Source organism: Aestuariivivens sediminicola, assembly GCF_022662015.1.
Classification (GTDB): Bacteria; Bacteroidota; Bacteroidia; order Flavobacteriales; family Flavobacteriaceae; genus Aestuariivivens; species Aestuariivivens sediminicola.
Map to the genome: position 1 here is coordinate 1 of NZ_JAKMCM010000004.1, position 230,686 is coordinate 230,686.

Consider the following 230,686-nt stretch of genomic DNA (forward strand, 5'->3'; position numbering starts at 1 on the left):
ATCCTAATGCTGCTTCTTGTGCTGCTATCCAAGCGCCAAAGTCACCTTCTTGATAATCACAAGCACTCACTGAATCATTCTGTGGAGCCTGAACGATAGTCACTGCTGGAGCAGCTTCTACTGTAAATGAAGATGAACAACTGGTTGGTTCAGTACACTCATCATCTACTGTCATGGTTATTGATACAACGCCATCACAAGCATCTGGCAGTGAAACATTATTAAGATCATTTGCTGATTGCCCATTTATCATATAAGTTACTGTAACTGGGGTATCTCCAGGGGTCACTGTAAATCCAGCTAACCAATCCGAAAACGTATTTGCCTCAAGATTACAAGCGTTATCACTATAGGCATCCGGACACGAAAATGTCACTTCTTCCAAAACGTTTAAAGTGGCTGTTGCAGTTGGATTATCAGGTAAGCAACCTGGGCCAGATACCGTTACTGAATATAATCCCTCATCGGCTAGCGTCACTGAATTAAATTCAATCGTATTTGTTCCTTGTCCAGGGAAATCATCCGGCAACACACCTGATGGTCCAGACCACGTGTAGATATATTGATCTGTGAAATTAATGTTATTAATAGGCTCTCCATTGTTTTTAAATAATGTAGCCGATAAACTGGCACTTGTATTCTCACAAACTTCATCACCAGTGGCCTCAATTGTAAAAGGAAGATTAAAATCACCCCCAACAAAATCCTTTAGATCTGCAGTAATTTCTTTAGAAGATCTGGTTTCTAGCATCCATGTGGCATTACATAAATCTTGCACTGTAGGAGGATTAGGAAGCCCATCAAATGCGTCAGTTAAATCAATAACCCCTTCATAGAATTCATTGTAATCATATTCCACCTGACCTGCAGGAACCGAAAATCCAGCAGGGACAGGGGTTGTTCCTCCATTATTTTGAGCTATCGAAGTTGTTGGAGAAACATCTATTGGTAAAAGGGAAAGATTATTACCAGCTGTCCCATTACCAGGACCAACCCATCTGAGAATTGTTATGTTTGCTTGCCTACCTCCATTTTCAAAATCTGCTAAAACCAGTAAATCTCCAATGGTATGTGCTGGATAAAAAATATTTTGCCCTCCCGCATTTGTAGTAGCAGATGTTCCGTTGATTAAAAACCAAAACCCAATATAGCCAACGCCATTATTGCTTTCACGGTCTCCAGCAAAAAAGAGATATGTTTTAGCGGGATCATAATCTGTATTAACCGTAGTTCCATCTGGTAATTCACAATCAGGATCATTTACGAGGCCTGTAAGAATGACAGCTGCCGCATTCATGATATCACTCTTGGCCTGCATCGGACTTAATGTCCACTCATTGTATTCATTGGAGTTGTTATTATCCCCAAATAATTTAAAGTCTTTTGAACCGGTATAAATATCATCTTGATTACCGGTGAAAACATCCGAGCGATAAGAATAAGTGGGCTCTGATTGCAATTGGGGTGTGCCCCACTCGAACGAATTACCGTTTATACAAGGGACTACTGTCTGCGCCTGCAAACTCGTTGTTGCAAACAAAAAAAGCATAAGCAAGCCGAAGCCCATTATACTTTTTGAAATGATACCACTAACTCGAGAGCACCAGCGTATCGTTCGTGAAAAAGATTGGGTAAAATTGTACATTAACATAACATTTTTGTTTAATTAATAAATGATGTTAACATAAATAAGACAAGACAATCGCCGTCACTGAGTGTCACTACAAAAAGCGCTAGCACATTGCTAAATTTTTGGTAAGTCAGGGCTACTTAATACTGCTATTAATCAAGTATGCTCTTCACTGAAAAATAAGTAGAGAAAGTTTAAAACATGCAGATTTGAGGGATATTCAAAGTTAATCTAACCCCTTTTCATTAACAAACAGGTAATTCAACTTTTAGACCATCCGCTAGAATTATTAGATTATCGACATGATTTTTTTCGATTTTTAGACGATTGGTAAATTTAACCGATTATCAGTTATCTACCCGAATTATTGTAGTTTTCCTAAACAGAAGGCCTCTTTATTAACAGTATTGCAAATGAACAGTGATGTTCTAAAGGTTTAAGATCCTGATCTGAAAACAATTACTTCCATTGACCATAAATATGCTATAGATGACATACCGATTTCAGTTGGTCCGTCTCAAATCAAAAATGTTAATTAAATTTTAAAAATGAGGCCCTTACCCCTATGGATTAGTGCAAATAATTATCTTTAGCGCTTTAACAAAAAAACTGATATGAAACATTCGATTATTTTACTTTTATGTATCGCATTCATCTTAAGTTGTCAGAAAGAAGTATCTCGCGATTATGCCATTGTAGCCGGCACGGTAAGCAATGGTCCGGGCAAGGTCAATCTTGGCACCTTAGACAGAAGTTTTACCATGACCATGCCTACCGATGCTAATGGGACCTTTCGCGATATCATTTCTTCCGATTTTGGTCATTTCATGTTCTTCGACGGAAAGAACTTTACACCGGTTTACATCGAGAAGGGCGATAGCATTCACATTAGCTATGATGCTAACGATTTTAATAACTCCTTAACCTTTGCCGGAGATGGAGCCCCCATAAGTGACTATCTGAAAAACAAATCCACCCTAGAGCGGGAATTAAGGGGTCCTGAAAATGTATATACCTTGGATGAGACCACTTTCAAAACCACGTTTACCGGCATCAGGGATTCACTGTTGGCCAATTTAGATGCAACTGCCGGTATACCGGAATCTTACAAGATAAAAGAAACCCGAAATATCAACTACAGTTACCTGGGGCAACTTATGAGATATCAGCCCTATCATGCCTATTATACCGGGAACCCTGATTTTGAAGTCTCTGAGGATTTTTTAAAGGAGTTGGATCAGATAGATTACAACAATGAGGACGATTTTAAGTTTTCAAATGCCTATGCCAATCTGGTGACAGGACACTATAACAATAAAGCTCAGGAGCTTATCGAATCCGATTCACTCGCCGACTATGCGGCCCTTCACAAGGCCATCTCCGTTGCGACGAGCGAGCTCATTAAGAATAAGTTGCTGTTCAACAGTGCTAAAACGGGTATTACCTACACCGATGATTTGGAAGGCTACTACACTTCGTTTATGACACATTCAACCAACGAAGAGCACAAAACTGAAATTACAGCGACTTATGATAAACTTAAGGTGCTTTCCAAGGGCAGTCCCTCACCAAAATTTACGGATTACGAAAACTATGCAGGTGGAACCACCTCATTGAGCGACCTGGAAGGTAAATATGTCTACATCGATGTCTGGGCTACCTGGTGCGGACCCTGCAAAAGGGAAATCCCATTCCTAAAGGAAGTAGAGGCCAAATACCACGATAAGAACATTGCCTTTGTGAGCATATCCATTGATAAGGTGAGCGATCATGAGAAATGGAAGACCATGGTGGAGGAAAAGGAACTCGGCGGTATTCAGCTGTTTGCCGATAACGATTGGAATTCGGCATTTGTAAAGGAATACCAGATCCAGGGCATCCCCCGCTTTATTCTCATCAACCCCGAAGGTCAGATTATCAATGCCAATGCACCGCGACCCTCGGATCCTAAATTAATTGAATTATTTACGGAATATAATATTTAAACCCCGTTAAAGGGAACGAAATTACATTGAAAAAGGTTTTCCGAATGGGAAACCTTTTTTATTGGCCTCAGGAGCCGTTTTGGTCCTCGGCGTTCGTTTTCCTGTTTGGATCCGCCTGTTCCGGTGCCTTAAACAAATCCAAAAAAGCTTTCCCAAGGTAGTCTATCACATGACCGGCCATTACACTCTGGTAGCCAAAATCCTCAACGGCGATGTCCGCCGATTTGCCGTGCAGGTACACTCCGAACATACTTGCGGTCAGGGGATCATAGCGCTGCGCCATCAGTCCCGTAATGATCCCGGTCAGTACATCCCCGCTACCCGCTGTTGCCAGCCCCGGATTTCCGGTGGTGTTAATGTAGAGCTTCTCTTTAAAAACAGTTACCGTATGTGCCCCTTTTATCACCACGATACAGCTGTATTTTTTTGAAAAGGCCTTTACCTTTTGCAGCTTGTCAAAATCGTCTGTCCATGGACCAACGAGCCGCTCGAGTTCCTTGGGATGTGGCGTTAGCACACAGTGCTTTGGCAGTAACTTCAATAAAGCGTTCTTTTGAGACAAGATATTCAGACCATCAGCATCGATGACCAGGGGGGCGACATTCGATTTCAGGAAGGCCTCGAATGCATTTACGGTAGCATCAAGAGTGCCCATCCCGATGCCTATACCTACGGCCGTCGGCTTGAACTCATAGGCTATAGAGCTGATGTTTTCCTCATCTTTATCCGTAATCACCATGGCTTCAGGAACAGTAGACTGCAGGGTATGATAGCCACATCTCGGAACATAGGCAGTGACCAATCCTGCTCCCGCCGATAAGGCTGCTCGGGTTGACAAGACAACCGCACCGATCTTACCATAACTTCCGCCAATAATCAAACCGTGTCCAAAATGGCCTTTATGGGCATATCTATCCCTTGGCTTGTATAGGGTAAGGACCTCATACTTACCGATCAACTCCGCCTCGACCTCAGTGCTCTGTAAGAACTCAGTATCAAATTCGATGTCCAAAACCTCCCACTGCACCGTATATTTCGCCGTTTCCGGTAAAAAAAACACGAGTTTTGGTGCTGCAAAAGTTAAGGTATCCCCTGCCTGTACAACTCCATCTGGATCTTCTATGGGCTTTTCCATATAAAGTCCCGAGGGGATATCAATGGATAAGGTAAAGGCCTTGCTGGTTTTAAAATGCTGGAACAGGGTCTTTACCCAGTCATCGACAGGTCGGTTCAAACCAATGCCAAAAACGGCATCTACAATAATGTCATCCGGATGTATTTCCGGAAAGGCCTTCCCCTTCTTTAACAATATCGGCCAATCCTTTGAAACGGTCTTGATACGATCGTAATTTATCAGAAAATCCTTTGAACGCTTGTCGCTGTAATTGACAATATAGGTGTTTACCCGATACCCATGGGTTATGAGGTGCCTGCCCAGGACCAGGCCATCTCCGCCGTTGTTCCCGATTCCGCAAAAGATATGGACTGGAACCTGCGCCCCCTGCATGCGTAAATGCATCCAATTGAACAGTTGGGTTCCTGCACGTTCCATGAGATCGGCCGAAGTGATCTTCTGGCGCTCAACAGTAAGTTTGTCGCCTGTGTAAATCTGTTCTCTGGAAAATAGCTTCATCGCCGGGACGGTTGTTAATTTATCAATACTTCAGCTTTTTAGCCCGTTATAGTTTAATTAAATGCATGCTTAATAAGAATTTTATAAAAAGCAATGATTTATTTTTTTATTAAGTTAAAAGTAATACTTTTGGACTGTATTATACAGTAATACCATGAATCTTTTAGCCCAAAATATAGTTTTTACCTTGCCTTTTTCATCTCTAAAGGCCGTATCTTTTTTTGGAACTACTACAAGTACTACAACCCCTTGGGGTTGCTAATTACATATACTTCGGACTATTTTTGTGATTTCTATAATCACATATTTTTAATTATTTTTCACAACAATCAATGTATTAAAACATGCAAGTTTTAAAATTCGGAGGAACTTCTGTAGGTTCATCACAAAATATAAATAATGTTATTTCCATTTTAGAAAGCTATTCTGAAAAAGATAAAGTGGCCTGTGTGGTCTCTGCTGTCGGTGGCATTACCGATAAATTACTTTTAGCCGGAGAACAGGCTAAGAACAAGGACAGGGTATTCGAAGCGACCTTTAATCGTATTAAGGCAATTCACCTTGAGATTATAGAGGACCTCAATCCATCAAACAAGCAACCACTACTCCATTTTTTAGACGAAACATTAAACGCCTTGAAGAATCTTTTGGAAGGCATTTATTTAATCAATGAGCTATCTCCTAAAACATCGGATAAACTGGTAAGTTTTGGTGAAAAACTGTCCTCCTTCATTATGGCTGAAACGATGAAAAACAGGACGCTTTCTGCAGCCAGGAAGAATACTCAGGACCTCATTATAACCAATGCCAACTATACCAAGGCAGAAGTCGATTACCCTACCACCTATGCGAACATTAGGGACTATTTTAAATCGGCTAAAGCCCGGATTACGATTTTACCCGGTTTTATAGCTAAATCGGCTCAAGGCGAGGAAACCACCCTTGGCCGTGGGGGCTCCGATTTTACGGCGGCGATACTTGCTGCTGCCATGGAGGTGGAACAACTGGACATCTGGACGGATGTGAGTGGCATGTTCACGACGAATCCAAAATTAGTAAAACAGGCCTACCCTATTGAGACGATATCCTATCAGGAAGCCATGGAGCTCTCCCACTTTGGGGCAAAGGTTTTATATCCTCCTACGGTGCAGCCTGTCCTGGACCTGAATATTCCAATCCATATCAAGAATACGAACCGACCTGAAGATACGGGGACCATCATTTCCAATCTGGAATCTCAGAATGGTAATCCGGTAAAAGGGATTAGCAATATTGGAAATATTGCCTTGTTAACCCTTCAGGGCAGTGGAATGGTGGGTATTCCAGGGTTTTCAAAACGCCTTTTTGAAACCCTGGCTCAGGAAAAGATCAATGTGATTTTAATTACCCAGGCTTCATCAGAACATTCCATTTGTCTTGGTATCGATGCTGCGGACGCTGAAAGCGCCAAAAACGCGGTAGACCAGATCTTTGAAAATGAGATCGCACTTCATAAAATCGATCCTATTGTTGTAGAGACAGGCTTATCCATTATAGCCCTTGTCGGTGATAATATGAAGAACCACCAGGGCATTAGTGGTAAAATGTTCAGCACCCTGGGAAAGAATAACATCAATATCCGAGCGATTGCCCAGGGCGCTTCAGAGAAGAACATTTCGGCGGTAATTGCCGATAAGGATGTTAAAAAAGCATTGAACACGCTTCATGAACAGTTTTTTGAGGCCAAGACCAAACAGCTGAATGTATTCATTACAGGGGTTGGTAACGTTGGGGAACGTTTGGTAGAGCAAATTAGACAGCAGCGTACCTATTTAAAGGAGAATTTGAAGATCAATCTGCGCATTATCGGATTATCCAACTCAAGAACCATGTATTTCAATGAGGATGGCATCGATTTAAAGGATTGGAAAGTGAAACTGGCAGGTGGTGAGAAGGCATCGCTCGATGGATTTTTCCAAAACATACTGAAGCTCAATCTGCGCAACAGTATTTTTATGGATATAACGGCTAACGCCGATGTTGCGCGACGCTATCCTGATTACCTCAGGGAAAGTATTGCTGTTGTGGCCTGCAATAAAATAGCCTGTTCCGGCAATATGGAGAACTACAAACTGCTAAAGCGCCTGTCCTTGAAATACAATGCGCCCTTCCTTTTCGAAACTAATGTCGGTGCCGGTTTACCTGTCATCGATACTTTGAATAATCTGGTGGCCTCAGGGGATAAAATCACCTCGATACAGGCCGTGCTCTCCGGAAGTTTAAATTTTGTGTTCAACCATTTTAATGATCAGACCAGGTTCTACGACGTGGTGAAACAGGCCCAGGAAGAAGGTTACACCGAACCGGATCCGAGAATTGATCTCAGTGGTGTTGATGTGGCTCGGAAAATCCTTATTTTGGCCAGGGAAAGTGGGGTAAGCATGGAATTGGAAGATATCGAAAACACCTCCTTCTTATCGGAATCCGGGTTTAAAAGTGATACGGTGGCGGATTTCTTTGACACCTTAATTAAGGATGAGGATCACTACCAGCAGATATATGCCGCCGCCAGTGCGAAACAGTGTCAGCTAAAGTATGTGGCGCAGTTCAATAATGGTCGGGCCAGTGTGGGGCTTCAGGAAATTCCGCAGGGGCATCCATTTTATAATTTAGAGGGTAAGGACAATATTGTGATGTTCTACACCCAAAGGTATCCGGAGCAACCAATGATCATCAAAGGTGCGGGAGCCGGTGCCGATGTTACAGCCTCAGGGCTATTTGCCGATATCATAAGAATAGGAAACATTTAGGATGTATAATGAACTTGTATAAAAAAGGTTCGGGTTACTGCTCCAGTGCAGCCGAGAACTATTTAATAGAAAAAATGAACGAAATAAGACTATTTTCTCCTGCCACTGTGGCGAATGTATCCTGCGGCTTTGATGTGCTGGGCTTTTGTCTGGATGGTGTGGGTGACGAAATGGTGATTCGAAAAATTGAGAAAAAAGGAATCTACATCACCCATATAGAAGGCGCCGACTTACCTTATGATCCCAAATCCAATGTGGCCGGCGTTTCAGCCTTAGCCCTTTATGAGGCTATTGACGTTGATTTCGGATTTGAAATTGAGATCTACAAAAAGATCAAACCGGGAAGTGGCATTGGCAGCAGTGCCGCAAGTGCTGTAGGCAGTGTTTTTGGCATGAATGCACTTTTAAACAAACCGTTTAATACAACGCAGTTAACCGAATTTGCCATTAAGGGTGAAGCCTTAGCCAGTCAATGCGAACATGCCGATAACCTGGCACCTGCCCTATTTGGTGGTTTTACACTGGTGAAGAGCGTATCGCCTTTGCAGGTATTGGAAATTCCAACACCCGATAATCTCTTTGCGGTGATTCTGCATCCACAAATCGAGATTAAGACAGCCGAGGCAAGGGCCATCCTTCCAAGGGATATTCCCTTGAGTGATGCCATAACGCAATGGGCTAATTTTGGAAGTTTAATTCATGCACTGCATACCTCGGATTACGATCTGATTAAGGCCTCATTACGCGATGTGATTGTCGAACCGTATCGAAGCCGACTCATCCCATTCTATGATGAAGTCATTCAGGCTGCCGCGCAGGCAGGAGCTCTGGGCTCCGGTATTTCCGGTTCCGGTCCGTCGGTTTTTACCCTTTGTGAAGGACATGCCGCTGCAAAGGCAGTTGCAAAACAGATTGAGGCGGTTTACCGGAATTCTGATATCGCTTTCGATATACATGTGTCAAAAATTAACACCCAGGGGATTAAAGTCATAGGATAGTCATTATCTGACATACGATTTGAGATGAACTACTACAGCCTAAATAAAAAAGCAGCACTTTCTTCTTTTAAAAATGCCGTAATAAAGGGCCTGGCACCGGATAAGGGATTGTATTTTCCTGAGCGTATCACGCCCCTGCCGCAGGATTTCTTTAACAGCTTAGACAGCATGTCTCATGCAGATATTGCCTATGAAGCCATCAAACAGTTTGTCTTCCCTGAAATACCTGAAAAGGATCTAAGGCAGATTGTAGCATCAACCTTATCATTTGATTTTCCTGTGGTCACCCTTAACGACCACATCTCTACATTAGAGCTGTTTCATGGTCCCACCATGGCCTTCAAGGATGTGGGGGCCCGTTTTATGGCGCGGTGTTTAGGGTATTTTAATCAGGATAACACTCAGGAGGTCACCGTTTTAGTGGCGACCTCAGGAGATACCGGAGGCGCTGTAGCCAACGGATTTTTAGGTGTAAAGGGCGTCAATGTGGTCATATTGTATCCCAGTGGTAAGGTCAGCGAAATACAGGAAAAGCAGCTCACTACCCTGGGTCAGAACATCAGGGCATTGGAAGTTGATGGTACCTTTGATGATTGCCAGACCATGGTGAAACGCGCATTTCTGGATGACAGCTTAACCAGGAACATGCAACTCACCTCTGCCAATTCCATTAATGTGGCACGCTGGTTGCCGCAAATGTTCTACTTTATGTTTGCCTACAGGCACTTGTATAAAACATACGACGACATCGTGTTTTCTGTGCCCAGTGGTAATTTTGGTAACATCTGTGCCGGGATGATGGCGCAGCAACTGGGTTTGCCCATACACCATTTTATTGCATCAAACAATGTGAACAATGTGGTGACCCGCTATTTAATATCAGAGTTGTATGAACCGAGGCCTTCGGTGCAGACCATAAGCAACGCCATGGATGTGGGTGCCCCCAGTAATTTTATTCGCATCCAGGAAATTTATAAGAACAAATTCGACACGCTTAAGGAGCATTTGTATTCCTACAGCTTCACGGATGATGAAACCAGGGCGGCCATGCTAGAACTATATAACACCTTCGGTTATGTGGCAGATCCTCATGGTGCTGTGGGTTATTTGGGTTCCAAAGCCTATCTGAAGGACCATCCCGATGCCCATTGTGTGTTTTTGGAAACGGCGCACCCCACTAAATTTTTGGATGTTGTTGAAGCGGTGATTAAAAAGGACCAGCCGCTCCCGGAACAGATACAGGCGGTGATGGATAAGGAGAAGGTATCCGAAAAGATAACGACTTACGAGGACTTAAAAGCCTATTTGCTGACAAATTACTGATTTGCAGTTACAGGTTCTGTGTTCTCTGCTGAGCGCTTTCTAATTCTATAAGCACGATGCTTCCAAATTGTCCTGTGAATTTTTGAAATTGTCCTGTGAATTTTCAAAATTCACAGGACAATTTTGATAACCCATGCCTACAAAAGCTAGAACACCTAAGGAAAGCATTTCAGCATTATGACTAGCGCTTTAAAGCTAAACACCAATTGATGTTTAGCCCTAAGGGGTCAGGGCTTGTAGGTCAGGGGTTCGTCCTTTGTTACAGCTATCGGTATCCTTTGATCCTTGTGAATCAGATGTATGCTTTGGTCAAAATCTGAACTGATAATGGCTTTCTCAAGTTCATGATCCTTCCAATGCAGGTCGAACGTTAAACCACCTCTGGCCTTTAAGCCTTTTATACAACCGTTCTTCCACGCTGTTGGTAAAGCAGGTAATACTCGAATGCCATTGGTTTCATGTGATTGTAATAATAGTTCCGCAACGCCTGCGGTATATCCGAAATTGCCGTCTATTTGAAATGGAGGGTGCAAATCGAACAAATTGGTGCTCATGGATTTCTGCAGTAACAACTGAATGTGTTTATGAGCCATATCCCCATCCAGGAGTCGCGCACTGCAATTAATGAGCCATGCCCTGCTCCATCCCGTTCCTGCTCCACCATTCGCAAGGCGATAGTCCAGCGTTTTCCTGACCGCCTCAAACAATTCAGGGGTTTCATTTTGGGTTACATAATTCCCGGGATGGAATCCATATAAATGGGACATGTGTCTGTGACCGGGCTCAGGCTCGTCGTATTCTCTGTCCCATTCCAAAATGCGGCCATCACTGCCAATAACAAATCCCGAACGCAGTTGTGATTTCTGAGAGGCAATAGTTTTGACAAAGGCGTTGTCTATATTCAAAATCTGGCATGCCCTCAGATAGTTGTCAAATACCTCGTAGATGATCTGTTGATCCATAGCGCTGCCCAGGCAGGTGGCCACGGATTTGCCTTCACTATTATAATAGCGGTTTTCAGGTGATGTAGAGGGTGCCGAGATCAAAGATCCGTCCCTTGGATCTTCTATGAGCCAATCGCTGTAGAAAAGGGCCACTTCATGTAATGCAGGAAAGACGCGCTCTTTCAGGAAGGCCTGATCCCGGGTGAATTCATAATGCTGCCAGTAGTGCTGCATCAGCCAGCCCCCTGCTCCAACAGAACAGCCCCAATAGGCCGTGGGTGCACGCAACCAGGTGGGTACCCATAAGTCGGTCGCATGAGGTATGAAGGTACCATTGCAACCAAAATTGGTACGCGCGGTGCTCTTCCCTGAAGCCACCAGCCGATCTATATAATCAAATAATGGTGCATTGAGTTCGCCCAGGTGGGTCACATCGGCAAGCCAATAGTTCATCTGCAGATTGATGTTCAGATGATAATCGGCATTCCAGGGGGCATTGATGTGTTCGTTCCAAAGGCCCTGCAGGTTAGCCGGATTGGTACCGACCCGCGATGAGGAAATTAACAGATACCGGCCATACTGAAACAGCAGACTTTCCAGATTGGTGTCGACATGCCCCGCTTTTACGCGTTCCAATCGCTGATCTGTAGGGATGGAATCCAGCTGGTTGTCCTCAAGATGAAATGACAGTCTGGAATACAGGCTCTGGTAATCCTCAATATGTTCCTTTTCAAGGGCGTCGAAGGTTTGAGACGCCAGGGCTTGTAAATCCTTTTGGTTCTGACCTTCATAATCGTCGAAGTAATAGGAAGAATTCGATAGGATGTACAGGGTGGCCTTTCGGACGTCCTTGAGTTCCAGGTAGTCACTTCCCGATATCAGGGTCCCGCCTTCATGCCGCACTTTTAAACAGGTTTCAAATTGAACGCCGTCCAATAAGGGATAGGGTTCCGAATTAAAAAAACCCTCACGTTGGGTCACTTCACCCTTCATGACAAGTAGATCGGGATGTCTAACAACGGTCTCTGCCGTAGGAACGCCCTTATTCTGCGGTCGACTCAATCTTAATTTTGCGCTCAGGCCATTACTGTGATCCGTGCTCAACTCAACAGCGATGACACGCTTCGGGTGCGACACAAAAAACCTTTCTGTAACTGTATGATTATCTGATCTATAGCTTACTTTAGCTGTAGCCTTACTTATATCCAAGGAACGTCTGTAGTCGGTGATACTATCATGTTCGAAATCGATGAAAAGGTCCCCTAGGGTCTGATGCGAGCGGACGACGCGTTTTCTCGAAAATTTAGCGACAAACAAACTGTCCGCCAGATCATTTTTCCCTTCAAAAAGGAGCCTTCTTATGGTGTTCAGGTCGTCTGGATTGCCTTCAGGATCATCCCAATCCTCCTTATCGGCCGGCCAAAGCGAATCGTCATTGAGTTGTATGCGTTCATGTGTTGGATGTCCGAATACCATGACCCCGAGGTGGCCATTTCCCAGTGGTAACGCCTCATTCCATTGTGTTGCGGGTTCGGTGTACCAAAGGACCTGTGATGGGGTTTCAGGAATTGATTCCTTACAGGAACAGAGCACAAGGACTAATAGGGCTAAGACAGGTTTTATTCGTAAAATAAAGCTATGCATAAGAATGGACTTTTATCAGCAAGGTAAGCTATTCTCCCTGGAATTTAAGTGAAAATCTGAAATTAATACATCGCATTTCACTTAGGGGAATGCAATAAAACATTACTTCCTATCAAGTTGCTGAATGGGGTTTACACATACCGTTCTTCTAGTATGAACAGGAACCGAACACCTGTTATCCACAACGGCGTTACATCTCCCAACCGACCTTGTGTCTGCTTTTAGTCACATGAAGGACAGCGATTCAAAAATCAAACTGCACGACATCATGGTCCTGTTACTGTTTCATTATTTTTTTTGTAGTCCTACCCTCCGGGCTGCTCAAGGTTAAAAAATAGATGCCATTGGCCGTATGGGATAGGTCCACAGTGTTCATCCCGGAGCCCAAAATCCCCTCATCGACAACTTTTCCCATGATGTTGACAATGGAATAACGGGCTTCAGCAGCAAGTCGCAAGTGTATGCTCTGACGTGTTGGATTTGGAAATAAGGCGATTTTATTTTCTGTAAACTCATCATTACTTAAGGTACAGTTCACCGCAAAGGTCACACCATTATCGACCTGCCAGTCCGATTTGCCCTGAGCTAAGGCCACATCATCCACATCGACGCAGGTCAATGCGTTATCCCGAGCTCTTAACCTGGAGAAAATACCAATGTTACCGGTTTTTAAATTCAGTGAAGTCAACAGATTCTGGTTACACCACAAAGTGACCAAACCTTGCAGGTTGCTCACATCAAGACTGGTCAATTCGTTAATTCCAACATCGACGTAATCAACATTCACATGATTTGGCAGAAAGGTTACATCACCTAACTTACTGCAGCAAAGCAGAACATCAATTAAGGTAGTCGTATCAGGCAACATGACCGAAGTGAGATTCGCATTCGAATTGCAGTTAATCAATTGAAGCATCATGTTTGAGGAGGCATCAACCGATGAAAAACCGTTTTCATATCCCCAAAATCTTTCCAAAGCACTGAGCATGGTAATATTGATGGAGGTTAAGGATGGGTTACCGCCACAATCCAATCTTTTAAGAAGGGTATTATTCGAGACATTCAAAGATGAAATTCCATTATAATAACAATATAAGGTTTCCAATTTGGTGAGCAAGTTTACATTTATTGCACCCAGAGGATTACTTCCACAGTCGAGATATACCAATTCCGTGTTATTTGTAAAGTCTAAAGACCCAATTGAATTATTATAACACCGTAAGGTCATCAAGTCCGGATTTCCGGAAATATCCAATGTGTTCAGGTTGTTTCCATAACATACGAGGGTCTGTAAAAGTGCACATTGATCGATATCCAAGGAACTTACCCCCGAATTATGACACTGCAAATCCGTCAGGACGGTTTGATTTGTCAAATCCAATGCCCCGATATTACTCGTGTTATTATACACATGTAACACATCAAGTGCCGGGTAACCGGATACATTTAAACTGCTTAAATTATTATTTCCACAGCGCAATACCGTCAGAGTATTATTATTGGGAAGAACCAATAAATTACCGCCATTTCCAATGTTGTTGTTATTGCAATTGATTTCGGTGAGCAAGGTGTTTTCAAACAAATCGAGGGCAATAAGGTTATTACTGCTGCAATCCAGGGTTTGTAAGCTTGTAAATCCCTCAATACCGGTTAAATCGGAGATAAAATATCCGCTAACGTCTAAACTCGTCAGGTTCTCGATACTGCTTGTGAGCACCTGCTGGTCTTTGGTGGTATTGGTATCAATGTTTAAATCTATAAGTGCCTGTTCAAAATTCCCATCAGGAATACAGGTATATCCCGGATCCGGCGTGCCTCCGGGGCATTGCGCATCGATTTGATAAGAGGCCATCAATAAACATAATAGGAGTAGTCTTGTTTTCATAGTACAGTGGTTTAAAAGCGTTAATACCGACCATAACATGAAGCCAAATAGTAAACATATGAAGATAAAGGACTATTTCTGAAACGGCTATTAATCAGACCAATAGTGCTTGCAAGAGCTGTTCTAAGCTAAAAAAAAATAGGGAGATGTGCAACAGGCTTTAAAAAATACTCTAAAAAAACGAGTCCGCATCCCAATGGCGGATGAAGTATTCAGATTTCGTTCCGGCGCCGATCCATTGATCAAATCCTTACGAGAGCGGGATCACATTACAACATTGACCTTAATGCGCAAGTGCATTACCAAAGGCAGCACCTCATGAAATCAGGCAAAGAAAAGGGTACACCACAATAGCATATTTAGTCTCTTTGAAAATTCCTTTTAAGGATTGAAAACGATACATTTGCAAAAAAATAAATATGAAGCCTTTACGCATTTATCTGCTCTCTTTACTCTTACTATTTCCTGTACTAATGAACGCTTCGGATGACCTCTGGGGACGTACCGGGCATCGCACCGTAGGCGTCATAGCGGATAATTATTTAAAAGGCAGAACGAAACGCGCTATAGCACGGCTCCTCAATCACACATCTCTGGCTCTGGTGTCTACCTACGCCGATGAAATTAAATCTGATGACCGATATGATAGATTCTACACCTGGCACTATATCAACATGCCTTTGGAATCGACTTATGAAAGTTCTGACAAAAATCCTGAAGGGGATATGGTTACGGGTATTAACTATTGTATATCCGTTATTAAAGATGATACGGCATCAATGGATGACAAAGCATTCTATTTAAAACTGCTCATTCATCTGATAGGTGACTTACATCAGCCTATGCATGTAGCTCTGGAAGAAGATCTCGGGGGTAACGATTTCAAGGTACAGTGGCATTATAAGGCTTCCAATTTGCATCGCGTGTGGGATAGCGAGATGATTGAAACATATGGAATGAGTTATTCTGAACTCGCTAAAAATGCGAATACATTGAGTAAAACTGAAGTGAAAGCCATTCAGGAAGGTTCTATCATCGATTGGGTAAATGAAACCCATCAGTTAACGAAACAGGTGTATGCCTCCGTTGAACCAAATCAAAACCTGAGATATGCGTATTCCTATCGCTATTTTGATACGGTACGTCAGCAATTGCAGATCGCCGGAATCCGGTTGGCAAAAGTACTGAATGATTTATTTTAAATATGCAAGGCCCTGTCCTCGGTTGCCGCCAAGGCGGCTTCCTTAATGGCTTCTGTAAAAGTGGGATGGGCATGTGACATCCTGGAGACATCCTCAGCTGAGGCCCTGTATTCCATGGCGACAACCGCTTCTGCAATCATGTCGGCCGCCCGGGCACCAATCATGTGTACCCCTAAAATCTCATCGGTCGTCTTATCCGCTAAAACCTTTACGAATCCATCCGTATCCATACTGGCCCGACTGCGCCCCAGGGCACGCATTGGAAACTGACCCGATTTATAGGCTATGCCCGCTTCTTTTAACTGCTCTTCGGTCTTTCCAACGGCGGCTACTTCCGGCCAGGTATAGACCACTCCGGGAATTAAGTTATAGTCGATATGCGGTTTCTGACCTGCAATCGTTTCGGCCACAAACACCCCTTCTTCCTCAGCTTTGTGCGCGAGCATCGCTCCCTTAACGACATCTCCTATGGCATAGATATTGGATGCCGTTGTTTGCAGATGGTCATTCACTTCTATCTGACCTCTATCATTGAGCTTAACACCTGCGGCCTCAGCTTGTAATCCATCAGTATATGGGCGACGCCCCACGGAGACCAAACAATAGTCCCCTTTAAATTCGACCTCCTCCCCTTTCTTATTATCGGCTTTCACCACAACGGCATCTCCCTTAAGTTCGACTGATTTCACTTTATGAGCCGTATTGATATTAAATTTTGATTTCTTGAAGACCTTATTGAGCTCCCTGGAGAGACCTGAATCCATGGTGGGAATGATACGGTCCATATATTCCACAACGGTAACCTCTGACCCCAGGCGTTTGTACACCTGACCCAATTCCAGGCCAATCACACCACCGCCAATGACAATCAAATGCTTTGGTATTTCCTTAAGTTTTAAGGCTTCGGTTGAGGTGATGATGCGTTCTTTGTCTATCTTGATAAAGGGTAAGCTGGACGGCTTGCTCCCTGTGGCTATAATGGTATGTTTAGCCTCAATTTCAGTGGATTCGTCTCCTGAAATCTGGATATGAGTCGCATCTTTAAAGCTACCCGTACCGTGATAGACGTCAATTTTATTCTTCTTCATTAAAAAATCGATGCCCCCGGTGGTTTGATCGACCACCGCCTGTTTACGGGCAATCATCTTTTCAAGATTTACCTTTATCTCCCCCGGGATATCAATGCCATGTTCCTCAAAATGTTTTACGGCATCCTCATAATGATGCGATGAATCTAAAAGCGCCTTACTGGGTATGCATCCTACATTTAAGCAGGTCCCACCCAGGGTGGTGTATTTTTCAATAATTGCGGTTTTCATGCCTAATTGTGCACAGCGTATGGCGGCCACATATCCTCCCGGACCGGAACCTATTACAGCGACATCATATGAACTCATAGTATCTAAAGGAATTTTAAAAATAGAAGTTCAAAAATACGAATGTTTTACGGGAAGACAAGTAATAATAACCATATATCAAAGGCATTTGCATAAAAAGTGATCAAATGGATTGAAAATAGAGGCCATCGGGTCATATCTTCAATTTTTTTGTATTTTAAGCATACACTAATTTAAATACCTATTATAATGGACGACCATATTTACAAGATCGTGGAAATTGTTGGCACCTCCGAAACATCAAGTGATGATGCCATAAGGAACGCCTTGAAGCGCGCATCAAAAACCATTCAGAACTTACGTTGGTTCAAGGTTACCGATACCAGGGGAAGCATTAAAGAGGGTGCTGTGCAGCATTGGCAGGTGACCCTGAAGCTTGGTTTTACAATGCACTGATATTTCGATTGTAAAACATAAAATTTGCTTAGTTTTGTGTGCCATGCAAAAGACCATTAACATACAGAACAAAAAGGCGCGGTTTCAATATGAGATACTGGACAAGTACACTGCAGGTATTGTCTTGACCGGAACCGAGATCAAATCCATTCGAAACAGCAGGGCCTCTATTGCCGAGAGTTTCTGCGAATTTAATGAGAGAGGTGAATTGTTTGTGGTTAACATGACCGTTGAGGAATACGCCTTTGGAACGCATTACAATCATAAACCTAAGGCCACACGGAAGTTATTACTGAACAAAAGAGAACTAAAAAAGCTCAACAAGGATGTCCAGAATTCAGGACTTACCATTATCCCACTGCGCTTGTTCATCAATGAAAAAGGTTTGGCTAAGCTGGATATTGCCTTGGCCAAAGGTAAAAAGCTCTATGACAAGCGAGAAACCATTAAGGACAGGGACAATAAGCGGAATCTGGACAGAATAAAGAAAATTTATAAATAATAAGGTTGAGACAGGACAAATCTGGATTGTTAATTCAGGTTCAGGTGCCCCCAGGAGGATGAGATGATATACTGAATTTCAACCATTACCTCAACAGACACAACAGGCAAAAAAAAGAAACAATATAAAAATAAATCGAATGAAAAAACTTTTTATCACCCTATGCTTATGCAGTATGGCTTTTACCCTAAATGCGCAGGAAACAGAGCCGGAAAAGCCAATAGAGCGTGTCTTGGACACCACCGTGGTGTTATCCATAGATCAAACGATTAAAGCCTTATACGACGTCATTTCCGGTGAAAAGGGTGAGAAGCGTTTTTGGAAACAGTTTAAATTCCTTTTTTACCCTAATGCAAAATTAATAGCCGGTGGCCGTGATGTCTTCGGAGAATACAAGGTGCATTATATGGAACCGAAAGAATACATTAAGAGTTCAGGTAAATGGTTGGAGGAACACGGTTTCATTGAAAAGGAGATCCACAGAAAGACGGAGGTTTTTGGTAACCTTGCCCATGTGTTCAGTACCTATGAGTCCTTCCACACTGCGTCTGATGAAGCGCCTTTCATGCGGGGTATAAACAGCATTCAACTGTTTAATGATGGTAAGCGCTGGTGGATCATCAATATATACTGGACTCAGGAAACCCAATTGAATCCGATTCCCAAAGCCTATTTACCTTAAATAACAGTCCCGATGAACACATCTTTTTTTACATTCAGATTCAGGTCATTAGCCATAGTATTTGGTATCCAGGTACTGACTTTAGCATGCCTGACAGCGCAGGAACAAGCAAAACCCGTCTTTAAAGATGGTGAGGCTCAGATTGTCGATGCCTTTAACACCCCCGAGAAATGGATTCGTCATGATCTTTTTGTAGAAACTACATTCGATTCGGACGGTGATGGTCAATTAGACCGCATGCATGTGGATGTGACCCGACCCAATCAAACGGAAACCGAAGGGCTCAAGCTCCCCGTTATTTATGAATCGAGTCCCTATTACGCCGGTGTTGCTCCCGATGTGGAGGGCTTGTTCTGGGATGTGCATCACGAGTTGGGTGAAATGGGAAAAGCGCGTAAGCATCCGGACGTGGTGCGTACCGGCCAACGTCCCATCATATCGAATTCTCAGATCGGACTGTGGGTGCCACGCGGGTATATTGTCGTGCATTCGTCGTCGCCCGGTACCGGGCTATCACAGGGCGCACCGACAGTGGGTGGCGTTAATGAGTCCCTGGCGCCAAAAGCGGTTATCGATTGGTTAAACGGCCGTGCCAAGGGATACACCGAACCCTATGGTAATGAAGAGGTGAAGGCTTACTGGAGTACCGGTAAGGTGGGCATGACAGGAACATCCTATAACGGGACCATTCCACTGGCTGCGGCCACCACCGGTGTGGAGGGTTTGGAAGTCATTATTCCCGTGGCCCCGAATACCTCGTACTATCATTACTACCGATCGAATGGTCTGGTGCGCTCTCCTGGAGGCTATCTTGGCGAGGATATCGATGTGCTGTATGATTTTATCAATAGCGGAGATGAAGCCAAAAGGCCGTCTAACAATGCCAGGGTAAGAGATGGGGAAATGATGAAGGGGATGGATCGTATTACAGGTGATTATAATGCATTTTGGGCCGGACGTGACTATTTGAACGCTATGGGCCCCATGAAGGCTGCGCTCTTGATGTCCCATGGTTTTAATGACTGGAACGTGATGCCTGAACACAGCTACCGCATCTATAATAAAGCCAGGGAGATGGGATTGGAAACGGGTATTTATTACCATCAGTTCGGACATGGAGGACCACCGCCGCTCTCCATGATGAATAAATGGTTTACCCATTACCTGCATGGCATTGATAACGGCATCGAAAATGAACCTCATAAGGCCTGGATCGTTCGCGAGGACGACACGATTGACAAACCAACCCCTTACACGGACTATCCCAATCCGGATGCTGAAGCCATTACATTATACCTGGTAGGAGGCGCACCGGAGATAGGACAATTATCCAAATTGGAAGTGCCCGATCAGGATCCGGAGACGCTAATTGATAACTACTCTTTTGATGGTGAGGCATTGGCAAAGGCTGAGATAACGAGTCATAGGTTATTGTATGTCACACCCAAACTTACCGAGGATCTGCATATTTCAGGCATTCCAAAAATTACGATAAAACTGGCGAGCAGCAAGCCTGCTACCAATCTATCGGTGTGGTTGGTGTCCTTACCCTGGGATGACAGCAGAAATGCAAAAACCACCGATAATATCATCACCAGAGGGTGGGCAGACCCACAAAACCATAAGTCATTGACCAATGGAACACCATTGGAGGTGGGACGCTATTATGAGCTCTCGTTCGATCTCCAGCCGGATGACCAGATCATTAAGGCGGGTCAGCAGATTGGACTCATGATTTTCTCGAGCGACAAGGCCTTTACCTTGCACCCGAAGCCAGGGACACAGTTGGCCATAGATCCGAATGGCACGCATCTTATGTTACCCGTGGTTGGCGGAATGGAGGCCTACAGTAAGGCTGTAAACTAATCCCTTATACTAACATGAAATCAAATAATGACTAAAATTTAAACCTGTGAAATCCTATGTTATCATATTGGTGAGCATTTGTTTTCTGTCATGTAAAAATGAGGTAAAGGATCCTACGGCTCTGATCGCTATCTGGAAGAATGAACTATTAGAAACCGAGCGGCAATTCTCTGCTATGGCCCAAAAAGAAGGCATGAGAACGGCATTTCTGAATTTCGCCGCGGATGAAGCCGTTCTTCTGCGGAATGACAGCCTGATAAAAGGGAGGCCGGGTATCGCATATTATATGAAGAATGCCAACTCAAAAGGCTTGCAGTGGGAACCGGAATTTGCAGATGTTTCGGCTTCCGGTGATCTGGGCTATACCTACGGTGAGTACACCTACACCTATACCGATTCGACCGGTACGGTTCAAACAGCCATGGGTATTTTCCATACCGTCTGGAAGCGGCAGGCCGATAACAGCTGGAAATTTGTATGGGACTGAGGTCATTAATTTTTGTCCTCCAAGAGAGGTACAAACCTGAATTCGCCATATTCGTGTTGCTCAAATGCTTTGGGACCCTTTCTTATAAAAAGGGTCATTATCTGAATATCGCGACCCACGGGAATGACCAATCGACCTCCTGTTTTTAATTGTGATAACAGGGGTTTCGGCACATGAGGTGCACCGGCAGTTACGATAATACCGTCGAAAGGCGCTTCTTCTTCAAGGCCCAGGTAACCATCTCCAAAAATGAGTTTTTTGGGGCGATAGCCAAGTTTAGGCAAAAACTTACTCGTTTTTTTGAATAATTCGTTTTGTCTTTCTATACTGTAGACACGTGCACCCAATTCACATAATACGGCCGTCTGATAGCCACTCCCCGTCCCGATTTCCAATATTTTATCTCCCGGCTTAATATCGAGCAGTTCCGTTTGAAAGGCAACGGTATAGGGTTGTGATATCGTCTGGTCCGCCGCAATGGGAAAGGCTGTGTCCTTATAGGCATGGTCCAAAAAACCGGAATCCATGAACAGATGTCGCGGAATGCTCCCGATGGCATTTAAAACCCGTTCATCAGTTATGCCTTTACTTTTTACTGTTTTAACCAGTTTTTGTCTTAATCCTTGGTGCTTAAAAGTATCCTTCAATGTTCGGTTTGGTTTAGCATGCTAAAATTAAATAAACATTTAAAACAAGCCCTAACAATTTATAAAAATATAAGAAGCATTTTGCGGGTAAGGTTCCGGTTGTCATTTTATATTTGTCTCCTTTCAAATGAAAAAATTCATGTACTTTTGCTAAAAATGATACAATTATGCTAAACGCTGGTGTACTTGGTGCTGGCCACCTGGGAAAGATTCATTTGAGACTTTTAAATCAGTCCGAAAAATACAGACTTGTCGGTTTTTATGATGCCGATACGGAAAATGGCAAGAGAGTGGCACAGGAATTCGGCTATACCTTTTTTGATTCCATTGAGGCCCTTATTGATGCCGTGGATATGGTCGATATTGTAACGCCTACCCTATCCCATTTCGATTGTGCTAAAATGGCTATTGCCAAAGGAAAACATATTTTTATTGAAAAACCAATCACCAATACCGTCGAAGAAGCCGAAGAGATCAGGCGGATGCTGGCCGAGCACAATCTTCGGGGACAGGTGGGGCATGTGGAGCGATTTAACCCGGCTTTTATAGCGGTTAAGAACGACATAAAATCACCCATGTTTATCGAGACCCATCGTTTGGCTGAGTTTAACCCACGCGGTACGGATGTTCCCGTGGTTTTGGATCTCATGATTCATGATATTGATATTATTTTGAGTATTGTAAAATCGAAGATCAAACATATATCGGCCAGTGGTGTATCCGTAATCAGTGATACCCCGGATATTGCAAATGCCCGCATTGAGTTCGAAAACGGATGTGTGGCCAATTTAACGGCCAGTAGAATCTCGCTTAAAAAAATGCGGAAGGCACGCTTTTTTCAAAAGGACGCGTACATCTCTGTGGATTTCCTCACCAAAAAATGTGAAGTGGTCAAAATGAAGGATGCCCCGGAACAGCCTGATGATTTCGACATGATCCTGCAAAATGCGGAAGGCGTTAAAAAGCAAATCTATTTTGATAACCCGAAAATTGTTGAAATCAATTCGATATTAGAGGAATTAGAAACGTTTGCCGACGCCATAAATAATAATACCACACCTGTTGTAACACTTCGTGACGGCACGGAAGCCCTTCGTGTTGCAACCCAAATAATAGATTGTTTTTAATGAGCCCTGAACCACGGGTTTGACGTTTTGTTAAAAAGCAAGATGTCTGACGTTTGTGAATTCATGACTCATCATAATTTTTTCAAATATGAAAAACGTAGCAGTTATAGGCGCAGGAACCATGGGTAATGGTATTGCGCATACCTTTGCACAAAGTGGATTTAAAGTGCAACTCATTGATGTTAATGACGATGCCTTGAGAAAAGGAGTACAAACCATTTCCAAAAACCTGGACAGAATGGTGGCCAAGGGGAAACTAACAGATGCCGATAAATTGGACACTCTGGGAAACATTACCACGTTTACCAATATCACGGAAGGTGTCGAATATGCAAGTTTAGTGGTTGAGGCAGCTACAGAGAACGTCGATCTAAAACTGAATATTTTTAAGCAATTGAATGAGGCCTGTCCCGAGGACACCATTTTAGCAACCAATACCTCTTCAATCTCCATTACACAAATAGCGGCTGCCACGGCGCGACCTGATATGGTAATAGGGATGCATTTTATGAATCCGGTTCCCATAATGAAGCTGGTTGAAATTATCAGGGGTTATAATACCAGTGATGCCGTAACCGGGACTATTGTGGAATTGTCGAAAACCCTAGGTAAAGAACCCGTTATTGTGAACGATTATCCGGGATTTGTAGCCAATCGGATCCTAATGCCCATGATTAATGAATCCATAGAAACCCTCTATAACAATGTTGCCGGTGTCCGGGATATTGATACTGTTATGAAATTAGGCATGGCCCACCCCATGGGCCCACTTCAACTGGCTGATTTTATTGGCCTAGATGTGTGTTTGTCAATACTGAATGTCATGTACGAAGGCTTTAAGAATCCTAAATATGCCCCCTGTCCTTTATTGGTAAATATGGTTCAGGCAGGTAAATTGGGCGTGAAATCCGGGGAAGGCTTTTACGATTATTCTGAATCTAGAAAAGCTGAGCATGTATCCGATCAATTTTTAAAATAGGACTATTTAACTGGTATTTGAAAAATTGCTAATGTAGGGATAGCACGTTTATTTTATTATGACGAGAATAAAACCATTCAGAGCGGTGAGACCAACACGGGATAAGGTGAGTTTAGTCGCATCACGCTCTTACCAGACCTACACCAAAAAAGAGATAGAGGGACGATTGGACTACAATCCGTTTTCTTTCCTTCATATTATAAATCCTGGCTACAAATACGAACACAAGATAACGGGAAAGGAACGTTACGAATTGGTGAGAAACCGGTATTTGGAGTTTAAGGAAAATCAGGTGTTCGTACAGGATGAGTCTCCTTGTTTTTATGTGTATAAAATTGTAAACCGAGAGGGACATGAATTTTCAGGAATAATAGCGGCGGCAAGTACTGCCGATTACGAAGCCGGTATTATAAAAAGGCACGAGGATACCATTGCCTATCGGGAACACATATTTAAGGAATACCTTAAAATAACGCAATTTAATGCCGAACCGGTGCTCCTTACCTATCCCGATAACAGGGTGATTTCTGAAATTATTCAGGAAACTCAAAAAGTCCGTGCCGAATTTGAGTTTACAACAACCTACAGGGATACGCATTACTTATGGATTTTAAGTGACGTCAAGCGAATTGACAGGATCGAAAAGGCCTTTGCATCCATACCAGCCGTTTATGTGGCTGATGGGCATCATCGCCTGGCCTCCTCACATCTGCTGGCAAAGGAAATGGCCCTGGAGGATGCAAAAGATGCCTATAATTATTTTATGAGTTATTTAATTCCGGAATCGGAATTAAGGATTTTTGAATTTAACAGGCTGGTTACCGATTTAAACGGTTTGAGTAAGGAAGCCTTTCTAATGCAGTTGGATGCGAATTTTAGAATTGAAAACAGAGGAAAGAATTTATACCGACCTTCCAAAAAGCATCATTTCAGCATGTATTTGGATGGTTGTTTCTATTCCCTGTATCTAAGAAGCAGTTATGCCATGAAAACAGCCCTGGACGCGCTGGATACGCAAATTTTATATACCACTGTCTTAAAACCCATTTTGGGCATTACCGATTTGCGCAATGACACGCGCATAGCCTATTCTCAGGGTAAAAATAATTTGGTAACCGTAAAGGCTAAAGTCGATTCCGGAGCATTTGCTGTTGGTTTCGGTCTTGTTCCTGTAAGCATTAATGAATTGAAAGCCATTGCAGATGCTGGAGAAACCATGCCTCCGAAAAGCACATGCATTACACCGAAACTGAGAAGTGGTGTGACCATTTACGAATTTTAGTTAGCATAGTAAAGGATTAAAAAGAGACCATGTCCATAATAGAAAATATAAATCAAATAAAGGCAACATTACCCGATCATGTGTGCCTTGTTGCGGTTTCCAAAACAAAACCCTTAGATGATATCATGGAAGCCTATACCGCAGGTCATCGGGATTTTGGAGAAAATAAAATTCAGGAAATGGTCGAAAAACAGGAGCAGTTGCCCAGGGATATCCGATGGCATATGATTGGTCATGTTCAGCGCAATAAGGTGAAGTACATGGCGCCTTTTGTCCACCTGATCCATGGGGTTGACAACATGAAATTGCTTAGGGAAATCGATAAGCAGGCCAAAAGGCATGATCGCATTATTCAGTGTTTATTACAAATAAAAATAGCCGCAGAAGAGTCCAAGTATGGTATGTCGGCTGAACAGGCAGCACTGATCTTAAAGTCCGATGAGACTGCCCAGCTGGATAATGTCGTGATCGTCGGGTTGATGGGTATGGCCACCTTCACAGAGAACATGGAACAGGTAAAACAGGAATTCACAAGACTAAAGACTATTTTTGACGAATTAAAAGCGTTGCAGACCCCCAATTGTAATTTACAGACCATATCCATGGGTATGAGTGGGGATTATCAACTTGCTGTGGCCTGTGGGAGTACCATGGTTAGGGTTGGAAGTAGTATCTTTGGGGAAAGAAATTAGAATAATTAGGAAACCATCGGGGTCACGCATAGTGATTCTCGAATACATTGAAAATTTAGGATAGCATCTACGCCATAATAGACATAGAAACAACGGGAGGTAAATACAATGAAGAGGGTATTACCGAAATAGCGATTTACAAATATGACGGACATACGATTGTAGATCAGTTTATCAGTTTGATCAATCCCGAAAGGGAGATTCAGCCTTTTGTGATCAACCTGACTGGGATCAATAGCCAAATGCTGCGTCATGCCCCTAAATTTTATGAAGTGGCCAAACGTATTGTTGAAATCACCTCAGAGTGTGTTGTTGTGGCGCATAATGCCAAGTTCGACTATCGTATTTTATGCACTGAATTCAGTAGGCTTGGTTTTGAATATGAACGCCAGACCTTGTGTACGGTTGAGTTGGCAAAGCATTTAATACCGGGACAACCCACCTACAGTCTGGGAAAGCTTGTACGGTCCTTAGGTATTCCGGTATCGGACCGACATCGGGCCGCCGGTGATGCCCAGGCTACGGTAAAACTCTTTAAAATGTTAATGGATAAGGATACCTCCAAAGAGGTGATCCGAAATAAGATTCGACTGGATCCGAAATACCAGTTAGAACCCAAGCATATCGATATTATCGCAGATCTTCCCTCTGTAACCGGGGTGTATTACATCCACAAATCCGATGGTGAAATCATCTATATTGGAAAAAGTAAGAACATTAAAAAGCGAATCAACCAGCATTTTACAAGTACCAGTCACAAATCAAAAAAAATTCAGCAGCTGGTCAGTACGGTGACCTATGAAACCACGGGCAGTGAATTGGTGGCACTACTGAAGGAAAGCGAGGAAATAAAACGTATAAAGCCCATTTTTAACAGGGCCTTGAGGCGTACTATTTTTACGCACGGCCTCTACAGTTTCAGGGATCAGAATGACTACCTCAATTTAAAAATTGATATTGCGGATGGGCGGAAACATCCCATCACCACCTTTAGTAACCGTCAGAGTGGTAAGAGTTTCATGACCAGGGCGGTCGAGGATTATCAGCTTTGTCAAAAATTGGCAGGGCTTTATAAAACCAAGAGCAGCTGCTTCAATTATGATATCAAGACCTGTAATGGGGCTTGTGTTCAGGAAGAAGACCCTGAGGTCTACAATAAGCGCGTTGCAGCCTTAATCGAAAAAAACTCCTATGCTAATAAAAATATGGTCATTATTGATGCAGGACGGGATATTGATGAGCGCAGTGCCATATTGATTAAGAATGGCGTATTCAAAGGTCTTGGCTTTTTTAATTTAAATTATCAGATCAACCACATCGAAGTATTGGAATCGATCATTACGCCCATGCAGAACAACAGGGACACACAGCACATCATTCAAAGCTATTTGAGGAAAAATAAACGATTAAAAGTTGTTGAACTGTAAATAGCAAAACTTTCCTTATTTTTGAGTTTATGGGTAAATTCACTAGAAACCGATGGCGCTTAAGACTTCAGGAAATTATTTATGAAGCGGATACCCCTGCCGGCAAGTTATTCGATGTGGTTTTGTTAATTGCCATCCTGGCCAGTATTGTGTTGGTCATGCTGGAAAGTGTCAAATCCATTGACGCACGTTTTCATGCATTTTTAAACATTTCCGAATGGGTGATCACTATTCTATTCAGTATAGAATACATCGCCCGAATTCTTACTGTAAAAAAGCCCTTTAATTATATTTTCAGTTTTTACGGTATTGTCGATTTCCTGGCGACCATTCCAAAGTACATATCCCTGTTGGTCGGCGGCGTACATGCTCTGGCGGCACTGAGGGCCCTGCGTTTATTGAGGGTATTCAGAATCTTAAAACTGGCGCGATACCTGGGTGCTTCTAATACCTTAATCAATGCCATAAAGGCCAGTCGTGCCAAGATATCGGTGTTTCTATTCACGGTACTCATAGTGGCCATTATTTTGGGTACCATCATGTATTTGATAGAGGGTGAAGCCAATGGATTTACCAACATTCCCAAAAGTGTATACTGGTGTATTGTCACCCTAACAACAGTAGGTTTTGGAGATATTGCCCCGCAGACTCCCTTGGGGCAATTCATAGCCTCGTTGGTCATGATATTGGGTTATGGCATTATAGCAGTACCAACAGGTATAGTTTCGGCGGAATATACAAGTCAGAGCAGGTTGAACAAAGAAAAGGCACCTGAATCCAGTGGAAAGAAGAATTCGTCATCCATAGCTTTGAACTCACAGTGCTGTTCGAATTGCCTTAATGAATCACATCGCGATGATGCAGAATATTGCTTTAAATGTGGTTGCAAATTACATCATGACTAAGTATTTGATCTCTGTCATTGGTCCGACCGCCATCGGCAAAACAGCGTTAAGCATTAAACTGGCCCAATATTATAAAACCGAAATCATCTCAGCGGATTCGAGACAGTTCTTTAAGGAGCTATCTATTGGGACCGCCGCGCCAACCGCCGAGGACTTAAAAAAGGTCAGGCACCATTTTATTCATCATAAATCCATACATGACGATTATAATGTAGGTTCTTTTGAGAAAGAGGCTTTGCAATGTTTGGAAAACCTGTTTAAACACCGCGATGTTGTGGTTATGGTTGGCGGATCCGGTCTTTATATTGATGCGGTAACGAAAGGCCTGGATTATTTTCCGGATATCGCACCTGAAGTAAGGGACAGCTTAAATTATGAATTGGAAACAGAGGGACTTGAACATTTACAGAACAGGCTCAAAGCACTGGATCCAGCGACCTATACGAGCATTGCCCTAGATAATCCGCATCGTGTTATTCGTGCACTGGAGGTGTGCCTGGGAACCGGAAAACCGTATTCGTCCTTTTTGAATAAGGCGAAGGATCAAAGAGATTTTAAGACACTAACCATAGGATTGCAGGCAGACCGTGATACGATCTATAACCGAATTAACAGGCGTGTGGACATGATGGTAGCCAGTGGTTTGTTGGATGAAGTTCGTAATCTGTTACCCCATCAGGACTTGAATGCTTTGAATACCGTAGGTTATAAAGAACTGTTCCGATATTTCAACGGGGAATGGTCTCTTGATTTCGCGATTTCGGAAATAAAGAAAAATTCACGACGGTATGCCAAACGACAACTCACCTGGTTTCGTAAAAACCCTCATATTGTATGGTTTAACCATAGCTCTGATTTCGACGACATTGCAGCTGCTGTTGATGGCCTGATCAATAAAACTAAAAATTAATCTGTCATGACATCCTTTGATGAAACACCCTTAGATAATCCGGTTTGGTATGCCCTGACGGAACACCAGGGTCATGTGGCTGTAGATTATGGGGGCGTCAAGTTTTATCATCCTGATTATGCTCCGTTTGGCGCCTTTATTCCAGGAGGCCATACCTCAGAAGCCATAGAAAAACATGCCCGACTGATCCGGGACTTTTTTATTGTAGGTGAGATGCCCCAAATGCCGGAGCAGTTTAAGGCGCCTGTGCAGTATATCGGGTTACAAATGATTGTTTATAAGAATATTGACCATCCGGTAACTGAGACGATCATTGAACTCACCGATGCCCATTATGATGATTTGATCCGGTTGATAAAATTGGTTTACCCGGAATATTTTAAATCCAAAACACAGAAACTCGGACAATACTATGGTATTTATAAAGGAGGACAATTGGTTGCAGCTGCCGGTGAACGCATGCAAACCCATAATTTTATTGAGATTAGCGCTATAATAACCCATCCGGGTCATACCGGGAAGGGCTACGCGAAACAATTGATAACCCATACTGCGGATCGTATTTTTAAAAAGGGTAAAATCCCCTTTCTTCATGTCGATGAAACCAACACCAATGCCATCCGGCTCTATTTGAAATTAGGGTTTAAGACGAGAAGACGTTTTAGTTTCTGGAAAATCAGTGTTTAAAAAAGGGTGATCTGTCCTTCTTCATCGATATCGAAATCATCCTTTCGGGCTTCACCATTACTTGAGCTATCCGAATCCTTCTTAGGGTCACTTAGCACTTCTTCATCGACAACTTCCAGATCGTCGGCATGAACTTCTTCAGGAGCCTCATAGGGTAAGGGATCAAGAAGATTGATCTGATTGACCTTATCCTTGGTTAACTGATTTCCCAGGGCTGTGATGCCTTTGATAGCAATAAATTCTTCTAAGTTTATGGTCATGTTATCCTTTCTATCCTTACCGCGCTCCTTGGCGAAGACCACGTCGGCCAGGGGTTTCCAGTCGGTGGAGACAATTTCAAGTTGGGAGTTCGGGTGATCCGAAATAAAGGATTCCTCTTTGCCCTCATTCTCAATTAAAAACCGTTTTACATAATACAATTCCTTTTCACCATTGTAGTAAATCGCAGAGATGGGTTTTTTGGGCACCCATTTTTCAAGTACAATCATATCGTCGTCAAAATGCATGGTAACCTCCGGAGTCAAGGTTTTTGCAATTCCGGATTGCGTAATGATGAGCAGTTTATCTTCTCCCCTGAATTCACCGATTAATTCCCCTCTTCCATCAACATTAATGCGCTGTACGGCCTCGTCGAACCAAATTTTACGGGGTTTTAATGTGGAAACCCCTTTTTCTTTCAATTCAATGCGCTTAACGGCATATTTGGTGACCAGGTTACCTTTGGACGATCGCCCTTTAATCATGATGTCGGCAAAATCGATATCCCATTTTAATTTTTTAATACTACCCGATTGCCGCAGCATGACGGTAACCACTTCGGCCTCACCATTGGGATTTGCCGAAAAATACAATACGGTAGACCCCTTACTGTCGCTCGCCATATCGTATTCCCTGTCTCTTGTAACACCGGTAACTGCAAAGCGTTTAATGTAGGACGGTCCGCGGGTGCCATCGCGATAAATCATATTGTATATGGTACGCTTATCTTTCTTTTTAAATACCGCAACATGAATAATATCTTTGCCAACGAAGGTTTTGGTATCTACTTTGGTCACCATCATTTTACCCTGTTTGGTAAAGACAATAATGTCATCAATATCGCTGCAATCGCAGACATACTCATCGCGCCGTAAGGCCGTGCCTATAAATCCTTCCGCCCTGTTCACATAAAGTTTGGTGTTTCTAATAACCACCTTGGTCGCGTCAACGTCATCGAATATGCGTATCTCGGTTTTACGCCCTCTGCCTTTCCCGTAGTCTTTCTTTAAACGTGTAAAAAAGGCAATGGCATAATCGATGAGGTTGGCCAGATGGTGCTTTACCTCGGCTATCTGTTCTTCCAAAGCATCAATGCGCTGCTGGGCCTTATCAATATCGAATTTAGAGATACGTTTGATTCGAATTTCCGTGAGTCGTACGATATCCTCTTCGGTTACGGCTCTTTTCAGATGTTTTACATGGGGTTTCAGGCCCTTGTCGATAGCATTAATGACGCCCTCCCATGTTTCTTCTTCCTCAATATCGCGATATATCCTGTTCTCAATAAAAATGCGCTCTAAGGAGGCATAGTGCCACTGCTCCTCGAGTTCGTTCAATCTGATGTCCAGTTCCTGCTTCAGGAGCTGCACCGTGTGATCTGTAGACCGCCTGAGCATTTCCGAAACACCGATAAACAAGGGCTTGTTGTCTTCGATAATGCAACCTAAAGGTGAAATGGATGACTCGCAACTTGTGAAGGCATAGAGTGCGTCAATGGTTTTATCAGGGGATAAACCGGAAGGCAGGTGCACCAGGATCTCTACCTCGGCTGCGGTATTATCCTCAATGCGCTTGATCTTTATTTTCCCTTTGTCATTCGCCTTTAATATGGAATCGATCAATGAGGATGTGGTGGTGCCATATGGAATTTCCGAAATGACCAGGGTATTCTTGTCTAACTGGGAGATCTTAGCCCTGACACGCACCTTACCTCCCCTGAGTCCGTCATTGTAATTGGAAAAATCTGCAATTCCCGCGGTAGGAAAGTCAGGAAACAATTTGAATCGTTTTCCTTGCAAATGCTTTATGGACGCCTCGATAAGTTCGATGAAGTTATGCGGGAGTATTTTTGTCGACAGTCCAACGGCAATGCCTTCGCCACCCTGTGCCAGCAGCAAGGGGAATTTTACCGGTAAATTAACCGGTTCTTTTCGACGACCATCGTAGCTTGCCTGCCATTCAGTGATTTTAGGACTGTAAACCACATCCAGGGCAAATTTTGAGAGTCTGGCTTCAATATATCTGGAGGCTGCGGCACTATCGCCGGTTAAAATATTACCCCAGTTTCCCTGGGTATCAATAAGTAAATCCTTTTGCCCTATTTGTACCATGGCATCGGCAATACTGGCATCGCCATGAGGGTGGTATTGCATGGTATGCCCCACGATGTTGGCCACTTTGTTGTAGCGTCCGTCATCGAGGTCTTTCATGGAATGCATGATGCGCCGCTGAACAGGCTTGAATCCATCCTCGATTGCCGGCACGGCCCGCTCCAATATCACATAGGAGGCATAATCCAGGAACCAGTCTTTATACATGCCCGTAACCCGGGTGATGGTTTCATTGGGTTCGTCCTGCTCCTTATTCAAATCGTCGTTCTCTTCTTCTATCATCAACTCTTACTTTTGGTTCGCCCTCTTCATTTTTCTTAGGGACTGCCTGATATATCTTAATTTTCGTCGGTCCACCAGGGTCACATTAAAATTAACGCGTTTACTGCCACCATTTCTCGATCTCAAATAAAGCACCAGGCTCTTATAAAACAAATAGTTGTGTACCTTATATGATATGAGGTCTTTCTTCTCAAACTCAACCTTGTGTTCCCTGTAATTCAGGTAGTCGGACAACAGCAGACCTTTATTGATAACTATAACCTTCATACCATCACTGTCATACTCAAAGTATCTTGAAATCCAGTGCACCAGGAAAAAGAGGCCTATAAACCCGAACAACACCACCAGGAAGGTCACTGTTGTATTGTCTGTGAGATCTTTGAATACATTGAATACGGTCGATGAAATGATGGCCGTAACAATCAGTATAAAATAGACCGATATAATGACGTTTCTGATGTTACCGTTATTGGTTCGCATTTAATTTTCCTCTTCAATAAGATCCATTTCCACTTTCAGATTATCTATAATGAACTCTTGCCTGGAAGGGGTGTTTTTTCCCATATAGAACGACAACAATTCCTCTATAGACATATTATCATCGAGCATCACCGGATCCAATCGCATGTCTTCACCTATAAAATGTTTGAATTCATCCGGAGAAATTTCACCAAGGCCTTTAAAACGGGTTATTTCCGGCTTTGGTTTCAGCTTTTCAATCGCATTTATGCGTTCCTCCTCCGAATAACAGTAGATGGTTTCCTTTTTATTTCTCACCCTGAACAAGGGGGTTTGTAAAATGTAGAGATGGCCCTCTTTAATGAGCTCAGGGAAAAACTGCAGAAAAAAGGTGATCAGTAATAATCGGATATGCATACCATCTACATCGGCATCAGTCGCAATGACGACATTATTGTACCTCAGATCCTCAAGGGATTCCTCGATATTTAAAGCGGCCTGCAACAGATTGAATTCCTCATTCTCATAAACGATCTTTTTACTTAGGCCATAGCAATTCAGAGGTTTGCCCTTCAAACTAAAAACGGCCTGTGTATTGACATCCCGGGATTTCGTAATACTCCCCGAGGCAGAATCGCCCTCGGTGATAAAGAGGGTGGTTTCTAAATTGCGTTCCCCTTTGGTATCCCCAAAATGAATCCGGCAATCTCGTAATTTCTTATTGTGAAGACTGGCTTTCTTGGCCCGTTCCCTGGCGAGTTTTCTTATACCTGACAATTCTTTGCGCTCCCGCTCTGCCTGTAAAATCTTGCGCTGAATCTTTTCGGCTGTATCCGGGTTTTTATGCAGGTAATTATCCAGATGACGCTTGACAAAATCATTGATATACGTGCGTACCGTGGGTAAATCGCCGCCCATATCCGTTGATCCCAGTTTCGTTTTGGTCTGACTTTCAAAAACAGGTTCCATCACTTTTATGGCTACGGCACTTATGATGGATTTCCTGATGTCTGAAGCATCATAATTCTTCCCGTAAAACTCCCGTATCGTTTTGACCAGCGCCTCTCGAAAGGCATTGAGATGCGTTCCGCCCTGGGTGGTGTTTTGTCCATTCACAAAAGAATGGTATTCCTCACTGTACTGACTTTTACTGTGTGTTATAGCGACCTCAATATCATCGCCTCGCAAGTGTATGATGGGATATAATAAATCGGCCTCGTTGGTGTTGTCGGTCAATAAATCTTTCAGTCCGTTTTCACTGAAATACTTTTCGCCGTTAAACACGATGGTGAGACCGGGATTAAGATACACATAGTTCTTAAGCATTTTAACCACATACTCACTGCGAAATTTATAGTTTTTAAAAATGGAATCGTCGGGTATAAAAGAGACTTTGGTGCCCTTTCTTCTTGTCGTGTCATCGAGCAGTTCCTTGTTGGTCAAATTCCCCTGCTCGAACTCTGCCGATGCCGATTTACCGTCTCTGTTAGATTCCACTCTGAAATAATTCGATAAGGCATTAACGGCCTTGGTGCCGACGCCATTGAGTCCTACGGATTTCTTAAAGGCCTTGGTGTCGTATTTTCCACCGGTATTCATCTTGGACACCACATCAACCACTTTGCCAAGAGGTATGCCACGCCCGTAATCACGCACAATGACCTTGTTTCCCTGAATGGAGATGTCGATCGTCTTTCCCGCTCCCATGACAAACTCGTCTATGGAATTGTCGAGCACTTCCTTGAGCAGGATGTAAATCCCATCATCCGGGGACGATCCGTCACCAAGTTTTCCAATATACATCCCGGGACGCATACGAATATGCTCCTTCCAGTCAAGTGAGCGTATGTTCTCTTCGGTATAGTTGGATTGCACTGCCATAAATACTTGTGAAATTAATGATAGAACGCTAATATAACATTTCAATGTAAAAAATGAAACAGCGCCCAAACAAAGTAATTAACAATAAAAATACAATATTGTTGAGAACCTTTAAAGGTGTATAGCACATAATTTTATTAATGTCCCGATCGCCATTTTATTGCGCAAATTCTACAGCAGTTTAAAGAAAATATTGCCATCTATTGAAAAGCCAGGCTTATCGATAAACATAAATGTATAATGGTATCTGTATAGCACCTTTTTTTTTAAAAAAATAAGATCGTCGTACCTCTTGATATGGGCTTTTAGGAAAGAATACTGTCGAGAAAATTACTTCATGTATTTCTGTTTCTTACTCCCCTCATACATCACATATTTCACCAATCGTGCTTCCAGTTTGGCATTATAGAGTTGTATTTTCCTTGAGGGTCTCAGTCCGACATGTTTTAAAGCGTCGAGATTACTGGTAATGAACCAGGCATCGGTACCCGGATAATTTTGTTTGAGCGTATCGCCAATGTTTTTGTAAAAATCCTGCATATCAATGTTCAAACGTTCCCCGTAGGGTGGATTAAACACCATATGGAGCTTCTGGTGACCCCCTTTTCGTGTTTTGAAGAAATCTTCGTGCTGCACATGAACAAAATCCTCCAACCGGGCATATTTAATATTTTCTCTGGCTTTGGCTATGGCACTGGGCGCTTTATCGTAGCCCGTTATCTTGTAATGAAAATCGCGGGTTTTATTGAGTAGTGAGGCTTCAATTTTTTCAAAGAGATCCACATCCCAATCCTGCCAGCGCTCAAATGCGAATTCCTTACGCATCAGATTAGGGGGAATGTTGCAGGCTATCATGGCCGCTTCAATGAGGATGGTGCCACTACCACACATCGGATCCATGAAATCACATTGACCATCCCACCCCGACAGTAGGATCATCCCTGCTGCCAGAACCTCATTTATTGGTGCAATATTAGTAGCCGTCTTATAACCGCGTTTGTGCAGGGATTCGCCGGAAGCATCGAGAGATACTGTGCATTGGTGCCGGTCTATATGAATGTTTATTTTGATATCAGGAAATTTTAAGTCCACATTTGGCCGTTGACCTGTGGTATTTCGAAATTTATCGACAATGGCATCCTTGGTCTTCTGTGCGATGAATAAGGAATGTTTAAACAATGGGCTATGTACGGTGGCATCAATGGCAAGAGTGCCTTTAGGACTCAAATAGTTTTCCCATGGCATCTTATAGATCGCGTTATACAGGTCGTTTTCATTGTGCACTGAAAAGGCATGTATCGGCTTAAGTATTTTTATTGCTGTTCGTAGCCCGAGATTGGCTTTGTACATAAAGCCTTTATCGCCATAAAATGAGACGCTGCGTACACCCTTTTCAATCTTCTGGGCACCTAATTGCAAAAGTTCTTTAGCGAGTATTTCCTCAAAACCGAATAGGGTTTTGGCCACCATTTTAAAATTTTCTTCCATAGTTTTACACCAATAGGTTGCAAAAATAGTGTAATTTTACCGCAAACATAAGGTTTACTTAAATTATGGGTTAAGGATTGAAGTGACATCCCCCGGCTATCGGGGATATAGCGGAAAGCCTGACCGCGCCGATGGCGTGGTAACCCCAAAAAATTATGGTCAACAAAACTGCAGCATGGTATTCGTCATGGTTTGACACACCATTTTATCATATTTTGTACAAGGACAGAGATGCCAGTGAGGCCCAGGCCTTTATGAATACGCTTACCAATTATCTAAATATCCCTGAAGGCGGTAGTATTTTGGATTTAGCTTGTGGCAGAGGGAGACATGCCCGTTTTTTGAACAAAATGGGATTTGATGTAACCGGGGCCGATCTGAGTGAAAACAGCATAAACTATGCTAAACAATATGAAAATCATCGGTTGCGCTTCGTGGTTCATGATATGAGTCGGCCACTGGGTAAATCCTTTGACGCTATTTTTAATTTGTTTACAAGCTTTGGTTATTTTGAAAATGACATCAACAATCTAAACACCATTAAGGCGATAAAAGCAGATCTGAATACCTTTGGTTTCGGGGTCATCGATTTTATGAACAGTCAATTTGTTATGGATAGCCTGGTGCCTGAAGAATCTAAAATGATTAACGGTATTGAGTTTCAACTGAAGCGTCATGTAAAAGAGGGTTACATTTTCAAGGATATTGCATTTAAAACTCAGGGCGAGGAATTCAATTTTACGGAACGGGTAAAAGCCTTTTCTTTGAACGATTTCGAACTCCTGTTTGAACAAGCAGATGTTAATTTATTAGATGTTTTTGGTGATTATAAACTCAATGCATTTGATGCCGGTACATCGGAACGTTTGATCATGATCTTTAAATAGTATGAAGAGCTATTATGAATGATTACTTATTACCCATATTTGCTGTTGTTCTTGGTGTTGTTATAGCCAGTCTGACCTTGGATAAAAGAGCATGGAACTTGAAATTGCTCCTTTCTTTCAGCGGTGCCTTTTTATTGGCACTCACTCTGTTTGAACTGCTTCCAGAGGTGTATCATCATTTAGAAGCCAAGCTTACCGGTTTGTTTATAATGGGCGGTATCCTTTTGCAGATTATCCTGGAATTGTTCTCCAAGGGTGCCGAACACGGTCATGTCCATTTTCAGCGAAAGGCATCGCGTTTCCCGTGGCTTTTATTTATCAGCCTCAGTATTCATAGTTTTCTCGAAGGCTTTCCGATTCACGAACACAACGATATGGTCTATGGGGTGTTAATCCACAAGATCCCGATTGCCGTGCTTATTTCCATGTATCTGTTCCATTCAAAATTCAAAACATTACAGATTGCTGCATTCCTCTCCGTGTTTGCCATTATGACACCATTAGGAACGTTTATTTCAAATAACACATCGGCTTTATCCGGCTATATTTATAGTATCAATGCCGTTGTTATTGGAATATTCCTTCATATATCAACAACCATTCTTTTTGAGAGCAGTGATGGGCATAAGTTCAACCTGTCTAAATTCGTTGCCATTGTGCTTGGTGTTGGAATAGCCTACTTCATCTAATGTTCAGTAAGGAAGAATCAAAGCAATTAAGACAGGAATTTTGGACCAGTTTCGGCAAGTCTTACCCACGCAGATGGATCCTGTATCATACCAAAATTAAAGGCTTGAGCTTTAAATTTCATTTCGATACCAACTCCGCCCTGGTAGCCATGGATTTGGAAGGCAGTTTGGACCACAGAGCTTCCTACTGGGAAAGACTGATGTCCTTAAAACCGATACTTTTAGAGGAGTATCTGCCCGAAGCGATTATTGATGCATTTTATGTTCCGGAGCACCAAAAGGAACGCTCCCGGATTTATGTGCCGTTGCAAAAAAAAGTTTCCATTCATGATAAGCAAACCTGGCGAGACGTCATGTCGTTTTTTTACGATACCATGGATTTGTTCGAGGCTTTTTTTAAGGATTACAAGGACCTTATTGAGGGATAAGGATTCTTAATAGACATTTCACTTTTAATTATAAACCAAAATACCTAGTTTTACTTAAACAAACCATAAGCGTGGACTCAAAACTAATTTCCAACGGTATTTTAAGGGCTGTTGCTATCCTGATCGGGATTGCGGTGATCTTATTTTTCTTATTTAAAATCCAGTCGGTTATCGCCTATATCGCTATTGCAGTTGTTATTTCATTGATTGGCAGACCCATCGTGTTGTTTTTGAGACATCGATTAAAATTTAATAACACTGTGGCAGTGGTCGTTACCATGCTGCTCATGCTGGCGATTTTTGTTGGACTGGTGGGCTTATTTATTCCATTGATTATTAAACAGGGACAGAATCTGTCGCTTTTGAATATTGAGGAATTGAAGGGTAATATTGAGAATCTTTACGCTGAAATAGTCCGTTATTTTAATTTGCATCAGATCGATGTTGAGCGGTCTTTGAAAGATTCGAATTTACTTTCTAAAATTGATTATTCCATCATACCTAATTTTCTGAATTCCATTGTTAGTGGTTTGGGTAGCTTTAGTATCGGACTTTTTTCGGTATTATTCATTTCCTTTTTCTTTTTGAAGGATAGCAGACTTTTTGAAAATGCCATTCTTACTTTAATACCGGACAGCAAAGAATCGCGCTGGAAGGCGTCCTCTGATAAAATCAAGGATCTCCTATCACGGTATTTTGTCGGACTCATTTTTCAAATATTCATTCTATTCATTATATACACCATAGGGCTTTTAATAATTGGGGTAGAAAATGCAGTAGTCATTGCCTTTTTATGTGCTTTGTTGAATCTGATCCCTTATATCGGCCCACTGATCGGCGCGTTTTTAATGATCACTTTGACGATGACCAGCAGTCTGGGAGAAAGTTTCAGTGGTGTTATTATGCCCAAGACCTTATGGGTGCTATTGGTTATTGCGGTTGGTCAGTTAACGGATAACTTTTTTAGTCAACCGGTTATTTTTTCAAAAAGTGTCAAATCGCATCCCCTGGAAATTTTTTTGGTGATTCTCATAGCGGGCATCCTTTTTGGTGTTTTAGGGTTAATCATTGCCGTACCCGCCTACACGGCCATTAAGGTGATTCTACAGGCCTTTCTATCCGAAAATAAGATTGTGAAAAAGCTGACTAAAGACATCTAGTTTTTATTTGAATAAAGCTATTTTAAATATTGAAATACAGGACTTTATAAATAGTAATTTAAAATCGGATATTACTAAATTACTTTTAAAGGGAACAGCTTTTGAAGCGGTGGACACAAAGGCTGTTATCGAACAGATCGAGGCGAAAAGGAGGTGTGTAACAAAGTTACCGACCTGGTATCATCATGATAACATCTATTACCCCAACAAGCTCCATATTGAACAAACGTCTTCCGAAATTACTGCGAAATACAAATCAGATTTAATAGAAGGGCAATCTCTAATAGATCTTACCGGGGGTTTTGGTGTCGATAGCTTTTATTTTGCCAAACGGTTTAAACATGTCGTTCATTGTGAAATGGATCAGGCCTTGCATGAGATCGTTTCCCATAACTATAAGGAACTGGGATGTGACCACATTGAATGCATAAACGCCGATGGTATTGCTTATCTGCAACATAGTGATGTGCAGTACGACTGGATTTACATTGATCCTTCCAGGAGACATGAAACAAAGGGTAAAGTCTTCTTTTTAAAGGATTGCCTGCCAAACGTTCCGATACATTTAAACCTGCTTTTTAAGCGTTCTAAACAGATTATGATTAAGACCTCGCCCCTTTTGGATATATCCGCCGGGATAAGAGCACTCAACTTTGTTAAAACCATACACGTTGTAGCAGTTCATAGTGAGGTCAAGGAATTGTTGTGGATCCTCGAGCGTGATTACAAGGCTGGAATTGAGATGAACACAGTTAATATTAAAGGCGATACCATTGAAAGATTCAATTTTTTATTGGAAGAGGAAACCGCTACAGAACCCCAATTCAGTGGCCCTCTTAGCTATCTTTACGAGCCCAACAGTGCCATTATGAAGTCCGGGGGGTTTAATGCCCTATCCAATGCCTTTGCACTTCCCAAATTGCATAGGCATTCGCATTTATATGTGAGTCATGAGCGTATCGATTTTCCGGGGCGAACCTTTAAGATTGCGGAGATCCTTCCCTACAGTAAAAAATTGTTTAAAAAATTGGGTATTACGAAAGCTAATATCACAACACGGAATTTTCCGGAAACCGTGCAACACATTCGAAAGAAATTGAATATTCGGGACGGCGGGGATACCTACCTATTTTTTACCACCGATTACCAGAACAATTTGATTGTCATTGTTTCAGAAAGAGTTTAGCCTCTGAATTGGATAACCCGCAGCGAATTAAGTATATCTCATACTTGTATTTCTTGAGACTTTAATTTTTGAGAACATCTCCCATGGCTTTTTCATGTGCTGTTTTCACATCTGTCATCGTCTTAATGATATCGGGATGCATAGCGCTGAGATCGTACTTTTCAGAGGGATCGTTTTCCAAATCGTAAAGGAGGGGTGGATTATGATATTTCGGTGGCCCACTGGGATATACAGTTTGTGTTATGAAATGTGCTTTCCATGGTCCCATTCGAACAGCGTATATTTTATTTCCCCGATAGAACATAAATGGGGCATGATCAATTGCTTCTTCGTTTCTTAACAAGGGCACAATATTTTGTCCATCAATGATTTTGTCGGGTAAATCAACCTCCGCAATGGCGGCTATTGTGGGTAACAGGTCCAAAGATGTTGACAGGGATGTGTTGACTTCCCCTTCCGGAACCTGACCGGGCCACCAGGCAATCATGGGAACCCGCTGTCCACCCTCCCAGGTGGTGCCTTTTCCTTCTTTTAACAGGCCGGAGGAGCCTCCATTTTGTTTTTGTACTAACCACGGGCCATTATCACTGGTAAAGATGACCAGGGTCCGTTTATCCAACAGTAATTCCTTTAATGTATTGAGGATCTGACCTGTACTCCAATCCAGTTCTTCCAGAACATCACCATATAATCCGCGCTTGCTTCTGCCTTCAAATTCCGAGGATGCAAACAGTGGTATATGAGGCATGCTATGGGCCAGATACAGAAAAAAGGGGTCCTCTTTATTGTTTTTTATAAAGTTTACCGCTTCTTCAGTATAGCGTCGTGTCAGGGTGTGCTGATTAGCAGGGCGTTCTATGATATCCGTATTATACATCAAAGGTACATTACAATACCCCGGCTGACCATCCTTGGCAGGAATGTAATCCATATCATTCGAGTATGGGATTCCAAAGTAGTCGTCAAACCCGTGTACCATGGGTAAATACTGGGGTAAATGACCGAGATGCCATTTTCCAACGGCCATGGTTTTATAATCCTTTTGTTTCAGTACCTCGGCAATGGTCACTTCATCGGGTTGAAGCCCATTATCGTCATTTGGAAAAAGGACGCGGCCTCTCATAATACCACCGACCAAACCGGTGCGAATGGGATATCTTCCGGTAAGTAAACCCGCCCGGCTGGGGGTACATACAGAAGCGGCGACATAGAATTGGGTAAATCGCATACCTTCATTTGCCATTCGATCAATGTGCGGTGTTCGAATTGTAGGGTGTCCGTAGCAGGATAGATCACCGTAGCCCATATCATCTACAAAAATGATGATCACATTGGGTGCATCTATATTTTGTGTCATCACCGATAGTGACATGAATAGAAATATAGCCGAGGTTAACAGGTGTTTCATAATGGCGTTCATTTATAATTCATCATTTTGGGAAAGACACTTTAGACAGATACGAGGCAATAATTTCATATTATTCTGGAATAGTAATCGTAGTTTGTATGATTTCATTATGATGTATGGCCCTTTTAAAAAAATTAAAAACCGCATCTAATTGTGAAAATGGTATTTCGGCCAGTTCATGTCCGCCTCCTAACTTTTGATGGAAATAATAGGATGTCCCTAAATTGTGCAATTTATCAGCAATAATTTGCGACCCATCTAAAATAAGATGCCCTAAACTGTCTGTCGAACAGTAATGGTGTGTTGCCTTGCCAAAGGGCACTAAATTATCATCTGTACCATGAAATAGTACTGTCGGGATGGCATTATCTTTTGTGATATAATCGGCATCGACCACAGCACCCGCCAATGCTATGGCACCGGCAAATTTAACCTCGTCATATTGAGCGGTGTCATCCACAAAAAAATGTTTTAAATACGCCGCACTTAAAACCCCCTCTGCCCCTGCACTGCTGCCACCTGCAATTATCCTATTCGGGTCTATCCGTAATTCGTCCTTGTTACTTATAACATATTTTGCGGCATCCAGATAATCTATGGTGGCTTGTCTAAAGATGTTTAGCTTGATGGTCTTTGGGCAGTCACAACCCGCTCCAATGCCTAAATCCTTAAGCAGTAATCTGTATGAAATGGAAATGCCAATGAATCCATTTTCAGTTAAGTAATGCATAAATTGAACATCATTGAGATTATCACGTTGGCCTCCCTCAAAACCACCACCATGCATCCATAAAACTACAGGTAAACTGTCATTCGTTTTGATATCAATTGGCGTGTAAACATCCATTTCCAATTTTACAGAATCTTTTACTGCATAAGTGTAAGTCACCTTATTCTGCGAAACCATGAGGGTATTTAAACCTAAAAAAACCATTACTACGCTCCATCTCATAGCCGTCAAATTTTAATGTAGTACATTATATGTTTTGATTAACCCATTAGGATTAAACCTTGGGAAAAGATCAAAACTATAAAATAAAAATAAGTGAAAAATTTAAAGTTACAGGAAAGACATGATGTTAAATGCACCCAGAAGCTGATAAAATAGTCGAACACCTTTAAACCACAACCAGTTTAAACGGAGAAATAAGGGATGGACTTTAATGTAATTAAACCCTTTAAACCTTAGACGCACCTGCTATAAAAGGATTAACTGAATAGGCTCAATTGAAATTGCTTCAGGATCGCATACCCCGTAAAATTCCGTGTTCCAGACCTCGTAATTCTGCCAAACCTCTCAATCTGCCAATTCCGGAATACCCAGGATTGGTTTTCTTCTTCAGATCGTCCAGCATCTGATGCCCGTGATCCGGTCGCATGGGAATGACATGATCTGTTCTTCCTGCTGATGTTCTCTTTTTTTCTTCTTTCAACACCTCCTGGATCACCCCAAACATATCGACATCGCCCTCTAAATGGTTGGCTTCATAAAAGTTGCCCTGGGTGTCCCTCTTTGTACTTCTTAAATGCAAAAAGTGAACGCGGTCGGCAAACCGTTTAAACATCTTCACCAGGTCATTATCGGCCCTTACACCGAGCGACCCTGTACAAAACGTAATGCCATTCGACCTGTCTGGAATCTGTTCAAATAAATAGGCATAATCAGCCTCTGTGCTTACGACTCGCGGTAAGCCCAAAATGGGAAAGGGTGGGTCATCAGGGTGTATACACATTAAGACATTATTTTTTGAGGCCACCGGAATAATTTCTTTTAAGAATAGAACAAGGTTTTCCTTAAGCTTTTCAACATCAACATGCGCATAGGTGTTCAAAACGTCCTGAAATTGTTCCAGAGTATAACCTTCTTCCGCACCGGGCAATCCCGCAATGATATTTTTAATTAACTTTTGTTTTTCAATTTCTGTCAGGGTATTGAAATAGGTTTTAGCGCGTTCCTTCTGATCTTCAGAATAAAGGGCTTCGGCGCCAGGTCTTTTTAAAAGGTACAATTCAAATGCCGCAAAAGCATTAACATCAAACCGCAATGCTTTCGAACCATCCTCAACCTCATATTCCAAGTCTGTTCTGGTCCAATCCAATACGGGCATAAAATTGTAACATATCACCTTAATACCGCAATCCGCCAGGTTTTGAATACTTTGCTTATAATTCTCAATATAGTGCAAGTACTTCCCCAATCTGGTTTTTATGTTTTCGTGAACCGGAATACTCTCGACAACACTCCAGGTTAATCCGGCATCCTCAATAATTCTTTTTCGCTTGTTGATTTCATCGCTAGTCCAAACGGTCCCGTTGGGTATATGATGCAGTGCCGAGACGATCCCCGTGGCTCCGGCCTGTTTGATATCCGAAAGTGATACGGGATCGTTAGGGCCATACCATCGCCATGTTTGTTCCATAGTTATCTGATTATTAAAAATTGTTACACGCCACTGTAAGCTGCAAATCCGCCATCTATGGGGATAACTACCCCCGTGATAAAAGAAGACGCATCATTACATAAAAACAATGTCGAACTTATTAAATCCTCAGGTTGTCCGTAGCGTCCCATTGGTGTTTGATCAATAATTTGTTGTCCTCTTTGAGTTAAACTACCATCACTGTTTGTTAGTAATGTTCTGTTCTGTTCCGTTAAGAAGAACCCGGGGGCCAGGGCGTTTACCCGAATACCGACTTTTGAAAAATGTACAGCCAGCCATTGGGTAAAATTAGAAACGGCTGCCTTTGCACCACTGTAGGCGGGTATTTTTGTGAGCGGCGTAAAGGCGTTCATGGAGGATATGTTTAAAATACTGCATCCGGATCTACCAACCATATCTTGTGCGAATATCTGAGTGGGCAACAACGTTCCTATAAAATTGAGGTTGAATACGAATTTGATACCTTCCGGGTCCAGATCGAAAAAGGTTTTAAATCCTTCGGTTGTATTTTTAAGGTCCTCTTCAAACAAAAAGGGTTGGGATGTCGTGCCTAAGGGATGGTTCCCTCCTGCACCATTAATCAGTATATCACAATTTCCCAAAATCTCGTTAACCTTCTTTTTGGCGGTTTCCAGGGCGGCCTTATCCAAAACATTAGCTGCTACACCAATAGCCTCACCACCTTCTTTCCTAATCTCATCGGCAACCACCTCTGCAGCCTGCACGTTTAAATCTAAAACGGCAATTTTATGGCCCTCTCTGGCTAAAGCTTTGGCCATTGTGCTGCAAAGGATTCCTCCGGCACCGGTAATTACGATTACTTTACTCATATTAGTTTCGTTATAAATTGTTTTAAAATAATGACTTTTCGTGTGCGCCCACGCAAAGATATAAAATAAATTGTGTGCGCACACGTTATTCATTTATTTTTGTTATTTTGCTATCAAATTTCAGGTAATAGGTTTATCTATCTGTAAGGACATCAACAGGATTTCAGTTGTAATATGATCACTATAAAGGACATCGCGAAGGAAGCTCAGGTTTCAGAAGGTACCGTCGACAGGGTATTGCATAACCGTGGTGGTGTTTCAAAAAGAACAGAGGCCAAAATTAAAGACATCCTAAAAAAACATAATTACAGCATTAATCCTGTTGCCAGTGCATTGGCTTCAAAGAATAAATACACTATAGCGGTTTTGATTCCTGAGCACAGCGACTCCGATATCTTTTGGAAATCACCTTATATGGGCATTCTCAAAGCCTCTAATGAATTCAATAGTTTTGGTATTCAGGTCACTGTCTACAGATTCGACCAATACGATTCAAGTTCTTATACCAGTAAGTTTAAATCCATGCTGCAAAGCAATCCGTCAATGGCGCTTATTGTCCCCCTTTTTATAAATGAAACCAAATTTATGATAACAGAATTAGAGGATTCTAATATCCCCTACGTCTTTATGAATATTGACCTTGAGGGGTTTAATAATATAGCTTTTACAGGTCAGGACGCCTACACCGCCGGCTATATCGCTGCCAAACTCATGCATTCCGGTGGTCAATCGGATGCAAAGTATCTCATCGTTTATTCTGAACACAATTTAACTGTAAATAATACAGTGTTAAGAAGAATAAAAGGGTTTAAGGATTATTTTGAAAGTCAGGAGCTTTATGATGCACCATTATCTTTGAGAGTGGATGACTTTAGCCACATGGATGCAACTGCCGATACCGTAAATACCTTCCTAAGCGATCACCCTTCAATTCATGGGATATTTGTGCCATCGAGCAGAATTAATCGCATTGTTGACTGCATAGATCCCTTAGTTTTAAAAAAATATAAACTAATAGGCTTTGATAATACCCCGCCTAATATTGCCTGTTTAGAAAATGAAACGGTGTCCTTTTTAATATCCCAGAAGCCCTTTGATCAAGGCTATGAATCTATTCAACTCATGGCAGATTATTTGATTAAAAAGAAAATACCCCATGGGAAAATCTATCTTCCAATTGACATTTTAACAAAGGAAAATGTAAGATACAATGATCGCAATGCCTTACAGTTCGAAGTGGAGCACTTATAAGGTGTTGTTTAGGTAATAGTTAATGATATCTGCTGTTGAGACGATACCCACTAATTTATCATCCTCAAGAATGGGAACAGCACGATAGTACTGTGTTGAAAGGACTTTTGCCACATCCTCGACGCTGGACTTTGTGGTCAAATAAAAGGGGTTTGGGGTCATAATATCTTTAACCTTTAGGGTTTTGTAGACCTCATGATCGTCGTCTATACCGGCTCCCGCAATATGATACATAAAATCAACCAGACTTACCATACCCACCAGTTTATCCTTTTCTAAAACGGGAATATGGTGATGCCATTTCTTTTTTTCATAAATGTGTTTTACGTCGAGAAGATCTTGATTTGGGGAAATAGAGACCACCTCTTTTGTCATGACGGGTATTATTGAATTTGCTTTCATTGAATTAAGGGGAAACAGGTTACTATTTTCATTTTAAAATTAATACATAAACATCCGTTCTAAAATGATGTAGGTCATATTACATGAGAGAATTTGTTAATACATTTAATACTGATTAAACGAAATAATTAAGGTTATGAAAACGAAAACCATATTAGAACTACTCACATTAAGTTCGAGTATATATGTCTTGGCGCGAGACACTAAATTTTTGGACAGGATAAATGAGCTATCTGAAAAAGGAAAAAATAACATTAACAAATCGATGGCGGAATCCATGTTGGATGAAAATGGGAATGAACTTGAATTCATGGATAAGATCATATTAAAAGTTAATGACCTCAAAGAGGAACTGAATGATAAAATTGAAGAATTAATTGCCAAGTTTTACAAAAAAATGAACATTACCCATTTGGATGAAATCAAGGCTTTAAATGAAAAAATTGAAAAATTAGATCAGACTGTTGCCCTGTTGGAGGCGAGACTGAATAAAATAGAGGCATAGAAATGGGAGTGCTTATGACTACTATAAAGCGGTTTAAATCTATTTCCAGATATAACCAGATCCTAAAGGTCCTTTTAAAATATGGATTTGATGATTTTGTTCAATACCTCGAGGAGAACAATCATTATAGAATGATTCATAAGATCATTCCTGATTCCACAAAGCGACGTGTTGCCAGGTACAGTAAATGGGCAAAAATGAGGTTAGTCTGCGAGGAATTGGGACCAACATTTATCAAATTTGGCCAAATCCTGAGTAACCGTCCGGATTTAGTGCCGCTTGAATTAACCTTTGAACTGGAAAAACTTCAAGATAATGTTCCGCAGATGACGGAAAGTGAGGCTCGGGAAGTTGTTGAAACCGAATTAAAGGATAATGTCGACAACTTATTCGCCTGGTTCGAACCGGTTCCCTTTGCCTCGGCCTCAGTGGCTCAGGTACATAAAGTGACTTTACCTTCCGGCAAACGAATTGCATTAAAGATACAAAGACCAGGTATTTTCGAGGTGATCACCGAGGATATCAAGGTCATGTACAGAATTGCAAATCTCATCGAAAAAAGGATACCCTCTCTAAAGCATTTTGATCCGGTGGGCCTGGTCAAAAACTTTGAAGTTTCCATATTGAAGGAACTTGATTTTATAAATGAATCGATCAATGTTCAAAGATTTTATAATAACCTGGCTAAGGATAGGTCTTTAGAGCAATTTGCCCTTGCACCAAAAGTGTATCAGGAATATACAACTTCAAAAGTTTTGGCTCTGGAATTTATTTCAGGTATTAAAATTGATAAAATTGACAAATTGAAATCGCATGACATGGATATTCAGGTCACGGCCAGACGCCTGGCGATAAGCTTTTTCAAACAGATCTTTGAATATGGTTTTTTTCATGCCGATCCACATCCGGGCAATTTGCTGGTGCTTCCAAATAATCATATTTGTTATTTAGACTTTGGTATGATGGGCAGCATGCTCCCCAGGGATATTTTAATTTTCGGAAAATTATTTATGGCCATTACCGAAAGGGATGTCAAAAAGATTATCAGGGTTTTACAGCAATTGTCCAATAATGCCCCTATTTTGAACCGTCGGGAATTAGAGTTGGATATTAATGAATTCGTTGAAAAATATTATGTCAGAGATATCCATAAAAATGAGATGAGCACCGTATTGTTGGAACTAAAAGATATCATCATCGCGCATGGTCTGAAGGTACCGACCTATTTCTTCCTATTTGCCCGATCCTTGGTTACGATTGAGGGCGTACTCGATAAATTGGATCCAAACCTGGAACAATTCGAAATTGTTAAACCCTACTTAAGGTACAGTGTTACAAGGAGGTATAATCCTTTGCAAATGGGGGTGAAAATCGTGAATTCATTTGTTGAACTTACCGATTACATAGATGAGTTTCCTCAAGATTTAAAAAATGCCATACGCAAAATAAATACGGGGCAAATCAAGGTCGATCTGACTCACAAAGGCATTGACCCTATGGTTCATACCCTTCAAAGAATCACAAAACAGCTCATTACTGCCTTTTTGATGGTAGCTTTAATTATCGGAGCCGCGCTGTTCATTATATTCGAAGTAGGCGCTTTATGGAATGGTATATCTGTTTTGGGAATGACCAGTTTTACCATTGCCGTGATATTGGGCTTCGGCATGTTAAGAAATATTAAAAAAGGCGACTATGATTACTGAAAATGAATAAGACTATCTTAAAAACAGAAAAGAGCACCATTTGTGGTGCTCTTTTTATTTTGCTTCGTTTTATCTTGATCTAAGACCTTGAGAATGCCTTTTTGAAATGTCCATAGGCCTCAGAGATTTCATTTTGGAAATGTTCAAGCCGCGTTTCCTCTTTTTTCTTCGTATACTTTCCTTTAAATGAATTGATAAATGAGTTGAAATCTTGTTTTCCTTTCTCAAATGAATCTTTTGCAGTGTTGCTGTCCTTTTTAAATTTTTGCTCTAATATTTCCAGCTGAATCTTAAACTGCTCTATCTCAATTAAGGTCAAGGCATACATTCTATTCAAAGTCTCGTTTGTTTTAATTTTTACCTCAATATCGTGTAATAGCAACAGCAATTGTTTTTTTTGTTTTTTAAAGATTGCCCTTGTTTCAGCCTTTCCTAATGCCAGTTGCACTCTAAGTTCATCGAACTTGGTATGAAGTTCTTCAATTTTTTCCTTTACTTTTTTAATTTTTTCTTCGCTTTCATGAAGATAGCTATTAAATTTCTTCTTCACTTCCTCATATTTATCCTGGCCCTCTGCCTTACCCAAAGCAGCTTTAACCTGGAATTCTTCTAGTTCTACTGCAGATTTTCGCAGTGCCCTTATGACTTTATCCACAAATTGGTTATCCTCTTTAGTTTTCATGATACATGTATTTAGTGTTAGATTAAATATCCATACAAAATCGAATGTGTACAATGACGCGTATCAGTTTTAAAGTTTTGATGGATATGTCCATGTAACGCTAAGCAATAACCCCTGACTTTTCGGAGTGTTCAAAATGACATTAACAGATTCCGTCTGGCATAATGATTTTAATCATTTTATATCTAATGGGCTTATCATAACTTTAAATGTTTAGGAATCCAGGTTTTATGCTGAAATTAAATCTTATACGGTCATTCTTCATTGAAATTGGGGAACTCTCCTATTTTGCCAGAAGATTTTTCAAAGAAATCTTCAAGAAACCCTTTGAGTTTAATGAGTTTTTAAAACAATGCTTTCAGGTTGGAAATCGCTCCTTTCTTTTGGTGGGGGTCACCGCTTTTATCATCGGTTTGGTGATTACTTTACAAACGAGGCCCACTTTAGAGGAATTCGGGGCCGAATCATGGATGCCCTCTATGGTTAGTATATCCATTATTAGAGAGGTGGGTCCCGTTATTATCGCCTTAACATTTGCAGGGCGAATTGCATCAGGAATAGGTGCAGAATTGGGTTCCATGCGGGTCACAGAGCAAATTGATGCCATGGAGGTTTCCGGTACAAACCCCTTTAACTTCTTGGTTGTAACCCGGGTTTTGGCGGCGACCCTGATGCTTCCCGTGTTGGTCATTTTAGGGGATGCTATTGCCCTCTATGGTTCCTACGTGGTAGAAAATCTAAAGGGAGATGTCTCTTTTCAATTGTACTTTAACAAGGTGTTCAATGCCCTCGAGTTTGGAGATATTATCCCGGCAACAATTAAAACCTTTTTTTTCGGATTTGCCATTGGTTTGGTTGGTTGTTTTAAGGGATATTACTGTGAAAAGGGTACCGTAGGCGTTGGAAAGGCGGCGAACTCTGCCGTCGTTTTCTCTTCTATGCTTCTATTTATAATAGACTTCATCGCGGTATTTATAACCGATATATTTTTTGAAATCTAATGATGACTCAGATGCACAACATACAAGCACCTATTCTCGAAATTAAAGATTTAAAAAAATCCTTTGGGGCAAATCATGTTTTAAACGGATTCAATTTAGAACTGTTTGAAGGTGAAAATGTAGTGATAATGGGCAGATCGGGTTCCGGTAAATCGGTTATGATAAAATGTTTGGTCGGCCTGATGGAACCTGATTCGGGTAGCATTAGAGTCATGGGCAAGGAAATAAGTACCCTTAATCCTGAAGATTTAAACACTTTACGTACCGATATCGGGTTTCTGTTTCAAGGCAGCGCCTTATACGACTCTATGACCGTAAGAGAAAATTTGGAATTCCCATTGCGACGACATAAACAAAAATTTGCTCAGATAAAGGACCCTACTGAACTCGTTCTGGAAGTATTGGAAAGTGTGGGATTAGTTCATGCTATTGATCTTATGCCAGCCGAGCTTTCAGGGGGCATGCAAAGACGTGTTGCCTTGGCCAGGACCTTAATTTTAAAACCCAAAATTATCTTATATGACGAACCAACCAGCGGCCTGGATCCGATCACCTCAAAGGAGATAATCGAACTCATGAGGCGCGTGCAACGTCAATACAAAACATCTTCGCTTATCATTACACATGATGTGGATTGCGCCCGTGTGGTATCTGAACGTATTATTCTCTTAATTGATGGAATTAATTATCTCGAGGGAAATTATGAGACCTTAAAAAATTCGGATGATGAAAAAGTAAAGGCATTTTTTAAATAAATCATTTTTGTCATGAAAAAAACACATAACCAAAAATTGAAATTAGGCGTATTTGTTGTCATTGGTTTGATACTTTTTGTAGTCGCCGTTTATTTAATTGGCAATCGTCAAAACATGTTTGTTAAAACGTTTAATATCAGTGCCAACTTCAATAATGTTAATGGTTTAATGCAAGGGAACAATGTGCGCTATTCAGGGATTAATATAGGGACTGTAAAAACGATATCTATGATTAATGATTCTACCATTAATGTTGATATGGTAATCGAAGAAAAAATGGTACAGCACATAAAAAAGGATGCCATAGCGACTATTGGCACAGATGGTTTGGTCGGCAATATGATTGTAAACATTATTCCCGGAAAAGGCGATTCAGAAATGATCGCACCGGGAGATGTGATTCAGTCGTATACAAAAATTGGTACAGATGAAATGCTTAACACCTTAAACGTAACCAATGAAAACGCGGCCTTATTAACCGCGAAATTGCTAAATATTGCTGATGCCATGGCAGATAGTAAAGGGACCTTCGGTATGCTTATCAACGATACAGTAGTGTCTTCAAATCTGAAACAAACCGTAAATCAATTACGAATTATGAGTATTGAAGCGAATAAATCAATGAAATCGCTGAATACCATTATAAATACCATCAACTTTCAGGAAAGTGTGGCGGGTGTCTTGTTAAACGATTCAATTGAAGCTCAGAAAATTCGTGTTTTGCTTACAAATCTGGAAGCTACAACCGCAGGTGTTAATTCGGTAATAAGCAACTTAAACGAAACCATAGAAGATTATAAAAATAGCAAAGGCGCCGTTAATTATCTTTTTAATGATGAAGAGTTCGTTAAAAATCTGGAACAGTCTCTTATTAATATAAACGAGGGAACAAATAAGTTCAACCAGAATATGGAAGCGTTAAAACACAGTTTTTTAACCAGGCGCTACTTCAGAAAATTAGAGAAGCAACAAAAAAAGAAAGCCAAATCCTAAGCATTCGGCAAGAGCTTGAGTGCTGCTATTTTATGGGTTGATTTCGACCTGTTTGTTGAAAATAGAGAATGATTTCAATTAAATAAACTGCCGTTCTCGTCCGGTCATATCATCAATATCAATTTTAAAAACAACCGGCATACCGTCTTTGTAAATCTTACTGGAGAACTCACTTAGGAAATTTAAATCCTTTCCTTCCTTTAATTTAATGGCCTCCTTGACACCTTCCGAAAATTTATGTAAACTTATCTTGGCGGTACTGCCAAGATATTCGTCATATTTACCATAAACAACAACAGACCTCCAATTGTTAACGGAAGCAATGTCAGAGATTTCCAATGATACGGCGGGATGCTCTCTGAGGGCCTTAATTTTATGACCAATACTCGAATACCCAATGATGGCATGTGAACTTGAATCATAATAATACGTTATGGGTACAACATAAGGATGGTTTTTATAAATATATGCGAGATGCCCGATGTAATTATCTCGCAAAAGTCTTATGCATTTGGATTTTGCCAGTTTTAGAATCATTGTTTTAGGATCAATTAATGTAAGACTAAAATACCGGATAGCATTAAGTTATAAAATGATATAAATCATTTTACCCGAAACTCTATAAGAGTAATTTCCGGTCGCATGCCGAGTCTACCGGGAAATCCAATCCATCCCAATCCCCTATTCACATAGAGATACTGTTGGTTATGTTTATATAAACCCGCCCAATGCTTAAATTTGTACTTAATTGGACTCCAGCTTAAATCCTTATAATTAAGACCGAATTGCATGCCATGGGTATGGCCGGAAAGGGTCAATGCAATATCAGTGGTTTTTATAACTTCATCACCCCAGTGACTGGGATCGTGTGATAGCAATAGTTTAAAAGGGATATGCTTTACATTTCTTATCGCCTGATCGAGATCACCATACTGTTTAAAGGGGGGACGCCCCCAATTTTCAACACCTATAATGGCAATGTTTTCGTTGTTAAACGCGATTATCTCAGCTGTATTCATCAATAATTTGAAGCCTACATTTTTAAAAAAATCTTTGATTTTTTGAAAGTTCTCTGCTTTTTCCTCGCCAGAATTCCATTCGGAATAATCGCCGTAATCATGGTTACCCAATACCGCGTATTTTCCATTTTTTGCCCTGAGTTGTTTGAATATTCTATCCCAACCAATAAGTTCCCATGCATAGTTGTTGACGATATCACCCGTGAAGAAAATAAAATCAACGTGTAAATCATTTATGATCTTAACAGCTTTTTCCAGGATCTTGTATCTGTAGTTAAATCCGCCTATATGCAGATCGGAAATATGAACCAGCCTTAAACCCTCCAATGCTGGTGGCAAGGTGTCGAAAAATAGTTTATGACCATGGACTTTAAAATGAAAAACAGATTTAAAAATGGCGTATACAATTATAAAAAATGGTAAGAAACCGGATAATAAACCGATCAGAGGCACAATCAGTTGCGATTCCTTTTCTGCAATAATGAAGTTCCCAAAGAATAATATTGAAATGATAATGACAAATACTATTTTAGGTATAAATGACGATACCGTTAAGCCATACAGAGAGGAGATCAACAGTTGTTTTCTTCTTGGGTTGATATTGTCAAGTGTCACCTTTAGAACAATTATGGCCGTAATGAGTCCTATGGTAAAACACCAGAATAAAACATGTATGGTAGTTCTTAAAGTCGACGAAATTATGAGTTGCGTGATATCCTGAAGCCAGTAAAACGAGACTATATCTACCACTAAAATGGCCACACAGAGCAGTAAAATAGTAAATAAGGAATAACTTCGCATAAGGCATTATTTAGATAATTCGTTTCTCATTCGCCTTTTATCCTGTAAGGCCCAGTAAATACCTTTGACATCTGAAGCCCAGTCTTTATACAGAAAAATAAGTGTGATTTCTTCTACAGTCTCCAAAATTCCAATAATGATCATGACATAGAACAAGGTCAGGTTTGGGTAAAAGAACAGGGACCACAAAATGAATATACTTTGCATGACCGCGGAAAGTTTAGCAAGGTAGGTGTGAAATGATGTGGCTTTTCCATATTTTATATAAGCCAGGATCATCTGAATAACATAGGGTATAAAGGCAATGAGGATTAAAATAATGTGTGTAATAATAAATTCGGTTTCAAAATAAAATAAACCAATAAGACCAATTATTAAGGTGATTTGGTCACCAAAGGAATCCAGCTGAGAACCTCTGGGACTGGCAATGTTCAATCTTCTGGCCAAAAATCCATCTATGGCATCTGTTAAATAACTTATTAATAAGAGCCATGTAAAAATCAAACGAACATCCAATAGGATTAAACCCAAAAGAACCGGTGCAGCTGCGATCCTGTAAAATGAAAACCAGTCGGCAATATTAAAGTTTTTGAAGGTGAGCATCTTATTCGATTTTTTAATTGAATTACAGGGTGTTCAATGGGTTCACTGACAATTGCCAGTTGTTAGTTAAATAGCTGTTTATATGCGACTTAATCATATGCATTTACGAATTATTCATATCAATTTTTATTTCCGGAATTTTAACAAGCTCTAATGTTGTGGAGGCCAATGCCACCTTTCCGTTCGATTGCTTTACCTCCTTGTGAATTTCATTAAACAGCACATCCTTGGTAGCCCGTCTCTTTTTATAATCCACGATATAACGCAAATTGAATTCAATCCAATTGTCTGTTAAAGAAATGGCGAGTGTTGGATCCAGTAGGGCATCTTCAATGTAGTATTTGTTTACTACGGCTTTCCATTGCGATTTGGATTTGGCAGTGAATTCGGATAGCACATGAGACGCTATTTTAATAACGATTGATTTGGCCAACTCAATATCCGAATCATAGGTGAAGGGTAAGTTAAACTCATCCCATATAAATGGAAAGTCCTTCGAATAGTTATAGACGGGACCTTTAAACACAAAGGCATTACTCAGCTTAACAATACGCCCGCTATAATTGTCACTACTCACCCACTGGCCAATTTCCATCATCGTTGTATAGATACTATCAACATCTATAACATCGCCCTTTATGCCATTAATTTCAATTCTGTCTCCCGGTTGATACACCTTGACGATAAATATGTATAAAGACCCTGCAATACTTAGCACAAGTTCCTGAAGCGTTATTGCAATTCCGGCTGTAAATAAGCCTACAGCCAGCGTAAAATCACGGATGTTACCGGTAAAGTAGGATACCGTTAAAAATATGAGAACGATATAGCCAATAATCTCAATCCCCTTTTGGGATTTATATCTGGCGGTGGTATCTGTGACCTGTTTCCTTAAAAAGCGTCTGAGCAACTGGATGAGAATAAGAACACATATGGCCAGCAATACATAGATGACAATACTATATATTGTAGGGTTTTCGGCAATCCATTTTCTAATTTGTTCCATTTCAAAGGTTAAATATCTTCATACAATCGCAATCGGTTATGGAGTGTTATGATTTCCTGCTTCAAGGCGTTTACTTGTTCCAATAGGTTATTTATGGCATCGATTCCCTCAAAATTTATGTCCAGGTCGTAATGCAGTCTTACGATCCTTTCAACTTTCCTCAGTTCTTTTTTATGAATAAAAAAATCACGCTTCAGGACCGTTAATTCGATCAGTTCAAATTCCTGAAGCCTGTAAATGAAGGCAACGGGGATGTTATAATATTTACATACAATTTGAATTGGTATGAGATCAGTTGTTTCCATCATGAACGTAAGGTTTGAAGCTCTTTTATTAAATCTTTTTCCCTGCTGGAAAGGTTCGTAGGTAATTTGATCTGATAGGTTATGATCAAATCTCCATAGTGTCCTTCTTTTTTATATTTTGGGAATCCTTTTCCACTTAATTTGACTTTAGCGCCGTTTTGAGTCTCCGGTTTGATATTGAGTTTTACTTTTCCACTAAAGGTGTCAACCATTAAACTGCCTCCAAGCAGGGCCAGATAGAGATCGAGATCAACGGTCACATAGAGATTATCCTTATCTCTTTTGAATTTTGTATTGTTTATTATTGAAAACTCTATGTATAAATCGCCGTTCGGTCCACCGTTAATGCCCTGTCCACCGTGGCCTTTTATTTTTATGATCTGACCGTTCTCAACACCGGCAGGAATGGTAATTCGTATATTTTTATTATTCACTGTAAGGGTACGCTTATGCGTAGTATAGACATCTTTTAAGTTCAGCTGCAATTTGGCATTGAAATCCTGCCCCCTGTATTTTACCTGCCGCCCTCGACCACCCGTGGCCCTTCCTCCAAACATGTGTTCAAAAAAATCTGAAAAATCTGTTTCCGTGTAGCTTCTGTCTTCACCTTGATAACGCTTTTGATAATGTGAACGCTGTTGTTCTTTTTCAATCTCCTCAGCATGTCTCCAGTGTTCGCCATATTGATCGTATTTCTTTCGGTTTTCCGGATTGCTCAGTACTTCGTGGGCCTCATTGATTTCTTTAAATTTCTTTTCGGCGAGGGTGTCATTAGGATTTAAATCAGGATGATATTTTCTGGCCAATTTCCGATAGGCTTTTTTAATATCATTTTCAGAAGCAGATTTGGATAAACCAAGTACTTTATAATAATCGATAAAAGACATGTGCTTGAATATGAACTAGAAAGTTAAGACCCAAACCGATGAAAAAAAATGATTTACATCATATTAAAAGACTTTATGATATGATCTTGCCATCCTCCATTGTCATGATTCTATTGGTTTGTCTGGCAAAATCTTCATCATGTGTCACTACCAAAAGCGACAGACCTATCTCTTCACTCAGTCTTTTAAAGATGTCGAATACGTTTTTTGAATTATGACTGTCCAAGTTTCCGGTAGGCTCATCCCCCATGATTAAAGTCGGGTTGTTAATTAAAGCCCTGGCAATGGCCACACGCTGTTTTTCTCCACCGGAAATACGGAATGCCCGTTTCTTTGCCAAATGATCTATGTTGAGCATTTTTAATTTTTCCATCGCATCATGTTCAATTTCCTGATACGATTTTTCGGCAAGCTTTTTGGCCGGTAACATGACGTTTTCCAGGACTGTAAAATCGGATAAGAGATAATGAAACTGAAATACAAATCCGATGTGTTTGTTTCTAATGTAGGAAAGCTGGTCTCTGCTCTGATTTGTAAGGCGGTTATTGTTTAAAAAGAGGTCGCCTTCATAGTCCGTATCCATAGTCGATAACACGTATAATAAGGTAGATTTACCACAGCCAGATTTGCCCATAATGGAAACGAACTCACCCTTATCAACCTTAAAATTTATATCCTTCAGCACATGAAATAAAATAGGCTTCTTAAAATATTTATGAATATGTTTTGCTTCGAGTACAGGGCTCATTTTATTGTCTTCTTATGATCTGAACCGGATCTATTTTCTTTGATTTCTTAGATGGTAAATAACCGGCTAAAAAAGTAGATAGCATGGCAAAAGAAAAGCCAATTAAAAAAAACAGGGGATTCATATTTATCGGATAGGTTGTAATAGTGGGTAATGCCTCTGTTTCGAAAGGAATCGTATCAATTAGACTGGCTAAGCCATATCCAATGAGTAACCCAAGTATCCCACCAATAAATCCGATGATCATGGCCTGGCTCATAAAAATAAGCTGGACATCTTTACCCGAAAACCCCGTAGCCTTTAATATGGCGATATCATTCATTTTCTCATAGATGAGCATGTTCAGTATGTTGTAAATTCCAAATCCGGCTACAATCAACAATGTTATAGAAACAGCATAGGTAATGAGATTCCTTATGGTCGTTCCCGTTTCAAATTGGGCATTGGCGGTTTTAACATCAATTGCTTTTAAGTTGAATTGTTGTTCAATTTTCCTCGCCAATGGAATGGCTTCCTCAATATCGTGGAGTTTGACATTAATATCGGTAATATAACTATTGGTTTGGCCCAAAATACGTTGCACCGTCTTGATGGTTGTAAAACTTTGAATCGCATCGACATCGGCAATGCCACTTTGGTAGAATCCCACTATTTTCAAAGAAAATATTCCGCCATTAATCGGACTGACCTGGACGCGATCACCAATTTTCAAAGACATCTTCTTTGCGATTCCAATACCCAGAATAATACCATTATCGGTCTGATGTAAAGCTTCGGCCGAACCATCCACAATATAATCGCTCATTCTAAATAACCTGGCTTCGTCAAGCGGGTGTATTCCTGTTAGATTACCTCCTATTTCAATGGATCCGGCAATATAAAAAATTTGGGTTTTCACCTGAGGTATGGCGCCTAAAACACGAGGATCCTCATTCAGATATTTTACAAGTGGCCTGGCGTTGTGTATTTTTTTCTGACTTAATTTCGGCTTGATGGAATGTATCACATTGAAGCTGTTTTTAAACGCATCGAACACATCTGCAGGTTGCTGTTCAGAGGGTTCAATTTCATTATAAATATGAATATGTGGTGTTTGATTTAAGATGAGATCATCCAACATACCATTTAAACCCGTCATAAAACAAACCAAGGTAATATAGGATCCGATACCGAAGGTAACACCTAGGGAGGCGATGACCGTTTGTTTTATTTTTGTCAATAAATGGGTCTTGGAAATACTTAAAATTAAAGGCCAATTGGTCATCACTGCGGTTTATAAATAAAAGTATCCTCCGATATTCCTGATGTAATCTCAATAAATTCCAGGTTTTGTAATCCTGTGCCGACCGCAATTAAACCCTCTTCGGTTTTAACCATGCTGCCATCTATTAAGTAGGCCTTCGGAATGGTTAATGCACTGTCTTTCTTTGAAATAATGATATTGGCCTCACCGGAAAGTCCAGGATACAGTACGTTTGGAGGATTTTTAAAGACAGCTTCTATCTTAAAGGTCTGGTTGCGTTCGTCCTTCTTGGGGTAAATTTTCGAGATATGTCCCTCAAACAAGGTGCCTTCGTAGGCATCTAAAAAGATTAAAACGTCCTGACCAGGTGTAACACAGACAATATCGACTTCATCTACCAGCATGTCAATGACAAAATTGTTGACACTTCCAATTGATGCCAGGGGTTCCATGGTGTTGACGATTTCACCGGGTTCCTTGTAAAGCGCATATATCTTCCCATTTATTTTACTTTTTACAGAAAAATCCCGGGTACCTATTAAGGCGGTTCGGTAATTGTTCTCCGACTGCTTTACTGCTGTTTCAAGTTCGTTTTCGGTTTGTTCATAGGTATTTTGAAGACTGTGCAGTTCGTTTAATGAGAGTTCATAGGCTAATTTCTTGGTGTCGAATTCAATTTTAGACCCAATATTTTGCTCCCAAAGCTTTTTCTGTCTGAAATAATTCAAGGAATCATTCCGGTATCGCAAGGTAGCAGCGTTAATCTGGTCATGAATACCATTCAGAACCGTTGCCTTGCCCTTGTATTTTTCTCTGGCTAAATCCAGGCTGTATTTGGCATTTAATGCATTAAGCTTAGGGGCATTATTAATAATTTGAAGCAGCGTATCCCCTTCAGAAACCACATCACCTTCCTCGACTAAGTTCCGGTCAAGTATCCCTGAAACGATGGCATAGGCCTGATATAAACTATCCGGCTGCACCGTAACCGACGAATAAACCAATTCGGTTAAGGACTTCACCTGAGGATAAGTACCCTCATCTTTACTACCACATGATAAAAGCAGTAAGAATAAAGTTATCAACTGAACATGCTTCATAATCAAAAGGCTAATTTTTGCTGTAAAAGAAGGTATTCATTTAAATTTATGGCATCAATTACACCGACAATTTTATCCTCTTTTGTAACTGGTATAAAGGCTTTTTTATTGGAAAAGACAATGTTATAGATGTCATTGAGAGGGTCTGTATTTTTGACCGTTTTAAATTGTGTCACCATAACATCTTTCACCAAAACATCTTTATTGGAATTACCGATAATATGCTCAAGGTATAAAATCCCTTTTATTTTATGATCCTCTACAACAATAAAATTCGTTTCTGTTCCTGAAATAACTGTGTTTACGACCTTATCCAAAGGGTCCTCAGGATCAAAAGTGGTCATGTTTATGATCATTGCTTCTTCAACGCTATGACCTTTCAATACATCCAAATGTTGAACAAATCGATTTTCTGCAAAGGCTCCTAGATAAATAAACAGGGCTATAACAACCAAAAAAGGAGAATATAACAGACCGATCAATAAAAAAAGTAAGGCAAAGAACTGTCCGACGCTAGCGGCTATTTTTGTGGCTTTTACACGTGAGATTTTCATGGCTAGTAAAGCGCGTAGAATACGTCCGCCATCCATTGGAAAGGCCGGTATAACATTAAAAAGGACTAATCCCAGATTCACCAGGAACAAATAAAACAGAAAATTTTGAAAGGAGAAACTCATTAAAATCTCAAAAGTTTCCGTAAAGTTGGACTTCATTAAGGCCTCTACCGGAATAATTATATACAATAACAAAGCAATGACAACATTGACTAAGGGGCCTGCCAGAGTAACCAGGAGCTCCTGCTTGGGGGATTCCGGAATACGCTCTAAACTCGCCATACCACCAATGGGCAGTAGAGTTATTTTTTTTGTGCGAATTCCAAAATGTCTTGCGGTTAAAGCATGTCCCAACTCATGTAATACAACACAGGCAAAAATGGATAACAGCAATACAATGTTAAAAAATATACGACCTGCATTACCATCGTGCTTTAATTCGATGAATACAATCCAGGCAATTAAAAAAAAGAAGGTCCAGTGCACCAGTATCTTAATTCCTGCAATACGACCTAAATTCAGGTTTGCTTTCATTTCAAACCATTTTCCATAGTTGTTGTAACCAAATGCCATTTTTTATGTTCGGATTGAACAGCAAAAAGGTTTTCGGAAATGTGTTTTGAAGTCACTTCTGGAGGCGAATTTAAATAGGCCTTATCCAATATGACATTCACGCCCTTGGGATTTAGGTAGTAGGTAATGTTTCCATTGACATCCAGGACCACCTCGAAATATTTATAGTTAACCACATGTTTCCCCAAAACATCATTATCTCCGAGTTCTTCCTTCAAAATATGCAGAGCAAGAGCCTTGTTATTGTTGAAATTCAAAGCATTTAGGAAAATGGGTTCTATGACCGTTTTACCGGTTTTATCGATATAACCAAAGTAGGTAATCCCGTCTCTCTTTGTGGTGAATAAGCATCGGTTATCACTAAAAACAGGATATCGAGAACCATCAACGTAGGATGTAACCAAATCATCCCGAAAATCAATCACCAATTGTCCCTCATGGTTAATAAAGCCCCAGGAATTATCTTTTTTAACCGCTGCGACCCCATCATTAAAGGGTGCAATGAAATCCAATTCTTCCGCTATCTGTGACACTGCGAAAAGCGGACATAACAAAATGATAATAAATAGATTTTTCATGACATTAATATTTATAATAGTAGTCTATAAAGGTAGGTTGATGAGGCCTTTTATAAAATGATATTCATCATTATGGCGTGCCATGCCCGGTCTGTATTTGGTCCGCTCATTTAACTCTAACCGCGCATTACCTAAAGAGTGCGATGAATTCACATTACAGTTGGTCTCTAAATGTGTTAAAATCCTTAGCTAATCAAAGAGCAACGTTATAAAATAATCGAGTCGCATGTTGAAATTGTCGGATACCTTTTAATTATGACATAAGTCATACATTTTAAGATAAAAAAGCCCTTATTTAGTATATTTTAAGTACTATCCGAAATCATGTCCTTTTATGTTTCAACAAGATCAGGAAATATTTAATATTCTGTTAGAAATGATCTCTGAAGGGGCTATCATTGTAGATAGTCATCAGCGAATAATGGAGGTCAACGCTGCCTTTGAAGGTATTTTTGGGTATACAAAAAAAGAATTAATGGGCCGGGACCTCAATTTACTCATCCCTTCCAATTATCACAAAAATCATAAAACGTATTTCAAAAAATTTATTGAACGGGGTAAACGCCGTAAAATGACCGAAGCCTCAGATATTTATGCACTAAAAAAAGATGGTACCATATTCCCTATAGAAATAGAGTTAAATCCGTTTCTAATTTATGATAAAACCTATGTCATCGGATTGATAAAGGACATCTCTGAAAAAAAAGAGATTAAAAAAAATCTCATGTTAAGAACCCAGGCCTTGCAATCTTCCAACAATGGTATCGTGATTACTGATGCGTTGAAATACGACAATCCCGTAATTTATTTTAATTCCACCTTCCAAAAGCTTACCGGGTATACTCAGGAAGAAATTCTTCATAAGAACTGTCGCTTTTTACAAGGCGAAGACACAGAGCAAAAAGGCCTTGATGCCCTTAGAAAAGCCATAAAGAATGGGGAAAGCTGCCAGGCCCGATTACGGAATTATAAGAAGGACGGCAGCATGTTCTGGAATGATCTGTATGTGTTTCCCATTACAGATGGCGATGGTGTTGTTACCAATTTTATTGGTATTTTAAATGATATCACCTTAAGCATAAAAGAAGAAGAGGAACGGGTGCATCTCGCTTCCATTTTCGATGAATCCTTAAATGAAATTTATGTTTTTGATGCCGAAACCTTAAAATTCATCAATGTGAACTATGGTGCTCAGAAAAACATTGGGTACAGTTTGGACGAATTAAAAGAAATGACTCCAATAGATTTAATTGCAAATGGAGAGGAGCCCGAGTTTAAAAATTTCATTGATGTATTGTTAAAAGGGAATGTCGAGAAATTAGAATTTGAAAGTATGTATCGGCGTAAAGATGGATCGACCTATCCGGTTGAAGTGCATTTACAATTATCGACCTTGAATGGAAAGGATGTATTTACGGCTATCATCCTCGACATTACCGAACGAAAGAACTATACGACAAAACTCGAAAGGAAAGTTGAAAAAAGGACACATCAGCTCGAAATAGCATTGAACAAAGAAAAAGAACTCAACGAATTAAAAACCAAATTTTTATCACTGGTCTCTCATGAATTTAAAACGCCGTTAAGTGCCATTTTAACGTCCAGCGAGCTCCTGAGTAAATACCAGTTAACTGAACAACAGGAAAAAAGAGAGAAACACATTAAAACGATAGATGATAAAGTTCACTTTTTGAATAACATCATAAACGACTTTCTCTCTGTTGAAAAACTCGAAACAGGTAAAGTAAATTATAGGTTCGACCAGTTTAAACTCAGTAAGGTTGTCAATGAAGTGGTGTACGATGCCAATATGCTTTTAAAGGAAGGACAGCAAATAAAATATCCTGAGGACATTGATGACTTATCCCTTTACCAGGATGAAAAAATAATTCAGCTGATCCTGTCGAATCTATTGTACAATGCCGTGAACTACTCCCCTGAAGGATCGACCATTGAGTTATATGTCAGGCAGAATGAAAAAACGACCACCGTGACTGTAAAGGACAATGGATTTGGTATTCCGGAGGAGGATCAAAAACACATTTTTGAGCGGTATTTCAGAGCCCACAACGTAACTAATATTCAGGGTACCGGTATCGGTTTGAATATTGTTAAGAATCATCTTGAGAACCTGGGTGGCTCCATATATTTTGAAAGCGAAGAAAACAAGGGGACGACATTTGTAATAGCCTTTCCAAATAGAGCACAACAATGAAAACTGTTTTACTCATAGAGGATGATGCGGTTCTTAGGGAAAATACAGCAGAACTATTAGAGCTTTCAAACTATAAGGTGTTTACAGCCTCCAATGGAAAGATTGGTGTTCAAATGGCTAAAAAACATTTACCTGATATTATTGTCTGCGATATTATGATGCCCGAATTGGACGGTTACGGGGCATTAGAACGGTTATCGAAACTAAAAACAACTCAGTTTATTCCCTTTATTTTTCTGTCTGCAAAAACAGAACGTCAGGACATCAGAAAAGGTATGAATTTGGGAGCAGACGACTATATAACAAAACCGTTTACAGAGGACGATCTTATAAGTGCCATTGAGAGTCGACTCGCAAAGGTTTCTATTTTAAAGGAATTAAAAGGTTTTGATGCATACAGCAATAGCATCTCTGTTGAAGAGGATGAAATCAAGACCCTCAACGACTTAAAGAACTTTTTTGCCGATTATGGCATCGAACTTGAATTTAACAAGGATGATGTTATTTATCGTGAAGGCGATCACTCTAATTACATCTATTTAATCGACACCGGCACTGTAAAAAGCTTTAGGATCGATGAACAGGGAAAGGAATTGGTCACTGCCTTATACAAGGAGGATGATTTATTCGGGTATACCTCGTTTACAAATACGATTCCGCATAAGGAAACCGCAGTGGCCATTGCAGATACCACATTACATGGTATTTCCATTTTGGAGTTCAATGACCTGTTGAGTAAAAATCATAAGGTCGTATTAGAACTTATAGGACTGTTAACAGAGGATTTATCTACAATTAAAGAACAGCTCCTTGAAATGGCTTATGGAACGGTAAATAAAAAAACAGCCTCTACCATTTTAAAATTTGCTGAAAAAATAAATCGCAGGCCCGATGATCTCATAAAAATCTCCAGAAGTGATCTGGCCAGTGTGGCTGGAATTGCACCCGAAACATTAATCAGGGCATTAACAGAGTTCAAAAAGCTGGGTATTATTAAAGCGGAAGGCAGGAATATAAAAGTAATTGATCTTGAAAAACTAAAAAGCATCACCTGAAATGATATGCTATTAATCTAAAATGATGAATATCATTTCAGCTGAGATATCTTCCACCTAATTTAGTAGGAAAAGATACAGTTTGATGAAAAACATTTTACTACCCACAGATTTTTCAGAGAATTCCTGGAATGCGATAAGCTATGCGATTCAATTTTATGATAATATCCCATGCAATTTTTATCTGTTGCATGTTCACAGGGTAAGGGAAGATATCATGGACGGTTCGCCTTACATTGCAGATCAGGAGGTTTTAGAAGCGGTACATAAGAAACCTGCGAAAGAAAAATTACTCAAATTAATTAAGCGTATACAAAAAGAGTTACCTGATATACAACCCTATCACCGATTTTACAGCTTGTCCGACTATGATTTTTTTATCGATGCCATACGAAGGCATGTGGAACAGAAGAACATAGACACCATAGTCATGGGAACCAAAGGTGCTTCAGGCATTAAGGAAATAATTATTGGAAGCAATACGGGCGATGTCATTACAAAGGTAAAATGCAATCTGCTGGCTGTTCCGGAGAAGGCCCAATACCGGAACATCAATGAAATAGTATTTACCACCGACTTTTCCTTGAATTACAATTTGAATATTTTACGTCCCCTTCTGGAGATCATTGATCGCAATACGGCCGCATTGCGCATCCTTCACATGAGTAAGAACAAAACAAATTTAAATACCGAACAACAACTGAATCGTGAAACATTACAGGAATATTTCAATAACACAGATTCAAGTTTTCACTATGTGAGCAATTCAAAATTGGAAAATGCGGTTCAAAGCTTTGTCGAGAACAGAAAGATTGATTTAATCTGCATGGTGGCCAAAAATTTGAATTATTGTCAGCAGATATTGTTTCATTCCAAAATCGAAAAAATAAGTTATCATATTAATATACCCTTTCTGGTATTACATGAAATAAATTAAGGCATTATGGATACGTCACTATTTTTGGCAAAGTTTTGGGGATGGTATCTTATCATATTCTTCTTCATCTTAAGCCTGAACCCTAAGCGAATAAAACAAATATTTAATGATTTAAAAGATGAAAAATTTCTAATTGTTTCATCCTTTATGGCCATTTTAGTGGGCCTGTTGAATATCTTATTTCACAACATCTGGGAACCGAACTGGAAATTCATTATTACCATAATTGGCTGGATTTCAATCTTTTTGGGACTATTCCTTTTTGTGTTCCCAAAACGCACTGTAGCGCTGCTGGAATTACTTAACATAAAATTGGTGCAGGTCATTTATACCTTATTATTTTTTACCGGATTGTTTTTGTTAAACGTGGCATACAATATTATTCCGATTTAATTCCAGAAACTGATAAATATCATTTTTTTAATGTAAAAGTTAATTTACATTAGGGGCTATATAAAACGTTCTTTACATAATAGTTATCTTAAAATCTAGGCTTTGTTATTGAAAAATGATAAAACCTATCAAAGTGTTTGAAAGTATTATTTAGCAGGAAAACCCAGTAGTATTGATTTTGTAATAAAACTTTATTGAAGAAAACCGAGCGTTAATTAGTAAGATTAAACACTTTGGGGAAACAGGAGATTTCGATCTCCTGTTTCTTGTAAAAATAAGGTGTTTTTAAGATGAAAATTAGAAACACTTTTTTAGGAGTGTTTGGCGGTATTGACTATCTGAAGAATTAATGTAACTCTATCGAGGCATATTGAGGATTTGAAAAGGAAGGTTAATAAAATCAGACATTTCTAAGATGGAAACAGGAAGATAAAACTTCCTGTTTCTTTTTACCGCAGCTATTAATCATTTCGCATATATTAAATTGGTGAAGAAAAAGAGGGGTGATCATTGACATCCCTCTTTTTTATTGATATGCTTTAGATGAAAATGTATTGAAAGGACTGCTTTCAACCTGATATTTATCATTGCTTTGGGGTGTTGTAGTGGTTAACTTTAAAGATAATTTCATCGGCCCATGAGAAAAATATTGATTTTAACCGATTTTTCAGATCATATACTCCCCTATGCTGTCAATTTGTTTAAGGAGGCGATTTGCGAGTTCTTTATCATGCATGCCTACCAGGATGCTATTTACACCGAAACTCTGTCTAATGCCTCACACTTTGATAACCTTTTCCCCAGTGCGGGTCGCCTCTCCAAACAGAAATTAGAAGGTATTGTGGAGGCCATGACCGCTGAATTTCCGAATTCAAGACATAAGTATCATGTGATATCAACTGACAAAACATTGCTCGAGGAGGCTGACAGCTTCGTTGATGCTCATAATATAGATCTTATTGTTATGGGTTCCAAGGACGACCATAATTCAAAACCCATAACATTCGGCAGTCATACACCTCAAGTGATAAAATTTGTTAAATGCCCTGTTCTGGTCATTCCGGAGCACGCCGTTTATGCCTCACCGAAACACTTTCTTTTTCCGACCCATTATTTAATACCCTACAAAACAAGGGAGTTGGAACTGCTTTGTGATTTAGCCTATATGCACGGGGCCGTAATTGATGTGCTCTACAATTCGAAATGTGAAACCTTATCCCTACATCAAAAGGATAATCAACGCTTGCTCAGGGAAGAATTGGGGAAAAATCAAATTAATTTTAAACTATCCAGTACCAAGGCTATTGTCGATGCGGTAACCGAATATATCAAGAACAATACTATAGACCTGCTTGTTCTCGTCAATTCAAGACACCTGTCGTTCGACGACATCGTATTCCATACCATTCTGGATGAGATTACCATGACCTTAGACATCCCGTATCTCATTTTACAAAACAGGGGAACTTAGATACCTGTTCAATTCTAAAATTAAAGCTCATGAAAAACATACTTCTTCCTACCGATTTCTCCGAAAACTCATGGAATGCCATCGCATATGCCATTAGGCTCTTTGAACATGCCGATTGTAAATTCCATTTACTCCATACCTATACGCCCGAAATTTACCATTTGGAATATGTGTTGGGAGAACCTTCTCAATTCGGTATGCAAAATTATGCCAGAGACAACGCCATTACAAACCTGGATACCTTAAAGCATCGGATTCTGAAGGAATTACCCAGCTCCAGGCATAGCTTTGAGGAGGTGGCCTCCTTTAACACACTGGTGACGGAAATTAAAGATTTGGTTGAGGCCAGGCAGATCGATTATGTTATTATGGGAACCAAGGGAGCATCCGGTGTTAAGGAACTGTTATTTGGAAGCAATACCGTGCATACCATGAAGCATATGAATTGCCCCATATTAGCCATTCCGGACAATTATTCATTCGAAAAGCCCGAAGCTGTTTTATTTCCTACAGACTATAAAATTAACTTCAAAGCCAAACATCTAAAGCCCCTGATCGATATTGTCGCCCTTTACAATTCGAAAATAAATATTTTACATGCCACTTACGGATACGACTTATCAGAATCTCAGAAAAAGAATAAGAGACGCCTTAACAAGCATCTTAAGGATATCGCCCATCTGCATTACCATGTCAGCAATCAAACGGTCGAAGAAGGCATCTCTAAGTTTCAATTAAAGACACATATAAACCTGTTGGTTATGATGAAAAACAGGCATTCCTTTTTCGAAAAACTGTTCTTCAAATCCACCATAAATCATATAGGCTTTCACCTTAACGTGCCATTTTTGGTTATTCCCGAGGCCATGTAACACCTTAAATACGAGAACCCATGAAACGGAAAATACTGTTGCCGACCGACTTTTCAGATAATGCCTGGAATGCTATTGTCTATGCCTTAAAACTTTTTAAGCATGAGTACTGTACGTTTTATTTTTTAAACTCCACTTTCGTACAGATATCGACCCTATCCCAATTTTCGAATAAAATTTTGAAATCCATTGAGCAGGATGCTTTAAAAGGGCTTATGGAATTGGAGAAACTCGTTGAAACTACCGATGCCAACAGCAATCACGAGTTCCAGATTATCCTGAGTCGGGATAATCTCATAGATGCGGTAAAAAAAGCGGTTAAGGAACAGGAAATTGATCTGGTAGTCATGGGAACCAAAGGTGCCAGTGGAGCTAAAGAAGTATTTTTTGGCAGTAATACCATTCATCTGGTAAATAATTTAAAACAATGTCCGGTTTTAATCATTCCGGAAACCTGCGAATTTACGCGGCCTTTACAGATTGGCTTTCCCACTGATTACAATCGCTTCTACAGCAATAAAGAGCTAAAAGGTATCAAGCAATTGGCAGATCTGTATGATGCCAGGATTAGGATTATGCACATTAATGAAGAGGAAAAGCTCACTGATATCCAAGAGTATAATCTCACCAAATTGAAATACTATTTGAATAGTTACACCTGCGAATTCCACTGGCTCCCAAAATACGATGATAAAACAACAGAAATCAATGATTTTATAAAGGAATATGATATCAGTATTCTGGCGATGGTCAATTACGCCCATAGCTTTATAGAGCGCATCACCCATGAACCGGTGATTAAAAAACTGGGATTTCATATCAGGATTCCGTTTTTAGTCATACCGGAATGAGTCGTTATGCTGCCGCCCTGTCCTTGTCTTCAAACCGCTAACAAAACTTAATCCTGTGAAAACAAAACCCATTGATATCACAAAATCTTCCGGTGAAAAGGTTAAATTTTCATTAGCAAAACTCAGGGCTTCTCTAAATCGAACGGGTGCCGATTCCCATACCGTCAATCGCATTATCGATAAGGTTAACGACGAACTGTATGACGGTATTAGTACCAAAGAAATTTACAACAGGGCATTTGCCTTACTTAAAAAGAAGAAAGGGATATTGGCCTCAAAATATAAATTGAAGAAGGCCATTTATGAACTCGGGCCCACGGGTTTTCCTTTCGAGCGCTTTATAGGTGCCATTTTACAATATTCCGGTTATAGTGTTGAAATTGACAGGGTGCTAAACGGCCATTGCGTAACACATCAAATTGATGTGCTCGCCCATAAAAATGGAGAAGCCATTCTCATAGAATGCAAATTTCACAGTGAGGAAGGCCTGAAATGTAATGTTAAGGTTCCGCTCTATATCCATTCCAGATACAATGATGTGAAATCCTTCTGGGATGCAGATCCCAAAAAGGACGCTGATCTCACCAGGGGTTGGGTGGTTACAAATACACGTTTTACAGAAGATGCCATAATGTATGGGCAATGTGCCAATTTATATCTTTTGAGTTGGGACTACCCAAAAAATGACGGCTTAAAAGATCGGATTGACCGATTGGGTTTGTACCCCATTACGGTATCTACATTATTGACCGGTCGGGAAAAACAGTTCCTGCTCGGTAGGAATATCGTACTCTGCAGGGAATTGGTACGCGATGCCTATTACTTAGACCATTTGGGTGTTTCAGAAACGAGAAAGAACCATATTTTAAATGAAATTAAAATGCTCTGTCAGCATAACGTGCCATGAAACCTTCTATTAGAATACATTTTTTAGGGGCCGCAGGCGTCGTTACCGGGTCGAAATTCCTGATTGAAACTTCAGAGATGAATATACTCTTCGATTGCGGGATGTTTCAAGGTTTAAAAAATTTAAGACAGCGTAACTGGCTTCCCTTACCTTTCAAGGCGGAAGCTATTGATGTCGTTTTGCTTACTCATGGCCACCTGGACCATGTCGGGTACTTACCAAGACTTCTAAAACAAGGGTTTAAAGGCAAAATTATAGGCACAGCACCAACCCTTGCCATTGCAGAAATTATTTTGAAGGACAGCGCTAAGATTCATGAGGAAGAAGCTGAACGTGCCAATAAGGAAAAATACACCAGGCACAATCCGGCATTACCCTTTTATACGCTCCATGAAGCGGAAAAAACCATCAACCATTTTCAAATGGAGTCGCCAGACACCTGGATTAGCTTATCTGAGGACATCCTGTTCCGTTTTCAGTATAATGGTCATATTATTGGAGCCACCTTCATCGAACTGGATATTATGGGCAAACGATTTGTATTTTCAGGAGATATAGGCAGACCCAATGACTCTTTATTGCGTGATCCGAATAGACCCAGATGGGCAGACGTTCTGTTTGTAGAAAGCACTTATGGCAATAAAATACACCCTCAGGAGGACGTCGATGTCCTGTTGGCTCAATTGATTAAGGAAACGATCTACAACAAAGGCAATCTCATCATACCTAGTTTTGCCGTGGAACGCTTACAATCGCTCATGTTTCTGATCTGGAAGCTGTATGAGAAGAATAAAATTCCCAATATACCTGTCTATGTCGACAGCCCCATGGGCTATAATGTCTTAAAGGTTTTCGAGCGCTATCGGGAATGGCATAAATTATCGAAAGTATCCTATAGCAATATGTGCGCGCATGTGACCATAATAGAATCATACAAGGAAACCTGGGAAACCATTGATAACAAGCGTTCAAAGATAGTTATTGCCGGAAGCGGCATGGTTACCGGCGGCAGGGTCCTCACCTATTTACAGCATCTGATCGACGATCCAAACACGACGGTGCTACTGGTCGGATATATGGCTGAAGGCACTCGAGGCAGACAACTAAAAGACGGTGCACATGACATTAAGTTCTTTGGAAAATACTACCCTGTAAAGGCCCGGATCGCATATATTGAGAGCCTATCAGCCCATGCCGACCAAAAAGAGCTTTTGGACTGGATGAGCGAAATAAGAAATATCCCTGAGAAGGTATACCTGGTTCATGGTGAACCGGATGCCCTAAATACGTTCCGTGTGAAAATAAAGGACATTTATAACTGGAACGCGACCATACCACATTTAAATGATGTGGAACACCTGTATCTCTAATTTTAAAAATTAACAAAATGGAAACAATTAAAAATTATAAGAGCTATAATGAGAACAAGTCCATTGAAGAATTACAGTTCAATTTATTACAGGACATCAATAACCTGGAACATCTCAATTTGGAATTGGAATTTTACAGTGTTCTATTGGAAAAGCCCATATTCAAGATCCATGTCATAAATTTATACGAACGACTTTCCGATTTAAAACATGACATCCAATCCCTGGATTCGCAAAGAGTGGCCCTGTTGAATGACATCTATTTGCATTCCAATCATATAGAACATAAAATCGAATGTGATGATATGGCATGTGATACTTTTTTCATTCATGAACACGATGCTGTAGAATTGAGAATTTTCGAATTTAACCAAAAGGTTAAGGCCTTTAAGTTTAATTTATTCCAGTATTTGGAGAGTGTACTTATTAACTAAAAAAATATTTGATAATTTGTTTTATTAATCGCTTCATACTGATATATATCATTGTGAAAAATGGTCAATCTCAATACTTTAGGGTGACATTAAATTTACGTGTAACTTAAAATAGTGATATTATGACAACATTAATGAAACGCAAAAAAAGTCGAAGGTTAACACCCTTTAACAACAGGTTATTAACTCCTTGGAGAAATAATTTGTTAGGACCTTGGAATAGTTTGTTCCCATCCAACTATGATGACTTTAGTAATTTGATGAGATTTGATGATATTTTTAAGGACGACTTCTTTGAAGATGACAGTTTATTACCTGCTATGAATGTAAAAGAGCATAAAGATGATTTTGAAATCGAATTAGCGGCTCCCGGCTTTACTAAAAAAGATTTCGAAGTTACTATTGAAGAGGATGTACTTCATGTTCATGGTGAAAAGGAAATAGAAGAAAAAGAAAAAGAAGATGATTTTACTCGTCAAGAATTTAATTACAAATCTTTCCAAAGATCTATGGTACTTCCTAAAACTATAGATTTAGAACAAGATGTTAAGGCAACCTACAAAAATGGTATCTTAAAAGTTAAATTACTTAAAAGAGAAGACGCTAAAATAGAAGAGCCTCTTAAAAAAGTTATCGAAGTTGATTAATTATCAACGGTTAGAAAGCAATATGCCCGGCATGTTGCTTTCTTTTTATTTAACTAAAAACATATCAACATGAAAACAAAAGAAAAAAAAATAAAATATGAAGCTTGGTTAAATGCGGAGATAATGCATAAGAATTCGCGTAAATGGTTGTCAGAATTAGAATTTATTAAAGATGAACAATTGTTTTTTGACGATTTGATTGAATCGTATACCCTCAAGCTTATCGACTCTAAACTCTTTCCAAAAACTAAAAAAATAATTGATCGGTTAAGTTTGATACAGGAAGAGACCCATTCCTTGATTAAAACCATTAAAAACCACGATAAGGGGCTTGGTGTGATGATTGACGACAGTTATGAAATAGAAAAAGAGGAAAACTATAAAAAGAAACACGGAAAGCTTATGGTGGTCGTCAATAACTTCCTGGAAAAATACAAAACGCTAAAAGCCGATTTATTTACATTAATAACCGGCATTGTAAAAGACGAAAAACTTTTATTGACGAAATAAAAGAGGGAAATGAAATTTCCGAAATGCATATGGATTTGTATGTTTTTGCTCGGTTGTACAAATGTTGAGCTTGTTGATTATTGGAAAAACCCGGAATATGAGTCGTATAGTCCTAAAAAAGTGCTACTTATAGGATTGACGTCAAATGTCGAGGCAAGACAACAGTTTGAAAAACAATTGCAGCAAGAATTTGAATCCAGAGGTGTCGAAGCTGTGACGAGTTTATCGTTTTTAACGACATCTTTTACTTCAGAAAAGAAGACTTTAGAGGAGTTAAAAGAGATGGAAGACACCTTAATTAGTGATGGCTTCGACACCATTTTATTTGCCAAATTAATCGGTAGTGAGGATAAAATTGAATACAAAACGGATTATGATGGCTTTGATATTATGGATAAAAGATTTAAAGAGGATTACTTAAAATATCAAGATGCCTTTTACAATCCGGACTATTACAATGCATATACCATTTATCATACCGAGACCTCACTGTACTGCGTCTGTCCTGAAAAAGACCAGGATCTCATCTGGAGGGGCTTTTTAGATGTCACCGAACCGGAGTCCATCAGCGAAACGGTGAACGATTATGCTCGAATGCTCATCCTCATCATCGAAGAGCAGCAGCTTATCAGCCCGGCTATTCCTGAGTTTGTAGATGATACTGAGGCCATTTAGGCCATGTCAGGACGCTCGGTTTCTTAACATTTAGATTTTACGCCAATACCCACTACCACGTATTCTATTCTGCAGCGCTATTAGTCCTGTATAAACTCCATATTCCTATACCCGGCACTGTCCTTGTACCAGTCATTAAATATGGTCCCTCCGGAAACTGCCCATGTATCAAAATGATTATAGGCTTTGTTGATCGCTATCGATTACTTCGGAACTTTAAAATCATGTACAATGTTTATAGCCCAGGGAAACCCGTTATTACTGATGAAATTACCGTCTTCATCATTGTTGACACCCGTAGTCTCAAAGCTATTTGAAGCCAGAGCTGTGTTGTTCTTATAGGCTAAATGCACTTCTTTCTCCCTGTTCTTATCGATGATCAAAAACGGATTGAATGGTGCCGGACCGAGTGTTTCGGTGCTGATGGGGTTTTTAAATTTAACAGAAATTTTATGCTCCTCATTTAACATGGAATTGGCATCGTCAAATAGAATAACGACGGCCTTGTCCTGAGCTGCTTCAGTGCCATTTGCATTCAGATTGATATAGTTCTCGGTTAAAATAGGCCCCGTAATACCTTCTATTTGATCCGGGATCAAGGATGGTATTTCTATACCAAAGGCATTGGTGTACCCGGCTTTATTCGATTTTGTATTGATTAAAAAATCCAATTGCACCGCCAGCCCCTGGGCATTTAGAATAGCAATAACCCTATAGTTTACAGCCAGATCGTTAAAATCGTAATCGCCATTGGAAGGCCAAAGATCCTCAAAGGCCACCGTGCCCCATCCGTATTTACTCGGGGTAAACATTTCAAAGGCTTTATTGGCATCATCGGGGTAGCTGTCGTCTCTATCCAATATCCCGTCACCATCGGTATCAGGATCTTCAGCGATTTGTGTAAATACCTTAAACGTGGTCAAATCGTTAATGGTCCTGCCATAGTCTGTATCATTATTTGCACTTATACCATATTTGTATACCCAACCCCCGGTTTGCGTATCCATGATGATCAGATCCGAACTGCTGGCATTATTTGCTAGCCATAATTCCTGATTGGAGTCAAAGGTCATTGATGTGGGTTGAAATGGCAGGTTATCCGCACTGATTCGGGTACTTTGGTACACATTGTTAGCATCCAGTTCTAATCGGTAGAGCCCGGAAAATGTACAAAGGAAGAGGGTACCGTCTTCTGAAAAGGCCAGATCCCCGCCACTGGTACTGTCTAAACCTGCAATATTCCAAACATTAATATTGTCTCCATTGGAAGGGTTGTAGGTGTAGAGTTTAGCCCCTGTCGAAAAATACAGTAAGCCATCCCTGTAATTGTAGTCCAGTCGGGGTCCTCCCCTCCCTATATTCGCAACAATATCCCAGGTATTGGTTTCAATGTCATATTTCATTAAAGGAAAGGGACTGCTTCTCCCTATGGAATACATTGTTTTGTTGTCCTGATCGACAGCGCAGGTGTAACTTCCCATTGGCATATCCGATAAATAGGTCAGCTGTCCTGTTAAGGGGTCCACTTGAAACAACTCTCCGGAGCCATTCACACAAAACAGGTAATCGTTTACGATATCCGTCGATTTCGAGCTTGTAATGCCTTTACCGTATGATGCGCTATGACTAAAAGTAACTTCCTGATTCTGTATGGTTTCAACAGAGGCGGAGTAGTTCAGATTTTCGTTTCTTCTGATGTAGAGTTTGTCATAGTATTTAGGCAAGGTAATGGTCCTCGTGAAGGTGCCATCCTTTGGAACTCCTGAAAAAATCAACTTATTCAGCACATCTGATTTGTATACTGCTTCGGTTTCAATTTCTCCGTATTGATTTAGAAAGGTTTCGTTTCCGGCAAAATACAAATCGTCAGAATACGCAAATACATCGTAGCGTGCATATCCTGATTTATCATTTATAGTCACCTTAACTTCCTGACTGGTACTGTAATCAAACCCATCCGGTATCGCTATCACATTTCCATCCGAAACAGCAGTATCAGTTTTCGATGTCTGAGTGTCATTATTTGATTCTGGGGCCTGATTATCATTGACATCCGGCACACTGCAGGATGTAATAATAGATATTAAAAAGACGACTTTCAATAGCGCTTTCATAGTTATAGAATTTTTATGTTGTTGTCTTTACAGACTTAATTTTAAGTCAAAGCTAAGGCCTAAAACAGAACAGGATGGCCGTTTTTCTATTAGTTACATTTTGGAATGGGTGGTTGGTCGTTTTCTTTAGATGAATGGAGAAATGATATCGCTTTTTAACCTACTTCACCCTGAAGGGCTAAGTTCTGCCCTTCCCTTTCGAATACCTTTAACCAATCCAATAATGAAATTATAGTTTGAAACATGGATTGTTTTATTTTTTTCTGTTGCGAAACCTGATCCTTATAGTGTATTACAAGCGGCAAATTTTTGAATATGATGTTAAGGGCGCTGTTTAATTTATTCTTATCTGAATTAAAGGCGTGGGTGTCAATATAAGCCAGTTCCCTTAGATTAAACTGATTCACCAAATACCGGGCTCCTGCTCGTATCGCATTTATGTCACTCTTGAATTTATTGATATTTAGCACCGATACATTTTTGCAACTTTCACTAATTTCCAATAAGTGCTCTAAGGTCTTGTCCTGACTGTTGTTGTTAACCAGACATACCTCAACATGCTTGGCGTTATTAAAGCATAGTAACCACTCATGACATCCTCCATGTTCACATCATGAATAGAACCAAAGGTCTTTTTAAGATGTAATGGGTTTAAGATGGTCTCCTGTATATATTGGAATGTACCATATCCAAGGATTCGCTCCATTATGCTGTCCAGTAACAAGTAATTCGTGTTGGAATACTCATAGTCTTCATCAGGTTTAAAGTTAGCGGGTAAATCCAATACCAGAGCAAGGTTTTCCTCTGCTGTTTCCTTTGGTGTTGTCCAATACATATAGGTATCCGTATAGTTTGGAATTCCGCTTCTATGTTGGACTAGCATCCGCAAAGTGATTTTATCAGCATATTCTATTTTATCTTTCAATTCCGGTAGATGATCTGAAAGCGCATTATCTAATGCTAATTTTCCTTCTGATACCATTTTAGTAATGGCTACTGCCGTATACAATTTACCTACGCTGGCAATTTTAAATAAAGCATTGGGATCGGATGGGATTTGGTTTGCTCTGCTTTTATAGCCAGAAGTATAAATTTCTGACCGATTTCCGTTTTTGTTTACGCCAACTACTATACCATCAAAACCGTAATCTGCGACTTTATCAACCTGTTCCTCTACCGTATCCGGCAAAGGTGTGATCCAGGCCTTAACAATTGGCCAGGGAACAAAGCATAAAGAGATTATGGTGCCACAGAGTAAGGCAATCCTGATTATGTGTTTTGATTTTTTTTTGGTCATTGTGCAGGCCCCTATTGTTTCATTTTAGTAATGATGCCCTCTGTGTTAAGGAAATTTGGCTTTATTACTGCAATAATAGATAAATATCAACAATCATTATTTATTATCCCATACATTAATGTTTCAGATTATATAAAATGATAAACCGCTGTCATTTGAAAACTAAAAGACAAACAAACTGATGCTGCATATACTTTTAGTTTTATATGTAATTGCAGCGAGACAATTAGTTAATCCTAGAGACCGAAAATTATTTATTTTTCAATGGTGCATCATCGCATTTTAAATCTCCCAAGACATACTGGGCCCCATTCAGGTAATATTTCAGCAGTCGAGCATCCTCAAAGCTCTGGGCATTGTGGGAAGGCGATACAAAAAAAACTCGTCCCCGGCCATAGGGCTTTATCCACGACAGGTATTTTATTTTTTCGTCAATTGGTCTTCGTTTTTTGGTCAACTTATCCGTATCCATATAAAGTAAGGGCCTGAAATTTTTTTCTGCATAGGGACTCTTAAAGATATAGGGTTCGTCTACATGAACAAAAGATTGTCCCTCAAAGCCTTCAAGTAAGGGATGGCCCTGCTCGGCAAGTTCAAGGCTAATTTCCTGCTGAGGCGGGTGGTAATCAAAAGCGGCACCAACCATCTCGTTAAAGGTATGTGAACTGTTCAGCATGGTAACGGCACCGTGCACCACCATCAGTCCCCCGCCATTTTTGACATAGTTGAGAAGGTGTGCTTCAAGTTGTGCAGCTTTTTTTATTTTCTGTGCTTCGGTTAAACTTTTGTCCTCATCCAGCATATCCAGAATCTGGTTTCGACGCGGATGAATCGAACAGTTGTTATTCAGCACGACGGCATCATAATGTTTTAGAATACTGGGGTCGAATACCGAAAGATCTCGAGTCACATCGGTTGTATAGGCTCCGCTTTTGGCACCCAAAAGCTGTATTACAGCAGTGACATGCGGTATAGCCCAATGCTGATATCCGGTGAATTTGTCGAAAACCAACACTGATCTTTCTTTTTTAGGCTGAATTGCCGGAGTATCGGGCGCGATCTTTTCTATTTTTTCCAGCCATTCCGGAGTACAGGCAAATGCTTTTCGCTGGGCATTTACAATGAACACCCATAGAAGTGCAGCTAAAGACATTAGCATTCGTTTAATCATTTGGGTATCTTATTATATTTCAAAATAGGTTCCGGTATTTCCGATGGACAGTCGGTATTGAGGCATAGTTCTAAAGAATGTTATCATTACTCGTTGGCATCTATATGGGTTAATTCTATGATTCGCTCAATGGTGGTTCTAATAGTTGTATTTTCATCCTCAACAACATGGAGCAAAAGATTTACATCTCCATGGCGATCGTAAATTAAATTCTCAAATTCTATAGTGTTTAAAAACGATAAATCAGTCCGGTTATCCTTTAATCCCTCATTATAGGGCTGTGGAATGCGCTGCGCCAAATAAGGGATTACCGTCTGCTGTACATAATGTTTTGCCTGTCCTTCTCTTTCAAAATAGTCTGATATCAAATCTTCCCACTGGATGAGCAAGGTCCTGAGTTCCGTGTTTGAAATAATCTCAAAGGATGAGGTATTGATTAAAGTCGTTATAGATCCCATGGATAAATCAGCAGAATGCAGGTCACGCATACGATACAAAGCAACCGCCAATGAGTCGATGTTTACATCACTGCCTCTTAAAGGAAATGCACCTATTAAATAGTTGCAATGTTCCCTGATCCTGATATATGATCTAACTGTACTTTCAAGTTCGTGTTTGTTAAACTTAAATTCAGTGTTTATTTCTTTTAACAGCAGTCTTTCGCGTTTGGTGCTGATTCTTTCTTCGTTCCAATTATTCACCTGCAGTGCCAATAAAATGCCGACCATGACCAAAACGATTTCTCCTACCGCATAGCGGCTGTATTGTAAGAACCTGTTTTCATCCGCCAGTTTTTTACGTATTCTTCTGAAGAATCCTTTCATGGGTATGTGTCATTGGTTGGGAACTAAATATAGGAAATTATGGGGATTGATTTACATGACTCTAATTCATGTAAGAGCTGAGCTCTGTAATCCATTGTACATCTTAATAAAATTCTGTCATTTCGAGTGAATTTTACGATTGAAATGAGTAAAATTTGTATCGAGAATAAGAATTTTAGTTCTTGAAATAGTTCTCCTTACCTGTCGCAGGCAGACAGACAAGCCACCCGTATTCTATGATTAAACCAAATTTAAAATTGCCTTTCTTTGTGGCACACAACATGATATCCACATAATGGGCTTATACCTATATTGAAAAATGGTATTATGGCTATACTCTTAATGCTATTATCACACTTTTAAATTCCCGGTACATAAAAGACACTTATATTTTTTAAGATGGGTTTTCCGGTCGATTCCAGCACCTTTAGCCTGATGCCTTTAACCTTAATCGCATCAAATTGTTGTATGCGTTTGTGTCCTATACTTTCGCCCTGGGCTATGGTCTTCCATTGACCGTTTACCAGACCTTCAATCGCATACCGTCTCACACGTTCGCCCGCTTTAATATCCTCCTGTAGGATAATGTGGTTCATCAAACGCGGTGCTTTTAGTTTGAAGGTCACCGCAGTACCTTGTCCTGATGTCGATACGATTGGGTTTTCAAAACGCCTTTTTATTTCGTCTCCCCATTCCTTTAAACGTTCCACATCGGGTTGGGGCATTAGCCCATCCGGATCGGGAGTTAATCCCATTATGAGCGTTGCATTTCTGCCAACCGATTTGTAATACATGGTCATTAAATCTTCCAAAGGAAACACATGGGCTTCATCACCGGGTTCCCAGAACCATTCGTGGCGTCCGTTATAGCCTCTCAATGGGGCATCGGCCATGGCGGGCATCCAAAATGCACCATTGGGATCGCCTTCCTTGAGCAATTGAAAGTTATTTGCAGCGATATTCTTTTTAGCGCTTTCTCCTGCCCCGGTGGCGACATAGGGAAATGTAGCCCAGCAAGGGTCGCCGACCGTTCCGGATTCCGAGCCTCCCCATCGCGCTTCTGCCAGTTGACCATTATGATAGAACAGGCAATTAGGCTGATATTTTCTAACGATTGGCAAAACATCCGGAGCCCCATTATCCGGATGGTCTGCACCGCCGTCAAACCAAATTTCAAAAAGTTCACCGTAATTGGTGCAAAGCTCCTTCACCATCCCCTCGACCATCCGGTTATACCACTGTTGACGGTTTTCTCTGAAATCGCCAACACCGTTAACCTTGAAATCATGAACCCCCAGAAATGAATTCCATCGGATACCGACATAAATTCCCGGTTTAATTCCATACTTCCTGCAGGACGCCACAAAATCGGCCACGATATCCCCTTTGCCATCACGCCATTTAAGTGCCTTTAAGCAATAGGGGTTGACATCAGACTGGTATAAGGCGAAACCGGTTTCGTGGGTGGCGGTTAAAATTGCAAATTGCGCACCGGCCGCCTTGGCTGCCCTTACCCACTGATCGGTATCCAGGTGCTCGGGATTGAATATCTGGTAATCGTTCACAGGATCGATGCGGTTATTGCCCTGTCCGTATTTTACACCATCGAACACATGCAGGTCGTAATGAAAAACCACGCCCAGTTCGGCTTCCTGCCATGCCAGTTGCCTGCTATTGGGTTTGGGATAGGTGCTTTTTTCAATGGGAATAAAAACAGTATAGGAGCTGTCCCCTTGTTTAACCGTCAGGCTCAGTACTTTCGGGGTGCCGTCTTCGCAATACATAAAGGGACGTTCCATACGATCGGGAACCAACAGCGATCCGTCTGCCCTCTTTATCATTTTAGGCATTAACACATATTCATTGGCCGGTTCCCAATTTATGCCATCAGCCGAGGTAACCATACCTATAAAACCTTCAGCATGAAACACCCCGTAAAAGCGATTTCTATCCTGGTCGTACCACATGGACATGTCTTCGGTATCGATAGTGTCAATTACCGGCTTTTCCAGAATTTGAAACGGCCCTGTGGGTGACTCTGAAACGGCTATGGCCTGGTTTCTTATAAAACGTGTTTCGTTGGGTTTATCGCCCTTGACAATTAAATAATAACGGCCATCGGGACCGCTCTCTATGGCCGGGTTCACGGTAAGCGTTGTTATGGGTCCTGTAGGTTCTAATAAGGGCTTGTCCATACGCTTCCACGGGCCATGGATCGATTTTGAAACTGCAACACCTGTGCGCTGATTGGGTCGTAAAATTTTCCAGTTTGGGTGACTGTAACCCGTATGTGCCGTTTCTATGAGCTCGTCTTCCGTAAACGCTTTATCTCCCAGGTTGGTAGCGATATAATACAAATAATAGGTGCCTTCAAAATATTTAATCTTAGGATTATGTGCCGTTATGGCATCCCAGCGGTTATTGCGGGCACCCTCTAACGCCACCTCCCTGAATGTCCAGGGTCCTGAAGGACTCTTGGACGTGGCATGTGCAATTTCAGAATGGGTTAACCATCCCAAAAAGCCATATTCCTTCTTCCAGCGCGAATAAAACAGGTGATACCTCCCGTGGTCGCCCTTTATAATCGAAGCGCCCCAATTGTAATAGCCTTCTGTCTTAAAAACATGCTCTGAAGTTATGGGCTTAAAGTTGTCATACAATCTTAAATCATCCGTGGTATGTTGCGCAACACTCATGTGCACAAAACAAAGGAAGATCATCATCCAACCATAGGGTGCTCGGTATCTCATTTATTTACAGTATTAAAAGTGCCTTCCCATTTACCTGTTCTAGACATAAAGGCATCGTATAGCTGCGAAGTTACGAAAGTATGTCAGAATGAGGTGAAGGAAGATCCAATGAATGTCTGAGGTTCTGAAATGTGTTTTCTCACACCTCAAAAGTTGTTGGGTTGGTGTCATAAAAAAAGCCCGGCGTGTCATACCAGGCTTCTCTTATAATTTCAGCAGCATAATGTATACACTGCGTACCAATTTAAACGAATGATCCTTTGAATTACTTTACAATCTTGTATGTCTTATGTCCTTCCAGGTGTAACAAATAGACTCCTGATGATAATATACTGGTGTCGATGGAATTATCATTTGCATTTACAATGCTATGCAATACAAGCTGGCCATTTAAATTGTACAGTTTTATTTTGGAATTAGCAGATGACAGGCCCTTGAAAGTAACTTTATCATATTTTGAATACATGGCTATATCCCTATTCCCAAACTCCGCATTCCCTATAGATAGGGTCTGATCCTCCTTAGTCACAATTTTACCGCTGGTTTCCTGTGGCATGTATAAAAAGTTTCCGGAAATGACAACATCTCTCAGGAATTCAGGGGCTCCGTCATTATCAATGGCCTCCGTAGTAATGTTTGAAGGATCGGCAAAAGGTGCTTTATTAATGACCCCTCCCGCTGAAAAATATAAGTAATCGTTATAAACGTGAACGCCCCTGGCGTTTACATTTGTTATGAAGGTGTCGAGCATGGGTGTCCCGGAAGTAACATCCACGGCATAGATAATGCCTGTGCCTCCACCAGCATCTCTGTCGCCGATATAAAGCATATTCGCATTGAATTCCATGTCCTGGGGATTCGTCAATCCGTTTAGCACTGTAGTCACAGGAGGATTCGAAATAGTGATATCTATTTTTTTTAGAGAGGTTCCACCTCCGGACAAATCTTCATTCGTAAAATAGAGTTCATCATTATAAATCGCTAAAGCGGCTACATATCCCAGACCGGTAACGATATCGTTTAACACCGTCGGACTATTGATATCAAAGCTGGCTAGAGTACTTTCTCCGGTGATATCATTTAGGTAGGACAGATAAATAACATCACCCTGTTTGGCTATATTACCTATACCTAAGGGGTCGGAACTGGCAGGAAGGCTATTAAACAGGACATTTGCTGATGGGGTCGGCTCATTCAGATCGATTTGAATTATTTCCCCGGGTGTGGCCACACCTTTAACATAGATCATGTTATTATCGATTATAAGACGGTTAGGCTGGTCAAGACCTGTTATAAAATCAGTCACCTGACCGCTGGAGAAGTGAGAACAAAATGCAAGAAATAAAAATTTGAAAAGTATTTTTTTTGTCATGAGCGTAAAAAGTATGTGTTAAAATTAGTGATTCATTCTATTATGATCCTTTTTGTGGCTTTACCACTGTCAGTTTCAACTTCAATAAAATAAAGCCCTTTTGAAAGCGATTTGGTTGAAATGAGGGTTTGTCGGGTAGCATAAATAAATTGTCCTACATTATTATAGACGCTAATCTTTTTTAGATCTACCCCTTCTTTTAATTGAATATTAATATAATCTTTAGTTGGATTCGGAAAAATACTAAACTGTTGCAACACAATATCATCGCTAGAGAGTACTGCACTGAAATCATAAACTTGAACATGACCTGAACCCGCACCATTATTATCATTTCCAGGCCCTCCAATTGCAAGAATACTTCCATCAGCAGATATCGCTAAACCAGCTCCAAATTCATCAGAATCAGTAACCCCATCTATTTTTGTTCCTTGTTGAACCCATTGCCCTGATATATTTCTAAAAACATAGACACTGTTATATGAAGTGAAAAAACTGCTATAATTTTCTGATATAGCTATTATGGACCCATCTGAAGATAATTCTATATTATAACCGATTCCATTACCTGAACCAGTACCTTCAATATCTAAACCTACTTGAGTCCAAACTCCTCCAATATTCTCGAAAACCTTAACATTTGGTCCAAACAGTGAACCACAAGCAATAATATTTCCTGCAGATGATATACTTACATCAGTTCCAAAATAGAAATCCCCCGGAAAACTTATGGTGTTTCCAATTTGGGTCCATGTGCCTGCTATGTTTTTAAAAACCTTAACTTCTCCATCGTCAGACTCAATATAATTAGTAGCATCACCAACTACTAAAGTGCTTCCATCAGAGGACAAGCTTATTGGAATATTGCGATAATAGGTTTCTGTTGGAAGGATTATATCTAATCCGATTTGTGTCCATACCCCTGCTACATTTTCAAAAATACGAACATAAGGACTATTATATCCCGTTGAAACAGCTATTGTAGAACCATCTGCAGACAAACTAATATCAGTTCCAAACGCTTGCCCTTCCGAATCTCCTGTCAAATCTGAACCAATCTGTGTCCATGTTCCTCCTATATTCTCATAAATTTTAACCTTACCTACGTTAGATCCATTTGTATCATCGTAAGGCTTTCCAATGGCAATAATAGTTCCATCAGAAGATAAGCTTAAACTATAACCAAAACTTGCATAATCTTCGTCTCCTGCTATTTCAGAACCAATTTGCGTCCATGTGTTACTAATATTTTCATAAATACGAACATTACTGTTAACTTCTGGTGCGCTAATTGCAACTATGTTCCCATCCGATGAAATACTTACACTGGTACCTAATCTCTGCTGTGCAACATCTCCTACTATATCATCACCTATTTGAATTTGAGAAAAAATAAGGAAGGGGCATAATAAAAATGTAATAGTAAATTTTTTCATAAAATATTTTTAATTTTTAGTGGGAAGAATAAAAAAAAATTTAAAAGTATACAATACTCAATTTGAGTATTTCAGATGTATTTTCGACCAGAGGCAAATATTTTGGATGAAATCATTTATGAATAATAGCCTCTGTAAATCCTAAAACAGAATTCGTATTTGTAAATTTTGTATACTTAAGGCATAGTGAGTTAAAAATTATTCCGTTTATCATGCGTTCCATTGCCTTTTGCAGATCCCTCTTTTTCACCTTTACAACAATACTAATGCTATGTGTTACTGCAGGATGTCTGAGTTCAGGAAAGGACGCTGTGCCGCTCGATACCTCGCCATACTCCGACCGCTTTGGTGAGAAGGTCCTCGTTTTTGACGATACGATGGATCCGGAGGGTATCAAGATGACGCTTCAGGCCTTACATGAGCAGCAGAAGTACAACGAATTTGGCTCAGAACGCTATGCCCTGCTCTTTAAACCCGGAACCTATAATTTTGATGTCACCGTCGATTATTATATGCAGGCCATGGGTTTGGGGAGATACCCGGGTCAGGTCACCATCAACGGGGCCGTGCAGTCCATCACCTCTACCAGCAGCAACAACATCCCTAACAAGGTGACCACCATGTTTTGGCGCGGAGCCGAAAACTTTAAAGTGGTACCAAAGGATGGCGAGATGCTCTATTGGGCAGTCTCACAAGCGGCGCCTTACCGCCGCATGCATGTGGTGGGCCACATTAATTTTGACAAAGGCAGTTGGGCCAGTGGTGGTCTCCTTGCCAATGCTCTGGTTGAAGGCAGAGCCGGATTAACTTCCGGTCAACAGTGGATGACAAGAAATTCGAGCATCGGTTTGTGGGAAGGAGGACACTGGAACAGGGTTTTCGTCGGAGTGGACGGGGCACCGAAGGATACGTGGCCTGATCAGCCAACAACCGTAATTGATACCACACCGGTAATTCGTGAAAAACCATTCCTGACCTTTACACCATCCGGAGATTACGCTGTTTTTGTTCCTGCACTGCACCGAGATACTTCCGGTCCTACCTGGATCAATCAGGATGAGGAGGGTGAGCTCCTGCCCATTAGGTCCTTCCATATCGCTTACCCGGATCAAGATAATGCGGCTTCGATGAATCAAGCTCTGGCTAATGGCAAGCATATACTCCTGACACCCGGAATCTACACACTTGATGAAACACTGACCATAACCAGGCCGAATACCGTAATTCTTGGACTGGGACTGCCAACGCTCATCCCTCAGAACGGTCTGATAGCGGTGGCCACGGATGATATTCCCGGAGTCAAATTGGCGGGCTTTATGGTCGATGCAGGAGCTGAACTGTCTTCAACACTTATCCAGATTGGCCCGTCAGATGCTGATGCTGATTATACGGATAACCCCATCTCGCTACACGATATCTATTGCAGAGTCGGAGGTGCAGTGGTCGGCCAGGCGGAAACGGCCATAACCATTAACAGCAACTATGTGATAGGCGATCATTTTTGGCTATGGCGCGCCGATCACGGCGTGGGAACGGAATGGAGGGACGGACAAAATAAACACGGACTCATTGTCAACGGAGACCATGTGACCATCTACGGTCTGTTCAACGAACACTTTCAGGCCTACCAAACGCTTTGGAAAGGGGAACATGGCAGAACGTATTTCTATCAATCGGAGATCCCCTATCACCCTCCCAGTAATGCGGTATGGAACGATGAAGGAAAGCCGGGTTTTGCATCCTATAAGGTTGCCGATACGGTACAACATCATGAGGCCTATGGCTTGGGTATTTACAGTTTTTTTAGTGGTAAGTCAACGATTTCCAATAAGGTCAGGCTGGAGAACGCTATGGAGGTCCCGGACCATTCAGGGATTGAAATTAAACATATTTCAACTTTCGCAGGACGTTATGGAGGCATCAATCATGTTATCAATGGCCTGGGACCATCTACAGAGGTGGGCGAACTAAAACTTTTCGACGGATTTAAAGGAAAGGAATAGTCTGACAGGTCAAAGATTCAGGTCAGTTTCAGATGTTGTATTTGAATGTGATGGATTCATAGACTCTCCGAAACTCAAATGGTATATTGGGATTTTACAAAAAAAAGCCCATTTAAAAAATGAGCTTTTGCATTAGGAGTTTTTATAAATTTAGTTCATCATCCCCGTTGTTAAGGAAGGAACCAATTCCATTGTTTCAGTCATTTCGCCCCAACTTTCGAGGGAATCTCTAAAATTTTGTAAATCTTCCTCAAAGGTACCCCAACCGAATTCTTCATTGTAATCTTCTCTAAATGTGGTTTCCAAATCTCTCATGCCCCAATCATCCTGATAATTGTTCCACCCTCTAACAACAACAAACATATTTTCACTGCTGCCGCTAATACACCTGAACATTAACCTGGTATCCTTGGCCCCTCTTTTTTCAAGAATTTTTGTAACTCTTGCCATGAACCTTCTAAAATGGGTGACCTTGCCGGGTTTTACGTCATAAGTGGTTCTTTCCAGGTATCGGGACGGCGTACCCGGATTTTCAGGGTCCCAATTTAAGGTCGCACCGTTGATTCGATCCCATCGCAACTGTCCACTGGACTTCTCAACAAGAGGATCCACATTTTTTGCCCAATATTCACCTTCCGCACTGCGATCCTTGTCATAATCCTTAGGATATTTCATAGATTCAACCCGTTCATATGTACCGCTATTTCTTCCGGTAACAATTTTGTAGGTAAACATGGCCGTTTCCGGGGTGGCGTTGAATTTTTGCATTTTTTTGGCTACTGCAGATTCAAATTCAGCAACCATTCCTTTTTTCGGAGTATATCTCCAGGAGTTCCAGTAATCGTTATCCGGATTACGCTGTGCATTAAGGCTTAAACTAAAAATTAGAATCAAGGCAACAATTAAATTTTTCATAATGATAAATGAGTTGGTTAAAAAATTACTTTTTATAACTAAACAGATAAGTTGTAATAGCCTACTAAGTTTATATTAGGACCTTAGTATTGTTACTTGTACAGCAGAAATGTGGCATTAACCGTTTCTATTCAAAACGATATATTGGCTATAATCTAGAGGGAATCTTTGTGAAAATATACAAAAAATATTGAAGGGCAATTGATTTAGCTTTAATTATTATGAATTGAGCCAAGTTGATGTATACGATATTGGGGCTTTGCAGAATTATTTTTTATACATCAAGAACCCCTGTTTGTCGCTGAAAAGCGTTAAAATAGAATATAACTTGAGGTCAAAAAAAACCTAATTAGTAATCATCCTCTGGAAAGAATAGGTCTTCAACGGCCTCTTCAGGAAATTCTATTAGATACCAAATTAAAAAACCAACGAGTGCAACGCCACCAATAATAGACCAGGTTTGATCTTTTTTAGCAGGACCTCTGATCGAATTAATTTGATTTTTAATAAGTTTATCATATTTATGTTCATAATTATATCCCATAAATCCATGTTTTACTCGCGTTTTTATAACCCCGAAATATCCATCATTCGTGTTTATTACATAATCATAAGTTTTTATGGAATCTTTAAAAAACACTGTTGAAGTCTCATGTTTGTTAACTGCTTTATTTAAGGTCCATTTCGGTCTACGGTAAGTGTTACATGACTGCAATAGTATAAGACAGGACAAAAAATATGCAAGTAAATGCTTCATAATTACACTTTTATTACATCATATAAATTATACGTGACAAAATTTTGCACTCTTTTTTTGACCCCTGGTGCGTTTACTTGCAGTAATAGGTCATTGTTTAATATTAAGTGATAAAGATTATTTGGTTTTATGTCCGAAGCGGTAATTAAGTGAAAACACAAATTTGCCGGAAGTGTCATAATTAAGATAATCAAAACTATTATCCCTAAAGACATACATCAAATTTATTCCGAATTGATCCGTAATTAAGGCTTCAGCAGATACGTAATCGGTATCAAGATTCAAGATACGCCCATACCTTAAACTATAGTCGTGACCCAGTAAAAAAGAACTTCCAATACTTGTTCTTGAATATAAAGTGGGATATGCCGAAGGCATCATAAATCCATAATTAAAATCAACATCCAAATATTTCCTTGGTCCTACTCTAAAATAAAATTCTGGCAGAACGTTATACTCTTTTTGAGCGTCTTCTATATTACTTACATCTAAGGTCTCATCCTTATTAACCCGTAATTTACCAAGTTGTAAGCCCAAACCTAATCCAATCCATTCCCCATCGAATTTATAAAAGGGATTCGCAGCAAGCATAAAATCTGATTGACTCACATTTGTTTCTAAATTTGTGCTTTTTATATTTCCTCCAGCGAGATTTATACCGTAAGTGTAGGTTTTGTTTTGTTTTTCGGTCACTTGTGAGTAACCTAAACCAACCATTTGATAAACCTGTTTATAATATTCGGTTGAATATGAAGTACCACACTCTCCTTGCGTTGGGTTATATTTCACTTCATTTGCAAAATCACCAAAAGAGGTCCCAAAATCGATCCGTTTATATTGTTTTATTTCCGGTATTTGATTGGGAATGGTCTGAGCTAATATGTAGAATGGTGCAAGTAATAAAAAACTGGTAAGCACGCGATAGCGCTGTAATTTCGTTTCAGAATACAGGTAATAAAGGGATAATAAAATGGCAGGAACAAATTTGATCCAAATAACCAAAAGTTCGTAGGAAGATAAAAGCGCCCTAAATGTATATAGTATTAGCGATATACAGATAATATAAATAAAATCAACATGAATGTAAGGTGAGTTTTGCAGTCCTTTAATAAACTCTTTCTTTGTGCGTGTTTCATAAATCCATAAAAGAAGTCCTGTTAAAACTGCATAACCCAACATACTCCATTGATAAGATCTTAATCCCCAATAATAGATAGAACTAAACTGGGAGCCATCGGGATCCCTTAAAAATTCAATTCCAAATCGCATTGTAAAAAATAAAAATAGCCCAAATAGAAGAGCGCTTGCATTCTTTTTAAATACGTTATGTTTTTTCCATACGATATAGCCAATACAAAATAATAACAGACTCTCGTATAATTGAACGGGATGTACTGACAAAGATTGAAGTGCCTCGTTTTCTATAAGACCCGAATACCATTGATTAAAATGCGCATGTGTACCTTTAGGATAATGTATGGCCCAAAACCCTTTAAAAGGCAGACCGTAGCAACAACCATTAACTAAACAGCCAAATTTTATAATACCCAAGGCAATAGGCCCTATCCAGGCATATAAGTCCAACATTGGGCGGTTAAATCCAAAAACACGTTGGGAAATTGCCAATCCAACAAGTCCAAATAATAAACCTCCTATTGCAGATCTATTATTGAATACAAGCGACGGTGTGTTACTGGCATTAATCCAATCCAGTATCGGGATGGTGAATAGTCTGGATCCTATAACCGTAAAAAGGGAAATCGTAGTTAGCATAAGTAACACCGATCGTAAATGATAGCCGCGTTTTATACTTTTATAGATAACAACAAGAAATATAAACGTAAAAGCTAACAGATAAAACAACTTAAAATAAAGGTTGGGGTTATCAATTGAAATACTCATGATTCATTCGTTTTTTATTAGTATACTGAAGGCTCATCTATATGAGATTACCTCATTAAACTCTTCTCTTACTGGATATGCACCTCATACGAAGTCCAAATGCCCAGGTTTAGCGCTTTGTTATAAATTTGTATTATAAATTTACATGAGACTTAGTCATTGGATATCCTAAATAATACACAGAAGATAGAACCGGACATATTTTATGCATATGAAATTAATTGTATCAATAGAGATTCACAATGAGGGATATCAGTTTAGAAGTGTTTTCCCTTATGCAATACAACCCTGATTTACAAGTTTTTATAATCGAGAAGTAATTGTGTCTTCTAAAACTTTTCCAAACGATATACAGTAAAAAGCACATGGATTAATTGTCCCAGTCGTGTCCATATCAATTGATTTTTTTCCAGCTAACTTTAAAAATGCTGTTGTAAGCTCCATCAGTTTCTGGTCTGCGTATGTCTAATGCTGTTCTCTGATGAATATCATTGTTAATTACTTGTGAGCCAGATAACTTGGAATAATAATTTAAAAAGCCTAAGAATAAATGAAATTAAATTACAGAGTACATCGAATTGATGTCAAAAGCAACACAATGCAAAAAGATTTGGAAAACTTTCTAAACACATTAGACGGTGACGTGATCTCTATAATTCCAAATGTAAAACCCACCTTTCAACCTATGGGTGCAACTGCAAAAGTTGACTTCCTGTTGATTGTAGAAAAAAGAACTTGATTATTAATACTAAATAAATAAACTTCTTATTCTATAAGAATTGAAAATCATTTTAAAATTTCTAGAATACAGTTGAAAGAACATTAGCCTAATTCTTCAGTAGATTAGCCATTAATAATTCCTCAAAGTGCGTAATTATTAATTTCCTTTTTAACGGTTTTGAAACCTCGTTTTATGGATTTGTTATACTCTTTCTACTAAAATTTCGAGAGAAGAATAGCGTACTACTTCTGTAAGGCTCCGCGTTGAAAATAGTACAAACAAAAAAACGCTCAAGCGAGCTTGGCGTTTTTTCTTATTGTACTATTTATTCGTGATCGCGACAGGATTCGAACCTGTGACCGTCTGCTTAGAAGGCATAAATTCATCACAAAACATCGAAATAGGAAAACAAATTAAATTATACCTAAAGTATTTATTTTGTTGATATAAAGTTGAAAACTCATATTTTTATTAGCTGTTTTCTTTGTGTTATTGCGTTACATTTGTGTTACAAGTGTGTTACAAATCTATTAGAGGATGAAAGCAATAGCAGATATTTATCTTGACCCGAGAAAAAAAAGTACTGGAAAATGTTCAGTTAAGATTAAAGTAACTTATAACAGAAAACGTAAATACATTTCTACTGGTGTAGATCTATCTCCAGAAAATTTTGAAAAGGTAATATTTGCCCAAAGACGAACGAAAGAAGAAAGGGCAATATTAACAAAATTAGAAGCTTTTAAAGCTAAAGCAAATAAAATAATAGACAGTTTAGATGTATTTACGTTTGCAAAATTTGAAGAGGGGTATTTTGAAAGTAGAGACATTAATAATGATGTATCATACGCTTTTGATAAGAAAATTCAAGAATTAAAAGAAAACGGAAATATCGGAACTGCCGTTACGTATGAATGCGCGAAGAATAGCATCATGGATTTTAACCCTAAACTCACCTTTGCAGAAATTACCCCCACCCTATTGCGTAATTATGAAAAATCGATGTTATCAAAAGGAAGAAGTACGACCACAGTTAGCATGTACCTTCGAAGTTTAAGAGCTATTTACAACGCTCAGAACATTGATAAAACACTTTACCCATTTGGACGTGGAAAAGACAAATACAATATTCCTACCCCTAGGAACACAAAAAAGGCTTTAACCTTGGATGAGGTTGCAAAAATCTACAATTACGAACCTGAAACCAATTCAGAAGCAATGGCACGTGATTATTGGATGTTTCTGTACCTATGTAATGGTATGAATGTAAAAGATTTTTGTCTTCTTAAACAGGAAAATATAAATAACAACATTCTTACTTATGAGCGTTCTAAGACCTCATCTACAAATACTGATAAAAAAGAAATCAGAATTGCATTAAAACCTGAAAGCAAAGAAATAATCAGAAAATGGGGCGTTAACTCATTAAGTCAAAATGCTTTTATTTTTCCTCACATAACGGAAAATATGACCCCTGAAACACAAAGAAAAGTTTACCAACAACTAACTAAAACAATAAACAAATACATTCAAAGGATTGCGGAAAAATTAGAAATTCCTCATCATATTACCACATACAGCGCCCGCCATAGTTTCGCGACTGTGTTAAAGCGTTCAGGGGCTAACATTGCAATGATTAGTGATCTATTAGGTCATAGTGATTTAAAAGTTACCCAAAACTATTTAGATAGTTTTGAAGATGAGCAAATACAAGCTCAAACAGATGTATTAACGATGGGTTTTAAAAAAGCCAATTAAAAAAGTTTTTATAGAAGTTCATATTTTTCTATAGCATAAAAGACAAATGATAACACCGAAAATAAAATCCTTGTTTCAGTTTATTGAATTTCTACATTCAAATATTGAAAACTTCAACCAGTACAACGGTTTAATAAAAGAACTGGAGCAACTGGATAAAAAACGTAATGAATTAAAGCCTGAACAGAACTATAAAGACAAATTACAATACAGCCAGGTACTGGCTCAAATTGAAATTAAGTTTAAAACCTTGCAGGACAACACAGCTAACTTAATAAAAGGCAAGGTAATGGAATTGAATGTATGCAGCTTTGATAACGAACCTAAATACAGTTTTAACGGAATTGAAACCGAAATACAACAGCTAAAAAAAAGTTTCAGCAAAAAGGATTTGCCCGAAATATTTAAGCATAAAAGACAATACCTTGAATACAGAAGCCAAACACACGGCACTTTTTTATCCTTACAATTTTTCTTTGATGATCTGGACAAAATAGCCAAAAGGCTGTTTGATTACTTTAAAGACACCGACCAAAACGAATTTGAATCTTTTGAAACAAAGGCAATCCGAGTCGATAGTGTTGCGGATGCTATAAAAGGATTTAAACAAGGGCAATCAAAATTTTCCTTACCCGATAGTGTTTTATTCAAACATCGGTATAGTGATAAGCCACAAAACAAAGAGCAGAATCCTGAATTTGACAAAGACATAAGATATTGGTTAACTTCTTTTTCGGATCAAAAAGAACAAGACACTCACAAGTACAAAAGTTTTCAATGGCAGATTGAAAATAATGGGTGCTTCATTATTAATTCAAACGGTGAAACTGTCAAAATTTACACACCTGAATTAGCTGTTATTTTTACTTCAAATAAATTACCAGTCCAAAATATGGACGAGCAATCAGAAACTGAAATAAACGGGAGAGATTACTTGGAAACTTATATTGAAGCATACAAAGAGGGTGAACAGTATTTCGAAAATGAGTATAAGGTTCCGCCAGGCACCCTTTACGGGAATAATGCTGAAAAGTATGTCAAGGACATCCACATAAACTTTTTCCATATTCGGCATACGGAAGCAAATGAAGGCTGGAGCTATGTAAAGAAGCAATACCCTGTTATTTTAACCTACAAAGCAATTAGGGAGTTCGGCTATTACTCAGGAATTGTTAATAAAGTTGAAGAACAATTAAAGAAGTATCCCCGACTATTCTCCACATTCGATAAATGTGAACATAATGTATCTACTAAACCAATAGACGGAAACCAAAAGCCAAAACCTGAACTTGACGAAGTTTTAAGTCAGCAAATAACACACCCTAAAAAAGTTGAAATTGCAAATGCAATAAAAGAAAAGTATAGCAGCTATAAAGGAAAGGATTTTAAAATACTGTATGAAGCTTTATTGAAATTAGATTTGTTCCCCAAAAAAGGTAAAAGAAGTTTGTTTTTTAGATGTTTACAAAAAGAGGGTTACAATATTAATAATTTTCAAATACTTGAAGACAAACATTTTAAAACAGGATACACTAACCGCAAAGGAGAATATGAAAAGTCCGAAGACGAAAAGCAGCGTGATACAATAATTGAATATTTAAAAACAATAATTGAAACAAAGTAAACAACTTGTACAAAGTTGTATTTAATTGAATACAATTTTATACAACTGAATATCAATGAGTTAAATAAAATAAACATCATAATTTTACAACTGATTTAAAAATAAACGGTTGTTATTATGGTACAAAATTTAACTTTCAATGATTTACCCAAAGCGGTAACAATGCTAACAAAAGAAGTTAGCGAACTTAAACGCCTGTTAGTTGAAAAACAGGAACAACCAACCGCAGAACAGCCTAAACAATGGCTTGATCTCAACGAACTTATTCAGTACGACCCTGAAAAGCGTACAAAGCCCACCTGGTACAGTAAGATTTCTCGTAATGAAGTACCACACTATAAACGTGGCAAAAAGGTCTATTTCCTAAAATCTGAAATTGATGAATGGCTAAAGCAAGGTAAATGCAAGTCAAACGCTGAAATTGAGCAGGAAGCTGAAGCATATTTGTCTAACAATAGTAAAGGGTTGAAGTAATGGAAAGCACCAATAACAACAACCCTTTTCATAAAAGACAGGGTAAAGATACAGGATTTAGAACTCAACTAAAAACCATATTTCAGTATTTACAGGAACATATCGCCACAGCTTCAATGGTTTCGGCTGCAACGGGAATACCTCAAAAGAATATTTGTCGCTACAAACGTGATTTGGAACTGGCAGGACGACTTTGGGAAATCGATAAAAAGCTATGTCAGTATACAGGCTTCAAAGCATGGTATTTGACCACAAACCCCGAAAAAGCCCCAATTAATAACCAGTTAAAACTTTTCTGAATATGAGAGCAATTAAGATAAACCCACAGTTTGAGAATCTGCAGCAATCTGAAACGTTTTTAAACCACATTCAGAAAATAGAAAAAGAAGTTGAAGCGAAGCAGAACCCCTTTCCCGTTGAGGTATTCCCAAAGGCTGTGCAGGAAATTATTACAGACACCAATCAATGTTTAAATTTCCCTATTGACTTTATAGGGGCTTCAATATTGTACGCTGTTTCTGTTTCAATAGGTAACACCCACAGGGTTGAAATAAAGAAAGGTTGGCAGGAAAACGCTGTTTTGTATTTGTCTATTGTAGGACGTGCAGGAACAAATAAAAGCCACCCTGTTAGTTTCGCCTTACAACCTATTGAACAACGGGATAACATGAAGTTTCAAGAATATCAAAATGAAAAACGGGAATATGATAATATTTCATCGCTTACAAAAAAGGAAAGGGAGCAACAAGGGTACAACGAACCAGTAAAGCCAATTTGGGAACAGCATTTAGTTACTGACTTTACTCCAGAAGCACTCACAGACGTGCATAAATTCAACAAAAGGGGTATTGGTGTTTATGCAGATGAATTGGCAACTTGGTTTAAGAACTTTAACAGATATAATAAAGGAAGTGAGGAGCAATTTTGGTTAAGCGTATGGAGCGGGAAGGCTATTCGTATAAACCGAAAAACAAGCGAACCCACCTACATAACGAAGCCTTTTATTTCAGTAATTGGAACTATACAGCCAAAAGTATTGAACGAATTGGCAGACAATAGAACCGAAAACGGTTTTTTAGACAGGTTGCTGTTTGTAGCCCCTAAAAACTTAAAAAAACCATACTGGAGTGAAACGGAATTAAACCCCGTAATATTTGAGAATTGGCAAACCATTGTTTCAAGACTTTTGGATTTATCAATTCTTCAGGATGAAACAGGCTGTCCACAGCCCGAAGTATTGCGATTTACACCAGAAGCAAAACAAGTTTTATTTGATTGGCAAAGGGAATTAACAGACCAAAGCAATAAGCCCGAAAATGAAGCCATAGGAGGTATTAATGCCAAAATAGAAATGTACGCTATTCGGTTGGCTTTAATACTTCAAATGATAAGATATGCCTGTAATGAGGATAATAAACAAGCGGTTGGAATAGAAGCTGTGCAAGGGGCATTGAAGTTGGTTGAATATTTCAAAAGAACAGCAATAAAAGTGCATTCCATTGTAAACAATGCAAGCCCTTTAGATAAACTCACAACCGACAAACAAAACCTTTATAATGAATTGCCCGACACCTTTACAACAAGTGAGGGCGTAGAGGTTGCGGAATGTATGGGAATAGCTGAACGAACATTTAAATATTTCATAAACAATAGAGATTTGTTTAATAACCCAAAACGGGGTGAATATGAAAAACGGATTTAATCAATATGCACATTGCATTTATTGCATTATTGGCACTTACTGCACAAACTCAAATGCAACTTGTGCAAGAAATGCAACTTGTGCAAAGTGCAAAATAGGAATTTGACAATATGAATACAGAATACCGTTACATATTTGAGAAAGGCAGTAAAAAGCATAATTGCCCTGAATGTTCCAAAAAGCGTTTTGTGAGGTACATAGATAGGGAAACAGGCAACTATTTACCCGAACAGTACGGGCGTTGCGATCGTGAAAGCAAATGCGGTTATTTCCTGAATCCTTACAAAAACGGTTACGTAAAAGCAATTTGGGAGCAGGAACAAGGGAATATAACCGACTGGAAGCCACGGCAGCCAAAACCAAAAAAGAATCCCATAAACAAGCCCAAAAGGGCATTTATTCCCCTTGAGGTATTCAAGCGTACCTGTGCAGGATATGAGCAGAACACATTTATTCAGAACCTTTTACAGCGAGTTCCTTTCCCTTTTGAAATAGGAGATATTGAAAAGGTCGTTTCATTTTATCATTTAGGTACAGTACAAAACGGCTACCGAAAAGGGGCTAATACATTTCCTTTTATTGATGTTCAGGGTAATATTAGAGCCATACAGGTAAAGCAATTTGACCAACAGAACCACACCACAGGCACGGACTTTTTACACTCAATAATTCAAAAGCACCATGTCAGTAGCAATAAGCCGTTGCCAGAATGGTTGGAAGCATACAATAAGAATGAAACAAAGGTTTCCTGTTTGTTTGGCGAACACCTTTTAAGAAAATATCCATACAACCCTGTTGTGTTGGTTGAAGCTCCTAAAACGGCAATTTATAGCACGTTGTATTTTGGCTTCCCTGAACAGCCTTCAAACTTACTTTGGTTGGCAGTTTACAATTTGAGCAGCTTAAACCTCAACAAATGCCAGGCGTTGAAAGGTAGGAACGTTTATTTGTTTCCCGACCTATCAAAAGACGGCAAAGCCTTTGAATTATGGAGTAATAAGGCAGCAGAAATACAAAAGCGTTTGCAGGGTACATACTTTCACGTATCGGACCTACTGGAACAGTTAGCACCACAGCAGGACAAAGAGCAAGGCAAAGACATTGCAGACTATCTAATAAAACAAGATTGGCGACTGTTCAGAAAACAAGACATTAAGGAAGCATCTCAGCCCGAACCTGAACCAGTTGAAACCCCAACCCGTGAAAAAAGTGAAAAAAGTGAAGCCCAAAAAAAAACTTTTTTTTCGCAGCCTGAACCCTTGCCCAAAGTTGAGGTATTCCAAACTGAACCAATAAAGGAGCAGTCCGAAAACTGGGGCAATAACATTGCAGAATTTGAAACCTTCTTTGCAGGGATTGAACTACCAACCCAACCCGTAAAGCTAAACGGGTGCAGCACAATAAAGGATTGTACCCTATTCATTGAAAGCCACTTTGCCACCGTGAAAGCGAACAACGGCAAACAAACCTTTTTACCATACCTAAACCGATTGCAGGAATTAAAACAAGTATTAACCTTAAATTCAAATTGATATGAATACAAAAGAAGTACAGGCGCTTGAAAGCTATTTTAAGACCGAAAACGACCATTGGAACGGTTACGCCTTTGAAATGATTTGTGAAGTATTACAAAAGGGAAATTTTGAAAACCCAGAAACCCCCTTAAAGCTATTCAGCAAATCTATTGACATTTTTACAGAACATTTTGAAACACCATTGAAAGCCATACAGTTATTTGAATCTGAAACAGACAATCAGAAAATTGATACCGTTCAAAAGCTATTTGTATTTGAATGGGTTTACAAGTATGTAAGATTTTCGGTGTTTGATAATGCCGACATGGACGAAATAAAAGACCTTTTGAAAAGCCAAACAGAACGCCTTAAAGTTGAGATGAACAAACAGCCTGAATACAACAAACCTTTAGTTGGTAATATGAGAGAGACCTTAAAGAATTTCGTGCAGAAAGAACTCGAACAGATAACAGAAACATTTAAAGACCTCACTCCTGTGCAGAAATTTAATGTACTATGTAAATTAATGCCTTACGTGTTCCCAAAGGTTGAATCCATAAGCTCTAAAGAAGGTGAACCCTTTAGTTTTGATTAATCCCAATGTTCCTTAAAGATTTAGGTTTAAAAATTAATTTAATTTTGAGCTTTAATTAGTAAATTTAGAAACACATATTTAACAAAATGGAGTATTTCAAAGAATCTCTTTATAACCAGGAGAATAAGTTGATCAAAATAGCAATTTATCAATTAAATAATGGTGAAATGATCGATTACCATATTGATTATGAAGAAGATGAAGACTCATTCAATACTTGGGATGTATTTGGCTCTTCTGCGATGCCAGATCACTGGATTGACAATAATGAAGAGGAAAGTGATGAGGGCTTATGGGAAAATGAGGTTGTAGAAAAAAATGATGGCTACCATATTGAGTACGAAGCAGAAGAATTATCATCAAATGCGCAAGCAGCGAGAGCCCATGGGGTTGATCCTTTTATAAATGTTCTTTTCAAGTATCATTTTGACAAAAACAAGTGTTTATTGAGATATCAAAAATTCGTAAGATTTTATAAACGAGATGCTTTGATCGAAGAGCGAAAGTATGAGTATGATAATTATGGTAATACAATTTATGTAGCGGAATTTGATGAAGATAGAGGGATTGATAATTTTTGGAAATATGATTTTATTAAGATTAATATACCTAAACATGGAGATAGGTTTTTCATAAAATCATCAAATGAAGATGATCGAATAATTACCAATTATACTTACAATAATTTTGGGGATGTAGAAACTGAAGAAATTATTTTTTATGATGATAATCAAGACGTAAAGAACTCAATTATAAGGAGGTATGAATATCGCTATAACAAAAAAGGACGATGGTTTGAAAAAACAATTATTGAAGATAATAAAATGATAAAACGTTACAAACGTCGATATGCCGATTTCTCAAAATATTTTCCTCACAGCAAGAGCTCTGATTTCGAAGACGATGATTATGATGATTTGCCATTTTAATTATTATGCCAAAATTTCCAAGTTACCCTTTATTATTTGATGAGTTATTGAGTTTAAGTGTAAGCGATTTAAAGAAATTAGGTTATCTCCAGCAAGGAAAATTAAAATCAGGAAAACTCCAATGGAGTCGATATGGTCAGGTTACGAGCAGTATAGGTGTTATGGTTGACTTTATTAAAAAAGCACCAAGATTGCGGCTTAATTATAACTGCAATGGCAACAAATATGATTACTGGGTAAGCTTTCAAAGTGTATTATCAAATTTAGGTTTCGGTGAGGTATGGTTTTTCATTTGTCCGTTTACCCATAAAAGATGTCGAAAACTTCACCTCATCAATGGAAGTTTCATGCACCGTTCCAATCTACCAAGTGGGATGTACGAAAGTCAAACAAAAAGCAAGTCCTGGAGGCATTTAGACAAGGTTTACGGATCCTTATTCAAAATGGATAGATTGTATGAGGAACTTTATTCTAAACACTTTAAAACTCATTATAATGGAAAGCCAACTAAACGGTATTTGCGTCTAATGGAACAAATACAAAAAGCTGACAAAATATCTAATTATGAAATTGAGAGTTTATTAAGGATGAATTAAAGTTATGAATGAGTATAGTCTTGATAAGTATGTCCCTTTAATTGAACTTCTTTTCAATTACAATATTTTTGTATTGCATCATAAGCATCCATAAAGCCCTTTTCACCTGAAATGGATAAATCTTTACACCCTCCAAATTGGTCATTTAAATCAATCTTTATCAAACCCCTTGTGTAATAAGCTCCTTGTATGCTAAGCCCGTTAGGTAAGATTTTTTCATAATATGGTATGATTTTGTTATAATCTTTTAATGCTCCATAAGAGTCTTTCAAATGAACTTTACAATTCGCCCTTTCAAAATAAATCTCCAACAATTCAAATTGGTTTAAATCATTACCCAACAATTCAATTGCTTTGTTATAATAAGTTAAAGCCTCTTTATGTTGTCCTTTATCACAATTTAAATTACCTAAAAAAAAGTTTTGAGCCCAATTCAAGTCTTGAGAAAAAGCCGAAAATGATAAGCTAATGAAACAAAAAAATAATATTATTTTTTTCATAGATTTAAAAAAAATGACGTTGGTTCAAAAATAATCTTTTAGTTTTAATAAATCATTGAGTAATGTCAAAATATAAAATTCTAACATTTGTCCTTTTTATTTCTATCACTTTGAGTTCTCAAAATTATCTGGAAACTCTAATGTCTTTCAAATCAATGACATTAAATGAGATAGAACAGACACTAATATTAATTGATTTTGACTTTGTGAGAAAGGAAATTGTTGACGAAAACAACGCCTCAATTGTCGAAAAATTAAGCAAAAATTGGTATGAAACAAGATTTTATGAGTTTACAAATTCCCAAGGAGAAAACATTAAGCTAAAAGTAACTAAATCTGTAAAGAACACATACCCTAGAATAGTTTTTGTTACGGATAGCAAAAATATTCGGAGAACTATATTAACTGATATGATTAATATGAATTTTGAAATCTCAGACGAAAAAAGTAACAATATAAATTCAAAATTTACAAATTGGGAAAATTGGGAAGGTTATTATGGAGGAAATTCTTATAATGAACTAAGAGTTGGAAAAAACGGGGTAATTGAAAGGTCTCCAATTTTGTATACACAAAATAGTACAGTTATAGTAGCATCAACTCTAAAAGTCTCAGAAATTCAATCTGTGGATAAGGTAAATTTTTCTTTTAAATATTATTTAGATAAGATTTCTTCAGAATATGAATTTATTGTTGTGAATAGGTGAAAAAACAGTAATTAAAAGTAATACAAATTTAAAAGTACTCAAGGCTAATGAGAGTGCCTATGAATGTATAATTGATTTTGGTTATCTTGAATAATAACATATTATAAAGATTATAGAAACCCAAAAGCGCGTTTAAAAAGGGTAGATCTACTCCTTTGATTCACAAAATTTGAATAAAACCCATTCTCCTATACTATCAGGGATAACGTGTTCCATATTATAATCCTCACTAATATTATAATACTTACTATAATCTTCTGAACTTAAAACTTCTCCCTTTACATCATACGAAATCTTGGCCATAATACCAGACTGCTTTTTACTACAATCAAATTTAAACAACGTTAAAACTCGCTTAATTTTCTCCTCTTTCCCAAATAATGTTTCGCTAACTTTAAGTTTTTTATATTCCCACTTAACCCATGCCGAGTTTTCAGAATGATTTCGAATGAATAGTGTATACTCATCATTATCATCTAATAATTTCCATTCTTGAGCCTGGATATTAAAATATGTGGTAAACGAAATTAACAACAGTAAAAACTTTTTCATGGTTAAAATTTAGGTTTCTGAAATAATCGGATTATATTGCTAATGTAAGAATTTAATGCAACTTAAGAGGAACTCATAACGTTGCTAGAAAAAGAAGAATAATTAATATTATTTTTAGAATTGATTTACTGAATCCCGTAAAAATGCAATCCAATATTTTCGGTAAGGGAAACCGTAATTCATTCTTTCCGAAATTAAGTAAATTAAATTACCTGATAATAATCATAAAACGCCAATTGCAATTTGCCTAAATTTAATATTTTATCCATACTTGCCAGTAACATTCCTTATGGTATGTATATTTTAAAAATACAATTCGAAAAGGGAATGCTAATCAAATAAATAATATCAATGAAACAAATTAAGTTAATTTTTCTAGCAGTATTTATAATTAATTGTAATTCTGAACCAAAAAAAAGTATTGAAGTACAAAATCACATTGATGGATATAAGAAAGCATTGAATAAAATGGAATCAGCAGAAGATAATTTATATTATTTCGATTGGAATACTGATTATACGGATTCAATCAAAGTTGAAAAACCAATTTTGGAATTTATTTATGATGATGAATTACTTAAGGAATCGTATAATATTTATAAGGCTGCAATAGAAGAATTTGATTCATTAAAATTTCAAGCAAAAAAATTTGATTCATTGCCATTACCATCCTCTAGTCAATCGGAACTAAAATTTAAATACCATCAAAAAATGATTGACATAATGAAACGTCAAACCAAAGTCAAAAGCTATGTAGAATCTGGAATTTGGAATAAAAATGGTAAGATGTTAAAGTAATTATCCTAGATAAAATTAATAAATAAAGTCAAAAACGTAATATAGTAGTTCGGGCTACACACCACACATAGAAGGTTACAGCAGACATCAAAAATGACAATGGAATTTATATTATCTATAGGCATTTTAGGACTTCTTTTAGTCCTGACAATATTCATTCTTATTAAAAATAACAAGAAATTCAAATCTGAATTAAAACTCAAAGAAGACCAAATAGTGGAACTTAATTCGGATTTGAATAGATACAATGGAATTATATCAGTTGAAAAAGAGATTCTAAAAATTAAAGAATCTCAGGAGAATGAAGAAAAACAACTAATCGAGATTCAAACCAAGGCTTCAGACCTAAATAGTAAGTACAAAGAAGCAAAGTCACTTTACAAAGAATTAGAAAGGGATATAAAATTATATCAAAATGAACTTGAATTTGTAGAACTTGGAATTTACCAACCCATCTTTGACTATGATACTTCTGATAAATACAAAGAAGAATTAACAAAACTTAGAACAAAACAAAAGGAATTAATAAAAGAAGGTAATGCTTGTGTTTGCTACACTCAATGGCACGTTGATGGTAATTACAAGAAAGGAGAAGTAATGACTCGTCGTTATATCAATTTAACGTTAAGAGCTTTTAACGGGGAATGTGATACTCTGATTTCAAAGGTAAAATGGAATAACGTACAAAGATTTACAGAAAGAATCAATAAATCATTTAAGGCAATTAATAGGCTTGGCAAATCAAATAATGTTGAAATTACGGATGAGTATTTGCAATTAAAACTTGATGAACTTCATTTAGCTTATGAACTAGAACATAAAAAACAACAAGAAAAAGAAGAACTAAGAGCAATAAGGGATGAACAACGAGAGGAAGAAAGAGCGCAACGGGAATTTGAAAAAGCAAAAAAAGAAGCAGAGCTAGAAGAAAAGCGATACCAAAAAGCACTTGAAAGAGCTCAAAAAGAACTTGGATTAGTAAGTGGCGAAGAACTTGAAAAATTGAATATTCAAATTGCCGAACTTCAAAGAAATCTTAAAGAGGCACACGAAGCAAAAGAAAGAGCAATTTCAAGAGCACAAGAAACTAAATCTGGACATGTTTACATTATTTCAAATATTGGTTCATTTGGGGAAAACATCTACAAAATTGGAATGACAAGAAGGCTTGAACCAATGGATAGAGTTAGAGAATTGGGAGATGCTTCCGTTCCTTTCAGATTTGACTTACACGCTCTTATCTATACAGAAAACGCTCCAGAATTAGAAAGTTTATTACAAAAAGAGTTTGACGATAGAAGAATAAATAAAGTAAATTACCGAAAGGAATACTTTAGAGTTACTATTGGTGAAATAGAACAAGTCATAATAGAGAAATATGATGAAGAAGTAGAATTTATTAAAGTTCCAGAAGCACAAGAATATAGAGAAACAAAATCAATAATAAAACAATTAGAGCAAGCTAAACAAGAACAAATTGAAAACGAAATTGAAAAATATCCAGATAGTTTGTTCTGAAAAAGTACTCACTACAACACTAGCTCTGTTAATTGTTCAATTGCTAGATAATATCGAGTAGATATGTAACTTATTTATTAGAACAACAATTAATTATTAAATATCATTATAGGATGAAAAGACTACTATTAATTATGCTTATTCTTTCTCTAATCATTTCATGTGGATTATCTAAAGAAGAACAAATGCTTTATAATTACGAAAAACAAGTAACGGCTGATTCTCTTAACATCAATATTGATGATATTAATTTTAAGGTTATTGGAGTCGAAAAAGTTAAGGCTATTAAAGCAAGTGATAGTATTGAAATATTGCAAAAGCAATTTGATGAAAAAAAGAATGATTGGATTGAAATGATACAAGAGGATTTGGATATTGCCAATAAAAGACTTTCCGAAAATCAAGAAAAGATGAAGAAAGCTCATTTCAAATCTATAAAAGACATGTATAAGGAAAATATTGAAGATTATGAAAATAACATCAAAGTTCTTCAAGGATTTATAGATTTGTACAATGGAGATTGTAAAGGCACATCCTTAGAACCTTTATTCTTGCAGATAAGTGAATATAAAAACAATCCTAATAAAGTGCTGTCAATTAAATACAAGGGAGAATATTCTTTTGAAAACCCTCTTATGAGTAATGTAAAACAAACTTTTACAAAGTATTATTATTCTAATCCCGACGATACCCAGTTTTTGAAAAGTGAAGACACTGGAGAGAAGTCTTAATATTTTTTTACTACTTATGAATAATGATAAATTTTGGCAGATTCTAGATAACAATTTAATTTATTTTAAAGAAGGAAATTGGAGTTTAGAGTATAATGAGTACATATTGAGGTTAGGTCATGAAGTTAGTCTTTTACCTCATTTCGATAGAAAATCCTTTTTTACAAAATTATATTCGAAATTTAATTCTTTATTCACTAAAAAGCACATAGAAATATTTCTCTTAAACTATTTAAGTGAAGATCTGTTTTCAGATCATCTACATAATTCTACTTTTTTATGGAATTTAGAATCAAAACAGGAAATGTATAGTAATCAGTTATTTATAAATAGTTTTCGAGTTTTTAGATTTAACCTAATTATACATGGAAAAAAAGAATTTAAAAAGTTTAAAAAAGACCCTTTGAGTATTATAGAACAGAGAAGATTTATTGAAGAAGAGGGTAGTTTAAATATTTTTATGTTAAGGGAAATTGTCAATGTTTATCTAAGCGTAGGAATTAAGGAGTATAATATTGGTACTTTTACATATTTATTTAAATATGTTCACCCAACTCTAAGGATGTCAAAAATTAAATTTGGAAAATTCATTGAAGACACGGATTTATTAATTGATAAACTAGATGATTTTTGCGGGATATGTGGACTTAATCTTCGTGATGAAAATAAGGTTCTTTCATCTCAGAGTATAAAGTTTTTAAAAGCTAAAAAGAAAAGCTTAAGTAGTTAATTGAATTTTATAATCTTTAACAGTAATTCAACAATACTTTATATCTCAAAACGAAAAAAGTTTTTTTAACTATTACAAGGTGTAGCAATTAATTATTCTTAGTGAAATAAAACCTAATCGCTGAATAAATAAATGGAATTAATTTTTGCATCGAGATTCTACAATTATAATAATTTATTTATAGTTGGTGTTACAAAAGTGTTACAATAACAAAAAAAGCACTCACAATTATTCTGTAAGTGCTTCATTTATAACGTGATCGCGACAGGATTCGAACCTGTGACCGTCTGCTTAGAAGGCAGATGCTCTATCCAGCTGAGCTACGCGACCCCATTTTTATTTTTACCGTGCAAATATATAAATGTATTTTAATTTAAAAATACAAAATCGTACATATTTGACCCCGATATGACTATTGTCATATTTATATTCAGCTTCTTAGTTTACTTTTAAACAAAGCCCCGTATTTTTAAACTTTGGATATAAAATGGAGTCCCTTCCCTTGATTGCAGGGCTAACTGTTGCCCTCTTACATGTTGTTACAGGTCCTGACCACCTGGCAGCAGTAACACCATTTGCCATCGAATCAAAACGCAAAGCCTGGAAAATTGGCCTGGCATGGGGCATGGGGCATATTTTTGGGATGCTTGCCATAGGGCTCTTATTCCTTATTTTCAAAGCCTTTATTCATGTCGACAGCATATCAGCTTACAGTGAACAACTGGTGGGTTTAACCTTAATCGGAATCGCATTCTGGGTCTTTTACAGAGTCATTAGACCGAAGCGCAATCACGAACATTTGCACGTGCATTCGGATGCAAATCCACTCATACACAAGCATGAACATGTACATACCCATCACGAGGACCATAGTCATACCCATAGCCACATGCTAAAACAAACCAAATGGACCTCCTTTTCAATTGGTGTTTTACATGGGTTTGCAGGTATCGCCCATTTCCTGATGTTCCTGCCCGCACTGGGTTTTCAAACCCAATGGGAATCCGTAATGTATATTTTGGGTTTCGGTATAGGGACCATTCTCGCAATGACGGCTTTTGCCTTTCTTATAGGTAAGATTTCCTCCTTTACCAAACAAGGGCACAACGTCCTGTTCTTCAATAGCATGAGAATCGGAGGCGGTCTGTTTGCTGCCGTTGTTGGGGTGTATTGGCTATTTGGACTGGTCCTGTTTTAGAGCATCAGCAAATTCGTGGAAGCTGCTCCCCTATTAGCGGACTGACAATGCGCTTACCCCCTATCCTGCTGTTAAGGATCACTTTACCGGTTGCGGCTGTGGTCATTTCACCGATACAAACCGCATTAGCGCCCTTCACATCTTTTTGCATGAACTGAATGACCGATGCTTCAATGGCCTTATCGACAATGGCAATAAAAACACCTTCATTGGCTACATAAAGCGGGTCCAATCCCAAAATTTCACAAGCAGCTGCAACCTGTTTCTCAATCGGTATGCGATCTTCAAAAATCGAAATCCCAATCCCGGTATCCTGTACAATTTCTGTTAGTACGCCGGACAACCCGCCTCGGGTGGGATCACGCAGAAAATGAATTTGATCTCCAAAGGCATCCAAAAGATCACGCACCAGATAATTCAGATTGGTGGTATCACTGACAATGTCCGATTCGAACTCCAGACCCTGGCGCTCGGACATAATGGCCATACCATGGGTTGCAACAGATCCACTCAACACAATACTGTCGCCCTCCCTGATGCACATAGTTGAAATATTTGCCTTGGGGTGCAGTGGACCAAAACCTGTGGTATTGATAAATATTTTATCCCCTTTACCTTTTTCAACCACCTTGGTATCCCCTGTTATGATATGAACACCGCTCTCGTCAGCTGCCTTTTTTATACTTTTTACAATCGTGATGAATTCTGAAAGGCTAAGACCTTCCTCAATGATAAAGGCCAATGATATATACTTTGGTATGGCTCCACACATGGCAACATCATTGACAGTACCATGCACCGCAAGCTCACCAATATTGCCGCCTTTGAAAAACACGGGAGAAACCACGAAACTATCGGTTGAAATGGCGATCTGTCCTTCAAAGTTCACCATGGCCCCATCATGCTTTTTGTCCAGAATAGGGTTGTCGAAGGTTTGAAATATAATGTTGTCCAACAGGTCCCGTGTCATGAGTCCACCGCTGCCATGTCCTAAATTAATGGTGTCAAAACCGAGCTTTTGTATGTCCATTTTTATTTTGAAGTAATTACATTATTGGAAAAATGATAATAGGCGGCACAGGCCCCTTCCGAAGAAACCATTGGAGCGCCCAAGGGATTTGAGGGATTGCAGTGTTTTCCAAATTCACTGCATTGATGTGGCTTTTTTATGCCTTTGAGGATCTCACCGGCTATGCATTTGGGGTTTTCGGCAACATGAAGCCTATGGATTCCAAATTTAAATTCCGCATCATAGGCTCTATAGGCCTCGGTTAAGACATAACCGCTATTCGGTATTTCACCGATACCACGCCATTCTCTGTTACCTATCTCAAACACCTCATTTATGACCTTTAAAGCGGCCACATTGCCTTCCTCCTTCACCACCCTCGAATACTGGTTCTCTACCTTATATTGACCGCTTTCCAACTGGCATATGGCCATGTAAATCCCCTGGACCAAATCAAGCGGTTCAAAACCCGTAATGATGATGGGGATCCTATAGTGCTCTGACAGGGAAATATAGTCCTTATATCCCATAATGGCACATACATGCCCTGCTCCCAAAAAAGCGTTGATGTTGCAGAATTCATCATCCAGAATAGCTTCCATTGCCGGTGGAACCAAAACGTGGGAGACCAGGATGGAATAATTTGTCACCCCCTCTTTTTGGGCCTGCATCACTGAAAGGGCATTTGCCGGTGCCGTTGTCTCAAAGCCCACAGCAAAAAACACTACTTCTTTATGCGGATTTTCCTTGGCTATGTTTACTGCTTCAAGGGGCGAGTATAACACCCTTAAATCACCACCATGAGCCTTGGCTTCCAACAAGCTTTTTTTACTTCCCGGAACACGAATCATATCTCCAAAGGAGCATACAATGACATCGTTCTCAAGAAGTTCAACGGCTTTATCTATTAAATTTAATGGGGTAACACATACCGGGCATCCGGGACCGTGGATCATTTGAACCTGATCCGGAAGTAAATCCAAAATACCGTTCTTAACCAATCCGTGGGTCTGCCCTCCGCAGACCTCCATGATCTTCCATGTTTGCGTAACCGTCTCCTCAATGCGCTTTAAATAACCCTTTGTCTCTTCAAAATTTCTATATTCACTGAGATATTTCATGTCGCTGTTCTAATGTTTAAATAATACATTATCTGGCCAAAAGCTATATTTTCGTCATTTGGAGATAAGTTACGATTAAAATATAATTTGTAATCCGTTTTTGCCAATTCTTTTAGCAGATCAATCAACACCGTATTTTGAAAGACCCCACCGCTCAGGGCAATACAGCTAATGTTTCGCCTATCCGCCATCCGTAAAATAAGATCGGCCAATGTGTAAAGGAAATTAACGATGATAGTCTCCTGTCGGACTCCATTGATGACATCCGTATGGATATGTTTTAGGAGGTCCTTGGAAGGGATCAATCCATTTTCTTGAATTGAAACATAGGATGTACAGTTTTCAATGGAATACTCATGAATTTGATTTTCAAGTATGATGGCTGCCTCTCCTTCATAGGTATTCAGATCACAACTACCGAGTAAGGCCGCCACCGCATCAAATAAGCGTCCAACCGAGGAAGTTTTGAGTCTATTCTGTTTTTTGATTGTTTGGTAAACAGTCAGTTCCTCGTCTGTAAATTTTGGCAATACCTCAGGTAAAAGAGGGTCTGTTGCCAATGAGAAAAGGGATAGTCGTGGTTCTTTGGACATCTTGTCTCCAGCAAGCCAATCGAAATATTCAAAATGGGACACTCTTTCGATCTTACCCATGGCATATTCAAAAAATTCACCTCCCCAGATATGGCCATCATCACCATAGCCTGTGCCGTCCCAAATAACGCCCATTACAGGGATTTCACTCTCGAAAAGATGATGTTCACCCAAAACCGAAGCAAAATGGGCCTTGTGGTGCTGAATCGCTACTGAGGGCAGCTCAAGGTCCCTTGCCAGTTCCTTACCATATAAAGTGGAATGATAGGTAGGATGTGCGTCTACCAGAATCACTGATGGCTTCTCTTCGAACAGAGTGATAAACTTTGAAACGGTTGTGGTGAGTCGCTCGTAAACATCGGCATGATCGAGATTGCCCAGATATTGACTGATGTACAGGTAGTCATTGGGCAAAAAAGCCACTGCACTCTTCAAATGCGCTCCCATGGCGAGTATGTTCTCATTCGCCTTGAACGATCCAAAATAATTGGGAGCATAGCCTCTCGACCTTCTGAACAGCACATCATGTTGATATTTTCTACTGAATTTTATGACAGAATCATCCTGGGGATTGGTAATGGAAAGATCATGGTTCAGAAAATAGTCAGCGACTTTATCTAATGCGTTAAGAGCAGCCTCTGAAGCACTTATTATTGGTGAATTATGGATATTTCCGCTCGTGGCAACAATGGGAATGCCCAGTTTTTCTGCCAACAACTGCAAAAGTCCTGTATAAGGAAGCATTATGCCCAATTGATTTAAGTTTGGGATTAACTCGTCCAATACCAATGTCCCTGAATAATTATCCTTTGGAACAATGACAATAGGGCTTTCAGGTGATGTCAGTGCTTTTTCCTGTTCCGAGGATATCTGCAATTGGCCCCTGAGCATCTGCAATGAGGGGTATAGTATGGCGAATGGTTTTCGAGGTCGATTCTTTCTTTGTCTCAACCTGTGGACTGCATTTCGATTTCCCGCATCGCAACACAATAAATAACCACCTGTATTTTTTATAGCGACAATATGACCCTCCTTTATAAGTGCTGCGGTCGTGGTAACTATTTCAGATGTATCAGTTTGCAGTACTGTTCCCTTCGAGTCGGTTAAATTCATATGAATACCGCATGTCCCGCAGGAATTGGTTTGAGAATGAAATCGTCTGTGATTCGGGTCTGTGTATTCTTTTTCACAGGGATCACACATATCGAACCGGTCCATTGCCGTGTGGTTGCGTTCAAAGGGGAATGTTTTTGTTATGGCCCACCGTGGTCCGCAATTAACACAGGTTGTAAATGGATAGTGGTAACGCCTGTTGGTAACATCAATAATCTCTTTCTTACAATCATCACATATAGCAAAATCCGGGGTGAGCGACAAATTGAGCTTTCCAGATTTCCGAGAGGGGACAATACAGAAATCTTCAACATTGATCAAGGGAATCTCTGTTATGTGATGTGTCTTTATTTTAGATAACTTCGGTGGATTTTGGATCAATCCTTCATAGAATGAATGGATTTTGGACGGGATACCTGAAACTACGATAATAACTCCCTGCTCATTATTTGAAACCCATCCTTTCAAATCGAAAGTGTTGGCCAATACATAGACAAATGGACGAAAGCCAACACCCTGCACCTGACCTGTTATTGTTATTTTAAAGGACTTAATGACCACCTTTTTAAAATTCAGCGGACAGCCTCTCTGTTAACCTAATAATGTCCTCTATGGTTTTGGGTATGGCTTCTTTAACTTCAGAAGATAAGGTTAGGCTCATTGGAACCACCTTATTTATGGAGATGGTAAACAGATGGATGTCCGGGGTGTTGTCCAATAAATACACCGCTTCAATCATATCTTTTAATCCGACATCATGAACACTCAGCGCCGAAGGAAAATCTGAGGCAAACCTGGGTCGAATCAAGGAAATGGTTCCTTCCTTTTGACCATCCATGGTAGCATCAATAAATATGACCGCCTTGTAAGATTCAAAGCAATTCAGTAAGAGGAAACCTCCTGTGCCACCGTCTAAAATATCGACATTGTCCGGTAACTTCATAGTGGCCATCTCCTGTATGACATGAACCCCCACACCTTCATCTCCCATCAGATAATTTCCAACACCTAAAATAAGAATGCTTTTCGACTTATCCTTTTCAAAATAAAAGGCGTCACTGCTTACCGCTACAGGTGCTCCGAATGAATCTGCCATATTTTACGATTTTATATAACGAACTATTTTGCGTCTTCGGTATCCTTTTTCTCTTCTTCTGTTTTTTTATGTTTTACACGCTGTCCAACTACAAATTTATAGCCTCCAAAAATTGAAGATACCTCGCCTCTGCCTTCCAACCAGTCGTGGTAAAAGACCAAATAGACATGAATTAGCACAAACAGGATAAACAGCCAGGTTGAAATATGGTGAATGGTCCTAACGATAAAATCGCCGCCAAACAGAGGGACTACCCATTCAAAAAGATCAGGCAACCACCAGTCCGACATCGCCGAGTACAATCCGAAACCCGTAAATACTTGAACCAGTGCTAGCAGGAACAATATAAAATAGGAAAGCCCTGCAACACTGTTATGACCCACACTTAAATCGGTTATTTCAGGGTGTTTTTCATGTCCCAACAAAATATCGACCTTAAGGACATGCAAAAAATTACGCCAACTTTTTTTGGAAAAAGGGAAAAATGCTTTCCAACTGGCAAACCGATTGCCAACGAAAGACCAATAAACCCTCAGAATCAAATTAAAAAAGAAAATATAGGCGGTCATGAAGTGGATGAAGCGAACGGTACCGAACCAGTATGAATCACTCGCCTCGGCATTCGATAAAATGGCCGGAGGATCGGCCATTATAAATCCTGTAACAGCCAAAACAGTTATTGCAATCGCATTAATCCAATGAAAAATTCGAACCGGAAGTTCCCAAACATAAACACGTTTATAGGTAATTGTTTCCATGATATCTGTTTTATCTATATGTCACAACTTGAAAGATTTTGCACCTTAGAAATATGATTTCCATGTTCGTCATACAAATGCACCGCACAGGCGATACATGGATCGAAAGAGTGAATAGTCCTTAAGATTTCCAAAGGAAGTTCCGGATCTGCAACCGGGGTTCCGAGCAGGGTTGATTCGTAAGCCGACAACTGCCCTTTCGGATCTCTCGGAGAGGCGTTCCAGGTTGAAGGAACTACTAATTGGTAATTCTCAGTCTTTTTATCCTTTATTCGAATCCAATGTGCCAGAGCACCCCGAGGTGCTTCACTAAAGCCTACACCTTTTGATTCCGGTTCCCATTTTTCCGGATCTCTCTTCTCAGAGTGCGCCATTCGCGTATCTCCATTTTTGATATTGCTCATCAGTGTGTCATAAAATTCCATGGTCCAATTGGCTACCAATTGCGTTTCAATACCCCTGGCAGCGGTTCTTCCCAATGTTGAGAATAATGCATCCACAGGGACATCCAGATGGGTTAAAGCGGCATTGACAGCCTCTTGAATCTCTTTATTACCGCGTGCGTATCCGACCAATAACCTGGACAAAGGACCAACTTCCATAGGCATACCTTTCCAGCGTGGTGTTTTAATGAAACTATATTTTTCTTCCACATCGATATGTTCATATGGCGGTTTTGGTCCGGTGTATTTGATACGCGTCTCACCATCCCACGGATGTCTGCTTGTCTCCCTTCCTTCGGCATAGTCCTCATACCAGGAATTATTGATGAATTCTTCGATATCGTCATTGCGGTGATTCACATCATAGACCTTGGATAAATCCCTGTTTAAAATAATCCCTTGAGGAAACTTAAAACTCGAAATATCGTTATAGCCATTCGTTGGGAAATCACCATAAGACATATAATTACCAAAACCTTTGCCTATGGCACCCCAATCTTTATAGAACGACGCTATAGCCAATAGATCCGGAATATAAACCTGTTCAATAAATGCCTTTCCTTCCTTCAACAGATGCCCAACATAGGCCAGGCGTTCTGCGTTAATACCACCAATATCATCCGTATTTATGGCACAGGCCATACCACCGACGAGATAATTCGGGTGTGGATTTTTTCCACCGAAAATGGTATGTATCCTGACGATCTCCTTTTGCCATTCCAGTGCTTCCAAATAATGTGCTACCGCCATTAAATTCACTTCAGGTGGTAATTTCATTTGGGGATGTCCCCAGTACCCATTGGCAAAAATGCCCAGCTGTCCACTTTCCACGAACTTGGTAATCCGCTTTTTAATATCTGAAAAATAGCCTGGAGAACTTTTAGGCCATTTGGAAATACTCTGAGCCAACTCCGATGTTTTAAGGGGATCGGCCTGTAAGGCATTGACAACATCTACCCAATCTAAAGCATGTAAATGATAAAAATGAACAGTATGGTCGTGCATGTATAAAGCACCTTCCATAATGTTTCTTACCATTTCCGCATTGGGAGGAATTTCAATACCAAGGGCATCCTCTACCGATCTTACGGAGGCCAATGCATGTACCGTTGTACAAACACCGCAAGCCCTCTGAACGAAGGCCCACACGTCTCTTGGATCTCTACCTTTAACAATATTTTCAAGCCCGCGTACCATAGGACTGGAACTATAGGCATCGGTTATCTTTCCGTCTTTTACTTCTACTTCAATTCTTAAGTGACCTTCAATTCTTGTGATGGGATCAACAACTACTCTGTTTGCCATAATATTTTATTTTTAAGAATCCAATGCTTTTTCGTTTCGTTTTCCTCTTGAGATACTTTCCTTCAATTCCTTTTTCTTCGAAATGTTTGCCGCTATCGCATGGGCAGCCAAGCCGCCAGCCACAGCACCGGCTGCGACTTTGCCGATGGTATCGGCAGAACTCTCTATACCAAAACCATGTAATCCGGTGAGTCGTTCATATATTGGGCCATTATCCCAGAAGTTTTCCTCGCTGCATCCAAAACAGCCATGGCCGGATTGAATTGGGAAGCTAACGCCATTATTCCATTTCATGGCGCCACATGCGTTGTAAGTCATAGGTCCTTTACAGCCTACCTTGTATAGACAATAGCCCTTCTTAGCGTTTTCATCATCGAAAGATTCAACGAACAAACCGGCATCGTAATAGGGCCTTCTATAGCAGGTGTCATGAACCCGTTTTGAATAGAATGCCTTGGGTCTTCCAATCCTATCGAGCTCAGGCAATCGACCAAAGGCAACCAAATGCACTATGACTCCAGCCATGACCTCGCCTATTGGTGGACATCCCGGCACACGCACTATGGGCTTATTCTTGATGATTTTATGAATTGGGGTGGCTTCTGTAGGATTTGGATAAGCCGCCTGAACGCAACCATTGCATGCGCAACTTCCCCAACAAATTATCGCTTTGGCACCTTCTGCCGCCTCCAATAGAATATCTTTTGCCGAACGTCCTCCTATACAGCAATAATTTCCATCATCGCCCATGGGCACGGATCCCTCAACACAAAGAATATATTCTCCCTTATAGTTATCCATAGTTGCCTTTTTTGCGGCCTCAGCCTGATGCCCCGAAGCAGCCATTAAGGTCAATGTATAATCCAACGAAATTTTGTCCAATATGATATCGGCAACAATGGGGTGATCCGATCTTATAAAGGATTCACTGCAGCAAGTACACTCTTGAAAATGTTCCCATATAACGGGAACCCTGTAGCTTGTTTCCAGAGCCTTGGCAACTTGACCAACCATGGAATTTTCCAATCCCAAATACGCACTGATATAGGTAACGAACTTCATAAAATCCCGCCTGGAATACCCTTGCTTTATGATGCTTTCGTAATACGTGCTTTGTTTTGTTTTGTCTTTTGTAATCATGATGGAAAGTTGAGTTTAGAAGCGTTAAGCTTAATTGTAGAATAATAGTTCTCAATATATCCATTAAATAGGGAAGAAAATATGACATATATCATATTTGCAGGTGTTTAATTAAGATAACTTTATGGTTTACAACAATTTAAATTTCTTAACCTCTGATATGCATGAATTATCGGTTGCTTTGGGTATTGTGAAAATTGCCGAGGACGTCGTTGAAAAAGAAAGGGCAACATCCGTAGACCTCATCGAATTGGAAATTGGAACATTGGCAGGCATTGCCTTTGACTCCCTGGATTTTGTATGGGAATCGGCGGTTAAAAATACGGTATTGGAACATGCTAAAAGACGTATCAATCGCATTAAGGGTGAAGCCAGGTGTATTGACTGTGATGCCGTTTTTGAGATCAACCATCTCTATGATGAATGTCCTGAATGCCACAGCCATGTTAAAGGCATATTAAAGGGAAAGGAATTGAGGGTAAAGGCTCTCGAAATAATTTAAAAACAGTAAACTATGTGTGGAACCTGCGGTTGCGGAAACGGAGAACATGGCACGACCATAACGAATCCCCTTGAAGTTAAATCACATGAGCATGGGCACCATCATGTGCATGACCATGATCATAATCATCACTCACATGAGCATCATCATCACGCCCATGGGCATGAACATAGTCATTCCCATGTACACCCACACCCAAAAGTGCTGGAGATTGAGCAGGACATCTTACGTGAAAATGATATCATGGCTGCCAGAAACCGAGGGTATTTTGATGCGCGTGAGATATTTGCGATTAATCTGGTAAGTTCACCCGGTTCAGGTAAAACGACTTTTTTAGAACGTACCTTAAAGGACTTAAAGGGTGAATTGTCCTTCTATGTTATAGAGGGAGATCAGCAAACACTTAATGATGCCAATAGAATTTCAGCATTACAAATTCCCGTAATACAAATTAATACAGGAAAAGGGTGCCATTTAGAGAGTGATATGGTTTATGAGGCCGTTAAAAAACTAGATATGCAGTCTAAGGCCATTCTAATGATCGAAAATGTAGGTAATCTGGTATGCCCGTCCATGTTCGATTTGGGTGAAAATAAACGTATAGTCATCATAAGTACGACTGAGGGTGAGGACAAACCTGTAAAATATCCTGATATGTTCCATAGTGCGGATATCTGTATCATCAATAAAATAGATTTACTACCATATGTTGATATCGATATTTCAAAACTGAAGGCCTATGCGCTGCAAGTGAATCCAAATTTGATTTTCTTTGAAGTATCTGCAACTAAGGGTTCAGGTATGGACGATTGGTATGCATGGCTGAAAGACAATAACAAAAAATAAGCAGAAACCATGTGTTTATCAATTCCCGGTAAATTAATAGCGATCACAAAAGCCTTGGACAACACCTTTAGAATTGGAAAAGTATCCTTTGATGGTGTCGTTAAAGAGGTGAATTTAACTTTAGTACCAGAGGCCAAAATCGATGATTACGTGATGGTGCATGTGGGTGCCGCTATTAGTATTGTTAATGAGGAAGAGGCAAAGAAGACATTCGATATACTGAAACAACTCGGGGATCTGGACGACCTTGATACCTGAAAAAAAGCCGAATACTAGGTTCGGCTTTTATGGTCGGGGTGGCAGGATTACCTGCCGTGATCCTGGAATTATGGGTGTTGCTCATAAAAGCCAAAAAGCGTTGCTTTTCAATCTTTTTTGTTTTCTCTTCAATCTGGAAGCACGCTTCGATTACGCTCAAACAAAAAAAGCCGAACACTAGGTTCGGCTTTTATGGTCGGGGTGGCAGGATTACCTGCCGTGATCCTGAAATCGTGGGTGTTGCTCATAAAAGCCGAAAAGCGTTGCTTTTCAATCTTTTTTGTTTTCTCTTCAATCTGGAAGCACGCTTCGATTGCGCTCAAACAAAAAAAGCCGAACACTAGGTTCGGCTTTTATGGTCGGGGTGGCAGGATTCGAACCTGCGACCTCCTGCTCCCAAAGCAGGCGCGATGACCGGGCTACGCTACACCCCGAATATATTCACCTCATTCTTTTAGCAGGTGAGAAGAACCTGCGACCCTGCCTGCGGCAGGCAGGCTTCACGCACGCGGCGTGACACGATGACCAGGCGGAGCCTGTGCCGAGTTTATCGAGGTGCTACACCCCGAATATATTCACCTCATTCTTTTAGCAGGTGAGAAGAACCTGCGACCCTGCCGCAGGCAGGTTTATCGAGATGCTAAACCTCGAATCAGCGGAGAGACGGGGATTCGAACCCCGGCAACACTTTCGCGTTGACAGATTAGCAATCTGCTGCATTACCACTCTGCCACCTCTCCGGAATAATCACAACATGTGATGACAAAATTGCGGTTGCAAATGTAATTTATATGTCCATAGGACGCAACTATTTTTTTAAATATTTACTCCGGGTACTCAATACGCAAATGATATATATTTGCGAGCTTGTGTTTAAGTACCTTTTTAATAGATTCAATTTCTTTGAAAGTAATATTGGCATTTAAAAATTGATCCTCTTCTATTTGCTTGTTAATGATGTTTTCAACAAAGGCATCAATTTTTGTTGATGTCGGTTCTTTCAAACTTTTAGAGGCAGCTTCAACACTATCACACATCATTAAAATTGCAGTTTCCTTACTGAATGGTTTAGGGCCGGGATAGCAATAGTCGACCTTATCTATGATCACATCCTGCAACTCTTTTTCCTTCATGTAAAAATAATAGACCATACTGGTTCCATGATGCGTACGTATAAAATCGATTACCCTGTCAGGCAAATTGTACTTTCGTGCAGTTTCAATGCCGTTAATGACATGTTCTATAATTATTTTAGCACTTTCTTTGGATGATAACTCATCGTGAGGATTTATACCTGTCGATTGATTTTCAATAAAATAAGTCGGATTTTTCATCTTTCCTATGTCATGGTACAAGGCCCCTACCCTAACCAGCATTGCATTTGCTCCAATTTCATTGGCACAGGATTCTCCGAGATTTGCAACATTTAACGAATGATGAAAGGTTCCAGGTGCCTTATTCGACAATTCCTTCAGTAATTTGGTATTGGTATCTGATAATTCTAATAAGGAAACATCCGATACCAAACCGAATATTTTTTCATAGGCATAAATTAAGGGTTGCACAAAAAGGGTGGCTAAACCACAAAGTATAAACCAAATGAAAGTTTCTACTTTAATCGTCTCTACGGTACCTTCATGAATCACAAAGAACGCAAAATAGGCGACTATATAGATAAGTGTGATTTGCCCAACGGAAATAAAAAGATTCGCACGTTTATACAGTTCAGAAACCGTCAGAATTGTAACTATACCCGCAATAATCTGTAAAAACATATATTCATAACTGTTTGGTACTATAAAGCCTAAGAGCAATACCGTTATGACATGGGCAAAAAGACCTAATCTCGCATCAAAAAAGGCCTTAAATACAAGTGGTAAAATGCATATGGGAACAACATAAATGTAGGTCGAACTGTAGTTGACCACCAAGGTGGTTAACATAATAATGAGAAAGATGTTAAAAAAGATGAAGGTGACTTTAGTATTATCCTCGAATACGGTGTTCCTGTATTTTCTCAAGAACAGCAAAAGCATCAATAAGGCCAGAGCCACCAGCAAGGTATAGGCAAATAAAATCCAATTGTAATTGGATTCGCTCCACACCTGCGATTCATATTCGGATTTAATTGAGTTTAATAACTGAAATTTTTCACCCTCTACAATTTCACCTTTGGAAATTATTAAAGTTCCCCTTTCAATGCTGCCCCTGGAATATGAAATATTGTCGAAATCATCTTGCAGTACCTTTTCTGTAAACGATCTGTCATAGGTAAGATTGGGCTCAATGATATCGAAAAAGAGTGACGCAAAATTAGTTGTATAGGCATCAAGATTTTTAGCAGATAACATGTCGGTTATGACCTGCAATACCGCATCCGGTTTTATGAGATTAGAGAAATAGGTCTTTTCATATATCGTCCTGCCTTTTAGGATTACCACAGGCTTATCGCCGGGGAAATTATAGGCCTCGTCAAGCACGCCAAATTGATATAACCTCTCTAAAGTTTCCTTTCCGGTACTAAATAATAAATTCCGTTTTAACCTCGGAATGGTATCTGAAAATGTACTGTTGAATTTGGTTTCAAACAAGGCAGTTGCCCGGGATGACACGATACTATCTAAGTTAAAATACAGCAAGGCATTTGCTTCTATTGCATCCTTTTCCTGTTGTACTTCTTCCTGGGATTTGATGATTGCAAAATCAAAAGGGGCGTAATAGTTTTCGGATTGCCACGGTTTGCCCTTTTCAAAATTGTATTTAAATTTTCCGCTTTTTGGAAAAAGGTATACAATAAGAAATGTGGTGGTTATAAAAAGCAGGCCTTTATAAATCAACGAATGATTTTGATAAAGTCTATTGATAAAGTCTTTCATTTAGGCGCTTAATTTCTTCATAAAGATTATTTGAACCTTTTCAATATCAGAGACGGCAGACAAATTAGGTTATACACAGCACATGTTTCAATCCGCTTCGGATTTGTCAAAAGTAATAAAATTATAGGCGCATTATGCTATTTATAATAATTGAATCGCTCAATTTAATCATAAAAAAATCATTATTTTCGCAATAGTATAATCAAACGATAATGTCATGAGTCAAGAGGTTGTCATTGTATCTGCTGCCAGAACACCAATAGGCAGTTTTATGGGTGCCTTGTCTACTATTCCGGCACCTCAATTGGGTGCAGTTGCTATTAAAGGGGCCCTATCTAAAATTAACCTAAGTCCGAATTTAGTCGATGAAGTGCTAATGGGCCAGGTTGTTCAGGCAGGCTCAGGTCAGGCGCCAGCTCGTCAGGCTGCAATTATATCAGGTATCCCTGATTCAGTGCCCTGCACAACCGTAAATAAAGTTTGCGCATCGGGTATGAAGGCGGTCATGCAAGCCGCACAAGCCATTGCTTTAGGCGATGCTGCTGTAGTTGTTGCCGGTGGAATGGAAAATATGAGTATGATTCCTCATTATCTGCATGCTCGAAATGGGGTGAAGTTCGGGCCAGCAACTTTAATTGACGGCATGCAAAAAGATGGATTGGTGGATGCCTACGACCAGAATGCGATGGGGGTCTGCGCAGATGCCTGTGCCGTGGAATATGGATTTACAAGGGAAGAGCAAGATGCCTTTGCGATGCAATCGTACAGGCGGTCCAGTGAAGCCTGGAAATCCGGTAAATTTGAAAATGAAGTTGTGCCGGTAGAAGTGCCCCAACGTCGTGGAGAACCTATACTGTTTGCAGAGGATGAGGAGTACAAGAATGTTAAGATGGAGAAAATACCCCAACTCAGGCCTGCATTTTCGAAAGATGGGACCGTTACCGCCGCCAATGCATCAACCATAAATGATGGTGCAGGTGCTATGGTCTTAATGAGTAAAACTAAAGCTGATGAGCTGGGATTAAAGCCAATAGCTTCTATTATATCTTATGCAGATGCCGCACAAGAACCGAAATGGTTCACCACCGCTCCTGCCAAGGCCTTGCCCAAGGCCCTAGATAAAGCAGGGATTCCAATAGAGAACGTCGACTTTTTTGAATTTAATGAGGCTTTTTCGGTGGTTGGCCTTGCTAATATGAAACTGCTTAGATTGGATGATTCCAAGGTTAATGTTAACGGAGGTGCTGTTTCTCTCGGGCATCCCTTAGGCTGTTCCGGTGTAAGAATACTTATTACACTGCTAAGCGTATTAGAGCAAAATAAAGGTAAAATTGGTGCCGCGGCCATATGTAACGGAGGTGGCGGCGCATCGGCAATGGTCATAGAACGTCATTTTTAATGCAATACGGAATTTGTAATTTAAGCATTATTCCTCTTCGATCTGAACCATCAGACAAGAGTGAGTTGGTTTCTCAGATACTCTATGGTGAAATCTTTAAAATTATTGAACTTCGTAAGTCATGGTGTAGAATTCGTTTGGATTTTGACAAATATGAGGGATGGATAGATCGTAAACAGTACGTTGAAATTGAAAAGGATGCCTTCCATAGCCTTAAAAATGAAAGATTAAAACTTTCCGGAGACCTGGTTGAGTTTGTGCAATTTGAAAATGATCAGTTGCATCCCATTTTAATCGGTTCCACTTTAAATGGTTTAGACCTTCTAAATCATAAATTCGAAGGTCACACGATTGAGGATCAGTTTGATAAAGCACATTTGGTTAAAACTGCTTTTTTATATCTCAATACCCCTTATTTATGGGGTGGTAAATCACCCTTTGGGATTGATTGTTCCGGTTTTACCCAGATGGTCTACAAGCTTAATGGATACCGTCTATTACGCGATGCCTCTCAGCAGGCAACACAGGGTGAGGCACTCAGTTTTATTGAAGAAAGTGAACCCGGTGATCTCGCTTTTTTTGACAATAGTGAAGGGGAAATTATCCATGTCGGCATCATAATGAAAGATAATTATATAATTCATGCCCATGGAAAGGTTAGAGTCGATAGATTAGATCATTCCGGTATTTTTAACGCGGATAAGAAAATGCATACCCACAAGCTCCGGGTAATTAAGAAAATTATATAAAAAAAAACCGTTTGCTCCTGGAATGCTCCAGTAACAAACGGTTTGTACCCTTTATGATGATTTTGTTAATTCGCCTCTAAAGCCTCGACCTTTGCTTTCATTTCTTTGTAATTAGCGGTATCGCCTGTTACACTGTAAATGTTCATCAGGGTTTTGGCAGCATTGATATTTTTATCATCTATTTCCAATGCTTTCGATAAATAAGGAATGGCGTCCTTGTAGAGTTGTTGGCGCTCTTCCTTAAGTTCTTCATAACGCTTATCATCTGCCTTAGACGTGCCTAATCCGTTCATTTCTTCAATTAGAGGTTCTTCCCTACTCAACACGAGCGCCGCCAGGTTTATATATGCATTTATATAGGTTGGATCTAGTTCAACAGCTTTCTGATAATATTTTTTAGCCCCTTCTCTGTCATCTGATTCTGAAGCAATAACCCCCAAGTTATATTGTAATTCCGGATTTGTTGGGTCCATTACCGTGGCTTCTTCCAAAAGACTTTTAAATTTATCGGTGTTACCCATCTTATAATGCACATTCGCCTCACTAAGAATCAAATTAATGTCATCCGGGCTTTCTGCTCTGGCATCCTTCATGGCAGCAAGTGCCTTCTCATTGTTTCCCTGGCTGACATAAATAAGCGCCACGTTTTTAACGATTTCAGCTTTTTTTGATTCTGTTTTACGCACACCCGGATTTTCATGACTTCCTGCCTTTACATATAAATCACGGGTTCTTTCATCTAAAATTTCCTCTTCACCGGTTTCTTTATTTGTTGCATAGTACTCTGTTGATACGCCTGTATACCCCATTGATTTCAGCTCTTCATACAATTTAAGTGCTCTATCATAATCTTGAACATTTACAGCCGTAGCTGCGGCGTAATACAGAAATAAGGTGTCTTTGGGTGACGTTCTGAAAGCGTGCTCAAAATGTGTTGATGCAGCCTTGTAGTCGTTGCTCTCATAAGCTTTATTGCCTTTCGTCAATATGGCGTTTGTCATCTCTTGCTTTATCGTAGCAATTTCTGCCGCAAAATCATTACCGGATTTGTCAAAATTTTCTATGGCCTTATCGATATCCTGACTTGAGCCGGCACCTCCAGCATATAATGCCTGTCCTAAGAGGAAATAATATTTGGCCTTGCTTTTATCGTCCATTTCAGACATCAAGGCCTGTGCTTGATTTAATGCTCCTTTCGCCTCTGCAAAATTATTTGATTTAATAGCTTTTTCTGCATTTCGCAATTCTTTTTTCTGTGCGATACAAAATGTACTTATAGACAACGCAAAGGCTATAATAATTTGTTTTTTCATTTTACTTTTATTTGGTTTTTATTGTTCTGAATTATTTTCATCATCACTGGTATCAAGAGTTGTGCCATCCTGATTTTCATTACTGCCCGTCGAGGCTTCTGTTTCTTCCACTTCATCTTCATCGTGTCTCACTTTTGCAACCGCAGCAATTGAGTCACCATTCTTCAGATTTATCAACTTCACGCCTTGAGTCGCTCGTCCCATGACCCGTAAATCCTCCACGGCCATACGTATGGCAATTCCGGATTTATTGATGATCATGAGGTCATCGGCATCAGTTACATTCTTTATAGCTACTAAATTACCAGTTTTTTCTGTAATAGAAATGGTTTTTACACCTTTTCCTCCTCTATTGGTAATTCTGTAATCCTCTAAATCTGATCGTTTACCAAAACCGTTTTCAGAAACAACCAAAATATTGCTCTCCATATCATCAACCGCTATCATTCCAATGACTTCATCTTTATCATTGGCCAGGGTAATACCACGAACTCCTGACGCGTTACGGCCCATGGGTCTGGTTTTAGCTTCTTCAAATCGAATGGCTTTCCCCGACTTAAGCGCCAGCATGACCTGACTGTTCCCGGTGGTCAGTTTAGCCTCAAGTAATTCATCATCTTCTCTGATGGTTATGGCATTAATACCATTGGTTCGCGGACGAGAATATTGCTCCAAAGAGGTCTTTTTAACCTGTCCATTTTTAGTGGCCATAATAACATAGTGATTATTGATATAATCTTCATCCTTCAAATCCTGAGTGCATATGAAGGCCATCACCTTATCATCCTGTTCAATGTTTATAAGATTCTGGATCGCTCTCCCTTTGGATGTTTTACTGCCCTCCGGAATTTCATATACCCGCATCCAAAAACATTTACCTTTTTGAGTAAAGAACAACATGTACTGGTGGTTTGTACCAACGAACAAGTGTTCCAGAAAGTCTTCGTTTCGTGTGGTGGATGCCTTCTGACCAACGCCTCCCCTGTTCTGAGTTCTGTATTCTGTGAGCGATGTTCGTTTGATGTACCCGGCATGCGAAATCGTTATCACCACTTTTTCGTCGGGAATCATGTCCTCAATACTCAAATCGCCACCTGCATATTCAATCACTGAACGACGGTCGTCTCCATACTTTTCCTTGACCTGAAGCAATTCCTCCTTGATGATCGCCATACGACGTTCCTTCTTATCAAGTATATCTTTAAGATCTTCGATGGTCTTTTTAAGTTCATCATACTCTGTTCGAAGCTTATCTTGCTCTAAACCAGTAAGCTGACGTAATCGCATTTCAACTATTGCTTTAGCTTGAATTTCCGTCAGTTTAAAGCGTTCCATTAACTTTTCTCTTGCTTCATCTGCATTTGAAGAAGCACGGATCAAAGCAATGACTTCATCGATATTATCAGAGGCTATAATTAAGCCTTCCAGGATATGAGCACGTTCCTCTGCCTTCCGTAATTCGTATTTTGTTCGTCTTACGACGACATCGTGCCTGTGTTCGACGAAATAATGAATCAGGTCCTTCAGGTTGAGCAATTGCGGACGTCCATTGACCAGGGCGATATTGTTGACACTAAAGGAAGATTGCAGCGCGGTATACTTATAGAGCTTATTCAAGACAATGTTTGGAATGGCATCACGTTTAAGGACATAAACTATGCGCATACCCTTTCTATCGGACTCATCTCGAATGGTTGAAATGCCTTCAAGTTTTTTTTCATTCACCAAATCGGCCGTCTTTTTAATCATGTCCGCCTTATTGATCTGATAAGGAATCTCAGTAACAATTATACACTCCCTGCCATTTACTTCCTCAATATTGGCCTTCCCGCGAAGTACTATTCTCCCGCGACCCGTCTGAAATGCCTCTTTCACACCATCGTAACCATAAATGGTTCCTCCGGTAGGGAAATCAGGGGCCTTGATATATTTTATAAGGTCGTCTACTTCTATCTCGTTGTTATCAATATAGGCTATCGTACCATCCACAATTTCCGATAAGTTATGCGGAGGCATGTTTGTAGCCATCCCAACGGCAATACCCGATGCACCATTCACCAAAAGACCTGGAATACGCGTAGGCAACACTGTGGGTTCCTGTAAAGTGTCGTCGAAATTTAATTTATGATCTACCGTCTCTTTATCAATATCAGCCAGCATATCTTCAGATATCTTACGCATACGCGCCTCAGTATAACGCATTGCTGCCGGACTGTCTCCATCCACTGAGCCAAAATTCCCCTGCCCGTCAACAAGCATATATCGTAAGCTCCATTCCTGGGCCATTCGCACCATGGCATCATAAACCGAGGTGTCGCCATGGGGATGGTATTTACCTAAAACCTCACCAACTATTCTTGCGGATTTTTTATGAGCTGAATTGGCCCTTACTCCTAATTCGTACATGCCATAAAGCACGCGTCTGTGAACCGGTTTTAACCCGTCTCTGACATCCGGTAAGGCACGTGACACAATGACGGACATTGAATAATCAATGTAAGCCGATTTCATTTCATCCTCAATATTAATAGGGATTAGTTTTTCTCCTTCTGCCATATATTATTTAATTAGAATTTTCAATTTTTTCAAAACATGCTAATATACGTATTTCATTAGTTACAGTAAGCCTTTGAAGCGGATTTTTTAGTGGTTTTTATTAACAATTTGACGGGGTTTTTCGGTTAATAAGTATCTGCCAAAATACTTTGATTTTTTAAAGATTTTTTCGTCAATTAGCAATTTAAGGTACAGTTTTTGACTTTAGTAAACTATTATTAGTATTTTTAATGCAGAAAGGAGACCATTATGGACGATAATTTTTCACCCAGAGTAAAAGATGTCATTGCATTTAGCAAGGAAGAAGCGCTTAGGCTGGGTCATGATTTTATTGGTACCGAACATTTAATGCTTGGACTTTTAAGAGATGGCAATGGCAAGGCCATAAATATTCTTAACGCTTTGAATATAGATCTTAATCACCTGAGACGTAAGGTTGAAATTTTAAGCCCTGCTAATCCAAACATCTCATCTACTTCTAATGAGAAAAAGAATTTACATTTAACAAGACAGGCAGAACGTGCTTTAAAAACGACCTTTTTGGAAGCTAAACTATTTCAAAGTACCTCAATTAATACCGCACATCTGCTGTTGTGCATCTTGAGAAATGAGAATGACCCAACTACCAAACTTTTGAATAAATTGAAAGTGGATTACGACAACGTTAAAGAACAATTCAAACTTATGATTACAAACGATAGCGATTACATAGAACCAAAATCGGAATCATTTCAAGATGATGATACCAATACGGATGATGATGGATCTAAGGAAAATATATTTAATTCGCCTACCAGTAAGTCCAGTAAGAAATCGAAAACCCCTGTTCTGGACAATTTTGGACGCGATTTAACCGCTTTAGCCGAAGAAGGCAAGTTAGACCCTGTTGTAGGTCGAGAAAAGGAAATAGAGCGCGTCTCACAAATATTGAGCAGACGCAAAAAGAATAATCCCCTACTCATTGGAGAACCAGGTGTTGGTAAATCAGCCATTGCAGAGGGACTGGCTTTGCGCATCACCAAAAGAAAGGTATCTCGAATTCTATTCAATAAACGTGTTGTTACCTTGGATTTGGCAAGTTTAGTTGCGGGCACAAAATATCGCGGACAATTTGAAGAGCGTATGAAGGCGGTCATGAACGAGCTTGAGAAAAATGATGATGTGATTTTATTCATTGATGAAATCCACACTATTGTTGGTGCTGGTGGTGCCACAGGAAGTTTAGATGCTTCCAATATGTTCAAACCCGCACTGGCACGTGGTGAAATTCAATGTATAGGTGCGACCACATTAGATGAATACAGGCAGTATATTGAGAAGGATGGCGCTTTAGAAAGACGTTTTCAAAAAGTTATTATTCAGCCTACCACCGTTGAAGAAACAATCGAAATACTCAACAATATCAAGGGAAGGTATGAAGAACATCATAATGTTGATTTTACCCCGGAAGCCATTGAGGCCTGCGTAAAATTGACAAACCGATATATGACTGAACGCTTTTTACCCGACAAGGCTATTGACGCATTGGATGAAGCGGGTTCCCGGGTACACATTACCAATATCCAAGTTCCAAAGCAAATCCTCGAATTGGAAAAGAAATTGGAAGAAGTAAGAGAAACCAAGAACTCAGTTGTTAGAAAACAAAAATATGAGGAAGCTGCAAAGCTGAGAGATGATGAAAAGCGTCTTGAGAAGGAATTGTCGACAGCTCAGGAAAAATGGGAGGAAGAAACCAAACAACACCGGGAAATTGTAACCGAAGACAATGTAGCCGATGTGGTCTCAATGATGACAGGTATACCGGTGAATAGAATTGCTCAAACAGAGATTAACAAGCTCGCGCAACTACCCGATCTTATCAAAGGTAAGGTTATTGGTCAGGATGAGGCCGTAGCTAAAGTGGTCAAGGCGATTCAGCGTAACCGGGCAGGTCTAAAAGACCCCAATAAACCGATTGGTTCATTCATATTCTTAGGTCAGACAGGTGTGGGTAAAACCCAGTTGGCCAAAGTGCTGTCAAGAGAATTATTCGACAGTGAGGATGCACTTGTTCGAATTGACATGAGTGAGTATATGGAAAAGTTCGCCATATCCAGATTAATCGGAGCACCTCCTGGGTATGTAGGTTATGAAGAAGGCGGTCAATTAACGGAAAAAGTGAGACGCAAACCCTATGCTGTCATTTTATTGGATGAAATTGAAAAGGCGCATCCGGATGTTTTTAATATGCTTTTGCAGGTTTTGGATGATGGCTATTTAACGGACAGCCTTGGTAGAAAAATAGACTTCAGAAATACAATCATCATAATGACCTCCAATATTGGGGCAAGAAAATTGAAGGATTTTGGTACCGGTATTGGATTTGGTACATCGGCGCAGAAAGCTCAGGAAGATGCCAATGCAAGAAGTATTATTGAAAATGCCTTGAAGAAATCATTTGCACCTGAATTTTTAAACCGGATTGATGATGTGGTCGTGTTCAATACCCTGGAGAAAGAAGATATCAATAAAATTATTGATATTGAACTTCAAAAACTATTGGCTCGAATCAAGGGATTAGGTTATAATCTGACTTTAACCAAGAGTGCGAAGGACTTTATTGCTGAAAAAGGATTCGATAAACAATATGGGGCAAGACCATTAAAACGGGCTATTCAAAAATATGTCGAAGATGCCCTGGCAGAAGAAATTGTGGCTTCACATCTTCAAGAGGGAGACAGCATTAAAATAGACTTGGATAAAAAATCAAATGAGTTGAAAATATCTATTGAAAAGGCGGAAAAGCCCACAGAATCTTAAATTACCGATCATTTCTTTACAACTATATCCTACTTTCTATCAGATAGTAGGATTTTTTTTTGAAAAACTGTAACAATAGAAAAATTTAATCATCCTTAAAGAAACGATTTGTTTAGTTGAAATCGACCCAATTAAATACTGAAGCACTCGTTGAACTCTGTAAATCTGGAGACCGGGCTGCGCAATTAGAATTATATAGGAGATATTACAAAGTGATGTACAATGCTTCATTTCGAATCGTTAAAAACAGCGATGATGCTGAAGATATTATGCAAGATGCATTTCTTATGGCTTTTACCAAACTCAATACACTAAACAACAACACTGTTTTCGGATCATGGTTAAAGCGCATCGTAATTAATAATAGCTTCCAGCATTTTAATAAGAATAAAAAAAACATTCGCGTACCTATAGAGGATGCTTTAAATGAAACGAAAGAAACAACCAACGTTACAGATATTGGCGAGGAGAATTCAGATCTCCAAGTGAGGCAGGTATTGAAGACGATACATACGCTAAAGGACAATTATCGGATTGCTTTGACCTTAAATCTAATTGATGGATATGATTATGAAGAGATCAGTGAGATCATGGGTATGTCCTATGGGAATTGCCGGACAACCATATCTAGAGCTAAGGAACGTCTGAGACAAAAGCTAAAGAAGGTAATGACCTATTAACCTAATAACAAAGCGTAAAATGGCATTAGAAGAACTATTTAAAAATTTAGAAGAAGGGTTTGACATAATGGAGCCTGAAACAGGTCATGAACGTCGTTTTCTTAAAAAGTTGAATAGGCAAAATAAAGGGACCGTAATACAATTAAAACGAACGCGAAATGGAAGAAGGTCTCTGAGTATATCGATCGCGGCTTCCATTGCCTTACTCCTGGCCTTAGCAGTACATTTTTCGCAGCTCCCCGATACAGGTGAATTGGCTGATGTGTCGCCGGAAATGGCCGAAACGCAGGCCTTTTTTATGATGACGCTCAACGAAGAAATGAATAACCTGAAAGCCGAACAACGGCCGGAATTTGAAAAGTTGATTCAGGATGCATTCCGTCAGATTGCGATATTGGAAACATCCTATGACAGCTTAAAAGTGGATTTATTGGAAAGCGGAGATGACCATCGCGTCATTTATGCCATGATTTCCAATTTTCAAAAACGTCTGGATATTTTAAAACAAACCATCGATCACATAGAAACCATAAAATCAATCAATGAAACTATAGCGGAGGAAGATCGATCCTTCACATAAACATTATGTATTAAATCAATTAAAAATCAGAACAGATGAAACAATTACAGCTTACAACCATTATGACCTATTTATTGCTTCCCCTTTTTATTTCTGCGACAACCTCGGAAATAAAAGATAAGCATACCAAGACAAAAACCATCAGCAAGGAATTTGCCGTGAATGCCGATGCCACAATGAAAATTGATAACAGTTACGGCAATATTGACATTGTTACCTGGCAGGAAAATAGGATTGCATTTGAAATTACCATAACCACCTCAGGTAAAAATGAGGAAAAAGTGATTGAGAAATTAAATCAAATTGATGTTGTATTTACATCCGCAAAAGATCTTGTGACCGCTGAAACTAAATTTAATAAAAAAGGATCAAAGTCCTGGTGGAATCGGGGTGACAAGAATAAAGTGAATATGAAAATCAACTATGTGGTCAAAATGCCCATTACCAATCATGTGACACTTAAAAATAATTATGGAAATATCAACCTGGATAAATTGGAAGGTAAAGCAGTACTGAAGTGCGATTACGGTAAAATTACGACTAAGGAATTATTGGCGGACGATAATATCTTAAAATTTGATTATAGCAATGGCTGTTATTTTGAGTATGTCAAAAGCGCTAGTATCAATGCCAATTATAGTGAATTTACGATTTCGAAAGCTCAAAAATTAGCTATCAATGCAGATTATACGAATTCAAAAATTGAGGTTGCCGAGGATGTCGATTTCAAATGCAACTATGGGAATATGACTATTGACAGTGCGAATAACATAACCGGAAATGGGGACTATGTCACCATGCACTTCGGTGATATTTACAAAAACGTCACACTCAAGTCAGACTATGGATCCATTAAAATTAACAGGATGAATGACACGGCAGGGAATGTAACCATTCAATCGGATTACACCGGTATAGATTTAGGATATGCTCCTAATTATAATTTCAGGTTTAATTTGAACATGAACTATGCCTCTTTAAAGAATAATGATGAATTAACGATTACCCGGGAAACAAAAAATTCCCGAAAATTAAACTATGAAGGCTATCGCGGTAATGCGTCATCAGCAAATAGGATTACCATCGATACGAATTATGGGAATGTAAAACTATTTGAAAATTAAATTGCGCATCAAATTCCGAACAGTTATTATAAAACCACTCTCGAGTATAAAAGGGTGGTTTTTTTCATGTTTCGATATGATTCTTTGGTACCCTGAACAATAATAGGATACCCACAAAAAAGAAAACAACTAAAAACAAGATGGCATTCCTCATACTTCCCGTAAATTGATCTATGGCTCCATAAATGATCATTCCAATAACAATACCTATTTTCTCGGCAACATCATAAAAGCTAAAATAGGATGTCGTGTCTTCCGTAGGAGGCAAAAACTTAGAGTAGGTGGATCTTGCTAGTGATTGGATGCCTCCCATAACCAGACCCACAATACCGGCCGCGATATAGAAGTCCATCGGGGTAAACATATAAAAAGCATAGACACACAGGATCATCCAAATGACATTTACGCCAATAAGTGTTGGAATGTTTCCAAATGTCTTTGAGGCAAATGACGTTAGTGTAGCACCAACCACGGCCACCAATTGTATGACCAGGATACTTACTATCAGGCCCGATGTCTTTTCAGCATTGTCGCTCCATGCAATTTCCTCTTCACCAAAATATACAGCGACGAGCATGATGGTCTGAACGGCCATACTAAAAACGAAAAAGGCGTATAAATAACGTTTCAGTCTCAGGTTTTCCTTTAATTCCCTCCAAACGGATTGTAGTTCCCTGAAACCATTAAGTAAAATGGTCCGTGTTATTTTATGGCGCTCAGAAACCCCTTTGGGTAACCAATAAAAGGTATATTGACTGAACAGGGCCCACCATATACCTACAGTAACAAATGAAATTCGCATCATTTGCATTTTTGCTTCCCCGTCCTCCTGGCTCATCACCATGCCTAAATTTATGAGCAGTAAAATCACACTTCCGATATAACCCATAGAAAAGCCCTTGGCACTTATACTGTCCTGCTGTTCCGAATAAGCAATGTCAGGTAAATAGGAGTTATAAAATACCAAACTTCCCCAGTAGCCGATAAGCCCCATAAAATAAAATAGTAAACTCAGATGAATACGGTCTAGACTAAACCAGTAAAGTCCAATACAACCCGCACTTCCCAAATAGCAAAAAAACTTTAAAAAAGTCTTCTTGTTACCGATATAATCTGCAACACCAGACAGTATTGGTGACATAAACGCCACGACTAAGAATGTGAAAGCCGTAACGAATGTAATTAAGGCCGTACTCTTGAACTCAAAAGCAAAAGCATGAATTTTTTTAACTTCTGAAAGGAATAAAGCTGAATAAAAAATAGGAAAAATGGAAGATGCTATGGTAAGCGTATAGACAGAATTTGCCCAATCATAGAACGCCCATGCGTTCAGTAGTTTTTTGCTTCCTTTTTCCAGTTTTCTCATAAACTAAAAAATTCTATATAAAAATATAACACCTGAAATTCAAAAGTGCTCTTAAGTTTAAATTCGAATAATGAAATGCTTTATATAAAAAAGCTGTCATTATTGACAGCTTCTAAAGTAAACAAATATTTTAATCTAAAGCGCAGAACTATTATCTAAAAGAGGTCACTCCAAATTTTCTTGCCTCGTCTTTGGCCCTGGGCGCCCATTTTGTGAGGTTACTGATACGTGTATCATTCGAGGGATGCGTACTTAAGAATTCCGGTGGGGCCTGACCTCCACTGTTTGCTTTCATACGCTCCCATAAGGCCGCAGCCTCGTCTGGATTATAACCCGCGACGGCCATCAAATAGAGCCCTATTTGATCAGCTTCTGTTTCATGACTTCTACTAAACGGCAGCATAACACCCACTGTCGAACCGACACCATAAGCCTGATTAAATATATTTCTTTTTTCCTCATCCTTTATGGCTACATTTCCCGCCACAGCCCCTATTTGTTGTAACATACCGGCACTCATTCGCTGTTGTCCATGATTGGCCAGGGCATGTGCTACTTCATGACCCATAATAGCTGCCACCCCGGTCTCATTCTTCGCAATAGGCAATATTCCCGTGTAAAACACGATTTTTCCCCCAGGCATACACCATGCATTAACGGTTTTGTCCTCAACCAAATGATACTCCCATTTATAATCTTTCAAATAGCCTTGATGACCATTGGCATTCAGCCAACGCTCTGCTGCAACAGCAATTCGCTGCCCTACCCGCGAAATCATAGCGGCATCTTTGGTACCCTCTACAACCTTATTTTCACTTAAAAACTGATTGTACTGGGCGAAAGATGTCGGGAATAACTGAGAATTCGGTACTAAGGCCATGGTCTTTTTACCTGTAAACGGATTCGTGGCGCAAGACAGGATAAGACCAACTATACCTATAAAGAATACTACTTTTTTAATTTTCATATTGTCAATTTTTATTCAGGTTAAAAATACAAACTATCATTCAATGATCTCACTATAGAACAGCATAAGTTTTTAAAAATTGCCATTTTTATTGAAATTATCCTGATTGATCAAACAAACGTGCTTCTGACATGTTTAAAATATTAAGTATCTTGTTTAAAAAATAAATTGTTAGTTAAAACGACCCTATACGACTTAGGATAAACAAAATCTGTACCATGAAAAATATCACAGTCCTTCTGGCACTTCTACTGGTTGTAAGTTGTAACACCAGTGCGCAAAAGCAAAGTAAAAAAAAGACATTTAAAGTTTCTAAATCAGATAGCGAATGGAAAAACCAGTTATCTGATATGGCGTATTATGTCTTAAGAAAAGGAGGAACAGAACGTGCTTTTTCCAGTGAACTGAATGCTAATTACAAGGACGGTATTTATGTTTGTAGAGCATGTGAAACACCGCTGTTTAAGAGTGAGCATAAATTTAACTCGGGAACAGGATGGCCGAGTTTCGACAGGGAGATAAAAGGTAATGTGGCTTATGCAAGTGGTGATCCAGAAGGTTTTTATGGAATAGAAGAACATTGTGCGACCTGTGGAGGCCATCTGGGCCATATATTCAATGACGGACCGGAACATACGACCGGAAAGCGGCATTGTATTAATGGTGTGGCTCTGAAGTTCATTCCAAAAGAGCAGTAGCCTCCCTGATAATAGTTATTTAGACTCCCCTCTAACCTGAGAAGTTATTTCCTGACGGTTTCATTTTCAAGTCAGTCATTTTTTTGTATCTTCAATTGGTTTTATTACAGTTTGATTTCTAAGTGAATAACACCAATTATTTTATCTAAAACCTTCCCTCATGAAAATACGTTTTTTTCTTTTATTGTTCATCATATCACTGAGTGCCCTGCCACAGGGTACATTGCAACCAGATGTCTTTCCACAGCGTATAGTAACTGATACCTTTTATGGGATACCTCTGGAAGACCCTTACAGGCAATTGGAAAATTTAAATGATCCTAATGTGATTACATGGATGAAAAACAATGCCAATCATGCGAAGACTTTATTGAATAGTATTTCAGGTAAGAAAGCCATATTTAATTACATGAAAGAATTGGTTAACAGACGTGCGGCTGCCATATCGAATGTCAACATAACAGATAACAATACCTATTATTATATCAAGCGGATTCCCGGAGAAGAGATTGGTAGAATGTACAAGCGAAATGGCTATGACGGTGAAGAAGTTCTGTTTTTCGATCCCAATACGTATAAAATTGATGACGGCAAGACCTATACCATTAGTTCAATTGTACCTAATATACAAGGCGATAAAATAGCAGTGAGCGTGGCAGCCAATGGTTCGGAAAATCCGGAACTCCTCATTTTCAATAGCCAAGGTGAACAATTTCCTGAAGTGCTGGAATTGGCAAGAGCTGTATCCTGGCTTAAGGGAGGAGATGCTTTTTATTACAATAAATTCAATTCTTTTGATGTCACTGATGTAGACAGAAAATTATATACTTCTGTTTATTTGCATAAAGTCGGTACAGATCAGTCGTTGGATACAGTCTGTTTTTCCAAGGATGATTATTCGAATACGGGCATTTCCAAACTAGAAATCCCAGTTATTCTATATTCAAAAGAAGTCAATAAAAATGTTCTTTATGCAAGTTCGGTAGATAAAAATATCAAGGCTTATATTGCATCCACTGAGGGTGATTTGGTGCATTGGACGCCTCTTTTAAAAAGAGAGGATAAAGTTACCGGGGTGGCTTTGGATAGCAGCCATGCCTATTATTTAACCTATCATAACGCTCCAAATTTTAAAATTGTAAAAGTGCCTCTGGACAATCCGGAATTTAAAAATGCGCAGACTCTTGTAGCCCATTCCGATTCTGAAATCATCACTAATGTTGTGGTAACCAGAGATGGATTATACTATACTACCGTCGAAAATGGTGTTGAAGCTAAAGTCTATTTCCTTCCTTATGGAAAAGAATCACCTATTCAGTTAGAACTGCCATTTACTGCAGGTCAAGCCGGTATTTCAAGCAAAGGACATGCCTTTAGTGAGGTTTGGATAACAATTTCAGGATGGACCTCACCGAATAAAAGATTTCTCTATGATCCGAAACAAAATACCTTCACACATCAACCACTTTCTACTCCAGTAGCCTATCCAGAATTAGACAACCTCATTGCCAAAGAAGTTTTAGTAAAGTCACATGATGGTGTTATGGTACCCGTGTCTATTGTGCATAACAAGGATATTGAAATGAATGGACAAAATCCCTCCGTTCTCTACAGTTATGGGGCCTATGGGAATTCTACCGGACCGTTTTTTAGTCCCATCATTTTGGCGTTTACCATGTATAATGGTATTTTGGTGGTTCCCCATGTGCGTGGTGGAGGTGAACTTGGAGATGCATGGCATAAGGCTGGACAAAAATTAAATAAACCCAATACATGGAAAGATGCTATAGCCACTGCCGAATATCTGATTAATGAGGGCTATACCAATCCCAAAAAAATGTCCATTTTTGGGGGAAGTGCCGGTGGTATCCTAGTTGGTAGAGCTATCACGGAGCGACCTGATTTATTTGTTGCAGGGGCACCAATGGTTGGCGCTATGAATACTGTGAGAATGGAAGAAACACCAAACGGACCTGTAAACACACCTGAGTTTGGAACCGTGAAAAATCCGGAAGAATTTAAGGGTTTATTGGAAATGGATTCCTATCATCATTTAAAGCCCGGTACCGATTATCCGGCTATGCTCATAACTGCAGGTATGAATGATCCTCGTGTTATTGCATGGCAACCAGCTAAATTCGCTGCAAAAATGCAACACGACAATTCCGGTGATTCACCAATTCTCTTTCTGACCAATTTTGAGGGGGGCCATGGTGGTAGAACGACCTTAACTCAGACCCTGGACGAATTTTCCAATCTATTCGCCTTCTTATATTGGCAGTCTGGTCATCCGGAATTTAAATTAAATAAACCGATAAAAGATTGAATCTTGTGAAACCATTGGTTCACTGAAATTAAAATTAGTGATCATAATAGTTTCACCTCAAAGATCTATTTTTTTAAAAGAGGTGTGTATACCTTGATAATTTTATGGAAAGCTATCTTTCAAGTGTCATAAAACAATTTCAATATTATAAGCAGTTAGGCGATAAAACCTTTGAGCAACTCAGTTTTGAAGACCTCCAGAATGACATTTCGAAAGATGCCAATTCCATTGCGATTATAACAAAACACCTGGCTGGGAATATGTTGAGCAGATGGACCAATTTTCTCAGTGAAGATGGCGAGAAAGACTGGAGACGAAGGGACCTTGAATTTATAGACACCTACACGTCCAGGGAAGAGCTAGTGATGCATTGGGAAAAAGGTTGGCAGTGTTTATTTGACGCCATCGCATCTTTACATGTTACCGATTTAAATAAAATCATTTATATACGGAACCAGGGACATACGGTATTAGAGGCTATTAATCGCCAATTGGCCCATTACGCTTATCATGTTGGACAAATTGTATTTCTCGGGAAAGTTTTAAGAGGCGCGGATTGGCAGTCACTGTCGATTCCCAAGGGAGGTTCAACAACCTATAATGATGAAAAATTTAGTAAAGAAAAAAAACGTCAGCACTTTACGGATGATTTATAAAACAAAAAACCTTCAAAATTATTTTTGAAGGTTTTTTATTAAATCTCTTTTATTACTTAGCCATCATCGCTTGAGCCGTATAATATCCAGCTTCCCGGGTAATCTTACCTTCATCATTGAAATCATGGATTAGCATTACTGGAATGTTAAGTTTTTTCCCATCTGATTTTCTCTTCACTCTGAAATCCCACCAGGATTGAACCACTTTGGCATTTCTAATTTCATATTCTAAATAATCCGGATATCCTCTTACATCAATACTTTCTATATCCCAAGTTTCTAACATATTTGAAAAAGCTTCTTTTTCTTCGCTAACAGAATTAGATTCACCTCTAGGCATATCTAAGTTCGTGAATTCTGCATCTTCTGTAAAATAACTAAATGCTTTATCCACATCTCCGAACTCTAAGGCGGCGACCATTCTCCTTACTGTATTGATATTAGGATGTTCATTGTAAATGGTACCATTTGTTCTCGTGGCATAGGCATCCCATATGTCTCTTCCTACAGGATAATTATAATAAATAGCCAAATCAATTTTACCTTCGTCATTTAGTCGGTATAAATTATGCACCGGCATTTCTACTTTAACACCAGTGGCATCATGTACTCCTTTTAGGTAGTCCCAGGTCTGTACCCAGGTTCTTCCGTCTTTGTATTCTATGGCATCGGGATAAGCTTCACCATGCCTGGTTAGACTCCTGTAGACCGTCCATTTGCTCCGGTTCTCTACCCATTTTAAAAAATCTTCCTTGTTTGTTCCTTCAGCATTTTTATTTCTCGTAGTACCGCTGTACGACATGAAATCATCCGCCAAATAGGAAGCCACTGTCTCTACATCTCCTTTAATGTCAGCTTGCTGCATGGCTTCAACGGCCACGATAGCAGGATGCTCCTTATAAACAGTACCATTTTTTTCTTTTTTTTGGGGATACATTACAGCTACTGTAAGTAGCATGATTGCTAAAGCATGTTTTCTCATATTGAATAAAATTTAATTAGTTAGTTTCTAAATGTAATCAAAAAATACAGTTAAATCATATTTTTAATAATTAATTTAAAGAAGCTATCTTCACTGCTTTAGTTTTGATCGCTTTTTAAAGGGCCTGATAATTAATCGTGCTTCTCTATCGAAGCGTACATAATTATACACCCAATTCACAAAGACGACCATACGGTTTCTAAAACCAATTAGAAAGAACAAATGAACAAACATCCAGACATACCATGCAAATACGCCCTGAAATTTAAAGCGTTTAAGGTCTACAACAGCCTTATTTCTGCCAATAGTGGCCATAGTTCCTTTATCCTTATATGTAAAGGGTAGCATGGCATCATTCTTTAATAATCGCAAGATATTTTTCCCCAATTGTTCTCCTTGCTGAATAGCAGGCTGCGCCATCATCGGCAATCCTTCGGGGAATTGAGCAGATTGCATACAGGCGATATCACCAATGGCGAAGATATTCTTAAATCCATGCACCTGACTGAATTCATTCACCACCATTCTATGACCACGCGTCATGAACTGCTTAGCATCCAAACCATGTATAGCGGCTCCTTTTACTCCGGCAGCCCAAATTAAGGTGGCTGTTTCAAAAGTTAAATCGGTGTTGGTAACAGCAGTTTTACCATCGTAGTTCGTTACCCTTACATTTTTCCAAATGTTAACGCCTAATTTTTCTAAAAATTTCTCAGCCTTTTCGGAAGCCTGTTCGCTCATCCCCTTCAAGATGCAATCTGCAGATTGCACGATGTGGATTTGAGCCATTCGTGTATCCAGATCGGGATAGTCCTTCGGGAGAATCCCTTTTTTAATTTCCGCCAATGCTCCGGCTAACTCGACACCGGTAGGCCCGCCACCAACAATCACAAAATTCATCAAAGCGTTGCGTTCATGTAAATCAGATGTCAGAAGTGCATCTTCAAAATTCTCAAGAATTAAACTACGTAAATTGAGGGATTGGGGTATGGTTTTCATCGCCATACTGTGCTTCTCGATCTCAATATTTCCAAAATAATTGGTCTTTGAACCTGTTGCTACCACCAAATAATCGAATTTTAGGGTTCCTATATCAGTGATCACAGCATTCTTATCGACATCAACAGATTGAACGTTCGCTAATCTAAAATAAAAGTTGGGAAAATTTTTAAGGATCTTTCTTATGGGATAGGCTATGGAATCCGGTTCCAGACCACCAGTGGAAACTTGATAAAGCAAAGGTTGGAAGGTGTGGTAATTATTTTTATCCAATAAGACGACCTGTACCTCTTGTTTAGATAATTTTTTTGCAAGGGCAATCCCGGCAAAACCGCCACCAATGATTACGATACGCGGATGACTGGTTTTAGGTATGTTCATAAAGAAAAGATTGGTGTACAAAGGTAGTATAAAGATAGAAATTTAGCGTATTCTTAATTCTTTATTCGAATTCGATTTTGTAAATTCGTAGCCTAAAATTTAGCAAATGGGTAAATACGATATTATTGTTCTTGGAAGTGGTCCCGGCGGTTATGTTACGGCTATAAGGGCATCGCAATTAGGATTTAAAACTGCAATTATTGAAAAAGAAAATCTTGGAGGGGTCTGTTTAAATTGGGGATGTATTCCCACAAAAGCCTTGTTAAAATCTGCTCAGGTTTTTGAATATCTAAAACATGCTGAGGATTATGGTTTGAAGGTAAAAGACGCCGAACACGATTTCGGGGCAGTAGTAAAACGGAGTCGTGGAGTTGCCGAAGGTATGAGTAAAGGCGTTCAGTTTTTAATGAAGAAGAACAAAATCGACGTTATCGATGGTTTTGGAAAATTAAAACCGGGTAAGAAGATCGACGTTGATGGCACAGAATACAGTGCAGATCATATTATAATCGCTACCGGAGCACGTTCAAGAGAATTACCAAGTTTACCCCAGGATGGTAAAAAAGTTATCGGATACAGGGAAGCCATGAGCTTAGACAAACAACCTGAGAAGATGATTGTGGTAGGTTCAGGGGCCATTGGTGTAGAATTTGCCTATTTCTATAATTCCATGGGTACCGAAGTAACCATTGTAGAATATTTACCAAATGTTGTTCCCGTTGAAGATGAAGATGTATCCAAACAGCTGGAACGTTCGTTTAAGAAGAACGGTATAAAGATTTTGACCTCTGCCGAGGTGACCTCAGTTGATACTTCAGGTAAGGGCGTTACTGCTACAGTAAAGACCTCAAAAGGGGAAGAAACCCTCGAGGCCGATATTATTTTAAGCGCTGTTGGTATCAAGACCAATATTGAGAACATCGGGTTGGAAGATGTTGGTATTGTTGTGGATAGGGATAAGATTTTAGTCAATGATTTTTATCAAACGAATATTCCGGGTTATTATGCTATTGGTGATGTAACTCCCGGTCAGGCTTTGGCCCATGTCGCATCCGCCGAAGGTATTCTTTGCGTTGAGAAGATTGCAGGTCAGCATGTGGAACCCATAGATTATGGAAATATTCCTGGCTGCACCTATTGCTCCCCGGAAATTGCAAGTGTAGGCCTTACAGAGAAGCAGGCCAAAGAGAAGGGCTTTGATATAAAAGTCGGTAAATTCCCGTTTTCCGCATCGGGTAAAGCCAGTGCAGGAGGGAATAAAGAAGGGTTCGTCAAAGTTATTTTCGATGCCAAATACGGTGAATGGTTAGGTTGCCATATGATTGGTGCCGGCGTTACTGATATGATCGCAGAAGCGGTTTTAGGCAGAAAACTCGAAACTACGGGCCATGAAGTTTTAAAAGCAGTGCATCCGCACCCCACCATGAGTGAAGCAGTTATGGAAGCGGTTGCCGCCGCCTATGATGAAGTCATTCATATTTAAAATATAAGATTGAAGCAGATCATATAACGAAAAAGTTCCGTTTTCATGGAACTTTTTTATGTTTTAGATGGATGTGTTTATTCCAAAAAGCTTTGAATGGCCAACTCATAGCTCTGTAAACCAAAACCCAGAATAACCCCTCTGGCATTTGGCGAAACGTAGGACTGATGTCTAAACTCTTCCCGACCAAAGGTGTTGGAGATGTGCACTTCTACTACAGGGGTATCAATGGCCTTAATGGCATCCCCTATTCCAACAGAGGTATGGGTATAGGCCGCTGCGTTAAGAATGATACCATCATAACTAAATCCAACTTCCTGTAATTTATCAATAATCTCTCCTTCGATATTCGATTGAAAATAATCTATGGATGCCGTTATGTATTTGCCTTTAATTTTTTCCAAAAATTCGGTAAAGGTGAGACTGCCATATATGTTGGGTTCTCTTTTACCAAGCAGATTCAAGTTAGGTCCGTTGATGATGATTAGGTTTTTCATACCGTAAATATATTTAAAAATTAATTCCTAACTTTTAAAATATCTATTTGGGTTTTTTCTCCTGCCTTTAAATTAGAAAGTGCCTGTATATTATTATGGCTATCTTTAATTTCTACAATTACAGTATTAGGGGCTATGGTTCCCTCGTTAACGGCCTCAATGGTAATGGATGTTGTATCGTCACTCACATCAAGAACTATGGATCGTTTCTCCTTCTTTGCCTCATAATTTTTGAGTAAAGTCTTAGAGTTCGCAGAGACCGTAATTTTATCCCCGTCTTCTTTTCCCCCATCATAAATAATGAGATGCACCTGGCTGCTTTTGGAAAATACACTTAAGGTTTGTTCTTTCCTCAAAATATTCATATTCAAAGAATCCATCATTTTTAATGGTTTAAATCTCTGTTTAATACTATCGGGAACTTTCTTCATTCTATTTATTTTTTTCGTCACCCTTGTCATTCGGGACTCAATAATGTCCACAGAACTAATAAACAACTCACCGTCAATGCATCTTGTATTATCCGAAAACAAACCAATAAACTTTACCTTCGCATCCTTTGTTCTGCCCAATGTAAAATTCTTTAGTGTGGTATTGATGTAGCAAAATTCATAATCAGGTTCTAAGGGCGTCTTGGTATAAACCGTCTGTGTTTCTCTAAAGCTCAATTCTTTATTTATGTCGTCATATTCTCCAAAAACAGTTGATTTAGTTTCATAGGTCCCTCCTATATCTGATATTGAAAAGCCACTAATGGCCCCATTGTTTTCTTTTAAATGGAGTCTGTAGGTTATTGTTAATGTGTCGTTTAATACAATTCCTCCCATGTATTCATATTCTTTTTGGGCAAACACATGACCGGTAATTAATGAACAAAAAAAATACAGCAAGATTTGACTGTTCATAATTTGTTTTTTTATAAATTTAGACAAACATAAATTAATTAATTATGAAAACTAAATTATTATTGACCTAGTTAGTCACTTTATTCATGTTTAGTGCCAGTTATGCTTCCTTTCCTGTGAAAAGGACGGTCACCACAGCAACACATACGGAGTTAACCACCTCTGAAACTGAGGTTGTTGAGCCAGTCGCTGTTCAAGCGCCGAGAGACAAATGGGTTGGTGTCGCCTTGTGGTTCTTTTTGGGATGGCCATTTGCCGCCCATAGATGGTATTACAACAAGCCGGTTGGATGGAACATTTTGTTTATCGTGACCATAGGTGGTTTAGGCATTTGGGCAATAGTTGATTTAATAAATATTCTGACGGATAATTTCTAAAGGTGCGTTTAGAAAGTATTTGAATTAAAAGACAAAAAACCGAAGACATTGTGCTTCGGTTTTTTTTTGTGTTGAAAGATAATTAAAAGTATAGTGCAAAACCTATACGGAATTCAAAAATGCCTTCATCCGAAAAATCTTCATTTAGGGAAACATTATATCTCAGGCCAGGTTCAATACTAACGTGTTCAGTAATAAACCACGCGTATCCGCCTTGAAGACCCAACCATAATGGATTTTCATCTGAACCTTCCCATGAAGCGCCTGTGATATCGACCTGAAATGGGATCACACCGGTTAAATAGTATTTGACTCCAAGTTTATAAGAAGTCATACTTTCACCAGCAAGATCTGAATAACCGAGACCAAATTTAATAGCCAAATCATCTACGATGAAATAACCGGCCTCAGCTCCGATAGACCAAATAGTTTCGCCATCTACAGACGACAGACCAAAGCCCGTGTTTGCAGAATGTCCAACAAGCCCCATAATACCACCACCAAAACCAGTATTAGCTTCAATGAGCCATTTCCCTTGTGTTGTAGATGTACTTGAATCGTCTTCCTGCCCATTTACATGATGAAATGTAAAAAGTAATAATGCGATAAAAAGAACTAAGTTTTTCATAATGTGTAGTGTTAATTAAAAAAATATTTTTATTTCGGTAATGCTAGAGATTAATGTCCAGACACACAATGATGAATATCAGTTTCGTAAGACGAGCAATCCCATTACAAGGCATTTATTTATTTATATTACTTTTATGTTATGAAATGGGAACATGCCCTTAAGGACTATCAATTATACCTTAGGATTGAACGCGGTCTATCCGATAATTCCATCGCTGGTTATTCTCGTGATATTAAAAAGCTGATGGACTATCTGGAGGCTCATAACATAAGTGTCTCCCCCATTTCCATAGAAACCGACACCATACAGGTATTTATCTATCAGGCTGCCAAAAGTTTAAATGCCCGTTCTCAGGCCCGATTGATTTCAGGGCTAAGAGGGTTCTTTACATATTTGGTCTTTGAAGATTACCGAACCTCTAATCCTTTAGAACTTATTGAATCCCCTAAAATTGGGCGAAAATTACCGGATACACTTGAAGAGGAAGAGATCGATGCGTTAATCGCGGCCATAGATTTAAGTAAACCCGAAGGGGAACGCAATCGCGCCATCCTGGAGACTTTATACGGATGTGGTTTACGTGTTAGCGAATTAACCAATTTGAAGATCTCGGATTTATTTTTCGATGAAGGTTTTATTAAAGTCACCGGTAAGGGTGATAAACAACGCTTTGTACCCATCGTTCCTGCGACCCAAAAATATATTACTATTTATATGAATGAAATACGATCTCATATGACTATTCAATCAGGACATGAGGATACCTTATTCTTAAATCGCCGCGGGAAACAGCTCACTCGCGCCATGATCTTCACCATCATCAGGCAACTGGCAGAAAAAATCGGATTGAAAAAACAGATTTCGCCTCATACGTTTCGACATTCATTTGCCACACATTTGCTTAAGAACGAAGCCGATCTCAGGTCCATCCAGCTCATGCTGGGTCATGAAAGCATCACCACAACTGAAATTTATGTCCATTTGGATAAGAGCCATCTGGCTAAAGTAATACGACAATATCATCCGAGAGGATAATCCCTTTAAACAGAATTAGCCATGAAATTACAAAGCCATTATTTGGCAATATTCACAGCTCGAGTTTCTCTTATGACCGTTATTTTAACCTGACCGGGATAGGTCATATCCGTTTGAATCTTTTGTGAAATATTAAAGGACAGTTCTGCGGCTTTTTGATCGTCTACCTTTTCACTTTCAACAATCACACGCAATTCGCGTCCGGCCTGAATGGCATAAGCCTTCTTGACACCCTGAAAACCGAAGGCGATATCTTCCAAATCCTTTAAGCGCTGTATGTAACTGTCCAGTACCTGGCGTCGTGCTCCTGGTCGTGCACCGGAAATGGCATCACATACCTGAACAATAGGAGCCAAAAGCGATTTCATTTCTATTTCATCATGGTGTGCACCTATGGCATTGCAAACCTCTGTTTTCTCTCCATATTTTTCGGCCCATTGCATACCTAGAATGGCATGCGGTGTCTCCATATCGGTTTCAGCATCAGGCACCTTGCCTATATCGTGTAACAGCCCCGCGCGTTTCGCTAATTTTGGGTTGAGACCCAATTCAGCGGCCATAACGCCACATAGCTTGGCTACCTCACGTGAGTGCTGTAAAAGGTTTTGACCATAGGAGGAACGGTATTTCATTCTTCCTACCATTTTAATCAGTTCAGGATTTAAATTATGAATTCCCAGATCGATCACCGTTCTTTTACCCACTTCTATAATCTCCTGATCGATTTGCTTCTGTGTTTTCTTCACTATTTCTTCGATACGAGCCGGGTGAATGCGCCCGTCGGTCACTAATTTATGCAATGACAATCGGGCCACCTCTCTGCGTACCGAATCAAAACATGACAAAATTATAGCCTCCGGGGTATCATCAACAATAATCTCAACGCCTGTCGCAGATTCGAGCGCGCGGATGTTCCGCCCTTCACGACCAATAATTCTACCCTTGACATCATCGGATTCTATATTAAAAACAGATACACAGTTATCTACAGCTTCCTCTGTTCCTATACGCTGAATCGTATTGATTATTACTTTTTTAGCATCCTGTTCCGCTGTTAATTTGGCTTCTTCCAAAGCACTCTGGATATAGGCCATGGCATCGTTTTTTGCCTCACCCTTTAAGGATTCAATTAACTGGGCTTTGGCATCTTCAGCAGAAAGGCTCGATATCACTTCCAGTTGCTCTACCTGACTCTTATGCAATTTATCTAATTCCTGTTGCCTTTTCTCCAGTAATTCGTGCATATGCTCATAATCACTAATTTTAGTTTCAACTTGAGCATTTAATTTTTTGTTTTTCGCGAGCTCACTCGATACCTGGGATTCTTTATCTCGTGTCCGTTTTTCAGCCTCGGCCATTTTCTTGTCACGAGCCAAAATTACTTTTTCGTGTTCTGCTTTCAGTTCAATGAACTTTTCTTTGGCTTGAAGAATTTTATCCTTTTTTATCGCTTCGCCCTCAGTACGGGCCTCTTTTAATATAGATGAGGCACTTCTTTTGGCGTCTTTAATCAATTTGGAGGCATTGCCTTTTTCTATCATCTTGGCGATAATAAAGCCTAATACAAGACCTATTACGACACCTCCAACAGTTAGTATAATTGTGTTGTCCATTATGTTTAGTTAATTTGAATATATAAAAAAGCCTACACCGGTTTAAAATTTTGTATAAACTCCTTAAAAACAAGTTTAGGGCTACCAAGCTGATCAAGGATCTGTATGGTATTGAATAGCATTCAATACTGCAGCATGCTTTTACAACTTCAACTCACCCTTTTTAAAGAATTAATGTTGAGTTTATCAAAAAAACTAACCAATGTAGGCAGTAACTGTTATTTTATTTTAAAGAACGCTCAGAGACCAAATAAGATTTTAACACATCATCAAGGGCATTTAACCTCTCCTCTAAATGCACACTCACTTGATCTTTATCAATTGACTTCTGCTCCAACTGAGATGCAAATTGCAGTGCACACATTGCCAATACATCTTGCTTATCCCGAACAGAATAACTTCGCTCAAATTGTTGTATCATAGCTTCGATGTTTTTGGCTGCTTTGCGGAGTCCTTCCTCCTGTTGGGCCTCTATAGTCAAAGGGTACACCCTATTCGCTATGGATAGCTTTATTTTAAGCTTTTCTGCCATCTAACATGATACTGCACTATTCCGACAATTGCGCGATACAATGGTCAATATCTCGTATTAGTGCATTTATTTTAAGCTTCGTTTCTCTTTTATTATCGTCACTACCAAGCATTGAATTTGCAAGTTTTAGAGCGTCATACTTTTCTTCACATAGTGCAACTTGCTTTTTTTGGTTTTCAAGTTCTTGTCTGGAAGATGCCAGGGCGTCACTCAAAGATGCATTTTCAAGACGTAATTGCTCCAGTCTGTGTAATACCTTACTAATTTTGTTTTCTAATGAATCAACAATTTCTTCAATATTACCCATTTACATTTTTCAATACTTATCTCACAAAGTTAACATACCTCACCATAAATAACAATTGTTTTTAGATAAAATTTTTCTGGATTAAATAAGATCGCGGTATGCTCCTTGAGATCAATTAATCAGATAAACTTTTGTGCATTCATTTCAAATTAATATTTTAGCTTTAATGCCAATATCTATGAAATTAGTCCTATTTAGTTGTTTCATTTATTCATTTTTCATTCACGCTCAAAGCCAATATCCACAGGATTATTTTAGTAGTCCGCTCGAGATTCCAATAGCGCTTTCAGGGACCTTTGCAGAGTTGAGATCTAATCATTTTCACTCCGGATTGGATATTAAAACACAGCAACGTGTCGGTCTTAAAATTTTAGCGGCTGCCGAAGGTTATGTCAGCCGTATTAAAGTTTCATTCTTTGGCTATGGAAAAGCGCTTTATGTTACCCATCCGAATGGCTATACTACGGTTTATGCACATTTACAAAAATTTGCTCCAGCCATAGAGGCCTATGTGAAAAAAAGACAGTACAGTAAGGAATCTTACCAATTAGAGCTATTCCCCCAGCCTGAAGATCTTGTGATTTCTAAAGGGGAGTTGGTGGCTTACAGTGGAAACAGTGGCGGTTCACTTGCGCCGCATTTACATTTTGAAATTAGGGATAACCAGGAACGCCCCTTAAACCCCATGCTATTTGGTTTTGATGTTAAGGATACGACACCACCATTCGTGTCGGCTGTTTATGCTTACCCGATTGGTGAAGATGCTCACGTTAATCATGCAACGACCAAACAACGACTGCGACTTATTCCTTCACAATATGGCGATTATACCACTGAAAAAATCAATGCTTACGGTAAGATAGGTATTGCTATAGCCACAAATGACAGGCAGGATCATGCACCAAATAAAAATGGTGTGTATAATATCCAAACCTTTTTAAATGGCACTAAATCGTATGAACTTGATTTTAAACAATTTTCATTCGATGAAACCCGACACATTAACCGCCTGATCGATTACAAACACTATAAGGAAAAAAAACAATACCTGCAGAAATTGTTTAATGATACTAATCCTTTAAGTATAATAAAGCCCTATTCAAATGACGGATATATCAGCATTAAGGATAGTACCTCCTATGTGTACAAGATAAAAATAAATGACTTTAAGAACAATCCTTCATGGATCACGCTTGACATTAACGGAATAAGGAATGATTCCCTCGAACCTCCAACGATTCCTGTCACCCCCTATTTTATTGCGTCCAACCAAACTACCGAATTGCGAGAGGGGTCTGTTTCTGTTAACATTTATAAGAATACCTTTTATGATGATGTCTACTTGGATTTTGAAGTACAGGGAGACACCCTCATGTTACACGATGACATTATTCCCCTAAAAAAGAATATGACCTTATCTTTTGATATCAGTCATTATCCTGCACCCATCAGAGACAAATTGTACATTGCAAATCTTGTAGGTCGCAAGAAATACCCGGTATACACATCGACAAAAAGGGAAGGACAAGTGCTGACAGCCAGAACGAAAAAATTAGGTGCCTATACCATAGCCATGGATACGCTATCTCCAACAATACAACCGAGAAACTTTAAGGATAAACAGTGGTTGAGCAATTACCGCTTTTTAAAAATAAGAATTAATGACTCGGAAAGTGGTATATCGAATTACAGGGCTACAGTCAATGGAAAATGGATTTTGATGGAGTACGATTATAAGACCAAAACCTTAACCCATGATTTTAGTGATGGTATTGTTTCAGAAACGAAAAATAATTTAAAACTAATTGTTACGGATAATGTTGGAAATAGTTCTACATTTGAAACACTGTTTTATCGCAAATAAGTTTAGCTTTTGATTAAGAAGTACATACTAAGCACTACTTTGTTATTCCTTTTGGCCGTTATGGGCAATGCGCAGACGGCCACGATCAAAGGGGTCATTCTGGATGATAAAGAAAACCCGATCTCTAATGTCAATATCATCTCAGAGACCGATGGAACACAGACGGATGAGACGGGATTTTACAGCCTTAAAATTCCTTCAAATCAAGATATTACAGTTGAATTTTCGCATATTTCCTTTAAGAAGGTGGTCAGTACGTTTAATTTAAAAAATGGAGAGGAATATGAATTCAACCCTGTTATGAGTGTCGCGGTAGAACAAATTGCCACTGTGATCATCTCCGGAAACAGGCGTCAGAATATAGATGGTGTGACGGTCTTGGAGCCCGAAACGATTCGAAAGATCCCCAGTGCCAATGCGGGTGTTGAAAATTTGTTACTCACCCTACCCGGCGTAAGTAATAACAACGAGTTAAGTACACAATATGCGGTTCGTGGTGGTAATTTTGATGAGAACTTGGTCTATGTCAATGAAATACAAGTCTATCGCCCTTTTTTAATTCGATCCGGACAACAGGAAGGTTTAAGTTTTGTGAATACCGATTTAGTTCAGAATGTGGATTTTTCTTCGGGTGGATTTCAGGCCAAATATGGTGATAAGTTATCCTCTGTTTTGGACATCACCTATAAAACACCATATCAGTTTGAAGTCAATGCAGATCTAAGTCTTTTGGGTGGCAGTCTATCCGTTGAGAACATAAGTAAGGACTCTAAATTTACGAGTGTTATTGGTTTGCGCTACAGGGATAACGCACTTTTGGTGGAAGCAAAAGAAACCGAAACGAACTATGACGCTGCGTTTGCCGATGCCCAAACATTTTTAACCTATAAGTTTACCGATCGGTTTCAGTTGAGCTTTTTGGGTAATGCGTCATTGAACAAATACAATTATGCACCCCAGGCGCGTCAGACCAATTTTGGCACCCTGGCGGATCCCGTGGCCCTGGTTGTTGTTTATGACGGACAGGAGAAAGACCGCTATCAGACCCTGTTCGGGGCATTAAAGGGTACTTTTTTGGTGAATGACAATTTCAATTTAAAACTTATCACCTCTACTTACCATACCACAGAAGAGGAATATTTTGATATTCTGGCCCAATACAATCTCGGGGAGGTCAATACGAATATTGGTGATGATGAACTTGGTGAAGTTGAGTTTACGGAGGGTATTGGAAGTCAGTTAAATCATGGTAGAAATGATCTGGATGCCCTCATATCTACAATTGAGCATAAGGGCGATTTGAAAATTGATGACCACCGTTTCGAATGGTCTGTAAAATATAACAATGAAGACATCAGAGACCGTTTGGTCGAATGGGAGGTTATCGATTCCGCAGGTTTTTCTATAAGGCCTCCGTTTTTACCGGGCAATGAGGAACCCTATGTGCCATTTAATGGTCCTTTAGAACCTTTTCAGAATGTGAGGTCGACCAATAAGGTCAAAATAGACAGGGTACAGGCCTATTTACAATGGAGCAAACGTTCCAACCTCGGAACATCCGAAATATGGTATAATGCAGGTTTACGGCTTCATAATTGGTCCGTCAGGCAAACGGATTCGGGTACTTCGAACGCAGCTGATAAGACGAATCAAATCGTGGTTAGTCCTCGAGCACAAATAGCTCTGAAGCCCAAATGGAAAAAAGACATGCTGTTTCGATTGGCAACGGGATTGTATTATCAACCTCCTTTTTACCGAGAATTACGGGACTCATTAGGTACCGTACAGCCCGGAGTTAAAGCCCAGCGTTCATTTCATCTGGTCTTCGGAAATGATTACAGTTTTAAGATGTGGGACAGGCCATTTAAATTAACGACAGAAGCCTATTATAAAAGTTTAGACGACGTGAATCCCTATACCTTAGAAAATGTGCGTATACGGTATCGGGCTAAAAACAATGCCAAAGCCTATGCATATGGGCTCGATATGCGCTTAAACGGGCAATTTGTGCCTGGAACAGAGTCCTGGTTTAGTTTTGGTTACCTAAAAACGGAAGAAAACATTGATGATCGTGGTTTTATTTCGAGACCTACAGATCAGCGGCTAAAATTTGCAGCCCTGTTCCAGGATTATGTACCGAATATCCCGAGTATGAAGATGTATCTGAACCTCGTTTATAATACAGGTTTACCGGGAGGCTCACCGAGTTATGCCGATCCTTACAATTACCAAACCCGATTACCCGACTATAAACGGGCCGATGTCGGGTTTCAATTTGTTCTGGTTGACGATGAAAAGCAATTTAACAGCGGCTGGAAAAAACCGTTTAAAGCACTCTCTTTTGGCGTCGAAATCTTTAATGTTTTCGATGTTCAGAATTCCATTACCAATACCTGGGTGAGAGATGTATACAGTAAGCGTCAGTTTGCAGTCCCCAATTACCTGACCCCTCGTGTGTTTAACATTCGAACCACAATGAAGTTTTAATAAATCATCATGGTTAGACAGGTCCTTAGTTCTATTTTTTTACTCGTATGTTTCAATTTCGTTCTGGGGCAAAAAACGACCTTTAAGACCGGTAAACCCACAGATCGTACCTATTACACTCAAATAGCCTATGAGAATATTGGGGGAAAGTTAATCGTACCCGTTGTTATCAATGATAAAATGTATAAATTCCTGTTTGATACCGGTGCGCCCAACTTAATATCCACGGCCATTGCATCCGATATCGTCCTTAAGGATAGTAAGTCCATTTCAGTTTCGGATGCCAACCAAAAAAAACAACTTATGAATTTGGCCACTATTCCCTTTTTAACTATCGGGAATGTAACCTTTAAAAATACCAGTGCACTGGTCTTTATGGATACCAATAATCTGGTTTTCGACTGTTATGAGGTCGATGGTATCATCGGAAGTAATCTTTTACGAAAGTCCATTGTGCAGATAAGGCCCAAAGAGCGAATCATTATTTTAACAAATGATAGAAAAAAAATAGAAATAGATACAAACAAAGGCGTGGACCTCATGCTCAGAGGCAATCAAAGTAGCCCGTATATTTCCATAAAATTGAAATCCAAGAAATCAGCCAAGGAAGACGTGCTTATTGATACCGGTGCCAGCGGATTCTATGATATGTGTAAAGCGAATTACCGTGTTCTGGAACGACATGAGGTATTACAACCAGTTGCCTCCGGTCTGGGGACTTCCAGTATCGGGTTATTTGGTAATTCAGATCAGGATACACAATATCAGGTAAAGATACCTGAAATAGAAATTGATGGCCATACCTTTAAAAATATCGCAACAATAACTTCGGGAGACGATAACTCCAGACTGGGTTCTGATATTTTTGAATATGGTGATTTAACCTTAGATTTTATTCGCAAAAGGGTTTATTTTCATCCTTTTGCTTCAGAAAGTAATTTGATGGAACGGCATTTGGGACTGACTCCCACAATAGAAAACAATAAACTGGTTGTTGGCATGATATGGGATGATAGCTTATTGGAAACTGTAAATCTCGGAGATGAGATTGTCAAAGTGAATGCTATCGATGTAACTCAACTGAATATATGTAAGTTATTGACTGAGCACTCCCCTTTCAAAACCTCGGAAATTTTGGATATCACGTTGATAAACAAATCCGGTAACACGTATTCGCTAACTCTAAAAAAATATTAATTCGATTCGTATGTCTTCACAAAACACCATCATAAAAGAAGCGCAGTTCAGTCCTAAAATAAAGACTTATATTCTGCTGGCAGTAGCATTCTTTTGCACCATCAGTATTATTGGTATTCCTTTTTTAATTGTTTGGCTCTTAGGTTTGGGGCAGTATATAGGGCGACGTTATTATGAAAATATTCATTGCAGATTAACGAACAAACATCTCGAATTTAAAAAGGGTGTCTTTTTTAAGGTTGAAAAAACCATACCCTTAGAAAACATCCAGGATATCACCTTCATTGAAAATCCGTTTCTCAACTATTTGGATCTCAGGATTCTCAAAATAGAAACCGCTGGACATAGCAATCCCGGAGGCAGCGACATGAAGCTCATCGGCATTATGGATACACAGGGGTTTAAGCAGGCCGTGCTGGATCAGCGCGAAGTTTTACTTTCTAATTCAAAACCAGATAACAAGGGTTATCAGGGTGTCGAAAAAACAAATCTCTTATTGGAAAACATAAGAGATTTGCTTGAAATTATAAAAGATAAGTCCTAGGATCAGCCCGGTGTATACCTTGTCTTTGCAATTATGGCCAATTATTTACCTGGCCTTATGAGTTCGTGTAATAACATATCTGATATCGTAAATTTCTGCACTGGCATCCGAAACGATTTTAACTGTACCACCATTCGCTTCCCAGGTATCTAAGGTATAGGCACTGAAAGAACTCAAATAGTAATGTTCTACCCCGTTACCTTTGGACATGATAAAATCCCGAATGTAAATTTCACCAACAGCACCTCCAATATCAATTGCAACAGTTAATTTGGTTACTGCCGCAGTCGTAGGTCGTGCTTTGAACTCTATATTTACATTAATTCCATCTCCGTTCCTTCCTGTTATCGTAGAATTTGAAGCATTGTAAAATGTTGTAATATCTGTTGGTTTTTGACTATCTCTAATGGTCATTGCATTATTTGGCAGGGTAACCTTATTAGAAGCCGTTAGCGCTAATGGACTGGCGGAATTATAAACACCATCCCTATAATCGGCCCAGCCGGTGTAATCGTTAAGGCTATTTTCATTAATAAGTTTTAACCATTCGGCTCCGGTATAATGAAAAAAGGCATTTTCATCGGTATCGTAAACAACCAATCCAGAAGCAGGGTTAGCAATGGCAAGACGCTGTACTTCGGTCATTCTGGGGGTAAGCATACCCTGTGTGGTGGACGACAGGTCCAGGATCGAAGACGCATCAGGCGAATTCGTCCCAATTCCAACCTGGGCATACACCAGGGCATTCAATAAAATAGCAATTAAAACAAATTGAGGTTTAAAATAATTCATGATTTGGGTTTTTATTTGAGAGGGACAAACATAGATAAAAAATCGATTAAATGCAATATATTATCGTTTAAATGCATTTTTTTCTTGTTTTTTTAAAATTTAATTCTACTTTTGAGACCGCTAAACCCCAAACATTATGAAGTTAAATGCTACATTTTTAATCTGTATATTCAGTATTTTAAGTCTTTCAGGTAATGCTCAGGACCTATACCTATCTAGTGGTTATGCCTTGGACATAATGAGCGCGACCCAGATCTATTTTAATGGGTTAGAACTGGTTCCTAGTACTGATTTTCAAATAAATGGGGCAAATGCCCTAACAAAGACCAATACCCCAATAAATGCTGAAAGTATTAACAGGGTGTTTAGTTTTGACAATACTATCACTAACTTCGAAGGAGACCTCGTCTTGTACTATGAGGATGCCGAACTGAATGGCATTCTAGAAAGTAATCTGGTACTCCAATTGGAGGACGATATAAACGTCTGGCATCCGTATACGTCCAGTATAGATGCAAACAACAATACCATTACTTACAATTTTATTAGTCCCGTAAGTTTTATTTCTGTAACAGCTTCAGATGGAACCACATTGACAACAGATGAATTCGAAAGCACCAATATACAGGTGTATCCCAATCCTACAGTAGAACGCGTAGATATCACAACGCCACTAAATGTGGAATCATGTTTATTTGATGCAACCGGAAAACAATTACTTAAAACGCGGAATACTACTTTAGATGTCTCCAGTTTACCTTCAGGCATGTACTTGCTCGTCATTGAAAATCTGCAGAGCCAACACCTGAAGACCTATAAAATTATCAAAGGTTAGCACTTCAGGCGCAATTTGAAAATAAATGTTTTACTTTTGGGCTTATTATCACAATAAGCCTTTTTGTTTTATTATTTCCTGACTGAATTATCTTGAATATCATGACTGTTAAATCCTTACTGCTTTTCACCTTTACTCTTGGTGCCATGATCTCATGCCGGACCAAGTTTGAAAAAAAAGAGCCTAATAAGCGACCTAATGTCGTATTCATTTTGGTTGATGATTTAGGTTATCACGACCTTAGTTTCACTGGAAGTCCCTTTTATGAGACACCCAACATTGATCGCCTTGCTCAGGAAAGTATGGTTTTTACTCAGGGTTATGCAGCCAGTCGCGTCTGCAGCCCTTCCAGGGCAAGTATTATGACCGGTAAGTTTACAGCACGGCATGGAATAACCGATTGGATTGGTGCCGCATATGGTGAAGATTGGCGTAAAACCAACAGACATGATAAATTACTTCCGGCAGATTATGAACATGCACTACCCGACAGTGAGATGACCCTGGCTGAGGCACTAAAAAACGAGGGATACAAAACCTTCTTTGGAGGAAAGTGGCACCTGGGAAGTAAAGGATCCTATCCGGAGGACCATGGTTTTGATATTAATGTAGGCGGGTGGGAATCTGGAAGCCCGAAAGGAGGTTATTTCTCTCCCTGGAAAAATCCGAATCTTGACAACAGATTTGATGGTGAAAACCTTTCCATGCGATTGGCCACGGAGACGGCCGATTTTATCCGAAAGCATAAGGACAGCTCCTTTTTTGCCTTTCTATCATTCTATGCCGTTCATGGTCCCATTCAAACCGCACAGAACAAATGGGAAAAGTACAGGTCCAAAGCGAGTGAATTGGGAATAAAGGATAGAGGCTACAAAATGGAACGTGTGCTTCCCATCAGGCAAGTACAGGACAACCCCATTTATGCGGGACTGGTAGAACATATGGATGATGCGGTTGGTTATCTGCTAAATACCCTAGATGAATTGGGTCTGGATGATAATACAATTATACTATTTACATCAGACAATGGTGGTGTGGCATCAGGAGACAACTATTCAACGTCCAATTTACCTTTACGGGGTGGCAAAGGGTACCAATGGGAAGGGGGTATCCGTGAACCCTACTTTATAAAAGCACCATGGTTGAATACCAAGGGAATGACTCATGATTATCCTGTTATTGGAACCGATTTTTATCCGACGATTCTCGATTTGGCTGAAATAGAATTGATCCCTGATCAGCATACAGATGGTGCAAGTCTAAAACCGCTGCTGGAAGGTCAACAAAACCTTCCTGAAAGACCTCTGTATTGGCATTACCCGCATTACGGAAATCAAGGCGGTGAGCCTTCATCCATTATTAGAGAAGGTCAATGGAAGTTAATTCATTACTGGGAGGATAACAGAAATGAATTATACGATTTACAAAAGGATCCCGAAGAAAATCAGGATGTATCCAACCTGAATACCGAAATCACCAAGACCTTGCAATTGAAATTAATGGAATGGTTGAAATCGGTCGATGCCAAACAACCCGTAAAGGATACGCTTTACAACGATAGCTTATCACAAAAACGTAAAGCATATATGACATCGACGCTTTTACCACGATTGGAGCAGGAGCGCCTAAACGTATTATCGATAGATTTTGAGCCAAATCCAGATTGGTGGAACAGCAAAGTCACAACAGACTAAAACCATTCATCATACTCAAATAAAGGTTTTTAGCTCTTTTATGAGATAGTCAATCTCCTCTTTGGTATTATAGATGCTGAACGAAAACCGAACAGACGGTTTTTTTAAATCGTCATGATCCAGTAGTTCTGACAAAACATGTGAGTTCTGTTTACTTCCGCTTTGGCATGCACTGCCCTTTGAACAGGCTATTCCCTTCAGATCAAGCTGAAATAAAAACAGAGAAGCCTTATCAAAAGCAATCGGGAGACAGACATTTACAAGTGTATATGTACTTTTGTCCATATCTCCCGAATGACCGTTGAATTTAGCCCCGGGAATTTCTGATGTTAGTTTTGAAATAAAATAGCGCTTTAAACTTCTGATGTATTCACGCTCTGTTTCCAAATTTGAATACGCCATAGTCATGGCTTTTTCCAATCCAACAATATTATGAATACACTCTGTCCCAGCACGCAAACCGCGTTCCTGTTCGCCTCCAAAAATTAAGGGTTTCAAGCCTGAATCCTTTCGAACAAAGGCGAACCCCACCCCTTTAGGACCGTGAAATTTATGAGCACTTGCCACCAGAAAGTCAATAGGGATGTCATCTAATGGTAATTCATAATGACCCACAGACTGCACCGTATCACTGTGGAAAAGTGCATTATGTGCTTTGCAGAGCAATGCTACTTTTTTTAAATCAATAATATTCCCGATCTCATTGTTAATGTGCATAAGACTCACCAGAATATGCTCCGAACCGGAAAGCAATGTTTCTAGATGCTGAAAATCAATTGCGCCGTGGGCATTTAATTCTACATAATCGACCTGCAAATCATATTCAATCTGTAATTGCTCTATGCAATGTAAAACCGCATGGTGTTCTGTTCTTGCCGTAATGATATGCTTAACACCCAGATCTCTCACAGCGCTTCTGAGCACCAAGTTATCTGCTTCAGTCCCTCCGGAAGTGAAGAAAATTTCACCGGCCGAAACATGAAATTGTTTGGCAATTGCCTTCCTGCATTTTTCAACGAGCGTTTTGGCAGAACGACCAAAACCATGAGAGGAAGAGGGATTCCCATAGGTGTTTTTCATGGTCCCCGCCATCGCTTCAATAACCTCATTTCTCATGGGTGTTGTAGCCGCATTATCAAAATAAATGGTCCTCATAATATGTGACATTTCCTTATCTGAGCCAAAAATACTTGAAATAAAATTATTATCAATATCACGCGTTATAAAATACAATTCTATTATTTTTGCCTAAAACCCAAACCATGCGAAAGGTATTATTTGCTGTACTGACCTTAGGTCTTTTTTTTCAAAGCTCCTGTGACGATGGAGATATCTTAACCATCGAATTTGATTTTGATGATACCTATAGAAGTTGTGGCGACCTGGTCTTTTACAAAATTAAAAACGACCCGGCAGAATCGTTGTCCCTGGAGGTCAATGATGTGGATTTTGAGGATCTATTCGATCTTTCGGCCGGAGAGACCCTGGAGCTAAGGTCCAATTCAAATACATTCAATTACCGAACCTACAGTAATACCAATTTACCCTCCAACTTATTTTGCAATGCCATTCCCCCCTCCGAGATCACTATAACCGGAGATCGAGAAAGTTCAAATGATACTGCTATTTTCACGGTCGACCTGGAAGAAGATGACAATGACGGCATACCTGCTGAATTTGAAGATCTGAACGGCAATGGGAACTATGAAGATGACGACACCGATGGTGATGGAATTCCAAATTATTTAGATCAGGACGATGATGGGGACAATGTATTTACGACTACGGAGAAGCCCAATTTTTCGGATGAAGATGGTTTAGCCAATGCTCAAGATACCGATGGCGATGGTACTCCGGATTATCTGGATACCGATGATGATGACGATGGTATTCCTACACGGGATGAGGAAAGTGTTGAACAGGATAACAACCCTACAAATGACATTAAAGATCCCAATGTGGGAGCTGACTATTTAAATAAAGATGTGAACCTGAGTGTTCCGGCGGTAGCGTACCGTGAGCACACCATATTTCAGACATTTTCCATTGCCCTCTATATTGAAGATGTGAATTTAGAGATTATAACACAAGATTTTGATTTCGGAATTTTGGAAGACGGTGCCACTTCCAAAACCAGAAAATTGACTCCTGATTTTTAATTTTTAGGATTTGCATTTTGGTAAATATAAACTTCTGTGGCCCCGGATCCGTATTTCTGATAGTTGGCATCATAAAACCTTAGATTATCGTAGCGCTTAAACAGATACTCCAGTTCCAGTCTTAATACACCCTCTCCTACCCCGTGAATAAAGACGATTCGTTGAATGCGTTTATTCATAGCAAATTCCAATTTGCGTTTTGCGGTATCCAGTTGTAGGTTCAACATGTCATGCTTAGACATACCTTTGGTAGAATCTATCAATTGATGAATATGAAGGTCCACTTCCATGGCAGGAGCGCTACCTTGCTTCGTCTTTTTTACAGGCCGTTTTCTTATGGGATGTTCCGCTTTTTGAGCTATGACGTCAGCCACTTCATCTGATGACATCAGGTCACTATGAAAGGCCTTGTCCTTTGGTTTTAGAATTAGAGCAGCATACGGAAAATCCAATACAAATCCATCTTTTGTTTCTATAGAGACATGCGTATCATGAACGGCTCTTACCACACCGGTTAAATCCTCATCTAATACGACCACTATATCTCCCAATTTAAAGGACATCATCTAAAATTTATCTCTAAAAGTGAATAAAAGAAGCGTTTTACATGTGTAAAATTCAATTATCATCACCTTTATCACATGCATTTAAACCAACGATCTTATTCGAATTATACATCCTTTTCATCAATCTGATCATCCGCATCGCGATCTCGCCGACTCGGAATGGTCCTCGAAATTCGATAAACACCAATCATTAAAATGCAAATACCGCCAATTAAAACATATACATTCTGATGCGCTCCAGCCTCGGCATAAATCGCCACAATGGCGCCAATAAGAATCAGCAGGTAATTTAAATATGTCATGTTCTATTAAGGTATTTAGTTGAAAGAGCGGAATGGATTAAATGATCAAATCTTTTACTCATAAGACAAATTTAATATATTAGCCCTACAATTTTACAATTTATGTCGGGTATTGACGATTACATGTTACCATGCTTGAATAAGAAACTCCTCGGATTTGAATGCCTGGGATGTGGTATGCAGCGATCGGCATCTTTAGTTCTGAAAGGTGAATTCACAGAGGCCTTTTACATGTATCCCGCTATCTATACACTCATATTATTATTTGTAATAATTGCGATTAATCATTTTAATAATTTTAAATATGCCTCCAAAGTAATCACTGTATTGGTCATATTAAATGTTATTATTATAGTTGGAAACTTCGCTATTAAACTAACCCATTAAACATACATTATGGAACAACAAAAACTCAACACGACTCTAGTTTACGTCCTCGCTATCTTCGGCCTCTTATGCTGCTGTTTTGGTGGATTGGGGTTCATCTTATCCGGTATTGCATTTTACATCGCCCACAGCAAATTGAAATCGGTTGAAGACGCCCCGGAAAATTTCGATCCTTCCAGCGTCAAGGCCATGCAAACGGCAAAGATTGTAGCGATGGTCATCTTAATAATTAACATCTTATATTTAGTGATGACCATATACAGAATTGCAACAGTCGGATGGGATGAAATCATGAGTCAATCTCAGGAGATCATGGAGCAAATGCAAAATCAATAAATAGTATATATCGGGCTATCTTTAAAATAAGTGCAATTTTACAGATAGCCCTATCTTATTTAAGTTCTGAAGGCTTTCAATGTATTTCCAATAATAGCAATGCATTCCATTAACTGATCCTGGGTCATTACCAAAGGAGGTGCAAAACGGATTATATTGCCATGCGTTGGTTTGGCCAACAAGCCATTGTCCCTAAGTTTCATGCATATATCCCATGCGGTTGAACTGTCTTCAGAATCGTTTATAACAATAGCATTTAAAAGCCCTTTGCCCCTAACGAGTCTCACCAGGTCCGTTGTATCCACAAGATCCTGCATGGCAGCTCTGAAGAGTTCACCCAATCGTTCAGCATTTTCGGCCAAATGTTCTTCTTCTACGACCTTCAAAGCGGCCTTTGCCACTGCACATGCCAATGGATTGCCACCAAAGGTAGACCCGTGATTTCCGGGTCTGATGACGGTCATGATCTCATTATCAGCCAATACAGCTGATACCGGAATAACACCACCCGAAAGAGCCTTCCCCAAAATAAGAATATCAGGTTTGATACCGCAATGGTCTACAGCGAGTAATTTACCGGTTCGCGCAACACCGGTCTGCACTTCATCTGCCACAAAGAGCACATTATTTTCTTTACAGAGTGTATAGGCCTCCTTAATATAATTTTTATCTGGCACATAAACCCCGGCTTCACCTTGTATGGGTTCAACCAGAAAAGCTGCAATGTTTTCATCTTCCAAAACGTCTCTAAGAGCGTCGATATCGTTATATCTAATCGATAGGATTCCCGGTGTAAAAGGTCCAAAATTTTCCGTGGCAACCGGGTCATTGGACGCTGAAATTATGGTCACGGTTCTTCCGTGAAAATTATTTTGACAAACCACAATTTTAGCATGATTTGCAGGAATTCCCTTCTTTTCATAGCCCCATTTACGGGCCAGTTTAATTGCCGTTTCTACAGCTTCGGCCCCCGTATTCATTGGCAGTACCTTATCAAAACCAAAGTATTGCGTAATGTATTTTTCATACATACCCAGTTGGTCATTGTAAAAAGCCCTTGAGGTCAGGGTTAAACGTTCCGCCTGCTGCCTCAAGGCACTGATGATTTTCGGGTGACAGTGGCCCTGGTTTACTGCAGAATAGGCAGACAAAAAATCGTAATACCGTTTGCCTTCCACATCCCAAACATACACGCCCTCTCCCCGTGTTAAAACAACCGGGAGCGGATGATAATTTTGGGCACCATACCTGTTCTCTAATGCAATTGCGTGTTGTGATGTCATGTTTTCTAAAACAGCCATTTTATAATCATTTAAAGTTTATGTCTTTGTAAAAGACACCATTTGACACTAATATTAGTGCAAATACGACTCATTAATTCTCGCTAAGCGAGTAAAATAACCATTCCTACTATACCTTTATCCTTTCGAGAATCCCAATAGTCATCGGGACGAAAATTCAGCGTGGGAGAGAAATCATCCTTAGATAGGTATGCAAGTTAGTAAATATGCCTTGTATTATAAAATCTTACTCAATTATTCTACCTGAAAGTGAAGAAATTTGTAATTCCATTCTTTTCATTTCTCTCATAAGCGCATTTCTGTGCATTTGCATCCACATATATAGTTTCAACATGCTTATCATGAAAAAGCACAGGATCACACCTCCCACCCATATTATGAGGTCGTTTGTATTATTGGTATCAAAGGTTTTTATGATACAATAAATCAATAATCCAAATACAATGGCGATTATAATGTTTAGCACCAGGGCCAGCCAGGAATTTTTGCCTTTAAACAGACCCCCGAGCATTTGAAATAAATTCTGTTCATCCAGTGCGTCATAAAATTTGGCTTCTTCTTCGTTTAATGTGTCTTTAATTAATTGGTCAATGTCTTCCATTTTATGCTTCATAATTCCTAAATTTTATAAGTTATTTTAATTTTTCTCTGGCATGATATAATCTGGATTTGGCTGTCCCTACCGATATGTCCAGTATCGTACTGATGTCCTTTAGGGAATACTCCTGAACATAGAACAATCTTATAACCTGTTGTTGCCGATGGGGTAATCGGTAAACAGCGTCTAAGATGTGCTGTTTAATATTATCGTTATCAGCACTTTCAGATCCATCTTTTTCGTTGGTGTCTATTTGCTGTCGCAATTGATTCTGCATGGTCTCAATCTTGTTCATGGCCTTTAGGGCATCAATGGACTTGGTATAAACGATTCGAGAAGCCCATGAACCAAAACTATAGGGATCCTTGAGCTTGCTTATGTTATTTATTATGGTATGCCAGGAGTCTTGTGCAATATCCTTTGCCAGATCGGCATCTTTCACTACCCAATAGGCCTTATCACAGAAGGTTCTATGCCAACGTCGTACTAATTTTATTAAAGCCCCTTGTTGACCTGACTGCCATTCTAAAACCAATTTACCATCAATTATACGATCGTTCTTACCCATTTAAAAAGCGCTTAGCTTAACTACCAGCATTTACAGTGTGACTCCATATTATAGACTTCAAAAAATAAAATAGGTTCAATTATTTTTTCATATTCGACTCAAAATCATTTAAAGTTAATAGTTTTATTTAACGCGATTAGTATTTTTGCAGCATGCCACGAAGAAAAAGCGGAAAACAACATTTTGAAAACATCGAAGTACTTGACGCAGGAGCAAAAGGGAAAAGCATTGCAAAGGCGCCGGATGGGAAAGTCATATTTTTGCCCAATGCCGTTCCCGGAGATGTTGTGGACGTGCAGACCTTTAAAAAACGTAAGGCGTATTATGAAGGTAAGGCCATTAATTTCCATACCCTCTCGCAAAAGCGTACCGAACCGGAATGCCGGCATTTTGGAGTTTGTGGTGGATGTAAATGGCAAAACATGGCCTATGAATATCAGTTGTTTTATAAGCAAAAGGAGGTGATTAACAATTTAACCCGTATTGGTCATATCACCTTACCCGAGGTCTTACCCATTATTGGTTCGAAGAAACACTATTACTACCGAAACAAGATGGAATTTTCCTTTAGTGACAGCCGTTGGTTATCCCAGGAGGAAATTGAATCTCAGGCAGCGATAGACAATAAAAATGCACTCGGCTTTCATATCCCCGGAATGTGGGACAAAATACTGGATATTGAGCACTGTCACCTGCAAGCCGATCCGTCAAATGCCATTAGGAATGCCGTAAAACAGTTTGCCATCAAAAACGATTTGGAATTCTTTAATACGCGTCATCAGACCGGGTTTCTTCGAACTATGATGATTCGAACATCAAGCACAGGTGAACTCATGGTATTAATTCAGTTCTTTAAGGATCATGTTGCCAAACGCGAATTGCTGCTTGATTATATCAGTGGAGCATTTCCTGAGATCACCTCCTTACTCTATGTCATTAATACAAAAGCAAACGATACCATCTATGATCAGGACATATTTTGCTATAAAGGAAAAGATCATATTAATGAAGAAATGGAGGGTTTACGATTTAAGATCAATGCAAAATCCTTTTATCAGACCAACTCAGAACAGGCTTATGCCTTATATAAATTAGTACGCGATTTTGCCGGATTGTCAGGATCGGAATTGGTATACGATTTGTATACCGGTACAGGAACCATAGCACAGTTTATTGCCAATAGGGCGAAGAAGGTCATTGGTATTGAATCGGTTCCGGATGCCATAAGCGCTGCCAAGGAAAATGCACAACAGAATAAAATTGATAATGCGGACTTTTTCGTTGGAGATATGAAACACCTGTTTAACGACCAATTTATAAGTATTCATGGGCGTCCGGATGTTATTATTACCGATCCTCCACGTGATGGCATGCATAAAGATGTCGTACAGCAAATACTGAATATTAGTCCTAAAAAAGTCGTTTACGTAAGTTGTAACAGTGCTACTCAGGCCAGGGATCTGGCATTGATGAATGCTATTTACAAGGTTACAAAGACTCAGGCTGTCGATATGTTTCCACAGACATATCATGTCGAAAATGTCGTACTTTTGGAACGTCGAGAAACTGATAATTAACCTTATGAAAAGCATACGCCTCCTTCTGTTCGTATTGATTGGTCTTAGTCATTTTGGTTGTGAACGAGATGATATCTGCCCAGAAAATACGCCTACCACCCCACGGTTAATCATTGACTTATATGATTTTGCCATTCAGGAAGAACAAAAAAATGTATTTGACTTTCGTGTACAGGGCATAGATAATGATGCCGTATTACCGGGGTATAACGTTATAGGGGCAACGAATAAGATCGTTTTGCCCTTACGAACAGATGCGAACGTGACGGCATACCGGCTTCATATCAACTACAGCATAAACGATAACGGAACTCCGGATAATCCAGATGATGACTTTACAGAAGGTAACGAGGATATCATTTCAATAAGCTATTCTACCGAATCGATTTATGTCTCTCGAGCTTGCGGTTATAAGACCGTATTCAGGAATGTGACCCTTACTGTAAATAATGATGCTGATAATTGGATAAAATTGAAAGAATCGCTAACCGACAATCAATCTATTGAAGATGAAACGACGACACACTTTAATTTATACCATTAAGACGGGACTCATGGTTCTGCTGTTTTGTGTGTCCTCCCAAGCACAGAATGATAGTTTACCCGCTATACCCCAGGATTCGGTTACCTATAAATTAAAATATGGTCTGCGTTTAGGTGGTGACCTGGGCAAACTCATTCGCTCATTTGTCGATGATGATTACAGCGGCTTCGAGGTGGTTGCAGATTATCGCCTGAAGAACAGACTTTATGTTGCAGGTGAACTCGGTGTTGAAGAAAAAAGTACCATCACAGATTATCTCAACGTTACGACCTCAGGTAGTTATTTAAAGGGTGGTATTGATTATAATTTATACCAGAACTGGTTGGACATGGATAATATGATTTATTCGGGGTTCCGACTTGGTGCCAGTACCTTTAGCCATACGAGAAATTCATTTCAAATTTACAGTACCGACCAGTATTGGGCACCGCAGTTCAGTTCTTCGGAAAGTGAGAAGTTTAGTGGGCTAACGGCCATGTGGATTGAAATAATCATCGGTATAAAGGCGGAACTTTTCAACAATTTATACCTGGGCTTAAATGTGCAACTCAAAGGGCTTATCAGTGAAACCGAACCAACCGGATTTGAAAATCTCTACATTCCGGGTTTCAATAAAACTTACGATACCAGCGGTATAGGTGTGGGATATGGCTATACCCTATCCTACCGTATTCCATTGTACAGTAAAAATAAATCGAATTAAGTTTTAGGTAAGTAATGGAAAAAGTTTAAACCCTTTTGAGATAAGCGGTTTAAAAGGCAGGAATTGCTGTTATCAATTTTAGAACACCCCACTGGGCGAATAGCAAATCATAAAAAAGAGGGAACTGAACTGTAATTCATTAAAAATTAGACATTAAAAAGGAAGTGCATCACGTCACCATCCTTAACGACATAGTTCTTTCCTTCAACACGCATTTTACCCGCCTCTTTCACTTTGGCCTCACTCCCATAGTGAACGTAATCATTATAGGCTATAACTTCAGCCCGAATGAATCCTTTTTCAAAATCGGTATGTATAACCCCGGCTGCCTGGGGTGCTGTTGCCCCGACTGTAACCGTCCAGGCACGAACCTCCTTAACACCCGCAGTAAAATACGTCTGCTGATTTAGCAGTTTGTATGCGCCGCGAATGAGTTTGGAAGAACCGGGTTCTTCAAGACCCATATCCTCCAAAAATAATTGACGCTCGTCATAATCGTCCAATTCGTTAATGTCGGCCTCTGTTCCTACCGCCAAAACCAAAACTTCGGCCCGTTCTCCCTTAACCGCTTCTTTAATCAAATCGACATACCGATTTCCAGTCACTGCAGAGGCTTCATCGACATTGCATATGTACATCACCGGTTTATCTGTTAGGCATTGCAAAGGCTTTACATAATCATTATAATCATCTTCGCTAAACGCTAAGGCACGAACTGAGGTACCCGTTTCCAAACCTGATTTTAGCTTGTCGAGGACGGCCTCTTCCTTTTGCGCCTCTTTATTACCTGTTTTTGCCGCCCTTCGCACCTTATCCAGCTTTTTTTCGACAGTTTCCAGATCTTTGAGTTGTAATTCCATATCGATGGTCTCCTTGTCCCGAATAGGATCAATACTTCCGTCTACATGTACAATATTATCGTTGTCAAAGCAGCGCAACACGTGCAAAATAGCATCAGTCTCTCTGATATTTCCCAGGAATTGATTACCCAGACCTTCACCTTTACTGGCCCCTTTTACTAAACCCGCTATATCGACGATCTCAACGGTTGCTGGCACAACACGCTCCGGTTTTACAAGAGATTCCAATGTTTGAAGTCGCTGATCCGGAACATTTACAACACCAATATTCGGTTCGATTGTACAAAATGGAAAATTTGCACTTTGTGCTTTGGCGTTGGACAGACAATTAAACAAAGTCGATTTTCCCACATTTGGTAATCCTACAATACCTGCTTTCATAACATTACATATATTTTATTTGGGCCCGATTTCACAAGCAGGTGCAAAGATATATTATATTAAATGTTTTTCAGTAATTTTTTATACACCGAATAATATATAAATGATTTACAGAACATTTTAAAAACAGAAAAAAAGATACGCTGTTTAGTCTCAAACAAAAGTTTAAACTATATTAGTGTAACTAACTCAAAAATATGTACTTATGAAACACTGCTATTTTTATTTGCTTCTACTGAGCACCTTTTGGTTAACGGCTCAGCAAAACGTTACCGGAGTTGTAATTGATGCCAACGGAACACCGCTCCCTGGGGTTAATATTACCGAAGATGGAACATCGAAGGGAGCAACCACAGATTTTGATGGTAATTATTCCATTACTGTGGGAGAGAATGCCACATTGATCTTTAGCTATGTGGGTTATAATACGGTAAGAATTGCCGTAGGTGATCAATCTATTTTAAATATTACCTTAGAAGAAGGTGTCAGCTTAGACGAAGTTATTTTAGTAGGTTCGCGCAGTCCTCGAAGAACAGCGACGGATACCCCGGTTCCTGTAGATGTGCTGGATGTTTCTGGAATAGCTTCAACTACAGGAAAAGTTGAGGTGAATGATATTCTGCAATATGCAGCACCGTCCTTTAATGCTACAAGACAGTCCGGATCAGATGGAGCAGACCATATTGTTCCTGCCTCACTGCGTGGTTTAGGACCTGACCAAACCTTAGTATTAATCAATGGAAAACGCAGACACCAGTCATCATTGGTCAATATTTTTGGAACTCGCGGTCGGGGTAATTCAGGGACCGACTTAAATGCCATACCTGCCTTCGCTATAAAGCGTATTGAAGTATTGAGAGATGGTGCCTCTGCCCAATACGGATCTGATGCTATAGCCGGTGTTATAAATATTGTCTTAAAGGATAATACTGATGGGTTCTCAGGAGGAATAACTTATGGTGCCTACAGTACGGCTATTGGTGATGGTTGGGAGGAAGCCACTGGAGAGACCCTCTACAACGTCGAAGGTAAGAATCGGCTGGATGGAAAGGACAAAAGTTTTGATGGGGCTACAGTTAAAATAGATGCCAATTATGGAGTGCCTCTCAATGATCTAGGCGGATATATTAATTTCACAACCGAATTTCTATCGAAGGACCGAACATTAAGACCGGGGTTTGTATGGCGAAAAGGATATGGCAGTGCTGGGGTAGATGGATTTAATTTTATGGTGAACGGTTCCTTACCGGTAAACGACAAGACTGAAGTATATGCGTTTGGAGGCAGAAACTATAGAGATACTGATGCCTTTGCTTTTTCCAGAGACAGTTTTGATGATGGTGATAATCGTTCGGTACCCAGCCTATACCCAAATGGATTTACGCCCAGAATTACATCAAATATTACCGATGTCTCCGTTTCTGTGGGGGTAAGACATCAATTGGATAATGGATGGAATGTGGACTTCAATAATACGTTTGGAAAAAATAATTTTCATTATTATATCAAAGGCAGCAATAATGCCTCCATGCAAGATGCCTCTCCAACAGATTTTGATGCTGGTGGACATTATTTGTCGCAAAATACCACCGGTCTGGATTTTAACAAGTACATCGACGACGTGGCGTCTGGTTTGAGCTTAGCATTCGGTTTTGAATATAGAACTGAAAATTTTGGCATCTTCGCCGGTGAGGCACCTTCCTACGGTTTATATGATACCAATGGAGTGATTATTACCAATCCTGCAGATCAGACTGTGGCCTTCGATTCCAATGGCGATGATTTACCTGGAGGTTCACAAGGATTTCCCGGGTATAGCCCAGCCAATGAAGTGGACAGAAGTCGAACTAATTATGGAATCTATTTTGATACTGAGCTTAATGCCAGTGAAACTTTTATGATAGGTGCCGCTGTACGATTTGAAGACTACAGCGATTTTGGGAATACCTTTAACGTTAAGTTGGCCAGCAGACTTAAACTTGGTGATGATTTTGCATTAAGAGGATCCATTTCAACCGGATTTAGAGCGCCTTCTTTGGCTCAACTTTATTACAACCTCATATTCAATAATATTGTAGCGGGAGAATCGGTGCCTTCTCTGTTGTCCGCCAATAACAGCACGGTTACCAAAGCTTTTGGTATTGGACAGTTAAATGAGGAAAAGGCGGTTAATGCCAGCATAGGTTTTACGTTTAAAACAGGAAACTTTACAGCCACCGTGGATGCTTATTCCATAACTGTCGACGATCGTATTATTCTAACTGATAATTTTACTGATCAAAACGTTCTTGGACCTTTAAATGTCGATGCCGCCCAGTTTTTTGCCAATGGTGTCGACACGAGAACCAGCGGAGTGGATATTGTTTTGGGATATGAAACGGGTATCGGAACTGAAGGCAACCTGAAATTAGGCTTGATTGGAAATATCAATGATTTGAAAATAAAAGACATTAAAAATGGTAACTTAAATGAATTTACCTTCTTTGGTCCATTCTCACAAGCCTACTTGGAAGCTGCCGCACCCGATTATAAATTTGGATTAAACTTGGGCTATACTAATAATAAATTCGATGCCTCGGTATCCCTGACTCAATTTAGTGAGGTCACGTTGCAGGATTTCCAGTGGGTAGATTCACCGGCAACAACCCAGGCCGAGGCCAATGCACTTTATGATGTAGCGACAGATATATATAAGGCCGCAATGGTTGTAGATGTGAGTCTTGGATATCAAATTTTTGATAATGTCAAATTAAGTATTGGAGCCAATAACTTATTTAACAAATATCCGACGCCTCAATTTGATGGTTGGACTGATCAGGGTGGTCTCGCTGATTCCGTGCAAATGGGGTCTGACGGTACCTATGTCTTTGGTCGCCTAAATTTTAACTTTTAAAATTTTATAAAACAAAGCAAGGATTTATAAGAGGTAATGTTCATCGCATTGCTCCTTGCTTTGTTTTTCTATCTTGAATGACCATAAGATTCATTCATAAGTGTCTGACAGGTGTTTAAGGACTTTCAAGGCCTTTTCAGCATCTTCCTTTGGTATAAAAATATGGTCATGGTAATACCCGGAAATGACGTTGCAACTCAAATGATGTTCCGCTAAAGCTGAAGAAAATACAGCTGTTAACCCCACGGCTTCTAATGACGAATGAACATGTAATGTGATCCATGACATAACGTAATTGTATGAAAGTCCTAACTGGTCTGCGATGTCTTTCAGCAAAACAATTGTTCTTCCTTCCATTTCCTTAAATTCGAATAGGGTTTTGGATCGTTCGATAGTTTGTGAATCGTCAGCAACAACAAATACATACTCTCCATCATTTAATCTGGGATTCATGAATTTCACCAAAGTCCTTAAATCTTTTTCGCCACTCATAACTATTTTTTAAACTATGTAACAATATAGTATATAATTCGTCATCCTAACAAACCATAGTTAATGAGAAACTTTATTCTGGGTATTCTTACATTAAGCCTTTCAGTATCATTAAACGCACAAAGTATCACTGCCAAACTTATCGACAAAGAAAATGGTAGCCCCATAGCCTATGCTACCATAAAAACCGGGATGCATACCGGTGTTATTTCCAATGAAGAAGGTGTTTTTACCCTGAATACCAATAACAGGGAGACCACCACGATTACCATTTCATGCATGGGGTATCAAACCATTCAACTCGATACAGAGGCCATAAAATCCAATAATGGTATCATCTACCTAGAAGCTGCCGTGAATCAACTTGAAACCGTGTATTTAAGTAATAAAAGACCATCTGTGGATTCGATCATGGCTCGCGTACGACGTCTAGTGCCTACGAATTATAATATTGATCTGAACAACTATAAGCTCTTTTATCGCAGGACCGAACATGTCGATTTCGAGCATCTGGACTTTGAAATTGAAAAAGCCTCGCACGTATCTTCGAAAAACCTGGATCTTGCCAACAAGGAATTTACCCAACTTTCAAATGACATTATTAGTAGTAATATTGTTCATTTTACGGATCTTACTGGACATCTTCACACCTTAAATAGAGACACGAGTAAATTAGAGGTTGGAAAAGTGACCAAATTATTGGATCACAAGTCGGATTTTTCATTAGAAACAGTCGAAGAGAAGGCAAAGTCCCTTGTTTTAAAATATCTGGATACGACAAAGACCTATAAAGTAAAAACAGGCATTTTTAAGGTAGAAGATTCCATGTCAATTAAAGAAGAAGAGCTGAAAAGTGATAAGCCCACCACCTACCAGGTTAACGATTTAAAATATAGCACCTTTGGTCTGGTAAAAAAAGCCACCTTTACGCAGAGTTCATTTTTAAATACACTTATCGATCCCAAGCGCTATGAATATACCTTGGAGGATATTAATTATAACAATGATGAACTTGTTTATATCATCCGTTTTAAACCGCGACGCGCTAAATCCAAGCTCACCGGTACGATGGTTGTTAATCAGAGTGATTTTGCAATTACACGAGTGGATTACACGTATTACAAATCGCGTCACGGCTCCAAGTTTAACTTGCGTTTAATATTGGGGGTAAAATATGTTGAAAACCTGAGTGAAGGGACGTATATTTTTGAAAAGCAGGAGGATAACACCTATCAACCGAAATATATTAAGCGTATTAAAGGGAGTTATTTTTACGTGAATCGTGATTTTAAATTGATCGAAAACAGTGCTCAAAAAAACAAAATAGGATTTAGTTTTAAAATAGAAGGTGACAATCGTAGCAAAGAAGAATTTCTCCTTACGGGCTTCAACAATGAGGATCTGGAAAGTTTCAAAACAATAGACCAAAAAAAGGAAGTCCCGTTTCTTCAATTAAATGCCTTCGATAAATCAGCTTGGGAAAATGAAGCCATCATCGAACCATTGGAAGAAATGAAACGTTTTGGACGTGAAGAATAAGATAAACGCTATCTCTTGTGGCAATCAATTCATTATGGCCCACACCCATCCAATTACGGCCAATCACTTGTAATACCTTACTCTAGCCAGTCTTGTGGGACAGCCCAAAGAAGCGACATGGTTACTCATTATTTTTATTTGAAATAACAAATGTGATGGTCAAGATATTCTATTCATAAAACATTAGTACATCACTATAATATGGACATTGACTGATAAAAATCATAGTTTTTATCATAAAAAATAATAACATTCATGATTTGAACAGCGACTAACCTCTTAATTTTCAATTTCATGAAACGCTTTGACCGAAAACTTGTTGTACTTATTGTACTTATTTTTGCATTGATGGGTTGGATGAGTAGAACGGAAATGTCTTATTATGTTTCAACGACCATAGCCGATTTCTTTCTCCCGGGGTCTCAACCCACTGAATCAGGAACATTTGCTACACCGGACCAATGTGCTAATTGTCATGGTGGTTATGATAGCGCTGTAGAACCTGCATTCACCTATAACGGCAGTATGATGTCACACAGTATGCGGGATCCGCTCTTTGAAGCCACTTTAACCATTGCCAATCAGGACGCTATATTTTCCGGCGACCTCTGTTTGCGATGTCATACACCAAGAGGATGGCTCGAAGGTCGCAGTGAACCCACTGATGGTTCGGCTTTGACCAGCGCAGATCGCGAAGGTGTACAATGTCATTTTTGTCATAAACTGGTCGACCCCTTGAGCACGGCGCCTGAGGACCTGGCATATATGAATACACTCCCTGCGGCAAATATACCGACACAATACGGCAATGGTATGTATGTGGTTGATTCTGATGATAATACAAGACGCGGTCCCTACGATGATGCCAATGCCAATCATCCCACACTCTACTCACCATTTCACTCCTCCTCCGAATTATGTGGTACCTGTCATGATGTAAGTAATCCGGCGTTTAGTAAAGCGCCCGATGGTACCTACCAGCCAAATAGCATTGGCACAGCGGCACCATCGTTTAATTCCTATGAGATGTTTCCTGTTGAACGCACCTACAGCGAATGGAAAATGAGTGCTTACAACACGCCTGAGGGGATACCCTCCTCTGTATTTGGTGGCAACAAGGGAAGTGTATCGACCTGCACCGATTGTCATATGAAGGATGTTACCGGTAAAGGATGTAACAAAAGCTTTGCATCTGTGCGAGACGACTTGCCCATGCACGATATAACCGGAGGCAATACCTTTGTGCCCCTGCTCATTAAAGACCAATTTGGGAATGCGGTTGATCCCGATGCCATTGATGCGGGAATCCTGAGAGCAAAATACATGTTACAAAATGCTGCTACTCTCAACCTATATGCGGCAAGATCTTCGGACGGTTATGATCTAGATGTTGAGGTGATCAACGAAACAGGACATAAATTGCCATCGGGTTATCCGGAAGGGCGTCGCATGTGGTTAAATGTAGAAGCCTATGATAGTAATGAAAATCTCGTTTATGAATCCGGTGCATATGATGAAAACACGGGTGTGCTAACCAAAGATGGGACAAAAATATATGAAGCTAAATTAGGTATGAGTGAGGACGTTGCGGCTTTGGCCAATGCCAATAGTCCCGGAACCTATACCGCGGGCGAATCCTTTCATTTTGCCCTGAACAATGTTATTGTAAAAGATAATCGCATTCCGCCGAGAGGATTTACCAATGCCAATTTTCAAGCCATTCAAGCTGCTCCGGTAGGGTATTCCTATGCCGATGGAGCCTATTCGGATCTCACCTCTTATACGATTCCTGAAAACACTTATAAAATTGAAGTCAAATTATTATATCAGACCACCTCTAAGGAATATATAGAATTTCTAAGAGATAAGAACATAACGGATGCAAAAGGACAAATCCTTTATGATCTCTGGTTAGCTCACGGCAAATCAGCACCGGAGGTCATGCAGGTGGCCGAATTTTATACCTCTACACTGGGAACGGATCAGTTAGAGAATTTGGCTGAGGCCATAAATATGTATCCCAATCCTGCTGAGGATGTGCTGAATATCGCTTTTAATTTCACATCCCAAGAACCGGTTTCATTAGATGTCTATGCCTTGAATGGCATAAAAATTCAGTCCATTCTAAATGGAGAGGATATTATGCCGAATACTATAGTTCAGTTTAAAACCAAGGGTTTATCCGGTGGCATATACATTATGAAGGTTAAGGTGAATACTAAGGTTATTTCTAAGTTATTCGTTGTAAAATAAGGGATTGGGTGGTCCCTGGTGTTTAGTCAATAGTCTTTAGACCGTAGTCGGGAGTGCTTCTGTTTGGGGATTTAACACATTACATCATTTAACACAGAACTGCAGTTGTATGATGCAATTGAGTGGTGCTAACTATTAGCGCATCATAATCCTTTCCAGCGTGTGTGATGTAGCTTCGCTGAACCTAAAGGTTTCTCCCCCTCCCAAATCCTCGGGATCGGGGTCGAAATGACTGTAAACCATAAATTAGACCATAGTGATTATATTCAGAGTTAAATACCATGCCCTGTTACTTCACGTCTAAGGATTTTAAATAGTTCGTTCGGGCTATTTTAGCCGTTTTGTGATCCCCCTCATGATGCCATCCCGGGGGCATGACCATGTACAAAAGCTTATTTTTCAATCCTGGTGCCTTGTAAACATCTTTTGCCAGTGCGATGATTTCCCCGAAATAGACGTCCAGAAAACTCCCGGAATCCATATGACGCGTAATTCCGTATTCAACAGCAACCTGGTCGTCCTCCTCCTGATAGGTTCCAAAAACTCGATCCCAGATATTGAGAAGATTACAGAAATTGGTGTCCATGTATAGCGGGTTTCGGGCATGATGCACCCTGTGATGCGATGGGGTTAAGATCCATTTGTTCAATACACCAAATTTCCCATTCTTAATTAGGTTTTCTCCAACATGGATAAAAGCACCGTAAGTACCATCTATGAACATGATCAAAAAAAGCATTTCCGGCTGTACACCGAGTAAAATGCAAACTGTGGTTCGAATCACGTCAGCATAGGGAGCCTCCAGAAAAAAGTGTGCGTAGGTCACAGAAAGGTTCATGTTTTCAGGGGCATGGTGCGTAGAATGCAAACACCATAAAAGACGTACCTTGTGACCCCAGTAATGGTACAAAAAATGTCCGAATTCCCAAATAATATAACCATAGAGGAACCAGTACCATGTGAAACTGGTCTCAATAACAGCATAGCTTTGAAACAGGCCAATACAATACGTCACCATTGCAATAGCAATAAAACGACCTACAAACCGATTAAAAACATAAATTAAAAAATTAACCTTATAGACCTTGGTCTGAGGCTTCTTGTAAATAAGTCCTAAAAGCAATTCGAGCAGGACGAGCAAAGGTATGATGGGATAAATTAAGGCTGTAACGCCTTCATAGGTCCTGAAGGCGTCAAAATTCCCAGCGTTCAATAGGTCCAAAGCTTGTCCGATACCAAGAAATCCTATGATTTCCTTCCAAAGAATTTCAAAAATTTCCATTTCTATTAGGTTTAACTTCCTTCGTGAAATGTATGTTATTTTAGGAACAAAAAAAAATCCCTTGATTTCACAAGGGATTCCTACTGGTATTTTATTCGGTATCTATCCATCAGGATGCATGAATCGTTGTTTCGCCAGGAGTTCATCTTCGGTTTCAACATGATCTTCATCCGGAACGCAACAATCTACGGGGCAAACTGCTGCACACTGCGGTTCATCATGAAAACCTTTACATTCCGTACACTTGTCAGGAACGATATAATAGAATTCATCACTTATCGGTTCCTGAGGTTCATCGGCTTCGACTTCTCTGCCATTGGTAAGCACCACTGTTCCATTTAAACTTGTTCCATCCTTGTAGCGCCAATCATCAGCGCCCTCATAAATAGCTGTATTGGGACATTCCGGTTCACATGCACCACAGTTAATGCATTCGTCTGTTATAATAATTGCCATAGCATTTTTTTCTTTCTAAATTTGCAAGTGCTAAAATAAAACCAAAACCATTTATAACCAAATTAAGCATGGAATTACAAAATAGAATTAATGCTTTTGTAAAATTAGGTACGTTTTTAGAACAATTTACTAATAAAGTTCCAGGCAGAAATGAAAATGTGGAATACAATGATGTGTTCTTTGATGGTTTTAAAAAGCAGCTGAAATTGGCTGAAGAGCACAATGGATGGTTTACTTCAGATACCCTTCGCTTTGCCCTAAATGCATGGGTAGAGGCCTTAAATTTGGAGCATCTGACAGCCTGGTTGCAACCCTATCATATAACTGCTGATCCCCAGAAGGAAGTCGCTGTCATTATGGCTGGAAATATCCCATTAGTGGGGTTCCATGATTTCTTGTCGGTACTGATTACAGGGCATAAGGTCTTGGTAAAACAGTCTTCGAATGACAAGCACCTACTGCCTTATTTAACGCGATATCTGGAGCATGTCGAACCACAATTCAAAGGGCTAATACGCTTTACGGATGAGAAGGTCCAGCATTTCGATGCCGTCATCGCCACTGGCAGTAACAATACTTCACGCTATTTCAAATATTATTTCAGGGACAAACCTGCGATTATTAGAAATAATAGAAATTCTGTAGCAGTACTTGATGGAAATGAATCTCTGGAGGATTTAAAAGCCTTATCGGAAGATGTCTTCAGGTATTTTGGATTGGGGTGCAGGAATGTATCCAAACTATTTGTGCCTCGAAATTATAAATTCGACCTGTTTTTTGAGGCCATTTACCATTGGCACCCCATTATTGAAAAGGTGAAATATACGAATAACTACGATTACAACAAAGCCGTCTATTTAATGAGCGAGTTTGATTTTTTAGAAAATGGATTCTTTATGATTAAGGAAGATGCCGGATACAGTTCCCCTATTGCTACTCTTTTTTACGAATTTTACGATGATCCCGACGAACTCAGAGAAAAATTAGACCGTGATAAAGAACAAATACAATGTGTTGTGTCGAGAGGATTTATGGAAAATGAAATTTCATATGGCCAAACTCAGCACCCTAAACTTTGGGATTATGCGGATAGTGTTGATTCTATTAAATTTTTATTATCAATTTAACCAAAAAATTATTGAATTCTTAGCGAAAATTACTCAATAAATTAGGAAATTTGTTCCTTAAATTTTTAAGATTACCATCGACCCCAAAAAGGTTTAAAATAATTTTCAGATGACACTGAAATTCCTGTTTAAACCGTGACGATGACATCAGAAAGCAAAACATAAAATGCATCACATGAAAAAACATAATTTTAGTGCAGGACCATGTGTTTTACCACAAGAGGTATTGCAAAAGGCCTCCCAGGCGGTATTGGATTTAGACCATAGCGGACTCTCATTAATTGAAATATCGCACCGTAGTAAAGCCTTTGTTGATATCATGGAAAAGGCAAGGGCCCTGGCCTTGGAGTTGCTTGGTTTAGAAGGTAAAGGTTATAAAGCTTTATTTTTGCAAGGAGGTGCAAGCACCCAGTTTTTAATGGTGGCACTAAATCTTCTAGAAAAAAGAGCCGGTTACCTTAATACGGGAACATGGGCCAATAAAGCGATCAACGAGGCAAAAATTTACGATGATATTTATGAAGTGGCTTCTTCTAAGGAGGCCAACTACAATTACATTCCAAAAGGATATGATATTCCTGAGGAATACGATTATTTCCACTGCACTTCCAACAATACGATATTCGGAACTCAAATAAAAGCATTTCCGGACTCCCCTATCCCAATGGTTTGCGATATGAGTAGTGATATATTTTCGCGCACTCTGGATTTTTCGAAATTCGGGATCATCTATGCCGGAGCACAGAAAAATATGGGGCCTGCAGGAACCACCTTGGTTGTCGTAAAAGAGGATATTTTAGGTAAAGTATCGCGTAAAATTCCATCGATGATGGATTATAAAAAGCATATTGGGAGTGGCAGCATGTTTAATACGCCCCCTGTTTTTGCGGTGTATACCTCCATGCTCACCTTAGAATGGCTTAAAAATTTAGGAGGGATTGCGGCCATTGAGGAAGAAAACGAAAAGAAAGCAAGACTCATATATTCTGAAATTGATCTTAATCCATTGTTTAAAGGCTTTGCCGTCAAAGAAGATCGTTCTATTATGAACGCTACGTTTACATTGGAAAACGAAAACTTGAAGGAAACATTCGAAACCATGTTGAAAGAGGCCGGCATCAACGGATTAAATGGTCACAGAAGTGTTGGTGGCTATCGTGCCTCCATGTACAATGCCCTATCACTTGATAGTGTAAAGGTATTGGTAGAAGTCATGAGTGAATTGGAAAGTAAAGCCTGATCCGGTATGGCGGAATTCATGATGAATTGTGGTCATAAAACCAAAAAATAAATTAGTATTAATTACATACATCTTAAATCCTAACAGACCTCATAATAACAGGTAAGGAAACATAACAATGAAAGTATTAGCTAACGACGGAATTTCAAAAAGTGGTATTGATGCCTTGGAACAGGCAGGATATGAAGTGATAACTACAACCGTAGCGCAGGAACAGTTGATCAAATATATAAACGAAAACGACATCACCGTTTTATTGGTGCGCAGCGCGACAACCGTACGAAAAGATCTTATTGATGCCTGTCCGGGTTTGAAGATCATTGGACGTGGCGGTGTTGGAATGGACAATATTGATGTCGCTTATGCCAGAGAAAAAGGACTTCATGTTATCAATACACCTGCTGCCTCCTCGCATTCTGTTGCCGAACTGGTGTTTGGACATTTTTATGGATTAGCTCGGTTTTTACATCATTCCAATAGAGAGATGCCTCTTGAAGGGGATTCCAATTTTAAAGGTCTTAAAAAGGCCTATGCAAGAGGAATTGAACTAAAGGGTAAGACCCTGGGTGTTTTGGGCTTTGGTCGTATTGGCCAGGCTACGGCTAAGGTAGCTTTGGGCGCCGGCATGAAAGTGGTGGCCTTTGATCCGTTTTTAGATAAAGCCCGTTTGGAATTGGAATTTTTTGACGGCCAGAAAGTCGCTTTTGATATTGAAACCATATCGAAAGAAGATGTTTTAAAACAGGCAGATTTTATCACCTTACATGTGCCGGCTCAAAAAGAGTATGTCATTGATGAAGCTGAATTTAAATTGATGAAGGATGGCGTTATATTGGCCAATGCTGCTCGAGGTGGCGTAGTTAATGAAGTGGCGCTGGTTAAAGCAATTGAATCCGGAAAAGTGGCCGGTGCGGCTTTAGATGTTTTTGAAAAAGAACCTAAACCGGAAGTTCAGTTATTGATGAATGCCTCCTTATCCTTAACACCGCATACCGGTGCAGCGACAAATGAAGCCCAGGATAGAATAGGAACTGAATTGGCTTCACAAATTGTAAACCTATTGGGTTAACATCCATATAAAACTAAATTAAAACCTGTTTAATAGTCCCGGCGCTCGACCGGGACTTTTTTTGTTAAATCTTATTTAAAAACAAAGCGGTACGGAATGATTTTCGTATTTTTAAAATAAAAAAGCAAATACGTTTTGAGACTTCATAAAAATTACTGTTGTTCCTCTACTGTTTTGGATGCGCAGAATAGTGGCCTCACTGACTTATTTGATTAAAAAAAAATTGATTATGAAAAATATAATTTTAGCAGTCGTTGCGATAGGCTTTTTAATCGGTTGTCATTCAAAGAAACCGGTGGTATCTCAAAACAATTTAACGGAAGAACAACTGGCGGCTGCCCAAAATGATACCGTATCCATATCGAACGATGAACTTGAGTATGAAATCATTATCATCGAACCGGGGTTTAACATTTGGTTAATGACCAATGCCAGGCCGGAAGGATACTATTCACAGAGCTTTTTGGAAAACCGAAATTATCAATATGTCGTAGAATGGAACCAAAGGGTAATGCAATCCAGAGGCTTCGATCCGAACCTTTACCAATTGCCAATTGATTATAACCCTCAGATCGATTATGGTTATGAGGTGAATTATAAATTGTATAATTACTTTATCTATTTTCAATTGACCTACAATCAGAGATTGGGTCCATTTACCCCCAGAATTTAAATTACTTTTCTTATTTTAGCCGCCACATCATAGGGACTGTGGAGAAATTGAAAAAACGATGGGAAATCCAGAATAACTGGCAATTTATCGTTCTGTTGTCTGGGATTATTGGCTTGGGTTACAGCGCATACAAGTTGGCATTTCTTCTTTTTGAGAAACAATCGATGATCATTGTGCTGTCGGCAAGTGTTATTTTCTTTTTTGTGCTTTTAAAACTCATTTTAAAAATATTTGACCGGCTTCAAAAAAAATGGAAGGTGAAGTACCGATGGGAGCTCATAACCATTTTCTTTGTTTTTGCCATTACCGGTTCGTCATCGGTTTTTATAGGCAAACCTATCATTAAATTCGCAGGGATTACACAGGACAATTTACCGCCCACATTGTATTGGTTCCTATACATCCTCATTGGCTTTGTATTCTATCAGTTATTACTGGTTGCCATTGGCTGGATTTTTGGCCAGTATCAATTTTTTTGGGACTTTGAGAAGAAAATGCTTTCAAGAATGGGTTTAAAACGACTTTTTAGCAAGTGAGTGATTTAAAACGACATATTGCTTTTCGGCTGACGACCATAGGTGTGGTTATTCTATTGTTCCTGCCTCACGTCGTGAAGATGGTTCATATTTCCGACCATCATGCCCATAACCATTGCACTGGAGAGACCTCGACTCACATTCATAAGGTTGATCTGGATTGTGATTTCTTAAAATTTCAAATACAAAAGAATGTCACCTTTGAAACAGGTGTATTCGATCTGTTTTCCGAACTGGAACCGCAGGTAAAAGTAATTTTACAATATGGCTTTTTAAGCGATTATCAACAACTGCAATTTTCGCTTCGCGGTCCGCCCCAGATTAATTTAGTTTAAACTGAAAATGGGAGTGTCTCCCATAACATTTACTAAATTAATTTAATTCTAATGAAAAAACTTACATGTATTATATGTTGTCTTTACGGGCTGTTAACGCATGCTCAAAATGAAATAAAAGGACAAATTATCGACGCCAGCACGAATCAATCGATTGAAGGCGCCAACGTTTACCTTCCGGAATTGGAAAAGGGCACCACAACGGACGCAGAGGGCATGTTTTACATTAAAAACATACCCAATGGTCCTCAAAATTTCATCATCTCTTTTATAGGCTACGGAACCCGTTCGGTCTATTATGTCTTTCCGGGCAATGACTTTTTTAAAATTGAATTAAACCCTACAGTCATTGAAATGGAAGATATCATCATTTCAACCCCCTTTCATAAACTTCAAAGTGAAAATGTGATGAAAGTAGACAAGGAAAGCGTGATGGAGTTAAAAAAGCAGGGATCCATAACACTGTCTGAGGGGATTTCAAATCTCACCGGGGTTAATACCATTTCAACAGGTTTAGGTATAGGCAAACCCGTGATAAGGGGATTGAGTAGTAACCGGGTATTGGTTTACACTCAAGGCGTTCGACTTGAAAACCAACAATATGGCGGTGAACACGGTCTTGGGCTGAGCAGTAATGGTGTCGAAAGCATTGAAGTCATCAAAGGCCCCGCTTCCCTACTCTACGGTAGTGATGCACTTGGAGGTGTACTTTATATTAATCCGGAAAAATTCGCAGCCAGCAACGCAACAGAAGCTGATGTCTCTACCGCATATTTTAGTAACACGCGTGGTTATAATTCCAATCTCGGGATAAAACAATCCGGAGAGCATTATAAATTTATATTTCGGGCCGGTGTTACCGAGCATTCGGATTACCAAACTAAAAATTACCGTGTAACCAATTCAAGATTCAGGGAAGTGGATCTTAAAGGAGGCATAGGGTATCAAAACAGACATTTTAAAACAGATTTAAGATACAATGTAAACCTGTCGAAGTTGGGCCTTCCTGAAACGATCGGTGAGCAGTCCACTCAAAGGCGCCCCCTGTTACCTTATCAGGAGGTTGGTAACCACGTGCTAAGTTCAAAATCTACTATTTTCTTTAATTCCTCTAAGTTGGATTTTAATGTTGGTTTGATTTACAATGATCGGAAGGAGTTTGAGGAGCATCATCATGAAGACGAAGACCATGAGGATGAAGAACATGAAGAACACGAAGGCGAAGATGATGATTTAGAAACGCTTGAACCTGCCTTACACATGAAATTGAAAACCTTGAATTATGATGTAAAATACCATCTTCCGGAACGTGGTAAATTTGAAACGATTGTTGGGGTTCAAGGCATGACCCAGTCCAATACAAATTATGGTGAGGAAACATTAATTCCGGATGCTACAACCAATGATATTGGCGTTTTGGCCACCTCACACATCCATTTCGAGCAGGCTGATTTACAGCTGGGCGTGCGCTACGATCATAGAAGAATCAATGTGTTTTCAGGACTTCAGAAGCACTTTAACAGTTTTAATGCAGCAATTGGTTTAAAAACCAATCTCTTTAAAACCCTGACAACACGAGTTAATCTCGCCTCCGGATTTAGGGCACCTAACCTGGCGGAATTGGCTTCTGATGGTTCTCACGAAGGCACCAACAGATACGAAATTGGAAATGCAGACCTGAGCAATGAAAATAACCTTCAGTTCGATCTGTCACTGGAATATAAGAGTGATCACCTCGAGTTTTTTGTGAACGGGTTTTATAATGCCGTTTCGAATTATATCTTTTTATCACCTAATGGCGATTTCATTGATGAAGACCCAGTATTTGTGTACCTTCAGGATGACGCCAGATTGTATGGTGGAGAAATAGGCTTTCATATACACCCGCATCCCCTGGATTGGCTGCATTTCGAAAGCAGTTTTGAAACGGTTACCGGCAAACGAAGTCAGAATAATTATTTACCATTAATACCTGCCAATGCCCTCACCAATGTGTTACATGCCGAATTTGAAAATAAATGGTTAACTAATGGCTATGCCTTCATTAAGAACAATCTTGTATTTAGTCAGAACAATACAAGTCAGTTTGAAACACCCACCGCCTCCTATCAATTATGGAGTACCGGCGCCGGAGGGACCATAGAAGTCTTTAACAATCCTTTGGACCTCGTGATCTCCATGACCAATATTTTCGATAAGGCCTACATTAGTCATCTATCGCGATTAAAACCGGATGGCATTTTTGATATTGGAAGAAATTTCAGTATTGAACTTACCTACAGGCTTTAAGGCAGGTTATAAATTGCTATGAGGGATGAATAAAAAAACAGATCGCGCGGTAGGTACATTAAGGAAGTCATTATAAAGTAACCATGCCCTGCCTATCCCCTTACGATTTTGTAACCAGGAATGGTGAAAATTGTCCTGTGAATTTTGAAAATTCACAGGACAATTTCAAAAATTCACAGGACAATTTTGAACTCCCCTGCTTATAAAACTAGTCCTGAAAAACGATAAACAATAAAAGCTATAAGCAGTAAAAGAAAAACCTTCCCTGGAAAGGATTACAGAAATAAATTAAGCTTCACTTTTAGAGAAGACATAAGTGTATATCCACATTAAGGTAAAGGTCGGAATCACATCCAGCCCGGGCAGTATTTCCTCAATAAACGAAATGACACCTGCTATTTTACCGGGTTTACCTTTGTAAAGTCTGGTCATGATCCACCCGGAAAGTGGTGCCCATATAATATCCGTAAATTCGCCTATGCCCGGTATTGCAAAAGATACGTATCCTATGGCGTCACATAAAATACTTATTGCCAATATTTTATATTTGTTCATATCAGGTGAAAGCAAGCCCTTATTTTCCAATAAGTTTTAAGAATTCATTCCGCGTTTCAATTTTCTCAAACTGACCTCGAAATCCCGAAGTTGTGGTAATTGAGTTTTGCTTCTGTACACCGCGCATCATCATGCACATATGAGAGGCTTCAATGACCACAGCCACACCTTGTGGTTTTAAGGTATTGTTTATACAGTCCAAAATTTGTTCATTGAGTCGTTCCTGAACCTGCAAGCGTCTGGCAAAGATATCGACCACCCTGGGAAGTTTGCTCAGCCCGACAATGTGACCGTCAGGGATGTATGCAATATGTACTTTTCCAAAGAAGGGTAGTATATGATGCTCGCATAAAGAATACAATTCGATATCCTTAACGATGACCATTTCATTATAGGACTCCTTAAACATGGCACTCGTAAGCACTTCAACAGGATCCTGGTGATAGCCCTGTGTTAAAAACTGCATGGCTTTGGCAGCACGTTCAGGTGTTTTTAAAAGACCATCCCGTAAGCTGTCTTCACCCAAATCTTCAATGATGTTCTTGTAACGCTCCTTAACATCGTCGGTTACCTGCATATTGTATTCTTCAAAACTTCTGTATGGCATATCTATATATTTAGCAATGGTAAGATATACAATTTTAAGCTTTTAAATGCGTATTTACAGGCCAAAAAAAATCTGTAATTCCCCTTTTATGCAATCTTGTCTGATCTGAATTGTACATACCAGGTTAAAGTGTTAAATTCACCATCTATTTTTACTTGGATATGATCATTGCAAAAAACATCCATAAATACTATGGTAATTTACATGTATTAAAAGGGGTTAACATTCAGATCGAAAAAGGGGAAATTGTATCTATTGTCGGTGCCTCGGGCGCAGGTAAAACCACCCTATTACAAATATTAGGTACCTTGGATGTGGCCTCATCAAAGGAAGACTATACCCTAGAAATTAATGCGACCGATATCAGGTCGCTTGGCGATAAAAGTATGGCCAGGTTCAGGAACGAACATATCGGTTTTATTTTTCAATTTCACCAACTATTACCTGAATTCACAGCTCTTGAAAACGTTTGCATCCCGGCGTTTATAAAGGGAGCCAAAAAAACGGATGCCGAGAAGCGAGCCCAGGAGATACTAGATTTTTTGGGACTTAAAGAGCGTTATCATCATAAACCCAATGCACTCTCCGGGGGTGAACAGCAACGTGTGGCTGTAGCCCGGGCATTAATCAATAGCCCGGATCTTATTTTTGCCGATGAGCCTTCCGGTAATTTGGATAGTGAATCGGCAGAAAACCTGCATCAGTTATTCTTTAAACTAAGAGAAGAATTTGGTCAAACCTTTGTTATTGTTACCCATAATGAAGAATTGGCCAATATGGCAGATAGAAAGTTGGTTATGGTCGATGGTAATTTTGTTTAATAGTGAACATGACCACTACCGAATTACAGGAATTTTTAGATGCCAAGGTAGCCCAATACAATCATCCCAGGTTCATTGAAACCGATCCCATTCAGATCCCACATTCATTTAGTAAAAAGGAGGACATTGAAATAGCGGGTTTTTTAACGGCAACCATTGCCTGGGGTAACAGGAAAAGTATCATCAACAATGCAGGGGGTTTAATGGCCTTACTTGATCATGCACCTCATGATTTCGTTCTAAACCATTCCAAACAGGATTTAAAAAGCCTGACACACTTCGTACACAGGACATTTAATGGGGAAGATTGCAAGCAGTTCGTGCGATCCCTGCAACACATCTATAAATTTCACGGTGGTCTGGAATCCGTGTTCGCCAAGCACGCTGAAAAGACGTCACTCCAAGGCGCCATTTCTCGTTTCAAATCACTTTTTTTTGAAATTGAGCATTTACCCAGAAGCAAAAAGCACATCAGTGATCCATTGAAAAATTCTGCCGCTAAGCGCCTAAACATGATGCTCAGATGGTTCGTGAGAAAGGATAATTCTGGAGTAGATTTTGGCATCTGGAAAAGCTTGTCCCCTTCCCAGTTATCTTGTCCTTTGGATGTACATTCAGGAAATGTGGCACGCAAATTAGGATTATTAAATCGTAAACAAAATGATGCAAAAGCTCTTGAAGAACTGGATAATAATCTTAGAAATCTGGACCCTTCGGACCCTGTAAAATATGACTTTGCATTATTTGGATTGGGTGTGTTTGAAGGATTCTAACAGCTATTCACCCTTAATTAGATGCGCAATTATTAATGTGTAGAGATAATAAATCAGCGAATAGAATAGAATGATTAATACGGCAAAGGTCGACTCTAATAGGTTCACATATTATATTTCTTCTTTAACCAAAAGGAAACCTTGACTAACATAATCAGGGCAGGCACTTCCACCAAAGGCCCTATAACACCCGCAAAGGCCTGTCCTGAATTCAGACCAAAAACAGCTATGGCCACTGCAATAGCCAGTTCAAAATTATTACCTGCTGCTGTAAAAGCTACTGACGCAGTTTTATCATATTCACCACCCATGCCCTTGGTGAAAAAGAAACCGATGATAAACATTACAGTGAAGTAAACCAACAATGGAATGGCAATAATCAAAACATCCATCGGAATTCGGACAATCAGTTCCCCTTTAAGTGAGAACATCACCACAATGGTAAATAGCAATGCAATCAATGTAAGTGGTGAAATTGTTGGAATGAATGTTTTGGTGTACCATTCTTCACCTTTTAGTTTTACCAAACCCCATCTGCTTAAAATACCCATTAGAAATGGAATGCCGAGATAGATGGCGACACTTTCAGCAATAGTGGCAATTGAAATATCTACTATGGCGCCTTCGAAGCCCAATAAAGGTGGTAATTTCGTAATGAACAACCAGGCATAAAAGCTGTAAGCAAAAACCTGAAAGATGCTATTTAAAGCTACAAGTCCAGCTCCGTATTCAGCACTTCCTTCTGCCAAGTCGTTCCAAACCAATACCATTGCAATACATCTTGCCAATCCTATCAGGATTAATCCGACCATATATTCAGGATAGTCTTTTAAAAATATAATCGCCAATACAAACATAAGTACAGGACCAACAACCCAGTTTAGTAGTAATGAAATGGAAAGGATCTTAACATTTTTGAATACCTTGGGCAATAAGGCATAATTCACTTTTGCCAGCGGTGGGTACATCATTATGATCAAACCGATGGCTATAGGGATGTTTGTTGAACCTTTACTAAATGCATTTATGACATTTGGAATGGATGGGAATAAATACCCTAATCCTACACCAATGGCCATTGCGAGGAATATCCAAAGCGTAAGATTTTTATCTAGGAAACTTAATTTTTTAATTGCTGTCATTTTTTTGATTCGATTTGCGAAAAAACATAATAGAGTTCTGTCGCAATTTGAATACTGCGCTCCAAATATTTTTGAGCCTGTTGAGGGGTATTGTCAAAAGCCTTTGGGTCCTCAAATGTAACGGGAACGCGTTGTTCCGCACCTGGCACAAAAGGACATGCTTCGTTGGCGGAATCGCAGGTCATGATTGCGGCAAATTCTGATTTTGGGTTAAACTCATGGTCCATCTTTTTTGAAAATCCAATGATTGGGTGTTCATTTTCTGCAAATTTTATGGCATAAACAGGATTGTTCGTCTCTGAAAGCTTTTGTATCGCATACCCTTGATTACCCAGAGTTTCTGCTACCATTGGAAAAAGTGCTGTAGCCTCTGTGCCACCGGAATAACAGAATACAGTATTTATTTTAAAATAATAGGCCAAAGTTTGCGCCCATACTTGAGAAAAATGACTTCTTCTTGAATTATGGGTGCAAATGAAATTGATTCTTATGGCTTGGTTTTGATTTACCTTATTTTGAATAAAATCAATGAGCGGCTGTAAGATCATTTTACGATCTTCTCCAATGCCTTGAACTCTTATATTTTCAATGGTCTCCTTTATTTTAGGGAATAGGTCGGTTTTGGTAGGTATCATTTTAGTTTTTCTATCATTTTAAAGCAATAAAGAAATTAATCATTGTAAATTTTGTTAGCAACATTCATCTTTTGTCTGTATATCTTGATTCAGAAATTCGTGCATCAATTGTTTCATCCGCTCCCAGTTTTCCTTGTCTATGCAGTAGCATACACTCGTCCCCTCAACATTACCTTTTATCAATCCAAGATTTCTTAGTTCCTTTAAATGCTGAGATACTGTCGGTTGTGCCAGGCCTATCTCATTCACCAAATTACCACAGTAACAGCTTTCCATTTTAAATAAATGTTGCAAGATGGCCACCCGAGCCGGGTGTCCTAAAGCCTTTGCGAATAGAGAAATATCGTTTTGATAGGCAGAAAATATTTCTGATTTGGTTAAACCCATATTAAATATTTTTTAATTGTAATATTACGATTAAATAAAAATAAAACAAAAAAAATAAGGTCTGTTATTCGATTAATTTTTGCTAGTTAAAAAACCCTGTTTACCACTAAACTTTTGTATCACTTTGAATTGGTGTTCTGATCGTGTTATCATATAAAAAAAAACTCACTTCCGAAAAAGTGAGTTACCTGGTCCTGAATTTCAAACTTAAGCGGATAAAACTGTCATTTTAGTGAGCATCGTGGTCATGAGCATCACTTTGAGTTTCCCCGGATTGATTCATTGCCATGGCATGGTCATACTGACAACATTCCGGTAGGTCACTGTAAGCCTTGCTATCGGCATCAACTTTTTCAGTATCGTATCCTGAAGCGGCAATCGCATTATGAATGGCCATCTCATTGGTTTTTGAGCCATCAAATGACACGTCAATTTTCTTTTTGTTGACATCCCAGGAAGCCTTAACCACACCATCAACACCATTTGCCGCCTTTTCTATGGTCTTTTTGCACATACTGCAATTACCCCTTACACCAAAGGACAGGTCTGTAACTGCCAATTCCTTCGACACCGCTTCAGAGCTGTTATCAACTTCCTTTTTGACTTCATTTTTGCAAGCCATTAATCCCAGTGCTCCAATAAGAGCGATACTAAAAATTATGTTCTTCATTGTTAAAAATTTAATTAAAGTTTATAGTATTTATTCTATTACTTGTCTTAATTCTCCACCTTTTTGCGTGATATCACAATTTATAACTACAAATTAAGAATAATATAAATTGAACTCCTAAAAAAGGTCCTGAACAAGACTGTATTTTACTTATTTTTAAAAGCGTAGCTCTGTTGCTCATGGCTAAATGGATTGATGTCTTAATCGTAGGGCATTGGCAATTACGGAAACCGAGCTGAAGCTCATAGCTAAAGCTGCTATCATTGGTGACAATAAAATTCCGAAAAAAGGAAAGAGGATTCCGGCAGCTATTGGAACGCCTAAAGTGTTATAAATGAGTGCAAAAAACAGATTTTGTTTTATGTTCTTCATTACGGCGTCACTTAGGTGACGGGCCTTTACTATACCCTGTAAGTCCCCTTTTACCAAAGTGATCATGGCGCTTTCTATAGCGACATCCGTTCCGGTACCCATAGCGATACCAACATCACTTTTGGCCAGTGCCGGTGCATCATTAATGCCATCACCGGCCATACTTACCACCTTTCCCATGTTTTGAATGCGTTCAACTTCCTTTAATTTATCTTCCGGTAACATATTGGCTTTATAAGTCGCTAAATTTAATTCCGATGCTACTGCCTTGGCCGTATCCTCATTATCACCGGTCAGCATAACAACATCGATACCACTCTCGTGAAGTTCTCTAATGGCCTTTGCACTGGTTTCTTTTATTTTATCGCCTATCACTACGTAACCAACAACATGATCATCGATGGCCAAATAGGAAACCGTTTTTCCCTGCTTTTGATAGGTGTTGGCCTCTACTTTCATTTCAGAAGTCAATTCGGCAGCAGCGTAGTCCATCATTTTGGCATTTCCCAATGTTACCTTTTTAGTATTTATCTCTGCTTCCACACCTTTGCCGGAGACGGCACTAAAGTGATTTGATTTTAAAACTTCTGCATGGTGTTCTTTACCATAGGTAACCGTGGCTTCTGCCAGTGGATGTTCACTGTTTGTATTGAGGGACACGATGTAATTCAATACCTCTGAAGCATCAAAGCCATCGGTAAAAGCTCCTATTTTTTCTACTGTTGGTTTACCTTCTGTGAGGGTTCCGGTTTTATCAACTACCAAAGTGTTCACTTTATGCATTTTTTCAAGAGCTTCCGCATTTTTAATCAATACCCCTTTTTGAGCCCCCCTGCCAACACCAACCATAACAGACATGGGTGTGGCTAGTCCCAATGCGCATGGGCAGGCAATGATCAACACCGCTATAGCATTGACCAATGCATAGACATAAGCAGGGTCAGGACCCCAAATGGCCCATATGATAAACGTAATGATCGAGATCAGTACCACAATGGGAACAAAATAGGCCGATACTTTATCTGCCAGGTTCTGAATAGGAGCACGACTTCTACTGGCATCGTTGACCATTTGAATAATTTGAGACAGTAAGGTATCACTGCCCACCTTTTCAGCTTGGATCAGAAAGGTTTGATTTCCATTAATAGTCCCACTACTGACCATGTCTCCTTTGGTTTTACTTACGGGAATGGGCTCTCCGGTTATCATCGACTCGTCAATACTGGTTTCACCCTCCGTAATTCTGCCATCAACGGGAATTTTATCCCCCGGTTTGACTTTAAGTATATCGTTTAATTCGATCAAGCTAATATCCACTTCCACATCTTCACCATCAATGACCCTGGTGGCTTTATTTGGTGCTAAATTTAATAAGGCCTTAACGGCGGAATTGGTTTTGCTGTGTGCTCGAGCCTCTAAAAGCTGACCCAACAGAACTAAGGTCAGAATGACCGTTGCCGCTTCAAAATACACATGAACATTACCCGCATCCGTTTTAAATTGGTCCGGAAAAACATTCGGAAACAACAGGCCTATCACGCTGAATAGCCATGCCACCCCCGAGCCTATGCCAATAAGGGTAAACATGTTGAGATGCCAGGTTATTACACTCTTATAGGCGCGTTCAAAAAACATCCAGGTGGCATAAAATACCACAGGAAGAGATAACACGAACTGCAACCCGTTCCAGTACCTCTGTTCCATGATAGGGTATAACGGGTTATCATGAAGCATTTCACTCATGGCGATGAGGAAAACAGGCAGGGTAAAGCTGATGGCCACCCAAAATTTCTTCAGCAATTTTTTATAGGTCTTTTCTTCTGCAGAAAGATCGGGTTTCATTGGTATAAGGTCCATCCCACAAACAGGACAAGAACCGGCCGTATCACGAACAATTTCCGGATGCATGGGGCAGGTCCATTGTCTGGCTTTAGACGTCGAAAGCTGTTGTTCCTCGACTAAATCCATCCCACAAACTGGACAATCGCCCGGTTGATCATATGTTTTATTCCCCTCACAATGCATCGGACAATAAAAGATCCCCGTACCTTTTTCTTCAGGCTGCATTTTCTTTTTTGGTGCCGGAGGATGATGATGCGCTCCATGTTTATGGATACTGTATCTGCTTCCGTCGGCTTTTAAAGCTTTTTGAAAGGTTTCCAGGGCAATATGGATTTCCATGTCGATAGTTGCTTCGGCTTTTTCCAGATTAACCTTAGCCTCAATTACACCTTCGACCTTCGAGAGTGTTTGCTCGACATGACTGCGACAACCATTACAGGTCATGCCGTGAATATGATACGTGTGTTTCATTGTTCTCTTAATTGTGATTGCGACAGGATACCTATTTTAGTCGTTAATTTGAAAAGTAACATATCATAATTTTAAAGATTAGCAATACCGCCACTAATCTTAAGCGTATTTATAGCCTTAAAGAAAATGTTAACATGTGTTAATTCCTTTAGTTTAACAACTAAAAGCAATATTTTAGATTGCCAAAATTAGATGAATATAATGAAATTTTTACGAATTATTGTCTGTTTCATCGTGACACTCACCTATGCCCAAAACCGGAAAATTCCGGTCGATACCATGGTTGTAACGACCCATACAGCTACTGTTAAGGGAGTTAACTTTCAATATACGGCGACCACCGGGATGCAGCCTGTCTGGAACGCGGATGGGGCGCCCATTGCCACCTTGTACTATACCTATTACCAGCGCAATGTAAAGCAAAAAGAAAAACGCCCTCTGATTTTTTCATTTAATGGAGGCCCGGGGTCGGCTTCAGTTTGGATGCATATGGCCTATACCGGACCAAAACTGTTGCAAATTGATAGTGAAGGCTATCCGCTCCTACCCTATGGTGTTCGCGATAATCCGCATTCCATTCTTGATATTGCCGATATCGTATATATAAATCCTGTGAATACGGGGTATTCAAGAATGATTCCCGATGATGAAGGTAAATTACCGGACCGAAAAACATTTTTTGGTATCAATGCAGATATCAAATATCTGGCAGAATGGATAACGACCTTTGTTTCTCGAAACAGTCGATGGCATTCACCCAAATACATTATAGGCGAAAGTTATGGAGGGGTGCGTGTTATGGGATTAGCTAATGCCCTTCAAAGCAATGAATGGATGTTCCTAAACGGGGTTATCATGGTATCGCCTGCCGATTATAAGTTATACGGGACGAACCAACCCGTATATTCCGCATTAAATTTACCCTACTTCACTGCGGCGGCCTGGTATCAAAAGGCCTTACCGCGGGCATTGCAGGAGAAGGATCTTTTAGACATTTTGCCGGAAGTTGAAAATTTTTCGATTCAGTCACTCATGCCGGCTTTAGCCAAAGGTGGATTTATCTCAGAACAGGAAAAGCTACAGATGGCCCAAAAAATGAGCTATTATTCGGGTTTAAGTGAAAAGGCCATACTGCAAAACAACCTGGACATCCCAACGAGCTTTTATTGGAAAGAACTCCTTCGGGACAAAACGGGGCATATCATTGGACGTTTGGACTCCAGGTACCTGGGAATTGACAAGAGAGAGGCCGGTGATGCTCCAGATTACAGTCCGGAGTTCAGCGCATGGAAGCACGCTTTCACACCGGCAATTAATTATTACATTAAAGAACATCTTAATTTTGAAACGGATGTCAAATACAATGTCATGGGGGATGTTAACCCATGGGATAAAACCAACGACAATACGAGAGATCAGTTACGCCAGGCCATGGCCCAAAATCCGTATCTGAAGGTCCTTATACAATCGGGCTATTACGATGGTGCGACCACCTATTTTGCTGCAAAATATACGATGTGGCAAATTGACCCGAGTGGGAAAATGAAAGATCGGTTTACGTTTAAAGGCTATAGAAGTGGCCATATGATGTATTTAAGACAAGAGGATTTGGCAACGGCTAATGATGATCTCAGGACCTTTATTAAAAACTCCCTATCCTTTGGGAAAGTGGCTAAATATGAATAAAATACTTCAGTAAGCGAACAAAACGCATACATTTATTCTGAAATCATTTACACCGCGTGTAAATGTTATTTGTGAAACACTTAAATAGAAAAGCCCTGCCCAAAACATATTAAGGACAGGGCGTTCAAATATGTATTTATTGAACTTCTAACCTTTTAACCAGGCTTCTCTCAGGACTATCTGGGCCTCAGTGGCATCTGATTTTTCAATGAGACCTTTTCCAAGGGTATAGCCCTGAGTTGTAGTGGTGTCTATAATTATTTCTTCACCCTGACGATGCAATACAACCAAAATATCCTGTCCCGGCTTCCAAAAAAACACCTCCTGTAAAATCTCGTTGGCATTTTGTAGGGTTAATTCATTTCCATTTATGGTTTTTATGACATCATTAGGCTGAATGCCTTGCGCCTCCCAGAAGCTGTTCTCCAGTGCCATTTCCGTAAAGAATATGGTATTGCTTTGAGGATCCCCACTTACAATAGGAGCACCATTCATAAGAATGTAGTTAGCTTCAATTTTGGACTCCCCTATTTCCAGCCCAACTTTATCCAGAAAATCATCGTAATTAATCGGGATATCCCCAATGACATGGGTGTCAAAGAACTCCCGCAATGAAGGGTAGGTCATTTCAACAATTTCATCAAACAGGGTGTCGTCATCAAAGGGCTTGTCTTTGCCATATTTGGTCGACAGTGCCTTCATTAAAGACAGGATGCCACGCTCACCGTTACTTCCTTCCCGTATCAAAATATCGACGCACATGCCAATAAGTGCTCCCTTTTGGTAAACATTGATATACTGATCCTTATAGGGTTGTTTAAGAACGTTTTCACTCATTATGGTAAAACTCATGGCATCATTCATTTGCATAGAACTTTGCATCTTCCCCAAAATTTTGTTGTAAAATGCTTCTTTCTCCACCAAACCCTGGTTCACTTGAAATAAAGTTGCAAAATATTCCGTCACACCTTCATACATCCATAAGTGTTTGGAAAATGTCGGGTTATTATAATCGAAATAGTGCACGTCTTCCGAATGGACGGTCAAAGGCGTTACAATATGAAAAAATTCATGAGACACGACATCAATCAGACTACTTGCCAGGGCCTCCTCGGCCATTTGCTCGGGCATAACGACCACTGTTGAGGTATGATGCTCAAGGGCTCCAAAACCCTTTGGTGAATCTTTTTTACCTTCAGACAGATAGACATATATATCGTAACGCGGGGTACTGTTGATATCGCCCAGATAGGACTTCTGAGCCTGCATCATTTTATAAATGGTCGTTTTAAGGGATGCCGCCGTGTGCACTTTATTGGGGGAATAGACACTCAAGACAATTTTAATGTCTCCCACTTGAAATTCCTCGACATCCAGAGCACCATACATCATAGGATTGTCTGTAATTTCAAAATACCGATCGGCTTTATAGGTGTTAATCATCGTAGCACCATCTTCACTGTATTTGGTTCCTATATTCTGCAAGGCTGAAGTATGTACCAAGTCCTTGGGTGCTGTTACAGTAACGGTGTAGGAATTGTTCCTCAGCGCATCAAAATACCCGATAAATCCGTGCAGGTTTAACACAAAATTGTTGGGTTCTATATTGGTGCCAGCGGGTGAGAACGGGGTGTCCTTGCCAATACCTCCTTCTTCCTCGATATCATAAGTGTCATTTACGAGGTATGTCACCTTATCGAGTTCCTTCGCATTACTTATCGACCATGAATTCGTATCCAATTTACTCACGGTCATTTCCTTACCCTGGTAATCTAAAGCTTTAAAGTTGTCCACATATTTTCCAAAATCACTGACGGCATAGGTACCTTGAACCACCTTTGGCAACCTGTAAATAACAGTTTCTGTGGTGAACCTTCCCGGATCGATACTCACAGGCACTTTATCATTACTGACACCATTTAAATCAACTGCAGTTAAAATAGGTGTGTTAATGGCTAAATCATTGGCTGTGTTTATACGTGTACCACAACTTGATAAAATAAGTGTTGCCAGGAAAAGGCTAAGGAATCGAGTTTTCATATTGATATTTAATTTTAAAGGTGACGCCAAAAATACCATTATGTTACAGCTCTTTTTCCTAAGGTTATGTTAAATTAGCGCCATGAGTCTACCCTTAATAAGTATTCTGACACCATTTAAAAATACAGAATCTTTTATAACTGAATGTATCGATTCCATACGAAACCAGACCTATTCCAATTGGGAATTAGTCATTGTTGATGATGGTTCTACAGACAGGAGCTATGACCTTGTTGAAAGCTATCAAAAACGAGATCCAAGGATTCAACTCCTTAAAAATTCGGGAACCGGGATTATAGATGCGCTGCAATTGGCTTTAGAACAGGCTTCAGGTACTTTTATTACACGCATGGATAGTGACGACATCATGGCTCCGAATAAACTGGAGGTTCTGGCAAATAACTTAATGAGCCATGGCAAAAAGCATGTTGCCATAGGCTTGGTGCGCTATTTCTGTGCCGATGGCGTAGGCGAAGGTTATAGGCATTATGAAAGCTGGTTAAACGATCTCACCAAACTGGGAACCAATTATACTGAAATCTATAAAGAATGTGTCATTCCCTCACCCTGTTGGATGATCCATAAGGACGATTTAATGGCCTGTGGAGCCTTTCATCCGCGGCGATATCCGGAAGACTATGATTTGACCTTTCGATTTTACAAACATCAGTTCAAGTGTATCCCATGCGACCATGTCTTGCATTATTGGCGGGATTACCCGACACGAACGTCCAGAACACATGTTCATTATGAACACAATCATTTTACGGCATTAAAAACACATCACTTCATTGCTATTGATTATAACCCCGATAAAAAATTAGTGGTCTGGGGTGCAGGCAGCAAAGGCAAAAAAACGGCAAAGATCCTTTTAGAGCACGGGATTGCATTCGAATGGATATGTAATAATCCCAATAAAATTAGTCGCAGCATCTATGGTAAGGTTCTACTGCCTTTCGGCCATTTAAGATCATGGCGCAACACGCAGAGCATTATTACCGTAGCAAACAAAAAGGCTCAGAAAGAGATTCGACACTATTTGGGCACCTTGAATCTGCGTCCCGTTAGGGATTACGTCTTCTTTTGTTAATCCTATTGTAATACCTGTAACTGCTGAGATTTAAAGGATTGGATGATAACCCCCTTGATGTATTTTAACGGACTTTTACGGGATACAAAAATTATTATTCCAGGATGGAGCAGAATGAAAAAAAATATGTACGTTTGATAAACCGTTAGCAGCATGCAGTTTAAAAACCCCGAAATTCTTTATGCTTTAGTTTTACTGCTAATTCCAATTATTATCCACCTTTTTCAATTGCGTCGATTTAAAAAAGTGGATTTCACCAATGTGGCCTTCTTAAAAAAAGCAAGCCTGCAAACCAGAAAAAGTTCCGAAATAAAAAAATGGCTTGTTCTGTTGACCAGACTTTTATTATTTGCTGCGATAATCATTGCCTTTGCCCAACCCTACACCTCTAAAACCAGGGGTCAGACTAAAACGGAAAACGTTATTTATTTGGATAATTCGTTTAGTATGCAAGCCAAGGGAAACCAGGGTGAATTATTTAAACGCGCTGTCCAGGATGTCATTGCAAACGTACCTCAGGATGCCGTGGTTTCAATCTTTACCAATGATGCCGTGTTTAAAAACACTACCATTGATGCGGTAAAGAATGAATTACTTCGCCTGGAGTATTCTGCGTCCCAATTACCGTATAAAGCCGCCTTATTGAAAAGTAATTTATTACTGGAAAACAATAAAAATAGTCTGAAAAATATAGTGTTCATTTCAGATTTTCAGGACTATGACAACAGTCTCAATGAAGTTATCGATCCCTCAGTAAATCTCCACCTGGTGAAATTAAGTCCGGTGAACACAGCCAATATATCTGTTGACAGTATTGCTGTATCGAGTGCAAATGCAACCAACCTGGAATTAGCTGTATTCCTAAAGAACAGCGGGGATTTGATCGATAATTTACCGGTTTCATTGTACAACGACAATGACCTTGTTGCAAAGACTTCTGTTGAATTGGACCGATCTTTAAGTACGTTATTTTCAATTCCAAGTAATACGGCTTTTAAGGGTCAGATTGTTATTGATGACGGGGCCTTACAATTTGATAATATTTTATATTTCAATTTAAACGACATCAAAAAAATAAATGTTTTGGTTATCAATCAGGCTGATGACAGCTTTCTAAAGCGTATTTATACTAAGGATGAATTTAATTACAAGGCCTTTGAAATAAATCAACTGGACTATAATCTTATAAGTGACCAACAGCTCATCATATTAAATGAATTGGATCAAATACCGAATTCACTTGCCACCTCTTTAAAAGCATTTGCCAGGCAAGGTGGTTCTATTCTGGTGGTTCCCGCAGAAGCGATTCATACGAGATCCTACAACGATTTGCTTATTGATTTCAACATAGCTCTTGATAGTTTCAATTTAAATGAAAAACGTATCACCGAGATCAATTTCTCACATCCGCTCTACGCGAATGGGGTTTTTGAAAAACAGATCAGCAATTTTCAGTACCCCAAGGTAAAAGGACACTACAGGGTGAATACAAATAAGGCCTCCTCTGCCTTAAAATTCGAAAATGGTGCTACCTTTTTGTCTCAAGGGAAAAACCTGTATTTATTTGCTTCGCCCCTAAGTGGTGATAACTCTAACTTTGTCAATTCGCCCTTAATCGTTCCGTCATTGTATAATATAGGCAAATACAGTCTTAAATTGCCTCGCTTATATTACACCATTGGCAGAAATAACAGTTTTGATGTAGCAACTCAGCTGCAACAGGACGATATCCTGACACTGGTCAAAAATGAGATAAGCATTATTCCACGTCAGCAGCAATACAACAACAAGGTGGTTATTAAAACTGAGGAAAGTCCCGAGGTTGCGGGAATCTATTCCATAAACTCAAAAGATCAGGTGTTATCTCATGTCAGTTTCAATTATCAACGAACAGAAAGTGATTTAACCTACAAAGACGTTTCAAACTCAGATCAGGTTCTTGTGAACAATTCTGTGAGCGCGGTTTTTGATGCTATAAAAAGTGATACAAAAATGAATGCCTTATGGAAATGGTTTGTTATTTTTGCACTGCTGTTACTGATAATAGAAATGCTCATCTTAAAATATTTTAAATGAATGTACTTATAAAGTCCGCTACAATTATAGATCCTGAAAGCGAATTTCACAATACGACTCAGGATGTATTAATTGAAAAGGGCGTAGTTACGCGAATTGGAAATTATCTAAAAAATCCCGGCAACTATAAGGAAATTCAGTTTAACAACCTTCACATTTCACAAGGATGGTTTGATAGCAGTGTAAGTTTTGGAGAGCCGGGTTATGAAGAACGTGAAACGATTACAAATGGACTACATACAGCGGCTTTATCGGGATTTACTGCAATAGCACTGAACGCTGATACCAATCCAATTATCGATACCAATGCAGATATTGCCTTTGTACTATCAAAATCGAAGGACAATGCCGTAACCTTGTTACCCATGGGAGCATTGACCTCTAACAGCAATGGTACGCATTTAGCGGAGCTCTTCGATATGAAATCTGCCGGAGCGGTTGCTTTTTATGATTACAAAAAGTCGGTTTCCAATCCGAATCTGATGAAAATTGCATTGCAATATGCAAGTAACTTCAGTGGTTTGGTGTGCTCCTTTCCTTTAGATCAGGACATTTCGAGAAATGGTGTCATGAATGAGCATGTTGCCAGTACAAAACTTGGTCTTAAGGGTAATCCTGCGCTGGCGGAAGAACTTCAGGTGTCTCGCGATTTGTTTCTCCTGGAATATACAGGTGGTAAATTACATATACCGACCATTTCCACAGCGAGATCGGTCGCCCTAATCAAAGAAGCCAAAGCCAAAAAATTAGACGTTTCCTGCAGTGTTGCCATACACAACCTGTGCTTTACCGATGATGCGTTATCCGATTTTAACACCAACTTTAAAGTCCAGCCACCCTTGAGAACGCAAAAAGATATTGGTGCCTTAATTGACGGTCTTAAGGACGGCACCATTGATATGGTTACCAGCGATCATTCCCCTATAGATATTGAAGAGAAAAAGCTGGAGTTCGATCGGGCAAATTATGGGACCATTGGTTTAGAAAGTGCTTACGGGGCATTGCAAACCGTCTTATCAACAGAAAAATGTGTGGAGGTGTTAACAAGAGGAAAATCCCGCTTTGGAGTGCAACCAGTCCCCATCGCAATAGGAAACATATTGAATGCCACCCTTTTCAATCCTGATGATACCTATGTTTTTGAAAAAGGAGACATCAGTTCCAAATCCAAAAATGCCATATTTGAAGGTGCTCAATTAAAGGGTCGCGTGTATGGCATCTTTTCTAATAATAAACTAGTCTTAAAGAAATAAGCATGCATCAGCAAGAGATAAACGATGGAAAAACATTGGCTTTTGTGAGCTATATCACCATTATAGGCACCATTATTGCCTATTTTATGAATAACGATAAAAAAAACCCATTCATTAGTTTTCATACACGTCAGGCACTAGGCTTATGGCTCACCTATTTTATCTTGGGATGGCTTATTAGTGCTGTAGATAGTTGGTACGCTACCCTGGGATTCTGGATTTTCTTTAGTGTGCTATTTGTGTATGCCATTGTAAGTGCCATTGGTGGTAAAACCCGACCGGTCCCTCTTGTGGGGCATTTGTTTCAAAACTGGTTTTCAAGTATAGGACACTAAATTTTAAATACCTTGCCTTCTTTGCACCATATCATTCGCGAATCCAGTTTAAAGGAAAATGCACCACTGCTCATCATGCTGCATGGTTACGGTAGTGACGAAAATGATTTGTACTCCTTTTCACAGGAATTACCAGAAGAACTTTTTGTTATTTCGTTGCGAGCGCCCTACACCATGCAACCCTTTGGATACGCCTGGTATAGCATTAATTTTGAGGCAGAAAAAGGGAAATGGAGTGATAATGATCAGGCGATACAATCTCGTGATCTAATCGCTAATTTTATTGATGAAGCCGTTGTAAATTACCCTGTAAATAAACACAATATAACCCTCCTCGGTTTTAGCCAGGGTACCATTTTGAGTTATGCAGTGGCATTGACTTATCCGGAAAAGGTTAAAAACATAATTGCATTGAGCGGATACGTTAACAAGGATATCATTTCAGGTGATTATCGAAAAAGAGATTATTCTCATCTGGATTTTTATTGTTCACACGGCAGTGTAGATCAGGTCATACCAGTTGAATGGGCCAGACAAACACCTTCTTTTTTACATCAGCTGAACATTAAACATTGTTACGCCGAATTTCCTGTTGGTCATGGTGTTGCACCTCAAAACTTCTATGAGTTTAAAAACTGGTTAAAAAAACGTATTTAGCTTTCTTACCAGATATCTTCATTAATGGTCGTTAAACGATCAATTAATTTTTACATCGAATATATCTGTAAATCACGGAAATAATTTCTTTTTGATAATATTTTTTGTATTTTTGTTCAACTTTTTTTGTATATTGTTCAACAATATTAAATGCTGTTAATGTCAAAAAGGAGCGCACTTCATAAAGACGTAGACCCGGTAGGTATCATAATTGGAATGGTTATGATAATTATTTGGTTCGTCAGTTTATTGGCCCTGCTGAACTGGAAGCTGAGTTTTTCAAATCCATGGGTCTATGTGGGTGTCTTTTGGCAGACACACTTATTTACAGGCTTGTTTATTACAGCTCATGACGCCATGCACGGATCAATATCCAAAAACAAGAAGTGGAATTATTGGCTGGGCTGGATCACATCTATGCTTTTCGCGTTCAACTTCTATGACAGATTGCTGGTAAAACATCATGAGCACCACAGATTTGTTGCGTCAGAGCATGACCCGGATTATCACGAATCCGGTAATTTCTGGTTGTGGTACTGGACTTTTATTAAAAAATATACAACCTTAAAACAATTAATCCTGATGACTATTAGTTTGCAGCTCTTACGATTTGTATTTCCGATAGAAAATTTATTGCTGTTTTGGATTCTACCCGGTATTTTATCAACGTTTCAACTGTTCTACTTCGGGACATATATTCCTCACAAGGATGGCCACGAACACGATAATAAGCATAAATCAAAAACCTTGAAGAAAAATCATATCCTGGCTTTTTTCAGCTGTTATTTTTTTGGTTATCACTATGAACACCACGACGCGCCCGGAGTACCATGGTGGCGACTTTGGCAATTGAAATAGACTCGTATACTCTTCTGCACTGTACTTTAAAGTGTATCGGTGATTCCTAATGGATGTGCTTTTACATACTTACAAATCTTAAGTAGCGTTCGTTTTTCATCCTGACACCGCTCTAAAAATAATCTTCGTATTTAGAAATCTATTGCATATTAGCGGACAATGCCTAACTTATGGTCATAAAACCATTGACATGAAATTAATATATAAAATGGCTGTCTGTTGTTTTCTTGCCTTACCTTTTCCAGGAGTCTCACAAAACAGTTCACATTTTAAGGATATCAATACTGAAGTCTGGGAAAATTTCACAAAAGCTTTCGAAACCTACGATGTCGAATTGTTTTCGCGTCTCCATGACGAAGAATTAATTCGAGTGAGCGGCGATGGAAAATCAATACGGGGAAAGACATCATACCTCGCAGTATATAGGGAGCGTTGGCAGCATAAGTCCGGTTCACAAACCATTTCATTTCGGTTTTTAGAACGTATATGTGACGGGAATATAGCCTCGGAAAGAGGTATATACAAAATAACGCGTCAATTACATACCCCGAATGAAAGGTCGTATTACGGTAAGTTTCATGTCCTTTTAGTTCGGAAAAATGAGCAATGGAAAATCTTAATGGATTACGATTCTTCAGAGCATCATTCAATAAATGAAACAACTTATGCGTCAGCTTCAGAATTACATGATTTTCAGAAATTTAAATGATACCAACTCATCAATGCCGGAGTTGGGATCAATTTTTAAGCTTTTACTAAAGCACTATTTGAATGCTTGATACAATAGTTTATCTTTGCAAGCTTAAATGGATGTTGCGTTATGAACATTTCTTATAACTGGATTAAACAATTTTTAAAAACGGATTGGTCCCCGGAAGAGATAAGTGAACTGTTAACGGATCTCGGATTGGAAGTAGAAGGACTTAAAGCCTATGAATCTGTGAAGGGAGGACTGGAAGGTGTCGTTGTTGGTGCGGTATTGGCCTGTGAAAAACACCCGAATGCTGATAAATTGAAGCTTACCAAAGTCGATATTGGTCAGGAGCAACCACTTCAAATTGTTTGCGGTGCTCCAAATGTGGCCAAAGGACAAAAGGTCCCTGTTGCCACAATAGGAACAACATTGTATCCATCTGAGGGGGAGCCCTGGAAGATAAAAAAAGGGAAAATTAGAGGTGAAGAAAGTCATGGTATGATTTGTGCTGAAGATGAACTGGGACTGGGTTCATCTCATGATGGTATCTTAGTATTAGATCCAAAGATAAAAGTTGGGACACCCGCTTCTGCCATTTTTGAAATTGAAAATGATTGGATTTTTGAAATTGGCCTGACCCCTAATCGCGCTGATGCCATGAGCCATTTAGGCGTAGCCAGAGATCTGAAAGCAGGATTTATTCAAAGAGAGATTAACTTAGAGCTTATTACTCCTTCTGTGAGTGCTTTTCATGTTGACAATCGCATGCTCAAGATGGATGTGCAGGTAAAGAACAGAAAATTAGCACCCCGGTATTGTGGTGTTACCATAAGTGGATTGAAAGTTGAGGAATCACCCAGATGGCTACAGAACCGATTGTCTGCCCTAGGCCTAAAACCCATAAACAATGTAGTGGATGCTACCAATTATGTATTGCATGAGTTGGGTCAACCGCTGCACGCTTTTGATGCCATCAAAATTTCCGGTAATAAAATTGAGGTCAAAACCTTGGAGAGCGGTACAAAATTCACAACTTTAGATGGCATTGAAAGGGAGCTTCACGAAGACGACCTGATGATCTGTGATGCTAAAAAACCAATGTGTATCGCCGGCGTATTTGGTGGAATCGATTCCGGTGTAACGGAAAACACAACAAGTATATTTCTTGAGAGCGCCTATTTTGACCCGGTAAGTATTCGAAAAACTGCAAAACGTCATGGCTTAAGCACAGATGCCTCGTTCAGGTTTGAACGTGGTATTGATCCGAATATAACCGAATACGCCCTCAAAAGGGCTGCACTTTTAATTCAAGACCTTGCCGGAGGTGAAATCACCAGTGATATCGTTGATATTTACCCGGATAAGATTAAGGATTATGAAGTGCGTCTGAGTTTTGATAATGCCAAAAAGCTTATTGGAGAGGAAATTCCACGTGAAATCATTAAACGGATTCTCACGTCATTGGAAATTAAAGTGAATAATGTAACCGAGGCTGGCCTTGGATTAACGGTACCGGCGTATAGAAATGACGTGCAACGTGAAGCCGATATCATTGAGGAGATTTTGAGGGTTTATGGATATAACACTATTGCAACAACCAAAAAGCTCAGTGCGTCTATTTCGAATACATCGCGATTTGAGGATCATATCATTCAGGATACCATAGGTCATTTATTAGCGGCAAGGGGCTTTTTTGAAACCTTATCAAATTCACTGACAACACCTGAATATGTAAACTTAAGCGATCAGTTGCAAACCGAACACAATGTGACTATGCTCAATCCATTGAGCAATGATCTTTCTGTGCTCAGACAATCGCTTTTATTTTCTGGATTGGAAGCTGTTTCCTTCAATATTAACAGGAAACGTCAGGATTTAAAGCTTTTTGAATTTGGTAAAACCTATCACCAAATTGATGACCAAAGAAAAGAATTAAAACACCTGAGTATCTTAATTACGGGTAACACGGCAAATGAATCGTGGCATAGCACCAGTGTAAAAAGTGATTTTTTCTATTTGAAGGGCATAGTTATTTCCGTGTTGGAACGACTGGGAATTTCAAACTGCAGTGAGGCGCCCTTTAGAAGTGATCTGTTAAGTGAAGGCCTATGTATTGTGCAGGGAGATACACTGGTGGTTGAATTTGGTTTGGTAAAGAAATCGATCCTCAAAGCCTTTGATATTTCATTAGAAGTGCTTTATGCTGACTTCAATTGGGACGCTGTATTAGAAATTATAAAACGAAACAAAATCATTTTTGAACCCATACCGAAATACCCGCAGGTTCGACGTGATTTTGCATTACTAATCGATCACTATGTGACTTTTGAAGATATCCTCAATATTGCCAAAAGGAGTGAAAGACATTTACTTAGAGACGTCAATCTTTTCGATGTGTATCAAGGAAAAAATTTACCGCCCGGTAAAAAGAGCTATGCGGTTAGTTTTACCTTGCAAGACGACAACAAAACCCTTACCGATAAACAAATCGATAAAATCATGTCCAAAATTCAGTTCAATCTGGAAAAGGAACTGGGCGCACAATTGCGATAAGATGTTACTCTGTTAAGGCAATTATTCGCAATGGACCACCACTGCCACCCTTTATTTTAATAGGAAGGGCAAAAATCATAAAATTGTTGGACGGCAATTTATCCAGCTGGGTTAGATTTTCAAATGCAGGAATATTATGTCCTAAAAGGACAACATGACTCTTAAAATCGGTCGATTGCCCATAATCAATACTGGGTGTGTCTATCCCTATAGCATGTATATCTCTGTTCTCAACCAACCATGCCGCTGCATCAGGATCTAAACCGGGAAAGTGCAAATCTTTGATGGCTTCAGGACCACGCATTTCTGTTCCCAAATATTTAAGTTTGTCGGGATAATATTTTGAATAACCTGTTTCCAAAAGCACGATGCCCCCAACTGGTATTTGTTGCTGTTCTTTCTTTTCCCAATCCAGAATATCCGCAATACTTACTAAATAATCAGGGTTGTTTAATGCCTTCTCTGAGACATCTATCTTTATTGCTTTACCTACCAAATGCTGCAATGGAATCTGATCTACAGTTTGTCCATCCTTGGCAAAATGGATAGGCGCATCGATATGCGTACCACCGTGCTCGGCCGTCGAAAAATTATTGGCCGCATAGAAAAACCCAGCTTCTGTATCACCATATGCAACCGTATCCAGATGAAATTCCTTAGCTGTTACCCAGTAGATGGTTTCGTCTGAAAAATCGTAGGACAGATCGACGATCTTGGCGCGTGATAAAGATTCAAAATGCAACCCTTCCGCTTCCAAATTGCTTTCAGGATCGTTCTTACAGGACATGAATGATACCCAAATACATACGATGAGAATACGTCTATACATAACTTAAAAGAGTTAAATTATAAAGCAACATATTAACTGAAGCCACTCTAATGTAATCATTTAATTTAATTTGTTTATGACCCCTGTGATTTAAATTTTAAATCTGCCTTAGATTCCGTATCTTTAATACTATAATGAATAATACAAATCGATATGGCTGATTCGAATTACACCAAGATATTTACTGGTAATTTAGTGGTAAGTGAAAGAATAAAACAAAGTTTAGAGGAACTTGATATCAATGCAATTGTCAGGGAGCAAAATGAATCCGGTCTAAACCCTATCTTTGGAGGTCATGTCCTACAGGATGTGTTTGTGCATAAAGACGAACTCGACAGGGCCTTACCTATAGTGGAGACGATTAAAACGGAATTCGAAGCGCAATCCTAATCTGTACTCATGCCTAAAGACCACATTGAAATTAATGGTTTTAAACACATTAAGTATAAAACCATGTCATGTACGCCTGAGGCGTCCTTACAAAAGAGTCTGGATTTTTTTGAAGAGATGAACGGCCGACGTTCTATAAGGGAGTATGCCAAAACCCCTGTACCTCGCAAAGTCATTGAGAATATCATTAAAACAGCATCCACTGCCCCATCAGGAGCGCATAAACAACCCTGGATGTTTTGTGCTGTATCCAACCCGGAATTAAAATCGAAAATTCGGAAGGCTGCTGAAAAAGAGGAACGGGAAAGTTACACCAACCGCATGAGCGAACGTTGGCTTAAGGATTTGGAACCGCTGGGCACCAACCCGAGCAAACCATTTATTGAAGAGGCGCCCTGGCTTATTGTGGCATTTAAAAAGGTGTATAACAGGGATCAATCCGGTACGAAAAACAATAATTATTATGTTAACGAATCCATTGGTATTGCCTGTGGGATGCTTATTACAGCGATACATAAGGCCGGTTTGGTGACCCTGACCCATACCCCGAGCCCAATGCACTTTTTAACGCAACTTCTTGACAGACCGAGCAATGAAAGAGCATTCCTCCTGTTACCTGTTGGATATCCTAAAGATCCTGTTTATGTGCCTGATATCCAAAGAAAGCCTTTAAATAAGGTGGCGCAATTCTATTTATAGGTCCAGGAGAAAGCAGGCGTTTAAACAGTAACCGCGTACATTCTTTCGCGTTGTTCCTTTATTTTTTTATCCTGCATGTATTCGTCGAAGGTCATATAGCGGTCAATGATTCCGCTCGGTGTGAGCTCCACAATCCTGTTGGCCACCGTTTGTGCAAATTCATGATCATGCGTGGTCAGCAAAACGGTTCCTTTAAAGTTCTTCAAAGAGTTATTAAAGGCTGTAATACTTTCTAAATCCAGGTGATTCGTAGGTTCGTCTAACATGAGAACGTTTGCCCTCAATAGCATCATTCTGCTCAACATACAACGTACTTTTTCACCTCCTGATAATACACTGGATTTTTTCAATGCCTCTTCTCCGCTGAAAATCATTTTACCAAGAAATCCACGAATATAGACCTCCTCACGCTCTTCCTCAGTTTTAGCCCATTGCCTCAGCCAGTCGACTAAGGTCAGGTCGTTGTTAAAAAAAGCACTGTTATCCAGCGGCAAATACGATTGCATCGTGGTAATTCCCCATGAAAAGCGACCCGCATCGGGCTTTTCATTTCCGTTCAATATTTCATAAAAGGCCGTCGTTGCTCTGGAATCTCTCGAAAAGACAACCACCTTATCCCCTTTTGCCAAATTCAAATGCACATTCCTAAAAAGCACCTCACCATCAACGGAGGCAGAAAGTCCTTCAATATTCAGTATTTGATCTCCGGCTTCACGCTCACGCTCAAAAATAATGGCAGGATAACGACGACTCGAGGGTCTGATATCTGAAATATTTAATTTATCAATCATCTTTTTTCTACTGGTAGCCTGTTTGCTTTTGGCGACATTCGCAGAAAAACGTCTGATAAATTCCTCCAGTTCCTTTTTCTTTTCCTCTGCCTTCTTGTTTTGCTGGGCCCGCTGTTTCGCCGCTAATTGTGAAGATTCATACCAGAAAGAGTAATTACCCGAATAATGATTAATTTTTCCAAAATCGATGTCTGATACATGCGTACATACGGCATCAAGGAAATGGCGATCGTGTGATACAACGATCACACAATTATCATAATTGGCTAAAAAGTTTTCCAACCAGGAAATGGTTTCATAATCCAGATCGTTAGTCGGCTCATCCATTATCAGTACATCGGGGTTACCAAACAGGGCCTGTGCCAATAACACACGTACCTTTTGTTTTCCATCCAGATCAGACATCATTGTGTAATGCAAATCTTCTTTTATGCCCAGATTCGATAGTAACGCTGCTGCATCACTATCCGCATTCCACCCATTCATTTCTTCAAACTGTACCTGTAACTCTCCTATTTTGTCGGCATTCTCATCAGAATAATCGGCATATAAGGCGTCAATTTCTGTTTTGATCTTAAACAGAGGTTGATTACCCATTAAAACAGTTTCTAGAACAGGATGTGAATCGTACAAATTGTGATTCTGCTCGAGTACAGACATACGCTTTCCCGATTCCAGGGATACGTGACCTGAGGTAGGCTCCTTCTTTCCGGATAAAATCTTTAAAAAGGTGGATTTGCCCGAACCGTTGGCCCCAATAATACCATAACAATTGCCACTGGTAAACCTGGTATTAACATCATCAAAAAGAACACGCTTACCGAATTGGACAGAAAGATTAGACACTGATAACATAATGCTGAAAAAATTTTTGCAAAAGTAGAAAATTACATTTGTTAAGCGAAACCTACGGCATTTTATTTTTAATCCCTTTAAATCAGGGCATTGTAGCTATTATAAGATTTAACAGGCCCTTAACAGCACATTTTAATTACAAGAATTATTTTTGCTATAGGATTTCGGTGTGGAAACCCGAAAAATATGTGGAATTTATGAAATTTAAGATTGGAATACTTCTACTCTTCATCTTACTGATTGGATGCATGAATAATTCGGATACCGGAGAGGGCGATTATGCTTACTTCGGCGGTCAGGTTATAAATCCGAAGAATAATTTTGTTGTTTTATCTGTATCTGAAAAAGTTTTAGATACCGTTTTATTGGATAACGCCAATAGGTTTGTTTACAGAATAGACAGTCTCAAAACAGGTTTTTATACATTTAAGCATGGAGATGAGTTTCAAATGGTCCTATTAGAACCTCGGGACAGTATTATGTTTCGTCTGAACACATTGGATTTTGATGAATCTCTTGTTTTCACAGGTGTGGGTGCCAAAAAGAATAACTATTTAGTGAATGAATTTCTGAAAAATGAAGTTGAGGAGAAAATTGTCTTTAAACAATGTCAGTTAGATCCCGATATTTATGAAAATAAAATTTCTGAAGTAAGACAACAGAAACTTAAAGAGCTTTCACAATTTAAAGAAAAGTATGCGCCCTCGGAATTATTTAGCAATATTGCGATGGCGAACATCGATTACAATTACTACTTTAAAAAAGAAATCTATCCATTTGTTCATTATGGCTATAACAAAAATGAAATATTAGAATCATTGCCAAAAGATTTTTATAACTATAGAGCGTCGATTAATTATAGCGATGCCTTCTTAAAAGATCATTTTACCTATAAGTCGTTTTTACGTTCCAACATCAATAACATGGCGCTTAAAACGCATATGGACCATTCTGAAAACAAAATGTTTAAAAGAAATTCGGTCTGTTACACATTGGATAAGTTGACACTCATTGATAGTTTGATAGAAATTCCATTAATGAAAAATGAGATGCTTTACCACTATACGATTAATTTTCTCACCAAAAATGAGGAAGAAAAATATAATGAAACGGTAATGGCGTCCTATTTATCGAAGAGTAATGACACGAAGAATAATATGCTGGTCAGGCAGTATGCGGCGGCCATAGGTAATCTAAAAAGTGGTTATGAATTGCCGGACTTTATGGTTAGAGACTACAAAAACACCGAATTTAATATTAAATCGAAGATCGTATCTCCCACGGTAATCTGTTTCTGGTCACATACGGCTTTCAATCATTTTAAAGACAGCCACTCTAAACTAAAAGAACTTCAGGCCAAGTACCCGGAAGTCACCTTTATCTCTATAAACTTAGACGATTATGAGTTGGACACGGTCAAAAAGACTTTAAAACGCAACAACATGCCATTAGAGGATGAATATGTTCTCATGAATCCGATAAAAACTCGGGAACTACTGGCTGTATATCCTTTAACCAAAGCGTTTATAGTCGATGAAAATAAAAAGATCGTAAAGAGTAATTCGAATATTTTCGATCGTCATTTTGAAGAAGATTTACTTGGTGCGATCAACAGATAAATCAGTTGTGAACACAAACGTTCAATATTAAACAAATAAAAAACCGCTTCCATAATTTGGAAGCGGTTTTTTTAATTTCGAATTAGTATTAGGTATTCCCTTTTTTATAGTCCTCTAAAAATTTAGCGAGCCCAATATCGGTTAACGGATGTTTTAGAAGTCCTTCTATGGCACTTAGCGGGCCAGTCATAACATCTGCTCCTAACTTCGCGCAATCAATGATATGCATTGTATGACGCACTGAAGCAGCAAGTATTTCAGTATCAAAGCCATAGTTGTCATAAATTTGTCGAATTTCAGCGATCAGGTTTAAACCGTCTGTGGATATATCATCGAGTCGACCAATGAATGGGGAAACATAGGTTGCACCTGCCTTTGCAGCCAACAGTGCCTGACCTGGAGAGAAAACAAGCGTCACATTTGTTTTAATGCCCTTTTCCGAAAAGTATCTGCAGGCTTTTACACCATCTTTAATCATCGGGAGTTTGATTACGATTTGATCATGTAATTCGGCCAAAGCTTCTCCTTCTCTCACCATGCCTTCATAATCGGTAGAAATCACTTCAGCACTTACATCGCCATCAACAATATTACAGATGTCCACATAGTGCTTCATAATATTGTCATGTCCTGTAATACCTTCTTTGGCCATTAGGGATGGGTTGGTTGTAACCCCATCTAAAACTCCCATATTCTGTGCTTCCCTTATTTGATCGAGATTGGCTGTGTCTATAAAAAATTTCATGTGTCTTGTTTAATTTATAACTGGTTTATTTTTTGGTAAATTTACAATATTAAGAACTGTATAAGGAAAAGAAATATAACAATTTATTAAAAGTAGTGAAGGGCTTAGAGCTTGTAATGCGACATGAGTAATCTTTCATAAATGGTATCGGGTAATAACCGTTTTAACACGATAGAAAATTTTTGCATCGGGCTTCCAACTTTGTAGTGGACTTTAGGGGATTTGGTTCTCATAATTTTATAAATGACCTTTGCCATCAGTATAGGATCACTCCCGGAATCGACATGGGCATTCATCAAATCCAAAGATTTACCATAGGCCGATTTATATGGAGAATCCTCCTCTAAAGGGGCATGGTAACGTCCGGCAGCGATGTTCGTTGCAAAATCGCCCGGAGCTACATTGGTCATATATATATTAAAAGGCTTCAACTCCATTCGAAAAGCTTCAGTTATGAGTTCTAAAGCTCCTTTGCTCGAACTGTAAATACCCCTGAAAGGCAAGCCCATATATCCCGCTATAGAGGTTATATTGATAATAAGTCCCGCTCTTTGCTCACGCATATAAGGTAGGACTGCTTTTATGACATTTATCGGACCAAAAAAATTGGTGTCAAAATTAGTTTTCATCTCATGTTCCGGAATCTCTTCAACAGGTCCGGTGATTCCGGCTCCGGCATTATTTATCAACACATCAATTTTGCCTTCCTTTTCAATAATGTCCCCTATAGTAGTTTCAATCGAATTCCTATTCTTTACATCCAGGGATAACAAGGGAAATTTACTTTCCGGATAGTTTACCGGTTGTCTGCTTGTACCGTAAACAATACATCCCCTTTCTGTTAAAAACTCGCCAATGGATTTACCAATTCCGGAAGATCCACCTGTTATCAGTACAATTTTGGCCATAAATCAATGAGAATAGTCACAAATATAAAATTATAAATAAAATATTGTTTTAGAAGTATGGGATAGGCATAAAAAAAGGCAAGCTACCTACATCACACCGCTACGACCGTATACCTTTGCTGCGTTCCCGCCCTGGAGGATTCTACAGGAGCTGGTTGTGTAGGACTTGCCTACTGCAAAGATACAACCTTTTAAAATTTTCACAATGATTTTTTAAACCGATTTTAAATAAATATCTTCGCTTAAATCTTGAAAAAGCATGCCTTCCTTTAAATATGTTATCCTTGCTGTTTTCAGCCTACTCCTACTGTCATGTGGTTCTAACGCCAAACAGAAAAAGAGTGATTTTAGTATCCTAACCAACACGGAAAAAGGAAATATTTCTATTGACAATACCTTGGAGCTTACACTTAAAAACAAAAAAAATCATACCATAGATTCTGTGACCTATACATTAGACGGCGAGCGGATTGACGAGAGTACGGCCTTATCTCATTTTAAATTGGGAAAACATACCATTGAAGCGACAGTCTATTTTAACAATGAAAAACAAATCACCACTGCCCCAATCACCCTATTGAATAATGAACCCCCTCGTATTTACAACTACAAAATTATTAATGAGTATCCACATGATATAAGCTCATACACCCAGGGTATAGAATTTTTTAATGGTTATTTGTATGAGAGCACAGGGCAGTATAAGGAATCCAAATTGCGTAAGCTGGACTATAAAACAGGTGAAGTCATAAAAAACATCGATCTTGCTGACAGTTATTTTGGAGAAGGTTTAACCATTTTACACGATAAAATTTATCAGTTAACCTGGAGAGAGGGTACCGGATTTGTTTATGATGTCAATACCTTCGACAAGCTAAGTAGTTTTAAATACGGGAACAGTAAAGAAGGTTGGGGATTATGCAATAATGACAGCACCATATATAAGAGCGATGGTACCGAAAACATTTGGCTTCTAGACCCAGAGACCTTAATTGAACAAAGTTATATACAGGTCTATACCAATAAGGGAAAAATTGTAGGTATTAATGAAATGGAATGGATCGATGGAAAAATTTATGCCAACCGTTACCAAAAAGATGGTGTTGCCATTATTAATCCTAAAAACGGTGCCGTTATCGGAGTGATCGATTTTTCTCCATTGAAGCGAAAGGTGACGCAACATGACAAGTTAGATGTTCTAAATGGTATTGCCTATAATCCCGAAACCAAAACCATTTTTGTAACCGGAAAGCGTTGGGATAAATTATTCGAGGTAGAGCTAATCGAGAATTGATTTCCCATTGACCATATTACCTAAATCACCATTATTCAATCAGCTAATTATAATTGAATTAATAACTTAACACACTTTGGTGTTTCCGCATGCCTTATGGTTATTGAAAACCAGATAACAACCTGAGATGGATATCATTACGAAGTATAGGTTTAGATTACTAATAATATCATTTGCTGTACTCACAAGTTGTAAACAAAATCCTGCTGAGCAAAAGAGACCAAATATTCTGTTTGCAATCAGTGACGATCAGTCGTTTCCTCACACCAGCTTTGCCGGTTGTAACTTCGTAAACACGCCTGCTTTCGACAGGGTAGCGACAGAAGGTGTTTATTTTTCAAATTGTTATGCCGGATCTCCAGGTTGCGCACCCTCGAGGAGCAGCCTTGTCACAGGCCGTTATCATTGGCAAAACGAGCAGTCGGGTCAGCATGCATCTTCGTGGATGAAAAAATATGTCCCCTTTGTTGATTTGTTGGTTGCCAATGGATATGTTACAGGCTTGACGGGAAAAGGTGTTGGTCCTTTTCGCTATGCACGTAGTGAAAAAGATACGCTGTGGCGAACGATGAATGCAGCCGGTCAAACGCACAGCAGCATAAGCTATACGGATGCCACTGATGAGCGTTTTGCTAAAGGCATCAGAACTACCAATTATTTTGAGAATTTTAAGTATTTCATGGAGAATCTAAAAGGTGATAAGCCATTTTTCTTTTGGTATGGTGCTTTTGAGCCTCACCGTTCTTACGAGAAGGGTTCATGGAAACGTATGGGTAAAAAGTTGGAGGATGTAACAGAAGTTCCGGGGTTCCTTCCTGACAATGATGAGATCCGCAGTGACTTGCTCGACTATGCTGTTGAAATCGAGTGGTTTGACCTTCATCTTCAACGTATGCTGAATTATCTCGATCGTATTGGAGAACTGGATAATACGATTGTCATAGTTACTTCTGATAACGGCATGCCATTTCCAAGAGCCAAAGCAAACTGTTATGAATACGGCGTACATGTTCCGCTCGCCGTGCGGTATCCAAAAGCATTTCCAGGGAAAAGAGTGGTTAACGATCCGGTAAGTTTTATAGATATTGCGCCTACAATTTTAGAATTGACTGAAACCAGTTCAGAAGGGATGATGCCCATTTCAGGAAAAAGTATACTGAATATTTTAAAGAGTGAGAAACAAGGCAGGGTGGACAAGACAAAGGAATTTGTCCTAGCAGGAAGAGAAAGGCACTCGAGCTCACGCTATTTAAACCAGGGATACCCTCAACGTGTCATTCGCAGCGGGGATTTCATTTATATCTGGAATATAAAACCGGAACGATGGCCGGCTGGTGCACCCCAGCGATTCAATCCGGAAGATAGCACAAGTTTGTGGCCCATGTTTGGTCTTAATGAAGAAGGAAAATACGTGCGTTCAGGATCATTCACGGATATTGATGATTCCCCAACGAAAACGTATATTATTGAAAATTTCGAGGATGCTGAGATTTCCAGGTATTTCGAGTTAGCGCATGGTAAACGGACTGAAACAGAATTATACAATGTCAATGAAGATCCATATTGTCTGAAGAACCTGGCTGGAACTGCTGAATATGCATCGATCGAAAAAGACCTTAAGGGAAAAATGATGGCAGAACTTCAACGCACAAAGGATCCACGCGTTGTTGGTTCAGACAAAGAAGTGTTTGATAGTTACATCCGGTATTCACCGATGCGAAAGTTTCCAAAACCGGAACACTCGGAATAAGTAAAACATCACCAATAAAAAAATTTGTATTAGTACTTGTTATTTTTTAGAAATGCCAAGGTTGGCAGTTCTAATTATCCCGGTCAGGTTTGACGGTTAGACCATTTTGAAAAGGTGCAGTTTTTAACTACTTTGTAACCTGGACACGAATCCATTTAAAAGCCGCTATTACGGATACACAAAATATTAAGGACAATGAAATTTCACACACTTACCCTATTGACATTACTGCTTTTTTTTTCCTGTAAGCAGGAACAATCCATTGCAAAACAATGGTATAAAGGAAATTTACACACGCATTCCTATTGGAGTGACGGGGATGAATTCCCTGAACCCATCATGCAGTGGTATAAATCCCATGATTACCAGTTCGTAGCACTTACTGACCACAACACCCTCGCGGAAGGTGAGTTTTGGAAAGTGATCAGGAGCGATTCCATATACCAAAACGGCTTTGAGAATTATCTTAACACTTATGGTGATCAGTGGGTTAACTACACTACCGATTCTCTTGACAATATCAGTGTTAAGCTAAAAACCTTTGAAGAGTACCGTCCCTTATTTGAGGAAAATGGGCGGTTTTTGATTTTACAATCCGAGGAGATTTCCGACGGGTTTAACAACAAGCCCATTCACCTGAATGCTACAAATATCCAAAAGAAAATAGACCCGCAAGGCGGGGAAAGTGTCTCTGAGGTCCTTCAAAATAATATTGATGCGGTTCAAAAGCAAAGCGATCAGTTCAACATCCCCATGATGACCGTTATTAACCACCCCAATTTTGGATTCGCCCTGGATCTCGATGATTTAATTCCATTGAGAAACGGTATTTTTTTCGAGCTCTTTAACGGGCATCCCGCAGTACATAACGCCGGTGATTCATTACATCTGTCCACAGAGCGTTTATGGGATCTTGTTAATATTGCCCATATCAAAGCTAACAAACCGTTATTGTATGGACTGGCTACAGATGATTCCCATAACTATCATATGCAGGGCAAAAAATGGTCGAATGCTGGTAGGGGATGGATTGAAGTCAGAGCCACCGCCTTAAATCCGGAAGCGCTGATTGAGGCCATGAAAGCTGGTGATTTTTACGCTACTACCGGAATAGAATTAAAAACTTTAAATTTTGCAGACAATACCCTGAGCATTGAAGTCGATGAGGAAGAAGGGCACACCTATCAAATTTCATTCATAGGATGCAAACAAGGTAAAACGGAACCAGAGGTATTAATGACCATGAGTGGTGCCAGTGCGCAAATGAAAGTAACCGATGAACTGCTGTATGTGAGATGTAAGATTGTTTCCTCTAAATTACACGACAACCCTATCGAAGATATCATTTATGAAATGGCCTGGACGCAACCCGTGTTATTTGGTCATTAGAAGCAGCAGGCAATTTGAAGCGTGAGAGGTGGATAATATAGGTGCTGATGAAATGATGATAGCACAACGCTGTTATAAATACACTTGATGCAATTTATAGCAGGGTATGCATTAATCCCTGATAAAAACGAATTGCAATAGGTATTAATGACGTCCTAATAGCGGACTCTGGTCTTGGTACACGGACAGTTACTGATACCTCTGAGGAAGTTCAGTCCTATGGTAATGACATGTGTTCCGGAGTTATAGGCAGCTAACCCATTGGCTGTAATTTGATAGGCATAGGCAAAATAGAACTTGTTTTGATTTAAGCCCATCATAGGTCCAATATTGAGCGGTTTAAAGAATTGATCGTTCAGGAAACGGTAGGAAATCCCTCCAAAGAAATAGTTGTCGTTTCTACCAAATTTTTTCACTTTAAAGTTAAGGTCAGTACTGGAACGTTTGTCACTCGTAAACATCTGATAGAATATTGAAGGTTCGAATTGCAGTCCGTTTCGTACCGGCTTTCCAAAGACATACCCCGTATAGATTTGATAATTCAATAACAGATTAGGCTCATCCTGACGTATAACCGCATCAATATTCTTATCGAGGATATTATTCACATTAAGACTGAAAAAGAAATCCTTATACCGGTATAGGGCGCCGACATCAAAGTTGATATTCGAAGTTCTTCTGTCGTCCTCAACGCCTACTATGGGGGCTGGTGATCCATCATTATTATAATTCTGAAAGTTATTGATGTCAATTCTAAAATTGTTAACATTCAGGGACAATCCTAATGAAAGGTACTGTTCTGAAGTAACATCCAATATCAGGTGATGCGCAAAAGAAAATTTGGCCCCAGTCTGTATGGTATTCCCATTGCGGTCGTTGTAAAACGAAAATCCAAGACCTGACCTGTCTGCTATGCGTATATCGGCATAGACCGATTGGTTGTCGGGTGCGTCTTTAATCCCAACCCATTGCGTCAGACCATTGGCCCTGATCTTGAGGTAGTCGCCAATTCCGGCATAGGTCGGTGAAACCACAAAGTCATTATCGGCTAAATATTGCGTATAAACAGGCAAATTCAACTCCTGCGCATAACTGTGCGTTATAAGAGCAAATAGGCAATATTTTAGTAGGTCTTTTAGTTTCATAATAAACTGTTTGAGGGTTAACATGGTTATCGATACAGTGTAAAATGTCCTACAAAGTCTCGATCATCGCTATCGTCGTTTAATTTTACCACATACCAATAATCTCCTGTTGGCAATTCACGGCCATTATACTTACCATCCCATTTGTCGCTAACACGGAGTCGAGCCACTACCCGACCATAGCGATCGTAAATATCTACTGTTAAGTTTTTATAACTATCCTTACCACATCCGGGGCCCCAATCCTCCTGGCCAGGAACGAAATAGTTAGGAATACAGATATCGACAAATTCAAAATACCCGGAAGCAGTTGCTGTACATCCATTACTATCGGTGACGACCACCGTATAATTACCGGTTTCATAGATCTGGAAGGTATTCGTACTGCCTGTGGATTCACCGTTGAACTCAAATTCATATTCACCGGTTCCACCGGTAGCAATGGCTTCAATTTCGTTAATATTGCTGCTCTCCACCAACACCACTTCCAGAGGTTCATAGCTTGGAATATCGAACGGCTCAGTGGACTGTATGCAACCATTGGTATGTCTGACATCAATATAGTGTCCCATTCCCGGAGGTACATCGGTAAATACATTGCTCGCCTGGTATGGTCCGCCATTTAAGGAATAATCGACATCTGCGGGATTGGTTAAACTGTCATCTATAGTAACGGTAATCGTATTTGTAGATAAATTGTTTACACATCCGAATTCAATGGTCAGTTCAGGATCGATACGCACGGATTCAGGGAATGTGATGTTCCATTCCGATTCGCATCCCTGAGCATCCCTTACATACACAATATGATCACCACCTACTAATCCGGTGAAATCAAACTGTGTTTGTGTAGCGCCACCAACAGTATAAGTACCGTTAATATCATCTAATGCCACACTGTAGGGCAGTGTTCCTCCTGAAATGTCTATACTGAATTCGCCATTCATGTCCCCTTCACATACCTCAGGTAAAATAGAATTTGGAACGATACTTAATATCACAGGAGCGGCTTCGATTATTTCAATATCTTCAAGTAAGACATAGCAGCCCAATTCATCCTGAACGATGATATCGTAAACACCAGGACTCAATTCATCGAAAATAGCTTCATCAAAGAACTGATCTAATCTTGGAGTTATGGCATATTTTATGATTCCGGTTCCACCAGAGGCAATAACTTCTATAATACCGTCATTTTCCCCATTACAGGTGACATCTGAAACGGTGTATTGAGCGACCAGGGGTTCAGAAGGTTCTGTTATGATAACCGCAGCCGAAGTGACCTCACAATCCACACTTTCCACATGCACCTGATAGGTTCCAATTGGTAAGTCGGTAAATACCCCTGGACTGTTCTGTATGGCTCCGATAATATCGTTTCCTGCATCGTCCTGCAGGGTATAGACATAATTTCCCAGTCCGCCCTGTGCTTCGGCAACAATAACACCTGTGGCATCTCCTGCACAATTGACGGTTGCGTTGGTAGTGTCTAAAATCACAGTTAAAGGCTCGAGAGGTTCAATCGTTATTTCATTTGAAATAGCGGCGACACAACCGTTGGCATCACGCACATAAAACGCATGACTGCCTACCGATACAGTAAAGGTCGTTGATGTTGTAAATGAACCTAATACAGTTGTAAAGGTTGGCGTGTCACTATATTCATAGGTGCCTGTGCCTCCTGTAGCACTTAGTGTAAGCATGGCATCATTAACACAGGTTTGAGTACTTGCCGTAACTAGTGAAGCGGTTACCTGCGTGGGCTCATCAATAACGACATCCGGTGTTGTAAATGAACAGTTGTACCCGTCGGTAATCGTAACATTGTATGTTCCGGCACCCAAATTGGTAAATACTGGTGTTGTTTGTGGTCCTGAAGAACTTACTGTCGGAGCAGTCCTATTTAAGGTATAGCTATAATTACTGCCCTGTCCGCCGGTCACATTACTAACCGTAATGGTAGCATTGGCATCACCGAAACAGTTTAATAGTGTGGGTGTAGCAGCAATCGTGGCATCTATAGGTGTCGGCAGATTCAGGGTTATATTCTCTGAAACAACACAGCCACCAGCATCCATCACATTAACGGTATAGGATCCTGCAGAAAGATTGGAGAATGTACCATTGGATGAATACGGTACTGTGGCAGCACCTGTTAATTCGTACTGGTAATTACCCCAGCCGCCACTGGCAACAGCATTAATGCTGCCCTGATTATCATCGCAGGTCACGTTTGAAGTCTCCGAGACCGAAAGTGCTAACGGCGCTGACGGTGAATCGATAGTTACCGTATTCGATGTTGCAGCACAAAATGGACTTGATGTTTCAGTAACTTCTACATAATAATTGCCGCCGGATATACCTGTAATTATCTGTGGATTGGTTGATGTATCCGCTGCAACGATTCCGCTTACAGAGGCACCGGTACTATCGAAAACTTCATAGCTATAGGTACCTGTATATCCGCTAACCGTTAGTTCTAAAGTGCCATCGCTATCTCCGAAACAAGTTACCGCTGTGGTAGCCAGAGCTGTAACCTCTATAGTGTCGTAAGGCGCAATGGTTAATGGTGACGTATCGATGCTACATCCTGTGTCTATATCGGTAACCCTGAAGTAATAGGTTCCAGGATCCGTAATTGCGAATGTATTGGAGACCTGTGGTGTTCCACCTGGCAACAATTCATAACTAAAATTACCTGATCCCCCGGTAACTGAAATAGTGACCGTACCCGTATTATTACAATCAATAGGCGTGGCTATAGCAGCGGTAGCTATAGTTAATTCCGGTAGCGGATTAATGCTCACAGAATTCGATGCCATACAGCCATTAGCATCTGTAACATAAATAGAAATACTCTGTACACTGCCATTATCTATTATTTCGAATGTGTTCGTTGTAAAATAATTCGTGCCATCAATACTGTAAGTATAAGGTGCCGTTCCACCTGTTTCAGTGATTGTGAGTATCGAGGTGTTGACCGAATTATCCGCTGCACATGAAAAATCCGTAGCCGAACCTGAAACATCCAAAAGAAGTGGTTCACCAATGGTTATCGGTTCTGTGGTACTACAATTTCTTCCGGAAGTTACCGTAATATCATAATTTCCAGCGGGCAATCCTGTAAACAGGTTTGAACTCTGTGGGCCTGCCAAAACGGGTCCGGAAGTGATTTCATAGGTGTATGGCGGATTATCATTACTTGCTGGTAAATTTACAGTTATGCTGCCATCTGTACCCCCGTTACAGCTCACATCGGATGCTGTCAAAGTAAATGCCACCGGAGTGGCCGGGTCTAAGAGTATAGTGGTATCACTGGTACACAATGTCGTTGTATCTGCTATGGTAATGGTATAGGTACCGTTTGGTAATCCATTAAATACATTGGATGCCTGCGGCCCAATTAATACGGGTCCGGAGGTGATCTCATAGGTGTAATTTCCTGATCCACCATAACCTGTTGCCGTTATTATACCGTCGTTATTAGAACATGAGGGTAAACCTGTAACCTGGGCATTTACCTGTAATGGAGGATAAATGGTAATGGTATCCGTGGCTGTACAACCGTTGCCATCTCTAATGGTTACTGTATAGGTTCCTGTTGATGTTACCGTAAATGTCGGGCTCGATTGGAAACTAACACCATCAATGCTATAGGTTACCGGTGTGATTTCACCACCACCCGGTGTCGCCGTAAAGGTGTATGCGCTACCATCAGATGAACATTGGTCGTCTGCTATAGATGGTAAGGTCACTGTTGGTACAGGATCTGATGCAATGGTGATATCTAAAGGTACCAGAATAGTACAGCCATTGGAATCACGAACGTACACGTCCCAATCCAGGCTCGTAGCCGGATCCAAGAACGCCAGGTTACTGGTGGTCCAATCCCCTGTTGTCGGTAATATAGCATCCACTACGAATGCATATTCATATGGTGGTGTACCACCACTGGCATTTACGGCCACCTGTGCGTCCTGATTACAATTGGCATTGGTATTCTCTACCTCGGCCAATAACAATTCTGTTGGTTCTGTAATCTGGAAATACACTATCGCGGTACATTGTGTTGAACTCAAATCGGTTTCTGTAACCAACAAATAGTAATCTCCCGGGGCCAATCCGGAAACAGAATCACTGTAATCACTACCTGTCAGACCAGCGGCATTACCTGTTATTCCGGTAGTGGTATTACTGAGGTTTTCAAATACCTCCCAGGATAAGTCAGAGCCGTCATAACCGGAAACCGTAAAATCAAAACTACCGTTACTTAGTGCCGGTAATTCATAACACGATACATTGGTAGGTGTTCCCGTTACGCCAATTGTCGAAGGACTTGGAACAGCCGGAACCTGTTCTATATAGGTACAATTCGTACTGGTATCCAATACTTCAAACACATAGCTCACATCAAACAATAATCCCGTAAACTGGTGGTTTCTCTCATTCGGTGAAACGTCAGAGGTCGGTAAACCATTTGGTGCCACACCATCTGCTGGTGTAAAGGTTGTCGTTCCGTCATAGATGCGTACTCTGAACGGTCCGGTTCCATTAACAATACTGATGTTGTATTCAACACCTGCTATACAGGTACCTCCGCCATTGGCAAGGATATCCAGGTTGTCTACATCCGAAGCCACCAAATAGGGGCCGAAATTGTATTCACATCCATTGGCATCCACAATTCTCAAATAGTAATTACCAAAAATGAGGTCATTAAAGGTTACGTTATCATTGGGCGTCGGTCCAAACGGATTAGTTGATGATGTTGCTGCTACTGCTCCTGAACTGTCTAAAAGCGTATAGGTGTAGTCAGGTGTACCACCGGTCACATTTAGAATCTGAATACTACCGAGGACATTACCTCCCACACCACAGGTAATAGGGGTAATGATTTCTGAACCTAATACAACAGGGTTCGGTTCGTTAACCGTTACAGAACCATTGAAAACACAACTGTTACTATCCCTAACCATATAATTATAGGTTCCGGATACCAGGCCATTGTATACTGTCTGGGCGGTATATGCCGAACCATTGAAGCTTATCTCATAGGGTGGCGTCCCGGCGGTTTCATCAACATCAATGGTTACTATACCGCTGGCATCGCCATTACAGAATACATCCGTGGCTGTTGCTGTTGCCGAAGGGTTGGTAATGGGTTGTATGGTAATCACATTCGTTAAGGCTGTACAACCTTGAGCATCCGTAATTCTGTACTGATAATCACCGGTCTCCGCACTGTTATAAGTATAGGGCGGATTACCGGTGGCCGTAAAGGCACCGCCATTGTGTGAGACCTCATAACTGTAAGGTGCTGTACCCCCTGAGACCGTTACATTAACTTCGGCATCAGGATTGACGCTACAATCCAGTCCTTTTGTCAGGCTGGCCGATGCGGTTAACTGATCGGAAATGGTTTCCGTTGGTAAGGTATAGGTGCATCCATAGGCATCCCTTACTATAATATCGTAGGTTCCCGGAATTAAATTTGAGAACACGTTATTGGATTGGAAAGCACTGCCGTTAATACTGTATTCATAGGGCGGATTTCCTCCTGAAGCACTCACTTCCAAAGACGCTCCGTTCGATGCATCATAACAATAATCAGCATTACTTATGGTAGCTGTCGGATTGCCTGGAGTATTGAGATCAAATGTTGTACTGGCAACACAACCGTTGGCATCAGTAACATTGACTGTATAGGTTCCGATCTGTGATAATCCTCCGAAAGCAGCGCTACCCTGTGGGCCTAATACGGAACTGTCGGGTTGCACCAATTCAAAACTGTAACCACCCCATCCACCTGTTGCTGTTATAGTGACATTACCATCGGCATCACAGGTAATTGGCGATTCTGTAGCAGTAACTGTCAATGCAGAAGGTGGACCATCTATGGTCACCGTATCTGTGGCGGTACAATTCGTTGCTGAATCCGTTATAAGTATGGTATAACTACCGGCGGCTAATCCTGACAAATTAATGGTTGAGGTACCTGCAACAGATGCACCGCCATTAATGGTATAGGTAAAACTGGTCGTTCCTGAAACCGTAAACTCAGCAGTTCCATCGGAAGCGCCAAAGCAGGTCACATTATTTAAAGCCAATCCAACCACCGTTAGTGTCGGCAGGGGATCAATGGTATACGATTCGCTGTAGGTACAGTCGTTAGCATCATTTACCTGGAAGGTATAGGTCCCCGGGGCCAATCCTGTAAATACATTGGAGGATTGATAAGCGGTTACAGCACTGGATGGTGCAATAATCTGATATTCCAAAGGACTCGTGCCACCTGTTACAGTTATCGATACGTCGGAGGTATTCGTAGGGCAAGTCAGTGCTGTACTGCTAAAGTCCATATCTGTTGGTGGATCCAGAGGATCTATGGTAATAGGTGCCAGGGCAGCACTACATCCACTGGCGTCTCTGATAGTCACGGTATACGTGCCATTGGTTAATCCGGTGAAGGTGGTTCCGGATTGAAAATTTATGCCATCGATACTGTATTCATAAGGTGCTGTCCCTCCTGTCACCCCTGATACGGTTATTTCACCGTTGCTCGTACAGGTATAAGGAGCTGTTAAGGCAGCCGATCCTGTAATGGGAGCCTGAGCTGTTATTGTTATGGCTTGTGGGAATGTTGCACAAATATCGGCATCATAGGTATATTGAACCAGCACATCATAAGTTCCTTCAGCCAGTCCGGTAAACACATTCGAACTCACAAAACTGGCACCGTTGTCTATGCTATACATTAAACTATTCCCATTGGCATTGGTGACATTAATCGTTATAGATCCACTGTTCGGATCATCAGCACATAGAATATCAGCCTGGGAGATTGTGAATTCCGGGGGTAAAATACCTTCAACATCAATCGAAGTCGTGGCCTCACAGCCATTAAAATCGATGACTGTAATCGTATAGGTTCCAGCCGCTGTGACAACGTATTCCGGATAATCCTGAGATACCGTCGTACTGTTGATGAAGTAGTTATAAGGTGGTGTCCCTCCATCAGGGTAAATGGTGATTTCCCCGTCCGTACAGGTCAATGGTTGGGTTAATGCCGCAGTTACCGTAATAAACGGTGGATCCAGTATATCGATATCGCCGGTAAACACACAACCATCGTCTGTTGTGACATTATAAGTGTAGGTCCCCGGATTGAGATTGTCAAATGTGTAATTGCTATCCGCTATGGGTCCGACGCTGCTGATTAATGTGCCTCCTTCAGTTAATGTATAATAATACTGTGGTAAGGCATCGTTCACCTGTAGCTGTATGCTGCCTTTATCGCCATTACAATCAGGCTGGGTGACCACCGTGGTTAAGTTGGCATCCCTCTGACGCACATAGATGCTCGGCGTCTGAAATGTACAGGGAAAAGAATCAGCCACAGTTTGTTGTATATAAACTGTATAGTATCCTGGCGTATTCACAGTGAATACGTTTGAAGCCTGGTAAGGGCCGTTAGGGTCTAAACTATATTCATAACCGGAAGGCACACCACCTACCGTTACCTGACCCGGCGTGGTACATATGATATCTTCAGCCGTAATCGTAGGATTTAAGAGGTTTTGATAGACATTGAAATAGAAAATGCTAAAACAACCACCAGGATAATTGATAACCAATCTGAATTCTCCCGAGGTGTTCGCAACATAATCAGGCCCCGTGCCCACTTGATTCCATGTACAGGCATCATTTTCATTGGCACAGTCATCAACTGTCATTGCCGGGCAACTGGATTCATCAAGTTGCTCCCAAACTATAGAAACGGCATCACTGATACCAGTGGCTATAGCTCTTGTTTCATTGGCACCACATAGGAATATATAGGGTAAGACCTTACCGTCGTTCGGACACACCGGTAATAGGTCGGCGTAAGGAATAACGGGATTGGTTTGGGTATTGCCATAAAGGGCAACCGTAATTTCCTCCTGAATGGAAATACAGGTTGAATTGGTCGTGTTGGTTACATAATAGGTACCCACTTCTGTGGCCGTATAGGTTTGTCCTGTACCTATTACGGGTGTCCCGGTCGGACTGGTGGACCAGGAATACGTGTCATAACCACTGGCTGCGGTTAAAACGACACTGGATCCACAGAGTATTTCAGTTTTTTGATATTCACAATCGGAGATGTCGACTATAAAGTTGGTCGATCCCGGAACGCCGAGACACTCCACGGTAGCAAAACTACCCTCCTCTTCAATTAGCGTTGGATTGATGACCCCTCTGTACGTTGCAAAAGCCTGGTTAGCGACTTCATTGGAACAGGCCTGACTGAGATCGTAACAATTGGGAACAACCTGGACCGCAAGACGAATGACAAAAGCCGGATCGTCCACTTCAACGGATTCGTCCGGGATGCTAAAAATCAGGGTACGCGTTACCGGATCCCATGATAATAAGGTTGCACCACCGGCATTTGATAAATCAATGTCGGTATTCGGATCGAAAATAATATTGTCAGGTAAGACATCCTTAATTGTGAATTCGGTCACATTATCATTTCCGACACTCTGATAGGTAATTTCATAGAATAACCTGTCGCCCAAATAGACGTCAGCACCATCGATATCATTGCCGAACTCATCATGTACGGTCTTTGTTAAATCAATATCCGGAGCAATGATATCCACTGCAAAGGCCCCTAAAAATGCAAATATGGGATCCGCCTGACCTCTGGCCACCTGTAATCTGAAATCGGCCGATGTATCGCCATTCTTTATGAATTCGGGTTCCGAATTAATGATCTCCAAAAATCCGGTATCGTATCCCAGGGTATTCGCGCTGTTGGGCACTCTGGGATGTGACACGCCATTTTCGTTTTCAATGACCGATCCAAAGAATTTGTTTGCTGATCTGAAGGGTGTAGTCACCTCTTTTCCATTTATTTCCAGTTTTGTGGCGCGTTTGGTGCGATCACCGTCCAAAGCGGCATAGGCAAATTGCAAATCGATATTACCTGCAGGCGGGGTTGCAAATCCGGTTACCGGTACGGTTTCCTGGTGACCATCATAGATATGACTGAAGCCATCAAAAATATTAAATGACTTCATATGCAGATTGGGGTCTTCATAGATCACTATCAAGGTCCACCCTGCGGCCAAACCGGTTGAATTATTCAATCCCAGGCCTGAAGTGACATTAGCTACGGTATAGGCGCCTTCAATATCGGTCAATCCGGATAACAGATCCGTGACCTCGGCATAGCATGCATAAGGTGTGTTTCCAGGCTCACCCGGTTCGGAGGGTATAGGATCTACAATGGCATCATAGATAATCTCTCCGGTAATATCAATGTAGTCTGTTGTACCTGGCAACTTGAACTTTACTTTATCTATATCGGCGCGACTCCCACTCTGTAGAATGGCACCCCAATAGAGTCCTGCATACGCAACGCGATAACAGGTGGTGGGGCTTCCGTCTTCCTGAAGGTGTAATTGTAGGTCGGCACTACTGGAACTGAAGGTAGAGGCGTCACTATCGATATCGATATACTGCATGGAGATATCTTGATTGTCTCTGGTCAGATCGTTGAAATCGTTGTTATTCTCGCCAAGGATGGCATTACCAACGACCAACATACTTCCTCTTTCCTCTATTTGCTTTCTCAAACTGAAGGGTTTATAGGCCTGTGCGAAAGCCGTTAACCCGAACGACAGAAAGCATAAAACAACAAGTATGGATTTTACATAAGTAGTTTTGTTCATAGTCGCCTCTATTTTCAGGACCTTTAATCGGGGCAATTAAAAGTCGTTCTCTTTAAATTTGAATTATATTGTAGTCAAAATATTACTCTTTAGTCCTTTTGTCTAAATATAATGTCCTTAAACGGGATAAATATCGTGAATTTTTTTGGAACAATTGTAAGAAGAAAGGAAAAATTATGCATTTTATCGATGTTTTTTAACTTTTAACATCTTTTTTAAGACAAAATGTAATCTTTATATTACTTTTTTGACGTATATACCCGTTTAAAAGTATCCAGATGCTCACCGCTAATCAGGAAATGCAGTTCAATTTTATTAAAACTAAAGCATAAGAAGCATCAATTCCCTCCTGCTTAAAGGGAAAAAATTAGTGTGAAAATGACCTAATCTTCTATTTTAACCACAGACATATTTGCATTATAAGGCTGACTTCCTTTTGCAGCCAAGCCACGATTCGCGGCCTCGATACTATCGTATTTTGAATAGTAGATATAATACTTGCTTGAATTCACATCAAAGAAGAAATCAATATTAGTCTGACCCGAAGCAACGGCTTTCCTCAGGAACTCATCTCTTTTAGCCACATCGCTATGAACAGCAATCACCAGATAATAACCATTATCGGCATTGTTGACCCCTTTCAGAATCTGAATGTTCCGCAATACCTCACCAGAATCGAAATCCTCAGCTCTTAAAGGCGTGGTGCTTCTGGGGGTAATTTGCCTGATCATATCAAGGGTCCGTCGATCCTTTTCATATCGTACCTGCTCATTGTCGTATGCTGCACGGCTAATTCTGCGCTTTCTTTCTATTTCAGTTGCGACTTTAATGGTCTCCAGATTCGAGAATAAATCCGTTCTGGTGGACAGGGTTTGTTCCTGAGCTGCCTTCAATTCATTAATCTTGCTCAAATAATAGGCATTCACCTCGTCCTCTTTATCCTTAACCGTCTTAAGACGTTCATTATACACGTTTTCGAGTTCCGTGATTTTCACACCCTGAGACCGGATAATATTGTCAATATTAACTTTTAACGCCTCTATTTCCCTGTTCTCTGCCGTTATACTCTTAAAGGCTCTTGGGGCAACCACAATACCCTGTTCACTTAAATCATTCTCCTCTTTTAAATCATCCAGGTCCTGCTGCTTAATGGCGACCTTCGCTTTCAACTGATCCAACAGGTTTTGCTGTTCTATGCGTGTATTTTCCGTCAGTTCAGTTAAATTCTTCATTTCCAATGCCTCTCTGTCCTTAGCCACCGGTATAAGTACACCATCTAATTCCTGCATGGCGATGTCTTCTTCCCTTTCGGCTTTAGCTCTTGCTTCTGCTTCTTCAGCAAGCCTGGCCTCTTCTGCCAGTTTCGCCTGTGCTTCCTGCTCTGCCAGCAGTCGCGCTGCTTCAGCCTCCTGTTCGGCCTTCAATTTGGCCTCGGCTTCTGTCTTCAGCCTGGCTTCCTCTGCAATTCTGGCCTGCTCCGCTTCCTGTTCTGCCTTGATCCTGGCGGCTTCTTCAGCCTGAAGACGGCGTTGTTCAGCCAACCTGGCCTGTCTTTCACGTTCTGCCTTTAAACGGGCCTCTTCAGCCAATCGCGCTGCTTCAGCCTCCTGTTCGGCCTTTAATTTGGCCTCGGCTTCTGCTTTCAGTCTGGCTTCCTCGGCACGTCTCGCCGCTTCGGCTTCCTGCTCGGCTATCCTTTGGACTGCTTCCTGAGCCTCCAGACGTTGCTGCTCTACATTAGTATCAGTATCGGCTACAGGAGTGTCATCAGGACGATTCACCTCTTCCACATTCGGATCGATTTCCAGAGTGTTCTCTCGAACCGTTCTTGGTTGTCGTACCACCCGAGGTCTGTTGCTGTTTTTAGATGTCTGACGTCGTGTTGCGATGCCGTTTGCGCGTCGTGATGGCATAATAAGGGCTTCCTCATCGTCATCATCGGCATAGTTATAGCGATATGATTTTTTAAATTTATAGGCCAGGGTAATTTCATGTGAGTTTCCAAATTCGGCTAAATCACCTATGGCCTGCTCATAATTATATTCCAGTGCAATTTCTTTGGTCAGGTTCAAGCCTATACCGGCCGATACCCCATAAAGCGTATTGTATCCTACCTGCGCCCAGATACCTTTAGGCACCGTTAGCATTACGATTCCCGACAAAACGGTGTTATCCTTTTTAAAATCAGACTTGATTAGGGCAGAAAACTTACTTTGATCCAAAAACCCGCGCGTATTCATGTAACCCGTGTACATGACATGAGCAGCTATGCTTTGCTCGGGATTATCTTCAAGCATCGCTGAGGTTTTAAAATTATAAGCGATGAGATTGTTGACGGAAAGTCCAAAATCGAAAAATGCGGTACCATAATTAATGCCCGGGTTTATCGCCATAACAGATTGGGTGGGTATATTATCCAGTGATGGATCCGAAAAGTTGGTCACTACCCTGCCTTCATTAATCCCACTCTGATAAAATCCGAGGTTCATCCCAAAGGTGAGATTGCTGTCTCTGTTCAGCACCACGTTATAGGCAAAGTTTAAAATCCCACCAAAACTGGTCAATACGCCGTAATCTTGTTGGAACAGACCGATACCGGCTCCTATGTTTTCTCGAAATCGTCCGGAATAACTAAACAAATAGGTGTTCGGGGCATCGTCAAACTGGACCCACTGTCTCTTGTTGCTAAAACTGATATATCTATTTTGTTCCCTTACAAAGCTAAATGTGGGGTTTATGGCATACCGGTTGAACCTTAACCCGTTTCTTACAGGTAAATCGAGTGCAATTACACCATCTTCCTGTGCCAGGGCCTGCGGAATACAAGCAAATAAAATAATATATATGAAGAGGTGCTTGAGCATGACATTATTTTATTACTGTAATAGACCCTTTTCTTGAGGTATTGTTCGATGTTGTAATGATATAATAGTAAACAGGGTTTATGGCATTAAAATCCAATTCGTTTTGAGGCCAGTTATTTTGATAATCATTCGTTTGAAGCACCACTTTACCCTGGGCGCTGTAAATGACCACCTGGGTGTTGGTACCGCTGACATATTGCTGTGGAATAATCCAGGTATCATTAATACCATCGCCATTGGGACTAATAACATTGGGTATATTGCTTACTGCCGGAAAGGCATCTACAACAGAAAAGGTGTGTTCTATGGACGCATTACAACCTCCGGTCTGGGAGACCACCACACTGTAATTCCCCAGTTGGATGACTTCATAATTCGCACTGACTGCCCCGGTAATTTGAACCCCGTCCCTAAACCAGCTAAAGGCTGGGCCTACGGCATCGGTTGTAACTGTGACCATCAGCGTTTCACCCTCATCCAAATAATTGATCTCAGGCACATCAATAGTACTGTTAAA

The 230,686-nt window shown here is 39.7% G+C and carries 199 protein-coding genes, 4 tRNA genes, 2 other RNA genes and 1 pseudogene (1 of these 206 cut by a window edge); 113 read left to right on the top strand and 93 right to left on the bottom strand.

Annotation, left to right across the window (positions count from 1 at the left end):
* Positions 1-1,651: hypothetical protein (locus tag MR041_RS09900; RefSeq protein WP_242093463.1), on the bottom strand; the 1,651-nt coding region annotated here is incomplete at its 3' end.
* Positions 1,652-2,244: 593 nt separating this feature from the next.
* On the opposite strand from MR041_RS09900, the gene MR041_RS09905 reads away from it, so the two are divergent.
* Complete coding sequence (locus MR041_RS09905) at positions 2,245-3,615, top strand: TlpA family protein disulfide reductase (protein ID WP_242093464.1); 1,371 nt, start codon at positions 2,245-2,247, stop codon at positions 3,613-3,615.
* 67 nt (positions 3,616-3,682) lie between these two features.
* Here the strand turns inward: MR041_RS09905 and MR041_RS09910 are convergent, their stop codons facing one another.
* A complete protein-coding gene (locus tag MR041_RS09910) occupies positions 3,683-5,248 on the bottom strand; it encodes an NAD(P)H-hydrate dehydratase (RefSeq protein ID WP_242093465.1) in 1,566 nt (521 codons plus the stop codon).
* Between the two features lie 344 nt (positions 5,249-5,592).
* On the opposite strand from MR041_RS09910, the gene thrA reads away from it, so the two are divergent.
* The 3 genes from thrA (at position 5,593) to thrC (ending at position 10,358) form a co-directional block, all read left to right on the top strand.
* Positions 5,593-8,037 carry a bifunctional aspartate kinase/homoserine dehydrogenase I gene (gene thrA / locus MR041_RS09915; RefSeq protein WP_242093466.1) on the top strand — a complete coding sequence of 815 codons (2,445 nt, stop codon included), beginning with the start codon at positions 5,593-5,595 and terminating at the stop codon, positions 8,035-8,037.
* A gap of 74 nt (positions 8,038-8,111) precedes the next feature.
* On the top strand, positions 8,112-9,035 hold the full coding sequence (locus tag MR041_RS09920; RefSeq protein WP_242093467.1) for a homoserine kinase: 924 nt from the start codon (positions 8,112-8,114) through the stop codon (positions 9,033-9,035).
* Between the two features lie 24 nt (positions 9,036-9,059).
* Positions 9,060-10,358 (top strand): threonine synthase, encoded by a 1,299-nt coding sequence (gene thrC, locus MR041_RS09925; RefSeq protein ID WP_242093468.1) that lies wholly within the window; start codon positions 9,060-9,062, stop codon positions 10,356-10,358.
* A 227-nt stretch (positions 10,359-10,585) separates the two neighbouring features.
* Here thrC and MR041_RS09930 read toward each other — a convergent pair whose 3' ends face one another.
* On the bottom strand, positions 10,586-12,946 hold the full coding sequence (locus tag MR041_RS09930) for a glycoside hydrolase family 95 protein (protein WP_242093469.1): 2,361 nt from the start codon (positions 12,944-12,946) through the stop codon (positions 10,586-10,588).
* 277 nt (positions 12,947-13,223) lie between these two features.
* Positions 13,224-14,831: a T9SS type A sorting domain-containing protein gene (locus MR041_RS09935; protein WP_242093470.1), complete on the bottom strand. Its 1,608-nt coding sequence runs from the start codon at positions 14,829-14,831 to the stop codon at positions 13,224-13,226.
* A gap of 419 nt (positions 14,832-15,250) precedes the next feature.
* Between MR041_RS09935 and MR041_RS09940 the strand changes: the two genes are divergently transcribed.
* Positions 15,251-16,033: a S1/P1 nuclease gene (locus MR041_RS09940; protein WP_242093471.1), complete on the top strand. Its 783-nt coding sequence runs from the start codon at positions 15,251-15,253 to the stop codon at positions 16,031-16,033.
* Here MR041_RS09940 and lpdA (MR041_RS09945) read toward each other — a convergent pair.
* Positions 16,030-17,430 carry a dihydrolipoyl dehydrogenase gene (lpdA, locus tag MR041_RS09945; protein ID WP_242093472.1) on the bottom strand — a complete coding sequence of 467 codons (1,401 nt, stop codon included), beginning with the start codon at positions 17,428-17,430 and terminating at the stop codon, positions 16,030-16,032. The two genes, MR041_RS09940 and lpdA (MR041_RS09945), sit on opposite strands and share 4 nt — an antisense overlap.
* A gap of 189 nt (positions 17,431-17,619) precedes the next feature.
* Between lpdA (MR041_RS09945) and MR041_RS09950 the strand changes: the two genes are divergently transcribed.
* From MR041_RS09950 to MR041_RS09970, 5 genes are all read left to right on the top strand, one after another.
* A complete protein-coding gene (locus tag MR041_RS09950) occupies positions 17,620-17,826 on the top strand; it encodes a dodecin (RefSeq protein ID WP_242093473.1) in 207 nt (68 codons plus the stop codon).
* A gap of 43 nt (positions 17,827-17,869) precedes the next feature.
* Positions 17,870-18,328, top strand: a complete 459-nt coding sequence (gene smpB / locus MR041_RS09955; protein ID WP_242093474.1) for an SsrA-binding protein SmpB — start codon at positions 17,870-17,872, stop codon at positions 18,326-18,328.
* A gap of 139 nt (positions 18,329-18,467) precedes the next feature.
* On the top strand, positions 18,468-19,010 hold the full coding sequence (locus MR041_RS09960; RefSeq protein ID WP_242093475.1) for a hypothetical protein: 543 nt from the start codon (positions 18,468-18,470) through the stop codon (positions 19,008-19,010).
* Positions 19,011-19,022: 12 nt separating this feature from the next.
* Entirely contained in the window at positions 19,023-20,876 is a 1,854-nt protein-coding gene (locus tag MR041_RS09965) for a Xaa-Pro dipeptidyl-peptidase (protein ID WP_242093476.1), read from the top strand.
* A gap of 46 nt (positions 20,877-20,922) precedes the next feature.
* Positions 20,923-21,363: a YybH family protein gene (locus MR041_RS09970; protein ID WP_242093478.1), complete on the top strand. Its 441-nt coding sequence runs from the start codon at positions 20,923-20,925 to the stop codon at positions 21,361-21,363.
* 5 nt (positions 21,364-21,368) lie between these two features.
* Here MR041_RS09970 and MR041_RS09975 read toward each other — a convergent pair whose 3' ends face one another.
* On the bottom strand, positions 21,369-22,010 hold the full coding sequence (locus MR041_RS09975) for a protein-L-isoaspartate(D-aspartate) O-methyltransferase (protein WP_242093480.1): 642 nt from the start codon (positions 22,008-22,010) through the stop codon (positions 21,369-21,371).
* A gap of 167 nt (positions 22,011-22,177) precedes the next feature.
* On the opposite strand from MR041_RS09975, the gene MR041_RS09980 reads away from it, so the two are divergent.
* The 8 genes from MR041_RS09980 (at position 22,178) to MR041_RS10015 (ending at position 30,019) form a co-directional block, all read left to right on the top strand.
* Positions 22,178-23,137 carry a Gfo/Idh/MocA family protein gene (locus tag MR041_RS09980; RefSeq protein WP_242093482.1) on the top strand — a complete coding sequence of 320 codons (960 nt, stop codon included), beginning with the start codon at positions 22,178-22,180 and terminating at the stop codon, positions 23,135-23,137.
* A gap of 88 nt (positions 23,138-23,225) precedes the next feature.
* Positions 23,226-24,116 (top strand): 3-hydroxyacyl-CoA dehydrogenase family protein, encoded by an 891-nt coding sequence (locus MR041_RS09985; RefSeq protein WP_242093484.1) that lies wholly within the window; start codon positions 23,226-23,228, stop codon positions 24,114-24,116.
* Positions 24,117-24,174: 58 nt separating this feature from the next.
* Entirely contained in the window at positions 24,175-25,398 is a 1,224-nt protein-coding gene (locus tag MR041_RS09990) for a DUF1015 domain-containing protein (protein WP_242093486.1), read from the top strand.
* 29 nt (positions 25,399-25,427) lie between these two features.
* The gene (locus MR041_RS09995; RefSeq protein ID WP_242093489.1) at positions 25,428-26,090 is read left to right on the top strand and encodes a YggS family pyridoxal phosphate-dependent enzyme; all 663 of its coding nucleotides are present in this window, start codon (positions 25,428-25,430) and stop codon (positions 26,088-26,090) included.
* A 65-nt stretch (positions 26,091-26,155) separates the two neighbouring features.
* Positions 26,156-27,517: an exonuclease domain-containing protein gene (locus tag MR041_RS10000; RefSeq protein ID WP_242094072.1), complete on the top strand. Its 1,362-nt coding sequence runs from the start codon at positions 26,156-26,158 to the stop codon at positions 27,515-27,517.
* Between the two features lie 29 nt (positions 27,518-27,546).
* Positions 27,547-28,422, top strand: coding sequence for an ion transporter (locus MR041_RS10005; RefSeq protein ID WP_242093491.1), 876 nt, complete (start codon positions 27,547-27,549; stop codon positions 28,420-28,422).
* The gene (miaA, locus tag MR041_RS10010; protein WP_242093493.1) at positions 28,373-29,332 is read left to right on the top strand and encodes a tRNA (adenosine(37)-N6)-dimethylallyltransferase MiaA; all 960 of its coding nucleotides are present in this window, start codon (positions 28,373-28,375) and stop codon (positions 29,330-29,332) included. Before MR041_RS10005 ends, miaA begins: the two co-directional genes overlap by 50 nt.
* A 6-nt stretch (positions 29,333-29,338) precedes the next feature.
* A complete protein-coding gene (locus MR041_RS10015) occupies positions 29,339-30,019 on the top strand; it encodes a GNAT family N-acetyltransferase (protein ID WP_242093494.1) in 681 nt (226 codons plus the stop codon).
* Here the strand turns inward: MR041_RS10015 and MR041_RS10020 are convergent.
* From MR041_RS10020 to MR041_RS10035, 4 genes are all read right to left on the bottom strand, one after another.
* Positions 30,016-32,670: a DNA gyrase/topoisomerase IV subunit A gene (locus tag MR041_RS10020; protein ID WP_242093496.1), complete on the bottom strand. Its 2,655-nt coding sequence runs from the start codon at positions 32,668-32,670 to the stop codon at positions 30,016-30,018. The genes MR041_RS10015 and MR041_RS10020 overlap by 4 nt on opposite strands.
* A gap of 6 nt (positions 32,671-32,676) precedes the next feature.
* Complete coding sequence (locus MR041_RS10025) at positions 32,677-33,150, bottom strand: hypothetical protein (protein ID WP_242093498.1); 474 nt, start codon at positions 33,148-33,150, stop codon at positions 32,677-32,679.
* Positions 33,151-35,010 carry a DNA topoisomerase IV subunit B gene (locus MR041_RS10030; RefSeq protein WP_242093500.1) on the bottom strand — a complete coding sequence of 620 codons (1,860 nt, stop codon included), beginning with the start codon at positions 35,008-35,010 and terminating at the stop codon, positions 33,151-33,153.
* 330 nt (positions 35,011-35,340) lie between these two features.
* Positions 35,341-36,498: a THUMP domain-containing class I SAM-dependent RNA methyltransferase gene (locus tag MR041_RS10035; RefSeq protein ID WP_242093502.1), complete on the bottom strand. Its 1,158-nt coding sequence runs from the start codon at positions 36,496-36,498 to the stop codon at positions 35,341-35,343.
* 155 nt (positions 36,499-36,653) lie between these two features.
* On the opposite strand from MR041_RS10035, the gene MR041_RS10040 reads away from it, so the two are divergent.
* The 5 genes from MR041_RS10040 to MR041_RS10060 all read left to right on the top strand — a co-directional run bounded on the left by MR041_RS10040 (position 36,654) and on the right by MR041_RS10060 (position 40,848).
* The gene (locus MR041_RS10040; protein WP_242093504.1) at positions 36,654-37,385 is read left to right on the top strand and encodes a class I SAM-dependent methyltransferase; all 732 of its coding nucleotides are present in this window, start codon (positions 36,654-36,656) and stop codon (positions 37,383-37,385) included.
* A gap of 14 nt (positions 37,386-37,399) precedes the next feature.
* Entirely contained in the window at positions 37,400-38,074 is a 675-nt protein-coding gene (locus MR041_RS10045; protein ID WP_242093506.1) for a ZIP family metal transporter, read from the top strand.
* Entirely contained in the window at positions 38,074-38,502 is a 429-nt protein-coding gene (locus tag MR041_RS10050) for a DUF4268 domain-containing protein (RefSeq protein WP_242093508.1), read from the top strand. The genes MR041_RS10045 and MR041_RS10050 overlap by 1 nt, the downstream gene beginning before the upstream one ends.
* 71 nt (positions 38,503-38,573) lie before the next feature.
* Positions 38,574-39,662, top strand: coding sequence for an AI-2E family transporter (locus MR041_RS10055; RefSeq protein WP_242093510.1), 1,089 nt, complete (start codon positions 38,574-38,576; stop codon positions 39,660-39,662).
* A gap of 7 nt (positions 39,663-39,669) precedes the next feature.
* The gene (locus tag MR041_RS10060; RefSeq protein WP_242093512.1) at positions 39,670-40,848 is read left to right on the top strand and encodes a class I SAM-dependent methyltransferase; all 1,179 of its coding nucleotides are present in this window, start codon (positions 39,670-39,672) and stop codon (positions 40,846-40,848) included.
* A 61-nt stretch (positions 40,849-40,909) separates the two neighbouring features.
* Here MR041_RS10060 and MR041_RS10065 read toward each other — a convergent pair whose 3' ends face one another.
* The 4 genes from MR041_RS10065 to MR041_RS10080 all read right to left on the bottom strand — a co-directional run bounded on the left by MR041_RS10065 (position 40,910) and on the right by MR041_RS10080 (position 45,527).
* Positions 40,910-42,256 (bottom strand): sulfatase family protein, encoded by a 1,347-nt coding sequence (locus MR041_RS10065; protein WP_242093513.1) that lies wholly within the window; start codon positions 42,254-42,256, stop codon positions 40,910-40,912.
* A 70-nt stretch (positions 42,257-42,326) separates the two neighbouring features.
* Positions 42,327-43,208: an alpha/beta hydrolase gene (locus MR041_RS10070; protein WP_242093515.1), complete on the bottom strand. Its 882-nt coding sequence runs from the start codon at positions 43,206-43,208 to the stop codon at positions 42,327-42,329.
* Positions 43,209-43,494: 286 nt separating this feature from the next.
* Positions 43,495-44,676: a mannonate dehydratase gene (gene uxuA, locus MR041_RS10075; protein WP_242093518.1), complete on the bottom strand. Its 1,182-nt coding sequence runs from the start codon at positions 44,674-44,676 to the stop codon at positions 43,495-43,497.
* Between the two features lie 23 nt (positions 44,677-44,699).
* Entirely contained in the window at positions 44,700-45,527 is an 828-nt protein-coding gene (locus tag MR041_RS10080) for an SDR family oxidoreductase (RefSeq protein ID WP_242093520.1), read from the bottom strand.
* Between the two features lie 174 nt (positions 45,528-45,701).
* On the opposite strand from MR041_RS10080, the gene MR041_RS10085 reads away from it, so the two are divergent.
* Complete coding sequence (locus MR041_RS10085) at positions 45,702-46,778, top strand: LacI family DNA-binding transcriptional regulator (RefSeq protein WP_242093522.1); 1,077 nt, start codon at positions 45,702-45,704, stop codon at positions 46,776-46,778.
* Here the strand turns inward: MR041_RS10085 and MR041_RS10090 are convergent.
* Positions 46,773-47,153: a CBS domain-containing protein gene (locus MR041_RS10090; RefSeq protein WP_242093524.1), complete on the bottom strand. Its 381-nt coding sequence runs from the start codon at positions 47,151-47,153 to the stop codon at positions 46,773-46,775. The genes MR041_RS10085 and MR041_RS10090 overlap by 6 nt on opposite strands.
* A 163-nt stretch (positions 47,154-47,316) precedes the next feature.
* On the opposite strand from MR041_RS10090, the gene MR041_RS10095 reads away from it, so the two are divergent.
* Together MR041_RS10095 and MR041_RS10100 are read left to right on the top strand one after the other, a co-directional pair.
* Positions 47,317-47,685, top strand: coding sequence for a hypothetical protein (locus tag MR041_RS10095; protein WP_242093526.1), 369 nt, complete (start codon positions 47,317-47,319; stop codon positions 47,683-47,685).
* A 14-nt stretch (positions 47,686-47,699) separates the two neighbouring features.
* Positions 47,700-49,391, top strand: coding sequence for an ABC1 kinase family protein (locus tag MR041_RS10100; protein ID WP_242093528.1), 1,692 nt, complete (start codon positions 47,700-47,702; stop codon positions 49,389-49,391).
* A 79-nt stretch (positions 49,392-49,470) separates the two neighbouring features.
* Here MR041_RS10100 and MR041_RS10105 read toward each other — a convergent pair whose 3' ends face one another.
* Positions 49,471-50,073, bottom strand: coding sequence for a hypothetical protein (locus MR041_RS10105; RefSeq protein WP_242093529.1), 603 nt, complete (start codon positions 50,071-50,073; stop codon positions 49,471-49,473).
* 230 nt (positions 50,074-50,303) lie between these two features.
* Between MR041_RS10105 and MR041_RS10110 the strand changes: the two genes are divergently transcribed.
* The 3 genes from MR041_RS10110 to MR041_RS10120 are packed head-to-tail and all read left to right on the top strand — an operon-like array spanning position 50,304 to position 52,822.
* Positions 50,304-51,074 (top strand): MlaE family ABC transporter permease, encoded by a 771-nt coding sequence (locus tag MR041_RS10110; protein ID WP_242093530.1) that lies wholly within the window; start codon positions 50,304-50,306, stop codon positions 51,072-51,074.
* A gap of 11 nt (positions 51,075-51,085) precedes the next feature.
* Positions 51,086-51,829 carry an ABC transporter ATP-binding protein gene (locus MR041_RS10115; RefSeq protein ID WP_242093532.1) on the top strand — a complete coding sequence of 248 codons (744 nt, stop codon included), beginning with the start codon at positions 51,086-51,088 and terminating at the stop codon, positions 51,827-51,829.
* A 12-nt stretch (positions 51,830-51,841) separates the two neighbouring features.
* Entirely contained in the window at positions 51,842-52,822 is a 981-nt protein-coding gene (locus MR041_RS10120; protein ID WP_242093534.1) for an MlaD family protein, read from the top strand.
* Positions 52,823-52,900: 78 nt separating this feature from the next.
* Here the strand turns inward: MR041_RS10120 and MR041_RS10125 are convergent, their stop codons facing one another.
* From MR041_RS10125 to MR041_RS10175, 11 genes are all read right to left on the bottom strand, one after another.
* Positions 52,901-53,359 carry a pyridoxamine 5'-phosphate oxidase family protein gene (locus MR041_RS10125; protein WP_242093536.1) on the bottom strand — a complete coding sequence of 153 codons (459 nt, stop codon included), beginning with the start codon at positions 53,357-53,359 and terminating at the stop codon, positions 52,901-52,903.
* Between the two features lie 65 nt (positions 53,360-53,424).
* A complete protein-coding gene (locus MR041_RS10130) occupies positions 53,425-54,642 on the bottom strand; it encodes a metallophosphoesterase (RefSeq protein WP_242093537.1) in 1,218 nt (405 codons plus the stop codon).
* Between the two features lie 6 nt (positions 54,643-54,648).
* The gene (locus tag MR041_RS10135) at positions 54,649-55,245 is read right to left on the bottom strand and encodes a CDP-alcohol phosphatidyltransferase family protein (RefSeq protein WP_242093539.1); all 597 of its coding nucleotides are present in this window, start codon (positions 55,243-55,245) and stop codon (positions 54,649-54,651) included.
* A 103-nt stretch (positions 55,246-55,348) separates the two neighbouring features.
* Positions 55,349-56,251 (bottom strand): mechanosensitive ion channel family protein, encoded by a 903-nt coding sequence (locus MR041_RS10140; protein ID WP_242093541.1) that lies wholly within the window; start codon positions 56,249-56,251, stop codon positions 55,349-55,351.
* A gap of 8 nt (positions 56,252-56,259) precedes the next feature.
* Positions 56,260-56,559 (bottom strand): chaperone modulator CbpM, encoded by a 300-nt coding sequence (locus tag MR041_RS10145; protein ID WP_242093543.1) that lies wholly within the window; start codon positions 56,557-56,559, stop codon positions 56,260-56,262.
* Positions 56,556-57,443 (bottom strand): DnaJ C-terminal domain-containing protein, encoded by an 888-nt coding sequence (locus tag MR041_RS10150; RefSeq protein ID WP_242093544.1) that lies wholly within the window; start codon positions 57,441-57,443, stop codon positions 56,556-56,558. Before MR041_RS10150 ends, MR041_RS10145 begins: the two co-directional genes overlap by 4 nt.
* A gap of 73 nt (positions 57,444-57,516) precedes the next feature.
* Positions 57,517-58,191, bottom strand: a complete 675-nt coding sequence (locus tag MR041_RS10155) for an ABC transporter ATP-binding protein (protein WP_242093546.1) — start codon at positions 58,189-58,191, stop codon at positions 57,517-57,519.
* A gap of 1 nt (position 58,192) precedes the next feature.
* The gene (locus tag MR041_RS10160) at positions 58,193-59,455 is read right to left on the bottom strand and encodes an ABC transporter permease (RefSeq protein ID WP_242093548.1); all 1,263 of its coding nucleotides are present in this window, start codon (positions 59,453-59,455) and stop codon (positions 58,193-58,195) included.
* Positions 59,455-60,534 (bottom strand): efflux RND transporter periplasmic adaptor subunit, encoded by a 1,080-nt coding sequence (locus tag MR041_RS10165; RefSeq protein WP_242093550.1) that lies wholly within the window; start codon positions 60,532-60,534, stop codon positions 59,455-59,457. The genes MR041_RS10160 and MR041_RS10165 overlap by 1 nt, the downstream gene beginning before the upstream one ends.
* Before the next feature lie 2 nt (positions 60,535-60,536).
* Entirely contained in the window at positions 60,537-61,622 is a 1,086-nt protein-coding gene (locus tag MR041_RS10170) for a site-2 protease family protein (RefSeq protein WP_242093552.1), read from the bottom strand.
* Complete coding sequence (locus tag MR041_RS10175; RefSeq protein WP_242093554.1) at positions 61,619-62,239, bottom strand: WG repeat-containing protein; 621 nt, start codon at positions 62,237-62,239, stop codon at positions 61,619-61,621. Before MR041_RS10175 ends, MR041_RS10170 begins: the two co-directional genes overlap by 4 nt.
* Positions 62,240-62,573: 334 nt before the next feature.
* Here MR041_RS10175 and MR041_RS10180 point away from each other — a divergent pair, with 334 nt between their 5' ends.
* From MR041_RS10180 to MR041_RS10240, 13 genes are all read left to right on the top strand, one after another.
* Positions 62,574-64,454, top strand: a complete 1,881-nt coding sequence (locus tag MR041_RS10180; RefSeq protein ID WP_242093555.1) for a PAS domain-containing sensor histidine kinase — start codon at positions 62,574-62,576, stop codon at positions 64,452-64,454.
* Entirely contained in the window at positions 64,451-65,509 is a 1,059-nt protein-coding gene (locus MR041_RS10185) for a response regulator (RefSeq protein ID WP_242093557.1), read from the top strand. Before MR041_RS10180 ends, MR041_RS10185 begins: the two co-directional genes overlap by 4 nt.
* A gap of 85 nt (positions 65,510-65,594) precedes the next feature.
* Positions 65,595-66,446, top strand: a complete 852-nt coding sequence (locus tag MR041_RS10190; protein ID WP_242093559.1) for a universal stress protein — start codon at positions 65,595-65,597, stop codon at positions 66,444-66,446.
* Positions 66,447-66,452: 6 nt separating this feature from the next.
* The gene (locus MR041_RS10195) at positions 66,453-66,839 is read left to right on the top strand and encodes a hypothetical protein (RefSeq protein WP_242093561.1); all 387 of its coding nucleotides are present in this window, start codon (positions 66,453-66,455) and stop codon (positions 66,837-66,839) included.
* Between the two features lie 637 nt (positions 66,840-67,476).
* Positions 67,477-68,310, top strand: a complete 834-nt coding sequence (locus MR041_RS10200; protein WP_242093563.1) for a universal stress protein — start codon at positions 67,477-67,479, stop codon at positions 68,308-68,310.
* A 29-nt stretch (positions 68,311-68,339) separates the two neighbouring features.
* Complete coding sequence (locus tag MR041_RS10205; RefSeq protein WP_242093565.1) at positions 68,340-69,182, top strand: universal stress protein; 843 nt, start codon at positions 68,340-68,342, stop codon at positions 69,180-69,182.
* A gap of 20 nt (positions 69,183-69,202) precedes the next feature.
* Complete coding sequence (locus MR041_RS10210; protein ID WP_242093567.1) at positions 69,203-70,033, top strand: universal stress protein; 831 nt, start codon at positions 69,203-69,205, stop codon at positions 70,031-70,033.
* 55 nt (positions 70,034-70,088) lie between these two features.
* Entirely contained in the window at positions 70,089-70,940 is an 852-nt protein-coding gene (locus tag MR041_RS10215) for a restriction endonuclease (protein WP_242093569.1), read from the top strand.
* Positions 70,937-72,310, top strand: a complete 1,374-nt coding sequence (locus MR041_RS10220) for an MBL fold metallo-hydrolase RNA specificity domain-containing protein (protein ID WP_242093571.1) — start codon at positions 70,937-70,939, stop codon at positions 72,308-72,310. The genes MR041_RS10215 and MR041_RS10220 overlap by 4 nt, the downstream gene beginning before the upstream one ends.
* Before the next feature lie 17 nt (positions 72,311-72,327).
* Positions 72,328-72,744, top strand: a complete 417-nt coding sequence (locus MR041_RS10225; RefSeq protein WP_242093573.1) for a hypothetical protein — start codon at positions 72,328-72,330, stop codon at positions 72,742-72,744.
* A gap of 122 nt (positions 72,745-72,866) precedes the next feature.
* Positions 72,867-73,391 carry an Hsp20/alpha crystallin family protein gene (locus MR041_RS10230; RefSeq protein ID WP_242093575.1) on the top strand — a complete coding sequence of 175 codons (525 nt, stop codon included), beginning with the start codon at positions 72,867-72,869 and terminating at the stop codon, positions 73,389-73,391.
* A gap of 69 nt (positions 73,392-73,460) precedes the next feature.
* Positions 73,461-73,901 carry a hypothetical protein gene (locus MR041_RS10235; RefSeq protein ID WP_242093576.1) on the top strand — a complete coding sequence of 147 codons (441 nt, stop codon included), beginning with the start codon at positions 73,461-73,463 and terminating at the stop codon, positions 73,899-73,901.
* Positions 73,902-73,910: 9 nt separating this feature from the next.
* Entirely contained in the window at positions 73,911-74,576 is a 666-nt protein-coding gene (locus tag MR041_RS10240) for a hypothetical protein (RefSeq protein ID WP_242093578.1), read from the top strand.
* Positions 74,577-74,656: 80 nt separating this feature from the next.
* Here MR041_RS10240 and MR041_RS15650 read toward each other — a convergent pair.
* The 8 genes and pseudogenes from MR041_RS15650 to MR041_RS10280 form a co-directional block, all read right to left on the bottom strand.
* Positions 74,657-76,690 (bottom strand): annotated as a pseudogene (locus tag MR041_RS15650) (LruC domain-containing protein).
* A gap of 155 nt (positions 76,691-76,845) precedes the next feature.
* On the bottom strand, positions 76,846-77,160 hold the full coding sequence (locus tag MR041_RS10250) for a hypothetical protein (RefSeq protein WP_242093580.1): 315 nt from the start codon (positions 77,158-77,160) through the stop codon (positions 76,846-76,848).
* Between the two features lie 41 nt (positions 77,161-77,201).
* On the bottom strand, positions 77,202-77,987 hold the full coding sequence (locus tag MR041_RS10255) for a serine hydrolase domain-containing protein (protein ID WP_242093582.1): 786 nt from the start codon (positions 77,985-77,987) through the stop codon (positions 77,202-77,204).
* Positions 77,988-78,237: 250 nt separating this feature from the next.
* Entirely contained in the window at positions 78,238-79,140 is a 903-nt protein-coding gene (locus tag MR041_RS10260; protein ID WP_242093584.1) for a ThuA domain-containing protein, read from the bottom strand.
* A 104-nt stretch (positions 79,141-79,244) separates the two neighbouring features.
* The gene (locus tag MR041_RS10265; protein ID WP_242093586.1) at positions 79,245-79,982 is read right to left on the bottom strand and encodes a hypothetical protein; all 738 of its coding nucleotides are present in this window, start codon (positions 79,980-79,982) and stop codon (positions 79,245-79,247) included.
* 359 nt (positions 79,983-80,341) lie between these two features.
* Positions 80,342-82,732, bottom strand: coding sequence for an alpha-L-fucosidase (locus tag MR041_RS10270; RefSeq protein ID WP_242093588.1), 2,391 nt, complete (start codon positions 82,730-82,732; stop codon positions 80,342-80,344).
* A 265-nt stretch (positions 82,733-82,997) separates the two neighbouring features.
* A complete protein-coding gene (locus MR041_RS10275) occupies positions 82,998-83,981 on the bottom strand; it encodes a T9SS type A sorting domain-containing protein (RefSeq protein WP_242093590.1) in 984 nt (327 codons plus the stop codon).
* 155 nt (positions 83,982-84,136) lie between these two features.
* Positions 84,137-85,540 (bottom strand): T9SS type A sorting domain-containing protein, encoded by a 1,404-nt coding sequence (locus tag MR041_RS10280; protein WP_242093592.1) that lies wholly within the window; start codon positions 85,538-85,540, stop codon positions 84,137-84,139.
* A gap of 266 nt (positions 85,541-85,806) precedes the next feature.
* Here MR041_RS10280 and MR041_RS10285 point away from each other — a divergent pair, with 266 nt between their 5' ends.
* Positions 85,807-87,543, top strand: a complete 1,737-nt coding sequence (locus tag MR041_RS10285) for a hypothetical protein (protein ID WP_242093594.1) — start codon at positions 85,807-85,809, stop codon at positions 87,541-87,543.
* A gap of 150 nt (positions 87,544-87,693) precedes the next feature.
* On the opposite strand, the gene MR041_RS10290 is transcribed toward MR041_RS10285, so the two are convergent.
* From MR041_RS10290 to MR041_RS10305, 4 genes are all read right to left on the bottom strand, one after another.
* Positions 87,694-88,458, bottom strand: coding sequence for a hypothetical protein (locus tag MR041_RS10290; RefSeq protein ID WP_242093596.1), 765 nt, complete (start codon positions 88,456-88,458; stop codon positions 87,694-87,696).
* A gap of 349 nt (positions 88,459-88,807) precedes the next feature.
* Complete coding sequence (locus MR041_RS10295; RefSeq protein ID WP_242093598.1) at positions 88,808-89,215, bottom strand: hypothetical protein; 408 nt, start codon at positions 89,213-89,215, stop codon at positions 88,808-88,810.
* A gap of 117 nt (positions 89,216-89,332) precedes the next feature.
* A complete protein-coding gene (locus MR041_RS10300) occupies positions 89,333-91,117 on the bottom strand; it encodes a prolipoprotein diacylglyceryl transferase (protein WP_242093600.1) in 1,785 nt (594 codons plus the stop codon).
* A 1,053-nt stretch (positions 91,118-92,170) separates the two neighbouring features.
* Positions 92,171-92,263: transfer RNA gene (locus tag MR041_RS10305), tRNA-Arg, on the bottom strand.
* A gap of 112 nt (positions 92,264-92,375) precedes the next feature.
* On the opposite strand from MR041_RS10305, the gene MR041_RS10310 reads away from it, so the two are divergent.
* The 9 genes from MR041_RS10310 (at position 92,376) to MR041_RS10350 (ending at position 101,027) form a co-directional block, all read left to right on the top strand.
* On the top strand, positions 92,376-93,593 hold the full coding sequence (locus MR041_RS10310; protein WP_242093602.1) for a site-specific integrase: 1,218 nt from the start codon (positions 92,376-92,378) through the stop codon (positions 93,591-93,593).
* Positions 93,594-93,663: 70 nt separating this feature from the next.
* The gene (locus tag MR041_RS10315) at positions 93,664-95,217 is read left to right on the top strand and encodes a hypothetical protein (protein ID WP_242093604.1); all 1,554 of its coding nucleotides are present in this window, start codon (positions 93,664-93,666) and stop codon (positions 95,215-95,217) included.
* A 117-nt stretch (positions 95,218-95,334) separates the two neighbouring features.
* Complete coding sequence (locus tag MR041_RS10320; RefSeq protein WP_242093606.1) at positions 95,335-95,691, top strand: helix-turn-helix domain-containing protein; 357 nt, start codon at positions 95,335-95,337, stop codon at positions 95,689-95,691.
* Positions 95,691-95,990, top strand: a complete 300-nt coding sequence (locus tag MR041_RS10325; RefSeq protein WP_242093607.1) for a hypothetical protein — start codon at positions 95,691-95,693, stop codon at positions 95,988-95,990. The genes MR041_RS10320 and MR041_RS10325 overlap by 1 nt, the downstream gene beginning before the upstream one ends.
* Before the next feature lie 2 nt (positions 95,991-95,992).
* Entirely contained in the window at positions 95,993-97,393 is a 1,401-nt protein-coding gene (locus tag MR041_RS10330; protein WP_242093609.1) for a YfjI family protein, read from the top strand.
* A 110-nt stretch (positions 97,394-97,503) separates the two neighbouring features.
* Positions 97,504-98,925, top strand: a complete 1,422-nt coding sequence (locus MR041_RS10335) for a DUF6965 family protein (protein ID WP_277926353.1) — start codon at positions 97,504-97,506, stop codon at positions 98,923-98,925.
* A gap of 1 nt (position 98,926) precedes the next feature.
* Positions 98,927-99,502: a hypothetical protein gene (locus MR041_RS10340; RefSeq protein ID WP_242093613.1), complete on the top strand. Its 576-nt coding sequence runs from the start codon at positions 98,927-98,929 to the stop codon at positions 99,500-99,502.
* Positions 99,503-99,588: 86 nt separating this feature from the next.
* Positions 99,589-100,431: a hypothetical protein gene (locus MR041_RS10345; protein WP_242093615.1), complete on the top strand. Its 843-nt coding sequence runs from the start codon at positions 99,589-99,591 to the stop codon at positions 100,429-100,431.
* Between the two features lie 5 nt (positions 100,432-100,436).
* The gene (locus MR041_RS10350; protein ID WP_242093617.1) at positions 100,437-101,027 is read left to right on the top strand and encodes a hypothetical protein; all 591 of its coding nucleotides are present in this window, start codon (positions 100,437-100,439) and stop codon (positions 101,025-101,027) included.
* Between the two features lie 53 nt (positions 101,028-101,080).
* Here MR041_RS10350 and MR041_RS10355 read toward each other — a convergent pair whose 3' ends face one another.
* Positions 101,081-101,527, bottom strand: coding sequence for a tetratricopeptide repeat protein (locus tag MR041_RS10355; RefSeq protein ID WP_242093618.1), 447 nt, complete (start codon positions 101,525-101,527; stop codon positions 101,081-101,083).
* A gap of 62 nt (positions 101,528-101,589) precedes the next feature.
* Here MR041_RS10355 and MR041_RS10360 point away from each other — a divergent pair, with 62 nt between their 5' ends.
* Positions 101,590-102,234 carry a hypothetical protein gene (locus MR041_RS10360; RefSeq protein WP_242093620.1) on the top strand — a complete coding sequence of 215 codons (645 nt, stop codon included), beginning with the start codon at positions 101,590-101,592 and terminating at the stop codon, positions 102,232-102,234.
* A 147-nt stretch (positions 102,235-102,381) separates the two neighbouring features.
* Here the strand turns inward: MR041_RS10360 and MR041_RS10365 are convergent, their stop codons facing one another.
* Positions 102,382-102,786: a hypothetical protein gene (locus MR041_RS10365; RefSeq protein WP_242093622.1), complete on the bottom strand. Its 405-nt coding sequence runs from the start codon at positions 102,784-102,786 to the stop codon at positions 102,382-102,384.
* A 351-nt stretch (positions 102,787-103,137) separates the two neighbouring features.
* Here MR041_RS10365 and MR041_RS10370 point away from each other — a divergent pair, with 351 nt between their 5' ends.
* The 4 genes from MR041_RS10370 to MR041_RS10385 all read left to right on the top strand — a co-directional run bounded on the left by MR041_RS10370 (position 103,138) and on the right by MR041_RS10385 (position 106,563).
* Positions 103,138-103,584, top strand: a complete 447-nt coding sequence (locus tag MR041_RS10370; RefSeq protein WP_242093624.1) for a hypothetical protein — start codon at positions 103,138-103,140, stop codon at positions 103,582-103,584.
* A 99-nt stretch (positions 103,585-103,683) separates the two neighbouring features.
* Complete coding sequence (locus MR041_RS10375; protein ID WP_242093626.1) at positions 103,684-105,102, top strand: SNIPE associated domain-containing protein; 1,419 nt, start codon at positions 103,684-103,686, stop codon at positions 105,100-105,102.
* 113 nt (positions 105,103-105,215) lie between these two features.
* On the top strand, positions 105,216-105,833 hold the full coding sequence (locus MR041_RS10380; RefSeq protein ID WP_242093628.1) for a hypothetical protein: 618 nt from the start codon (positions 105,216-105,218) through the stop codon (positions 105,831-105,833).
* 16 nt (positions 105,834-105,849) lie between these two features.
* Positions 105,850-106,563: a hypothetical protein gene (locus MR041_RS10385; protein WP_242093630.1), complete on the top strand. Its 714-nt coding sequence runs from the start codon at positions 105,850-105,852 to the stop codon at positions 106,561-106,563.
* Between the two features lie 256 nt (positions 106,564-106,819).
* Here the strand turns inward: MR041_RS10385 and MR041_RS10390 are convergent.
* Positions 106,820-106,893 (bottom strand) — tRNA-Arg (locus MR041_RS10390).
* A gap of 157 nt (positions 106,894-107,050) precedes the next feature.
* On the opposite strand from MR041_RS10390, the gene MR041_RS10395 reads away from it, so the two are divergent.
* Positions 107,051-107,761, top strand: coding sequence for an urease accessory protein UreH domain-containing protein (locus tag MR041_RS10395; RefSeq protein ID WP_242093632.1), 711 nt, complete (start codon positions 107,051-107,053; stop codon positions 107,759-107,761).
* A gap of 4 nt (positions 107,762-107,765) precedes the next feature.
* Here the strand turns inward: MR041_RS10395 and hypE are convergent, their stop codons facing one another.
* The 7 genes from hypE to MR041_RS10430 are packed head-to-tail and all read right to left on the bottom strand — an operon-like array spanning position 107,766 to position 116,339.
* Positions 107,766-108,791: a hydrogenase expression/formation protein HypE gene (gene hypE, locus MR041_RS10400; protein ID WP_242093645.1), complete on the bottom strand. Its 1,026-nt coding sequence runs from the start codon at positions 108,789-108,791 to the stop codon at positions 107,766-107,768.
* A 2-nt stretch (positions 108,792-108,793) separates the two neighbouring features.
* Positions 108,794-109,891 carry a hydrogenase formation protein HypD gene (gene hypD / locus MR041_RS10405; protein WP_242093646.1) on the bottom strand — a complete coding sequence of 366 codons (1,098 nt, stop codon included), beginning with the start codon at positions 109,889-109,891 and terminating at the stop codon, positions 108,794-108,796.
* A complete protein-coding gene (gene hypF / locus MR041_RS10410; protein WP_242093648.1) occupies positions 109,888-112,158 on the bottom strand; it encodes a carbamoyltransferase HypF in 2,271 nt (756 codons plus the stop codon). The genes hypD and hypF overlap by 4 nt, the downstream gene beginning before the upstream one ends.
* A 4-nt stretch (positions 112,159-112,162) precedes the next feature.
* Positions 112,163-112,693 (bottom strand): hydrogenase maturation protease, encoded by a 531-nt coding sequence (locus tag MR041_RS10415; protein ID WP_242093650.1) that lies wholly within the window; start codon positions 112,691-112,693, stop codon positions 112,163-112,165.
* Between the two features lie 23 nt (positions 112,694-112,716).
* Positions 112,717-113,451 (bottom strand): Ni/Fe-hydrogenase, b-type cytochrome subunit, encoded by a 735-nt coding sequence (cybH, locus tag MR041_RS10420; protein WP_242093652.1) that lies wholly within the window; start codon positions 113,449-113,451, stop codon positions 112,717-112,719.
* Between the two features lie 14 nt (positions 113,452-113,465).
* Positions 113,466-115,199: a nickel-dependent hydrogenase large subunit gene (locus MR041_RS10425; RefSeq protein ID WP_242093654.1), complete on the bottom strand. Its 1,734-nt coding sequence runs from the start codon at positions 115,197-115,199 to the stop codon at positions 113,466-113,468.
* A gap of 12 nt (positions 115,200-115,211) precedes the next feature.
* Entirely contained in the window at positions 115,212-116,339 is a 1,128-nt protein-coding gene (locus tag MR041_RS10430) for a hydrogenase small subunit (protein ID WP_242093656.1), read from the bottom strand.
* Between the two features lie 160 nt (positions 116,340-116,499).
* Here MR041_RS10430 and hypA point away from each other — a divergent pair, with 160 nt between their 5' ends.
* Genes hypA through MR041_RS10450 form a run of 4 tightly spaced genes read left to right on the top strand, consistent with a single transcriptional unit; the run spans position 116,500 to position 118,289 of the window.
* A complete protein-coding gene (gene hypA, locus MR041_RS10435) occupies positions 116,500-116,841 on the top strand; it encodes a hydrogenase maturation nickel metallochaperone HypA (RefSeq protein ID WP_242093658.1) in 342 nt (113 codons plus the stop codon).
* A gap of 12 nt (positions 116,842-116,853) precedes the next feature.
* On the top strand, positions 116,854-117,687 hold the full coding sequence (gene hypB / locus MR041_RS10440) for a hydrogenase nickel incorporation protein HypB (RefSeq protein WP_242093660.1): 834 nt from the start codon (positions 116,854-116,856) through the stop codon (positions 117,685-117,687).
* A gap of 9 nt (positions 117,688-117,696) precedes the next feature.
* Positions 117,697-117,945 carry a HypC/HybG/HupF family hydrogenase formation chaperone gene (locus MR041_RS10445; RefSeq protein WP_242093661.1) on the top strand — a complete coding sequence of 83 codons (249 nt, stop codon included), beginning with the start codon at positions 117,697-117,699 and terminating at the stop codon, positions 117,943-117,945.
* 29 nt (positions 117,946-117,974) lie between these two features.
* Positions 117,975-118,289 (top strand): hypothetical protein, encoded by a 315-nt coding sequence (locus MR041_RS10450; protein ID WP_242093663.1) that lies wholly within the window; start codon positions 117,975-117,977, stop codon positions 118,287-118,289.
* Positions 118,290-118,301: 12 nt separating this feature from the next.
* On the opposite strand, the gene MR041_RS10455 is transcribed toward MR041_RS10450, so the two are convergent.
* From MR041_RS10455 to MR041_RS10465, 3 genes are all read right to left on the bottom strand, one after another.
* Positions 118,302-118,379: transfer RNA gene (locus MR041_RS10455), tRNA-Pro, on the bottom strand.
* A gap of 222 nt (positions 118,380-118,601) precedes the next feature.
* Positions 118,602-118,685 (bottom strand) — tRNA-Ser (locus MR041_RS10460).
* 84 nt (positions 118,686-118,769) lie between these two features.
* Positions 118,770-120,821, bottom strand: a complete 2,052-nt coding sequence (locus MR041_RS10465) for an HD family phosphohydrolase (protein WP_242093665.1) — start codon at positions 120,819-120,821, stop codon at positions 118,770-118,772.
* A gap of 217 nt (positions 120,822-121,038) precedes the next feature.
* Between MR041_RS10465 and MR041_RS10470 the strand changes: the two genes are divergently transcribed.
* Entirely contained in the window at positions 121,039-122,220 is a 1,182-nt protein-coding gene (locus MR041_RS10470; RefSeq protein WP_242093667.1) for an acetyl-CoA C-acyltransferase, read from the top strand.
* Positions 122,220-122,969: a C40 family peptidase gene (locus MR041_RS10475; RefSeq protein WP_242093669.1), complete on the top strand. Its 750-nt coding sequence runs from the start codon at positions 122,220-122,222 to the stop codon at positions 122,967-122,969. The genes MR041_RS10470 and MR041_RS10475 overlap by 1 nt, the downstream gene beginning before the upstream one ends.
* Before the next feature lie 65 nt (positions 122,970-123,034).
* Here the strand turns inward: MR041_RS10475 and MR041_RS10480 are convergent, their stop codons facing one another.
* Together MR041_RS10480 and gyrA are read right to left on the bottom strand one after the other, a co-directional pair.
* A complete protein-coding gene (locus MR041_RS10480) occupies positions 123,035-124,282 on the bottom strand; it encodes a tetratricopeptide repeat protein (protein WP_242093671.1) in 1,248 nt (415 codons plus the stop codon).
* A gap of 18 nt (positions 124,283-124,300) precedes the next feature.
* Positions 124,301-126,838: a DNA gyrase subunit A gene (gene gyrA / locus MR041_RS10485; RefSeq protein WP_242093673.1), complete on the bottom strand. Its 2,538-nt coding sequence runs from the start codon at positions 126,836-126,838 to the stop codon at positions 124,301-124,303.
* A 249-nt stretch (positions 126,839-127,087) separates the two neighbouring features.
* On the opposite strand from gyrA, the gene MR041_RS10490 reads away from it, so the two are divergent.
* The 4 genes from MR041_RS10490 to MR041_RS10505 all read left to right on the top strand — a co-directional run bounded on the left by MR041_RS10490 (position 127,088) and on the right by MR041_RS10505 (position 132,021).
* The gene (locus tag MR041_RS10490; protein ID WP_242093676.1) at positions 127,088-129,637 is read left to right on the top strand and encodes an ATP-dependent Clp protease ATP-binding subunit; all 2,550 of its coding nucleotides are present in this window, start codon (positions 127,088-127,090) and stop codon (positions 129,635-129,637) included.
* Positions 129,638-129,753: 116 nt separating this feature from the next.
* Positions 129,754-130,317 (top strand): RNA polymerase sigma factor, encoded by a 564-nt coding sequence (locus MR041_RS10495; protein WP_242093678.1) that lies wholly within the window; start codon positions 129,754-129,756, stop codon positions 130,315-130,317.
* 19 nt (positions 130,318-130,336) lie between these two features.
* Positions 130,337-130,897 (top strand): hypothetical protein, encoded by a 561-nt coding sequence (locus tag MR041_RS10500; protein ID WP_242093680.1) that lies wholly within the window; start codon positions 130,337-130,339, stop codon positions 130,895-130,897.
* Between the two features lie 35 nt (positions 130,898-130,932).
* Positions 130,933-132,021, top strand: a complete 1,089-nt coding sequence (locus MR041_RS10505) for a DUF4097 family beta strand repeat-containing protein (protein ID WP_242093682.1) — start codon at positions 130,933-130,935, stop codon at positions 132,019-132,021.
* A gap of 64 nt (positions 132,022-132,085) precedes the next feature.
* Here the strand turns inward: MR041_RS10505 and MR041_RS10510 are convergent, their stop codons facing one another.
* Both MR041_RS10510 and MR041_RS10515 read right to left on the bottom strand, forming a co-directional pair.
* On the bottom strand, positions 132,086-133,387 hold the full coding sequence (locus MR041_RS10510) for an MFS transporter (protein WP_242093684.1): 1,302 nt from the start codon (positions 133,385-133,387) through the stop codon (positions 132,086-132,088).
* A gap of 151 nt (positions 133,388-133,538) precedes the next feature.
* Positions 133,539-134,354, bottom strand: coding sequence for a M48 family metallopeptidase (locus tag MR041_RS10515; RefSeq protein ID WP_242093686.1), 816 nt, complete (start codon positions 134,352-134,354; stop codon positions 133,539-133,541).
* Between the two features lie 218 nt (positions 134,355-134,572).
* On the opposite strand from MR041_RS10515, the gene msrB reads away from it, so the two are divergent.
* From msrB to MR041_RS10530, 3 genes are all read left to right on the top strand, one after another.
* A complete protein-coding gene (msrB, locus tag MR041_RS10520; RefSeq protein ID WP_242093688.1) occupies positions 134,573-135,052 on the top strand; it encodes a peptide-methionine (R)-S-oxide reductase MsrB in 480 nt (159 codons plus the stop codon).
* Positions 135,053-135,212: 160 nt separating this feature from the next.
* Positions 135,213-137,378: a prolyl oligopeptidase family serine peptidase gene (locus MR041_RS10525; RefSeq protein WP_242093690.1), complete on the top strand. Its 2,166-nt coding sequence runs from the start codon at positions 135,213-135,215 to the stop codon at positions 137,376-137,378.
* 104 nt (positions 137,379-137,482) lie between these two features.
* On the top strand, positions 137,483-138,034 hold the full coding sequence (locus tag MR041_RS10530) for a DUF1572 family protein (RefSeq protein ID WP_242093692.1): 552 nt from the start codon (positions 137,483-137,485) through the stop codon (positions 138,032-138,034).
* 52 nt (positions 138,035-138,086) lie between these two features.
* Here the strand turns inward: MR041_RS10530 and MR041_RS10535 are convergent, their stop codons facing one another.
* Together MR041_RS10535 and MR041_RS10540 are read right to left on the bottom strand one after the other, a co-directional pair.
* Positions 138,087-139,016 carry a nuclear transport factor 2 family protein gene (locus MR041_RS10535; protein ID WP_242093694.1) on the bottom strand — a complete coding sequence of 310 codons (930 nt, stop codon included), beginning with the start codon at positions 139,014-139,016 and terminating at the stop codon, positions 138,087-138,089.
* A gap of 90 nt (positions 139,017-139,106) precedes the next feature.
* A complete protein-coding gene (locus MR041_RS10540) occupies positions 139,107-140,396 on the bottom strand; it encodes an NAD(P)/FAD-dependent oxidoreductase (RefSeq protein WP_242093696.1) in 1,290 nt (429 codons plus the stop codon).
* 106 nt (positions 140,397-140,502) lie between these two features.
* Between MR041_RS10540 and lpdA (MR041_RS10545) the strand changes: the two genes are divergently transcribed.
* Positions 140,503-141,879, top strand: a complete 1,377-nt coding sequence (gene lpdA, locus MR041_RS10545) for a dihydrolipoyl dehydrogenase (RefSeq protein WP_242093698.1) — start codon at positions 140,503-140,505, stop codon at positions 141,877-141,879.
* Between the two features lie 77 nt (positions 141,880-141,956).
* On the opposite strand, the gene aroQ is transcribed toward lpdA (MR041_RS10545), so the two are convergent.
* Both aroQ and MR041_RS10555 read right to left on the bottom strand, forming a co-directional pair.
* Positions 141,957-142,376 (bottom strand): type II 3-dehydroquinate dehydratase, encoded by a 420-nt coding sequence (gene aroQ / locus MR041_RS10550; protein ID WP_242093700.1) that lies wholly within the window; start codon positions 142,374-142,376, stop codon positions 141,957-141,959.
* 20 nt (positions 142,377-142,396) lie between these two features.
* Positions 142,397-143,281 (bottom strand): hypothetical protein, encoded by an 885-nt coding sequence (locus MR041_RS10555; RefSeq protein WP_242093702.1) that lies wholly within the window; start codon positions 143,279-143,281, stop codon positions 142,397-142,399.
* An 86-nt stretch (positions 143,282-143,367) separates the two neighbouring features.
* Here MR041_RS10555 and MR041_RS10560 point away from each other — a divergent pair, with 86 nt between their 5' ends.
* Entirely contained in the window at positions 143,368-143,658 is a 291-nt protein-coding gene (locus tag MR041_RS10560; protein WP_242093704.1) for a TM2 domain-containing protein, read from the top strand.
* Between the two features lie 82 nt (positions 143,659-143,740).
* Here the strand turns inward: MR041_RS10560 and MR041_RS10565 are convergent, their stop codons facing one another.
* Positions 143,741-144,286: a hypothetical protein gene (locus MR041_RS10565; protein WP_242093705.1), complete on the bottom strand. Its 546-nt coding sequence runs from the start codon at positions 144,284-144,286 to the stop codon at positions 143,741-143,743.
* Positions 144,287-144,427: 141 nt separating this feature from the next.
* On the opposite strand from MR041_RS10565, the gene xerD reads away from it, so the two are divergent.
* Positions 144,428-145,324, top strand: a complete 897-nt coding sequence (gene xerD / locus MR041_RS10570) for a site-specific tyrosine recombinase XerD (protein WP_242093707.1) — start codon at positions 144,428-144,430, stop codon at positions 145,322-145,324.
* Between the two features lie 38 nt (positions 145,325-145,362).
* Here the strand turns inward: xerD and rny are convergent, their stop codons facing one another.
* The 4 genes from rny to MR041_RS10590 form a co-directional block, all read right to left on the bottom strand.
* Positions 145,363-146,937, bottom strand: coding sequence for a ribonuclease Y (gene rny / locus MR041_RS10575; protein ID WP_242093709.1), 1,575 nt, complete (start codon positions 146,935-146,937; stop codon positions 145,363-145,365).
* Between the two features lie 56 nt (positions 146,938-146,993).
* Positions 146,994-147,120, bottom strand: a non-coding RNA gene (gene ssrS / locus MR041_RS10580) — 6S RNA.
* A gap of 40 nt (positions 147,121-147,160) precedes the next feature.
* Entirely contained in the window at positions 147,161-147,469 is a 309-nt protein-coding gene (locus tag MR041_RS10585) for a cell division protein ZapA (RefSeq protein ID WP_242093711.1), read from the bottom strand.
* Positions 147,470-147,485: 16 nt separating this feature from the next.
* Positions 147,486-147,776 carry a hypothetical protein gene (locus tag MR041_RS10590; protein WP_242093713.1) on the bottom strand — a complete coding sequence of 97 codons (291 nt, stop codon included), beginning with the start codon at positions 147,774-147,776 and terminating at the stop codon, positions 147,486-147,488.
* Positions 147,777-147,954: 178 nt separating this feature from the next.
* Here MR041_RS10590 and MR041_RS10595 point away from each other — a divergent pair, with 178 nt between their 5' ends.
* From MR041_RS10595 to MR041_RS10610, 4 genes are read left to right on the top strand one after another with little or no spacing between them, the layout of a single operon-like run.
* Entirely contained in the window at positions 147,955-149,640 is a 1,686-nt protein-coding gene (locus MR041_RS10595; RefSeq protein ID WP_242093715.1) for a M23 family metallopeptidase, read from the top strand.
* A 60-nt stretch (positions 149,641-149,700) separates the two neighbouring features.
* A complete protein-coding gene (locus MR041_RS10600; protein ID WP_242094074.1) occupies positions 149,701-152,127 on the top strand; it encodes a carboxypeptidase-like regulatory domain-containing protein in 2,427 nt (808 codons plus the stop codon).
* 9 nt (positions 152,128-152,136) lie between these two features.
* Positions 152,137-153,324, top strand: coding sequence for a retropepsin-like aspartic protease (locus MR041_RS10605; protein ID WP_242093716.1), 1,188 nt, complete (start codon positions 152,137-152,139; stop codon positions 153,322-153,324).
* Positions 153,325-153,334: 10 nt separating this feature from the next.
* Positions 153,335-153,868: a PH domain-containing protein gene (locus MR041_RS10610; protein ID WP_242093718.1), complete on the top strand. Its 534-nt coding sequence runs from the start codon at positions 153,335-153,337 to the stop codon at positions 153,866-153,868.
* Positions 153,869-153,913: 45 nt separating this feature from the next.
* On the opposite strand, the gene MR041_RS10615 is transcribed toward MR041_RS10610, so the two are convergent.
* Positions 153,914-154,660: a hypothetical protein gene (locus MR041_RS10615; RefSeq protein WP_242093720.1), complete on the bottom strand. Its 747-nt coding sequence runs from the start codon at positions 154,658-154,660 to the stop codon at positions 153,914-153,916.
* A gap of 136 nt (positions 154,661-154,796) precedes the next feature.
* Here MR041_RS10615 and MR041_RS10620 point away from each other — a divergent pair, with 136 nt between their 5' ends.
* The gene (locus tag MR041_RS10620; protein ID WP_242093722.1) at positions 154,797-155,495 is read left to right on the top strand and encodes a T9SS type A sorting domain-containing protein; all 699 of its coding nucleotides are present in this window, start codon (positions 154,797-154,799) and stop codon (positions 155,493-155,495) included.
* 101 nt (positions 155,496-155,596) lie between these two features.
* Entirely contained in the window at positions 155,597-157,189 is a 1,593-nt protein-coding gene (locus MR041_RS10625; protein ID WP_242093723.1) for a sulfatase, read from the top strand.
* Positions 157,190-157,204: 15 nt separating this feature from the next.
* Here MR041_RS10625 and MR041_RS10630 read toward each other — a convergent pair whose 3' ends face one another.
* The gene (locus tag MR041_RS10630; protein ID WP_242094076.1) at positions 157,205-158,344 is read right to left on the bottom strand and encodes a cysteine desulfurase family protein; all 1,140 of its coding nucleotides are present in this window, start codon (positions 158,342-158,344) and stop codon (positions 157,205-157,207) included.
* 107 nt (positions 158,345-158,451) lie between these two features.
* On the opposite strand from MR041_RS10630, the gene MR041_RS10635 reads away from it, so the two are divergent.
* Complete coding sequence (locus tag MR041_RS10635; RefSeq protein ID WP_242093724.1) at positions 158,452-159,348, top strand: hypothetical protein; 897 nt, start codon at positions 158,452-158,454, stop codon at positions 159,346-159,348.
* Here the strand turns inward: MR041_RS10635 and MR041_RS10640 are convergent.
* Positions 159,345-159,914, bottom strand: a complete 570-nt coding sequence (locus MR041_RS10640) for a Smr/MutS family protein (RefSeq protein ID WP_339328754.1) — start codon at positions 159,912-159,914, stop codon at positions 159,345-159,347. The two genes, MR041_RS10635 and MR041_RS10640, sit on opposite strands and share 4 nt — an antisense overlap.
* A 104-nt stretch (positions 159,915-160,018) precedes the next feature.
* The gene (locus tag MR041_RS10645; RefSeq protein WP_242093726.1) at positions 160,019-160,216 is read right to left on the bottom strand and encodes a hypothetical protein; all 198 of its coding nucleotides are present in this window, start codon (positions 160,214-160,216) and stop codon (positions 160,019-160,021) included.
* A gap of 135 nt (positions 160,217-160,351) precedes the next feature.
* On the opposite strand from MR041_RS10645, the gene MR041_RS10650 reads away from it, so the two are divergent.
* Positions 160,352-160,603: a DUF2752 domain-containing protein gene (locus MR041_RS10650; protein ID WP_339328755.1), complete on the top strand. Its 252-nt coding sequence runs from the start codon at positions 160,352-160,354 to the stop codon at positions 160,601-160,603.
* Positions 160,604-160,612: 9 nt separating this feature from the next.
* The gene (locus tag MR041_RS10655; protein ID WP_242093730.1) at positions 160,613-160,939 is read left to right on the top strand and encodes a CCC motif membrane protein; all 327 of its coding nucleotides are present in this window, start codon (positions 160,613-160,615) and stop codon (positions 160,937-160,939) included.
* Between the two features lie 59 nt (positions 160,940-160,998).
* Here the strand turns inward: MR041_RS10655 and rocD are convergent, their stop codons facing one another.
* The 3 genes from rocD to MR041_RS10670 form a co-directional block, all read right to left on the bottom strand.
* Entirely contained in the window at positions 160,999-162,240 is a 1,242-nt protein-coding gene (rocD, locus tag MR041_RS10660) for an ornithine--oxo-acid transaminase (protein ID WP_242093732.1), read from the bottom strand.
* Between the two features lie 226 nt (positions 162,241-162,466).
* Positions 162,467-162,853 carry a DUF6768 family protein gene (locus tag MR041_RS10665; RefSeq protein WP_242093734.1) on the bottom strand — a complete coding sequence of 129 codons (387 nt, stop codon included), beginning with the start codon at positions 162,851-162,853 and terminating at the stop codon, positions 162,467-162,469.
* 19 nt (positions 162,854-162,872) lie between these two features.
* Positions 162,873-163,406 carry an RNA polymerase sigma factor gene (locus tag MR041_RS10670; protein ID WP_242093735.1) on the bottom strand — a complete coding sequence of 178 codons (534 nt, stop codon included), beginning with the start codon at positions 163,404-163,406 and terminating at the stop codon, positions 162,873-162,875.
* 152 nt (positions 163,407-163,558) lie between these two features.
* On the opposite strand from MR041_RS10670, the gene rlmD reads away from it, so the two are divergent.
* Genes rlmD through MR041_RS10685 form a run of 3 tightly spaced genes read left to right on the top strand, consistent with a single transcriptional unit; the run spans position 163,559 to position 166,230 of the window.
* Entirely contained in the window at positions 163,559-164,983 is a 1,425-nt protein-coding gene (gene rlmD, locus MR041_RS10675) for a 23S rRNA (uracil(1939)-C(5))-methyltransferase RlmD (RefSeq protein ID WP_242093737.1), read from the top strand.
* Between the two features lie 4 nt (positions 164,984-164,987).
* Entirely contained in the window at positions 164,988-165,527 is a 540-nt protein-coding gene (locus tag MR041_RS10680; RefSeq protein WP_242093739.1) for a DUF6452 family protein, read from the top strand.
* Positions 165,493-166,230, top strand: a complete 738-nt coding sequence (locus MR041_RS10685; protein WP_242093741.1) for a DUF6048 family protein — start codon at positions 165,493-165,495, stop codon at positions 166,228-166,230. The genes MR041_RS10680 and MR041_RS10685 overlap by 35 nt, the downstream gene beginning before the upstream one ends.
* Before the next feature lie 146 nt (positions 166,231-166,376).
* Here MR041_RS10685 and ychF read toward each other — a convergent pair whose 3' ends face one another.
* Positions 166,377-167,471, bottom strand: coding sequence for a redox-regulated ATPase YchF (ychF, locus tag MR041_RS10690; RefSeq protein WP_242093743.1), 1,095 nt, complete (start codon positions 167,469-167,471; stop codon positions 166,377-166,379).
* Positions 167,472-167,676: 205 nt separating this feature from the next.
* Here ychF and MR041_RS10695 point away from each other — a divergent pair, with 205 nt between their 5' ends.
* On the top strand, positions 167,677-170,364 hold the full coding sequence (locus MR041_RS10695; protein WP_242093744.1) for a TonB-dependent receptor: 2,688 nt from the start codon (positions 167,677-167,679) through the stop codon (positions 170,362-170,364).
* 90 nt (positions 170,365-170,454) lie between these two features.
* Here MR041_RS10695 and MR041_RS10700 read toward each other — a convergent pair whose 3' ends face one another.
* The gene (locus tag MR041_RS10700; RefSeq protein WP_242093746.1) at positions 170,455-170,856 is read right to left on the bottom strand and encodes an ACT domain-containing protein; all 402 of its coding nucleotides are present in this window, start codon (positions 170,854-170,856) and stop codon (positions 170,455-170,457) included.
* A gap of 63 nt (positions 170,857-170,919) precedes the next feature.
* Here MR041_RS10700 and MR041_RS10705 point away from each other — a divergent pair, with 63 nt between their 5' ends.
* On the top strand, positions 170,920-172,395 hold the full coding sequence (locus tag MR041_RS10705) for a carboxypeptidase-like regulatory domain-containing protein (protein WP_242093748.1): 1,476 nt from the start codon (positions 170,920-170,922) through the stop codon (positions 172,393-172,395).
* 294 nt (positions 172,396-172,689) lie between these two features.
* Complete coding sequence (locus MR041_RS10710; RefSeq protein WP_242093750.1) at positions 172,690-174,648, top strand: T9SS type A sorting domain-containing protein; 1,959 nt, start codon at positions 172,690-172,692, stop codon at positions 174,646-174,648.
* Between the two features lie 289 nt (positions 174,649-174,937).
* Here MR041_RS10710 and MR041_RS10715 read toward each other — a convergent pair whose 3' ends face one another.
* Both MR041_RS10715 and MR041_RS10720 read right to left on the bottom strand, forming a co-directional pair.
* Positions 174,938-175,930, bottom strand: a complete 993-nt coding sequence (locus MR041_RS10715; protein ID WP_242093752.1) for a sterol desaturase family protein — start codon at positions 175,928-175,930, stop codon at positions 174,938-174,940.
* Positions 175,931-176,032: 102 nt separating this feature from the next.
* Positions 176,033-176,386 (bottom strand): 4Fe-4S dicluster domain-containing protein, encoded by a 354-nt coding sequence (locus MR041_RS10720; RefSeq protein WP_242093754.1) that lies wholly within the window; start codon positions 176,384-176,386, stop codon positions 176,033-176,035.
* A gap of 68 nt (positions 176,387-176,454) precedes the next feature.
* Between MR041_RS10720 and MR041_RS10725 the strand changes: the two genes are divergently transcribed.
* The 7 genes from MR041_RS10725 to MR041_RS10755 all read left to right on the top strand — a co-directional run bounded on the left by MR041_RS10725 (position 176,455) and on the right by MR041_RS10755 (position 183,655).
* The gene (locus MR041_RS10725; RefSeq protein WP_242093756.1) at positions 176,455-177,513 is read left to right on the top strand and encodes an acyl-CoA reductase; all 1,059 of its coding nucleotides are present in this window, start codon (positions 176,455-176,457) and stop codon (positions 177,511-177,513) included.
* Between the two features lie 175 nt (positions 177,514-177,688).
* Positions 177,689-178,753 (top strand): 3-phosphoserine/phosphohydroxythreonine transaminase, encoded by a 1,065-nt coding sequence (gene serC, locus MR041_RS10730; RefSeq protein WP_242093758.1) that lies wholly within the window; start codon positions 177,689-177,691, stop codon positions 178,751-178,753.
* A 118-nt stretch (positions 178,754-178,871) separates the two neighbouring features.
* A complete protein-coding gene (locus tag MR041_RS10735) occupies positions 178,872-179,822 on the top strand; it encodes a D-2-hydroxyacid dehydrogenase (protein WP_242093761.1) in 951 nt (316 codons plus the stop codon).
* A 229-nt stretch (positions 179,823-180,051) separates the two neighbouring features.
* Entirely contained in the window at positions 180,052-180,495 is a 444-nt protein-coding gene (locus tag MR041_RS10740; RefSeq protein ID WP_242093763.1) for a DUF6146 family protein, read from the top strand.
* Between the two features lie 38 nt (positions 180,496-180,533).
* Positions 180,534-181,031: a DUF6787 family protein gene (locus MR041_RS10745; protein WP_242093765.1), complete on the top strand. Its 498-nt coding sequence runs from the start codon at positions 180,534-180,536 to the stop codon at positions 181,029-181,031.
* Positions 181,028-181,366 carry a hypothetical protein gene (locus MR041_RS10750; RefSeq protein WP_242093768.1) on the top strand — a complete coding sequence of 113 codons (339 nt, stop codon included), beginning with the start codon at positions 181,028-181,030 and terminating at the stop codon, positions 181,364-181,366. Before MR041_RS10745 ends, MR041_RS10750 begins: the two co-directional genes overlap by 4 nt.
* Before the next feature lie 51 nt (positions 181,367-181,417).
* Positions 181,418-183,655, top strand: coding sequence for a TonB-dependent receptor (locus MR041_RS10755; protein ID WP_242093770.1), 2,238 nt, complete (start codon positions 181,418-181,420; stop codon positions 183,653-183,655).
* A 288-nt stretch (positions 183,656-183,943) separates the two neighbouring features.
* Here MR041_RS10755 and MR041_RS10760 read toward each other — a convergent pair whose 3' ends face one another.
* Complete coding sequence (locus MR041_RS10760; protein WP_242093771.1) at positions 183,944-184,210, bottom strand: hypothetical protein; 267 nt, start codon at positions 184,208-184,210, stop codon at positions 183,944-183,946.
* Between the two features lie 19 nt (positions 184,211-184,229).
* A complete protein-coding gene (folE, locus tag MR041_RS10765; protein ID WP_242093774.1) occupies positions 184,230-184,817 on the bottom strand; it encodes a GTP cyclohydrolase I FolE in 588 nt (195 codons plus the stop codon).
* Between the two features lie 161 nt (positions 184,818-184,978).
* Between folE and MR041_RS10770 the strand changes: the two genes are divergently transcribed.
* Together MR041_RS10770 and MR041_RS10775 are read left to right on the top strand one after the other, a co-directional pair.
* A complete protein-coding gene (locus MR041_RS10770) occupies positions 184,979-185,638 on the top strand; it encodes an ABC transporter ATP-binding protein (RefSeq protein WP_242093776.1) in 660 nt (219 codons plus the stop codon).
* 8 nt (positions 185,639-185,646) lie between these two features.
* The gene (locus MR041_RS10775; protein WP_242093778.1) at positions 185,647-186,411 is read left to right on the top strand and encodes a TIGR02757 family protein; all 765 of its coding nucleotides are present in this window, start codon (positions 185,647-185,649) and stop codon (positions 186,409-186,411) included.
* Positions 186,412-186,515: 104 nt separating this feature from the next.
* Here MR041_RS10775 and arsB read toward each other — a convergent pair whose 3' ends face one another.
* The 5 genes from arsB to MR041_RS10800 all read right to left on the bottom strand — a co-directional run bounded on the left by arsB (position 186,516) and on the right by MR041_RS10800 (position 191,930).
* Positions 186,516-187,553: an ACR3 family arsenite efflux transporter gene (gene arsB, locus MR041_RS10780; protein ID WP_242093780.1), complete on the bottom strand. Its 1,038-nt coding sequence runs from the start codon at positions 187,551-187,553 to the stop codon at positions 186,516-186,518.
* Positions 187,550-188,188, bottom strand: coding sequence for an arsenate-mycothiol transferase ArsC (locus MR041_RS10785; protein WP_242093782.1), 639 nt, complete (start codon positions 188,186-188,188; stop codon positions 187,550-187,552). The genes arsB and MR041_RS10785 overlap by 4 nt, the downstream gene beginning before the upstream one ends.
* 54 nt (positions 188,189-188,242) lie before the next feature.
* Entirely contained in the window at positions 188,243-188,575 is a 333-nt protein-coding gene (locus tag MR041_RS10790; RefSeq protein WP_242093784.1) for an ArsR/SmtB family transcription factor, read from the bottom strand.
* A gap of 229 nt (positions 188,576-188,804) precedes the next feature.
* Positions 188,805-189,245, bottom strand: coding sequence for a heavy-metal-associated domain-containing protein (locus MR041_RS10795; RefSeq protein WP_242093786.1), 441 nt, complete (start codon positions 189,243-189,245; stop codon positions 188,805-188,807).
* Positions 189,246-189,428: 183 nt separating this feature from the next.
* Positions 189,429-191,930 (bottom strand): heavy metal translocating P-type ATPase, encoded by a 2,502-nt coding sequence (locus MR041_RS10800; protein ID WP_242093788.1) that lies wholly within the window; start codon positions 191,928-191,930, stop codon positions 189,429-189,431.
* Positions 191,931-192,131: 201 nt separating this feature from the next.
* Here MR041_RS10800 and MR041_RS10805 point away from each other — a divergent pair, with 201 nt between their 5' ends.
* Positions 192,132-193,616, top strand: coding sequence for a S10 family peptidase (locus MR041_RS10805; protein WP_242093790.1), 1,485 nt, complete (start codon positions 192,132-192,134; stop codon positions 193,614-193,616).
* A gap of 147 nt (positions 193,617-193,763) precedes the next feature.
* On the opposite strand, the gene MR041_RS10810 is transcribed toward MR041_RS10805, so the two are convergent.
* Positions 193,764-195,656 (bottom strand): M61 family metallopeptidase, encoded by a 1,893-nt coding sequence (locus tag MR041_RS10810; RefSeq protein WP_242093792.1) that lies wholly within the window; start codon positions 195,654-195,656, stop codon positions 193,764-193,766.
* 82 nt (positions 195,657-195,738) lie between these two features.
* Between MR041_RS10810 and MR041_RS10815 the strand changes: the two genes are divergently transcribed.
* The 8 genes from MR041_RS10815 (at position 195,739) to pheT (ending at position 205,172) form a co-directional block, all read left to right on the top strand.
* Positions 195,739-196,746 (top strand): glycosyltransferase family 2 protein, encoded by a 1,008-nt coding sequence (locus MR041_RS10815; protein WP_242093794.1) that lies wholly within the window; start codon positions 195,739-195,741, stop codon positions 196,744-196,746.
* Positions 196,747-196,899: 153 nt separating this feature from the next.
* The gene (locus tag MR041_RS10820; protein ID WP_242093796.1) at positions 196,900-198,822 is read left to right on the top strand and encodes a BatA domain-containing protein; all 1,923 of its coding nucleotides are present in this window, start codon (positions 196,900-196,902) and stop codon (positions 198,820-198,822) included.
* Positions 198,819-200,075 carry a dihydroorotase gene (locus MR041_RS10825; RefSeq protein WP_242093798.1) on the top strand — a complete coding sequence of 419 codons (1,257 nt, stop codon included), beginning with the start codon at positions 198,819-198,821 and terminating at the stop codon, positions 200,073-200,075. Before MR041_RS10820 ends, MR041_RS10825 begins: the two co-directional genes overlap by 4 nt.
* 2 nt (positions 200,076-200,077) lie before the next feature.
* Entirely contained in the window at positions 200,078-200,410 is a 333-nt protein-coding gene (locus tag MR041_RS10830) for a DUF4870 domain-containing protein (protein ID WP_242093799.1), read from the top strand.
* 12 nt (positions 200,411-200,422) lie between these two features.
* On the top strand, positions 200,423-201,067 hold the full coding sequence (locus MR041_RS10835; RefSeq protein WP_242093801.1) for an alpha/beta hydrolase: 645 nt from the start codon (positions 200,423-200,425) through the stop codon (positions 201,065-201,067).
* Between the two features lie 159 nt (positions 201,068-201,226).
* Complete coding sequence (locus tag MR041_RS10840; RefSeq protein ID WP_242093803.1) at positions 201,227-201,925, top strand: fatty acid desaturase; 699 nt, start codon at positions 201,227-201,229, stop codon at positions 201,923-201,925.
* Between the two features lie 190 nt (positions 201,926-202,115).
* Entirely contained in the window at positions 202,116-202,634 is a 519-nt protein-coding gene (locus tag MR041_RS10845) for a YybH family protein (RefSeq protein ID WP_242093805.1), read from the top strand.
* Between the two features lie 111 nt (positions 202,635-202,745).
* A complete protein-coding gene (gene pheT / locus MR041_RS10850; RefSeq protein WP_242093807.1) occupies positions 202,746-205,172 on the top strand; it encodes a phenylalanine--tRNA ligase subunit beta in 2,427 nt (808 codons plus the stop codon).
* A gap of 4 nt (positions 205,173-205,176) precedes the next feature.
* Here pheT and MR041_RS10855 read toward each other — a convergent pair whose 3' ends face one another.
* Positions 205,177-206,001, bottom strand: coding sequence for a cyclase family protein (locus tag MR041_RS10855; RefSeq protein WP_242093808.1), 825 nt, complete (start codon positions 205,999-206,001; stop codon positions 205,177-205,179).
* 153 nt (positions 206,002-206,154) lie between these two features.
* On the opposite strand from MR041_RS10855, the gene MR041_RS10860 reads away from it, so the two are divergent.
* Both MR041_RS10860 and MR041_RS10865 read left to right on the top strand, forming a co-directional pair.
* Positions 206,155-206,391 carry a DUF2007 domain-containing protein gene (locus MR041_RS10860; RefSeq protein ID WP_242093810.1) on the top strand — a complete coding sequence of 79 codons (237 nt, stop codon included), beginning with the start codon at positions 206,155-206,157 and terminating at the stop codon, positions 206,389-206,391.
* Between the two features lie 9 nt (positions 206,392-206,400).
* On the top strand, positions 206,401-207,090 hold the full coding sequence (locus MR041_RS10865; RefSeq protein WP_242093812.1) for a nitroreductase family protein: 690 nt from the start codon (positions 206,401-206,403) through the stop codon (positions 207,088-207,090).
* A gap of 20 nt (positions 207,091-207,110) precedes the next feature.
* On the opposite strand, the gene MR041_RS10870 is transcribed toward MR041_RS10865, so the two are convergent.
* Positions 207,111-208,736 carry an ABC-F family ATP-binding cassette domain-containing protein gene (locus tag MR041_RS10870; RefSeq protein WP_242093814.1) on the bottom strand — a complete coding sequence of 542 codons (1,626 nt, stop codon included), beginning with the start codon at positions 208,734-208,736 and terminating at the stop codon, positions 207,111-207,113.
* Positions 208,737-208,933: 197 nt separating this feature from the next.
* Between MR041_RS10870 and MR041_RS10875 the strand changes: the two genes are divergently transcribed.
* Positions 208,934-210,355 carry a TlpA family protein disulfide reductase gene (locus MR041_RS10875; protein ID WP_242093816.1) on the top strand — a complete coding sequence of 474 codons (1,422 nt, stop codon included), beginning with the start codon at positions 208,934-208,936 and terminating at the stop codon, positions 210,353-210,355.
* An 88-nt stretch (positions 210,356-210,443) separates the two neighbouring features.
* On the opposite strand, the gene fsa is transcribed toward MR041_RS10875, so the two are convergent.
* From fsa to ffs, 3 genes are all read right to left on the bottom strand, one after another.
* The gene (gene fsa, locus MR041_RS10880) at positions 210,444-211,100 is read right to left on the bottom strand and encodes a fructose-6-phosphate aldolase (RefSeq protein WP_242093818.1); all 657 of its coding nucleotides are present in this window, start codon (positions 211,098-211,100) and stop codon (positions 210,444-210,446) included.
* 104 nt (positions 211,101-211,204) lie between these two features.
* Positions 211,205-212,008 carry an SDR family oxidoreductase gene (locus MR041_RS10885; RefSeq protein WP_242093820.1) on the bottom strand — a complete coding sequence of 268 codons (804 nt, stop codon included), beginning with the start codon at positions 212,006-212,008 and terminating at the stop codon, positions 211,205-211,207.
* Between the two features lie 73 nt (positions 212,009-212,081).
* Positions 212,082-212,180: signal recognition particle sRNA small type (gene ffs / locus MR041_RS10890), an RNA gene on the bottom strand.
* 87 nt (positions 212,181-212,267) lie between these two features.
* On the opposite strand from ffs, the gene MR041_RS10895 reads away from it, so the two are divergent.
* From MR041_RS10895 to MR041_RS10905, 3 genes are all read left to right on the top strand, one after another.
* Complete coding sequence (locus MR041_RS10895; protein ID WP_242093822.1) at positions 212,268-213,302, top strand: glutaminyl-peptide cyclotransferase; 1,035 nt, start codon at positions 212,268-212,270, stop codon at positions 213,300-213,302.
* A gap of 127 nt (positions 213,303-213,429) precedes the next feature.
* Positions 213,430-215,052 carry a sulfatase family protein gene (locus MR041_RS10900; RefSeq protein WP_242093823.1) on the top strand — a complete coding sequence of 541 codons (1,623 nt, stop codon included), beginning with the start codon at positions 213,430-213,432 and terminating at the stop codon, positions 215,050-215,052.
* 195 nt (positions 215,053-215,247) lie between these two features.
* Positions 215,248-216,441 carry a CehA/McbA family metallohydrolase domain-containing protein gene (locus tag MR041_RS10905; RefSeq protein WP_242093826.1) on the top strand — a complete coding sequence of 398 codons (1,194 nt, stop codon included), beginning with the start codon at positions 215,248-215,250 and terminating at the stop codon, positions 216,439-216,441.
* A 155-nt stretch (positions 216,442-216,596) separates the two neighbouring features.
* On the opposite strand, the gene MR041_RS10910 is transcribed toward MR041_RS10905, so the two are convergent.
* The 4 genes from MR041_RS10910 to MR041_RS10925 all read right to left on the bottom strand — a co-directional run.
* On the bottom strand, positions 216,597-217,586 hold the full coding sequence (locus tag MR041_RS10910) for a PorP/SprF family type IX secretion system membrane protein (RefSeq protein WP_242093828.1): 990 nt from the start codon (positions 217,584-217,586) through the stop codon (positions 216,597-216,599).
* Positions 217,587-217,612: 26 nt separating this feature from the next.
* Positions 217,613-227,305 carry a T9SS type B sorting domain-containing protein gene (locus MR041_RS10915; RefSeq protein ID WP_242093830.1) on the bottom strand — a complete coding sequence of 3,231 codons (9,693 nt, stop codon included), beginning with the start codon at positions 227,303-227,305 and terminating at the stop codon, positions 217,613-217,615.
* Positions 227,306-227,688: 383 nt separating this feature from the next.
* Positions 227,689-230,169: a PorP/SprF family type IX secretion system membrane protein gene (locus MR041_RS10920; protein WP_242093832.1), complete on the bottom strand. Its 2,481-nt coding sequence runs from the start codon at positions 230,167-230,169 to the stop codon at positions 227,689-227,691.
* 4 nt (positions 230,170-230,173) lie between these two features.
* Positions 230,174-230,686, bottom strand: the end of a protein-coding gene (locus MR041_RS10925; RefSeq protein WP_242093833.1) for a T9SS type B sorting domain-containing protein. Its footprint extends 927 nt past the window's final position; 513 of the gene's 1,440 nt are visible here — the last part of the coding sequence; its start codon lies off the right edge, out of view — the gene reads right to left on this strand; it ends in the stop codon at positions 230,174-230,176.

Bases quoted from the DNA above. Each gene is read 5' to 3' on its own strand.
- MR041_RS09905 (WP_242093464.1), top strand. From the start codon at position 2,245: ATGAAACATTCGATTATTTTACTTTTATGTATCGCATTCATCTTAAGT.
- MR041_RS09910 (WP_242093465.1), bottom strand. From the start codon at position 5,248: ATGAAGCTATTTTCCAGAGAACAGATTTACACAGGCGACAAACTTACT.
- thrA (WP_242093466.1), top strand. From the start codon at position 5,593: ATGCAAGTTTTAAAATTCGGAGGAACTTCTGTAGGTTCATCACAAAAT.
- MR041_RS09920 (WP_242093467.1), top strand. From the start codon at position 8,112: ATGAACGAAATAAGACTATTTTCTCCTGCCACTGTGGCGAATGTATCC.
- thrC (WP_242093468.1), top strand. From the start codon at position 9,060: ATGAACTACTACAGCCTAAATAAAAAAGCAGCACTTTCTTCTTTTAAA.
- MR041_RS09930 (WP_242093469.1), bottom strand. From the start codon at position 12,946: ATGCATAGCTTTATTTTACGAATAAAACCTGTCTTAGCCCTATTAGTC.
- MR041_RS09935 (WP_242093470.1), bottom strand. From the start codon at position 14,831: ATGAAAACAAGACTACTCCTATTATGTTTATTGATGGCCTCTTATCAA.
- MR041_RS09940 (WP_242093471.1), top strand. From the start codon at position 15,251: ATGAAGCCTTTACGCATTTATCTGCTCTCTTTACTCTTACTATTTCCT.
- lpdA (WP_242093472.1), bottom strand. From the start codon at position 17,430: ATGAGTTCATATGATGTCGCTGTAATAGGTTCCGGTCCGGGAGGATAT.
- MR041_RS09950 (WP_242093473.1), top strand. From the start codon at position 17,620: ATGGACGACCATATTTACAAGATCGTGGAAATTGTTGGCACCTCCGAA.
- smpB (WP_242093474.1), top strand. From the start codon at position 17,870: ATGCAAAAGACCATTAACATACAGAACAAAAAGGCGCGGTTTCAATAT.
- MR041_RS09960 (WP_242093475.1), top strand. From the start codon at position 18,468: ATGAAAAAACTTTTTATCACCCTATGCTTATGCAGTATGGCTTTTACC.
- MR041_RS09965 (WP_242093476.1), top strand. From the start codon at position 19,023: ATGAACACATCTTTTTTTACATTCAGATTCAGGTCATTAGCCATAGTA.
- MR041_RS09980 (WP_242093482.1), top strand. From the start codon at position 22,178: ATGCTAAACGCTGGTGTACTTGGTGCTGGCCACCTGGGAAAGATTCAT.
- MR041_RS09985 (WP_242093484.1), top strand. From the start codon at position 23,226: ATGAAAAACGTAGCAGTTATAGGCGCAGGAACCATGGGTAATGGTATT.
- MR041_RS09990 (WP_242093486.1), top strand. From the start codon at position 24,175: ATGACGAGAATAAAACCATTCAGAGCGGTGAGACCAACACGGGATAAG.
- MR041_RS09995 (WP_242093489.1), top strand. From the start codon at position 25,428: ATGTCCATAATAGAAAATATAAATCAAATAAAGGCAACATTACCCGAT.
- MR041_RS10005 (WP_242093491.1), top strand. From the start codon at position 27,547: ATGGGTAAATTCACTAGAAACCGATGGCGCTTAAGACTTCAGGAAATT.
- miaA (WP_242093493.1), top strand. From the start codon at position 28,373: ATGATGCAGAATATTGCTTTAAATGTGGTTGCAAATTACATCATGACT.
- MR041_RS10015 (WP_242093494.1), top strand. From the start codon at position 29,339: ATGACATCCTTTGATGAAACACCCTTAGATAATCCGGTTTGGTATGCC.
- MR041_RS10020 (WP_242093496.1), bottom strand. From the start codon at position 32,670: ATGATAGAAGAAGAGAACGACGATTTGAATAAGGAGCAGGACGAACCC.
- MR041_RS10025 (WP_242093498.1), bottom strand. From the start codon at position 33,150: ATGCGAACCAATAACGGTAACATCAGAAACGTCATTATATCGGTCTAT.
- MR041_RS10030 (WP_242093500.1), bottom strand. From the start codon at position 35,010: ATGGCAGTGCAATCCAACTATACCGAAGAGAACATACGCTCACTTGAC.
- MR041_RS10035 (WP_242093502.1), bottom strand. From the start codon at position 36,498: ATGGAAGAAAATTTTAAAATGGTGGCCAAAACCCTATTCGGTTTTGAG.
- MR041_RS10040 (WP_242093504.1), top strand. From the start codon at position 36,654: ATGGTCAACAAAACTGCAGCATGGTATTCGTCATGGTTTGACACACCA.
- MR041_RS10045 (WP_242093506.1), top strand. From the start codon at position 37,400: ATGAATGATTACTTATTACCCATATTTGCTGTTGTTCTTGGTGTTGTT.
- MR041_RS10050 (WP_242093508.1), top strand. From the start codon at position 38,074: ATGTTCAGTAAGGAAGAATCAAAGCAATTAAGACAGGAATTTTGGACC.
- MR041_RS10065 (WP_242093513.1), bottom strand. From the start codon at position 42,256: ATGAAACACCTGTTAACCTCGGCTATATTTCTATTCATGTCACTATCG.
- MR041_RS10070 (WP_242093515.1), bottom strand. From the start codon at position 43,208: ATGAGATGGAGCGTAGTAATGGTTTTTTTAGGTTTAAATACCCTCATG.
- uxuA (WP_242093518.1), bottom strand. From the start codon at position 44,676: ATGGAACAAACATGGCGATGGTATGGCCCTAACGATCCCGTATCACTT.
- MR041_RS10080 (WP_242093520.1), bottom strand. From the start codon at position 45,527: ATGAGTAAAGTAATCGTAATTACCGGTGCCGGAGGAATCCTTTGCAGC.
- MR041_RS10085 (WP_242093522.1), top strand. From the start codon at position 45,702: ATGATCACTATAAAGGACATCGCGAAGGAAGCTCAGGTTTCAGAAGGT.
- MR041_RS10090 (WP_242093524.1), bottom strand. From the start codon at position 47,153: ATGACAAAAGAGGTGGTCTCTATTTCCCCAAATCAAGATCTTCTCGAC.
- MR041_RS10095 (WP_242093526.1), top strand. From the start codon at position 47,317: ATGAAAACGAAAACCATATTAGAACTACTCACATTAAGTTCGAGTATA.
- MR041_RS10100 (WP_242093528.1), top strand. From the start codon at position 47,700: ATGACTACTATAAAGCGGTTTAAATCTATTTCCAGATATAACCAGATC.
- MR041_RS10105 (WP_242093529.1), bottom strand. From the start codon at position 50,073: ATGAAAACTAAAGAGGATAACCAATTTGTGGATAAAGTCATAAGGGCA.
- MR041_RS10110 (WP_242093530.1), top strand. From the start codon at position 50,304: ATGCTGAAATTAAATCTTATACGGTCATTCTTCATTGAAATTGGGGAA.
- MR041_RS10115 (WP_242093532.1), top strand. From the start codon at position 51,086: ATGCACAACATACAAGCACCTATTCTCGAAATTAAAGATTTAAAAAAA.
- MR041_RS10120 (WP_242093534.1), top strand. From the start codon at position 51,842: ATGAAAAAAACACATAACCAAAAATTGAAATTAGGCGTATTTGTTGTC.
- MR041_RS10125 (WP_242093536.1), bottom strand. From the start codon at position 53,359: ATGATTCTAAAACTGGCAAAATCCAAATGCATAAGACTTTTGCGAGAT.
- MR041_RS10130 (WP_242093537.1), bottom strand. From the start codon at position 54,642: ATGCGAAGTTATTCCTTATTTACTATTTTACTGCTCTGTGTGGCCATT.
- MR041_RS10135 (WP_242093539.1), bottom strand. From the start codon at position 55,245: ATGCTCACCTTCAAAAACTTTAATATTGCCGACTGGTTTTCATTTTAC.
- MR041_RS10140 (WP_242093541.1), bottom strand. From the start codon at position 56,251: ATGGAACAAATTAGAAAATGGATTGCCGAAAACCCTACAATATATAGT.
- MR041_RS10145 (WP_242093543.1), bottom strand. From the start codon at position 56,559: ATGATGGAAACAACTGATCTCATACCAATTCAAATTGTATGTAAATAT.
- MR041_RS10150 (WP_242093544.1), bottom strand. From the start codon at position 57,443: ATGTCTTTTATCGATTATTATAAAGTACTTGGTTTATCCAAATCTGCT.
- MR041_RS10155 (WP_242093546.1), bottom strand. From the start codon at position 58,191: ATGAGCCCTGTACTCGAAGCAAAACATATTCATAAATATTTTAAGAAG.
- MR041_RS10160 (WP_242093548.1), bottom strand. From the start codon at position 59,455: ATGACCAATTGGCCTTTAATTTTAAGTATTTCCAAGACCCATTTATTG.
- MR041_RS10165 (WP_242093550.1), bottom strand. From the start codon at position 60,534: ATGAAGCATGTTCAGTTGATAACTTTATTCTTACTGCTTTTATCATGT.
- MR041_RS10170 (WP_242093552.1), bottom strand. From the start codon at position 61,622: ATGAAAGCAAACCTGAATTTAGGTCGTATTGCAGGAATTAAGATACTG.
- MR041_RS10175 (WP_242093554.1), bottom strand. From the start codon at position 62,239: ATGAAAAATCTATTTATTATCATTTTGTTATGTCCGCTTTTCGCAGTG.
- MR041_RS10180 (WP_242093555.1), top strand. From the start codon at position 62,574: ATGTTTCAACAAGATCAGGAAATATTTAATATTCTGTTAGAAATGATC.
- MR041_RS10185 (WP_242093557.1), top strand. From the start codon at position 64,451: ATGAAAACTGTTTTACTCATAGAGGATGATGCGGTTCTTAGGGAAAAT.
- MR041_RS10190 (WP_242093559.1), top strand. From the start codon at position 65,595: ATGAAAAACATTTTACTACCCACAGATTTTTCAGAGAATTCCTGGAAT.
- MR041_RS10195 (WP_242093561.1), top strand. From the start codon at position 66,453: ATGGATACGTCACTATTTTTGGCAAAGTTTTGGGGATGGTATCTTATC.
- MR041_RS10200 (WP_242093563.1), top strand. From the start codon at position 67,477: ATGAGAAAAATATTGATTTTAACCGATTTTTCAGATCATATACTCCCC.
- MR041_RS10205 (WP_242093565.1), top strand. From the start codon at position 68,340: ATGAAAAACATACTTCTTCCTACCGATTTCTCCGAAAACTCATGGAAT.
- MR041_RS10210 (WP_242093567.1), top strand. From the start codon at position 69,203: ATGAAACGGAAAATACTGTTGCCGACCGACTTTTCAGATAATGCCTGG.
- MR041_RS10220 (WP_242093571.1), top strand. From the start codon at position 70,937: ATGAAACCTTCTATTAGAATACATTTTTTAGGGGCCGCAGGCGTCGTT.
- MR041_RS10225 (WP_242093573.1), top strand. From the start codon at position 72,328: ATGGAAACAATTAAAAATTATAAGAGCTATAATGAGAACAAGTCCATT.
- MR041_RS10230 (WP_242093575.1), top strand. From the start codon at position 72,867: ATGACAACATTAATGAAACGCAAAAAAAGTCGAAGGTTAACACCCTTT.
- MR041_RS10235 (WP_242093576.1), top strand. From the start codon at position 73,461: ATGAAAACAAAAGAAAAAAAAATAAAATATGAAGCTTGGTTAAATGCG.
- MR041_RS10240 (WP_242093578.1), top strand. From the start codon at position 73,911: ATGAAATTTCCGAAATGCATATGGATTTGTATGTTTTTGCTCGGTTGT.
- MR041_RS10255 (WP_242093582.1), bottom strand. From the start codon at position 77,987: ATGACCAAAAAAAAATCAAAACACATAATCAGGATTGCCTTACTCTGT.
- MR041_RS10260 (WP_242093584.1), bottom strand. From the start codon at position 79,140: ATGTCTTTAGCTGCACTTCTATGGGTGTTCATTGTAAATGCCCAGCGA.
- MR041_RS10265 (WP_242093586.1), bottom strand. From the start codon at position 79,982: ATGAAAGGATTCTTCAGAAGAATACGTAAAAAACTGGCGGATGAAAAC.
- MR041_RS10270 (WP_242093588.1), bottom strand. From the start codon at position 82,732: ATGAGATACCGAGCACCCTATGGTTGGATGATGATCTTCCTTTGTTTT.
- MR041_RS10275 (WP_242093590.1), bottom strand. From the start codon at position 83,981: ATGATCTATGTTAAAGGTGTGGCCACACCCGGGGAAATAATTCAAATC.
- MR041_RS10280 (WP_242093592.1), bottom strand. From the start codon at position 85,540: ATGAAAAAATTTACTATTACATTTTTATTATGCCCCTTCCTTATTTTT.
- MR041_RS10285 (WP_242093594.1), top strand. From the start codon at position 85,807: ATGCTATGTGTTACTGCAGGATGTCTGAGTTCAGGAAAGGACGCTGTG.
- MR041_RS10290 (WP_242093596.1), bottom strand. From the start codon at position 88,458: ATGAAAAATTTAATTGTTGCCTTGATTCTAATTTTTAGTTTAAGCCTT.
- MR041_RS10295 (WP_242093598.1), bottom strand. From the start codon at position 89,215: ATGAAGCATTTACTTGCATATTTTTTGTCCTGTCTTATACTATTGCAG.
- MR041_RS10300 (WP_242093600.1), bottom strand. From the start codon at position 91,117: ATGAGTATTTCAATTGATAACCCCAACCTTTATTTTAAGTTGTTTTAT.
- MR041_RS10310 (WP_242093602.1), top strand. From the start codon at position 92,376: ATGAAAGCAATAGCAGATATTTATCTTGACCCGAGAAAAAAAAGTACT.
- MR041_RS10320 (WP_242093606.1), top strand. From the start codon at position 95,335: ATGGTACAAAATTTAACTTTCAATGATTTACCCAAAGCGGTAACAATG.
- MR041_RS10325 (WP_242093607.1), top strand. From the start codon at position 95,691: ATGGAAAGCACCAATAACAACAACCCTTTTCATAAAAGACAGGGTAAA.
- MR041_RS10330 (WP_242093609.1), top strand. From the start codon at position 95,993: ATGAGAGCAATTAAGATAAACCCACAGTTTGAGAATCTGCAGCAATCT.
- MR041_RS10335 (WP_277926353.1), top strand. From the start codon at position 97,504: ATGAATACAGAATACCGTTACATATTTGAGAAAGGCAGTAAAAAGCAT.
- MR041_RS10340 (WP_242093613.1), top strand. From the start codon at position 98,927: ATGAATACAAAAGAAGTACAGGCGCTTGAAAGCTATTTTAAGACCGAA.
- MR041_RS10345 (WP_242093615.1), top strand. From the start codon at position 99,589: ATGGAGTATTTCAAAGAATCTCTTTATAACCAGGAGAATAAGTTGATC.
- MR041_RS10350 (WP_242093617.1), top strand. From the start codon at position 100,437: ATGCCAAAATTTCCAAGTTACCCTTTATTATTTGATGAGTTATTGAGT.
- MR041_RS10355 (WP_242093618.1), bottom strand. From the start codon at position 101,527: ATGAAAAAAATAATATTATTTTTTTGTTTCATTAGCTTATCATTTTCG.
- MR041_RS10360 (WP_242093620.1), top strand. From the start codon at position 101,590: ATGTCAAAATATAAAATTCTAACATTTGTCCTTTTTATTTCTATCACT.
- MR041_RS10365 (WP_242093622.1), bottom strand. From the start codon at position 102,786: ATGAAAAAGTTTTTACTGTTGTTAATTTCGTTTACCACATATTTTAAT.
- MR041_RS10370 (WP_242093624.1), top strand. From the start codon at position 103,138: ATGAAACAAATTAAGTTAATTTTTCTAGCAGTATTTATAATTAATTGT.
- MR041_RS10375 (WP_242093626.1), top strand. From the start codon at position 103,684: ATGGAATTTATATTATCTATAGGCATTTTAGGACTTCTTTTAGTCCTG.
- MR041_RS10380 (WP_242093628.1), top strand. From the start codon at position 105,216: ATGAAAAGACTACTATTAATTATGCTTATTCTTTCTCTAATCATTTCA.
- MR041_RS10385 (WP_242093630.1), top strand. From the start codon at position 105,850: ATGAATAATGATAAATTTTGGCAGATTCTAGATAACAATTTAATTTAT.
- MR041_RS10395 (WP_242093632.1), top strand. From the start codon at position 107,051: ATGGAGTCCCTTCCCTTGATTGCAGGGCTAACTGTTGCCCTCTTACAT.
- hypE (WP_242093645.1), bottom strand. From the start codon at position 108,791: ATGGACATACAAAAGCTCGGTTTTGACACCATTAATTTAGGACATGGC.
- hypD (WP_242093646.1), bottom strand. From the start codon at position 109,891: ATGAAATATCTCAGTGAATATAGAAATTTTGAAGAGACAAAGGGTTAT.
- MR041_RS10415 (WP_242093650.1), bottom strand. From the start codon at position 112,693: ATGGCAGATTCATTCGGAGCACCTGTAGCGGTAAGCAGTGACGCCTTT.
- cybH (WP_242093652.1), bottom strand. From the start codon at position 113,451: ATGGAAACAATTACCTATAAACGTGTTTATGTTTGGGAACTTCCGGTT.
- MR041_RS10425 (WP_242093654.1), bottom strand. From the start codon at position 115,199: ATGGCAAACAGAGTAGTTGTTGATCCCATCACAAGAATTGAAGGTCAC.
- MR041_RS10430 (WP_242093656.1), bottom strand. From the start codon at position 116,339: ATGATTACAAAAGACAAAACAAAACAAAGCACGTATTACGAAAGCATC.
- hypA (WP_242093658.1), top strand. From the start codon at position 116,500: ATGCATGAATTATCGGTTGCTTTGGGTATTGTGAAAATTGCCGAGGAC.
- hypB (WP_242093660.1), top strand. From the start codon at position 116,854: ATGTGTGGAACCTGCGGTTGCGGAAACGGAGAACATGGCACGACCATA.
- MR041_RS10445 (WP_242093661.1), top strand. From the start codon at position 117,697: ATGTGTTTATCAATTCCCGGTAAATTAATAGCGATCACAAAAGCCTTG.
- MR041_RS10450 (WP_242093663.1), top strand. From the start codon at position 117,975: ATGGTCGGGGTGGCAGGATTACCTGCCGTGATCCTGGAATTATGGGTG.
- MR041_RS10465 (WP_242093665.1), bottom strand. From the start codon at position 120,821: ATGAAAGACTTTATCAATAGACTTTATCAAAATCATTCGTTGATTTAT.
- MR041_RS10470 (WP_242093667.1), top strand. From the start codon at position 121,039: ATGAGTCAAGAGGTTGTCATTGTATCTGCTGCCAGAACACCAATAGGC.
- MR041_RS10475 (WP_242093669.1), top strand. From the start codon at position 122,220: ATGCAATACGGAATTTGTAATTTAAGCATTATTCCTCTTCGATCTGAA.
- MR041_RS10480 (WP_242093671.1), bottom strand. From the start codon at position 124,282: ATGAAAAAACAAATTATTATAGCCTTTGCGTTGTCTATAAGTACATTT.
- gyrA (WP_242093673.1), bottom strand. From the start codon at position 126,838: ATGGCAGAAGGAGAAAAACTAATCCCTATTAATATTGAGGATGAAATG.
- MR041_RS10490 (WP_242093676.1), top strand. From the start codon at position 127,088: ATGGACGATAATTTTTCACCCAGAGTAAAAGATGTCATTGCATTTAGC.
- MR041_RS10500 (WP_242093680.1), top strand. From the start codon at position 130,337: ATGGCATTAGAAGAACTATTTAAAAATTTAGAAGAAGGGTTTGACATA.
- MR041_RS10505 (WP_242093682.1), top strand. From the start codon at position 130,933: ATGAAACAATTACAGCTTACAACCATTATGACCTATTTATTGCTTCCC.
- MR041_RS10510 (WP_242093684.1), bottom strand. From the start codon at position 133,387: ATGAGAAAACTGGAAAAAGGAAGCAAAAAACTACTGAACGCATGGGCG.
- MR041_RS10515 (WP_242093686.1), bottom strand. From the start codon at position 134,354: ATGAAAATTAAAAAAGTAGTATTCTTTATAGGTATAGTTGGTCTTATC.
- msrB (WP_242093688.1), top strand. From the start codon at position 134,573: ATGAAAAATATCACAGTCCTTCTGGCACTTCTACTGGTTGTAAGTTGT.
- MR041_RS10525 (WP_242093690.1), top strand. From the start codon at position 135,213: ATGAAAATACGTTTTTTTCTTTTATTGTTCATCATATCACTGAGTGCC.
- MR041_RS10530 (WP_242093692.1), top strand. From the start codon at position 137,483: ATGGAAAGCTATCTTTCAAGTGTCATAAAACAATTTCAATATTATAAG.
- MR041_RS10535 (WP_242093694.1), bottom strand. From the start codon at position 139,016: ATGAGAAAACATGCTTTAGCAATCATGCTACTTACAGTAGCTGTAATG.
- MR041_RS10540 (WP_242093696.1), bottom strand. From the start codon at position 140,396: ATGAACATACCTAAAACCAGTCATCCGCGTATCGTAATCATTGGTGGC.
- lpdA (WP_242093698.1), top strand. From the start codon at position 140,503: ATGGGTAAATACGATATTATTGTTCTTGGAAGTGGTCCCGGCGGTTAT.
- aroQ (WP_242093700.1), bottom strand. From the start codon at position 142,376: ATGAAAAACCTAATCATCATCAACGGACCTAACTTGAATCTGCTTGGT.
- MR041_RS10555 (WP_242093702.1), bottom strand. From the start codon at position 143,281: ATGAACAGTCAAATCTTGCTGTATTTTTTTTGTTCATTAATTACCGGT.
- MR041_RS10560 (WP_242093704.1), top strand. From the start codon at position 143,368: ATGTTTAGTGCCAGTTATGCTTCCTTTCCTGTGAAAAGGACGGTCACC.
- MR041_RS10565 (WP_242093705.1), bottom strand. From the start codon at position 144,286: ATGAAAAACTTAGTTCTTTTTATCGCATTATTACTTTTTACATTTCAT.
- xerD (WP_242093707.1), top strand. From the start codon at position 144,428: ATGAAATGGGAACATGCCCTTAAGGACTATCAATTATACCTTAGGATT.
- rny (WP_242093709.1), bottom strand. From the start codon at position 146,937: ATGGACAACACAATTATACTAACTGTTGGAGGTGTCGTAATAGGTCTT.
- MR041_RS10585 (WP_242093711.1), bottom strand. From the start codon at position 147,469: ATGGCAGAAAAGCTTAAAATAAAGCTATCCATAGCGAATAGGGTGTAC.
- MR041_RS10590 (WP_242093713.1), bottom strand. From the start codon at position 147,776: ATGGGTAATATTGAAGAAATTGTTGATTCATTAGAAAACAAAATTAGT.
- MR041_RS10595 (WP_242093715.1), top strand. From the start codon at position 147,955: ATGAAATTAGTCCTATTTAGTTGTTTCATTTATTCATTTTTCATTCAC.
- MR041_RS10600 (WP_242094074.1), top strand. From the start codon at position 149,701: ATGGGCAATGCGCAGACGGCCACGATCAAAGGGGTCATTCTGGATGAT.
- MR041_RS10605 (WP_242093716.1), top strand. From the start codon at position 152,137: ATGGTTAGACAGGTCCTTAGTTCTATTTTTTTACTCGTATGTTTCAAT.
- MR041_RS10610 (WP_242093718.1), top strand. From the start codon at position 153,335: ATGTCTTCACAAAACACCATCATAAAAGAAGCGCAGTTCAGTCCTAAA.
- MR041_RS10615 (WP_242093720.1), bottom strand. From the start codon at position 154,660: ATGAATTATTTTAAACCTCAATTTGTTTTAATTGCTATTTTATTGAAT.
- MR041_RS10620 (WP_242093722.1), top strand. From the start codon at position 154,797: ATGAAGTTAAATGCTACATTTTTAATCTGTATATTCAGTATTTTAAGT.
- MR041_RS10625 (WP_242093723.1), top strand. From the start codon at position 155,597: ATGACTGTTAAATCCTTACTGCTTTTCACCTTTACTCTTGGTGCCATG.
- MR041_RS10630 (WP_242094076.1), bottom strand. From the start codon at position 158,344: ATGAGGACCATTTATTTTGATAATGCGGCTACAACACCCATGAGAAAT.
- MR041_RS10635 (WP_242093724.1), top strand. From the start codon at position 158,452: ATGCGAAAGGTATTATTTGCTGTACTGACCTTAGGTCTTTTTTTTCAA.
- MR041_RS10640 (WP_339328754.1), bottom strand. From the start codon at position 159,914: ATGATGTCCTTTAAATTGGGAGATATAGTGGTCGTATTAGATGAGGAT.
- MR041_RS10645 (WP_242093726.1), bottom strand. From the start codon at position 160,216: ATGACATATTTAAATTACCTGCTGATTCTTATTGGCGCCATTGTGGCG.
- MR041_RS10655 (WP_242093730.1), top strand. From the start codon at position 160,613: ATGGAACAACAAAAACTCAACACGACTCTAGTTTACGTCCTCGCTATC.
- rocD (WP_242093732.1), bottom strand. From the start codon at position 162,240: ATGGCTGTTTTAGAAAACATGACATCACAACACGCAATTGCATTAGAG.
- MR041_RS10665 (WP_242093734.1), bottom strand. From the start codon at position 162,853: ATGAAGCATAAAATGGAAGACATTGACCAATTAATTAAAGACACATTA.
- MR041_RS10670 (WP_242093735.1), bottom strand. From the start codon at position 163,406: ATGGGTAAGAACGATCGTATAATTGATGGTAAATTGGTTTTAGAATGG.
- rlmD (WP_242093737.1), top strand. From the start codon at position 163,559: ATGCCACGAAGAAAAAGCGGAAAACAACATTTTGAAAACATCGAAGTA.
- MR041_RS10680 (WP_242093739.1), top strand. From the start codon at position 164,988: ATGAAAAGCATACGCCTCCTTCTGTTCGTATTGATTGGTCTTAGTCAT.
- MR041_RS10685 (WP_242093741.1), top strand. From the start codon at position 165,493: ATGAAACGACGACACACTTTAATTTATACCATTAAGACGGGACTCATG.
- ychF (WP_242093743.1), bottom strand. From the start codon at position 167,471: ATGAAAGCAGGTATTGTAGGATTACCAAATGTGGGAAAATCGACTTTG.
- MR041_RS10695 (WP_242093744.1), top strand. From the start codon at position 167,677: ATGAAACACTGCTATTTTTATTTGCTTCTACTGAGCACCTTTTGGTTA.
- MR041_RS10700 (WP_242093746.1), bottom strand. From the start codon at position 170,856: ATGAGTGGCGAAAAAGATTTAAGGACTTTGGTGAAATTCATGAATCCC.
- MR041_RS10705 (WP_242093748.1), top strand. From the start codon at position 170,920: ATGAGAAACTTTATTCTGGGTATTCTTACATTAAGCCTTTCAGTATCA.
- MR041_RS10710 (WP_242093750.1), top strand. From the start codon at position 172,690: ATGAAACGCTTTGACCGAAAACTTGTTGTACTTATTGTACTTATTTTT.
- MR041_RS10715 (WP_242093752.1), bottom strand. From the start codon at position 175,930: ATGGAAATTTTTGAAATTCTTTGGAAGGAAATCATAGGATTTCTTGGT.
- MR041_RS10720 (WP_242093754.1), bottom strand. From the start codon at position 176,386: ATGGCAATTATTATAACAGACGAATGCATTAACTGTGGTGCATGTGAA.
- MR041_RS10725 (WP_242093756.1), top strand. From the start codon at position 176,455: ATGGAATTACAAAATAGAATTAATGCTTTTGTAAAATTAGGTACGTTT.
- serC (WP_242093758.1), top strand. From the start codon at position 177,689: ATGAAAAAACATAATTTTAGTGCAGGACCATGTGTTTTACCACAAGAG.
- MR041_RS10735 (WP_242093761.1), top strand. From the start codon at position 178,872: ATGAAAGTATTAGCTAACGACGGAATTTCAAAAAGTGGTATTGATGCC.
- MR041_RS10740 (WP_242093763.1), top strand. From the start codon at position 180,052: ATGAAAAATATAATTTTAGCAGTCGTTGCGATAGGCTTTTTAATCGGT.
- MR041_RS10755 (WP_242093770.1), top strand. From the start codon at position 181,418: ATGAAAAAACTTACATGTATTATATGTTGTCTTTACGGGCTGTTAACG.
- MR041_RS10760 (WP_242093771.1), bottom strand. From the start codon at position 184,210: ATGAACAAATATAAAATATTGGCAATAAGTATTTTATGTGACGCCATA.
- folE (WP_242093774.1), bottom strand. From the start codon at position 184,817: ATGCCATACAGAAGTTTTGAAGAATACAATATGCAGGTAACCGACGAT.
- MR041_RS10770 (WP_242093776.1), top strand. From the start codon at position 184,979: ATGATCATTGCAAAAAACATCCATAAATACTATGGTAATTTACATGTA.
- MR041_RS10775 (WP_242093778.1), top strand. From the start codon at position 185,647: ATGACCACTACCGAATTACAGGAATTTTTAGATGCCAAGGTAGCCCAA.
- arsB (WP_242093780.1), bottom strand. From the start codon at position 187,553: ATGACAGCAATTAAAAAATTAAGTTTCCTAGATAAAAATCTTACGCTT.
- MR041_RS10785 (WP_242093782.1), bottom strand. From the start codon at position 188,188: ATGATACCTACCAAAACCGACCTATTCCCTAAAATAAAGGAGACCATT.
- MR041_RS10790 (WP_242093784.1), bottom strand. From the start codon at position 188,575: ATGGGTTTAACCAAATCAGAAATATTTTCTGCCTATCAAAACGATATT.
- MR041_RS10795 (WP_242093786.1), bottom strand. From the start codon at position 189,245: ATGAAGAACATAATTTTTAGTATCGCTCTTATTGGAGCACTGGGATTA.
- MR041_RS10800 (WP_242093788.1), bottom strand. From the start codon at position 191,930: ATGAAACACACGTATCATATTCACGGCATGACCTGTAATGGTTGTCGC.
- MR041_RS10805 (WP_242093790.1), top strand. From the start codon at position 192,132: ATGAAATTTTTACGAATTATTGTCTGTTTCATCGTGACACTCACCTAT.
- MR041_RS10810 (WP_242093792.1), bottom strand. From the start codon at position 195,656: ATGAAAACTCGATTCCTTAGCCTTTTCCTGGCAACACTTATTTTATCA.
- MR041_RS10815 (WP_242093794.1), top strand. From the start codon at position 195,739: ATGAGTCTACCCTTAATAAGTATTCTGACACCATTTAAAAATACAGAA.
- MR041_RS10820 (WP_242093796.1), top strand. From the start codon at position 196,900: ATGCAGTTTAAAAACCCCGAAATTCTTTATGCTTTAGTTTTACTGCTA.
- MR041_RS10825 (WP_242093798.1), top strand. From the start codon at position 198,819: ATGAATGTACTTATAAAGTCCGCTACAATTATAGATCCTGAAAGCGAA.
- MR041_RS10830 (WP_242093799.1), top strand. From the start codon at position 200,078: ATGCATCAGCAAGAGATAAACGATGGAAAAACATTGGCTTTTGTGAGC.
- MR041_RS10840 (WP_242093803.1), top strand. From the start codon at position 201,227: ATGTCAAAAAGGAGCGCACTTCATAAAGACGTAGACCCGGTAGGTATC.
- MR041_RS10845 (WP_242093805.1), top strand. From the start codon at position 202,116: ATGAAATTAATATATAAAATGGCTGTCTGTTGTTTTCTTGCCTTACCT.
- pheT (WP_242093807.1), top strand. From the start codon at position 202,746: ATGAACATTTCTTATAACTGGATTAAACAATTTTTAAAAACGGATTGG.
- MR041_RS10855 (WP_242093808.1), bottom strand. From the start codon at position 206,001: ATGTATAGACGTATTCTCATCGTATGTATTTGGGTATCATTCATGTCC.
- MR041_RS10860 (WP_242093810.1), top strand. From the start codon at position 206,155: ATGGCTGATTCGAATTACACCAAGATATTTACTGGTAATTTAGTGGTA.
- MR041_RS10865 (WP_242093812.1), top strand. From the start codon at position 206,401: ATGCCTAAAGACCACATTGAAATTAATGGTTTTAAACACATTAAGTAT.
- MR041_RS10870 (WP_242093814.1), bottom strand. From the start codon at position 208,736: ATGTTATCAGTGTCTAATCTTTCTGTCCAATTCGGTAAGCGTGTTCTT.
- MR041_RS10875 (WP_242093816.1), top strand. From the start codon at position 208,934: ATGAAATTTAAGATTGGAATACTTCTACTCTTCATCTTACTGATTGGA.
- fsa (WP_242093818.1), bottom strand. From the start codon at position 211,100: ATGAAATTTTTTATAGACACAGCCAATCTCGATCAAATAAGGGAAGCA.
- MR041_RS10885 (WP_242093820.1), bottom strand. From the start codon at position 212,008: ATGGCCAAAATTGTACTGATAACAGGTGGATCTTCCGGAATTGGTAAA.
- MR041_RS10895 (WP_242093822.1), top strand. From the start codon at position 212,268: ATGCCTTCCTTTAAATATGTTATCCTTGCTGTTTTCAGCCTACTCCTA.
- MR041_RS10900 (WP_242093823.1), top strand. From the start codon at position 213,430: ATGGATATCATTACGAAGTATAGGTTTAGATTACTAATAATATCATTT.
- MR041_RS10905 (WP_242093826.1), top strand. From the start codon at position 215,248: ATGAAATTTCACACACTTACCCTATTGACATTACTGCTTTTTTTTTCC.
- MR041_RS10910 (WP_242093828.1), bottom strand. From the start codon at position 217,586: ATGAAACTAAAAGACCTACTAAAATATTGCCTATTTGCTCTTATAACG.
- MR041_RS10915 (WP_242093830.1), bottom strand. From the start codon at position 227,305: ATGAACAAAACTACTTATGTAAAATCCATACTTGTTGTTTTATGCTTT.
- MR041_RS10920 (WP_242093832.1), bottom strand. From the start codon at position 230,169: ATGCTCAAGCACCTCTTCATATATATTATTTTATTTGCTTGTATTCCG.